Origin of the sequence: Streptomyces sp. JJ38 (assembly GCF_019303475.1) — a bacterium.
Classification (GTDB): domain Bacteria; phylum Actinomycetota; class Actinomycetes; order Streptomycetales; family Streptomycetaceae; genus Streptomyces.
On sequence record NZ_JABLSI010000008.1, the window covers coordinates 1 to 187,997 of the forward strand.

163 protein-coding genes, 1 tRNA gene and 5 pseudogenes are annotated in these 187,997 nt (G+C 72.7%); 88 read left to right on the top strand and 81 right to left on the bottom strand.

Annotated elements, in window-relative coordinates; translation table 11 throughout:
- Positions 1-290, bottom strand: a pseudogene (locus HPT28_RS05730) (hypothetical protein); the annotation flags it as partial.
- Positions 287-1,645, bottom strand: a complete 1,359-nt coding sequence (locus HPT28_RS05735; RefSeq protein WP_219089828.1) for an SWIM zinc finger domain-containing protein — start codon at positions 1,643-1,645, stop codon at positions 287-289. The gene HPT28_RS05735 and the pseudogene HPT28_RS05730, both read right to left, overlap by 4 nt.
- Positions 1,646-1,809: 164 nt before the next feature.
- Between HPT28_RS05735 and HPT28_RS05740 the strand changes: the two genes are divergently transcribed.
- The 5 genes from HPT28_RS05740 to sucD all read left to right on the top strand — a co-directional run bounded on the left by HPT28_RS05740 (position 1,810) and on the right by sucD (position 8,903).
- Complete coding sequence (locus HPT28_RS05740) at positions 1,810-2,958, top strand: AAA family ATPase (RefSeq protein ID WP_219089829.1); 1,149 nt, start codon at positions 1,810-1,812, stop codon at positions 2,956-2,958.
- Positions 2,955-5,351, top strand: coding sequence for a DUF5682 family protein (locus tag HPT28_RS05745; RefSeq protein ID WP_308119097.1), 2,397 nt, complete (start codon positions 2,955-2,957; stop codon positions 5,349-5,351). The genes HPT28_RS05740 and HPT28_RS05745 overlap by 4 nt, the downstream gene beginning before the upstream one ends.
- A gap of 107 nt (positions 5,352-5,458) precedes the next feature.
- Positions 5,459-6,604, top strand: coding sequence for a VWA domain-containing protein (locus HPT28_RS05750; protein WP_257578121.1), 1,146 nt, complete (start codon positions 5,459-5,461; stop codon positions 6,602-6,604).
- A 200-nt stretch (positions 6,605-6,804) separates the two neighbouring features.
- Positions 6,805-7,977, top strand: coding sequence for an ADP-forming succinate--CoA ligase subunit beta (gene sucC / locus HPT28_RS05755; RefSeq protein WP_219089831.1), 1,173 nt, complete (start codon positions 6,805-6,807; stop codon positions 7,975-7,977).
- A gap of 41 nt (positions 7,978-8,018) precedes the next feature.
- Positions 8,019-8,903: a succinate--CoA ligase subunit alpha gene (gene sucD / locus HPT28_RS05760; protein WP_219089832.1), complete on the top strand. Its 885-nt coding sequence runs from the start codon at positions 8,019-8,021 to the stop codon at positions 8,901-8,903.
- 88 nt (positions 8,904-8,991) lie between these two features.
- On the opposite strand, the gene HPT28_RS05765 is transcribed toward sucD, so the two are convergent.
- Positions 8,992-10,071 (bottom strand): RNA polymerase sigma factor, encoded by a 1,080-nt coding sequence (locus HPT28_RS05765; RefSeq protein WP_219089833.1) that lies wholly within the window; start codon positions 10,069-10,071, stop codon positions 8,992-8,994.
- Positions 10,072-10,187: 116 nt separating this feature from the next.
- Between HPT28_RS05765 and HPT28_RS27365 the strand changes: the two genes are divergently transcribed.
- The gene (locus HPT28_RS27365) at positions 10,188-11,780 is read left to right on the top strand and encodes a DUF6350 family protein (protein ID WP_306824582.1); all 1,593 of its coding nucleotides are present in this window, start codon (positions 10,188-10,190) and stop codon (positions 11,778-11,780) included.
- A 28-nt stretch (positions 11,781-11,808) separates the two neighbouring features.
- Here HPT28_RS27365 and HPT28_RS05775 read toward each other — a convergent pair whose 3' ends face one another.
- The gene (locus HPT28_RS05775) at positions 11,809-12,648 is read right to left on the bottom strand and encodes a hypothetical protein (protein WP_219089835.1); all 840 of its coding nucleotides are present in this window, start codon (positions 12,646-12,648) and stop codon (positions 11,809-11,811) included.
- A gap of 285 nt (positions 12,649-12,933) precedes the next feature.
- Between HPT28_RS05775 and purN the strand changes: the two genes are divergently transcribed.
- Both purN and purH read left to right on the top strand, forming a co-directional pair.
- Entirely contained in the window at positions 12,934-13,575 is a 642-nt protein-coding gene (gene purN, locus HPT28_RS05780) for a phosphoribosylglycinamide formyltransferase (RefSeq protein WP_308119098.1), read from the top strand.
- Complete coding sequence (gene purH / locus HPT28_RS05785) at positions 13,572-15,161, top strand: bifunctional phosphoribosylaminoimidazolecarboxamide formyltransferase/IMP cyclohydrolase (protein ID WP_219089837.1); 1,590 nt, start codon at positions 13,572-13,574, stop codon at positions 15,159-15,161. Before purN ends, purH begins: the two co-directional genes overlap by 4 nt.
- A 138-nt stretch (positions 15,162-15,299) precedes the next feature.
- Here purH and HPT28_RS05790 read toward each other — a convergent pair whose 3' ends face one another.
- The 3 genes from HPT28_RS05790 to trpS form a co-directional block, all read right to left on the bottom strand.
- Entirely contained in the window at positions 15,300-16,223 is a 924-nt protein-coding gene (locus HPT28_RS05790; protein ID WP_219089838.1) for a YihY/virulence factor BrkB family protein, read from the bottom strand.
- 137 nt (positions 16,224-16,360) lie between these two features.
- Complete coding sequence (locus HPT28_RS05795; RefSeq protein ID WP_219089839.1) at positions 16,361-16,948, bottom strand: 2'-5' RNA ligase family protein; 588 nt, start codon at positions 16,946-16,948, stop codon at positions 16,361-16,363.
- A gap of 103 nt (positions 16,949-17,051) precedes the next feature.
- A complete protein-coding gene (gene trpS / locus HPT28_RS05800; protein ID WP_219089840.1) occupies positions 17,052-18,065 on the bottom strand; it encodes a tryptophan--tRNA ligase in 1,014 nt (337 codons plus the stop codon).
- A 195-nt stretch (positions 18,066-18,260) separates the two neighbouring features.
- On the opposite strand from trpS, the gene rocD reads away from it, so the two are divergent.
- Both rocD and HPT28_RS05810 read left to right on the top strand, forming a co-directional pair.
- On the top strand, positions 18,261-19,466 hold the full coding sequence (rocD, locus tag HPT28_RS05805) for an ornithine--oxo-acid transaminase (RefSeq protein WP_219089841.1): 1,206 nt from the start codon (positions 18,261-18,263) through the stop codon (positions 19,464-19,466).
- A 377-nt stretch (positions 19,467-19,843) separates the two neighbouring features.
- Positions 19,844-20,470 (top strand): response regulator transcription factor, encoded by a 627-nt coding sequence (locus HPT28_RS05810; protein ID WP_308119099.1) that lies wholly within the window; start codon positions 19,844-19,846, stop codon positions 20,468-20,470.
- Here HPT28_RS05810 and rfbB read toward each other — a convergent pair.
- The 15 genes from rfbB to HPT28_RS05885 form a co-directional block, all read right to left on the bottom strand.
- Positions 20,425-21,456, bottom strand: coding sequence for a dTDP-glucose 4,6-dehydratase (gene rfbB / locus HPT28_RS05815; RefSeq protein ID WP_219089842.1), 1,032 nt, complete (start codon positions 21,454-21,456; stop codon positions 20,425-20,427). The genes HPT28_RS05810 and rfbB overlap by 46 nt on opposite strands.
- Positions 21,453-22,520: a glucose-1-phosphate thymidylyltransferase gene (locus HPT28_RS05820; RefSeq protein WP_219089843.1), complete on the bottom strand. Its 1,068-nt coding sequence runs from the start codon at positions 22,518-22,520 to the stop codon at positions 21,453-21,455. Before HPT28_RS05820 ends, rfbB begins: the two co-directional genes overlap by 4 nt.
- Positions 22,521-22,560: 40 nt before the next feature.
- Entirely contained in the window at positions 22,561-23,901 is a 1,341-nt protein-coding gene (locus HPT28_RS05825) for a YcaO-like family protein (protein WP_219089844.1), read from the bottom strand.
- Positions 23,898-26,504 carry a class III lanthionine synthetase LanKC gene (gene lanKC / locus HPT28_RS05830; protein WP_219089845.1) on the bottom strand — a complete coding sequence of 869 codons (2,607 nt, stop codon included), beginning with the start codon at positions 26,502-26,504 and terminating at the stop codon, positions 23,898-23,900. Before lanKC ends, HPT28_RS05825 begins: the two co-directional genes overlap by 4 nt.
- A gap of 86 nt (positions 26,505-26,590) precedes the next feature.
- Positions 26,591-28,324, bottom strand: coding sequence for a daptide biosynthesis intramembrane metalloprotease (mpaP, locus tag HPT28_RS05835; protein ID WP_257578108.1), 1,734 nt, complete (start codon positions 28,322-28,324; stop codon positions 26,591-26,593).
- Positions 28,321-29,064, bottom strand: coding sequence for an ABC transporter permease (locus HPT28_RS05840; RefSeq protein WP_219089846.1), 744 nt, complete (start codon positions 29,062-29,064; stop codon positions 28,321-28,323). Before HPT28_RS05840 ends, mpaP begins: the two co-directional genes overlap by 4 nt.
- Positions 29,057-29,827 (bottom strand): ABC transporter ATP-binding protein, encoded by a 771-nt coding sequence (locus HPT28_RS05845; protein WP_219089847.1) that lies wholly within the window; start codon positions 29,825-29,827, stop codon positions 29,057-29,059. Before HPT28_RS05845 ends, HPT28_RS05840 begins: the two co-directional genes overlap by 8 nt.
- Positions 29,824-30,021, bottom strand: coding sequence for a hypothetical protein (locus HPT28_RS05850; protein WP_219089848.1), 198 nt, complete (start codon positions 30,019-30,021; stop codon positions 29,824-29,826). The genes HPT28_RS05845 and HPT28_RS05850 overlap by 4 nt, the downstream gene beginning before the upstream one ends.
- Positions 30,022-30,115: 94 nt before the next feature.
- Positions 30,116-30,298, bottom strand: a complete 183-nt coding sequence (locus HPT28_RS05855; protein ID WP_219089849.1) for a daptide-type RiPP — start codon at positions 30,296-30,298, stop codon at positions 30,116-30,118.
- A gap of 128 nt (positions 30,299-30,426) precedes the next feature.
- Positions 30,427-30,633, bottom strand: a complete 207-nt coding sequence (locus tag HPT28_RS05860; RefSeq protein WP_257578109.1) for a daptide-type RiPP — start codon at positions 30,631-30,633, stop codon at positions 30,427-30,429.
- A gap of 36 nt (positions 30,634-30,669) precedes the next feature.
- On the bottom strand, positions 30,670-31,956 hold the full coding sequence (mpaC, locus tag HPT28_RS05865; RefSeq protein ID WP_219089850.1) for a daptide-type RiPP biosynthesis dehydogenase: 1,287 nt from the start codon (positions 31,954-31,956) through the stop codon (positions 30,670-30,672).
- Positions 31,953-33,224, bottom strand: a complete 1,272-nt coding sequence (gene mpaD / locus HPT28_RS05870) for a daptide-type RiPP biosynthesis aminotransferase (RefSeq protein ID WP_219089851.1) — start codon at positions 33,222-33,224, stop codon at positions 31,953-31,955. Before mpaD ends, mpaC begins: the two co-directional genes overlap by 4 nt.
- A complete protein-coding gene (mpaM, locus tag HPT28_RS05875; protein ID WP_219089852.1) occupies positions 33,221-34,087 on the bottom strand; it encodes a daptide-type RiPP biosynthesis methyltransferase in 867 nt (288 codons plus the stop codon). Before mpaM ends, mpaD begins: the two co-directional genes overlap by 4 nt.
- Complete coding sequence (gene mpaB / locus HPT28_RS05880; RefSeq protein ID WP_219089853.1) at positions 34,084-35,178, bottom strand: daptide biosynthesis RiPP recognition protein; 1,095 nt, start codon at positions 35,176-35,178, stop codon at positions 34,084-34,086. Before mpaB ends, mpaM begins: the two co-directional genes overlap by 4 nt.
- A 217-nt stretch (positions 35,179-35,395) precedes the next feature.
- On the bottom strand, positions 35,396-36,394 hold the full coding sequence (locus HPT28_RS05885; protein WP_308119100.1) for an LLM class flavin-dependent oxidoreductase: 999 nt from the start codon (positions 36,392-36,394) through the stop codon (positions 35,396-35,398).
- A gap of 627 nt (positions 36,395-37,021) precedes the next feature.
- Here HPT28_RS05885 and HPT28_RS05890 point away from each other — a divergent pair.
- From HPT28_RS05890 to HPT28_RS05915, 6 genes are read left to right on the top strand one after another with little or no spacing between them, the layout of a single operon-like run.
- Positions 37,022-38,068, top strand: coding sequence for a glycosyltransferase (locus HPT28_RS05890; protein ID WP_219089854.1), 1,047 nt, complete (start codon positions 37,022-37,024; stop codon positions 38,066-38,068).
- The gene (locus HPT28_RS05895) at positions 38,065-39,480 is read left to right on the top strand and encodes an NDP-hexose 2,3-dehydratase family protein (protein WP_219089855.1); all 1,416 of its coding nucleotides are present in this window, start codon (positions 38,065-38,067) and stop codon (positions 39,478-39,480) included. The genes HPT28_RS05890 and HPT28_RS05895 overlap by 4 nt, the downstream gene beginning before the upstream one ends.
- Positions 39,477-40,430: an NAD(P)-dependent oxidoreductase gene (locus HPT28_RS05900; RefSeq protein ID WP_219089856.1), complete on the top strand. Its 954-nt coding sequence runs from the start codon at positions 39,477-39,479 to the stop codon at positions 40,428-40,430. Before HPT28_RS05895 ends, HPT28_RS05900 begins: the two co-directional genes overlap by 4 nt.
- Entirely contained in the window at positions 40,427-41,536 is a 1,110-nt protein-coding gene (locus tag HPT28_RS05905; RefSeq protein WP_219089857.1) for a DegT/DnrJ/EryC1/StrS aminotransferase family protein, read from the top strand. The genes HPT28_RS05900 and HPT28_RS05905 overlap by 4 nt, the downstream gene beginning before the upstream one ends.
- Positions 41,533-42,117, top strand: a complete 585-nt coding sequence (locus HPT28_RS05910; protein WP_219089858.1) for a dTDP-4-dehydrorhamnose 3,5-epimerase family protein — start codon at positions 41,533-41,535, stop codon at positions 42,115-42,117. The genes HPT28_RS05905 and HPT28_RS05910 overlap by 4 nt, the downstream gene beginning before the upstream one ends.
- Before the next feature lie 2 nt (positions 42,118-42,119).
- Positions 42,120-43,355: a class I SAM-dependent methyltransferase gene (locus tag HPT28_RS05915; RefSeq protein WP_219089859.1), complete on the top strand. Its 1,236-nt coding sequence runs from the start codon at positions 42,120-42,122 to the stop codon at positions 43,353-43,355.
- A gap of 230 nt (positions 43,356-43,585) precedes the next feature.
- On the opposite strand, the gene HPT28_RS05920 is transcribed toward HPT28_RS05915, so the two are convergent.
- The 3 genes from HPT28_RS05920 to HPT28_RS05930 form a co-directional block, all read right to left on the bottom strand.
- Positions 43,586-43,662 (bottom strand) — tRNA-Met (locus HPT28_RS05920).
- Between the two features lie 107 nt (positions 43,663-43,769).
- Positions 43,770-44,885, bottom strand: coding sequence for a methyltransferase domain-containing protein (locus HPT28_RS05925; RefSeq protein ID WP_219089860.1), 1,116 nt, complete (start codon positions 44,883-44,885; stop codon positions 43,770-43,772).
- A gap of 104 nt (positions 44,886-44,989) precedes the next feature.
- Entirely contained in the window at positions 44,990-46,360 is a 1,371-nt protein-coding gene (locus HPT28_RS05930; protein WP_219089861.1) for a tetratricopeptide repeat protein, read from the bottom strand.
- Between the two features lie 128 nt (positions 46,361-46,488).
- Here HPT28_RS05930 and HPT28_RS27685 point away from each other — a divergent pair, with 128 nt between their 5' ends.
- The 4 genes and pseudogenes from HPT28_RS27685 to HPT28_RS05950 form a co-directional block, all read left to right on the top strand.
- A complete protein-coding gene (locus HPT28_RS27685; RefSeq protein WP_374226923.1) occupies positions 46,489-46,728 on the top strand; it encodes a hypothetical protein in 240 nt (79 codons plus the stop codon).
- Positions 46,725-46,961, top strand: a complete 237-nt coding sequence (locus tag HPT28_RS05935) for a hypothetical protein (RefSeq protein WP_308119101.1) — start codon at positions 46,725-46,727, stop codon at positions 46,959-46,961. The genes HPT28_RS27685 and HPT28_RS05935 overlap by 4 nt, the downstream gene beginning before the upstream one ends.
- Before the next feature lie 253 nt (positions 46,962-47,214).
- The gene (locus tag HPT28_RS26645; RefSeq protein WP_308119102.1) at positions 47,215-48,897 is read left to right on the top strand and encodes a radical SAM protein; all 1,683 of its coding nucleotides are present in this window, start codon (positions 47,215-47,217) and stop codon (positions 48,895-48,897) included.
- Positions 48,898-48,909: 12 nt separating this feature from the next.
- Positions 48,910-49,035: pseudogene (locus HPT28_RS05950) on the top strand (DUF397 domain-containing protein); the annotation flags it as partial.
- A 256-nt stretch (positions 49,036-49,291) separates the two neighbouring features.
- On the opposite strand, the gene HPT28_RS05955 reads toward HPT28_RS05950, so the two are convergent.
- The 5 genes from HPT28_RS05955 to HPT28_RS05975 all read right to left on the bottom strand — a co-directional run bounded on the left by HPT28_RS05955 (position 49,292) and on the right by HPT28_RS05975 (position 56,700).
- The gene (locus tag HPT28_RS05955) at positions 49,292-50,260 is read right to left on the bottom strand and encodes an ABC transporter substrate-binding protein (protein WP_219089863.1); all 969 of its coding nucleotides are present in this window, start codon (positions 50,258-50,260) and stop codon (positions 49,292-49,294) included.
- A 99-nt stretch (positions 50,261-50,359) separates the two neighbouring features.
- The gene (locus tag HPT28_RS05960) at positions 50,360-52,393 is read right to left on the bottom strand and encodes a proline/glycine betaine ABC transporter permease (protein WP_219089864.1); all 2,034 of its coding nucleotides are present in this window, start codon (positions 52,391-52,393) and stop codon (positions 50,360-50,362) included.
- Positions 52,390-53,490, bottom strand: a complete 1,101-nt coding sequence (locus tag HPT28_RS05965) for a glycine betaine/L-proline ABC transporter ATP-binding protein (RefSeq protein ID WP_219089865.1) — start codon at positions 53,488-53,490, stop codon at positions 52,390-52,392. Before HPT28_RS05965 ends, HPT28_RS05960 begins: the two co-directional genes overlap by 4 nt.
- Positions 53,490-55,088, bottom strand: coding sequence for a GMC family oxidoreductase (locus HPT28_RS05970; RefSeq protein ID WP_219089866.1), 1,599 nt, complete (start codon positions 55,086-55,088; stop codon positions 53,490-53,492). The genes HPT28_RS05965 and HPT28_RS05970 overlap by 1 nt, the downstream gene beginning before the upstream one ends.
- Positions 55,089-55,206: 118 nt before the next feature.
- Positions 55,207-56,700: an aldehyde dehydrogenase family protein gene (locus HPT28_RS05975; RefSeq protein ID WP_219089867.1), complete on the bottom strand. Its 1,494-nt coding sequence runs from the start codon at positions 56,698-56,700 to the stop codon at positions 55,207-55,209.
- Between the two features lie 228 nt (positions 56,701-56,928).
- Between HPT28_RS05975 and HPT28_RS05980 the strand changes: the two genes are divergently transcribed.
- Positions 56,929-57,657 (top strand): hypothetical protein, encoded by a 729-nt coding sequence (locus HPT28_RS05980; protein WP_219089868.1) that lies wholly within the window; start codon positions 56,929-56,931, stop codon positions 57,655-57,657.
- Positions 57,658-57,785: 128 nt separating this feature from the next.
- Here the strand turns inward: HPT28_RS05980 and HPT28_RS05985 are convergent, their stop codons facing one another.
- The 4 genes from HPT28_RS05985 to HPT28_RS06000 all read right to left on the bottom strand — a co-directional run bounded on the left by HPT28_RS05985 (position 57,786) and on the right by HPT28_RS06000 (position 61,591).
- The gene (locus HPT28_RS05985) at positions 57,786-58,775 is read right to left on the bottom strand and encodes a malate dehydrogenase (RefSeq protein WP_219089869.1); all 990 of its coding nucleotides are present in this window, start codon (positions 58,773-58,775) and stop codon (positions 57,786-57,788) included.
- A gap of 256 nt (positions 58,776-59,031) precedes the next feature.
- On the bottom strand, positions 59,032-60,135 hold the full coding sequence (locus HPT28_RS05990) for an XRE family transcriptional regulator (protein ID WP_219089870.1): 1,104 nt from the start codon (positions 60,133-60,135) through the stop codon (positions 59,032-59,034).
- A gap of 178 nt (positions 60,136-60,313) precedes the next feature.
- Positions 60,314-60,733: a DUF3017 domain-containing protein gene (locus HPT28_RS05995; RefSeq protein WP_219089871.1), complete on the bottom strand. Its 420-nt coding sequence runs from the start codon at positions 60,731-60,733 to the stop codon at positions 60,314-60,316.
- 3 nt (positions 60,734-60,736) lie between these two features.
- Positions 60,737-61,591, bottom strand: coding sequence for a bifunctional methylenetetrahydrofolate dehydrogenase/methenyltetrahydrofolate cyclohydrolase (locus HPT28_RS06000; RefSeq protein ID WP_219089872.1), 855 nt, complete (start codon positions 61,589-61,591; stop codon positions 60,737-60,739).
- A 278-nt stretch (positions 61,592-61,869) separates the two neighbouring features.
- Here HPT28_RS06000 and HPT28_RS06005 point away from each other — a divergent pair, with 278 nt between their 5' ends.
- Positions 61,870-62,445, top strand: a complete 576-nt coding sequence (locus tag HPT28_RS06005; protein ID WP_219089873.1) for a hypothetical protein — start codon at positions 61,870-61,872, stop codon at positions 62,443-62,445.
- A gap of 24 nt (positions 62,446-62,469) precedes the next feature.
- On the opposite strand, the gene HPT28_RS06010 is transcribed toward HPT28_RS06005, so the two are convergent.
- The 4 genes from HPT28_RS06010 to HPT28_RS06025 all read right to left on the bottom strand — a co-directional run bounded on the left by HPT28_RS06010 (position 62,470) and on the right by HPT28_RS06025 (position 66,157).
- The gene (locus tag HPT28_RS06010) at positions 62,470-63,777 is read right to left on the bottom strand and encodes a D-alanyl-D-alanine carboxypeptidase (protein WP_308119103.1); all 1,308 of its coding nucleotides are present in this window, start codon (positions 63,775-63,777) and stop codon (positions 62,470-62,472) included.
- A 179-nt stretch (positions 63,778-63,956) separates the two neighbouring features.
- Positions 63,957-65,357 (bottom strand): metallophosphoesterase, encoded by a 1,401-nt coding sequence (locus HPT28_RS06015; protein WP_219089874.1) that lies wholly within the window; start codon positions 65,355-65,357, stop codon positions 63,957-63,959.
- 28 nt (positions 65,358-65,385) lie between these two features.
- Positions 65,386-65,652, bottom strand: coding sequence for an SCO4848 family membrane protein (locus tag HPT28_RS06020; RefSeq protein ID WP_219089875.1), 267 nt, complete (start codon positions 65,650-65,652; stop codon positions 65,386-65,388).
- 91 nt (positions 65,653-65,743) lie between these two features.
- Positions 65,744-66,157 (bottom strand): cytidine deaminase, encoded by a 414-nt coding sequence (locus HPT28_RS06025; protein ID WP_219089876.1) that lies wholly within the window; start codon positions 66,155-66,157, stop codon positions 65,744-65,746.
- 149 nt (positions 66,158-66,306) lie between these two features.
- Here HPT28_RS06025 and HPT28_RS06030 point away from each other — a divergent pair, with 149 nt between their 5' ends.
- Both HPT28_RS06030 and HPT28_RS06035 read left to right on the top strand, forming a co-directional pair.
- Positions 66,307-67,236, top strand: a complete 930-nt coding sequence (locus tag HPT28_RS06030) for a LysR family transcriptional regulator (protein ID WP_219089877.1) — start codon at positions 66,307-66,309, stop codon at positions 67,234-67,236.
- An 88-nt stretch (positions 67,237-67,324) separates the two neighbouring features.
- Positions 67,325-68,683, top strand: coding sequence for an alpha-lytic protease prodomain-containing protein (locus HPT28_RS06035; RefSeq protein ID WP_219089878.1), 1,359 nt, complete (start codon positions 67,325-67,327; stop codon positions 68,681-68,683).
- A 79-nt stretch (positions 68,684-68,762) separates the two neighbouring features.
- Here HPT28_RS06035 and HPT28_RS06040 read toward each other — a convergent pair whose 3' ends face one another.
- Both HPT28_RS06040 and HPT28_RS06045 read right to left on the bottom strand, forming a co-directional pair.
- Positions 68,763-70,355, bottom strand: coding sequence for an alpha/beta hydrolase (locus HPT28_RS06040; RefSeq protein ID WP_219089879.1), 1,593 nt, complete (start codon positions 70,353-70,355; stop codon positions 68,763-68,765).
- 167 nt (positions 70,356-70,522) lie between these two features.
- Positions 70,523-71,647 (bottom strand): peptidase, encoded by a 1,125-nt coding sequence (locus HPT28_RS06045; protein ID WP_374226924.1) that lies wholly within the window; start codon positions 71,645-71,647, stop codon positions 70,523-70,525.
- Between the two features lie 267 nt (positions 71,648-71,914).
- Between HPT28_RS06045 and HPT28_RS06050 the strand changes: the two genes are divergently transcribed.
- Complete coding sequence (locus tag HPT28_RS06050) at positions 71,915-72,685, top strand: cyclopropane-fatty-acyl-phospholipid synthase family protein (RefSeq protein ID WP_219089880.1); 771 nt, start codon at positions 71,915-71,917, stop codon at positions 72,683-72,685.
- On the opposite strand, the gene HPT28_RS06055 is transcribed toward HPT28_RS06050, so the two are convergent.
- From HPT28_RS06055 to HPT28_RS06080, 6 genes are all read right to left on the bottom strand, one after another.
- On the bottom strand, positions 72,622-73,251 hold the full coding sequence (locus HPT28_RS06055; protein WP_219089881.1) for a PH domain-containing protein: 630 nt from the start codon (positions 73,249-73,251) through the stop codon (positions 72,622-72,624). The genes HPT28_RS06050 and HPT28_RS06055 overlap by 64 nt on opposite strands.
- A gap of 160 nt (positions 73,252-73,411) precedes the next feature.
- A complete protein-coding gene (locus HPT28_RS06060) occupies positions 73,412-74,170 on the bottom strand; it encodes a succinate dehydrogenase iron-sulfur subunit (RefSeq protein ID WP_219089882.1) in 759 nt (252 codons plus the stop codon).
- A complete protein-coding gene (sdhA, locus tag HPT28_RS06065) occupies positions 74,170-75,924 on the bottom strand; it encodes a succinate dehydrogenase flavoprotein subunit (RefSeq protein ID WP_219089883.1) in 1,755 nt (584 codons plus the stop codon). Before sdhA ends, HPT28_RS06060 begins: the two co-directional genes overlap by 1 nt.
- A 19-nt stretch (positions 75,925-75,943) precedes the next feature.
- Positions 75,944-76,402 (bottom strand): succinate dehydrogenase hydrophobic membrane anchor subunit, encoded by a 459-nt coding sequence (locus HPT28_RS06070; RefSeq protein ID WP_219089884.1) that lies wholly within the window; start codon positions 76,400-76,402, stop codon positions 75,944-75,946.
- A 6-nt stretch (positions 76,403-76,408) separates the two neighbouring features.
- Positions 76,409-76,789, bottom strand: a complete 381-nt coding sequence (gene sdhC / locus HPT28_RS06075) for a succinate dehydrogenase, cytochrome b556 subunit (RefSeq protein ID WP_219089885.1) — start codon at positions 76,787-76,789, stop codon at positions 76,409-76,411.
- 153 nt (positions 76,790-76,942) lie between these two features.
- Positions 76,943-77,467 carry a 2-oxo-4-hydroxy-4-carboxy-5-ureidoimidazoline decarboxylase gene (locus HPT28_RS06080; RefSeq protein WP_219089886.1) on the bottom strand — a complete coding sequence of 175 codons (525 nt, stop codon included), beginning with the start codon at positions 77,465-77,467 and terminating at the stop codon, positions 76,943-76,945.
- 445 nt (positions 77,468-77,912) lie between these two features.
- Here HPT28_RS06080 and HPT28_RS06085 point away from each other — a divergent pair, with 445 nt between their 5' ends.
- Complete coding sequence (locus HPT28_RS06085; protein ID WP_219089887.1) at positions 77,913-79,538, top strand: glycoside hydrolase family 20 protein; 1,626 nt, start codon at positions 77,913-77,915, stop codon at positions 79,536-79,538.
- Positions 79,539-79,590: 52 nt separating this feature from the next.
- On the opposite strand, the gene HPT28_RS06090 is transcribed toward HPT28_RS06085, so the two are convergent.
- The 4 genes from HPT28_RS06090 to HPT28_RS06105 all read right to left on the bottom strand — a co-directional run bounded on the left by HPT28_RS06090 (position 79,591) and on the right by HPT28_RS06105 (position 82,456).
- A complete protein-coding gene (locus HPT28_RS06090; RefSeq protein ID WP_308119104.1) occupies positions 79,591-80,151 on the bottom strand; it encodes a nitroreductase family protein in 561 nt (186 codons plus the stop codon).
- Positions 80,152-80,286: 135 nt separating this feature from the next.
- Positions 80,287-81,306 carry a CU044_5270 family protein gene (locus HPT28_RS06095; protein ID WP_257578110.1) on the bottom strand — a complete coding sequence of 340 codons (1,020 nt, stop codon included), beginning with the start codon at positions 81,304-81,306 and terminating at the stop codon, positions 80,287-80,289.
- Positions 81,303-81,917 carry an RNA polymerase sigma factor gene (locus tag HPT28_RS06100; RefSeq protein ID WP_374226925.1) on the bottom strand — a complete coding sequence of 205 codons (615 nt, stop codon included), beginning with the start codon at positions 81,915-81,917 and terminating at the stop codon, positions 81,303-81,305. Before HPT28_RS06100 ends, HPT28_RS06095 begins: the two co-directional genes overlap by 4 nt.
- Before the next feature lie 56 nt (positions 81,918-81,973).
- Complete coding sequence (locus HPT28_RS06105) at positions 81,974-82,456, bottom strand: MarR family winged helix-turn-helix transcriptional regulator (RefSeq protein WP_219089890.1); 483 nt, start codon at positions 82,454-82,456, stop codon at positions 81,974-81,976.
- Positions 82,457-82,549: 93 nt separating this feature from the next.
- Here HPT28_RS06105 and HPT28_RS06110 point away from each other — a divergent pair, with 93 nt between their 5' ends.
- Entirely contained in the window at positions 82,550-83,422 is an 873-nt protein-coding gene (locus HPT28_RS06110) for a haloalkane dehalogenase (RefSeq protein WP_219089891.1), read from the top strand.
- 36 nt (positions 83,423-83,458) lie between these two features.
- Here HPT28_RS06110 and HPT28_RS06115 read toward each other — a convergent pair.
- Positions 83,459-83,950 (bottom strand): annotated as a pseudogene (locus tag HPT28_RS06115) (formylglycine-generating enzyme family protein).
- Positions 83,951-84,018: 68 nt separating this feature from the next.
- Entirely contained in the window at positions 84,019-84,576 is a 558-nt protein-coding gene (locus HPT28_RS06120; protein ID WP_219089892.1) for an ABATE domain-containing protein, read from the bottom strand.
- Positions 84,577-84,677: 101 nt separating this feature from the next.
- Here HPT28_RS06120 and HPT28_RS06125 point away from each other — a divergent pair, with 101 nt between their 5' ends.
- The 4 genes from HPT28_RS06125 (at position 84,678) to HPT28_RS06140 (ending at position 87,405) form a co-directional block, all read left to right on the top strand.
- Positions 84,678-84,971 carry a hypothetical protein gene (locus HPT28_RS06125; protein ID WP_219089893.1) on the top strand — a complete coding sequence of 98 codons (294 nt, stop codon included), beginning with the start codon at positions 84,678-84,680 and terminating at the stop codon, positions 84,969-84,971.
- Between the two features lie 25 nt (positions 84,972-84,996).
- On the top strand, positions 84,997-86,082 hold the full coding sequence (locus tag HPT28_RS06130) for a DNA alkylation repair protein (RefSeq protein ID WP_219089894.1): 1,086 nt from the start codon (positions 84,997-84,999) through the stop codon (positions 86,080-86,082).
- Positions 86,083-86,162: 80 nt separating this feature from the next.
- Positions 86,163-86,579 carry a DUF6234 family protein gene (locus HPT28_RS06135; protein ID WP_219089895.1) on the top strand — a complete coding sequence of 139 codons (417 nt, stop codon included), beginning with the start codon at positions 86,163-86,165 and terminating at the stop codon, positions 86,577-86,579.
- Positions 86,580-86,658: 79 nt separating this feature from the next.
- Entirely contained in the window at positions 86,659-87,405 is a 747-nt protein-coding gene (locus tag HPT28_RS06140) for a DUF4333 domain-containing protein (protein WP_219089896.1), read from the top strand.
- A 101-nt stretch (positions 87,406-87,506) separates the two neighbouring features.
- Here the strand turns inward: HPT28_RS06140 and HPT28_RS06145 are convergent, their stop codons facing one another.
- From HPT28_RS06145 to HPT28_RS06155, 3 genes are read right to left on the bottom strand one after another with little or no spacing between them, the layout of a single operon-like run.
- On the bottom strand, positions 87,507-87,908 hold the full coding sequence (locus HPT28_RS06145) for a YchJ family protein (RefSeq protein WP_219089897.1): 402 nt from the start codon (positions 87,906-87,908) through the stop codon (positions 87,507-87,509).
- Between the two features lie 34 nt (positions 87,909-87,942).
- Positions 87,943-88,164, bottom strand: a complete 222-nt coding sequence (locus tag HPT28_RS06150; protein WP_219089898.1) for a DUF397 domain-containing protein — start codon at positions 88,162-88,164, stop codon at positions 87,943-87,945.
- Positions 88,161-88,991: a helix-turn-helix transcriptional regulator gene (locus tag HPT28_RS06155; RefSeq protein ID WP_219089899.1), complete on the bottom strand. Its 831-nt coding sequence runs from the start codon at positions 88,989-88,991 to the stop codon at positions 88,161-88,163. Before HPT28_RS06155 ends, HPT28_RS06150 begins: the two co-directional genes overlap by 4 nt.
- Positions 88,992-89,137: 146 nt before the next feature.
- On the opposite strand from HPT28_RS06155, the gene HPT28_RS06160 reads away from it, so the two are divergent.
- From HPT28_RS06160 to HPT28_RS06170, 3 genes are read left to right on the top strand one after another with little or no spacing between them, the layout of a single operon-like run.
- Positions 89,138-89,356, top strand: a complete 219-nt coding sequence (locus HPT28_RS06160; protein ID WP_219089900.1) for a hypothetical protein — start codon at positions 89,138-89,140, stop codon at positions 89,354-89,356.
- Complete coding sequence (locus HPT28_RS06165; RefSeq protein ID WP_219089901.1) at positions 89,353-89,535, top strand: hypothetical protein; 183 nt, start codon at positions 89,353-89,355, stop codon at positions 89,533-89,535. Before HPT28_RS06160 ends, HPT28_RS06165 begins: the two co-directional genes overlap by 4 nt.
- Complete coding sequence (locus tag HPT28_RS06170) at positions 89,532-89,915, top strand: hypothetical protein (protein ID WP_219089988.1); 384 nt, start codon at positions 89,532-89,534, stop codon at positions 89,913-89,915. Before HPT28_RS06165 ends, HPT28_RS06170 begins: the two co-directional genes overlap by 4 nt.
- 45 nt (positions 89,916-89,960) lie before the next feature.
- On the opposite strand, the gene HPT28_RS06175 is transcribed toward HPT28_RS06170, so the two are convergent.
- Genes HPT28_RS06175 through HPT28_RS06185 form a run of 3 tightly spaced genes read right to left on the bottom strand, consistent with a single transcriptional unit; the run spans position 89,961 to position 93,661 of the window.
- Positions 89,961-92,342 (bottom strand): FtsX-like permease family protein, encoded by a 2,382-nt coding sequence (locus HPT28_RS06175; RefSeq protein WP_219089902.1) that lies wholly within the window; start codon positions 92,340-92,342, stop codon positions 89,961-89,963.
- 6 nt (positions 92,343-92,348) lie between these two features.
- A complete protein-coding gene (locus HPT28_RS06180; protein ID WP_219089903.1) occupies positions 92,349-93,158 on the bottom strand; it encodes an ABC transporter ATP-binding protein in 810 nt (269 codons plus the stop codon).
- Positions 93,155-93,661: a PadR family transcriptional regulator gene (locus tag HPT28_RS06185; RefSeq protein ID WP_219089904.1), complete on the bottom strand. Its 507-nt coding sequence runs from the start codon at positions 93,659-93,661 to the stop codon at positions 93,155-93,157. The genes HPT28_RS06180 and HPT28_RS06185 overlap by 4 nt, the downstream gene beginning before the upstream one ends.
- A gap of 116 nt (positions 93,662-93,777) precedes the next feature.
- Between HPT28_RS06185 and HPT28_RS06190 the strand changes: the two genes are divergently transcribed.
- From HPT28_RS06190 to HPT28_RS06250, 13 genes are all read left to right on the top strand, one after another.
- The gene (locus tag HPT28_RS06190; protein WP_219089905.1) at positions 93,778-95,046 is read left to right on the top strand and encodes an ABC transporter substrate-binding protein; all 1,269 of its coding nucleotides are present in this window, start codon (positions 93,778-93,780) and stop codon (positions 95,044-95,046) included.
- A gap of 283 nt (positions 95,047-95,329) precedes the next feature.
- Complete coding sequence (locus tag HPT28_RS06195) at positions 95,330-97,060, top strand: alpha-amylase family glycosyl hydrolase (protein WP_219089906.1); 1,731 nt, start codon at positions 95,330-95,332, stop codon at positions 97,058-97,060.
- Between the two features lie 32 nt (positions 97,061-97,092).
- Positions 97,093-98,445, top strand: a complete 1,353-nt coding sequence (locus HPT28_RS06200; protein WP_219089907.1) for an ABC transporter substrate-binding protein — start codon at positions 97,093-97,095, stop codon at positions 98,443-98,445.
- 12 nt (positions 98,446-98,457) lie between these two features.
- On the top strand, positions 98,458-99,801 hold the full coding sequence (locus HPT28_RS06205) for an ABC transporter permease subunit (RefSeq protein WP_219089908.1): 1,344 nt from the start codon (positions 98,458-98,460) through the stop codon (positions 99,799-99,801).
- Positions 99,798-100,736, top strand: coding sequence for a carbohydrate ABC transporter permease (locus HPT28_RS06210; RefSeq protein WP_219089909.1), 939 nt, complete (start codon positions 99,798-99,800; stop codon positions 100,734-100,736). The genes HPT28_RS06205 and HPT28_RS06210 overlap by 4 nt, the downstream gene beginning before the upstream one ends.
- Positions 100,737-101,181: 445 nt before the next feature.
- Positions 101,182-102,660, top strand: a complete 1,479-nt coding sequence (locus tag HPT28_RS06215) for a xanthine dehydrogenase small subunit (RefSeq protein WP_219089910.1) — start codon at positions 101,182-101,184, stop codon at positions 102,658-102,660.
- Positions 102,657-105,098 (top strand): xanthine dehydrogenase molybdopterin binding subunit, encoded by a 2,442-nt coding sequence (gene xdhB / locus HPT28_RS06220; RefSeq protein ID WP_219089911.1) that lies wholly within the window; start codon positions 102,657-102,659, stop codon positions 105,096-105,098. The genes HPT28_RS06215 and xdhB overlap by 4 nt, the downstream gene beginning before the upstream one ends.
- 1 nt (position 105,099) lies before the next feature.
- Entirely contained in the window at positions 105,100-105,909 is an 810-nt protein-coding gene (gene xdhC, locus HPT28_RS06225) for a xanthine dehydrogenase accessory protein XdhC (RefSeq protein ID WP_219089912.1), read from the top strand.
- A 426-nt stretch (positions 105,910-106,335) separates the two neighbouring features.
- The gene (locus HPT28_RS06230; RefSeq protein ID WP_219089913.1) at positions 106,336-107,298 is read left to right on the top strand and encodes a hypothetical protein; all 963 of its coding nucleotides are present in this window, start codon (positions 106,336-106,338) and stop codon (positions 107,296-107,298) included.
- 656 nt (positions 107,299-107,954) lie between these two features.
- Positions 107,955-110,294, top strand: a complete 2,340-nt coding sequence (pucD, locus tag HPT28_RS06235) for a xanthine dehydrogenase subunit D (RefSeq protein WP_219089914.1) — start codon at positions 107,955-107,957, stop codon at positions 110,292-110,294.
- 150 nt (positions 110,295-110,444) lie between these two features.
- The gene (locus tag HPT28_RS06240; protein WP_219089915.1) at positions 110,445-110,948 is read left to right on the top strand and encodes a nucleoside deaminase; all 504 of its coding nucleotides are present in this window, start codon (positions 110,445-110,447) and stop codon (positions 110,946-110,948) included.
- Positions 110,949-111,155: 207 nt separating this feature from the next.
- A complete protein-coding gene (locus tag HPT28_RS06245; RefSeq protein WP_219089916.1) occupies positions 111,156-111,674 on the top strand; it encodes a GNAT family N-acetyltransferase in 519 nt (172 codons plus the stop codon).
- Between the two features lie 81 nt (positions 111,675-111,755).
- Entirely contained in the window at positions 111,756-112,271 is a 516-nt protein-coding gene (locus tag HPT28_RS06250) for a DinB family protein (RefSeq protein WP_219089917.1), read from the top strand.
- Between the two features lie 46 nt (positions 112,272-112,317).
- On the opposite strand, the gene HPT28_RS06255 is transcribed toward HPT28_RS06250, so the two are convergent.
- A complete protein-coding gene (locus tag HPT28_RS06255) occupies positions 112,318-112,764 on the bottom strand; it encodes an MmpS family transport accessory protein (protein WP_219089918.1) in 447 nt (148 codons plus the stop codon).
- Between the two features lie 349 nt (positions 112,765-113,113).
- On the opposite strand from HPT28_RS06255, the gene HPT28_RS06260 reads away from it, so the two are divergent.
- On the top strand, positions 113,114-121,714 hold the full coding sequence (locus HPT28_RS06260) for a DNRLRE domain-containing protein (RefSeq protein ID WP_219089919.1): 8,601 nt from the start codon (positions 113,114-113,116) through the stop codon (positions 121,712-121,714).
- Positions 121,715-121,721: 7 nt separating this feature from the next.
- Here HPT28_RS06260 and HPT28_RS27690 read toward each other — a convergent pair.
- Positions 121,722-122,082, bottom strand: a pseudogene (locus HPT28_RS27690) (transposase family protein); the annotation flags it as partial.
- Between the two features lie 90 nt (positions 122,083-122,172).
- Between HPT28_RS27690 and HPT28_RS06265 the strand changes: the two are divergent.
- The 5 genes from HPT28_RS06265 to HPT28_RS06285 all read left to right on the top strand — a co-directional run bounded on the left by HPT28_RS06265 (position 122,173) and on the right by HPT28_RS06285 (position 126,598).
- Positions 122,173-122,382 carry a hypothetical protein gene (locus HPT28_RS06265; RefSeq protein ID WP_219089920.1) on the top strand — a complete coding sequence of 70 codons (210 nt, stop codon included), beginning with the start codon at positions 122,173-122,175 and terminating at the stop codon, positions 122,380-122,382.
- A 416-nt stretch (positions 122,383-122,798) separates the two neighbouring features.
- On the top strand, positions 122,799-124,001 hold the full coding sequence (locus tag HPT28_RS06270; protein WP_219089921.1) for a hypothetical protein: 1,203 nt from the start codon (positions 122,799-122,801) through the stop codon (positions 123,999-124,001).
- Between the two features lie 243 nt (positions 124,002-124,244).
- Positions 124,245-124,556 carry a hypothetical protein gene (locus HPT28_RS06275; protein ID WP_219089922.1) on the top strand — a complete coding sequence of 104 codons (312 nt, stop codon included), beginning with the start codon at positions 124,245-124,247 and terminating at the stop codon, positions 124,554-124,556.
- 271 nt (positions 124,557-124,827) lie between these two features.
- Positions 124,828-126,024: a helix-turn-helix domain-containing protein gene (locus tag HPT28_RS06280; protein ID WP_219089923.1), complete on the top strand. Its 1,197-nt coding sequence runs from the start codon at positions 124,828-124,830 to the stop codon at positions 126,022-126,024.
- Between the two features lie 205 nt (positions 126,025-126,229).
- Complete coding sequence (locus HPT28_RS06285) at positions 126,230-126,598, top strand: hypothetical protein (RefSeq protein WP_219089924.1); 369 nt, start codon at positions 126,230-126,232, stop codon at positions 126,596-126,598.
- A 72-nt stretch (positions 126,599-126,670) separates the two neighbouring features.
- Here the strand turns inward: HPT28_RS06285 and HPT28_RS06290 are convergent, their stop codons facing one another.
- From HPT28_RS06290 to HPT28_RS27590, 4 genes are all read right to left on the bottom strand, one after another.
- On the bottom strand, positions 126,671-127,084 hold the full coding sequence (locus HPT28_RS06290) for a hypothetical protein (protein WP_219089925.1): 414 nt from the start codon (positions 127,082-127,084) through the stop codon (positions 126,671-126,673).
- Between the two features lie 104 nt (positions 127,085-127,188).
- The gene (locus tag HPT28_RS06295) at positions 127,189-128,760 is read right to left on the bottom strand and encodes a peptidoglycan recognition protein (RefSeq protein ID WP_257578113.1); all 1,572 of its coding nucleotides are present in this window, start codon (positions 128,758-128,760) and stop codon (positions 127,189-127,191) included.
- A gap of 164 nt (positions 128,761-128,924) precedes the next feature.
- Positions 128,925-129,914 carry a hypothetical protein gene (locus tag HPT28_RS06300; protein WP_219089927.1) on the bottom strand — a complete coding sequence of 330 codons (990 nt, stop codon included), beginning with the start codon at positions 129,912-129,914 and terminating at the stop codon, positions 128,925-128,927.
- Entirely contained in the window at positions 129,898-130,515 is a 618-nt protein-coding gene (locus HPT28_RS27590) for an RNA polymerase sigma factor (RefSeq protein ID WP_219089928.1), read from the bottom strand. Before HPT28_RS27590 ends, HPT28_RS06300 begins: the two co-directional genes overlap by 17 nt.
- Positions 130,516-131,210: 695 nt before the next feature.
- Between HPT28_RS27590 and HPT28_RS06310 the strand changes: the two genes are divergently transcribed.
- From HPT28_RS06310 to HPT28_RS06380, 15 genes are all read left to right on the top strand, one after another.
- Positions 131,211-131,861, top strand: coding sequence for an RNA polymerase sigma factor (locus HPT28_RS06310; RefSeq protein ID WP_219089929.1), 651 nt, complete (start codon positions 131,211-131,213; stop codon positions 131,859-131,861).
- Positions 131,861-133,396, top strand: a complete 1,536-nt coding sequence (locus HPT28_RS06315; RefSeq protein WP_219089930.1) for a hypothetical protein — start codon at positions 131,861-131,863, stop codon at positions 133,394-133,396. Before HPT28_RS06310 ends, HPT28_RS06315 begins: the two co-directional genes overlap by 1 nt.
- A gap of 232 nt (positions 133,397-133,628) precedes the next feature.
- Complete coding sequence (locus tag HPT28_RS06320; RefSeq protein ID WP_219089931.1) at positions 133,629-134,276, top strand: hypothetical protein; 648 nt, start codon at positions 133,629-133,631, stop codon at positions 134,274-134,276.
- Positions 134,277-134,643: 367 nt separating this feature from the next.
- On the top strand, positions 134,644-135,981 hold the full coding sequence (locus HPT28_RS06325; protein WP_219089932.1) for a DUF6716 putative glycosyltransferase: 1,338 nt from the start codon (positions 134,644-134,646) through the stop codon (positions 135,979-135,981).
- Positions 135,982-136,055: 74 nt separating this feature from the next.
- Entirely contained in the window at positions 136,056-137,267 is a 1,212-nt protein-coding gene (locus HPT28_RS06330) for an acylneuraminate cytidylyltransferase (protein WP_219089933.1), read from the top strand.
- Positions 137,268-137,415: 148 nt separating this feature from the next.
- Positions 137,416-138,351: an N-acetylneuraminate synthase family protein gene (locus HPT28_RS06335; RefSeq protein ID WP_219089934.1), complete on the top strand. Its 936-nt coding sequence runs from the start codon at positions 137,416-137,418 to the stop codon at positions 138,349-138,351.
- A 20-nt stretch (positions 138,352-138,371) separates the two neighbouring features.
- Positions 138,372-139,469, top strand: a complete 1,098-nt coding sequence (locus HPT28_RS06340; protein WP_374226926.1) for a hypothetical protein — start codon at positions 138,372-138,374, stop codon at positions 139,467-139,469.
- Between the two features lie 223 nt (positions 139,470-139,692).
- On the top strand, positions 139,693-139,911 hold the full coding sequence (locus HPT28_RS06345) for a hypothetical protein (RefSeq protein WP_374226927.1): 219 nt from the start codon (positions 139,693-139,695) through the stop codon (positions 139,909-139,911).
- Between the two features lie 290 nt (positions 139,912-140,201).
- Positions 140,202-141,449 (top strand): amidohydrolase, encoded by a 1,248-nt coding sequence (locus HPT28_RS06350; protein WP_219089935.1) that lies wholly within the window; start codon positions 140,202-140,204, stop codon positions 141,447-141,449.
- A 289-nt stretch (positions 141,450-141,738) separates the two neighbouring features.
- Positions 141,739-142,776 carry a BMP family protein gene (locus HPT28_RS06355; RefSeq protein WP_219089936.1) on the top strand — a complete coding sequence of 346 codons (1,038 nt, stop codon included), beginning with the start codon at positions 141,739-141,741 and terminating at the stop codon, positions 142,774-142,776.
- A 364-nt stretch (positions 142,777-143,140) separates the two neighbouring features.
- A complete protein-coding gene (locus HPT28_RS06360) occupies positions 143,141-144,754 on the top strand; it encodes an ABC transporter ATP-binding protein (RefSeq protein ID WP_219089981.1) in 1,614 nt (537 codons plus the stop codon).
- 100 nt (positions 144,755-144,854) lie between these two features.
- Positions 144,855-145,955 (top strand): ABC transporter permease, encoded by a 1,101-nt coding sequence (locus HPT28_RS06365; RefSeq protein ID WP_257578145.1) that lies wholly within the window; start codon positions 144,855-144,857, stop codon positions 145,953-145,955.
- The gene (locus tag HPT28_RS06370; protein ID WP_219089938.1) at positions 145,952-147,223 is read left to right on the top strand and encodes an ABC transporter permease; all 1,272 of its coding nucleotides are present in this window, start codon (positions 145,952-145,954) and stop codon (positions 147,221-147,223) included. The genes HPT28_RS06365 and HPT28_RS06370 overlap by 4 nt, the downstream gene beginning before the upstream one ends.
- Positions 147,220-147,627, top strand: a complete 408-nt coding sequence (locus HPT28_RS06375) for a cytidine deaminase (RefSeq protein ID WP_308119105.1) — start codon at positions 147,220-147,222, stop codon at positions 147,625-147,627. The genes HPT28_RS06370 and HPT28_RS06375 overlap by 4 nt, the downstream gene beginning before the upstream one ends.
- An 87-nt stretch (positions 147,628-147,714) precedes the next feature.
- Positions 147,715-148,983, top strand: coding sequence for a thymidine phosphorylase (locus HPT28_RS06380; RefSeq protein ID WP_219089939.1), 1,269 nt, complete (start codon positions 147,715-147,717; stop codon positions 148,981-148,983).
- A gap of 18 nt (positions 148,984-149,001) precedes the next feature.
- Here the strand turns inward: HPT28_RS06380 and HPT28_RS06385 are convergent, their stop codons facing one another.
- The 3 genes from HPT28_RS06385 to HPT28_RS06395 all read right to left on the bottom strand — a co-directional run bounded on the left by HPT28_RS06385 (position 149,002) and on the right by HPT28_RS06395 (position 151,355).
- Positions 149,002-149,799, bottom strand: a complete 798-nt coding sequence (locus HPT28_RS06385) for a VOC family protein (protein ID WP_219089940.1) — start codon at positions 149,797-149,799, stop codon at positions 149,002-149,004.
- A gap of 183 nt (positions 149,800-149,982) precedes the next feature.
- Positions 149,983-150,981 (bottom strand): DUF6745 domain-containing protein, encoded by a 999-nt coding sequence (locus HPT28_RS06390; protein ID WP_219089941.1) that lies wholly within the window; start codon positions 150,979-150,981, stop codon positions 149,983-149,985.
- A 47-nt stretch (positions 150,982-151,028) separates the two neighbouring features.
- Positions 151,029-151,355 (bottom strand): hypothetical protein, encoded by a 327-nt coding sequence (locus HPT28_RS06395; RefSeq protein WP_219089942.1) that lies wholly within the window; start codon positions 151,353-151,355, stop codon positions 151,029-151,031.
- A 220-nt stretch (positions 151,356-151,575) separates the two neighbouring features.
- On the opposite strand from HPT28_RS06395, the gene HPT28_RS06400 reads away from it, so the two are divergent.
- The 5 genes from HPT28_RS06400 (at position 151,576) to HPT28_RS06420 (ending at position 156,971) form a co-directional block, all read left to right on the top strand.
- The gene (locus HPT28_RS06400) at positions 151,576-152,538 is read left to right on the top strand and encodes an STM4015 family protein (RefSeq protein WP_219089943.1); all 963 of its coding nucleotides are present in this window, start codon (positions 151,576-151,578) and stop codon (positions 152,536-152,538) included.
- Positions 152,539-152,603: 65 nt separating this feature from the next.
- Positions 152,604-153,761 (top strand): STM4014 family protein, encoded by a 1,158-nt coding sequence (locus tag HPT28_RS06405; protein WP_308119106.1) that lies wholly within the window; start codon positions 152,604-152,606, stop codon positions 153,759-153,761.
- Between the two features lie 73 nt (positions 153,762-153,834).
- The gene (locus HPT28_RS06410; RefSeq protein WP_219089984.1) at positions 153,835-154,647 is read left to right on the top strand and encodes an STM4013/SEN3800 family hydrolase; all 813 of its coding nucleotides are present in this window, start codon (positions 153,835-153,837) and stop codon (positions 154,645-154,647) included.
- A gap of 56 nt (positions 154,648-154,703) precedes the next feature.
- A complete protein-coding gene (locus tag HPT28_RS06415) occupies positions 154,704-156,044 on the top strand; it encodes an STM4012 family radical SAM protein (RefSeq protein WP_219089985.1) in 1,341 nt (446 codons plus the stop codon).
- 9 nt (positions 156,045-156,053) lie between these two features.
- Entirely contained in the window at positions 156,054-156,971 is a 918-nt protein-coding gene (locus HPT28_RS06420; RefSeq protein ID WP_219089944.1) for an STM4011 family radical SAM protein, read from the top strand.
- Here HPT28_RS06420 and HPT28_RS06425 read toward each other — a convergent pair.
- The gene (locus tag HPT28_RS06425; RefSeq protein ID WP_219089945.1) at positions 156,925-158,181 is read right to left on the bottom strand and encodes an MFS transporter; all 1,257 of its coding nucleotides are present in this window, start codon (positions 158,179-158,181) and stop codon (positions 156,925-156,927) included. The two genes, HPT28_RS06420 and HPT28_RS06425, sit on opposite strands and share 47 nt — an antisense overlap.
- Positions 158,182-158,273: 92 nt before the next feature.
- Between HPT28_RS06425 and HPT28_RS06430 the strand changes: the two genes are divergently transcribed.
- Complete coding sequence (locus tag HPT28_RS06430) at positions 158,274-159,230, top strand: LysR family transcriptional regulator (RefSeq protein ID WP_219089946.1); 957 nt, start codon at positions 158,274-158,276, stop codon at positions 159,228-159,230.
- Between the two features lie 12 nt (positions 159,231-159,242).
- On the opposite strand, the gene HPT28_RS06435 is transcribed toward HPT28_RS06430, so the two are convergent.
- On the bottom strand, positions 159,243-160,001 hold the full coding sequence (locus HPT28_RS06435; RefSeq protein ID WP_219089947.1) for an alpha/beta hydrolase: 759 nt from the start codon (positions 159,999-160,001) through the stop codon (positions 159,243-159,245).
- A gap of 104 nt (positions 160,002-160,105) precedes the next feature.
- Positions 160,106-161,305 (bottom strand): lactate 2-monooxygenase, encoded by a 1,200-nt coding sequence (locus HPT28_RS06440; protein WP_219089948.1) that lies wholly within the window; start codon positions 161,303-161,305, stop codon positions 160,106-160,108.
- Positions 161,306-161,634: 329 nt separating this feature from the next.
- Between HPT28_RS06440 and HPT28_RS06445 the strand changes: the two genes are divergently transcribed.
- The 4 genes from HPT28_RS06445 (at position 161,635) to cutA (ending at position 164,934) form a co-directional block, all read left to right on the top strand.
- Positions 161,635-162,507, top strand: coding sequence for an SGNH/GDSL hydrolase family protein (locus HPT28_RS06445; RefSeq protein ID WP_219089949.1), 873 nt, complete (start codon positions 161,635-161,637; stop codon positions 162,505-162,507).
- Positions 162,508-162,597: 90 nt separating this feature from the next.
- Positions 162,598-163,767, top strand: coding sequence for an adenosine deaminase (locus HPT28_RS06450; protein WP_219089950.1), 1,170 nt, complete (start codon positions 162,598-162,600; stop codon positions 163,765-163,767).
- 115 nt (positions 163,768-163,882) lie between these two features.
- Complete coding sequence (locus HPT28_RS06455) at positions 163,883-164,368, top strand: hypothetical protein (RefSeq protein ID WP_219089951.1); 486 nt, start codon at positions 163,883-163,885, stop codon at positions 164,366-164,368.
- 239 nt (positions 164,369-164,607) lie between these two features.
- Positions 164,608-164,934 carry a divalent-cation tolerance protein CutA gene (gene cutA, locus HPT28_RS06460; RefSeq protein WP_219089952.1) on the top strand — a complete coding sequence of 109 codons (327 nt, stop codon included), beginning with the start codon at positions 164,608-164,610 and terminating at the stop codon, positions 164,932-164,934.
- Positions 164,935-164,938: 4 nt separating this feature from the next.
- Here cutA and HPT28_RS06465 read toward each other — a convergent pair whose 3' ends face one another.
- Both HPT28_RS06465 and HPT28_RS06470 read right to left on the bottom strand, forming a co-directional pair.
- A complete protein-coding gene (locus HPT28_RS06465; protein WP_219089953.1) occupies positions 164,939-166,276 on the bottom strand; it encodes an XRE family transcriptional regulator in 1,338 nt (445 codons plus the stop codon).
- A 263-nt stretch (positions 166,277-166,539) separates the two neighbouring features.
- On the bottom strand, positions 166,540-166,743 hold the full coding sequence (locus HPT28_RS06470; RefSeq protein WP_219089954.1) for a hypothetical protein: 204 nt from the start codon (positions 166,741-166,743) through the stop codon (positions 166,540-166,542).
- A gap of 17 nt (positions 166,744-166,760) precedes the next feature.
- On the opposite strand from HPT28_RS06470, the gene HPT28_RS06475 reads away from it, so the two are divergent.
- From HPT28_RS06475 to HPT28_RS06480, 3 genes are all read left to right on the top strand, one after another.
- Positions 166,761-167,126, top strand: coding sequence for a hypothetical protein (locus HPT28_RS06475; protein ID WP_219089955.1), 366 nt, complete (start codon positions 166,761-166,763; stop codon positions 167,124-167,126).
- 93 nt (positions 167,127-167,219) lie between these two features.
- Positions 167,220-167,345, top strand: coding sequence for a hypothetical protein (locus HPT28_RS26650; protein WP_257578117.1), 126 nt, complete (start codon positions 167,220-167,222; stop codon positions 167,343-167,345).
- Positions 167,346-167,411: 66 nt separating this feature from the next.
- Entirely contained in the window at positions 167,412-168,995 is a 1,584-nt protein-coding gene (locus HPT28_RS06480) for an asparagine synthase-related protein (RefSeq protein WP_219089956.1), read from the top strand.
- Here HPT28_RS06480 and HPT28_RS06485 read toward each other — a convergent pair.
- The 5 genes from HPT28_RS06485 to HPT28_RS06505 form a co-directional block, all read right to left on the bottom strand.
- A complete protein-coding gene (locus tag HPT28_RS06485) occupies positions 168,978-169,520 on the bottom strand; it encodes a GNAT family N-acetyltransferase (RefSeq protein WP_219089957.1) in 543 nt (180 codons plus the stop codon). The two genes, HPT28_RS06480 and HPT28_RS06485, sit on opposite strands and share 18 nt — an antisense overlap.
- A gap of 289 nt (positions 169,521-169,809) precedes the next feature.
- Complete coding sequence (locus HPT28_RS06490) at positions 169,810-170,472, bottom strand: VanZ family protein (RefSeq protein ID WP_219089958.1); 663 nt, start codon at positions 170,470-170,472, stop codon at positions 169,810-169,812.
- 48 nt (positions 170,473-170,520) lie between these two features.
- A complete protein-coding gene (locus HPT28_RS06495; RefSeq protein ID WP_308119108.1) occupies positions 170,521-171,183 on the bottom strand; it encodes a hypothetical protein in 663 nt (220 codons plus the stop codon).
- Positions 171,180-172,808 carry a HAMP domain-containing sensor histidine kinase gene (locus HPT28_RS06500; RefSeq protein ID WP_308119109.1) on the bottom strand — a complete coding sequence of 543 codons (1,629 nt, stop codon included), beginning with the start codon at positions 172,806-172,808 and terminating at the stop codon, positions 171,180-171,182. The genes HPT28_RS06495 and HPT28_RS06500 overlap by 4 nt, the downstream gene beginning before the upstream one ends.
- Positions 172,805-173,482, bottom strand: a complete 678-nt coding sequence (locus HPT28_RS06505) for a response regulator transcription factor (RefSeq protein ID WP_219089959.1) — start codon at positions 173,480-173,482, stop codon at positions 172,805-172,807. The genes HPT28_RS06500 and HPT28_RS06505 overlap by 4 nt, the downstream gene beginning before the upstream one ends.
- Before the next feature lie 216 nt (positions 173,483-173,698).
- Here HPT28_RS06505 and HPT28_RS06510 point away from each other — a divergent pair, with 216 nt between their 5' ends.
- Positions 173,699-174,514 (top strand): SigE family RNA polymerase sigma factor, encoded by an 816-nt coding sequence (locus HPT28_RS06510; RefSeq protein WP_219089960.1) that lies wholly within the window; start codon positions 173,699-173,701, stop codon positions 174,512-174,514.
- A gap of 163 nt (positions 174,515-174,677) precedes the next feature.
- Here the strand turns inward: HPT28_RS06510 and HPT28_RS06515 are convergent, their stop codons facing one another.
- The 3 genes from HPT28_RS06515 to HPT28_RS06525 form a co-directional block, all read right to left on the bottom strand.
- Positions 174,678-175,190, bottom strand: a complete 513-nt coding sequence (locus HPT28_RS06515; RefSeq protein WP_219089961.1) for a PGPGW domain-containing protein — start codon at positions 175,188-175,190, stop codon at positions 174,678-174,680.
- Between the two features lie 105 nt (positions 175,191-175,295).
- Positions 175,296-175,754, bottom strand: a complete 459-nt coding sequence (locus tag HPT28_RS06520; protein ID WP_219089962.1) for a PGPGW domain-containing protein — start codon at positions 175,752-175,754, stop codon at positions 175,296-175,298.
- Between the two features lie 215 nt (positions 175,755-175,969).
- Positions 175,970-176,575 carry a uridine kinase gene (locus HPT28_RS06525; protein WP_219089963.1) on the bottom strand — a complete coding sequence of 202 codons (606 nt, stop codon included), beginning with the start codon at positions 176,573-176,575 and terminating at the stop codon, positions 175,970-175,972.
- Positions 176,576-176,705: 130 nt separating this feature from the next.
- On the opposite strand from HPT28_RS06525, the gene HPT28_RS06530 reads away from it, so the two are divergent.
- The gene (locus HPT28_RS06530; protein WP_219089964.1) at positions 176,706-177,059 is read left to right on the top strand and encodes a hypothetical protein; all 354 of its coding nucleotides are present in this window, start codon (positions 176,706-176,708) and stop codon (positions 177,057-177,059) included.
- A gap of 71 nt (positions 177,060-177,130) precedes the next feature.
- Here HPT28_RS06530 and HPT28_RS06535 read toward each other — a convergent pair whose 3' ends face one another.
- Complete coding sequence (locus HPT28_RS06535) at positions 177,131-179,146, bottom strand: PQQ-binding-like beta-propeller repeat protein (protein WP_219089965.1); 2,016 nt, start codon at positions 179,144-179,146, stop codon at positions 177,131-177,133.
- 193 nt (positions 179,147-179,339) lie between these two features.
- Between HPT28_RS06535 and HPT28_RS06540 the strand changes: the two genes are divergently transcribed.
- From HPT28_RS06540 to HPT28_RS27595, 5 genes and pseudogenes are all read left to right on the top strand, one after another.
- Positions 179,340-181,361: a PQQ-binding-like beta-propeller repeat protein gene (locus HPT28_RS06540; RefSeq protein WP_219089966.1), complete on the top strand. Its 2,022-nt coding sequence runs from the start codon at positions 179,340-179,342 to the stop codon at positions 181,359-181,361.
- A 27-nt stretch (positions 181,362-181,388) separates the two neighbouring features.
- Entirely contained in the window at positions 181,389-182,606 is a 1,218-nt protein-coding gene (locus tag HPT28_RS06545) for a hypothetical protein (protein WP_219089967.1), read from the top strand.
- The gene (locus HPT28_RS06550) at positions 182,603-183,763 is read left to right on the top strand and encodes a caspase family protein (RefSeq protein WP_219089968.1); all 1,161 of its coding nucleotides are present in this window, start codon (positions 182,603-182,605) and stop codon (positions 183,761-183,763) included. Before HPT28_RS06545 ends, HPT28_RS06550 begins: the two co-directional genes overlap by 4 nt.
- On the top strand, positions 183,760-185,430 hold the full coding sequence (locus HPT28_RS06555; protein WP_219089969.1) for a hypothetical protein: 1,671 nt from the start codon (positions 183,760-183,762) through the stop codon (positions 185,428-185,430). Before HPT28_RS06550 ends, HPT28_RS06555 begins: the two co-directional genes overlap by 4 nt.
- Positions 185,427-187,997 (top strand): annotated as a pseudogene (locus HPT28_RS27595) (hypothetical protein); the annotation flags it as partial. The gene HPT28_RS06555 and the pseudogene HPT28_RS27595, both read left to right, overlap by 4 nt.

The following is a 187,997-nucleotide window of genomic DNA, read 5'->3' on the forward strand; positions in this document are numbered from 1 at the left end:
TCCGCGGGGGCCGGGACGGGGCGCGGCCGGGCCATCGCGGGCAGCAGCCCGGCCCGGCGCCGGACCGTCTCGCGCGCGGCCAGGGCCAGCAGCGCCTTCGGCGAGCCGCCCGGCGGCGTACGCCGCTCCGCGCCCAGCAGCGCCGCCGTCACCAACTCCTGCCAGGCCACCGCGCCGGGTTCCTCGTCCGACGCCGGGGCCTTGCCCGCCCCCGCCCCCGCCACCGGCTCACGGCCGCCCGCCCGTGCCCGCGCTTCCTTCGCTTCCGTCGTCGTCTCCGTGATCGTCACAGCGACACCGCCTCCCCCTCGGACCAGACCGTGTGCGGCGTGAAGCCCCGATGCCCGCACGCCCCGAAGACCGTGACCGGGCCGCCGCCCGATATCGCGGCCAGCTTCCACAGCGCCGACCGGCTCAACGGCGTCAGCGGCAGCGCCGCCCCGCCGACCTCGTCGGCCAGCTGCCAGCGCTCGTCGTCCGCCCCAGGCGTCGGCACGACGTCCGCCAGCACGACCGGCCAGGACTCCAGCCACGGATCGCCGCTCACCCGCTCCCCGTACGCGGCCAGCGCCCGGGCCACCCCCACCCCCGGGGGCACTCCGCCGGGGCTCGACTCGCCCCGCCGCTCACCCAGCGCGGCACGCAGGGGCGCCTCCCCCGGGTGGAACGCCAACTCGGCCTCCACCACCCGGCCCACCGGCAGCGTCAGCTCCGGAGCCCGCCCCGCCGCCCCGAACGACAGCAGCAGCGCCGATCTGCCGGAGCGCTCGCCCCGTAGCCAGAACCGGCGCACGGCGAGCCGCCCGTCCTCGCCGTCCGACCGGCCGAGCACCAGCCAGCGGTCCGCCGTCACCGCGTCGGGCCGGGCGAACAGGGCCGCCGCCTCCGTCGTCAGCCCCAGGTGCGTGCGCACGGTCGCCGCCAGCGGCTCGGGGAGCCCCTCGGTCCTCTCCAGCGCGAGCACGCCCCGGCACAGCAGGTGCAGCATCGCGCACTCGGCCAGCAGCCGGGCCGGCCAGCCCTGACCGGAGGCCGCGATCCCCGCCACGTCCCTGATCCGTGAGGCGAGCCCGGGCGCCTGGGCGTCCACCATGCGCGCCGCCATCTCGTCCCAGGGCGCGTAGCCCGCCTGATCCGCCCCCGCGATGCCGCCGTGCAGCAGGTCGGCGAGCCGCTGCTCAAGCTCCACGGCGCCGGTGGCGATGCGCTGTGCCCGACGCTCGGCCCGGCGCCGCGCCGCCTCCGGATCGGCCGGTTCCCCCCGACGGGCCCCGGCCCCCGCTCCCGCCCCCGCCGCCTGCCTCTCCCGGCGCTTCTCCAGCCAGCTCGCCGCCCACTCCGGCGCCTCGCCCGAGGGGACGGCGTCGGCCCCCTCGGCCCACCGGAGCAGCAGGCCCAGGGCGTGCTTGCAGGGGAACTTGCGGCTGGGGCAACTGCACGTGGACGCCGGGCCCGTGAGGTCCACCGCCGTCCGGTACGGCTTGCTGCCGCTGCCTTTGCACAGCCCCCAGACCGCATCCCCGCCCGTACCCGCGTCCGACCACGGCCCGGCTGCCGCCAGCTTGCTTCCGGCCTTGCGCGACGCCGCGTCAGGAGCCAGCGTCAGCACCTGTTCCGCACTCCAGCGGAGCTGCTGTCCCGTCATGTCAGCGACGGTACGAGCGGGCACTGACAGCGGCCGGGCGACGGGGCGTCAGGATCTGGCCGTCAGCGGCGAGATGAGAGCGAAAGCGCTGGTCGGGAGCGTTGTCAGTGGCGGGGTGCAGGGTGGTTGGCACGACGGAGAGCACACCGCACCGAGGGGGATCCGTGACCGCCACCGACACCGCTTCCCGGCCCGCCACCGACACCGGCTCCCGGCCCGGGTCCCAGGCCGATCCCGCCGTCCTCCGCCCGCACGCCGAGGACGCGTTCGCCGCCGAGTTGGCCGCCCTCGCCGCCGCCGACGACCGGCCCCGGCCCGAGCGCTGGCGCCTCTCACCGTGGGCCGTCGCCACCTATCTCCTGGGCGGCACCCTGGCCGACGGCACGGTGATCTCACCCAAGTACGTCGGGCCCCGCCGCATCGTGGAGGTGGCCGTCACCACCCTGGCCACGGACCGCGCCCTCCTCCTGCTCGGCGTGCCCGGCACCGCCAAGACGTGGGTCTCCGAGCACCTGGCCGCCGCCGTCAGCGGTGACTCGACCCTGCTCGTGCAGGGCACCGCGGGCACGGCCGAGGAGGCGATCCGCTACGGGTGGAACTACGCGCAGCTCCTGGCCCACGGCCCCAGCCGGGACGCCCTGGTGCCCAGCCCGGTGATGCGGGCGATGGCCGAGGGCATGACGGCCCGGGTCGAGGAGCTGACCCGCATCCCGGCCGACGTGCAGGACAGCCTGATCACCGTGCTCTCGGAGAAGACGCTGCCCATCCCGGAGCTGGGGGAGGAGGTGCAGGCGGTGCGCGGCTTCAACCTCATCGCCACGGCCAACGACCGGGACCGCGGCGTGAACGAGCTCTCCAGCGCCCTGCGCCGCCGCTTCAACACCGTCGTCCTGCCGCTGCCCGAGGGCGTGGACGCGGAGGTGGACATCGTGTCGCGCCGGGTCGAGCAGCTGGGCCGCTCGCTGGACCTGCCCGCCGAGCCGGACGGCGTGGACGAGATCCGTCGCGTCGTGACCGTCTTCCGGGAGCTGCGCCAGGGCATCACCGAGGACGGCCGCACGAAGGTCAAGTCGCCCTCGGGCACGCTCTCGACGGCCGAGGCGATCTCCGTCGTCACCGGCGGTCTGGCCCTCTCCGCGCACTTCGGGGACGGCGTGCTGCGCCCGGCCGACGTGGCCGCCGGGATACTCGGCGCCGTCGTGCGCGACCCGGCCGGCGACCGCACGGTCTGGCAGGAGTACCTCGAGACCGTGGTGCGCGAGCGGGAGGGCTGGAAGGACTTCTACCGCGCCTGCCGCGAGGTGAGCGCGTGACGGCCGCCGAGGTCCGCGTCGAGCCGTCCACCCCGCTCCTGCTCGGCATCCGGCATCACGGGCCCGGTTCGGCCCGGGCCGTCCGCGCCGCGCTGGACGCCCGCCGGCCGCGCGTCGTCCTGATCGAGGGCCCGCCCGAGGCGGACGCCGTCGTCCACCTCGCGGCCGACGCGGGCATGCGGCCGCCCGTCGCGCTCCTGGCCCACGCCGTGGACGACCCGGGCCGGGCCGCGTTCTGGCCCATGGCCGCCTTCTCACCGGAGTGGGTCGCCCTGCGCTGGGCGCAGGAGCACGGCGTCCCGGTGCGGTTCATCGACCTCCCCGCGGCCCACTCCCTCGCGCTCGGCGGGGCCGAGCCGGGCGACCTGCCCGCGGAGCAGCCGCCGACGGAGGCAGCGCCGACGGAGGCACCGCCCGGCGGGGGCCCGGGAGCCGAGGAGGCCGGGCACGCCGCCCTGCGGCTCGATCCGCTCGCCGTGCTCGCCGAGACGGCCGGGTACGACGACCCCGAGCGCTGGTGGGAGGACGTCGTGGAACACCGCTCGCCCGGGCCCGGTGCCACCGTTTCCCGGCCGGCCGCCGACCCGGCCGCCGCCTTCGCCGCCGTCGGCGAGGCCATGGCCGCCCTGCGCGCCGCCCACGGCACCGGGGGCGACGAGCGGGACGCCGTCCGGGAGGCCCACATGCGGCTGCGGCTGCGCGAGGCGGTCCGCGCGTTCGGTGCCGGGGCGGTGGCCGTCGTCTGCGGCGCCTGGCACGTGCCCGCGCTCGCCGAACGCCGTCCCGTCACCGGGGACCGCGCGTTGCTCAAGGGGCTGCCCAAGGTCAAGGCCGAGATCACCTGGGTGCCGTGGACCAACCGGCGGCTGTCCCGGGCCACGGGGTACGGCGCGGGCATCACCTCGCCCGGCTGGTACGGGCACCTGTTCACCGCGCCCGACCGGCCGGTGGAGCGCTGGCTCACCCGGGTGGCCGGGCTCCTGCGGGACGAGGACGTGCCGGTGTCCTCCGCCCATGTGATCGAGGCCGTCCGGCTGGCCGAGACGCTGGCCACCGTGCGCGGGCGGCCCCTCGCCGGGCTGACGGAAACGGTGGACGCCGTCCGTGCGGTGATGTGCGAGGGCTCGGAGATCCCCCTCGAACTCATCCGGGAGCGGCTCATCGTCGGCGGTGACCTCGGTGAGGTGCCCGCGAGCGCGCCCGCGGTCCCGCTCCAGCGGGACCTGAGCCGGCTTCAGCGTTCCCTGCGGCTCCGCCCCGAGGCGCGGGAGCGCCTCCTCGAACTCGACCTGCGCGAGCAGAACGGAGCGGCCCGCAGCCGCCTGCTGCACCGGCTCCGGCTGCTGGGGATCGGCTGGGGCGAGCCCGCCGCCGGGCGGGGCGGCAGCACCGGCACCTTCAAGGAGCACTGGCGGTTGTGCTGGGAGCCGGAGCTGTCGGTGAGGGTGGCCGAGGCGGGGGTGTGGGGCACCACGGTGGAGTCCGCCGCGACGGCCCTGGCCGAGAGCCGGGCCGCCGAGGCACCGGGGCTGCCGGAGGTGACCTCCCTCGCTGAGCGGTGCCTCCTCGCCGGGCTCGGCACGGCGCTGCCCACGGTCATGCGGGTCCTGTCGGACCGCGCGGCCCTCGACGCCGACGTCGGCCGGCTCGCCGAGGCGCTGCCGGCGCTGGTCCGCGCGGCCCGCTACGGCGACGTGCGCGGCACCGACGCGGCCGCGCTGCACGAGGTGGCGGAGGGGCTCGCCGAGCGGGTGCGCGTGGGGCTTCCCCCGGCGTGTGCCGGGCTGGACGCGGACGGCGCCGAGGCCCTGCGCACCCAACTCGACGCCGCGCACCGCGCCGTGGCCCTGCTCGACGCCCCCGGCCTGCGGGAGCGTTGGCGGAGCATGCTGCGTACCCTCGCGCGGCGGGACGGGGTGGCGGGCCTGCTGCGCGGGCGCTGCGCCCGGCTCCTGGTGGACGAGGGCGCGCTCGACGCGGCCGAGGCCGCCCGGCACATGGGTTTGGCGCTCTCCCCCGGCACGGGGTCCGTGGAGGCGGCGGCCTGGCTGGAGGGGTTCCTCTCCGGGGGCGGGCTGCTCCTGGTGCACGACGAACGCCTGCTCTCTTTGGTGGACGGCTGGCTGGCCCGGGTGCCCGGGCGGGAGTTCACCGACGTCCTGCCGCTCCTGCGCAGGACGTTCTCCTCCTACGAGCCCGGGGTGCGCCGCACCCTGGGCGAGCTGGCCCGCCGCGGTACGGGGGGCCGCGGCGGCCCGGCGCACTCCGGGGCCGGCGACCCGGGCTTCGGCCCGGGGCTGGAGGCGGGCCGGGCGGACGCCGTGCTGCCCACGCTCGCGCTGCTGCTGGGGGAGCACACGCGGAACGACGAGACGGTGGGGGTGGCGAGTTGAGCACGGCGAAGACGCCGGGAACGGCGGCGCGGACGGAACCGGCGGCGCCGGAGGGTGCGGCACCGGAAGCTGCGGCACCGGAGTCGGGCGCCCCGGCGGACGAGCGGCTGCGCCGGTGGCGCCTGGTCCTCGGCGGCGCGGGGGAGGCCGAGGGCACCGGCCACGAGTTGAGCGGCCAGGACGCCGCGATGGACCGCACGCTCGCCGCCGTCTACGGGGCGGGCGGTGGTGCGACGGGCACCGGTGCCGCGGCGGGCGGTGCCCGTGGGGCGGGGCTGGGCGGCTCGGCGCCGCGGGTCGCCCGCTGGCTCGGCGACATCCGCACGTACTTCCCCAGCTCGGTCGTGCAGGTCATGCAGCGGGACGCGATCGAGCGGCTCGGGCTCGCCGCGATGCTGGTGGAGCCGGAGATGCTGGAGGCCGTCGAGCCCGACGTCCACCTCGTCGGCACCCTGCTCTCGCTGAACCAGGCCCTGCCCGAGACGAGCCGGGAGACGGCCCGGGCCGTCGTCCGGAAGGTCGTCGCCGAGCTGGAGCGCCGTCTGGCCACGCGCACCCGCGCCACGCTGACCGGGGCGCTGGACCGTTCCGCGAGGATCAGCCGCCCCCGCCACCGGGACGTCGACTGGAACGCCACCATCCGCGCCAACCTGCGGAACTACCTGCCCGAGCACCGCACCGTCGTCCCCGAGCGGCTCGTCGGGTACGGGCGGGCCGCCCAGGCCGTGAAGAAGGACGTCATCCTCGCCATCGACCAGTCCGGTTCGATGGCCTCCTCGGTGGTCTACGCGTCCGTGTTCGGCGCCGTGCTGGCCTCGCTGCGGTCCCTGGACACCCGGCTCGTGGTCTTCGACACCTCGGTGGTGGATCTCACGGACGAGCTCGACGACCCGGTGGACGTCCTCTTCGGCACCCAGCTCGGTGGTGGCACGGACATCAACCGGGCGCTGGCCTACTGCCAGACGAAGATCACCCGACCGGGGGAGACGATCCTCGTCCTCATCAGTGACCTGTTCGAGGGAGGCATACGTGACGAGATGCTGCGCCGCGTCGCCGCGATGAAGGCCGCCGGGGTGCAGTGCGTCGCGCTTCTCGCCCTCTCCGACGAGGGGGCGCCCGCGTACGACCGCGCGCACGCGGCGGCGCTGGCGGAGCTGGGCGTGCCCGCGTTCGCCTGCACGCCGGACCACTTCCCCGAGGTCATGGCCGCGGCCATCCGCAAGGACCCGCTCCCGGTGCCGGACCCGGCGTAGCCGCCGGGAGCCTCCACGACACACACCGGGCCGCCCGGGCTGTGACCCGTCTCACCGCGCCGGTGTGACGTGCGATTTAGGAAGCGCAAGTGGACACGGCTACCCTGCGAGACGGACATGCCGCGTACCCCGCCCACGCGGCCACGCGGCACGCCCACGCTGACAACGAACCGCGATAACTGATTAAGGGACGGACGCGCGTGGACCTGTTCGAGTACCAGGCGAGGGACCTCTTCGCCAAGCATGACGTACCGGTGCTGGCCGGTGAAGTCATCGACACGCCTGAGGCGGCGCGCGAGGTGGCCGAGCGACTCGGCGGTCGCGCGGTCGTCAAGGCACAGGTGAAGACCGGTGGCCGCGGCAAGGCCGGTGGCGTCAAGCTGGCCGCCGACCCGGCGGACGCCGTGGAGAAGGCCAACCAGATCCTGGGCATGGACATCAAGGGCCACACGGTCCACAAGGTGATGCTGGCCCAGACCGCGGACATCGCGGAGGAGTACTACGTCTCCTTCCTGCTGGACCGCACCAACCGCACCTTCCTCGCCATGGCCTCCGTCGAGGGCGGCGTGGACATCGAGGAGGTCGCCGCCACCAAGCCCGAGGCCCTGGCCAAGATCCCCGTCGACGCGATCGACGGTGTGAGCGAGGCGAAGGCCCGTGAGATCGCCGAGGCGGCCAAGTTCCCGGCCGAGCTCGTCGACCAGGTCGCGGTCGTGCTCCAGCGGCTGTGGGACGTCTTCATCAAGGAGGACGCCCTCCTTGTCGAGGTGAACCCCCTGGTCAAGACCGCCGACGGCAAGGTCATCGCGCTGGACGGCAAGGTGTCGCTGGACGCCAACGCCGAGTTCCGCCAGCCCGACCACGCCGCCCTGGAGGACAAGGCTGCGGCTAACCCGCTCGAAGCCGCCGCCAAGGCCAAGGGCCTCAACTACGTCAAGCTCGAGGGCCAGGTCGGCATCATCGGCAACGGCGCCGGTCTCGTCATGAGCACCCTCGACGTCGTCGCCTACGCCGGCGAGAAGCACTCCGGCGTCAAGCCGGCCAACTTCCTCGACATCGGTGGCGGTGCCTCCGCCGAGGTCATGGCCAACGGCCTGGAGATCATCCTGGGCGACCCGGACGTCAAGTCCGTCTTCGTCAACGTCTTCGGCGGCATCACCGCCTGCGACGCCGTCGCGAACGGCATCGTGCAGGCCCTGGAGCTGCTCAAGTCCAAGGGCGAGGACGTCACCAAGCCGCTCGTCGTGCGGCTGGACGGCAACAACGCCGAGGTCGGTCGCAAGATCCTGACCGACGCCAACCACCCGCTGGTGGAGCAGGTCGACACCATGGACGGTGCCGCCGACCGCGCCGCCGAGCTGGCCGCGAAGTAATCCGGGCCCCAGGACTCAAAGGACACGAGGACAACCGAACCATGGCTATCTTCCTCACCAAGGAAAGCAAGGTCATCGTCCAGGGGATGACCGGCTCCGAGGGCCAGAAGCACACCAAGCGCATGCTGGCCTCGGGCACCAACATCGTCGGCGGTGTCAACCCGCGCAAGGCGGGCACCAGCGTCGACTTCGACGGGAGCGAGATCCCGGTCTTCGGCACGGTCAAGGAGGCTATGGAGGCCACCGGTGCCGACGTGACCGTCATCTTCGTCCCGGAGAAGTTCACCAAGAGCGCCGTCGTCGAGGCCATCGACGCCGAGATCCCGCTCGCCGTGGTGATCACCGAGGGCATCGCGGTGCACGACACGGCCGCCTTCTGGGCCCACGCGGGCAAGAAGGGCAACAAGACCCGCATCATCGGCCCGAACTGCCCGGGCCTGATCACGCCGGGTCAGTCCAACGCGGGCATCATCCCGGCCGACATCACCAAGCCGGGCCGCATCGGCCTGGTCTCGAAGTCCGGCACGCTGACGTACCAGATGATGTACGAGCTGCGGGACATCGGCTTCTCCACCTGCGTCGGCATCGGCGGTGACCCGATCATCGGCACCACCCACATCGACGCCCTCAAGGCGTTCGAGGCCGACCCGGACACCGACCTCATCGTCATGATCGGTGAGATCGGCGGCGACGCCGAAGAGCGTGCGGCCGACTTCATCAAGGCCAACGTCTCCAAGCCGGTCGTCGGCTACGTCGCGGGCTTCACCGCGCCCGAGGGCAAGACCATGGGCCACGCCGGCGCCATCGTCTCCGGCTCCTCCGGCACCGCCCAGGCGAAGAAGGAGGCCCTCGAGGCCGCCGGTGTGAAGGTCGGCAAGACCCCGTCGGAGACCGCGCGGCTCGCCCGCGAGATCCTCGGCGGCTGACACGCTGGGCGACACGTCGCCTGAACGGGTCCGGGCCCGCCCCCGCACGGGGGTGGGCCCGGACCCGTGCGTATGCCCGCCGGACGGGTCATTCCGCCAGTTGCCGCAGGGCGGTCGGCAGGCTCGTGGGCAGCAGCTTGTCGCTCTCGGCCGTCGCCACACCCACCGAGGTGGCGGTGACGACGAGGGCCGTCAGCACGCAGGCCGCCGCGGTGCGGCCGAAGGTGAGCCGGTCGCTGGACCTGCGGATGTCGCGGGCCGGCGGACTGTGCACGGGCTGGGCGGCCGCCAGCCGGTGCAGCAGCCGGGAGACGAGCGGTCCGCGCGCCTCGGCGTCGACCGCCGCCAGCTCCGGCAGCCGCGCGGACAGCGCCTCCCGCGCGTGCCGCAGCCGGCTCGCCGTGGCCGGGGTGCTCGCCTCCGTCTCGGCCGCAGTCTCGGCGAGGCCGAGCCCGACGCCGTCGTGGAGCAGCAGCACCCGGCGGTACACGGTGGGCAGGGAGAGCAGCGCCTCCAGGATCACCCGGTCCTCCGGCAGCCCCGGGTAGGCCTCCTCCGCGCCCAGCCTCGGCCGCAGCCAGTGCCAGGGGGAGAGGGCCTGCTCGTGGGCGGCGGCCCGCACCCAACCGGCCGGATCCCGGTCGACGGCGACTTCGGGCCACCGTTCCCAGGCGGCGTGGAAGGCACGCCCGACGGCCCACCTGGCGAGCCTGCGCCGCCCGGTGAGGAGGTACGTCTGCCGGGTGAGGGCGCGGACGTGCCGTTCGTAGAGGGCCTCGAACGCCGCCCGCGCGTCGGAGCCGTGCCCGTCATCGCGCCCGGAGTCGCGCGCCGGGTGAGCATCGGCCTCGGGAACGGTGTCGGCAGCCGGGGCCTCGGCGGCCGGCGGGGGCTCGGCCGCGCCTCCGGACGTCCCAAGCTCCCCGGCCTCGGGGGCCTCGGACACCTTCCCCGAGGGCTCCCTCGGCTCGGGCTCCGTCGGCTCGGGCTCCGTCGGCCCGGGCTCCGTCGGCCCGGGCTCGACCGTCGTGCGGCCGGAGGCGGTCGTCGCGCCCCGCTCGTGGCGCTGCGCGGGCGGCCGGGCCCCCCGCTTGCGGGCGCGCGCAGCCGCCCGGCGGCGCTGCCGCGCCAACTGCTGGCCGGCCCGGTCTCGCTGCGGTGCGCTCATGCGCCCTGCCCACCCTCTGTGACGACGTACATACCGTCATAGTGGGCGACACCACGAACTTTCGCCTGCTACCCGGGCGAAACGGGTGTTGTTGGGAGCATGGCCGCGTGAGCCGAATGACGCAACAGGACGTCGGCCGTGCGGCCGGGCCGGGGGCGGGGCGAGTCCTCGAGGGGGCGCTCGCCGCCGCCTTCGGGCTGGTGGCCGTCGCCATGCCGGCGCTGCTTCTGTGGATCCTCTCCCCGTACCCGGACGACGGCCCGTACGGCGCGCTGCGGGTCGCCGCCGCGCTGTGGCTGCTGGCCCACGGCGCGGATCTGGTCCGCACGGACACGCTCAGTGGGGCCGCGGCACCCCTGGGGGTGACGCCCATGCTGCTCACCGCGTTGCCGGTGTTCCTGCTCTACCGCGTGGTCAGGGCCACCGGGGGCGCGGACCGGCGGTCCCTCGGCCTCGTGTGCGCCGGCTACCTCGCCGTCGGTGCCGGGGCCGCGTGGTTCACCCGGGGCGGCTCCCTGTCCGTCGAGCCGCTCAGCGCCGCCCTGTACGTGCCGCTGCTCACCCTGGCCACGCTGGCCGCGGGCAGCTGGGTGGCGCGTGGGCGGCCGACGTTGCACCCGCCGGGCTGGACGGGGCTCGGCGAGCGCCCGCACGGCCCGTGCCCCGGTGCGGCGCTGCGGGCCGCGGCGGTCGGCGTCGCGGCGCTGTGCGGGGGCGGGGCCCTGCTCGCCGCCGGTGCCCTCGTCGCGCGCGGCGGTGCGGTCCAGGACGGGTTCGCCCGGCTGGCCGATGGTTGGTCGGGGCAGGTCGCGGTGCTGCTGTTGTGCCTCGTCCTGGTGCCCAACGCCGCGGTGTGGGGCGCGGCCTACGGGCTCGGCCCCGGCTTCACGCTCGGCGCCGGCAGTGTGGCGGGCCCGGTGCTGACGACGGCCCCGCCCGGCCTGCCGCCGTTTCCTCTGCTCGCGGCCGTCCCCGGGGAGGGACACGGCGGCCCGCTGCTCTGGGTGGCGGCCGGTGCGGTGCCGCTCGCGGCGGGTTGGGGGGCGGGGTGGTGCGTCGGTCGGGCGGGGGTGCCCGTGCCGGGTACCCGGCACGGCGCCGCGACGGGCCCGGGGACGGCCGCCACCGCGGCGCTGGGCGCCCTCGGCTGCGGGCTCGCGGTCGCGGCCCTCGCCGCGTTCTCCGGGGGGCCGCTGGGCCGGGAGGCCCTGGCCGCCGTCGGCCCGACGTGGTGGCAGGCGGGCGGGGCGGCCCTGGCCTGGACGGCGCTCGTGTCGGTCCCGGCCGCGCTGCTGGTGCGGTGGTGGCGACTGCGCGACCCGCATCCGCTGCTGGCGGCCGCGCTGCTGTGGCGGCGGGGCGTCACCTGGTGCGCGTCGCTGCGTCCGGCCCCGCCTCAGGAGGCCCGCGGCGAGAGCGAGTGGCACTCGGGCGGCTCGCGGCACAGCCGCTGGGCCGCGCTGAAGGAGGCGTCCGGCGGGTTGATGCCCGACTTCGAGTCCCGCTGGCGGCCGGAGCCGCCGCCCGTTCCGCCCCAGCCGACCTCGCCGCCCACCGCGGGTCCACCGGCCGCGGGTCCACCGGGCACGCCGCCGTCGTCCACGCCGCCGGCCGCGGCGGCCCCGCTGACCTCGCCGCCGAGGCCGAAGACCCGTCCCAAGCTCCCCCTGCGCCCCACGCCGGGCCCCGGCCGTCACCGCCGCACGTGAGCACGGCCCCCCCGGGGCCTGTGGTGAGTCAGCGGGTGATGTCGAGGAGGTTGTTGTCGCGGAAGGGCTCCGGGAGGAGGTCCTCGCACTGCTCGCGGGCCGCCGTGGTGAGGGCGTCGTCCACGCAGTCGTAGTAGTCCTTGTTGACGAGCTGGAACGTGTAGGTCCCGGCGACGATGAGGAGGGCCAGCCCGGAGAGGACGACGCCGGGGACGGCGGCACGGGTCAGAGCGCGACGGCCGGCCTGCTCGTCGTCGGCGGGGTTGGCCGCCGAGCCGCCCAGGTCGGCGACGGCGGTGCGCTGCCCGTCCTCCGTGCGCTTGACGCCGGGGGCGCCGCGCAGGGCGCTGATGCCCCAGTGCAGGCCGAGGGCGCCGAGCAGCAGGCCGAGGGGCAGGAGGCCGAAGGCCGCGAGGAAGAGGCCCCACATGCCGGAGAGCAGCGCGTACCGGGCGTGCCGCTGGGCGGGGTCGCGCGGGTCCCAGCGCAGGGGCGGACGTCCGCCCGGGCCCTCGGGGCCGGAGCCCTGGGGGCCGTTGCCGCCCTGGCCGCCGAAGCCGCCGCTCTGGCGGCCGGGCTGGCGGCTGCTCCACTGGCTGCCCCACTTGCGGCGGGCGGACTCGTCCTCGCCGTTCCCGTCCTGGCCCTCGGAGCCGGACCCGGAGCCGGACCCGGAGCCCGAGCCGGAGCCGGAGCCGTTGTCGGAGCCCGGGCCAGAGCCGGACGGCGGGTTCTGCGGGTAGCGGGGACGCCAGGGCTGGTCGGGCGCGCCCTCGGGCGGGGGCGCGAAGGGGTTGTCCTCCTGCTCGGGCCCGCTGGGCTGCCCGGCCCGTCCGGAGTCGCGGAAGGCGCGGCGTCGCTCCGTCATGTCGTGTGTGTCTTCCCCTTCGTCCGTCCGCTGCGCCGCCCGTCGGCCAGGCGGAGGTTACGGAACCGTATGCCAGACGCTACCCGCTGCCCGCCACCCGGTCCCGTGGGGGTGGGGGAGCGGTGCCGGTATCGTTGCTGCCGGTCGGCCGCTTCGTAGGGTTCCCCGGATTCCTCCGCCTCCGTCGTTCGTCCGATCGCACCAATGTCTTCGCCGGCCGAGAGTGCGGCCGAGACCGTGGACCGAACAAACAGACCGAGAAGTAGACCGAGAAAGAGCCTCGTCGTGGCTGCTGCTGTGTCCCCTGCCCGGCTTGTGGTGCTCGTATCCGGTTCCGGTACGAACCTGCAGGCACTCCTGGACGCCGTGGAGCGGCTCGGACCCGAGGCGTACGGCGCCGAGATCGTGGCCGTCGGCGCGGACCGCGGCGGCATCGCGGGGCTGGAGCGCGCCGAGCGGGCGGGGTTGCCGACCTTCGTCTGCCGGGTGAAGGACTACGCGACGCGGGCCGAGTGGGACGCGGCGCTGGCCGAGGCGACCGCCGCCTTCGAGCCCGACCTCGTCGTCTCCGCGGGCTTCATGCGCATCGTGGGCAAGGAGTTCCTGGCCCGCTTCGGGGGCCGGTTCGTCAACACGCACCCGGCCCTGCTGCCCAGCTTTCCCGGCGCCCACGGCGTGCGCGACGCGCTCGCGTACGGCGTGAAGGTGACCGGGTGCACGGTCCACTTCGTCGACGACGGCGTCGACACCGGCCCGATCATCGCCCAGGGCGTGGTCGAGGTCCGGGACGAGGACTATGCCGACGACGGTGCCGCTCTGCATGAGCGGATCAAGGAAATCGAGCGACGCCTGCTCGTTGACGTCGTGGGACGCCTCGCCCGCGACGGCTACAGCATTGAGGGACGAAAGGTACGGATTCCGGCATGACTGCCGAAGGTACGAAGCGGCCGATCCGCCGCGCGCTGGTCAGCGTCTACGACAAGACGGGTCTGGAGGAGCTGGCACGCGGGCTGCACGCGGCCGGCGTACAGCTCGTGTCCACCGGTTCGACGGCGGCGCGCATCGCCGACGCCGGGGTGCCGGTCACGAAGGTCGAGGAGCTGACCGGCTTCCCCGAGTGCCTGGACGGGCGGGTCAAGACGCTGCACCCCCGGGTGCACGCGGGCATCCTGGCCGACCGGCGGCTGGAGAGCCACCGCGAGCAGCTCGTCGAACTGGGTGTGGAGCCCTTCGACCTGGTCGTGGTGAACCTCTACCCGTTCCGGGAGACGGTCGCCTCGGGCGCGTCCGACGACGACTGCGTCGAGAAGATCGACATCGGCGGCCCGTCCATGGTGCGCGCCGCGGCGAAGAACCACCCCTCGGTCGCCGTCGTCGTGAACCCGGAGCGGTACGGGGACGTGCTGAAGGCCGCCGCGGACGGCGGCTTCGGGCTGGCCGAGCGCAAGCGGCTGGCCGCCGAGGCCTTCGCCCACACCGCGTCCTACGACGTCGCGGTGGCGAGCTGGTTCGCCGGTGACTACACCGCCGACGACGTGGCCGAGGCCGAGGCCGAGGGCGAGGGCGAGCGGTTCCCCGCGTTCCTGGGCTCGGCGCACGAGCGCGTCCGCGTGCTGCGCTACGGCGAGAACCCGCACCAGGGCGCCGCGCTGTACACCGACGGCTCGGGCGGGCTGGCCGCCGCCGAGCAGCTCCACGGCAAGGAGATGTCGTACAACAACTACGTGGACACCGAGGCCGCCCGCCGGGCCGCCCACGACCACGCCGAGCCCTGCGTGGCCATCATCAAGCACGCCAACCCGTGCGGCATCGCCGTCGGCGCGGACGTCGCCGAGGCGCACCGCAAGGCGCACGCCTGCGACCCGCTGTCGGCCTTCGGCGGCGTCATCGCCGTCAACCGCCCGGTGTCGGTGGCGATGGCCGAGCAGGTCGCGGAGATCTTCACCGAGGTCGTCGTCGCGCCGGAGTACGAGGAGGGCGCGGTGGAGGTGCTGACGCGGAAGAAGAACATCCGTGTGCTGCGCTGCCCGGACGCCCCGGCCGCCCGCACCGAGCTGCGGCCGATCGAGGGCGGCGCGCTCCTGCAGGCCAAGGACCGGCTCCAGGCGGACGGCGACGACCCCGCGGGCTGGACGCTGGCCACCGGTGAGGCGCTGGGCGAGGCGGAGCTGGCCGAGCTGGCCTTCGCCTGGCGGGCCTGCCGCGCGGTGAAGTCGAACGCGATCCTGCTGGCCAAGGACGGCGCCACGGTCGGCGTCGGCATGGGCCAGGTCAACCGGGTGGACTCGGCCCGGCTCGCCGTCCAGCGGGCGGGCGAGGAGCGGGCGGCCGGTTCCTACGCGGCCTCCGACGCCTTCTTCCCGTTCCCCGACGGGCTGGAGGTGCTGACGGCCGCCGGTGTCAGGGCCGTCGTCCAGCCGGGCGGCTCCGTGCGGGACGAGGCGGTCATCGAGGCGGCCCGGGCGGCCGGGGTGACGATGTACCTCACCGGCACCCGCCACTTCTTCCACTGAGGCGCGTCCGGCGGCCGCGGCCGCCGGGCACCGAGGCGAGCCGTCGCGGGCCCGCGGCCGTCAGGCCGTGGGCCCGCGGCCGTCGCCGGGCGTCTGACGGGCCCCGTGTGGCTGACGGGTCCGGCGCGGGCGCGCGCGTCAGGCCGTCCGCTCCTCGGCCGTCGCCGCCCGGCTCTCCTCGTCGTCCCCGCCCGGTTCCGCGGGCGCGTCGTCGCCGTCGCCGTCCGCGGCCGTCCAGGCCGCGCAGAACAACAGCAGCTTGGCCATCAGGTTGATCCACACCAGCAGGGCGATCGGCACGCCGAAGGCGCCGTACATGTTCTTGGCCGCCACGCCCTTCAGATAGCCGCCGAGCAGCAGCTTGAGCAGCTCGAAGCCGACGGCGCCCAGCAGGGCGGCGGTGACCAGCGGGCGGCGGGCCGGGCGCACCCCCGGGACGCGGGTCAGCAGGTAGCAGAGCAGCAGGACGTCGACGCCGATCGCCGCGAGGACGGGGACGGTGCGCAGCAGCCAGCCCACCGGCCCGCCGCGGTCGACGTCGAGTGCGTCCGCCGCCCAGTCGACCGCCCCGACGGCGAACGCGGAGCCCGCCAGCGACAGCACCACGACGCCGCCCAGCCCGGCGAGCATCGCCAGGTCCTTCAGCTTCGCCCGGACGGGGTTGACCTCCTCGTCCGGCAGCAGCCAGACCTCGCGCAGGCACTCGCGCAGCGATCCCACCCAGCCGAGCCCGGTGAACAGCAGCAGGGCGCCGGCGACGAGGCCGACGGTGGCGGCGTTGTCGACGAAGGACTGGATGCCGATCTGGTCCGAGATGCCGGGCACCTGGTCGGCCAGCCACTCCTGGGCGGTGTCGATCTGCTCCTGGCTGAGGAACGCGGCGGCGATCGCGGCCCCGAGGGCGATCATCGGGAACAGGGCCAGAAAGCTGATGAAGGTGATCGCGGCGGCGAGCCGCGTCCAGTGCGTCGTCTCCAGGCGCTCGTAGGTGTGCCACAGGTGGGTGCGCATCAGCCGCTGGACGAGGGGACCGATGACGGGCAGTCGGCTCAGCCAATCCATCAACCCGTTCTACCCCGGGAACGTTTCCGCGCACCTCGCGACAGGCGGGGAGGCGGGGACGGGCCGGAGGCTACGGACGGGCCGGAGACCGCGGGACGGCCGGGGAACCGGCGGCGCACAGGGCGGCGGCCCCTGCGCTAGGGCGCCGGGGCCGCCGGACGTGACATCCCCTGGTGGGGGACGGAGGGCAGGGGCGGTCTGCCGGGGAAGCGGAACTCCCGGACCAGCCGCCACACGCCGTCGTCCACGCCCTGCTCGTAGAGTGCGAAGCCGGTGATCAGCCAGGCGGCCTCGAAGTCGGCCAGCTCCTCCTGCGCGCGGTCCATCGCGGCCTCGTCGATGCCGTGCGCGATGGTCACGTGCGGGTGGTACGGGAAGTTCAGCTCGCGGGCGAGCGGCCCCTCGGGGGCGCGTACCCGCTCCTGGAGGCCCGCGCAGGACGCCGCGCCCTCGGTCAGCCGGACGAAGACGACGGGGGAGAGGGGCCGGAAGGTGTCCGTGCCGGACAGCTTCAGCGGAAAGGGCTGCCCGGCGGCGGCGACGGAGGCGAGGTGGCCCTCGATGACCGGGCGGTCGGCCGCCTCGACCTCCGTGGGTGGCAGCAGGGTGATGTGGGTGGGGATGCTGTGGGCCGCGTGGTCCCCGAAGCCGGCGCGCCGCTGCTGGAGCATGCTGCCGTACGGCTCCGGGACCGCGATCGATACGCCGACCGTGACGGTCCCCACGTCGTCTCCCTCCTGCTGTCGCCGTGGCCCGGCGCCCTGCGACCCGCTGTCCGGTTTCAGGGCTTCCGCGCCGCTTGGGCTTCTCGTCGCTCTTCCGGGCTTCTCAGTGCTTCGCGGGCAGGAAGCCCACTTTGTCATAGGCCGCGGCCAGCGTCTCCGCGGCGACGGACCGGGCCTTCTCGGCTCCCTTGGCCAGGAGCGAGTCCAGCGTCTCGGGGTCGCCCAGATACTCCTGCGTCCGCTCGCGGAACGGCGTCACCCAGTCCGTGACGATCTCGGCGAGCTCGGTCTTCAGGGCGCCGTACCCCTTGCCCTCGAACCGCTGCTCCAGTTCGGCGACGGGGGTGGTGGTGAGTGTCGAGTGGATGCTGAGCAGGTTGCTGACGCCCGGCTTGTTCTCCGGGTCGTAGCGGATCTCGGTGCCGGTGTCCGTCACGGCGCTCTTGATCTTCTTCGCGGTGGTCTTGGGCTCGTCGAGCAGCGAGATGATGCCCTTCGGCGAGGAAGCCGACTTGCTCATCTTGATCGACGGGTCCTGGAGATCGTAGATCTTCGCCGTCTCCTTGAGGATGTACGGGGCGGGGACGGTGAACGTCCGGCCGAAGCGCCCGTTGAACCGCTCGGCCAGGTCGCGCGTCAGCTCGATGTGCTGGCGCTGGTCCTCGCCGACGGGCACCTGGTCGGCCTGGTAGAGCAGGATGTCGGCGACCTGGAGGACCGGGTACGTGAACAGGCCGACCGTCGTGCCCTCGGCGCCCTGCTTGGCGGACTTGTCCTTGAACTGCGTCATCCGGGAGGCCTCGCCGAAGCCGGTGAGGCAGTTCATGACCCAGCCGAGCTGCGCGTGCTCGGGGACGTGGCTCTGGATGAAGAGGGTGCAGCGGTCCGGATCGAGGCCGGCGGCCAGGAGCTGGGCGGCGGCGAGCCGGGTCGAGGCCCGCAGGTCCTTCGGGTCCTGCGGCACGGTGATCGCGTGCAGGTCGACGACCATGTAGAAGGCGTCGTGGGTCTCCTGCAGGGCCACCCACTGACGGACGGCACCCAGGTAGTTGCCGAGGTGGAAGGACCCGGCGGTGGGCTGGATACCGGACAGCGCGCGCGGACGATCGATAGCCATGCGGGCCATTCTCGCAGAGCGCGGGGCCTGATCGCGGAGTTCCCCCGCCCGGAAACGGGCGGGCGACGCGAACCCCGCGCGCGGTGGGCGGACGGAGGTCGGTTCGGCAAAGAGCGGGCGGAGATCCTTCGGGCGGCGATAGAAATGGCTGTGTCCGGCCCACCCGGCCGGACGAACCGACGAACGGAGCGTGCGATGCCCACTTCACCCGAGTTGATCGCCACCGCCGACGCCCACAGCGCGCACAACTACCACCCCCTGCCCGTCGTCGTCTCCTCCGCCGAGGGCGCCTGGATGACCGACGTCGAGGGCCGCCGGTACCTCGACATGCTGGCCGGGTACTCGGCCCTCAACTTCGGTCACGGCAACCCCCGGCTGATCGCCGCCGCCCGGGCCCAGCTGGACCGGCTCACCCTCACCTCGCGCGCCTTCCACCACGACCGCTTCGCCGACTTCTGCGTGCAGCTCGCCGACCTGTGCGGCATGGAGGCGGTGCTGCCCATGAACACCGGGGCCGAGGCCGTCGAGACGGCGGTGAAGACCGCCCGCAAGTGGGGCTACCGGATCAAGGGCGTGCCGGACGGCCAGGCCAGGATCGTCGTCGCGGCCGACAACTTCCACGGCCGCACGACGACGATCGTCAGCTTCTCCACCGACCCCGAGGCGCGCGCCGACTACGGCCCCTACACGCCCGGCTTCGAGGTCGTCCCCTACGGCGACCTGGCCGCCCTGGAGGCCGCGGTGGACGACAACACCGTCGCCGTCCTGCTGGAGCCCATCCAGGGTGAGGCCGGGGTGCTGGTGCCGCCGCCGGGCTACCTGGCCGGGGTGCGCGAGCTGACCCGCGCGCGGAACGTGCTGTTCGTCCTGGACGAGATCCAGTCGGGCCTGGGACGCACCGGGCGGACCTTCGCCGCCGAGCACGAGGGCGTCGTGCCGGACATGTACGTGCTGGGCAAGGCCCTGGGCGGCGGCGTGGTGCCGGTGTCGGCCGTCGTCTCCTCCCGCGAGGTGCTCGGCGTCTTCCGGCCCGGCGAGCACGGCTCGACCTTCGGCGGCAACCCGCTGGCCTGCGCGGTGGCCCTGGAGGTGCTGGCGATGCTGCGCACCGGCGAGTTCCAGGAGCGGGCGGCGGAGCTGGGCGAACACCTCCACCAGGAGCTGGCCGCGCTGACGGCCGACGGCAAGGTCACCGGCGTCCGCGGCCGCGGGCTGTGGGCCGGGGTGGACATCGACCCGGCGCTCGGCACCGGCCGGGAGATCTCCGAGCGGCTGATGGCCGAGGGCGTGCTGGTGAAGGACACGCACGGCTCCACCATCCGGATCGCCCCGCCGCTCACCATCAGCAAGGAGGACCTGGACTGGGGTCTCGGCCGACTCCGCGACATCCTCGCGGGCTGACCCGGCGCTTGGGAGGTCTGAGCTGAGGCGCAGGGCTGGCGGGCGCAGCCCCCGGCCCCTGGCTCGGTCTGGGCGGAGGGTGCCCCTTCCCGCGCGTGGCCGGGTGCGCGTTCGCTCTGGCCGTTCGCGCGGTTCCCCGCGCCCCTGCGGGCGCCCCGCCGTCACCAGTGGCGGCGGGGCGGCTACCAGCCGTCGCCGGGCCCGCCGGTCGGCGGTCGGTTACCCGCCGGTCGGCGGGGAAACCCGGGCGATGGGCGGATTGCGCCCCTCCGCCACATCTGCCAGCGTTCCCAGCGTGGTGTCGACGGCGGCCAGGCCGTCGGCCCCGGGTGCCGTCGCGGCGGCACTCCGCACAGCACGGGGGAAGAGCAGGAACGGTGACAGTTCAACGCACGACAGCGATCACCACGATCGGCCTCGCCATCGACAGCGGACCGGTGCGGCGCAGGCTCCAGCGGTTGTTCACCGGAGTGGGGTGGCGCACGCTGGAGCCCCAGGCTCCCGGGGACGTACCGCGGTGCGACGTCCTCGTGACGGACATGCACCGGCTGGAGGACGTCCGCACGGCCCTTCCCACGCTCGCCCTCGTCTCCGGCACGGGGGCCGTCGGGCTGGGGGCGACCTCCGCCGACCTGCGGGCCATCGTCGACCGCGACGACCTCGACGGCGCGTTCCTCACCGCCGTGCAGGAGATCCTGGCCGGGCACGGCTGGGTCTCGCCCACCCTCATCCCGCCGCTGCTGCGCAGCCTGCACCGCCCCTGGCCACCCGCCGGGCGTGGGGCCGACTCCGCGCCGGTGCGGCTCGCGGGGCTCACGGCGCGGGAGAACGAGGTCGTGGCGCTGGTGGCCCGCGGCATGAGCAACGGCGAGATCGCCGCCGAGCTGCACGTCGCGGAGAGCACCGTGAAGTTCCACATGTCCAACATCCTCCAGAAGACGGGCCTGCGGGACCGCAGTCAGCTCGCGGCGCGGCTGCCCGGGCCGCTCGCCTGGTCCGCCTGACCCTCACCGTCGTCCGGCCCGCGGCCGCGCCACCAATCCGGGTTGTCCCGGTACCAGGCGACGGTCGCGGCCAGGCCGTCGGCGAACTCGCGCCGGGGCCGGTAGCCGAGCTCCTCGCGGGCCCTGGTCCAGTCGACCGAGTAACGCAGGTCGTGGCCCTTGCGGTCGGGGACGTGGCGCACCCGGCTCCAGTCCGCGCCGCACGCCTCCAGCAGCAGCCCGGTGAGCTGCCGGTTGGTCAGCTCGTGGCCGCCGCCGAGGTGGTAGACGCGGCCCGCCCGGCCCCGGCGCCGGACGAGCTCGACGCCGTGGCAGTGGTCGTCGACGTGCAGCCAGTCGCGGCTGTTGCGCCCGTCCCCGTACAGCGGCACGGTCCGGCCGTCGAGCAGGTTGGTGACGAAGCGCGGGATGACCTTCTCCGGGTGCTGGTGCGGCCCGTAGTTGTTGGAGCAGCGGCTGACGCGCACGTCCAGCCCGTGGGTGCGGTGGTAGGACAGGGCCAGCAGATCGGCCGAGGCCTTGGACGCCGCGTAGGGCGAGGACGGCGCGAGCGGCTGGTCCTCGGTCCAGGAGCCGGTGGCGACGGAACCGTAGACCTCGTCGGTGGACACCTGGACGAAGAGCTCCGCCCGGTGCCGGAGGGCCGCGTCCAGCAGGGTGTGGGTGCCCAGGACGTTGGTGCGCACGAAGGCGTCGGCGCCGGCGATGGACCGGTCGACGTGGGACTCCGCGGCGAAGTGCACGACCTGCGGGTGTCCGGCCAGCAGGGCGTCGACCAGCGCGGCGTCGCAGACGTCCCCGCGCACGAAGGTGAACCGGGGGTCGTCCCGGACGGCGTCGAGGTTGCGGAGGTCGCCGGCGTAGGTGAGTTTGTCGAGCACGGTGACGGCGAGCGGCGCGGCGGGGTCGGCCAGCAGGCCGCGCACGTACGCGGAGCCGATGAACCCGGCGCCGCCGGTGACGAGGAGACGCTGGGGGCGGGTCACGAGCGGATCTCCACGGTGCTGTGGTCGCCGATGACGAGGCGGTGGGCGGCGGGCGCGGCCGGTGCGGGGGTGACGACGGCCTCCCGGCCGATCATCGAGCCCTCGACGCGGCGGACGCCGTCGATGCGGGCACCCTCCAGGACGATGGAGTCCGCGATCTCGCTGTCGGCGATGTGGACGCCCCGTGCGATGGAGCTGTAGGGCCCGACCTGGGAGCGGGTGACGACGGCGCCCGCGGCGATGGCGGCCGGGCCGACCACGCGGGACCCGATGACGCGGGCACCCGGTTCCAGCACGACCGGCCCGACGAGCTCGGACCCGGCGTCCACGAAGCCCTCGACGCGGTGGGCGGTTCTGTCCAGCACGGAGCGGTTGACCTCCAGGATGTCCGCCACGTTCCCGGTGTCCTTCCAGTAGCCGGTGATCCGGGTGGAGCGGACGTCGTGCCCGCTGTCCACGAGCCACTGGATGGCGTCGGTGATCTCCAGCTCGCCGCGGGCCGAGGGCCGGATGGCGCGGACGGCGGCGTGCACGGCCGGGGTGAAGAGGTAGATGCCCACGAGCGCCAGGTCCGTCCTGGGGGCGCGTGGCTTCTCCTCCAGGGCGAGTACCCGCCCCCGCCCGTCGGTCTCGACCACGCCGAAGGCGCTCGGGTCGGGGACGCGGGTCAGCAGGATGCGGGCGTCGGGGCGCTCGGCGCGGAAGTCCTCGACGAGCGGGGTGATGCCGCCGAGTACGAAGTTGTCGCCGAGGAACATGACGAAGTCCTCGTCGCCGAGCCAGTCCCGGGCGATGAGCACCGCGTGGGCGAGGCCGAGGGGCGCTTCCTGCGGGAGGTAGGTGACGTCGAGGCCGAAGGCGGAGCCGTCGCCGACGGCCGCCCGGATCTCGGGGGCCGAGTCGCCCACGATGACGCCGACCTCGGTGATGCCCGCCTCCGCGATGGACTCCAGGCCGTAGTAGAGCACCGGCTTGTTGGCCACGGGAACGAGCTGCTTGGCGGAGGTGTGGGTGAGCGGACGCAGCCGGGTGCCCTTGCCTCCGGCCAGAACGAGGGCCTTCACGCGGGTACTCCTCTCGGGCGTGCTGCCGGTGCCGGGGCGGTCATGGCAGCGGGTGGGGTCGCCAGGCGAACCGGGACGCGGCCAGCGCGCCGAGACCGGTGCGTGCCGGGGCCGTCGTCAGGCGCCGGGCGTGCCAGGTGAAGGGGTGGTCCTCCCGGAGCCGCAGCGCCTGGTACCCGGCGGGCACGACCTTGACGGCGCACCAGCCCATCCTCCGCAGCGGCCCGGGCAGGCGGTACGTCAGGTCGACGAGGAGCGGGTCGGCGCCGTCGGCGACCAGCAGCCGCACCAGCTCGTCCGTGGACACCGGCGGCGCGGTGCGCGGCGGCCGCTCGGCGGCGAAGGAGTCGACCCACTCGCGCACCCGGGCGTGCCCCTGGGCGGAGGCGACGTACCGCAGCCGGTCGTCGTCGTCCCGGATGGGCAGGCCGGTGACGTCCTCGGCGCGCTGCTCCTCGGACCAGGAGTTCAGCACCACCGAGCGCACCTGGAGGGCCTCCTGTAGTGCGCCCAGCATGCTCCAGGCCGCCTGGTCGTCGTCGGCGGTCGCGTTGCAGCCGACCGTGGCCAGCGGCACCGGGCGCCGCTCGTCCAGCACGATCCCGACCGTGCACACGACGCCGGGCAGCCCGGTCGGCAGCTCGGCCAGGACGGGCGTCAGCCCGGCCCGCTCCACCTTGCCCCACAGCGCCCGCAGCTCGCGCAGCCGCGCCCCGGCCCGGGGGCCCGCCGTTCCGGGGCGTGCCGTGCCGGGGCGTGCCGTGCCGGGGCCGGCCGGGCCCGGGAACCGCAGGCGGTGGGGGCGCAGCCGGGCCTCCCACGCGGTGAGGAAGGCGTCCCGCTCGACGGTCTCCAGCAGCGCGGCACGCAGGGCGTCCCCGGGGCTGCCTCCGGAGGCGGCCCCGGAGGGGGTGGGGTCGAAGTGCGCGGCCTGGGGCGAGGGGTCGGGGTAGTCCACGAGTGGGGCGGGGACGTGGACGTCCGTGCCGTCGCGCAGTCGCCGGGCCGGGTACCAGGTGAGGGGCAGGGAGCGGGCCTCAGGAGCGCCGAGCGCGAGCCCGGGGTCGGCGAAGTCCGGTGCTCGGGTGCCCAGTTCCGCGGCGGTGGCCGCGGTCACGGCGCCGGGCGGCGGGCCGCCCTCGGGGAACAGGGCGTACCGCTCCACGGCTTCGCCGACGCCCCGCACGAGGGTGTTGCTCCGGGAGTGGCCGTAGGCACCGACGACTCGCGGGGTGAGGGTGTGCCCGGCGCGCTCGGCGGCCGTGGAGCGGAGCCGGACGAGGCAGCGCCAGAGCAGGTCGTCGGGGGGTGCGGGAGGGCGGGCCTCGCTGCGTTCGGCGAGCCCGTTGGCGGGGTCGAGGGTGGCCTGGAAGTCGATCACGCGACGTCTCCGGGGGAGCCGGCGCCGTCCGGGCGGGGCGCGGGGGAGAAGAAGGGCAGCGAGGCGGGCGTGTCGGAGAGCACCGCGCCGAGAGCGAGCAGGACGCCCGCGCCGCCGGTGGCGAGGTCGGTGGAGATCCGCAGGGAGTCATGCCCGAGGACGCCGACGCGCTCGGGTCCGGCGTCGGCGTCGTCCCCGTCCGGGGCGAGCCGGACGACCTGGAGCGCGTGGTCCCGGACGTGCCGCAGGGCGCTCGGAGCGGGGCGGCCGTCCGCCGACGGCCCGGTGAGGTGGTGCAGGGCCAGCAGGGTGCCGGAGCGGCCGTGGAACAGCCCGGCCTGGGGCAGGTACTGGCGGGCGGCGCTCGCGGCGACGGCGTCGCGGGCGCGGGCCAGCCCGGCGTCGGGGCGGTGCCGCAGGAGGTCGTGCAGCACCATGCCGGTGCCCGCGCAGCCCATGCCGAGCAGCGGCATGCGGCCCGGGGCGTCGGCGGGGAACTCCTCGCCCGTCCAGCCCAGGGCCGCGAGGTCGGCGCGGGCGGCCGTCACGGCGTCGTCGAGCAGGGCGGAGTCGCCGGTCTCCTCGAAGAGCCGCAGCAGGAACAGCGCGCCGCCCGAGGGCCCGCGCAGCAGCCCGAAGCGGGAGGCGTCGCCGGGCTCGCCGGGGGCGGTGTCGCGGACGCGGTCGGCCAGCCGCCGGGCACGGGCGAGCAGGAGGTCGTCGCCGGTGCGGCGGGCGAAGTGCAGGAGAGTGAGGCCGATGCCGGACAGCCCGCTCATGAGGGAGACGCCCAGGCCCTCGGCGGCCTCGCCGTCCAGGTGGGGGAGCAGGGCGGCGGCCTCCCGCGGCCGGCCGAGCCGGTCGAGGGCATAGGCGATGCCGGCGAGGCCGTGAAAGAAGTCCGGCCGGGGGTCGGACAGTTGGCGGGTGTCGCGCACGAGCCGGTCGATGTGCTGTCCGGGCACGGGGACGCCGGACTCGGCCAGCGCCCACAGCACGCCCGCGGTGCCGTGCGCGAACGCGGTGGTGCCCTCGGGGGTGAGGAACTGGTCGGGGTCGCCGGGGAAGAGCCGGTCGTCCCGCCCGGTCTCGGCGCACTCCAGGATGCCCTGGCCGAGGGCGGCGGCCAGTTCCGGCCAGGCGGCCCGCATCTCGGCCGCTTCGCCGGAGGGCCACGGGGTGGGCGTCTGGTGCTCCGTCAGCCCGAGGTCGGCGCGTACCCGGTGGGCGAAGTCCTCGGGCACCGGGAAGCGCGCGGTGACGGCGGCGATGAGGTCCTCCGTCTTCCGCGGCCCCCACGGCAGCAGGCTCGTCAGGGCGTTGAAGACGGCGAGGCGCAGGCAGCCGAGGGCGTAGCGGTCGATGGCGAAACCGGTGACGCCGTCGGGGGCGGTGAACCCCGCGGCGCCCATCGTCTGCCGCTCGGCCTCCTCGACGGGGGCGGCGGCCTCGAAGTCGATGAAGCCGACGCCGCCGTCGGGGCGGACGAGGATGTTGGAGGGGTGCAGGTCGCCGAAGACGATGCCGCGGGCGTGGAGGCTGTCCACGCCGCGCTCGACGCCGTCGAGGATGCCGAGGGCCCAGTCTGCGTAGTCGGCGAAGTCCTGTGGGTCCTCGCTGCCGCGGGCCAGCGGGTTGCGCTGGATCATCTCCCGGCCCAGCGGCTCGCCCTCGATGAACTCCCTCACCAGGAACCAGTGTTCGCGACCCTTGCGGAAGTCGTACAGCGCGGGCACGACCTCGGTGTCGGCGAGCTTCTCCAGCGCCAGGCGCTCCCGCTCCTGCCGGTACACGGCGTCCCTGCCGTCGACGAGTCCGGCGTGCGGCCGGGCCTCGCGCAGCAGCACCGGCGTACCGGTGCGGGTGTCCTCGCCCCGGTAGACGCCACCGCCGTTGGAGAAGTGCAGGGCGCCGGTGACGCGGTAGGGGAAGTCGTGCAGGGTGCCGGCGTTGCGGGCGGCGAGGGCCTCGGTGAGGCAGTCGGGGAGGGGTGCCCACGAGGGCGGCCGGAAGCCGGGGCCGCGGTGGTCGGGGACGAGGTTGCCGTCCGGGTCCTCGACGCAGTGCACCGGGGTGCCGGAGGGGCCGCGCACGGTGCGCAGCACGAAGCCGCCGTACCGCACGTACAGGGGGCCCGAGCGCCAGCGCAGGTCGCTGAGGATGTAGGGCCCCTCCCGGCCGTCGAGCAGCTCGCCGAGCTCGTGCAGCACCCGCTCCAGACGGGCCTCGTCGGTCGGGTAGACGGTGATGAACTTGCCGCTCGCGCTCCGGTCGCCGTACTTGCCGTTGCGCTGCTCCAGGACGGCCAGGCCGCGGATGAACTTGAAGGTGAGGCCGTGTTCGAGGCAGTAGGCGGAGGCGATGCCGAGGATCTCCTCGGCGTTCTCCAGGGTCGCCGACACATGGATCTTCCAGCCCTGCGGCGGCAGTTCGACGTCCGGCGGGTTGACACCGATCCACTCGGCGTCCCGCTGCATGCTCCAGCCCGCGGGCAGGTCGGCGTCGGCGAGGGCGAAGTTGCCCTCGTCCGGGCTGATGCGGGCGGGCACGTCGAAGAAGGGGCTGCCGGGCGGGCAGAAGTGCAGGTGGCGGCCGAGGTCCATGTGCGGTTTCCCTGGGTGTGGCGTGCGGGTCTGTGAGGTGCCGGGGCGGGGCGGTGTCGTGGGCCGGGGAGGCGTCGGTGGCGGGGTCAGCGGAGGGCGGGGGCGATGTAGGTGAGGTACATCCACGCGGCCAGCGGGCGTTCGCCGGCCTCGATCGTGGCCATGCCGGTGTGCTCCTTCGGCGGTTCGCCGGTGGTCAGCGGGAAGCTCTCGACCGGCATCGGCAGATCCTCGACGTCGCGCACGGGCATGAACGCCGAGAAGGGCGCCGTGGTCTTCTCCGGGGTGGCGGAGGCGACGGTCGCGGTGCCGACGTCGCCGCGCAGGATGACGCCGAGCCGCTGGAGTCGCACCGTGGAGCCCTCGTGCACGGCGGACAGGTCGCTGGACTCGGAGAGCACCAGCGACACCGTGCCGCCCTCGGTGACGAACCCGCCGACGACGGTGTACGGCACCTTGACGAAGGCCAGGGCCGCCGTCACGGCGGCGAGGGCGAGTCCGCAGGCCGCGGCGATCCGGGCGCGGCTCGCTCCGGCCTTGCGCCCCTCGCGGACGAGTCGCCGCGCGGACAGGAAGGCCCGGTAGAGCAGGAAGGAGAGCGCGCCGACGACGAGGAGCCCGCCCACGGCGCCGAGGGCCTGGAGGACGTCCGCCCACAGCGTGGCGGCCACGCCCACCAGGTAGAGCGGGAACACCATGCAGGCCAGCCCGAAGGGCACGGCCCAGCCAAACTGCGGCAGCCCGCGCGGGTACCGGCCGCCGAAGAGCACCCTGGCCACCGCGCGGCGGGCGTCGGTCATGGCCCGGTCCCGCAGGTGCGAGACGTCCAGATGGCTCATCAGGGCGAGGTAGCCGTCGAGCTTCACGAACGGCACGAAGTTGAAGAAGCTGGTGACGAAGGTGGAGACGGCGAACACGACCATGCCGTCGTAGAGCGTCGAGGGGCCGTTCACCCGGCCGTACACCAGGGCGGCCAGCGCTACCGAGCCGCCGATCACCGTCTGGGTGACGATGCCCGCGAGGGCGATCCTCGTGCGCTGTTCCTTGTGCGGCAGTCGCCAGCTGTCGGAGACGTCGCAGAAGAACGCCGGCGACATGTAGAAGAGCATGAAGCCGATGCGGTTCGGGCGGCCGCCGTAGTAGGTCAGCGTCGCACCGTGCCCGAGCTCGTGCAGCAGGGTCGCGAACGCCGTCGCCACCACGAGACCGAGGATGATCGCCAGCGGCATGGGCTGCCCCAGCGCCCGCTCCAGCGCGGGCCCCTGGAGGCTCAGCGAGAACAGCCCGCCGAGGACGAGGAGGGCCGCGAGGACGCCGAAGACCGGCCGGGCGACGGCGCGGATCAGCGGCTCCAGCGCGTCCATGAGCCGCTGCGGCCGGAGCAGGGTGAACTGCACGGTGAACGGCGGAACGAACTTGACGAGCTCGCGGCGGCGCCGGTGCCGCCCGGGCCGCACGCTGCCGTCGTCGAGCAGGCCCATGGCGTACAGCCGCCCCACGGCGGTGGCCACGGCCTGCTCCGTCCACGGCGGGCCGAGGGCCTCCACGAGCCGGGCGTGGTCGCGGACGCCGTCCATGGCCAGCAGCAGCCTGGCCATGTCGGCGCCGACGCGGATGTACTGGTCACCGGAGCGCACGATCCACGGGGCGCCCTCGTCCAGCGGCTCGTGTACGGAGACCCGGCGAGCGGTGCGCGGGTAGGCGAAGCGTTCGGCGGCCCGCTCGGGCGGCACCTCCCGCTCCTTGCCCGCGTCGCCGCGTCGCAGGGTGCCGCCGAGGCGGGACGCGAGGCCCGTGGGGCGTTGTCCGGTGAGGGTCATGCGATGTCCCGGCTGACCAGACGTCGGCGGGCGAGGAAACCGGCCAGGGCGAGCCAGCCGCCGATCACCGCGAGGGCGAAGGGCACCGGGAGGGCGTCCTCCTTGCCGTCCAGGTAGACGGAGCCCATCGCGACCTGCATGGTGAAGCGGCCCACCTCGGGCAGCAGCAGGAAGAGCGTCTCGTCCACGAACAGGGTCAGGACGAGAGCGATGGCCACGGTGGCGGCCTGGTTGCGGATGAGCCAGCCGAGCATGACGCCCCAGGGCGCGGCCAGGACGACGACGGTGGCGACGCCGAGCAGCGTGCGGGACGCCTCCCCGCTCCACACCACGTCGAAGCCGAACAGGCCCGCGAACGCGTACGCCGAGGCCGGGGCCAGCGCCGCGGCGACCAGGGCGAACAGCGCCCCCATCGCGGTGCCGACGGCCGCCTTGGCCGTGAACAGCCGGGTCCGGCCGCCGCACAGCAGCGCCGAGCGGTTGACGGCCCCCGAGCCGTACTCGCGGCTGACGAACACGGCGCCGAACAGCAGCGAGCCGAGCAACGCGGAGAACCAGGCGCGCACCATCTCGGCCGTCACGGCGGCGGCGTCGGTGACGCCCTCGTCGAGCTGCTGGTCACCGACGGCGGCGGCGCCGCTGCTGCCCAGCAGGCCCATGAAGAGCGCGACGACGGCCATGATCCACCAGGTGCGCCCACTCCAGGCCTTGAGCCATTCGGCCTTCAGCAGATCACGCATGGTCCCGACCTCCGGTGGGTGCGGCGGTCCGCGGGGCGGCGGGGTGCCTGCCCCCGTCGGTGCCCGCCAGTTCGAAGAAGCGGTCCTCCAGCGAGCCCCCGCCCGCCGGGACGAGCTGGGCGATCGGCCCGCTGTAGCGCAGGGTGCGCTGGATGATGACGACGTCGTCGACGGTCTGCTGCACCTCGGACAGGATGTGGCTGGAGAGCAGCACGGTGCGCCCCTCGTCGGCGAAGCGGCGCAGGAAGTGCCGCAGCCAGCGGATGCCGTCGGGGTCGAGCCCGTTCGTGGGCTCGTCGAGCACCAGCAGCTCCGGGTCGGCCAGCAGCGCGGCGGCCAGGGCGTGCCGCTGCTTCATGCCGGTCGAGTAGCCCTTGATCCGGCGGTCGGCGCCGTGCCCGAGGTCCACCAGCTCGATGACCTCGTCCACCCGGGAGGCGGGCAGGCCGAGCATCTTCGCCCACACCTGGAGGTCCCGGCGCCCGGTGGTCCCGGGGATGGGGGAGACGCCGTCCATGCTGACGCCCACCCGGTGGGCCGCGCGCCGCAGTTCCGCGTAGGGGCGCCCGAAGACGGTGGCCGTGCCGGCGGTGGGCCGGGTGAGGCCCAGCAGCATGCGCAGCGAGGTCGTCTTGCCCGCGCCGTTGCGGCCCAAAAGGCCCACGATCCGGCCGGGGTGCACGTCGAACGACACGTCCTCGACCGCGGTGAGTTCGCCGAACCGCTTGGTCAGTCCGCGAAAGCTCGCTACCGGCGTGCTCATGACCGCCCCGAACGCCGGTTGTTCGCGTTGATCGAGTAGGCGCACAGGACGAGGAAGGCGCCGGAGACACCGATCAGGATCCACTGCGCGGTACCGCCCACGGCCGCGCTCACGGGCATCAGCAGGGCCGCGATGCCCAGCAGGATGTAGGTGCTGGTCTTGGTGGACAGGGGTCCGCCCTGGGGCTGTGGCATGGCTTGCTCTCCGTTGGCTTGCAGACCGTGGGGGGATGGTGCGGGAGACCGGTGGGTGCGGGCCGGCCGCGTGGCCGACCCGCACCCGGCCTCGTCAGGTCGTGGCGGTGACGCTGAGCGCGCTCACGGCCAGGCTGAAGGTCAGGCCGTCCTTGAAGCCGCTGTAGAAGCCCGGGGCCTCCATGGCCTCCAGCTCCTGCATCCCCAGCTCCAGCTCGGCAAGACCGTTATCCTTGACGATGGAATCGAAGGTGTTGTCCTGCATTGTTTTTCTCACCACCTTTCCTGGAATTCGTGGCGTTTCATGGGTTTCCTGGCATGGCGGACGGGAGAGGCGGCGGGTCTCACCGCATCCCGCGTACGGCGCCCCGGCGTGCGGCACAGGCACCCGGGGCGCCGTCCGTGTCAGGTGATCGCGGCGCCGGAGACAGCGAGGTAGACGCTGCCGTAGCCGATGGCGCTGGTCACGGCGGTACCCGTGCCGAAGCCGGCCCACGTGGCCCAACCCGGTGCCTCCATGGCCTCCAGCTCCTGCATGCCCAGCTCCAGGCCGGGCATCTCCTCGGCCGCGAGGGTGTTGAACGTGGCCTCCATGTTTCCCTCCTTCATCATGTGCGGATTTCCTTATCGGTCCCCCGTGCGCACCGCTCAGGCGGCGCGCACGGAAGTCTGCGGTGCCGCCCCCGGCCCGGCGGGGGCGGTGTCGGGGGCCGCTCCGGCGGTGGCCGCGCCCTCGGGGGCGACGGCGGCGGACAGCACCCGGCGGACGGAGCCCGCCGGGACGCCGCGCAGCATCGGCAGCCCCGCGCCCCAGGCGCGCTGGGTGCGGCGGACGACGTCGTCGATCCGGGCGGGGTCCGCGGTGAGCCGCCGCCCGATGCCCCAGGCGTCGATCAGGGCCGCGACGCCGTCCGCCGGGTCCGCGGGCCACCGGGGGGAGCCGGCGGCGCGGACGGTCTCCCAGACGCGGGCCAGCCGGCGGGCCGAGCCCCAGGCGGCGCCCGGGTCCTCCGTCACCGCCCGCCACAGCGGGGGCAGCAGCGCGGCGACGGCCGTCATCTTGCGCACGCCCAGCGTCCAGGACAGCTCGTTGGCCAGGAACCAGCCCTTGGCCCCGTAGCGCTCGCGCCCGACGGCGGCCCACGGGCCGTGGGTGAGCCCGCTGACCTTCGCGATCTCGGCGCGCAGGACGTCGTCCCCGACGACGGCGTGCGCCCCGAGCGTCCCCCGGGCCCGCGCGAGCTGCTCCCCGAGGACGGTGAGCCGTGCGACGAGCGCCTCGGTCAGGGCGTCCTCGGTCGGCTGGTCGTGTGCGGCGCCCGCGTAGAGGCTGCTCGCGCGGAACAGTGCCTCCAGGACGCCCTCGGCGAGCAGTTCGCCGGGCAGCGTCGCGGTGGCCGCCGGGTCGACGAGCGCCACGTCGGGTCGCAGCCCGTCGCCCAGCACCAGCCGTCGCCCGTCGCCGTGCTCGACGCAGGCGGCGGCGCTCAGCTCGGCCCCGGTGCCGACGGTCGTCGGCACGGCGACGAGCGGCAGCGCGCGGGCTCCCCCGGAGGGCAGCACGACGAGCCCGGCCCGCTGGGGATGCCCCAGCCGCGCGGTGTTCCGGCCGTCCCCCCGGACGGCGACCGCCAGCTTGGCCTGGTCGATGACGGTACCGCCCCCGACGGCGACGAGCAGCTCGGTGCCGTCGGCGGCGAGCCGCCCGGCGAGCCCCTCCACCCGCGCGACCGTGCCCGGCGCGGTGACCGGTACCAGGGTGGCCTCGGCGCCCGCCGAGCGCAGCAGCGACAGCAGCCGGGTGGTCAGCGGGCCGCGGGCGAGCGCCGGGTCGGCCAGGACCGTCACCCGCCGCTCGGGCCGGGTGGCCAGCCAGTCGCCGAACCCCTCGACGCCCAGCAGTACCAGGGTCGGGCAGTGCCAGCCGAGGCTCATCCGGCCACCCCCGTTCCGGCGACCGCCGCCGTGTGGGCGTCCAGACCCGCGCGCACACGGTCCAGCAGCTCCGTCAGCTCGGCGTCGGTGTAGGTCAGGGCGGGGATCAACTGCACGCCGCCGGGCCCGGGGTGGGTCACGGCCCCGGCGTCCCGGACGGCGGCGACCACGGCCGCCACCTCCGAGCCCGGCAGGGGGCCGCCGTCCCGGCCGGCCAGCTTCAGCGCGCGGAAGCAGCCCCGGCCCTCCGTGCCCAGCACCCTCGGGTGCTCCCGCACGAGTTCGGCCAGCTTCCCGTCGAGCTTCCGTGACAGGGCGCGGGACCGGCCGACGGCGTCCAGCCGGTCCATCTCCTCCAGCGTGGCCAGGATGGCGGCGCAGGTCGAGGGCGTGCCCGCCTGCGTCTCGCCGTGGGCCAGGACTACACCGGGCCGGTCGAACGACCGGGCCAGCTCGGCGGAGACGACCACGGCGGCCGCCGCCATCGTGCCGTTGGTCAGCCCCTTGGAGGTCACCAGCACGTCCGGCTGCGAGGGCCACTCCTGCGAGGCGAAGAACGGGCCGGTGCGGCCGAAGCCGGTGGCCACCTCGTCGGCGACCAGCAGGAACCCGTACCGCTCCCGCAGCCCCAGCAACCGCCCGAGGTAGTGCGGGCTCAGCGGGACGGCCCCGCTGCCGCGCACCGGCTCGACGACGACGGCCGCGACCCGCCCGCCCTGCCGCTCCAGCAGCTCCGCCAGCTCGGCGGGGTCGTCTCCGGACACATGGCGCACCAGCCGCTGGTCGACCCCGTAGAGCTGCTGCCCCAGGTCCTCACCGGTGAGACCGAAGCTGCCGAACGTCAGCCCGTGGTAGCTGCCGCGCAGGCCGACGACGACCTTGCGGCCCGAGTCGCCGCGCAGCGCGTGGTGCAGCCGGGCGAGCTTCATCACCAGGTCGTTGGCCGCCCCGCCGGAGGTGGAGAACAGCACCCGCCGGTAGTGCGGTCCGCAGACGTCGACGAGGGCCTGGGCAGCGCGCCGCGCGTAGGCGTTCTCGTACCGGAAGACGCTGAGGTACGAGGCGTCCCGCAGGGAGGTCGCGACGGCCTCGGCGATCGCCTCGTTGCCGTAGCCGAGGTTGGCGTTCCACAGGCCGCTCGTGCCGCAGAGCAGCTCACGGCCGTCGGCCAGCCGCACGCGCACGCCCTTGGCGGACACCGTGCACAGGCCGTCGTCGCCCTGCCGGGACGGCTCCAGCAGGGAGGGCCACAGCGCCTGACGCGTCATCGGGGTCCCTCCGTCGCTTCGGCCGCTTCGGTCGCTCGCGTCGTTTCGGTCGCCGCGGTGGCTTCGAGCAGCACGTCGTGATGCCGGCTCCCGGCCGCCGAGAGGGTCTGGGCGCCGCGGACCGTGAATCCGGCCGCGGTCAGCTCGGCGGTGAGCGCGGCGACGGGCAGCACCGTGACGCGGGAGACGCAGACCGGGACCGGTCCCGTGCCCGAGACGTCGGCCGGGCGCAGGGTCACGGTGCGCACGCCGCGGCCCGGCTCCCACAGCTCGTGGAGCACGTACTCCCGGCCGCTCGCCCCGGTGAGGGGCTGCCGCACCTCCGTCGGATCCTCCCCGGCGTCCGCCACCTCGACGGTGGACAGCGCGAACGTCCCGCCCGGCGCGAGGTGTTCCCGCACGCAGCGGTAGAGCCCGGCCCGCCCGGCGGCGTCGAGCAGCGACACGGACGTCGTGCCGAGCACCACGGCGGCGAAGCGGTGCCCGAGGGCGAAGTCGCTCATGTCGCCGGGCACCGGGCGGCAGTTGCGGCGCATCCGCTCGGGTGCCTCCGCGAGCCGGGCGACGAGCCGCTCCAGCATGGCCGGGGCCAGCTCCAGCGCGGTCACCTCCCGGCCCGCGGCCAGCAGCGGGAAGGTCAGCCTGCCGGTTCCGGCGGCCAGTTCCAGCACCGGGCCGCGGGTACGGCGGACCAGGCCGAGCAGTTCGCGCACCTCGAAGGAGTCCCGGCGGCTGAGGTCGTCGTAGAGCGGGGCGCCGGTCTCGTCGTAGACCCCGCAGACCCGCGCCCGCTCGCCCAGCGCGGCGAGTTCCTCGCCCGCGGCGCCGGGGACGTCGGCGAGGGTGAGCGGCGGGGCGGTCATCGCGCGGCCTCCGTACGGCCCGTCAGGGGCACCCCGGCGCGCTCGAAGAACGCGGTGACCTTGGCCAGCGCGGCAGCGTCCACCCGCTCGGCGGCGGTCTCCGCGTCACCGCAGGCCAGGACCGTCTCGGCGATGCGGGCGGCGTCCGTCCCGATCTGGAAGAAGCGGCCGGTCGGCGTGGAGTGGACGTAGGCGCCCTGCTCGTTCCACAGCAGCAGCGGCAGCTCGGTGCCGTGCGCGTCGGCGGCCTCGGCCACCGGCTCGGCCGTCTCCGACAGCCGGCCGCCGAAGCCGGAGACGCGCAGGTGGGACACGTCCCGGGCGCGCAGCTCGCGTAGCGCGTCCAGCGCCGCCAGATACCGGCCCAGCCAGGGGCGTTCGGCCAGGGACGCGCAGCGCTCGGCCTCCGGCACGGTGGCCCCCAGCCCGACGGCGCAGGGGTGCGCGCTGTCCTTGTTGACCCTCTCCCAGACGCCGAGGAGGTCGGCGAAGGCGTCCCCGGCCGAGCCGAGGGCCGCCCCGCCGGGCGCGGTCGAGACGGTGCCGTCGGCGTCGGCGTACAGCCGTGTCGCCGGGCCGTCGGCGGCTGGGGACGCGCCCAGTGAGGGCAGGTCGGCGAGCCGGATGACGGGGTCGGTGGCGAAGGCCGGGAACACGCCCTCGGCGCGGGCCCGGTCGGCGTCCGCGAGGTAGGCGGCGAAGTCGGAGCCGTCGAAGACGCGGATCAGGGTGGGCCCGATCACGGACATGAACTGGCTGGCGGAGTACTCCTGCGTCTGGAGGAAGAAGGAGTCGCCGATGGACAGTTCGTCTCCGGGCTGGGCGGCCGAGCCCTCGTAGCCGACGACGACCGGCGAACCGGGCTCCGGGCCCTCGAGCGGGGAGGACGCCACGCCGGGGGCGAGCACGAGGGAGTGGGGTCCGGCCAGGTCGCCGCCGAGGACGGCGGGGAGCAGGCCCGCGTCCTCCAGAACGACGGTCAGGGCGCCGGGACGGGCCGCCGGCTCGGCGTCGGCGGCCTGCCGGTGGCGGGTGCCGGTGCCCCAGGACACGAGGTGCCGCTTCGCCAGGCTCGTGTGGTGGTCCACCATGTCCGCTCTCCCTTGGGTGTGCTGGTCGTGCTCGGTGTGCTGGTGGGCTCGGTGTGCCCTGGTGTGTCCGGGGGTGAGGGGCCCGGCGCCGGGCCGTCCCGCTGACGGGCCCGCGCGCTTCGGTGGGTGCCGTCCCGGGCCGGGGGTCTCACCGGCCCGGGACGGCGGTCGGGGGCCGGGCCCGTCTCGTCCCCCTGGCAAGGTGGTCGGGGGCGTCTCAGACCGGCGCGAGGGCCGTCAGCAGCGTCTTCAGGTCCTCCAGGGCCGCTTTCGGGCCCTCGCGTTGACACAGACCGGTGAGGTTGAGGACGACCTCGTCGACCCCGGCGGCGTGGTACTCGGCGATGCGCGAGCGCAGTTCGTCGAGGTCCCCGTAGAGGAACGCTCCGCCCTCGACGATGCGCTTGGCGTTCAGCCGCGCGTCGTCGGTGTCCGCCTCGATCCCGGCGCGGCGCAGCATGTCGAGGTAGTGGGGCGCCGCGAGGTGCGCGGCGTTGCTCGCGAGGGCCAGCTCGGCGGCGTCCCGCCCGGGCCGGTGCAGCGCGAGGGGCACCATGGCCGTCAGGTGCGGCACCGGCCGGTCCGCCTTCCGGGCCCCCTCCTCCAGCGCGGGCCGCAGCGTGCCGCGGACGTAGGAGGCGGGGGTGAGCCAGGTGACGGCGGCGTCCGCGACCTCCCCGGCCAGCCGGGCCATGCCCGGGCGCAGCACCCCGAGCCCGATGCCCACCTGCGGGGAGGGGGCCGGGGGCAGGGCGCCGTGGCAGGAGAAGTAGCGGCCCCGCACGTCGACGGTCTCGCCCGCGAGCAGCCCGCGCACGATGGTGACGTACTCGCGGGAGGCGGTCAGAGGGCTCGCGTAGGGGGCACCGAGCAGGCTGGTCTGGAAGGACGCGCCGCCGGGTCCGAAGGCGGTGAGCACGGACCGGCCCGTCGTCAGGGCCAGCGAGCGCGCCTGCTGGGCGGCCTCGAAGGGGTGCCGCAGCGGCATGAGCGTGACGCCGACGCCGGTGGGGACGCGGAAGCCGGTACCGGCCGCGGCGGCGAAGCCCTGGAACGGCTCCACCATCATGGCCTGGCCCTGCCACAGCCGTACCGCCGGAGTCCAGTCCACCAGCGCCGCGAACGGCAGCAGTTGCTCCGGCCGGCGCGGCAGGAACGGCACCAGCACCGAGAGGGCGGTCTCGGCGCCCCCGGGCTCTCTCCGGCTCGATCTCACAGTTCTCTCCTCGGTCCGTTCACGCCGCGCGTGCGGCGGTGCCGGACGTGATTCCCCCGTGGCCCAGGCGGTGGTCGACGTCGCCGACGGAAAAACGTCGGGAACGCTTACCCTTTCGGGCCATCGTTCATGTTCTGGCGGGTCTTGAGCAGGGCGTTCTCCAGGCTCGGGAAAACCGGCCCGTCCGCGCCCTGTCCGCCGGACGGAGATGACGATAGCAGCGGCCGGGCGGCCGGTGCTCCCGCCTCAGGACGAGTATCTCCCCCTCCCTGAGTAGAGGATCCGGAGCTTCCGCTTGCGCCCGTGAGGATGCCCGTTGCACCATCGCAGCGCAGCCGCCCACCCGCCGACGGTTCGGTGACGGTCCGGTGATCAACGCTGGTCACAGCGGTGCGGGCGGCGCAGACGGCCGAGGTCGGCACGGTGCTCACGGGCCCGCCGGAGCAAGCCGGAGCAGGGCCGGAGCGGAAGCCCGGCACCGGGTACGGGCCGGCGCGCGGCCGGCCGTGGAGGGGACGGCCGGCCCGGCCCGCCCCCTTTCCGTCCCCGGCATTCCACCGGTGTCCAACCTGGTTCACCTTTCCCGAAGACGGCGGTGTTTCGACCGGCGGGAACGAAAGGAAAAAGATGCCCCGCGTCTCGGTCATCTGCCCGACCTACAATCGCGGCCGGGAACTGCTGCACACCCTGAATTCCGTCCGGGCCCAGACGTTCCCGGACTGGGAACTCATCGTCGTCTCGGACGCCAGTGACGACGACACCGACGACGTCGCCGCCGAAGTGGCGGCGGAGGACCGGCGGGTGCGGCTCCTGCGCACCGAGCGCTTCGGCTTCCCGGCCGGGCCGGTGAACGTCGCCCTGCGCGGCATCGGCGGCGAGTACGTCGCCTACCTCGACCACGACGACCTGTGGGAGCCCGAGCACCTTGCCACCCTCGTCGCCGTGCTGGACGAGGGCGCCGACTGGGTCGCCGCCCGCTCCCGCAAGGCGGACGCCCGCGGCCGGGTCACCGAGACCCTCGACCCCCTCACGCTGTGCTGGCACCCCGAGATCCAGCTCATGAACCCGCTGTTCGAGAACTCCTGCGCTCTGCACCGCAGCGAACTCGCCGAAGTCGTCGGCGGCTGGCGGGAGTCCGGCGTCGGGCTGGAGGACTGGGACCTGTGGCTGCGGCTCACCGACGCCGGGGCCCGCTGCACCACGCTGCTCGACCGCACCGTCACCCTCCTGCACGACCCGGGCACGCGGCAGCACAGCCTGCCCTGCGCCCACGAGCACGAGATCGCCCGGCTGCCCGACCCGCGCGCCGCCCGCGCCGCCTACCGCGCCCTCACCCACCCGCGGCACTTCGAGGCGGGGTACGAGGCGGCCACCGCCGACCTCCTGCGCTGGTACGGCGGCCTGGCCGAACGCGGCGAACTCGTCTTCCCACGCGGCTGGGAGGGCGGCGCCGAGGCGCTGCCGGAGGCCGTGCGGCGGCACGTCCGGGCCGTCGCGCCGGTGTGGAGCAACCTCATCATCGAGCCCAAGGACGACCACGTGGCGCTGAGCATGGTCCTCAGCACGATGACCGCCGAGCACGCGCGCCGCTACACCGACTACTTCCGCTCCACCATGCACAGCCAGATGGAGTTCTACGAGGCCGTGCTGCCGCCCGGGAGCGTCGTCCGGTGAGCGGCGAGCGCGAGGCTGCCGGGGCGCGCTCCACGGCGCGCTCCACGGCGCGCTCCGGGGCGTGCGAGGCGGCGGGGGCGCGCGGGTCGGCCGCCGTGCCCCCTCAGCTGCGGCGGCTGCTGGACGAGGCGACGGCCCGGACGTACACCCGCGCCGAACGCGTCCCACTGGCCGAACTGGACTCCTGGTACACCGACCCGGCCACCGGCACGCTGCGGCACACGAGCGGCGGATTCTTCAGCGTGCGCGGCGTCCGCGTCCACCGGCCCGGCCACCCCGTGCCCGACTGGGACCAGCCCATCATCGACCAGCCGGAGACCGGCGTCCTCGGCCTCCTCGTCGGCGACCTCGGGGGCGTGCGGCACTGCCTCGTGCAGCTCAAGGCCGAACCCGGCAACCACAACGGCATCCAGATCTCCCCGACGGTGCAGGCCACCCGCAGCAACTACCTCGGACTGCACGGCGGCCGCCGCGTCCCCTACCTGGAGCACTTCACCACCCGCGGGCGGCACCGGGTGCTGGCGGACGTGCGCCAGTCCGAACAGGGCGCCTGGTTCCTGCGCAAGCGCAACCGCAACCTCGTCCTCGACGCCGGCGACACCGCCGAGGACATCCCCGTCCTGGACCACTTCACCTGGCTGCCGCTGGCCACCCTCCACGCCCTCCTGGCCGTCGACGACCTCGTCAATATGGACACCCGCTCGGTGCTGGCCTGCCTGCCCCCGCCCCCCGGCCCGCCCGCCGTGCCCGCTCCCGCCCTGCACTCCGAGACCGAGGTGCTGAGCTGGATCACCGACCAGCGCACGGCCGCGGACCTGCGCGTCACCCCGGCCCCGCTGCACGACCTCGCCCGCTGGCACCGCGACGCCGACGGCATCCGGCACGACAGCGGCAACTTCTTCGAGGTCATCGGCGTCCGGGTCACGGCCCACGGCCGGGAGGTCGCGGGCTGGTGCCAGCCGATGCTGGCCCCCGTCGGCACCGGGCTCGTCGCCCTGCTGACCACCCGGGTCGACGGCGTGCCGCACGTGCTGCTGGAGCTGCGCCCCGAACCCGGCTCCGCCGACGTCGCCGAACTCGCCCCCACCGTGCGCTGCCTGCCGCGCAACTACACCGCCCTGCCCGCCGAGGCCCGGCCGCCCTTCCTCGACCACGTCCTCGCCGCCGACCCCACCCGCGTCGTCTTCGACAGCGTGCAGTCCGAGGAGGGCGGACGCTTCCACCACGCCCGCACCCGGCACCTGATCGTGGAGAGCGAGCCGCTGCCCGAGCCGCCCGGCCACCGCTGGCTCAGCCTGCCCCAGCTCACCGAACTCCTGCGGCACAGCCACTACGTGACCATGGAGACCCGCAGCCTCCTGGCGTGCCTGCGCTCCCTGCCCGAGTACGGCACCCCGGGAGGTGCGGCATGACGCCCCCGCTCGTCGCCGTCCTCGGTGCCGGCGGGCTGCTGGGCTCCGCCGTCACCGCACTGCTGGCCCGCCGCCCCGGCCGGGTCCGCGCCGTCGCCCGCCGCCCCGTCGCCGTGCCGCCCGGCGCCCCCGGCCTCGCCGACGTCGAGACCCTCACCGCCGACCTGACGGAACCCGGCGCCCTGCGCGCCGCCCTCACCGGCGCCGACGCCGTCGTCTACCTCCTCACCCACCGCACGGCCGAGGGCAGTTGGCGCGTCGACCCGCACGACGCCCACGCCCGCCACGTCAACCTCGGCCTGCTCGCCGACACGCTCAGCGCGCCCCGCTGCGGCGCACCCCGCCGCACCGTCGTCTTCGCCTCCTCCCTCGGCGCGCGGCCCGACGGCACCGCGTACGAGCGCTACAAGCTCGCCGCCGAGGACGCCCTGCTCCGCGCCTCCGGGGAAGGCATCGTCTCCGGCGTCCCGGTACGTCTGCCCACCGTCTTCGGCCCGCCCGCCGCGCCCTCCGCCGTCGACCACGGCGTCGTCAGCGCCATGGCCCGCCGCGCCCTGGCCGGGAAACCGCTCACCCTGTGGCACGACGGCACCGTCCGCCGCGACTTCCTCTACGCCGAGGACGCGGCCCGGGCCCTCGTCGCCGCCCTCGACCACGCCCCCCGGCTCGCCGGCCGGGCCTGGCCCGTCGGCAGCGGCACCCCCACCGAGGTCGGCGCCGTCTTCGCCACCGTCGCCGACCTCGTCGCCCGCCACACCGGCACCGCGCCCGTCCCCGTCCACACCGCCGCCCCCGCCGACCCGGCGGCGGCCGACCTCCGCGACGTCACCGCGCCCGACCCGCGGTTCCGCACCATCACCGGCTGGCGCCCGCGCGTCCCGCTGCACACCGCGCTGGAGCAGACGGTCGCCGCCCTCGCCGCACCGCACCACGAGAGGACACCGCAGTGACGATCCGCGTCTGGAGCTACCTGGAGGAGTACGGCGAGGAGCGCGAGGATCTCCTCGACGCCGTGCGGACCGTCTTCGCCTCGGGACAGCTCGTCCTCGGCGCCAGCGTGCGCGGCTTCGAGGAGGAGTTCGCCGCCTACCACGGACTCGCCCACTGCGTCGGCGTCGACAACGGCACCAACGCCGTCAAGCTCGCCCTCCAGGCCCTCGGCGTCGGCCCCGGCGACGAGGTGATCACCGTCTCCAACACGGCCGCGCCCACCGTCCTGGCCATCGACGCCGTCGGCGCCACCCCCGTCTTCGTCGACGTCCGCGCCGAGGACCACCTCATGGACGTCGAACAGGCCGCCGCCGCCGTCACCGACCGCACCCGCGCACTCCTCCCCGTCCACCTCTACGGCCAGTGCGTCGACATGGCACCCCTGCGCGAACTCGCCGACCGGCACGGCCTCGCCCTCGTCGAGGACTGCGCCCAGGCCCACGGCGCCCGCCACCACGGCCGCCTCGCCGGCACCCTCGGGGACGCCGCCGCGTTCTCCTTCTACCCGACCAAGGTGCTCGGCGCCTACGGCGACGGCGGCGCCGTCGTCACCAGTGCCCCCGGCACCGATGCCGCGCTCCGCCGCCTGCGGTACTACGGCATGGAGGAGCGCTACTACGTCGTCCGGACCCCCGGCCACAACAGCCGCCTCGACGAGGTGCAGGCCGAGATCCTGCGCCGCAAGCTCACCCGGCTCGACGCCTACACCGCCGCCCGCCGCGCCGTCGCCGACCGCTACGCCGAGGCCCTGGCCGACACACCGCTCGTCCTGCCCCGCACCGCACCGGGCAACGAACACGTCTACTACGTCTACGTCGTCCGCCACCCGCGCCGCGACGCCATCCTCGCCGCCCTCCGCCGCCGGGGCATCGAGCTCAACATCAGCTACCCCTGGCCCGTCCACACCATGACCGGCTTCGCCCACCTCGGCTACCGCGAGGGCTCCCTGCCCGTCACCGAGGCCCTGGCCAAGGAGATCTTCTCCCTGCCCATGTACCCGGCCCTGCCCCGCGCCGTGCAGGACGAGGTCATCGGCGCCCTCCGCGACGTCCTGGCGGACCTGTGAGGAGCCGTCCGCTGGCCGTCGCCGGGGCGCTGGAGTTCACCCCCGAGGTGTTCCCCGACGACCGCGGGCGCTTCACCTCGACGTTCCAGGGCGAGCCCTTCGCCGCCGCCCACGGGGCACCGCTGTTCGCCGTCGCCCAGGCCAGCTACAGCACCTCCCGGCGCGACGTCCTGCGCGGCGTCCACTACAACGCCCGGTTCCCCGGCGTCGCCAAGTACGTCACCTGCCCGGCCGGTTCCGCCCTCGACTTCCTCGTCGACCTGCGCCTCGGCTCGCCCACCTTCGGCCGCCACGACGTCGTACGCCTCGACGCCGAGCACGCCCGCGCCCTCTACGTCCCGCCCGGCGTCGGGCACGCCTTCCTCGCCGAGACCGACGGCACCGTCATGGCCTACCTGCTCTCCGCGCCCTACGACCCGACGGACGAGCTGGCCCTCTCGCCTTTCGACCCGGCCCTCGGACTGCCGCTGCCTTCCGGCCCGCGGCCCGTCCTCTCGCCCCGGGACCGCGCCGCCCGCACCCTCGCCGAGGCCCGCGCCGCCGACGCCCTGCCCACCTACCAGCCGCACCACGGGAGCTGACCATGACGTCCACCACCGCCCCTGCCTGCCGCGTCTGCGGCGCATCCCTGCGGGAGTTCCTCGACCTCGGACGCCAGCCCCTCTCCGACGCCTTCCTCACCCCCGACGCCGACCCGAGCGAGGAGTTCTTCTTCCACCTTGCCGTCGGCCACTGCACCGGCTGCACCATGGTCCAGCTCATGGAGGAGGTCCCGCGCGAGAAGATGTTCCGCGAGGACTACCCGTACCACTCCTCGGGTTCCTCCGTGATGCGCGCCCACTTCACGGCCACCGCCCGCGGCCTGCTCGACCGGGAACTGACGGGCGAGGACCCCTTCCTCGTCGAACTCGGCTGCAACGACGGCGTCATGCTCGACACCGTGCGCCAGGCCGGCGTGCGCCACCTCGGCGTCGACCCCTCGGCCGGGGTCGGCGACGTCGCCCGCGCCAAGGGCGTCCGCGTGCGCACCGCGTTCTTCGAGGAGGCGACGGCACGCGAGATCGCCGCCGAGGACGGCCGCGCCGACGTCGTCTACGCGGCCAACACCCTGTGCCACATCCCCTACCTGGACTCCGTTTTCCGCGGCCTGGACGCCGTCCTCGCCCCCGGCGGCGTCTTCGTCTTCGAGGACCCCTACCTCGGCGACATCGTCGAGCGCACCTCCTACGACCAGATCTACGACGAGCACTTCTACCTCTTCACCGCCCGCTCCGTCGCCGCCCTCGCCGAGCGCTTCGGCTTCGAGCTGGTCGACGTCGAGCGGCTCCCCGTCCACGGCGGCGAGGTCCGCTACACCCTCGCCCGCGCCGGCGCCCGCACCCCCGCCCCCGCCGTGGCCGCGCTCCTGGCCGAGGAGGCCGAACGCGGGCTGGCGGAGCCGGAGACCTTGGACGCCTTCGCCACCCGGGTAGCCCGCAGCCGCGAGGACCTCCTGGCGCTCCTGACCCGTCTGCGCGACGAGGGCCGCACCGTCGTCGCCTACGGCGCCACCGCCAAGAGCGCCACCGTCGCCAACTACTGCGGCATCGGCCCGGACCTGGTCTCCTTCGTCTGCGACACCACCCCGGCCAAGCAGGGCAGGCTCACCCCCGGCGCCCACCTCCCCGTCCGCCCGGCCACCGCCTTCGCCGAGCCCCATCCGGACTACGCACTCCTGTTCGCCTGGAACCACGCCGAGGAGATCATGGCCAAGGAGCCCGCCTTCACCGCCTCCGGCGGCCACTGGATCACCTACGTCCCCGAGGTCCGCGTGCTGTGACCCGGCCTCGCGGCCAGCAGCCTGGCCCTCGGGGAGGGACGGCTGGGACACTGCACGGTGCGGCTCACGGGCATGGGGACATCGTCTTCGCGGGCGGCGAGGAAGCCTCGAACCTCGAAACCGGCACGCACTTCGCCGTCACCGGCGGCGGCACGGCCCCGGATTCCGGGGCGTCCAGCCCGACGAGGGGACGAAAGAACACGGCCCGGCGCTCAAGCGCCGGGCCGTCCTGGTAGCGGGGACAGGATTTGAACCTGCGACCTCTGGGTTATGAGCCCAGCGAGCTACCGAGCTGCTCCACCCCGCGTCGGTGAACACCACCCTACGCCATGTTCGGATGGTCGCTTCACCTGGGCCGAGCGCCACAGGGCAGAACAGCGCGGGCTCTTTCGGCACCGGCCCGCAGCCGGCCGTTCAACCCGTGGGCAGGGGCCAGCTCGGGCCCTCCGGTGCGTCGAGCCAGACCCGCTGCTCGCTGGGGGTGAGGACGAGCCCGTAGCGATCGTGTTCGGGGGCTCCAGCCCGTTCGTAGAGGTCGTGTGCTTCCTCGAGAGCTGTCCAGAGGCCGCGGGGTCCCGCCTGCGTCACTCGGCCGTCCTCATCGATGCCGGCGATCGAGCCGTCGGCTGCCCAGCAGCGAGCACTCGTCGGAACGCCCCGGGCGTCCGTGCTGGGGTACTGCCACGTCAGGCCGGGTTCGACGAGGCTGGCCAGGAAACGGAACCTTACGTCCGCGAGTGCGCTCGCCGGTAGCCTGCCGACGCGCGGTTCGGCGTCGTCGAGCGCGGCGAGGTTGCCGTGCGGCGTACCACAGCCGTCACCGGCACGCAGCGGCATGAACCAGGCAGGGCCGATGAAGCGGCCTTGCGCCTTCCCGGTTCCGGTCTTGCGGACGCGTGCGAGGCCGGTTCCGACGGGGGCGACCAGGAGCCCGTCGCCGGCGAGCTGTTCGAGCCAGGCCGATGGAACGCTACCGACGCGGCACGTGGCGATGATGCGGTCATAGGGGCCACCTTCGGGGTGGCCGAGGGCGCCGTCGCCCGTCACCACCCTGGGCCGGTACCCGGCTGTACTCAGGCGAGCGCTTGCGGCCTCGGTCAGCTCGGGCAGCACATCGACGGTGGTCACGCGGTCATTGCCCAAGCGGTGTGCGAGCAAGGCCGCGTTGTAGCCGGTACCGGTGCCGACTTCCAGCATGGTCGTGGTGTCGGTGACGTCGAGCGCGTGCAGCATGGAGGCCATGAGCGAGGGCTGTGAGCTGGACGACGTCGCGACGCCCCGGGTTCGGTGAGTGACGAGCGCCTTGTCGTCGTAGACCTGGGCGAGCCACTGCTCGCGCTGCTCGGGGACGTCGTGGGCAATCCGGTCGCCACCCGGAGCATAGAAGTAGGGGACGAACACATGACGCGGAACGCGCTCGAAGGCCGCGCGCCATGCGGGGTCGGGCAGTTCGCCCGCCTCAGCGAGCCGCTGGGCGAGCTGGGCGCGTAGCGTGGCGGTCCGCTGTTCGAGACCGGGGGCGGAGGTCATCACGTGGTGCCCTTCTCCAGGAGATCGGCGATGGTGTGATGCGCTCGGCACAAAGAGCAGGTCAGTGCTTTTATGCCGATCCCCTCAGGGTGACCTCAACGGAATCACGAGACGCTAGGTGAGCCAGCTCGGTGGGGATGCACGGACGGTGGCGTGACTTGCCGGGCGCGCTCATAGAGTTCGCGGGCAGTAGGGTTCTTGGCGTGAGGTCGCAGGAGTCGGAACATTTCACGCATTCGCTGGTCGGCTCGACCAGACTGCACTAGGGGGTAATCGTCTAGCGCACTGTGCCAGGTTGTACATGCCGCCTCCAGGTGCCCGATAGCGAGTTGGCGCTCTGCGAGGAGCGTGCGTTCCTTTACTCGCGTGCGCCGGTACACATCGTATCGCAACCTATCGGATTCTTGCATAGCGGCAACTGCGCCGTTCATGTCGCCCATTTCAAAGCGGACCTGACTTGTGTGATAGTTCAATGCTGCCGGATCGTAGGAGCCGAATGCTTTCTCTCTTGATTCAGCTTTGTCCATTGCCATCTCAGCCTCACGTAGGAAGGAAAGCGCCTTGGATCGTTCGCCGATCTGGGCCGCTGAATGTGCTTGCTGTCCCGCTAGGAATGCGCGCATACGTGGCCCTGCTTGCGGTGATGCTGCCGCCGCTGCGTCGGCCAGTCTCATCGCGTGCTTTCCATGGCCAAGGTCAACGGCTTGCACGCTCATTCCACGCAGAGTTGTGCAGTACGTGAGATGGTCTTCTGAGGCGCCAGCTAGCTCTAGTGCCTTCAAGTAATACTGCTGAGCGAGCCCGTGAACCCCCTCATCCACTGCCATGTATCCAGTGAGATAGCACAAGTCGGATGCTGCGGACATCATGGCTTTACGGATTGCGTCCGGGGCATCGGCTCGCAAGTACGGTGCAACCGTATTGATGAGGAATGCGGCAGCCATCGGCCGGGCGTGGCGCCCGCCGAACTGGTCATCGAGTTCGGAAATACGTTCCGTCATGGCGATGACCGTTTCAACGTCAGACATTCCTATGCGTTGAATCGCGCCTGTCTGTACGGCTTCCATCCGGCCTACCACGTCCGGCCAATTCGGAACGGTGACGGCGACAGAGAACAGCCCGGCGCTGAGCACGCTTCGGCGGGACGGGTCCATGTCTTGCCTCCCGAGATCGATGATCCCGTCAACCGTACTTGCGTCCGGTGAGGCGTCCGCAGGGTACGGCGCCGGAAAACCTGCCTCGGCAAGGGTGACTGGCCGCTGGAGTCGGCGCGAGAGGGCTTCCACGATCAACGGGCGGGTCGACTGTTTCGGCATGTGCCCCTTGAGCCACTGGTGAACGGAGGGTTCACGGTACTTGAGCGGAGTGCCGCGTTCCGTTCCGATGCGGTTGACGTCTTGCACGAACTGTCGGAGCGTCAGCCCAGTCGCACGGTACAGGCGCTCAAGATCGGTGTTCGGCTCTGGTGCCCCCACGTGCGTCAACACCCTGTGCTGACAAGCCTCTTAAAGCTCTTAAATCTTCCTGCCCTCTCCACCGTAGCGCCATACGTGACCAGCCGGTTGCCTAGAGCGAGGAAGGGTCATCGGATGCGGAGGTAGACGTGAGCGGCCCTGAGAGCCAGCGAGAGACCCCGGCGGCGCCGGACGTAGGAGACACGGCCCTTGACGCCCGTACGGGTCGCGTGGGTCGCGTTATGGGGCACGTCGGCCCCTATGTGCAGCTCCGCCCGCTGAATGGCGGTTGCGAGTGGGACGCGCGGCCGGAAGACCTCAGCTCCGCCCACCAGTCGGACGCGCTGAGCCCCGACGTAGCGGCGGTCAACGCGAGGAGCCGTCGGTGAGCCGTTCCATCTCCCGGTTTCATGACTGGACGGTCAGCCCGGACATGGAGCCCGACCGAGAGCCGGATCAGTACGCCGCACAGTGCGCCGTGTGCGAGGAACGATCGGCCGACGTGGACACTCCCGAGAAGGCGCGAGAGTGGATCTTTGCCCACGCTGGCAAGAATCCGTCCCACCACACCTACCGGGGAATCTCCGTTCATCCCCTGCGCGCATGGAGGGAGAAGGTGTGATTCCGCGAAGCATTCGCCGCGCTGGATACGCCATCGGCCGATTCGCCGGGCCGCTACTCATCTTCTCCCACGGCGTAGCTTTCGGATTCCTCTTGGCCGCTTTGCTCCTCATGCTCCCCTGAACTCCGCCCCTTGCCGTGACACCCCGGTAGGGGGCGGGCGCCACTCCCGTTCCGGCCGCCCGCTTGGTGAGGACGGTCGGGCCGGAACGGGCCACCCGATCAGGAAAGCTCAGCGAGAAAGGAAACGTGACGTGACAATCACCGAAGTATCGCCAATGGGGCACGCCGGGGAGAACACCATGTTCCTTTGGCTGGACCTGACGCGGAAATGTCAGCTCGAATGCTCCCACTGCTACAACGCATCGGGGCCCGACAGAACACACGGAACCATGACACGCGACGACTGGTTCAACGCCATCGATCAGGCAACAGCAAAGGGAATCGCGGGAATTCAGCTCATTGGTGGAGAACCCATGATGCGCCCCGATGCGCTGGAAATCGCCAGCCACGCACTGAACCTCGGAATCCGCGTGGAGGTGTACAGCAACCTCGTACACGTCACGCCGGAATGGTGGGACCTGTTGAAGCGCGAAGGCGCTTCCCTCGCCACGTCGTACTACTCGGCATCGGCCGAGAATCACAACGCCATGACCCGGCGCCCCAGCCACGGCCGGACACGCGCGAACATCGAAAAGGCCGTAACGCTCGGTATCGCGCTGCGTGTCGGCATCGTCAGCAACGATCAGGAAAACGCCCAAGCGGCCGAGCGGGAAATCCGGGCGCTCGGAGTAACCAGGGTCGGGGTAGATCATGTACGACCCTTTGGCCGTGCGGCAACCGACCAGCCGTCCGGCACGGGCGGACTGTGCGGACACTGCGGAGACGGCCGGGCAGCGATCGGCCCCGATGGGAGCGTGTCACCGTGCGTCTTTCTCCGGCTGGTTGAACGTCGGGAACGTCCACACGACGCCGCTAGCCGACATCCTGACCGGCCGCGCGATGGCCGACGCAACCGCTACCATCCGCAGCACGCGCCGGGAAGGCGCTTGCGACCCCGGGTGCGGACCCAACGAGGAATGCACTCCGGGCTACCCGCCGTCCGACTGTCAGCCAAGGAACTGAGAGAAGCCATGGCACGCGAACTACCCGGCGAAGATTTCTGGGCACTCATCCAGCCCCATACGGGATACCTGTCCGGGGCCGAACCGACAGTTCGCGGATTCGGGTCAGACCTCACAGCAATGGTGGACTGTGAGAATGGCCCTTACTTCGTCAAGGCAATGAGAAACCGAGAGGGGGGGCGACGTGACTCAATCATCAGAGAGAAGCTGATTAACGCCGCAGTGCGCCCTCTTTCTCCGGCTCTCGCTTGGACGGCAGAAGATGAGAGTTGGATCGTTCTGGGGTTCACGGTCGTAGATGGGCGGCGCTCGGATTTCTCGCCGGAAACGGCTGACCTTCCCATCGTCACTCAGCTAATCGAGCGAATCGGGAACGTTTCTCTTCCCGAGATCGCCCGCGAATGGCATGAGCAGCGCTGGGACAGGTTCACCGAATCCCCCGAAGAGGCGCAGTTGTTCCGTGGTGACGCGCTGATTCATGGGGATATCAATCCGAGTAACCTCCTGATCGGCAATGGTGAAAGCTGGGTTGTCGATTGGTCGTGGCCTACGCGAGGCGCTGGTTTCATCGACCCTGCCTGTCTGGTGGTCCAGCTCGTGTCAGCCGGACACAGTGCGGAATCGGCCGAAGAATGGGCGTCGCAGTGCAAGGGTTGGCAAGAAACTGACCCGAAAGCAATCGACGCTTTCGCCGCTGCCACCGTACGTATGTGGCGCACTTTCGTAGAGCGCAAACCTGAAGCCGAGTGGTGCACAGCTATGCGAGACGCTGCCCAAGCGTGGGCCGATCACAGATCGGTTCGGGTGGACTGAGTCGAAGTTGCGCAGCTTCCGGGAGGTGGCCGGGCGGTACGCGACTCGAAACGTCCGGCGGGTCCTGTTCTCTTCCTGCCCGCCGAGCGCTGGGTGTCCTTCGCCGAGGCTGTTCGCAACGGCGAGTTCAACATCTGAGCAAGGGCCGTGACGGCGCCACCTGTGCGGCGACTTTCGGCTGGCAGGGGGCGCTGTCGGGTCCTGATGCGTGGCGACTGCCACTGGTTCGCGCAGGCCGGGTTTCGCTTGACGCCCTGGCTGTTTTCCGGGCCGTCCTGCTCGTTAAGGTCTCGGGGCTGGCGGAGAGTTGCCAATCAGTCGCAGGGAACACGACGAGGGGCCCCACGGCGTAGCCGTGGGGCCCCTCGTCAGCGGACGTCGGAACGTCAGGGGGTCAGCTCTTGGGGAGCCACTTCTTCCAGACGTCCTCGTTGTCGGCGACCCACTCGGCGGCGGCGTCCTCCTCGGACATGCCCTCACCGGCGATCATGCGGGCGACCTCGTTCTGGTCCTCGGTCTTCCACTCGAAGTTCTTGAGGAACTCCGCGGCGTCACCGCCGTTCTCGGCGAAGTCGGCGTTGAAGTACTTCTGCAGCATCTGGGTGGGGTAGCCGCACTCGGTCTTCTCGGCCGGCTCGTTGCAGCCCTCGGTGTACTCCGGCAGCTTCACCTCGACCATCTCGATCTCGGCGTTCATCCACTGCGGGTCCCACCAGTAGGTGAGGAAGGGCTCCTTGGCCTTGTACAGCCGCTCCATGTCCTTGAGCTGGGCGGCCTCGCTGCCCGTCTCCAGGATGTCGTAGTTCAGGCCGTGGTTCTTGATCAGGTGCTTGTCGTAGGAGGTGTACGACGGGGCGGCACCGATGAACTGGCCCTTGTCGCCGGACTCGGAGGTCTTGAAGTCGTCGACGAAGTCGTTCAGGTTCTTGTAGTCCAGCACCTCGGGGTTCTCGTCCGCGAAGTACTTGGGCACGAACCAGCCGATGTGGCCCTCGACGCCCAGGCCGCCGCCGGCGACGACGGTGCCCTTCTCCTCGACGTACTGCCGCTCCTTCTCCGGAACGCCGCCCCAGTCCTCCAGGATGGCGTCGGCCTTGCCGCTGTCCAGGGCGTCGAAGGCGACCGGCTCGTCCATCTGCCGGAGCGTGACGTCGACGCCCAGCTCCTCCTCGAGGACGTGCTTGGCGACGGCGGCGTTGGCCTGTGCGCCGACCCAGGACGGGACGGCGATGGTGACCTCGGTGGCGCCGCCACCGCTGGAGGAGCCGGTGTCGGTGTCGGTCTCGGCGGCGCAGGCGCTCACGGCGAGGCCCATGACGCCGACGGCGGCGATCAGGGAGGTGCGGATCGGTGCTCTGCTCATGGTGTGGCTACTTCCGTATCTCTCGGTTATCTGTTGGGGGTTGTGGCGGCGGCCGGTAGCGCTGCCGCCGGGGCTTGGGGGAGGGGCGCCAACGGGGCGTCAGCGCCCTTCCGCGCGGGCGGGCTGGGTGAGGCGGTCGAGCATCACGCCGAGGCAGACGATGGCCGCACCGGCCGGGAGGCCGAGGGCGAGGTCGGCCTTGGCCAGGCCCTTGATGACCTCGATGCCCAGGCCGCCGCCGCCGACCATGGCGGCGATGACGACCATGGACAGCACCAGCACCACGCCCTGGTTGACGGCGACGAGCAGGGCTCGTCGGGCCAGCGGCAGCTGGACCTGGAAGAGCTGCTGCTTGCTGGTGGCGCCCATCGACCGGGCGGCCTCGACGGCCGCGGGGTCGACCTGCTGGATGCCCTGGGCGGTGATCCGGATGACCGCGGGCAGGACGAAGACGACCGCCGCTGCGATACCGGCGACGCGCCCGCCGCCGAACAGGGCGATGACGGGGATCAGGTACACGAACTGCGGCATCGTCTGCATGGCGTCGAGCAGCGGGCGCAGCCACCGCTCGACGACCGGCACCCGGGCCGCCAGGACGCCTACGGCGAAGCCCAGCACGAGGGTGAGGACCAGCGCCAGCAGCACCTGGGACAGCGTGTCCAGGGACGTCGTCCACAGGCCGAGGACGCCGATGAGGGCCAGGGACGCGGTCGCGGGGATCGCGGCGCGCCAGCGGCCGACGGCCCAGCCGAGGGCGGCGACCAGGACGAGGAGGGCCCACCACGGGGTGGCGTTGAGCCCGGAGCGCAGGGGGTTGAGCACCCACTCGGCCACGCCTTCGGCCCACACGAGGGTGCCGCCGAAGAAGGGCACTCCGGAGCCGAGGGTCTCCTCGATCCAGTCGCTGGCGTCGTTGACGTAGGGGGTGATGCGGTACGTCCACTCGCGCGGCCACGTGTCCTCGCCGAGGTGCGGGCCGACGGCGGCCAGGACGGCGGTGAGGGCGCCCAGGCCCAGCCAGGACGGCCAGCCGCGCAGCCGTGCCGCACGGCCGGAGGAGGCCTCGTCGGCCTCCAGCCGGGCGCCCGCGGCGGCGGTGGTGCGGTCGAGCAGGACGGCGAGGAGCACGATGGCGATGCCCGCCGTCAGCGCCTGGCCGACGTTGACCTTGCCCAGGGCCCGGTAGATGACGTCGCCCAGGCCGCCGGAGCCGACGACGGAGGCCAGCACGACCATGGAGAGGCACATCATGATGGCCTGGTTGAGGCCGAGGAGCATCTCCTTGCGGGCGAGCGGCAGCCGGGCCGTCCACAGCCGCTGCCAGGGGCTGGCGCCGAGGGAGGCGGAGGCCTCCAGGGCGGCGGGGTTGGCGCCGCGCATGCCGAGGGAGGTGAGCCGGGCCATGGGCGGGGCGGCGTAGATGACGGTGGCGACGAGGGCCGAGGGGACGCCGATGCCGAACAGCAGGACGAACGGCAGCAGGTAGGCGAAGGCCGGCATGACCTGCATGAGGTCGAAGACGGGCCGCAGCGCCCGGTCGCAGCGGTCGGAGATTCCGGCGGCGACGCCGAGCAGCAGCCCGAGCAGGGCGGCGAGGGCGACGGCGACCGTCATCAGGGCCAGGGTCTCCATGGTGGGGCCCCACATGCCCAGGACGCCGCACACGACGAACACGCCGAGGGCGGTGGCCGCGGTCTTCAGGGCGCGGGGGCGCAGCCCGGCGCCGCCCGCGTACCAGGCGATGACGGTGCCGAGCACCGTCACGCCCACCCAGCCGAGGTTCTCGAAGAGCTGGGCGAGGGAGTCGACGGCCAGTTCGGCGTTGTTGCTGATGTGCAGCAGGAAGTAGAGGAAGAGCCAGTGGGAGTCGCGGTTCTCGACGAGCCAGTCGTTGAGGTCCTCCAGCGGCGTCCTGACGTCGATGGCGAAGTCGGAGGGCCAGGTGCCCGAGCCGGTCACGAACGCGCTGACGACGACGAGGACAGCCGCGAGGGTGACGAGCAGCGCCATGGGGCGGGCCGCGAGCCACGCGGCCACGCTCACCCGCTCGGGAGCGTCGTCGGCCTTGACGGGGGTGTCGGTGGGCGGCTCCGCGGGCCGCCCGTCTCTCTTCTCCAGTGTCGGGGCGCTCATATGGCGGCCGCCTCGCGGTCGGTCGGCCGGCCGTCCGGCCCGGAGTCCAGTCCGGCGATGACGGACAGCAGCCGGGTGTGGCAGACGACGCCGAGGGTGCGGCCGTCCTCCGTGACGCGGACGTGTCCACCGTCGCGGGCGATGGGCCCGATGGCGTCGATGACGGGGGCCGTGCACGGCATGGCGGGGCCGGTGGTGGCCTCGTCGCCCTCTGCCGGACGCATGGCCCGGCGCAGGGTGATGACCTGCTCGCGGGGCACGTCGCGGACGAAGTCGCGCACGTAGTCGTCGGCGGGGGAGGCGACGATCTCCTCGGGGGTGCCGAGCTGGACGACCTGGCCGTCGCGCATCAGGGCGATGCGGTCGCCCAGGCGCAGGGCCTCGGAGAGGTCGTGGGTGATGAAGACCATGGTGCGGCCCTCCTCGCGGTGCAGGCGGATGACCTCCTCCTGCATGTCGCGGCGGATCAGCGGGTCCAGGGCGCTGAACGGCTCGTCGAAGAGCAGCACCTCGGGGTCGGTGGCCAGGGCGCGGGCGAGGCCGACGCGCTGCTGCTGGCCGCCGGAGAGCTGGCCGGGCCGGCGGTCGCCGAGGCCGGTGAGGCCGACCTTCTCCAGCATCTTCTGGGCCTGCTCGCGCCGTTCGGCCTTGCCCATGCCCTGGATCTCCAGGCCGTAGGCGATGTTGTCGAGCACGGTGCGGTGCGGCAGGAGCCCGAAGTGCTGGAAGACCATGGCGGCGCGGTGCCGGCGCAGTTCGCGCAGCCGAGCCTTGTCCATGGCGAGGACGTCCTCGCCGTCGATGCGCAGCGAGCCGCTGGTGGGCTCGATGAGCCGGGTCAGGCAGCGCACCAGCGTGGACTTGCCGGAGCCGGACAGACCCATGACGACGAAGACCTCGCCGGGGTGGACGTCGAAGGAGACGTCCCGGACGGCGGCGGTGCAACCGGTGCGCTCGGTGAGCTCGGCGGCGCTGAGCCCGCGGAGGCTCTCGTCGCCGGGCACCGCCTCGGCCTTGCGGCCGAAGACCTTCCAGAGATTGCGGACGGCGAACACCGGTTCGGTGGCCGCGTCCTGACCGTTGTCGATGGTGGTCATCAGGCAACACCTTCCGGTGTCGTGGGGGACGTCTGGACGGATTCGTTCTCGGCGTTCTCGGCCTTGAGCAGGTCGGCGGCCTTCTCGCCGACCATGAGGACGCCGAGCATGGGGTTGACGGCGGGGATGGTGGGGAAGACGGAGGCGTCCGCGATCCGCAGCCCGCTCAGACCGCGCACCCGCAGCAGCGGGTCGACGACGGCGAGGGCGTCGTCGGGGGCGCCCATCCGGCAGGTGCCCGCCGGGTGGTACACGGTGTGCGCGACCTGCCGCGCGTACGCGCTGAGTTCCTCGTCGGAGGTGACCTCGGGGCCCGGGGCGACCTCGCGGCTCAGCCACTTCGCGAAGGGCTCGGTCTTCGCGATCTCCCGGGCGATCTTGATGCCGTCGACGAGGGTGCGGCCGTCGTAGTCGTCGACGTCGGTGAAGTACCGGAAGTCCAGCGCGGGCTTGACCTCGGGGTCGGCGCTGGTGAGGTAGAGCCGGCCGCGGCTGCGGGGCTTGGGGATGTTCGGCGTCATCGACACGCCGTGCTCGGGCCGTTCGTAGCCGATGCGCTCGGGGTTGTCGGTGAAGGGGATCTGGTAGAAGTGGAACATCAGATCCGGGCCCTCGGCCTCCGGATCGCGGCGCACGAACAGTCCGGCGTCGGAGTCCATCGCGGAGTTGTCCGGTATCGGCCCGTCGGTCTCCCAGACGATCACCGACTCGGGGTGGTCCAGCAGGTTCTCGCCCACGCCCGGCAGGTCGTGCACGACGGGGATGCCCAGCGCGTCCAGGTCGGCGGCGGGTCCGATGCCCGAGTGCAGCAGCAGGCGCGGCGTGTCCACGGCGCCCGCGCAGACGACGACCTCGCGGCGCGCCCGCAACAGGGTCTCGGTGCCGTCCTTGGCCCGCACGTGCACGCCGGTGGCCCGCCCGCCGTCCAGCTCCAGTCGGTACGCCCAGGTCTCCAGGAGCAGTTCGAGCTTCGGCCGGTCGCCCGCCGCCAGGTGCGGGTGGAGGTAGGCGACGGAGGCGGAGGAGCGCTTGTTGTCCTCCGGGTGGTAGGCGAGGTCGAAGAACCCGGCGCCCTCGTGGAAGGGGGCCTTGTTGAAGCCCTCGACGCGCGGCACGCCCGTCGCGGTGACGGCGGCCTCGACCCAGTCGCGGGCGATGGCGTTCCGGTCCTTCTCGTGCACCGGGACGATGTTGTTGCGCAGCTTCCCGAAGTACGGGTCCATCTCCCCGGCGTTCCAGCCGGTGGCCCCGGCCCGCTCCCACTCGTCCCAGTCGGAGGGCAGCGGCTTGAAGGAGATGAGGGTGTTGTGCGAGGAGCAGCCGCCCAGGACCTTCGCCCGGCTGTGCCGGATGTGACTGTTGCCGCGCGGCTGCACGGTCGTGGGGTAGTCGTAGTCGAGCTCGCCGCCGAGCAGGCCGAGCCAGCGCCGCAGGGTGAGCACCTCCGGCCGGTCGACGTCGGACGGTCCGCCCTCGATGACGGCCACGCTGACGTCCGGGTCCTCGGTGAGCCGGGAAGCGATGACCGAACCGGCCGTTCCGCCGCCGACGATCACGTAGTCGTAGACGGGCCCGGGGGCGGGGTCGTGGCTGCTCATGGGGGTGTCGTGCTCCTTGTGGTGGTACTCAGAAGAGGTGCTGAGACGGGGGGAGGGGGCGGTGCGCACGGTGGTGCGGCCGCCCCCGTGGGCCGGTGACGGCCCGGGGGCGGCGGCGTCAGCCACCGAACCAGCGGACGGGCGCGGGGCGCAGGTTCTCGTACACGTGCTTCGTCTCGCGGTACTCCGCCAGCCCGGCCGGGCCGAGCTCGCGGCCCACACCGGACTTGCCGAAGCCGCCCCACTCCGCCTGCGGCAGGTACGGGTGGTAGTCGTTGATCCACACCGTGCCGTGCCGCAGCCTCGCCGCGACCCGGCGGGCCCGGGCCGTGTCGGCGGAGAAGACGGCGCCGGCGAGGCCGTACTCGGTGTCGTTGGCCAGCGCGACGGCCTCGTCCTCGGTGTGGAACGTCTCCACGGTCAGGATGGGGCCGAAGGTCTCCTCCCGGACGACGCTCATCTCGCCGTGGCAGTGGTCGAGCACGGTGGGCAGGTAGAAGTAGCCGCTCTCGGGCAGGACGTCGCTCGGCTCGGGGCGCGCGCCGCCGCAGCGCAGCGTGGCGCCGTCGGAGAGCGCGGCCGCGACGTAGGCCTCGGTCTTCTCCAGCTGCTGTCGGGAGACGAGCGCCCCGCACTCCACGCCCTTCTCGGTGCCGCGGCCCAGGCGTATCCGCTCGGCGCGGCGGGCCAGCTCGGCGACGAAGCGGTCCCGGACCGACTCCTCGACGATGAGCCGGGCCCCGGCCGAGCAGACCTGGCCGCTGTGGATGAAGGCGGCGTTGAGCGCCTGGTCGACGGCGGTGTCGAAGCCCTCGTCGGTGGCGCAGGCGTCGGCGAAGACGACGTTGGGGTTCTTGCCGCCCAGCTCCAGCGCGACCTTCTTCACGCTCGGCGCCGCGGCCTGGGCGACCTTGACACCGCTGGCCAGGCCGCCGGTGAAGGAGATCAGGTCCACGTCCGGGTGCTCGGCCAGCCGGGCGCCCACGGGAACACCGGCGCCGGTGACGACGTTGCCCACCCCGGCCGGCAGCCCGGCCTCGACGAGCAGCCGCATGAGGTGCCCGGTGGACAGCGGGGTCAGCTCGCTGGGCTTGATGACGAAGGTGTTGCCCGCGGCGAGCGCCGGGGCGATCTTCCAGCTCGCCTGGAGCAGGGGGTAGTTCCAGGGCGTGATCATGGCGCAGACGCCGACGGGCTCGTGCACGACGACGCTGTGCACGTCCGCGCTACCCGCGTCGACCACGCGCCCGCCGGACTCGTTCATGACGAGGTCGGCGAAGTACCGGAAGGCGGCCGTCACGTCGTCGACGTCGACCCGGCCCTCCTCCAGCGTCTTGCCGGTGTCCTGGGACTCGATGCGGGCGATCTCCTCGCGGTCCCGCTGGAGCAGGTCCGCGGTGCGCCGCAGGAGGCCGGCCCGCTCGGAGACCGGTGTCGTGGGCCACGGGCCGCTGTCGAAGGCGCGGCGAGCGGCCCGGACGGCCTCGTCGGCGTCGTCGGCCGTTCCCTCGGCGACCACGGCGAGCACACTGGCGTCGGCCGGGTCGACGATGTCCCGGGTGGCACCGGTCGTGGCGGCGCGCCACACACCGTCCACGTGGATCGTTGCCATTCCCGGCGCGTCTTCTCGATGCATTTCCTTGCTTCCTGCCCGTTTTGTACTAGGCCAGTCGCACTGGCATCGGACACCCCTGCCCCGAACCACCGATCTCATGCCGGTCGATGTGCGACAAGTGGCCTTCCTCACGCGGTGGCCCCCGGCACGCGGGTATTCCGGCGTCATACCCACCGGCTAGGTTGTCGCCTGGCACAACTGAAATTTCGGGGAAGGTTCCTGCACGTGCGCAACCAGCACAAGAAGTCCGCTCTCGCGGCCGCTGCCGTCCTGCTCGCCGTCACCGGCCTGAGCGCCTGCGGCAGCGAGGGCAACGGCCTGGCCGAGAAGTCCGGCAAGGAGGTCGTCGACGAGGCGGGCAAGGCGCTCAAGGACGCCAAGTCCGTCCGGATGAAGATGGACACCTCCGAGGAGGGCGCCTTCTCCATCGACCTGGCCATGGACGGCGACGGCAACTGCGCCGGTGTCATCGACCAGGGCGAGGCGGGCAAGGTCGAGCTCATCAAGCAGGGTGAGAAGGTCTGGATGAAGCCGGACCAGAAGTTCTGGGAGACGCAGTCCGGTCCGGAGGGCGCGTCCACCTGGGAGCTCGTCAAGGGCAAGTACCTCTCCGGCACCACCGAGGACCCGATGATGGCCGGCATGGCCGGCACCTGTGACCTGAAGGCCATACAGGAGGACATCGGCTCCGACGACGAGGACGCCACGTGGTCCGACCCGAAGGAGGGCGAGGTCGAGGGCCAGAGCGTGGTGACCGTCGAGAGCACCAAGGACGGCGAGAAGACCACGCTGCACGTCGCCGCCGAGGGCACCGCCTACCCGGTGCAGTCGATCGGCGAGGAGAGCGGCACCCAGTCCAAGGTCGCCTTCTCCGAGTGGGACAAGCCCGTCGCGGACGAGGTGCCCTCGGAGGAGGAGTCGCTCGACGTGGCCAAGCTGGAGCAGATGGGCTGACCCACGCCCGGGTCTGCCGTCCGAGGCGCCCCTCGGGGCGCGTCAGCAGCGCGACGGCCCCTCGCCGTTCCGGAGTTTCCGGGAGGCGGGGGGCCGTTCCGCGTGGTGCGCCGACGCGCCGTGCGGGCTCAGATCAGGCCGAGGCCGCGGACGGCGTCCCGCTCCTCCGCCAGCTCCTTGACCGAGGCGTCGATGCGGGCGCGCGAGAACTCGTTGACGTCCAGGCCCTGGACGATCTGGTACTCGCCGTTGGCGCAGGTGACGGGGAAGGAGGAGATGAGGCCCTCCGGCACGCCGTAGGAGCCGTCCGACGGGATGCCCATGGACGTCCAGTCGCCCTCGGCGGTGCCGTTGACCCAGGTGTGGACGTGGTCGATGGCGGCGTTCGCGGCCGAGGCGGCCGAGGAGGCGCCCCGGGCCTCGATGATGGCCGCACCGCGCTTGGCGACGGTCGGGATGAACTCGTCGGCCAGCCACTTCTCGTCGTTCACCGTCTCGGCGGCGTTCTTGCCCGCGACCTCCGCGTGGAAGATGTCCGGGTACTGCGTGGCCGAGTGGTTGCCCCAGATCGTGAGCTTGCGGATCTCGGAGACCGGGGCACCGGTCTTCTTGGCGAGCTGGCTCAGCGCGCGGTTGTGGTCGAGGCGGGTCATCGCGGTGAACCGCTCGGCCGGCACGTCCGGGGCGGCGGCCTGGGCGATGAGGGCGTTGGTGTTGGCCGGGTTGCCGACGACGAGGACCTTGACGTCGTCCGCGGCGTGGTCGTTGATGGCCTTGCCCTGCGGCTTGAAGATGCCGCCGTTGGCCTCCAGCAGGTCACCGCGCTCCATGCCCTTGGTACGCGGGCGGGCGCCTACGAGCAGGCCGACGTTCGCGCCGTCGAAGGCGACGTTCGGGTCATCGGTGATGTCGATGCCCTGGAGCAGCGGGAACGCGCAGTCGTCCAGCTCCATGGCCGTGCCCTCGGCCGCGCCGAGCGCGGGGGTGATCTCCAGGAGGCGCAGTTTGACCGGGACGTCCGGACCCAGCAGGTGGCCGGAGGCGATACGGAAGAGCAGCGCGTAGCCGATCTGGCCGGCGGCTCCGGTGACGGTGACATTGACGGCGTTGCGGGTCATGGCGGTCTCCGTTGAACCTGACGATGGCGCCTGGACCTCTGGACCAGGGAAGTCTCTCTACATCAAGAGACCCTGCGTCAGGCTATCGCGCCCGCCCGCGGCGACACACGGTGGGCAGCCGCCCCGGCGGGAGGGGGACGCGGGGCGGCTGCCCAGGGCGCGGTGGGCGCCTGTGGGGGGTGACGGTCTTGTGCCCCGTCCGCGGTGTCCTATGCACGCCGTTTTCCACTCAGCGGAACATCCGGCCCCGACCCGCTCAGCGGAGCGTGCAGCCCTGCACGTCGCCCGCGCGCTCCACGCAGATCTGCACCGACTCCGGGTCCCCGGCCGCGACCATCATGGTGTAGCCCTCGGTGCTGTCACCGAGATCCTCCGCGGCCTCGTCGCCCCCGTCCGTCGTGATGGTGAGGGTGTCCCCGGGCCGGGCCGCGCCGATCCGCGCCCAGGCGGCCTCGCAGACCTCGCTGTAGCGCACCTCGACGTACGCGGTGCCGATCATCGCGTCGGACGTCGTCGCCGCGTACTGCCCGCCGCAGCCCATCAGTTCGGGGTCCTCGCCGGAGCAGTCCGCGCCGGTGCACTTGACGCCCTCGGGCAGGGCGGGCGCCGTCGGGCCGGGCGGCGGCGTGGGCTCGGCGGCGGCCTCGTCCCCACCGCCGGGCAGGCCCAGGAAGAAGAAGCCCCCGGCCACCACACCCAGCGCGCACAGCCCGCCCACGAGCAGCATCGCCGCCCTGCGGCCCCCTGACGGGCGGTTCGCCTCCCGGGGCACCGGACGCGTGGCGGCGGTGGCGGGCTGTCCGGCCCACGGGGCGGGAGGCGGCCCGGACGCCGAGGCGGCGGGCCGGGGCGCGGCGGGACCCGGCTCCCGCGCCGGGAAGCCGTCCGGGGCTTCCGGCCTGGCTCCGCCGAAGGGCACCGGGCCGGGCGGCGGGGGCTCGGGGGGCGCCGGCCGGGCGGTGGCGCTCTTCTGCCGCTTGCGGCCCGCCGCCGCGGCCTTCGAGCCGGCGGCCTTGGCCTCGGCGGCCTCCAGTGCCTCCCGTGCCTGGGCTATGCGGATGGCCTCCATCGTCATGTCGTGCCGCATCTCGGCCCGGCTCCAGGCCCGTTCGGCCAGCTCCCACAGCGTGGCGAGGTGCCTCACGTCGGTGTCCGTGACCTCGGCCAGGGCCGAGATCGCGCCCTGCGGGGGCAACAGCCGACCGCCGAGGTAGCGCTCCCAGGACGTCTTGCTGTACCCGGTCTTGTCCGCCAGCGAGGAGAGGCTCAGCCCGCTGCGGTCCACGAGTCGGCGCATCTGCTCGGCGAAGTCGCGAATCTCCGGGTCCAGTTCCTCCGGTAGCGGCTTCCAGCGCGGCATGCCGATAACCCTCCCTCGTCCCCGGACGTGCTGTTGTCGAACCGCGTGCGTCGCCCCGTTGGCCACTCGGCCGGGGCACGAACATCTGAACAGTGTGCCACCCGCCGGATTCGGACCGGTACGCCCGCACCGGTTCCACGCGCGGGAGGCCCGCGGCGGTTCCCGTCCGGCGATCCGGCTATCGGACGAGGTAGCGGATCAGGTCCTCCAGGAACGGAAGTTCCAGCCAGGGCCGCGGCTGCGCCATGAGGGCCAGGACGGTGATGAGCCCGCCGAGCAGCCCGTACGTCAGCACGTCGGTGAAGCGGGAGCGGACCGCCAGCATGCCCACGTTCGGCATCAGCCAGCGCAGCAGGCTCCCGGCCAGCAGTGAGCCGCCGACGAGGAGGAGCCCCGCGCGCATCTCCGCGAGCACGATCAGCAGCCCGGCCACCGTTCCGGCCAGCACGGCCAGCAGCGGCCACTGCCGGTAGGGCGCGGGCGCGCCCCCCGGGGCCGCCCGGCCGCCGCCCTCGGGGCGGGCGGTGTCACGGGTGAACACCGGGAAGCGCCGGGAGCCGCGGCGCGGGGCCGCGGGGTTCGTGGGGTCCGCTCCCATGGCTCAGCCCGCGAGCCGCTCGGCGGCGTCCACGACGTTGGCCAGCAGCATCGCGCGCGTCATCGGGCCGACGCCGCCCGGGTTCGGGGAGAGCCATCCGGCCGTCTCGGCCACGCCGGGGTGGACGTCACCGGCGATCTTGCCGTTCTCGTCGCGGCTCACGCCGACGTCGAGGACCGCGGCGCCGGGGCGGACGTCCTCGGGCTTGATCAGGTGCGGTACACCGGCGGCGGCCACCACGATGTCCGCGTTGCGCAGGTGCGCGGCCAAATCCCGGGTGCCGGTGTGGCACTGGGTCACGGTGGCGTTCTCGGAGCGGCGCGTCAGCAGCAGCGGCAGCGAGCGGCCCACCGTGATACCCCGGCCGACGACGACGACCTCCGCGCCCTTGATCTCGACGTCGTGGCGGCGCAGCAGCTCGATGATGCCGTTGGGCGTGCACGGCAGGGGGGCCGGAACGCCCAGGACGAGCCGGCCGAGGTTGACGGGGTGCAGCCCGTCGGCGTCCTTGTCCGGGTCCATGAGCTCCAGCACCCGGTTGGTGTCGATGCCCTTCGGCAGCGGGAGCTGCACGATGTAGCCGGTGCACTCCGGGGCCTCGTTCAGCTCGCGGACGACGGCCTCGATCTCCTCCTGCGTGGCCGTCGCCGGCAGCTCGCGCTGGATGGAGGCGATGCCCACCTCGGCGCAGTCGCGGTGCTTGCCCGCCACGTACTTGTGGCTGGCCGGGTCGTCGCCCACCAGCACGGTGCCGAGCCCGGGCCGGACGCCCCTGGCTGCCAGGGCCTCGACCCGGGTGGCGATGTCGGACTTGATGGCGGCCGCGGTGGCCTTGCCGTCGAGAATCTGCGCGCTCATGCCCCCATCCTCCCGGATGGCGGGCCCCGGGCTCCAATCCGGCCCTGCCGGATAAGAGCTTCGTCACGGTCGGGCACCGTGGTGGGCACCGCGCTGGACACCTCATACGAAAGCACAAGATGATTGCGGCGTGCTGTGAGCCGACGAGGGGCGGCTGCGGGGGTCGGCACAGAGCAAGGGGAGGCCCCGTCTCGCCACTCGGAACCGGACTCGCGGCCTGCCCGGTGTCCGTTCGCCGCGCACCGCAGACCGTCCGATCCCGTCAGAGGAAGACCGCCGTGAGCGACCCGAGTCAGCACAATCCCTACGGCCAGCCGCCCCCGTACGGCTACCCGCAGCCGCCGCAGCCCGGCCCGACGGGCCCCGGCTATCCGCAGTACCCCGGCGGTCCCGGCGGCATGATGCCGATGCGCATGTCCATGCCGGGCCTGGTGGTCACCGCCCGCGTGCTGCTCTTCGTCGCCGGCGGCCTGTGGGCCCTCAGCATGGTGTTCGGCCTGATCATGATGCTCGCCGCCGCGGACATCGAGGACGACCCGGACTTCGTCGTGGCCGAATCCGACGTGGTCGTCTTCGGCGTCGTCGTCTTGCTCGTCGGAGTCGCGCTGGCCGCCCTGCACATCGTGTCCGCGTCGATGTTCGGCAAGGGCCGCACCGGTGTCCGGGTGATGGGCATCATCACCGCCTCCCTGAATCTGATCATCGGCGGGTTCAGCCTGATCGGCTCGCTCGCGCAGACGGGGGCGCCGGGCGGGATCCTCATCACCCTGTTGTGGGTGATCACGGCCCTGTTGACCGTGATCTTCCTCTCCCTCCGCCCGGCCGGTGAGTGGTTCAACCGGCCCCAGCACTGAGGAGCCCGGCCGGGCCCCGGCGGCTTACCGCCGGGGGCCCTGCCCGGCGCCCGGAGTCGGCCAGCGGCGGTGGACGAGCCACACCGTGACGGCGAGGACGCTGCCCGTCGCGCCCACCAGGCCGAGAGCGGTGCTCAGCCCCGAGGTGGAGGAGTGTCCGGCCGCCGCCCCGTCTCCGGCCGCCGCCGCGTCCGTCGGCTCGCCGTGCCCCGCCGGCTCCAGGCCGTCCGCCGCGGGCTGCCGCGCGCTGAGCGGCGGCACCAGCTCGCCGACCGGCTCCACCGCGTCCGCCGCGGCGAAGCCCCAGTCGAAGAGCATCGCCGTCTCCTCGTAGACGCGGTTGCGGCCCTCCTTCTGGTGATCGGGGTGCATGACGGTCACCAGCAGCGTCCGGTCGCCCCGCTCGGCGACGCCGGTGAAGGTGTAACCGGCATGGGTGGTGTAGCCGTTCTTCACCCCGGCCAGGCCCTCGTACGGTTCCAGCGAACCGGCGCCGCGCAGCAGCCGGTTGGTGGTCTGGATCTGGTAGTGGGTCCGCTTGGGCCCGTCGGCCTTGCCGCCCTGCTCGCCGTCCTCGCCGTTCCCGCCGTCGTCGTCCTGCTCTTCCTCGTTCTCGCCGTCCTTCTTCTCGTCCTCGTCCTCGAAGGCACCGGGGAACGTGGCCGTCGTGGTCGCCGCGTAGGCCCGGAAGTCCGGCTTCTGCATGCCCGAGCGGGCGATCAGCGTCAGGTCGTAGGCGGAGGACGTCTGACCGTCCGCGTCGTAGCCGTCCGGGCTGACGACATGGGTGTCCTTCGCGCCCAACTCCGCGGCGCGCTCGTTCATCTCGCGCACCGTCTTCTCCAGCCCGCCGTTCATCGCTGCCAGCGTGTGCACGGCGTCGTTGCCCGACGCCAGGAAGACGCCGTTCCACAGGTCGTGGACGGTGTACGCGTGGTCCTCCTTCACCCCGACCGCGCTCGACCCCTCGCCCAGTTCCGCCAGGTCCTCAGGCCGGACGGTGTAGCTCGTCTCGGCCTCGAAGCCCGGCTTGCCTATGAGGGTGTCGGCGAACAGCATCTTGAGCGTCGACGCGGGGGCCAGCGGCCAGTGCGCGTTGTGCGCGGCCAGGACCTCACCGGTCTCGGCGTCGGCCACGATCCAGGCGCGGGCGGTCAACTTCTTCGGCAGCGCCGGCGCCTTCGCGCCGGGCTTCGGGTCGACCTGGGTGCCGGGGAGCCCGAGCCGTTCCCCGCCCACGGTGGACATGCGCTTCGGCGGTCTCGGCTTCTCCTCGTCGGCCACCGCGGAGGTGCCCGTGAGGAGGGCCGGAAGCAGGACGGCGGCAGCCACCGCGGAGCGTGCGGTGGAGCGACGGGTGACGCGCCGAGCGGTATGAAGAATCCAGTCCACGAGGGGAACGTACAGCGTGTGGGGGCTCCCTGTTAGCCCAGGGGCCGCACTTGGGTGACGTGCGCCGGACGCACCCGTTCGGGTGAGGTTCAGGGGTTTCGGATGTGGTTGAGGAGGCGTCAGGCCTGTCGGCTCGCCAGCTCGACGACGGTGATGTCCGGCTCGGCCCCCACCCGTACCGGCGGCCCCCAGGCCCCGGCGCCGCGCGTGACGTAGAGCTGGGTGTCGCCGTAGCGCTCCAGACCGGCCACCGTCGGGTTGGCGAGGTCGGCCAGGAGGTTGCCCGGCCACATCTGCCCGCCGTGGGTGTGCCCGGAGAGCTGGAGGTCCACGCCGTGCTCGACGGCGTCGTGGATCACCACCGGCTGGTGCGCGAGCAGCACCGAGGCCCGGGCGGGGTCGCGGTCGCCCAGCGCCGCCGCGAAGTCGGGGCCGTCGCCGTAACTCTCGCCCGCGACGTCGTTGACGCCGGCCAGGTCGAACCCCGGCAGCTCCACGCGGGCGTTCTCCAGGGGGCGCAGACCCAGCTCGCGGACGTGGTCCACCCACTGCTCGGCGCCGGAGAAGTACTCGTGGTTGCCCGTGACGAAGTAGGCCCCGTCGCGCGAGCGCAGGCGGGCCAGCGGCTCGGCGGCGTCCCCCAGGTGGGCGACGGAGCCGTCCACCAGATCACCCACGACGGCGACGGCGTCCACGTCCGCGCCGTTGATCAGGTCCACGATGCGCCGGGTGTGGGCCCGCCCGAGGATGGGCCCGATGTGGATGTCGCTCACCACGGCGATCCGGTAGCCGTGGGCCGCGCGCGGCAGCCTGGCCAGCGGTACCCGCACGCGCTTGAGCCGCGGCCCGACGGCCAGCACGCTGTGCGCGCCGTAACCGACCGTGCCCGTGGCCACCAGCCCGGCCGTGAGGGCGGCGGCCCGGGCCACGAACAGCCGCCGCGACGGATCGGGCGCGCCGCCCTCCGCCGTCCGCGCCGCCTCGTCCCGGCCCGCCGTGACGGGTGTCGCCTCGCCGGGTGTCGTCGCGTGGGGGTCCGCGTCGCTGGGGTCCGCGTCGTGCCCGGCCGTCTGTGGTTCCAAGACGTCCGGCAGCGGCCGTCCCGCCCCGCCCACCGCGTCCGCGCCGCCGCCCGGCAGGCCGCCCGACACGCCCACCGGCTCGCGCCGGGGCTCGGGGGCGGTGACGGGCCGGGTACGCCGCGCCGCACGCCGGGCGAGCAGCCGCCGGGCCAGCGGGCGCACCGGCTCCAGGACGAGGAGCGTCAGCAGCAGGTAGACGAGGAGCGCGAACCACAGGAAGCCCGGCCAGGCGAGCGCCTGCTGCACCCCGAAGGGCGCCTCGGCCCGCCCCGCCACCTGCGCGCCCACGGCCAGCAGTGGGAGCAGCACGGCCAGCGCCGTCCCCGCCCGCCGGTACCCGCCGCCCGGCCGGGACACGTCGCGCACCAGCCGGCGCCACAGGTAGTAGTGCACGGCCCCCAGCACGCCGACGACCAGCACGAGGAACACGATGATCATGTGATGCTCTTCCCGCCCCTGTTCTCCGCTATTCCCCGGCCGTGTCCCGGCCCGGCCCCCCGCGGCGCAGTGCCCGCAGCCCCCGCCAGCCGAGCACCCCGATGGCCGTGCCGAGCCCGAAGGACACCACGGCCAGGGTGAGGTGCACCCAGAAGTACCCCGTCGGGTCACCCGCGTCGTCGAAGGCCAGCCCGCTGCCGTCCTTCCACAGGTTGCGCACGAACGTGGTCCACACCAGCCACGACCACGCCCCGAACGCCAGCAGGAACCAGGACACCGGGCGGGAGAGCTTCATGGTTCAAGTATGCGGGGAACCGTTCGAAAGCGTCCCGCGGCCCCCGCGGCGGCCGTGATCACGAGCCGGTCCCACGGCAGGGGGACGCGGCCTACTCCGCGTCGAGCCGGTGTTCGGCCCAGACGTAGGTCTCGGGCAGCAGCTCGCTGACGGCGGCCGACCGCAGGCGGTCGCCGTTGCCGACGATGACCCTGAGGGCGGGGAAGTAGTCGAGGAGGACCTGGCGGCAGCGGCCGCACGGCGGGATGACGCCGCGGTCGCGGTCGCCCACGGCGACCATCGTGTCCAGCTCGTAGACGCCCTGGCCGGCCGCCGCGCCGATGACGACCAGCTCCGCGCAGGGGCCGCCCGTGAAGTGGTAGGCGTTCACCGCGGTGACGATCCGCCCGTCCCGGGCGCGGGCCGCGGCCGCCACGGTGTGGTGGTCGCCCCGGCAGCGCGCGCGGGCGACATCGGCCGCTGCCTGGACGAGCTCGTGGTCGACAGGGTGGGACTGCGTCGTCATCCTCTTCGCCTTCGTCGGGTGTCAGACGACGGTGGCCCGGCTGCCGACGGTTCGCAAGCGGATATCGGCGGCGGGCCGCTCGCGTGCGCCGCCACGTGGCGGCGTCGCCGACCCTTGCCGTACCGCGTGGTCTGGACCAAACTCCCGTCATGGAGCTGGAGCTGCGCCATCTGAGGACGATCCACGCCATCGCCGAGGCGGGCAGCCTGACGAAGGCCGCCTCCGCGCTGGGAGTGGCCCAACCGGCCCTGAGCGCACAGCTCAAGCGCGTCGAGCGGATGCTCGGCGGGCGGCTGTTCGAGCGTTCGCGGCAGGGCGTGCGGCCGACGGCGCTGGGCGAGCTGGTCCTGCACCGCACCCGGGTCGTCCTGCCGGCCGTCAACGAACTGCAGGACGAGGCGGTGCGGTTCGCCCGCGGCGGGTGCTCCGGCGCCGGGTACCGGCTCGGTGGCACGCACGGGCCGCTGCTGGGCTGCCTGGTGGACCGGCTGGTCTCGGCTCTCCCCGGGGTGCCGGTCACGACGCAGACGTCGTGGTCGGAGCGGGAGATCGCGGATGACGTCGGTCGGGGGCGGCTGGACTTCGCACTGATCGGCACCTGTGGGGAGAGCCAACCGCCCGCCACCGAGCGGCTCGTGTGGCGGGAGGTGGGCGTCGACGCCGTGTTCGTCATGCTGGTCCACGACCACCCCCTCGCGGCGCGCGAGCAGGTGGCGCTCGCGGACCTCGCCCACGCCGCCTGGGTCGACGTGCCCGGTGACGGCTGCTTCGCCGAGTGCTTCGCCGCCGCGTGCGCCCGCGCGGGTTTCACCCCGGCCTCCGTGTACGAGACGGACACGGCATCGTGCGTGCATCTGGTGCAGGTCGGCCGCGCCGTCGGCCTGTGCCGGGCCACCTTCCCGCCGACGCCCGGCATCGTCACCCGGCCGCTGGAGGGAACGCCGTTGCGCTGGCGGCATCTTCTGGGCTGGCACCCGGACGCACAGGAGGCGGGGACCGCCGACGCGGTCCTCCGCCACGCCCGCGCCGCCCACGCCGAGGCGACGATCCGCGCCGCGGGCTCGGCCGTTCATCCATAACGCGGGGGAGGGGGCGAACTGACCTCTCCTTTTCTTGACGTGCGCACGCCTACGGTTTCGGCACCCCCCAGAAACCGAGGAGAGTGTCATGCTCCACAGAACGCTCAAGGGCGCCTGTGCGGCCGTGTTCACGGCCGGCGTCCTTGTCCTGGCCGGACAGCCGGGCGTCGCCGCGGCCGATCCCGCGCCGCTCGAAGCCCCGGCCGCGCCCGCCCCCGCACCCGGGCTGCTCAAGGCGCTCCAGCGCGATCTCGGGCTCACACCCGCTCAGGCCGAGCAGCGGCTGGCCGCCGAAAGCCGGGCCACGGCGGACGCGTCCGCCCTGCGCGCCGCGCTCGGTCCCGACTTCGCCGGCGCGTGGCTCAACGAGGACGGCGGGGACGACGTCCGGCTCACCGTCGCCACCAGCGACGCCGACGAGGCCGGGAGGATCGAGGCGACGGGCGCACGGGCCAGGGTCGTCCCGCACTCGCTGGCCGAACTCGACGCTGCCAAGACCGCGTTGGACCGGGCCGCCGCCGAAAGGGCCCCGCAGGCCGCCCGCGTCTGGTACGTCGACGTCACCGCGAACTCCGTCGTCGTCCACTCCCCGCGGCCCGAACAGGCCCGCGCGTTCGTCTCCGCCAGCGGTGCGGACGCCGGCCTCGTACGCGTCGTCGCCTCTGACGAACAGCCCCGCCCGCTCTACGACCTGCGCGGCGGTGACGCCTACTACATGGGCTCCAGCGGCCGCTGCTCCGTCGGCTTCCCGGTGACGCGGGGCACGCAGCACGGCTTCGCCACCGCGGGCCACTGCGGCCGGGCCGGGACGAGCACGTCCGGCTACAACCGGGTGGCGCAGGGCTCCTTCCAGGGCTCCTCGTTCCCCGGCAACGACTACGCCTGGGTCGCCGTCAACTCCAGCTGGACGGCCACGCCGTACGTCAAGGGCTCCGGCGGCCAGAACATCCAGGTCACCGGCTCCACCCAGGCCCCCGTCGGCGCCTCCATCTGCCGTTCCGGCTCGACGACCGGCTGGCACTGCGGCACGATCCAGCAGCACAACACCAGCGTCACGTACCCCGAGGGCACGATCTCCGGCGTCACCCGCACGAGCGTGTGCGCCGAGCCCGGCGACTCCGGCGGCTCGTACATCTCCGGCACCCAGGCCCAGGGCGTCACCTCCGGCGGCTCCGGCAACTGCCGCACCGGCGGGACGACCTACCACCAGCCGATCAACGAGATCCTCCAGGCCTACGGCCTGACCCTGAAGACGACCACCGACCCCGGAGACCCGGGCGACCCCGGTGACCCGGGTGACCCGGGCGGGACCTGGGCACCCGGCACAAACTACGCGGCCGGTGACCAGGTGACGTACGGCTCGGCCACCTACCGCTGCCTCCAGGGGCACCGCTCCCAGACCGGCTGGGAGCCCCCGAACGTCCCCGCGTTGTGGCAGCGCCTGTAGACCCCGTCTGACGGGGGGCTGCCGACGGCCGGGCCGCATATGGGGATGCGGCCCGGCCGTCCCGTACCCGTCCGTCCGGTCAGGGCTCGCAGGTCAGGCCGTTCCGCGGGACCTCGCCGCGGGCCAGGTACGCGTTGACCGTGTCCTGGACGCAGGAGCTGGCGAAGTAGGCACCGTGTCCCTCGCCGTCGAAGGTGACCAGGACGCCGACGTCCTCGCCCAGCTCCTTCGCCATGCGCTCGGCGCCCTCCACCGGTGTGGCCGGGTCGCCCGTGGTTCCGACGACGACGATGGGCGCGGCGCCCTCCGCACTGACCTCCGGGTCCTCGCGCTCACCCGGAACGGGCCAGCCCGCGCACCAGCCCGCCGTGTCCCAGGCCAGGAAGGGCCCGAAGACGGGGGAGATCTTCTCGAACTCCGGCAGGACGGCCTTGGCGTCGGCCATGGTCGGCCTGCTGCTGTCGTCGGCGCAGGAGACGGCACGCTGGGCGTGTGAGCTGGCCTCGAAACGGCCCTCGGCGTCCCGCCCGTGGTAGTTGTCGGACAAGGCCAGCAGCCGGTCTCCGCGGCCGTTCTCCGCCTCTTCGAGCGCTTCCTCCAGCGCCGGCCAGCTGGACTGGCTGTACAGCGGGGTGACCAGGCCGTACAGGGCCTGCCCCTCGGTGAGCTCACGTCCGCCGGAGGTGGGCAGCGGGTCCTTGTCGATCCGCTCGAGCAGCGCGGTGATGCGCTTCGTGCCCTTCGTGGGGTCCTCGCCGGTGCTGCGGAGGTAGTTCTCCAGCGCCCGCTGGAAGCCGAGGGCCTGGTTCTTCGCGTGGGCGACGGACCCGGCCGTCGGGTCCACGGCGGCGTCCAGCACCATCCGGCCGACGTTCTCGGGGAACAGGTGGGCGTAGGTGCCACCCAGCGAGGTGCCGTAGGAGAAGCCGAGGTAGTTCAGCTTCTCGTCGCCGAGGAGGTGCCGCATGAGATCCATGTCGCGCGCGGCGTCACTCGTGCCCACGTGCGGCAGTACCTTGCCGGCCTTCCGGTCACAGTCGGCGCTGAGGGCCTTGGCGTCGTCGAGGAACTCCTTCTCCTCGGCGGCGGTGTCCGGGGTGAGGTCCAGGTTCAGCGCCTTCTCGATCTCCGCGTCGCTCTGGCACCGCACCTTCGAGCTGCGCCCGACGCCGCGCGGGTCGAAGCTCACCAGGTCGTAGAAGCTGTTGAGGGTGGAGAACGTGCGCTCCGAGTTCGGCAGCGTGGCCACTCCGGAGCCGCCGGGGCCGCCGAAGTTGAACAGCAGGGAACCGATGCGCCGGTCATCCTCGGTGGCCCTGGTGCGGATGAGCGCGATGTCGAGGGTCTCGCCGTCGGGCTTGTCGTAGTCCAGCGGCGCCTTCATGTCGGCGCACTCCCACCGGTCGGCGAGCTCCGGGCGGCCCGGAGCGGGGGAACCGCACCCCTCCCAGGACAGCTTCTGCCCGGTCAGCGCCTCGGGGAGGGGCGGCGGGTTCCCGGCGGGCTTCGAGGGCTGCTTCGACGGGGTGGCGGACGCGGACGGCGCGGCGTCGGAGCGTGCCGAGTCGTCGCCTTCGCCGCTGCACCCGGCCAGCGCGGTCAGCGCCAGCGCCGTCGCGGCGGCGACCGCGGCGGCCCTTCGGCGCGCCCCTTCGGTCCTGGTCTGGAACATTTGTGCCCCCCCGTTCGGCGTCACGGTCAGTGGCGGGCCATCCTAGGGCTTCCGTTCGGCCGACGCCTGGCCGCGAGGTCGCCGACGGCCGCCGGTTCCGTGCGTGGAACCTCCCTGAGCNGAGCCCCGGGAGTGCGGCTCGGACCCGCGCGGGGCCCGGGGGCGGGTCAGAGCGCCTGCGCCTCGTCGTAGAGGTTGCGGGCGTCGTCACCGAAGTACGGGCCGAACATGGTGTCCGGCCAGAACACGTAGCCGAAGCTGTTCACCGACGTCTGCAGGCCGGTGCCGGTCGCCTCGTCGAAGTCGGTCAGCCAGGGGCCGCCGCTGGAGCCGCCGGTCATGTCGCAGGACAGCCCGTGGTCGCGGGAGAGGAAGAAGTCCCGGAAGCTGGTGCCGCTGCAGTAGGTGAACGTCTCGCCGTCGTAGGGGTCGGCGGCCGGGAAGCCGAAGGCGTACATCTCCCGGTTGTAGCCGCTGTTGAACGACAGTCCCTGACCGCCGACGACGTCGGTGAGCCGCTGCCCGTCCAGTTCGCTGACGACGGCGGCGCCGACGTCGTAGTTGATGTCCTCGCTCGCCGTCCACTGCGGGGTGGCGAGGGTGGCCTCGGCCGCCCACCGGCCGTAGGGGGCCTGGCCGTCGTGGTATCCGGGCACGAACACCCAGTTGGTGTGCCAGGCGCCGTCCATCTTCACGCAGTGCCCCGCCGTCATGACGGTGCTGCCGTTGGCGCTGTTGACGGCGTTGCCGGAACAGGAGGCGTCGCGGCCCTGGTAGGTGAAGAACACCCGGCCGCCGGTGGTGGCGATCTCCCCGCCGCCCGTCCAGGGGGCGCCGCCCTCGGGGAAGGCCAGGGTGCCGATGTCCGAGGGGGAGGTGGCCGGGGCCACCGGTGTGACGGTGCTGGCGTGTCCCTCCGGGGCGCGGGCCTCGGCGGCCGTGCCGCGCTGGTCGGCGCGGCCGGACGCCAGCTGGTCCAGCGGTACGGCGTCGCGCATGCGGTCCGCCGTCCAGTAGCCGCGGACCCGCTGCCGGGCGGCGGTGGTGCCGGCCGCGACGTGGACGGCCGGGTGGACGTCCACGTCGGGAGCGTCGACGTCGGGTGCGCCGACGGTGTGGGAGTCCACGTCGGGCGCGTCCGCGGCGTGGGCGTCGACGTCGGGTGCGCTGGCGCTGGGAGCGTCCACGTCGGGCGCGTCGCCGGCGGCGGCCGGCGTGGCCAGCGCCCCGCCGGCGATCAGGGCTCCGACGGCGACGAGGGTGCCCAGGAGGGATCGAGGGGTTCGTCTCACGCTGACTACTCCTTCTGCGACAGCCGCGCGGTGTGCGCACGGTCGGTGGGGACCGGTTGGCGGGATCGGCTTTCCGGGCAGACGAGTTGAGCGGTCTGGACGTAGCAGCCTGCCACCGGGGGCGATGTTTGTCAGGCCCGTGTCAACGACTGGCTGAAACGTTTCCCTGCGCCTCGTGAACCCCGGGTGTCACACGTCGCGAGCGGACGGTGCGGCCCCTCGCGTAAATCACTGGTCTCCTCCGGGCCGTCCGGCCAGACTGCGCGGGTGACGTTCAACGCCAGCCTCCACGCCCATGCCGATCACCCCATCGCGGCTCCGCTGAGCGAGGTGAACACCGACCGGCTGCTGCGCCGGGCCGTGCGGGGACGGGCGCGGCCCCGGCTGCTCGACCTCGGCTGCGGTCAGGGCGTGTGGCTGCACCGCGCCCTCACCGCGTTCCCGCGGGCCCGCGCCGCGGGGGTCGACATCGACGGGCGGGCCCTCGCGCTCGCCCGCGCCGAGGCCGAGGCCCTCGGCGTCACCGACCGGCTGACGCTGCACGAGACGCCCGCCGCCGAGTTCCGCACCGGCGAGGGGGGCGACGAGCCGTACGACGTCGTCCTGTGCGTCGGTGCCACGCACGCCTTCGGCGGGCTTCTGCCCACGTTGGAGGCCGCGCGCCGCCATCTCGCCCCCGGCGGGGTCGCCGTCGTCGGAGAGGGGTTCTGGGAGCGTGAGCCGGACGCCGCCACGCTCGACGGACTCGGTGCCACGCGGGATGAGTTCGGCGACCTCCCCGGGACCGTCGCACGCGTCACCGAGGCGGGCTGGGCACCCGTCCACGGACACACGAGCACGTTGGAGGAGTGGGACGAGTACGAGTGGTCCTGGACGGGCTCCCTCACCCGCTGGGCGCTCGACCACCCCGAGGACCCGCACAGCGCCGAGGCCCTGCGCCGGGCCGCCGCGCACCGGGACGGCTGGCTGAACGGCTACCGCGGCACGCTCGGCTTCGTCACCCTCGTCCTGCGCCCGGTGCCCTCTCCGGCGGGCTGACCGCCTCCGGCCGCCTCCCAGTGCTCCACGACACGGGCGTGCGCCGCGCCCAGGGCCGCCATCGACGACGGGCGCCAGGCGTACCCCAGCGGCGTCGCCAGGGGCACGGCGCGGCCGTCGGCGCGGACCGCCACCACGCGGTGCACGGCGCCGTCCCAGCGGTGCGTCAGCTCCACCGTGACGTCGGTGACCTCCGGCCAGGGCGCGAACCGGCGGCGCACCGCGAGCCCGCCGCGCGTGCGCACCCCGCGGGCGTCCACGACGGTGACGGCACCGGCCCGGTGCAGCAGCATCGGCAGCACGGCGCTCATGCCCCACGCCGTGGCCCCCAGCGGGCGGTCCGCGGCGTGGTCGGCGTCGGCCGAGACGAACCCGCACCACCCCAGCGCGGCCATGACGACCACGACCCCGGCCCAGGCGTACAGCCGCCCCCGCCGCGGATGGCGGTACGTGACCGGCCTTGGCGGCCGCTCCCGTCCCCCGGTGCGGACCAGCAGCACGCCCGCCAGCACGATCAACACGACGCCCGCCAGACCGGTCGTCTTCCGTCCCGTCGGCTGTGTCATACCGACTGACCCCCTCACGCTCCCCGCGTCAAGGAGATCACATACCGGTCGGGTTCCGCTGGAAATAACCCGGGGGTCGTGTTCCACCCCACAGTGGAACACGACCCCCGGGTAAGGGACTTCACGCCGGGAGGGGCTCACCCGCCCCCGGCGGCGGCGGTCAGTAGCGACGCGTGATCAGCGCGCGCTTGACCTCCTGGATCGCCTTGGTGACCTCGATACCGCGCGGGCAGGCGTCCGTGCAGTTGAACGTGGTGCGGCAACGCCACACGCCGTCCCGGTCGTTGAGGATCTCCAGCCGCTGCTCCCCGGCGTCGTCACGCGAGTCGAAGATGAAGCGGTGCGCGTTGACGATGGCCGCCGGGCCGAAGTACTGACCGTCGTTCCAGAACACCGGGCAGGAGGAGGTGCAGGCGGCGCACAGGATGCACTTGGTGGTGTCGTCGAACCGCTCGCGGTCCTCCGCGCTCTGCAGCCGCTCGCGCGTCGGCTCGTTGCCCTCCGCCACGAGGAAGGGCATCACGTCCCGGTAGGCCTGGAAGAACGGCTCCATGTCGACCACCAGGTCCTTGAGCAGGGTGAGGCCCTTGATGGCCTCGATGGTGATCGGCTTGTCCGGGTTGATGTCCTTGATCAGCGTCTTGCACGCGAGCCGGTTGCGGCCGTTGATCCGCATGGCGTCCGAACCGCAGATGCCGTGCGCGCAGGAGCGGCGGAACGTCAGCGTCCCGTCCACCTCCCACTTGATCTTGTGAAGGGCGTCGAGGACACGCTCCTTCGGGTCGATCTCGATCGTGAAGTCCTCCCAGGTGGCCTCGGCCGAGACCTCCGGGTTGAACCGGCGGATGCGGAACGTCGCGGTGATGTACGGGGTGGCGTCCTTGACCTCGTCCGCCTTGTCCAGAGTGGGGGTGCTCATCAGTACTTACGCTCCATCGGCTGGTAGCGGGTCGTCACGACCGGCTTGTAGTCCAGCCGGATCGACTCGGTGCCGTCGTCGCCGACCTCGCGGTACGCCATGGTGTGGCGCATGAAGTTGACGTCGTCACGGTTCGGGTAGTCCTCGCGGTAGTGACCGCCGCGGGACTCCTTGCGGGCCAGCGCGGAGACCGCCGTCACCTCGGCCAGCTCCAGCAGGTTGCCCAGCTCGATGGCCTCCAGCAGGTCGGTGTTGAACCGCTTGCCCTTGTCCTGCACGCTGACGTTCTTGTACCGCTCGCGCAGCGCCGCGATGTCGTCCACGGCCTCCTTGAGCGTCTGCTCGGTGCGGAAGACCATGACGTTCTTGTCCATGGTCTCCTGGAGCGCCTTGCGGATGTCGGTGACCCGCTCGCTGCCCGTGGCGTCGCGCAGCCGCTCGACCTCGGTCACGACGAACTGCTCCGGGTCCTCCGGCAGCTCGACGAAGTCCGCCGTCGCGGCGTACTCGGCGGCGGCGATGCCCGCGCGGCGGCCGAACACGTTGATGTCCAGCAGCGAGTTGGTGCCCAGCCGGTTCGCGCCGTGCACCGAGACGCAGGCCACCTCGCCGGCCGCGTACAGGCCCGGCACGACGGTGGTGTTGTCCGCCAGCACCTCGCCCTGCACGTTGGTCGGGATGCCGCCCATGGCGTAGTGCGCGGTCGGCTGGATCGGGATCGGGTCCGTGTAGGGCTCGATGCCCAGGTACGTCCGCGCGAACTCCGTGATGTCGGGCAGCTTGGCGTCGAGCTGCTCCGGCGGCAGGTGCGTCAGGTCGAGGAAGACGTGGTCCCCCTCGGGGCCGCAGCCGCGCCCCTCGCGGATCTCGGTGTAGATCGAGCGGGAGACGACGTCACGGGAGGCGAGGTCCTTCATGACGGGCGCGTACTTCTCCATGAAGCGCTCGCCGTCCTTGTTGCGCAGGATGCCGCCCTCGCCGCGCGCACCCTCGGTGAGGAGGATGCCCATGCGCCAGATGCCGGTCGGGTGGAACTGGAAGAACTCCATGTCCTCCAGCGGCAGCCCGCGCCGGAACGCGGCGGCCTGCCCGTCACCGGTGAGGGTGTGGGCGTTGGAGGACACCTTGAAGAACTTGCCGTTGCCGCCCGAGGCGAAGATGACGGACTTCGCCTGGAAGACGTGCACCTCGCCGGTGGCCAGGTCGTAGGCCACGACACCGGCGGTGCGCTTGACGCCGTCCACCTCGCGCAGGAGGAGGTCCAGCACGTAGAACTCGTTGTAGAACTCCACGCCCTCCTTCACGCAGTTCTGGTACAGCGTCTGAAGGATCATGTGGCCGGTGCGGTCCGCCGCGTAGCAGGACCGGCGCACCGGCGCCTCGCCGTGGTTGCGGCTGTGACCGCCGAAGCGGCGCTGGTCGATGGTGCCGTCCGGGGTCCGGTTGAACGGCAGACCCATCTTCTCCAGGTCGAGGACGGCGTCGATGGCCTCCTTCGCCAGGATCTCGGCGGCGTCCTGGTCGACCAGGTAGTCACCGCCCTTGACCGTGTCGAAGGTGTGCCACTCCCAGTTGTCCTCCTCCACGTTCGCGAGGGCCGCGGCCATGCCGCCCTGGGCGGCGCCGGTGTGCGAACGCGTCGGATACAGCTTGGTGAGGACCGCGGTGCGGCAGCGCTTCGTCGACTCGATCGCCGCCCGCATGCCCGCGCCGCCGGCGCCGACGATGACGGTGTCGTACTTGTGGATCTTCATCAGCGGGTTACCTCAGCCCTCAGCGGATGTTCGGGTCGAAGGTGAAGATCACCAGCGTGCCCAGGAGGACGGTGAATGCGGTGGCGGCGTAGAGCAGCCACTTGAGCCAGAACCGGGTGCCCGGCCGCTCGGCGTAGTCGTTGATGATCGTGCGCAGGCCGTTGGCGCCGTGCAGCGTGGCCAGCCAGAGCATGATCAGGTCCCACGCCTGCCAGAACGGCGAGGCCCAGCGGCCCGCGACGAACGCGAAGCCGATGCGGCTCACGCCGCCGTCCAGCACGAGCTGGATCAGCAGGTGGCCGATGACCAGGAAGGTCAGCAGCACGCCGGAGGCGCGCATGAACAGCCAGCCGTACAGCTCGAAGTTGCCGCGCGTCGCCTTGGGCGAGCGGGCGCTACGGGCGCGGGGCGCCTCGATCACGGGCGCCGGGTTCTCCACCGACGGGCCGTTGCTGTTGGAGTCGAGAATCACGGACATCGCGCATCAGCTCCCGAAGACTTCGTGGATCGCGTGCGAGAGGACGGGCCAGAAGGCACCGGCCATGAGCACGGTCCAGATGCCGACGACGGTCCACAGCATCTGCTTCTGGTAGCGCGCGCCCTTCGACCAGAAGTCCACGGCGATGACCCGCAGGCCGTTCAGCGCGTGGAAGAGGACGGCCGCCACGAGGCCGTACTCCATCAGCGCCACGACGGGGTTCTTGTAGAGCGCGATGGTGTCGTCATAGGCCTCGGGCGAGACCCTGACCAGAGACGTGTCCAGGACATGCACGAACAGGAAGAAGAAGATGAGGACGCCGGTGACTCGGTGAGCCACCCAGGACCACATGCCTTCCCGGCCGCGGTACAGCGTTCCAGCCGGCACGGAAATACCCTCCGGGAGCGGGGAAAGGGCCTGCCGGCTTCAGTGTCGGTCGGGCCCGGCCGGGTACGGTCCACCGGCCGCGGCCATCGTAGCGACGCCTTGTCGGTTCGCTTGCGTGGGGGGCAAAGATGTGATCAATCAGGCACGGACGGACTACGGGCTGTGAGGTGTCCGGGGTGCCGCCGGGTCCGAGACGACGCGCCGCAGCCGGGCCAGTGCCAGTGCGCGCAGCTCGTCCGCGGCCACGCCCCGCTCCTCCTCGGGGGAGTTCCCCAGCCGGGCCCGGATTCCGTCCAGCAGCGCGTTCAGCCGCTCGTCCGGCGGGAGATCGTCCAGGCAGATCACGAACGCGTGCCCGAACTTGCTCTCGTACGCCGCCTGGGCCGCCCGCAGCGCCGTGTGCGCCACCAGCGCGCCCGGTCCGTCGCTCACCGGCTGCTGCGCGGCCGACTCCGCCGCCCACGCCTCCAGGACGTCCGTCTGTCGCAGGTCGTAGCTCGCCTCCTCGGCCGCCGCGAGCAGAGCGTCGTCATTCGGGTACGGACGGTGCTCGGTCATGCGTTCCGCCCAGCGCCGGCTGCCGTAGCAGCCGAGGAGGATGGACACGGCGGTCTCGACGGGGGCGACGTTCAGCCGGTCGAGCGGCGTGCGCGGGCCACGCTGGGCGGGCAGGCGCATGGACTCCTCGGGAGTGGGTGAAGGGGGTGTCGGGGTTTCGGGTGTTATCGGAGATCTTCGGCGGTGAAAGCGGATGGAACCGAGAGAAACCGTAAGGGAGGAGCGCGGGGCAGCGGAAACCCGAGCGTGACACTCGAATGGGGTATCGGGTGGCGTCCCGGGCGGCCCCGCGGCGGACGCCACGCGGGCCACCGTAACGGGCGAGGTCCCACACACTCTGACGGATGTGTGAATTTCACCCGAACGGGACCAGGTGTGGCCCCCGTCGGGCGTTGACGGTTGCCCGGTGGTCGTCATCCGTCGGGTGGCGTCCGGGCGGGTGTCGTCCGGGGGCGGTGTGGCGGGGGAGGCCGCGCCGGTTCCGGGCGCCCGGCAGTCCGCGTTGCGCGTCCGCCGTCACGTGCTCGACGCGACCGCCGTGCCGTCTCCCCCTACAGTGCGAGGTATGTCTGCCAACCGAGGGGCGCAGCCGACCGGACCCCAACCGGACGACCGGCGCCAGGCCCGACAGCGGTACGCGATCGTGGGCGCCGTCGCCCTCACCATCGCGGCAGGCAGCGTGTTCACCGCCACCCAGGTCAAGGACGAGCCGCCCGCCCCCGGCGGGCCCGCCGCCACCGACTCCCCCTCGGCCCGGCCCTCGCCCGCCCCCGAGCCCAGCTCCATACCCTCCGTCCGCGAGTGGAACCCCGGCAGCGGCCCCGGCTGGGAGCCCGGCGAGGACACCCGCGTCGTCGCCGATCCCGACAGCCCCCTCGCCGACGAGGCCCGCCTCCTCGCCCGCGAGCTCGGCGTCGAGGCCGCCGAGGGCCCGGCCCGCTCCGGAGACGTCGAGCTGACCCTCCGGGAGAACGCCCTCGGCGGGCGCGAGGGCTACACCCTCACCACGGCCGACGGCCGGGTGCGGATCACCAGCCGCGCCGACACCGGCGTCTTCTACGGCACGCGCACCCTCGTCCAAGCGCTCCGCGCCCAGGGCCGCATATCCGAGGGCGAGATACGCGACTCGCCCGACCGCCCCCAGCGCGGGCTGCTCATCGACACCGCCCGCAAGCACTTCAGCGCCGACTGGCTCGCCGACCGCATACGCGAGATGGCCGACCTCAAGCTCAACCAGCTCCACCTGCACTTCGCCGACGACCAGGGGTTCCGCATCGAGAGCGAGAGCCACCCCGAGATCGTCTCCGAGCAGCACCTCACCAAGGACCAGGTGCGCGAGCTCATCGAGCTGGGCGAGTCCCTCCACGTCACCGTCATCCCCGAGATCGACTCACCCGGCCACCTCGGTGCCGTCCTCGACGCCCATCCGGAGCTCCAGCTCCGCGACGCCGACGGCGACCCCGTCCGCGGGGCCGTCGACATCACCGATCCGGCCGCGGCCCAGCTCCTCGACGAGCTCCTCGACGAGTACGCCGAGCTGTTCCCCGCCCGCCGGTTCCACCTCGGCGGCGACGAGTACGTCCCCCTCATGCGCTCCGACCCCGCCGCCTCCTTCCCCGGGCTCCAGCAGGCCGCCGAGGACGAGTACGGCTCCGAGGCCGGCATCCAGGACCTCGCCACCGCCTGGCTCAACGACCGCGCCGCGACCGTCCGCGAACAGGGCAAGCTGCCCCAGGTGTGGAACGACGGCATGCACGCCGACGGCGTCGTCACCCCGAGCCGTCCCCGCGAGGTGACCTACTGGACGGGCCGCGAGATCGGCGCGCGCGAGCCCGTCTCCTACCTCGAAGAGGGCTGGAACCTCGTCAACCTCAACAGCAAGTACCTGTACTACGTGCTCGGCGAGCCGAACGAGTTCGTCTATCCGACGGGTGAGGCCATATACGAGGAGTGGACGCCCGACGTCCTGCGCGGCTCCACCCCCGTCCCCGAGGAGTACGCGAACGCCGACCGCGTCCCCGGCGGGCGCTTCGCCGTCTGGTGCGACCTGGCCGGCGCCCAGACCCCCGCCCAGGTCGCCGACGGCATCCGCCTCCCGCTGACCGCCACGGCCCAGAAGCTCTGGGACCCCGCGCAACCCTCCCTCACCTGGGACCAGTTCACCGCCCTGGCCGACCGCATCGAGGGCTGAACCCAGCGCGCTGACCTGCTGCCTCGCCGCCCCGGCGGGCCCTGTCAGGCGGTCACTCCGCCAATGACCAGGGGGCGGAGCGCAGGTGCGCGAGGCTGCGCCGGTGACGGCCCTTCGGCGGACCGCCCGCCGCCTTGCCCACCGCGGCCATGGAGACGACCGCCCAGCCCGGGGCCGGGTCGAGCTCCTTGGTCAGCCCCTCCAGGTCGAAGGCCCGGAACTGGTGGACGGCCAGCCCCATGGCCTGGGCCTGGACCGTCATGTGGGCGACGGCCTGGCCGAGGTCGTAGTCCGCGAACTCGGAGTAGAGCAGCGACGTGTCATCGACGTGCCGGCGGGTCAGCGCGACGACGAGCAGGCCCGCGTCCGTCGCCCAGCGGGCCGAGCTCGGCGCGAGGTGGGGGAGCAGCCGGTCGTGCTCGGGCTCACCGGGCCTGCCGGTGAGGAAGCCCCACGGCTGGGAGTTCCCCGCAGACGGTGCCCATCGCGCGGCCTCCAGCAGGAGCCCGAGGGCGTGGTCGTCGACCACCGCCGCCGGGTCGAACCGGTCGGGGCTGAAGCGCCCGGCGAGCAGGGGGTGTAGGCCGCCGGGCGGCTCGGGGAACTGGTGCACGTTCCGCTCCAACCGGCGGCCCCGAGAGCGTATTCCGGCGGGAGCGTTCGCGCGCTCCGGCCGGAATGTGATCTTCCGGGATGGCGGCGTAGAGGGGGACCAACGCGTTGGTCCCCCTCGGTTCACGCCCGTCGGCTACGGCCGCTCGCCAGCGCTGTCGACGACGGCGCGCTCCAGCACCGCGCTCTCGCCGATCAGGTCCCCCGTCTCCAGCCCGTTGTGCTCGTCCTTCTCCGTGCGCACGGTCCGCTCACCCAGGTACGCGTGAGTCGTGCTGTCGAAGACGATCTCCGTCCGCTCCCCGCGGCTCTCCCTGGTCACGGCGACGCCCTCGCGTCCCGCCGCGTCCACCACGTCGTCCCGCACCTCCACACCGGGGATGGTTCCAGCGGCGCGGAACAGTGCGGCGGCGACGTCAGGCGGCAGCAACGTCTCCCGGACCATGTCGCCCACCAGCACGAACGCGTTGTGGTCGGCACCGAACTCGTTGTCGGAGGCGTGTTCGTAGAGCCAGTCGCGCATCTCCTGCGGATCGGTGGGCAGCCGCTGGAGGTTCCGGTAGTTGGTGTTCGTCGGGATGCCCGGCGTGTCCGGCTCCAGCGCTTCCCTGCCGCCGAAGCGGCCCTCGTCGATGAGCAGGCCCTCGCGGCTGCCGTCCACGGCCGTCCACACTTCCCGCTTGCGCGGCGGGTCGATGCGGGTCCTCCCGTCCTGGAAGTACGTGCGATAGGCCCCCTTGCTGTGTACGTACACGTACTGGTCGTCGCGGATCTCCGCCGGAGCCTTCCGGCTCTCGGCCGCCAGTGCCACGTCCTCCAGCAGCGCCACCGCCCGCTGGTCGATCGCCTGGCTCTCCTGGACCCCGCCGAGCGCCGGGGTCAGGGTGAGCACGGCCGCGGTCGCCGCCGCGACCGCGGCGAGGCCGAGCGCGGGCCGCAGCAGCCGACGGCGCGGGGGCCGTCCGTCTCCCGTGGTGCGTCGCCGCGTCCACCCCGGGGCGCTGCCGCCCGCGTGCTCCCGTCCCTCCGACTCCTCGTGTCCCTGGCGCCTCAGTTCCGTCATCAGATGCTCCCGGAGTAGTGCGTGTCGGCCCGGCGGGAGGTCCCGCTCGGGCAGCTCGGATGCGTCCGCACGTCCGGCAGGGTGGTCGTTCATCGTTGGCCCTCCTGGATGGTTCTGGCCGTGCGTATCCGGCTACCTCTGACCTGTCCGGGGCTTCCGGGGGGTTCCACGGCTTTCGCGAGTTTTCTCCTGGCCCGGGAGAGCCGGGAGCGGACCGTGCCGACCGGGACGCCCAACGCCTCCGCGGCGGCGGCGTATTCGAGCCCGGACCACACGCACAGCGCCAGCACCTCCCGCTCCCGGCGGTTCAGGGCGCCCAGCGCGGCACGCACGAGTTCGAGCTGCCTGCGGTCGTCGATCCGGGCGGCGACCTCGTCGGCGAAGTCCCGCTGCTCCTCGGGCGGCGGCAGCCGGGCCACAGCCTCGCCGTACCGCCGCGCGGACCGGCGGGTGTTCCGGGTGACGTTGGTGGCCACCCCGAGCAGCCAGGGACGCACCGATCCGCCCTCCGGGTCCACCCGCCCCCGCAGCCGCCACGCCTCCAGGAACGTCAACGACACGACGTCCTCGGCGGCCGACCAGTCACCCGTCAGCCGGAAGGCGTGGTTGTAGACCGAGCGCGCGTAGGCGTCGAACAGTTCCCCGAAGGCCTCCGCCTCGCCGGCCCGCAACCGGCGTCTCAACTCCCGTTGGTTCGTCTCCACGCCCTTTCCCTGTCCGCGCACCCCGTTCGGGTTCCCGCCGCCCGGGCGCGGTGCGGTCACATGGGGCGGCCGTGGTGGTCGACCAGCCTGGTGAGGAGCCGGGTCAGCTGCTCGCGCTCCGGGGCGGTCAGGGGTGCGAACACCGCGTCCTCCGCCGCGGTCAGCAGTTCGTCCAGGCGACGCAGCCGGGCGCGGCCCTGCCGGGTGATCGTGATGACGTTCCGCCGACGGTCGGCGGGGTCGGGGGATCGTTCCAGCAGCCGCCGCTCGGCCAGCTCGTTGACGACGGCGACCATGTCGCTCCGGTAGATCCCGGTGCGGCTGCTCAGTTCCGCCTGGCTGACGGCTCCGAACTCGCCCAGGGTGGCGAGCACCGCGTAGTGCCACTTCCGGGCGTCCGCGCGCGCCAACGCCTCGTTCACGAGGCGGTCCGACTGGATCGCGGCGAGCGACATCAGCCGGGTGGGCAGCTTCCGCAGCCGTGCGGCGGTGGGCTGCCCGTCTTCCGCGTGAGCCGTGTCGGGTGTGTGGTCTGCCATGCCGCCACTCTACCCGTTGCGTTAGTGACACTAACGGAATAGGGTGGCGATCCACCGGAACGTTAGTGTCACTAGCGAACTATGGAGGCAGCTGTGCCCGTGACCCGTGTGCTCGAATCGACGATGTTCCACGAGGAGACCGGCGGCGGCGCCCCCGTCGTGTTCCTGCACGGCAACCCGAGCTCCTCGCACCTGTGGCGCAAGGTGCTGCCCGCCGTGGACGTGCGCGCCCGGCTGCTCGCCCCCGACCTCATCGGCATGGGCCGCTCCGGCAAGCCCGCGGTGCCCTACCGGTTCGCCGACCACGCCCGCTACCTGGACGCCTGGTTCGACCGGCTGGAGCTGGACGACGTGGTGCTCGTCGGCCACGACTGGGGAGGCGCCCTCGCCTTCGACCTGGCGGCCCGCCACCCCGGCCGCGTCCGCGGCATCGCCTTCCTGGAGACCATCGTGCGCCCGATGACCTGGGGCGAGCTGGGTGACGGCCCGCGCTCCCGGGCCGAGGCCATGCGCGGGCCCCGGGGCGAGACCCTCGTGCTGGACCAGAACGCCTTCCTGGAGAGCGCCTTCACCGGCGGCGTGCTGACTCCGGTCGGCGAGGCGGACCTGCGGGCCTACCGAGCTCCCTACCCCACCCGGGACAGCCGCCGCCCGATACTGGAGTGGGCGCGCTCCCTCCCGCTCGACGGCGAGCCCGCCGACGTCGCCGCCCGCGTCGAGCGGTACGGCGCGTGGCTGGCGGCGAGCGCGGACGTCCCCAAGCTGCTGCTCACCTTCGACTCCTCGCCCACCCTGCTGATCGGCAGGGAGCTGGCCGACTGGTGCGCGGCCAACATCGCCGCCCTGGAGACCCGCCACTGCGGTCCCGCCGGTCACCACGCCCCCGAGGACCAGCCCCAGGCCATCGCCGAGGCCCTCACCGCCTGGCTCCACCGCCACGCGCTGACCGACGACCGGCCGGCCTGACGCCGGGTGCCGTACCCGGGGCCGTGGTCGGGCGGTCTACGACGCGGAGCGCACGACGCGGAACCCCACGTCGTCGATCCGGAAGGTCGGGTGGCTGCGCCGCCGCACCGACGCGCGGCAGCTCCAGTGCTCGTCGGCCCACCCGCCGCCACGCAGCACGCGGTGCGTGCCGTACACCTCGGCGTCGTAGACGTCCCAGCAGCCGGTAGCCGTCGGCTGAGGTGTCCCACTCGGCCGTCTCGGCCTCGGGGCGGACGTCGTATGCGGGCGTCAGCCCCTCCTGGCGTGACAAGGCGTTGCAGAACCGGACGGCGTCCCACCACGAGACGCACTCGACCGGCAGCGAAGCACCGTGGTGGCTGCTCGGCCGCAGACCGGTGACGTGCGCGTACCACGACTGTGTGACCAAGACCGCCGACATCAGGAACGGTGCGACCTCGACGGGCCAACTGCGCCGCGTCCGCCGGTCCGACAACGTCACCGCCCCGACGGCACGGTCACCATTTCGACTGCTGCCCCCGCGTCCATCACAGGCAACCCTAGTTGACCTGGTGTCACCGCCTGGCCTTGGACTTCCTCAACTCGGGCTCCTCGCCTCAACCGGTGCGGGGCCCCGGGTCTCGTGGCTGGCGCCGGGTGGACCTTGCCCGATTGCCGCAGCCCAGGGTGCACCATGCCTGGTCGCGACGCCTGGCCAGGAAGAACATGCCGCAACTGGGGGCGTGGCAGCGTCGCACCCGCTGACGGTCCGGACCTGCCACCAGGACGAGCGTCTCGCGGGCCACGACGGCGTCGGCGCCTCCGCCCTGTTCCTGCCGTCCCAGCAGGCCGTCGTCGGTCATCCGGAAGACGACGGGGGCTGCCGAGGCGAGTTCGTTCAGCCTGGCCCGCAGGCTGTCGGTGAGCGGGCGCTGTCCGGCCGTCGTGCCCAGCGCGTCGCGGACCAGCCCGCGCAACCGCCGCAGTTCCTCCAGCGGGAGGGCGGCCAGCCCGCGGTCAGCGGCGCGGGCCCGCCAGCGACTGGTGAGTTCTCGGTCGGTGAAGAAGTCGACGTCACTGCGGCCTGGGCCCGCGCCGACGACGACGGTGTTGGCCAGGTCGAGGACCGGGTCCTCACCGATCCACGGCATCTCTTGCAGGTCCCGGATGGTCACGCCTCCAATCTACTGGATTCGGGCCAGCGAACCCGTGATACGTTCTTTTCACGGATTCGGCGTTCCAAATCCGTGAGTGACAGTCGACGAAAGGTGCCGCCATGAGCGCGACCATCGAGTACGTCAGGTTCGAGACCGACGACCCCACCGCTCTCACCGCCCACCGGGAGGAGCTCATCGCCCTGCTCAAGGAGCGGTACGGCGACGGTTTCCAGGGCGCCCACCTCGCCCGGTTCGACGACGGCACCGTCCTGGACTTCATCGTCTGGTCGTCCGCCGCCGTCGCCGAGCGCGCGGCCAAGGAGATGCCGTCCGACCCCGGGGCCCAGGGCTTCTTCAGCCGGATCGGCACTGTGCACGAGATGCGGCACGCTCAGGTACTGCACACCGCATAGCGCCGAGATCAAGGAGGATGACGCCGTGCCCTCGGCAGACGAACTACTCGGCGCGGAAACCGTCGCCGACCTCGCCCGGTGCCTCGCGCGAGCCGGTGACGGGATCGCCGCGCAGGAGACCCGGGGCTGCGGCGCCGTCCTGGAGGGGCTGAGCTTCACCGAGCGTGTCACGCTGATCCGGAACGCCGTCCTGGCCGATCTTCCGTCGGACTACCCGGCCTTCGCGGACGTGTTGCGCGTCGCACTGCGGGACGGCGATTTCACCGGGTGGATGATCTTCCCCGTCACCGAGGCCGTCGCCGTACGGGGCCGGGACGCCTTCGAACCCGCCCTCGCCCTCCTGGCGGAACTCACCCCGCGGCTGACCGCGGAGACCGCCGTCCGCCCCTTCCTCCGCGCCGACCTGGAACGCGCGCTCCGGGTCATGACGCCGTGGACCGGGCATCCGGACCCCCACGTCCGCCGACTGGCCAGTGAGGGCACACGCCCACGACTGCCGTGGGCACCGCGGATTCCCGCGCTGATCACCGACCCGGCCCCGGCACTGCCGCTGCTCGACGCCCTGTACCGGGACGACTCCGAGTACGTCCGCCGCTCCGTGGCCAACCACCTCAACGACATCAGCCGCGACCATCCCGACACGGCCGTCGCCGTCGCGGCGCGTTGGCTGGACGCCCCCGCGCCGACGACGACCCGGCTGGTGCGGCACGGCCTGCGCACCCTGGTCAAGTCCGGCCACGCCGACGCCCTCACGCTCCTCGGCCACTCCCCGGACCTCCCCGTCGCCGTCGACGGTCCGCACATCCGGACGCCAGAGATCCGGGTCGGCGATCATCTGGTCTTCGACTACGCGGTGACCAACACCCACGATCAGACCGCGCACGTGGTCATCGACTACGTCGTCCACCACGTGAAAGCCAACGGCGGCCGCACTCCCAAGGTCTTCAAACTCACCACGCGGTCCCTGGACCCCGGCGAGACGTGGTCCGCGACGCGCAGACACTCCTTCAAGCCGATCAGCACGCGGCGCTACCACCCGGGCATCCATGCCGTGCAGATCCAGGTCAACGGCCGACTCCACGGGGAAACCCCGTTCACGCTGGAGTGTTGAAGGCGCCCGCCGCACGTCCCAGGGGGGAAGTGAGTACCCGTACTCATGCGGGGCCCTGTGGGGGCGGGCAGGGTATGGGTATGGACCTGCCCGTCGCCCCGCCGGCCTTCGACGCCACCACCGGTCCACGACGGCGCCGCCGCGCGGAGCTGGCGGCCGATGTCGGAGCTGGGTGCGGGCTCGTGTTCCTGGAACTGGTCGCCCTGGTGGCGATCTTCGGCCTCTGGTTCCTGTCCGGGTTCAACCTCGACCCGGCCGAGAACGTCACGGCCGACCCGCTGTGGGGCTACCTGGCCGCCGCCGGTGGCGTCGGGGTACTCGCCGTCGTCGCGGCCGTGGTCGCGGTGCGGTCCGGGGCCGTTGTGACGGCGTCCACCCAGGTCGCCATGGCCACCTTGATCTGCGTCATCGGAGGCGGGGGAGCCGCTGTCCAGGCGTATGAGGACGAGCAGTGCCGGCACCGCCCCGAAGCCGCGAGCTGCCAGGGCGATGGCTGAGTCGACGATCGCGTCACATCGTGCACAGGTCGGTAACAGGAGTGATCGTCATGGCGCGGGGCGCCTATAGAGTCTGACCATGCGATATCCGAAAATGATCATAGGAGTCGTCGCCGCCGGGCTGCTGGTCACCGGCTGTGGTGGGTCCGACGACGGGGGCGGAGAGCGCGACGGGGGCAAGACGGATTCCGCGTCGAAGGCCGACCGCACGCCGGGGGACGACGAGAAGTCGGAGCCGGAGGCTGACACGGGCGCGGGGCAGGAAGAGCTGCCGGTCAAGGTCACCGGGCCGGACCCGGACGTCGTCAAGGCCGAGGACGAGGACCCCGAACCGCCCGGGAAGCCGGAGCGCGGCGCGGACTTCACGCAGCAGGTCGAGTACAAGCTGCGCGAGTCGGTCCTCCGCAGGGCCGACGTCGACGGCGAGACGAGCGCCACCTGCCCGGACGGCGTGACCCAGAAGGCCGGTGCCACCAGCGAGTGCACCGCGACCTACGAGGGCGCGGAGATCCCGTACGAGGTCACCATCAGCGACAAGTACGAGGAAGGCGACTTCCTCACCATGTACAACGCCAAGCCCCAGAAGGGCCTGCTCGTCGCCAAGGCCGTGCACCACGAGCTGTGGACGACCTGGGGCGAGGGCCGCAAGGCCGAGAAGCTCGCCTGCGAGGAGCTGCCGGTGGCCAAGGCCGTCGACCTGGACGCCGACACCGGTTACGTCTGCCAGGCGTGGACCGAGTACGGCGGCCCGGACCGCGAGGGCGGCTACGAGACGCTCAAGGTCGTGATGGGCAACTACGGACCCAAGTTCGAGGTCGTCGACTGACCCACCCGACAGCGCAACGCCTACCGGGCGCCGTTCAGCCCGCCGCACATGCCCTGCGGTGCCGCTGACGGCGCCCTGCCGTTTCGACGCGGCGCCCGCCGTCAGTCGGTCTCGCCGTCCACGTAGACCCACGCGCCCCGGTGCCGGACGAAGCGGCTGCGCTCGTGCAGGGAGCCGACGCCGCCGGACTCGGCGTAGTGCGCGCGGAACTCGACGAAGCCCTCCGCGCCGAAGGGCCCGCCGTCGGAGCTGCCGATCACGTCGAGCCGCAGCCAGGTCCGTGCCGGGTCCAGGCGCAGCTCGGCGGGCCGGGTGTCGGGGTGCCACGTGCGCAGCAGGTAGTCGGCGTCCCGCACGGCGAAGGCGCTGTAGCGCGAGCGCATCAGCTCCTCGGGGGTGCCCGCCGTCGCCGTGCCGCTGTGCAGCCGGCCACAGCACTGCGCGTACCCGAGCGGGCGCCCGCACGGGCACAGCTCCTTGTCCTGACCCTCGCGTTTCGACATGTCCCCAGTGTGGACGGTCGCCCCGCCGCCGACGTCAGCCGGGCAGGCGGTCGTCCTTGACGGCGGTGACGAAGGCCGCCCAGCCGGTGCGGGGGAAGGCAAGGGCGGGCCCGTCGGGGACCTTGGAGTCGCGGACGGGCACGGTGCCGGTCGCGGAGAGGGCCGGAGCCCACTCGACGCAGCCTCCGCCATCGCCGTTGCTGTAGCTGGACTTGACCCAGACTGCCCGGGCCGGGGCCGGGGAGAGCTCGCTCATGGTGACAGTGCCTCCGAAGCTGCCGTGAGGATCGCCGCCGTTTCCTTCGGCGAGAGGGCGTGCGCCCGCAGCCGATCGTACGCCCGGCGGCGTACCGCGACCCTTTCCTCGTCCTCGAAGAGGGTGCCGCTCGCGATGCTCTCCTCGTAGGCCACGCAGGAGCGGTCACCGAGGGTCATGAGCGTCAACGCGCCGCCGACCAGCGCGTGTTCCCCGTGGGTGAAGGGCAGCAGCTGCATCACGGTGTTCGGGGTGTCGGCGAGCGCCGCCAGCCGCAGGAGCTGTTCGCGCATCACCGCGTGGCCGCCGACCGGGCGCCGGATGACGGCCTCGTCCAGGATCACCGACACCTCGGAGAGGGTCTCCGAGTGCAGGAGCGTCTGGCGGCTCATCCGGGCCGCGACCTTCTCCTCGATCTCCTGGGCGGGCGCGGTGTCGTTGTGGACGCGGAAGACGGCGTCGGCGTAGGGCTCGGTCTGGAACAGGCCGGGCACGAGATGGCCCGCGTACTCGTCGATCACCCGGGCCTGCGCCTCCAGTTCCATCCGGCGGCGGTACCGGTCCGGGTGGATCTCGGTGCGGGCGAGGCCGTAGAGGCGTTCGAAGAGCCCGTCGGAGCCGAACGCCGCGTCGAGCCGGGCGGGAAGCGTCGGGGGCACCATCGCCTCGGCGGTCTCGATGCGGGCGAGGTGGCTCTTGCTGTAGTTGACGATGTCCGCCAGCCGCTCCAGGCTCATCCCCGCCAGCTCGCGATGTCTGCGGATCTCGGCACCGAACAGGTGGCGGGCGGAACGGTGCGGAGTCAGCGGACGAGCTGGCCGGCCCATAGGGACAACTCCTTTTTCCCATCAAGGTTTAGGGGAGGTGAAGCCTCTTCAGATCGTACGCGGAAATGCCGATTCTGGAATCACCGGAAGTGGCGAACAACCCCTATCCGTCTGGTGTTCGAGAATTGGTTCGACGGGAGTACGACGTGATCGCTGAAGGATTCGCAGCGGAGGCGGAAAGCGCCGCGGAGGAGTTGCGCGACGCGCTGCACGCGGTGGGGGTGACCCTGCCGAGCCTGTGCGTGGACGAGCGTGTCTGGGACTCGCCGTCCTACGGAACCGTCCGCCTCGTCGAACTCGGTAGCGTCCCGCCGCCCGTGGCCCGGCACCTGGCCGACGTCGTCCGCAGGGGGGCGGCGTCGTGACGGGCTGCGCCGAGTGCGCCCGGCTCATGCGGGAGTGCGCCGCCCTGCTGCGCCGGCAGGCCGAACACCACTGCGGCCAGTGTGCGCAGCCCATCGGCACGGCGGATCTGCGGCGCCGGGCGGTGGAGTTGAACCGCGTCGTCCGGGAGCACCTCGCGGGGCTGGAGGGCCGCCGATGAGCGCGCGGAACGGCGAGGGCTACCTCTGTGACGTCGTCGCCCACCCCTTCGACGTCGTCCGGGCGCCGGTCCTGCTGGCGGAACACCGGGCGCCCACCTCCCGGCTGGCCCTGGTGTGGCTGCGCGGCCAGGCCGAACGGCTCGCCGGAGCCCTCGACCCGATCCCGGGGAAAGGGCCGCTGCCGCAATCGGCGCTGCGCGTCGTGGAAACGCCGTCCGCGACCCCCAACCCCGGACGGATTTTCCGGGTCTGGCTTTCCGACGAGATGACCCAGGAAACGCAGCGCAGAAATCTCACCTGCGGGCACCGGGTGCACGTCGTCGCCGGAGACGAGCAGACGGTCTACGCCCTCACGGCCCGCCCGATTCCGAGCCCCTGACGGACGAGGTGAGGAGCCTTTCCGGAATCCGGCGCCGCGCGGCGGCTACAGGGTCTCGCTGAGGGAGTCGGCGAGGCGGCGGTGGGCGGCGCGCGCGGCCGGGAGCGCGGAGACCGCGACGGCGCCGAGGACCGCTGCCGCCGCGACCCCGGCCAGCACGGGGACGGGTGGCGCCTCGGCGATGCCGGCGCCGATGCCGGACGCGTCGCCCTGCGCGTCCACCAGCCGGCGCCCGGCCAGTACGCCGAGGGTGATGCCCAAGGCGGCGGCGGCCAGCGCCGTGAACCCGGTGGCGAGGACGATGACGGCACTGATCTGCCGGGGGGTGAGCCCGATGGCCTTGAGCGCCAGCAGGTCGCGGCCACGGTCGCGGACGGTCGCGCCGATAGTGGTGAGCAGCTCCGTGAGGCCGATGAGGGCCAGCACGACGATGACGCCGACGAAGACGACCCGTGCGGGGGCGAGCCCGTCGGTGAAGGAGGGCGTCCTGCTGATCTCCAGGGCGGGCCCGGCCGCCCGCGCCAGCTCCTCGCGGACGGTGCCGGGGTCGGCGTCGTCGTCCAGCGCGAGCTGGTAGAAGGCGGGGCGCAGGCCGGGGTCGCGTTCGTGGAGCGTGTCGAGGGACGTGGAGATGACGCGGCCGTCCTTGTCGGGCTCGATGCTGCGGCCCACGATGTGCAGGATCTGGGGCCGGCCCTCGACCGTCATGCGCACCCAGTCGCCGACCTCGACGTCCAGCAGGTCGAGCAGGCCCTGCCCGGCCACGGCCTCGTCCGGGCCGGTCGGCGGGCGGCCGTCGGCGACGGTGAACGGGTAGGGCTCCGCCGTCGTGCCGAGGCCGCGCAGGGCGATGGTGCCGGTCTGGCCGGGGACGAGGGCGGCGACCTCGGCACCGGGGAGCGCGGCGGCCACCCCGGGCGGGGCGGCGAGGAGGCGGCGGGCCTCGGCGTCGGTGACCGCGCCGGGGTCCGTGACGCGGGCCGTGAGGACGGCCGGCATGCCGACCTCGGCCGGCTCCGTGCGGAAGCGGTCGACCGTGGTCCAGGCGGTGAGCGCGACGGTGATCATGAGGAGCGGCACGGACAGGCGGCCGATCGAGGTGAGGGTGCGCAGGCGGCGCGGCCCCCCGGTGAACGCGCCACGCCAGCCCAGGACGAGGGCGGGCGGCAGCCGCAGGCCCAGGGCGTGGCGGGCGGGCGGGGAGAGCCGTCGCCCGGCGGGCAGCGCGGCGCGGGCGGCGGGGACGGGCGGGACACGTCCGGCGCGCCAGGCGGCGAGCGAGGTGGCGGCGACGATGAACAGCACCGCGGCGGCGGGGATGGCGAGGAGCAGGGACGTGTGGCCGGCCAGGTCGTCCCAGACGCCGGCGGCCTCGCCGATGCGCCCGGGGATGCGGTCGCCGAGCACGGAGACGGCGGCCGTCCCGGCGGCGGTGCCCACGACGGCGTAGGTGAGGTGCTGGAGGAGGAAGGCGCTGACGACCTGCGCCGGGGTGAAGCCGACGGCCTTGACGACGGCGATGTCACGGAGCTGGCCGCGGACGCGCGCGTTGATGGCGCCATAGGCGGCGAGCCCGGCGGCGAGCAGCGCGCCGAGCCCGAACACGGCGAGGAGCAGGCCGAGGAGCCGGTCGCCGCCCTCCGCCTCGGCGCGCGCCTGCTGCCACTTGGTGACCCGGGCGACCTGGTCGGCGCCGAGGGCGGTGACGGCGCGCTGCACGATGAAGTCGGTGTCGGCGGGATCGGTGAGCCGCAGCCCGACGGTGTGCCCCACGCCGTCGGGGGCCGTGCCGGAGAGCGTGCGGGGGAGGACCCACGCGGTGCCGGGACGCTCGCCGGGCCGGTACCCGGGCTCGGCGGTCTCCACGACGCCGACGACGGTGAGCGGGCGCCGCCCCCGGTCCTCGCCGGGGACGGTGACGGTTGTGCCGGGGGAGGCGCCGAGCGCTGTGGCGAGCGACTCCTCGAGGACGACGCCGGGGTGCGGGGTGCCCTGGGACGGGCCGCCGCCGGGCTCGCCGTCCGGCGTCCCGGTGTCGTCGGCGGTGAGCCAGCGGCCGGTGACGAGCAGGGGGCGGGCGGTGCCGGGCAGCTCGGGGCCCGTGGCGCGCAGGTCCACGGCGGCCTCGGCGCCGGGGGACGAGGCGGTGGTGCGGGTCGTGCGGTAGGGGCCGGCGACGTCGGAGACCTCGGGCAGACGGGAGAGGCCGGAGACGGCGGCGGCGTCGCTGTCCGCGCGGGTGTGGAGCCACACGTGGGCGCCCTCGGACTGGGTGAAGACCCGCTGCCAGGGGTTCGCCGCGTAGCTGAAGAGGGCTCCGGCGAGCAGGAGGGAGGCCGTGATGCCCGCGGTGGCCAGCAGGATGAACAGGGCCTCGCCGCGGTGTGCCCGCAGATCGGCGTGCGCCCAGCGCAGTACGGCCCGCACGGTGGCTCAGTCCTTCAGTTCCAGCGTGCCCGACACGCCGCCCGCGCGGGGGCGGCGCGGGGTGTCGCCGAGGTGGGCGTCGTCGGCTATGCGGCCGTCGAAGAAGCTGATGACGCGGTCGGCGGCGCTGGCCACCCGGGCGTCGTGGGTGACCAGGACGATCGTCTGGCCGCGCTGGTGGAAGCGGGAGAGCAGGCGCAGCACCTCGCGGGTGCCCCTGCTGTCGAGGCTGCCGGCGGGTTCGTCGGCGAGGAGGAGGGCGGGCCGGTTGACCAGGGCCCGGGCGAGGGCGACGCGCTGCTGCTCGCCGCCGGAGAGCTCGCCGGGCATGGCGTGCTCCTTACCGCCGAGCCCGAGCTCCTCCAGCAGTTCCTCGCGGGCGGCACGGGCGGCCCTGGGACCGGTGCCGGCGAGGAGGGCGGGCAGCTCGACGTTGTCGGCGACGGTGAGGTTCGAGACGAGGTTGAAGAACTGGAAGACGACGCCGGTGCTGCGGCGGCGCAGCACCGCCCAGCGGGCCTCGTTGTAGCCGTCGACGCACCGGCCGTCGATCCACAGGCTGCCCGCGTCGGGACGCTGGAGGCCGCCGAGGAGGTGCAGGAGGGTGGACTTGCCGGCGCCGGACGGCCCGGTGACGGCGACGAACTCCCCGCGCCCCACGCTCAGGTCGACGCCGCGCACCGCCCGCACGGGGGTGCCCTCGCCATGGTGGGTCTTGACGAGCCCCTCGGCGCGCACGATGGGCTCACCGCCGTGCTCACCGCCGTGCGTGCCGTGGGCGGGCGGGGCGTCCGGCGCCCGGCGTGACCTTCTCATTCCAGCTCCTCCTGGCAGAGCTCCAGCCAGTCGAGGTCGGCCTGCAGGTGCAGCATGGCGCCCTCGATGAGCAGGTGGGCGACCCGGTTGTCGCGTTCTTCGGTCGCCGCGAGTTTGGACAGGTCGCGCATGGTGTTCAGGTACTGGCGCCGTTGGTTGTTGATCAGCGTGACCGGGTCCGCCATGCCGGTGCGCGGGGCGAGCGCGAGCTTCATGAAGAACTCGTCCCGCACGCGTGGCTCGGCGGTCGTCTCCTCGTACCAGGACTCCACGGCCTCGCGCCCGGCGTCGGTGAGCCGGTAGGTCCGCTTGTTCGGCCGGTTGCTCTGCTCGACCTCCTCGCCGAGGATGAGCCCGGCCTTCTCGAGCCTGCCGAGGGTGACGTAGATCTGGCCGATGTTGGGCTGAGGGTACGCGGCGCCCAGCAGGGACTCAAGGGCCTGCTTGAGCTCGTAGCCGTGGGCCGGTCCGCGGGCGAGGAGAGCCAGGAGCGGGAGACGCAACGGCGGTCTCCTCCTCCCCGGCCCGGTGGTGCTCGTGCACCTCTAGTATCGCGTATGCCTAACAGGTATACAGGGGCGGGAAGGCCGTGCGAGAGAGCCGGTGGCCGGGAGGACCGATGCGGTGGAAGCGTGCCGCGGGCAGGGGGCTGCTGGCCGGTGCCGTGCTGCTGGCGGCCTACGCCGGATGTGGAGCCCCGTCCCTGAGCGGGGACGACGAGCGCGGTCCGATGACCCTCGCGACGGCCGGTGATCTCACCGAGTACCTCGGGCCCCTTCTCGACGGCTGGAACCGCACGCACCCCGGGGAAGAGGTCACCCTCGTCGAGCTGCCGGACTCGGCGGACGAGACGCGGGCCCAGATGATCACCGAGCTGCGCTCGGGCAGCGAGCGGTTCGACGTGCTCAACATCGACGTCGCCTGGACGTCGGAGTTCGCCGCGGCGGGCTGGATCACCCCGCTGAACCGCGACGACTTCCCGCTGAAGTCCTTCCTCGCGCCGGTCGTGGACACCGCGACGTTCGGCGGCGAGCTGTACGCCGTCCCGTACGTGACGAACGCGGGGCTGCTCTACTACCGCAAGGACGTCCTGGACCGGGAGGGCGAGGAGCCGCCGCGCACCTGGGCCGAGCTGGAGCGGCAGGCGAGGACGATCGCACCCGAGTACGGGCTGGAGGGCTACGCGGGCCAGTTCCTGCCGTACGAGGGGCTGACGGCGAACGCGGTGGAGGTCGTCCGGTCCGCGGGCGGCTCGTTCCTGGACGACGAGGGCACGCGGGTGACCGTCGACTCGGCCGCCGCCGCGAAGGGGCTGACGTTCCTGGTCGACGGGGTGCGGGACGGCTGGATACCGCGGGAGGCCCTCACGTACAAGGAGGAGGAGTCCCGGCTGGCGTTCCAGCACGGGGAGCTGCTCTTCCTGCGCAACTGGCCCTACGTGCACGGGCTCGCCGGTGCGCCCGGCTCGGAGGTGGCCGGGAAGTTCGGCACCGTGCCGCTGCCGGGGCTGGACGGGCCGGGCACGAGCGTGCTGGGCGGTTCCAACCTCGCCGTCTCCAGTCACTCCCGCCATCCGGACTCGGCGGCGGATCTGATCGCCTACCTCACGAGCGAGCCGGTGCAGCGCCGCGTGCTGACGGACGGCTCGCTGCCCCCGGTGCGCGCCGGCCTGTACGCCGACCCGGAGCTGGTGCGCGAGCACCCCTATCTGCCGGCGCTGCGGGAGAGCGTGCTGGCCGCCGAACCCCGGCCCAAGAGCGCCCGGTACGACCAGGTCAGCCTGGCCGTGCAGGCCGTCGTGCACGACGCGCTGGCCCTGCGGCAGACGCCGGAGGACGCCGTCGCCCGGCTCGGGCGGGAGCTGGCCCGGATCGCCGACGCGGGCTGAGCATGGGAGACCGGCGCCGGGCCCGGTGGTCTGCTCCGGCCGGCCGATTCCAGGCGCCCACCGCACAGCTCTAGTTACTTGTTAAGTAAGCCCGCATCACAGGCGGGTCACGATCCCTCCTCGCGAGCTGGGCTTTCGCACGATACCTGCGGGTAATGCGTTGACACCTCTGCGTCGCCGCTACTTAACATGCATGCATAACGGAGGCGCACACACGGCAAGCATCGGCCAGCCGTCTGTCGCCACGGACCGCACAGCGCACACAAGTCGAGGTCAGCGGGGCATGCTCACAGCAACGGCCGGAGACGGCTCTCTCCTCCACCTGGAACGGCGACGCCACTGGTGGCGCGACGCCGTGATCTACCAGGTCTACGTCCGGAGCTTTCTGGACAGCACCGGCGACGGCATCGGGGACCTCGCCGGCGTCCGTTCGGGGCTGCCCTACCTCAAGAAGCTCGGGGTGGACGGCATCTGGCTCAGCCCCTTCTATCCCTCACCGCAGCACGACCACGGCTACGACGTCGCCGACTACCGCGACGTCGACCCCGTCTACGGCGACCTCGGCGAGTTCGACCGGCTGGTCACCGACGCCCACCGCCTCGGCGTCCGGGTCCTCCTGGACATCGTCCCCAACCACTGCTCCGTCGAGCACCCGCACTTCCGCGACGCCCTGGCCGCCGGGCCCGGCAGCGCCGCCCGCGCCCGGTTCCACTTCGCCGACGGCCGCGGACCGGACGGCGGCGAACCGCCCAACAACTGGCGCGCCATGTTCGGCGGCCCGGCCTGGACCCGCGTCACCGAGCCCGACGGCACGCCCGGCCAGTGGTACCTGCACCTCTTCACGCCCGAACAGCCCGACTGGAACTGGCGGAACCCCGAAGTCGCCGAGGACTTCGACGGGACCCTGCGGTTCTGGCTGGACCGGGGCGTCGACGGCTTCCGCATCGACGTCGCCGCGGGCCTCTACAAGCACCCCGAACTGCCCGACTCGCCCGACCCGGCCGCCGACGAGCGCGCCCGCGACTCGGTCAACCCGCTGGCCTGGAACCAGGAGGAGGTCCACCAGGTCTGGCGCGCGTGGCGGGCGGTGTGCGACGAGTACGCCGCCCGCGACGGCCGGGAGCGGCTTCTGGTCGGCGAGGTCTCCGTACCGACCGCCCGGGAGCACGCCCGCTACGTCCGGCCCGACGAACTGCACCAGGCGTTCTTCTTCGACCTGCTGAGCGCGCCCTGGGACGCCGAGGCGTTCCACCGCACGATCGACGAGGCCATGCGGGACATCGCCGGCACCGGGTCGACCGTCACCTGGGTGCTCAACAACCACGACCAGGTGCGCACCGTGACCCGGTACGCGGGCGGCGGCGCCGAGGGCGGCACCCTCGGCGCGGCCCGCGCCCGCGCCGCCGCCCTGCTCATGCTGGCGCTCCCGGGAGCCGCCTACGTCTACCAGGGCGAGGAACTGGGCCTGCCCGAGGTCGTGGACCTGCCGGACGACGTCCTCACCGATCCCATCTTCCGCCGCACCGGCAGCCGCGCGCGGGTGAGGGACGGCTGCCGGGTGCCGCTGCCGTGGAGCGGACACGCCTCGCCCTTCGGCTTCACGGCCGCCGTTCCCGGCGCCGCCGCCCGCCCGTGGCTGCCGCAGCCCGCCTACTTCGCCGAGCACGCCACCGACCGCGCCGTCGCCGACACCCGCTCGTCGTGGCACCTCTACCGCGACGGCCTCCACCTGCGGCGCAGCCTGCCGCAGTTGGGTGAGGGCTCCCTGCGCTGGCTGGAGACGCCGCCGGGCGTGCTGGCCTTCGTCCGCGGCGACGGGCTCGTCTGCGCCGTCAACTTCCTTACCGAGCCGGTGCCCTCGCCCGTTCCCCACGCTCCGTTGCTGGCCAGCGGCCCGTGTCACGACGGCGTCCTGCCGGGCTCGACCGCCGCCTGGTACATGGGCGACCCGATCCCCGAAGCCCCGGCCGGTTCGCCGGCCGAGGCGGCGGCCGACCTTCCCGAACCCCGCTGAACCCCGCTGAACCCCCAGAAGGGACACCAGAGATGAGACACACCACGCACCGCCCCGCCCGCCGGGCCCGTCGCACCGCGGTAGCCTCCGCGGCCGCGCTGACGCTCGCCCTCACCGCCGCCGGGTGCGGTGACGGCGACGACGTCACGGGCCCGGCCTCGGACGGCGGACTCAGCGGCAAGACGATCACCGTCGCGGGCGTGTGGACCGGCACGGAGGAGGAGAACTTCCAGCGGGTGCTGGACGCCTTCACCGACGAGACCGGGGTCAAGACCGAGTACCTGGCCACCGGCGACAACGTCTCCACGGTCATCGGCAGCAAGATCAAGGGCGGTGACGCCCCCGAGGTCGTCATGGTGCCGCAGGTCGGCGTCCTGCAGCAGTTCGCCGAAGAGGGCTGGCTGACGCCGCTGTCCTCGGACGTCGAGCAGGCGGCCACGCGGAACTTCGCCAACGTCTGGAAGGAGTACGGCACGGTCGACGGCGACTACTACGGCGTGTACTTCAAGGCCGCCCACAAGTCGCTCGTCTGGTACAGCCCGGACGCCTTCGACCAGGCCGGGGTCGAGCCGCCGACGACCTACGCGCAGCTGATGGAGACCGCCGGGACGGTGTCCGACTCCGGGCTGCCCGCCTTCGCCGTGGCCGGGCAGGACGGCTGGACCCTCACCGACTGGTTCGAGAACGTCTACCTCTCCCAGGCGGGCCCGCAGAAGTACGACCAGCTGGCGGAGCACACGCTGCCGTGGACGGACCAGAGCGTCGTCGACGCGCTCACCACGCTCGGCGAGCTCTTCTCCGACGACGACCTCCTCGCCGACGGCGCCCAGGGTGCCCTGCGCACCGACTTCCCCACCTCCGTGCAGAAGGTCTTCGGCCCCGAGCCGAAGGCGGGCATGGTCTACGAGGGCGACTTCGTCGGCGGGCTGGTCACCGGCGACCACGGCAAGACGCTCGGTGAGGACGCCGACTTCTTCCCGTTCCCGGCGGTGGACGGCGGCGAGGCGCCCGTGGTCAGCGGCGGCGACGCGGCCGTCGTGCTCAAGGACGGCGGCGAGCAGGAGGCCGCCATGGCCCTGCTGGAGTTCCTGGCGAGCCCGGACGCGGCCGCCGTGTGGGCCGAGGCGGGCGGCTACATCTCCCCGAACAGGGAGCTGGACCTCTCCTCCTACAAGGACGACCTCACCCGGCAGACCGCCCAGTCGCTGATCGAGGCCGGGGACTCGGTGCGGTTCGACATGTCAGACCAGGCGCCCGCGGCGTTCGGCGGCACGGTCGGCAAGGGCGAGTGGAAGATCCTCCAGGACTTCCTGCGCGACCCCTCCGACCCGAAGGCCACGGCCGCCGAGCTGGAGAAGGCAGCGGCCGCCGCCTTCGCGGACTGAGGCCGCCCGACCGTGTCCGCTCCCGTCCAGCGCACCACCGCCCCCGGCGCCGCCTCCCCGCGGCGCCGGGCCCAGCGGCGCCGTCGCACCGTCGCGTGGCTGTTCGTCCTGCCCGCGCTGCTGCTGCTCGGCGCCCTCGTCGTCTACCCGGTGATCTACTCCGTCGGCCGCAGTCTGTTCGACGCCTCGGGCTCGGAGTTCGTCGGCGTGGACAACTACACCGAGATGTTCGCCGACCCCACGACCCTGAAAGCCATCCGCAACAGCACCATCTGGGTCGTCGTCGCCCCGGCGCTCCTGACCGGCCTCGGCCTCGTCCTGGCCGTGCTCACCGAGAAGATCCGCTGGGCCACCGCGTTCAAGCTGCTGCTGTTCCTGCCGATGGCCGTGTCCTTCCTGGCCGCAGGGATCATCTTCCGGCTCGCCTACGAGCAGGACCCGGAGCGCGGCGTGCTCAACGCCGCCGTCGTCGGCGTCCACGACACGTTCTCCGACCCCTCGCCGTACCCCACGGCCCGCGCCCGCGACGGGCACGGGGTCGAGAAGGGCGACGACGGCTCGTACGTCACCAGCGCGGCGGCCGGCCCCGGCGACACCGTGACGCTCGGCCTCGTCGGCGTCGCCCCCCAGGACCTGCCCGAGGACGCCGAGCCGGCCGCCTCCGCCACTCCGGTGGACGACGAGCTGCGCGGCGTCGTCCACCTGGACTTCGTCCGCGGCGGCGGCGGCGAGGCGGGCCGGCTCGACGAGGGCGAGAGCGGGCTGCCCGGGATGGCGGTCGAGGCCGTCGACGGCGGCGGCTCCGTCGCCGCGCGGACCACGACCGCGGCCGACGGCACCTTCGCCCTCAGCGGCCTGGAACCCGGCTCCTACACGCTACGGCTGCCGCGGGAGAACTTCGCCGAACCCTACGGCGGCGTCTCCTGGCTCGGCCCGACGCTCGTCACCCCCGCCATCATCGGCGCCTACCTGTGGATCTGGACCGGCTTCGCCATGGTCCTCATCGGCGCCGGGCTCGCCACCCTCCCCCGGGAGACCCTGGAGGCGGCCCGCATCGACGGCGCGAACGAGTGGCAGATCTTCCGCCGCATCACGGTGCCCCTGCTCGCCCCTGTGCTGACCGTGGTGTTCGTGACGCTCGTGATCAACGTGATGAAGGTCTTCGACCTCGTCTACATCATCGCGCCCGGACCCGTGCAGGAGGAGGCGAACGTGCTGGCCACACAGATGTGGCTGGTGTCCTTCGGCGGCGGCAACAACCAGGGGCTCGGCAGCGCGCTCGCGGTCCTGCTGCTGGCCCTCGTCGTGCCCGCCATGGTCTTCAACGTCCGACGCTTCCGCAGGAGCCAGTCATGAGCACGCACGACACGCTGGAGCGGAGCCCCGGGGGCCCGCCCGCCCGCGGCCTGTCCCCGGCACCGACGGGCGCACGCTCCCCACGCGGGGGCCCGGTGGCCCGGCTCACCTCCTGGCTCAGGAGCGGGCTCGTGCAGGCGCTGCTCGCCCTCGTCGCCCTGATCTGGATCACCCCGCTGGCCGGACTGCTGTTCGCCTCGCTGCGCGAGGAGTCCGACAACGCCTCCAGCGGCTGGTGGACGGCGCTGACCGAGCCCGCCCAGCTCTCCTTCGACAACTACAGCGCCCTGCTGGAGGACTCGGGCATCGTCCAGTCCTTCTGGAACACGGTGCTGATCTCGGTGCCGGCCACGCTGCTCGTCGTCACCCTCGCCGCACTCGCCGGATACGCCTTCGCCTGGCTGGAGTTCCCCGGCCGCGACGCCATCTTCCTGCTGGTGGTCGCCCTGCTGGTGGTGCCGGTGCAGATCGGCCTGCTGCCCGTGGCCGAACTCTTCGGCGAGCTCGGCCTCTTCGGCACGATTCCCGGCGTCGTCCTCTTCCACGTCGCCTACGGGCTGCCGTTCGCCGTCTTCCTGCTGCGCAACTACTTCGCGGAGATCCCGAAGGAGATGCTGGAGGCCGCCCGGATGGACGGCGGCGGCGAGTGGCGGATCTTCGTCCAGCTGGTCCTGCCGCTCGGCCGCCCCGCGCTGGCCAGCCTGGCCATCTTCCAGTTCCTGTGGGTGTGGAACGACATGCTCGTGGCCCTGCTGTTCGCCAACGCCTCGGCCCAGCCGCTGACGGTGGCCCTCCAGTCGGAGATGCGGCAGTTCGGCAGCAACATCGGGGTGCTGGCGCCCGGCGCCTTCCTGTCCCTGATCGTGCCGGTGGCCGTCTTCTTCGCCTTCCAGCGCCACTTCGTCCAGGGGGTCATGGCCGGCTCGGTGAAGTGACTCTCCGCGCCGCGACGCGAGCCGCCGCCCGACCCCTCGGGCGGCGGCTCGCGTCGCGCGCCCCGGTATCCGTTCGGCCCGCGAGACGCCGAGGTCCACCCCTTGACCTCGGTGACCCCGGCCACTATTTTGCGGTAGGCGTCGACCCATCACCACGGAAAGGAGGCGACCAGCGGATGAACACCAGCTCTGATCTCGGTCGCCTCGCCCAGTGCACCGTCTGGGTTCCGGGTCGCATCGCCCACGGCTGCTAGCACGCCGTTCCGCTGTGCCCGTTCGTGGCACTTCTCGGGTTTTCCCCGCACTTTCTCTCCCGGCACGCCGCTCCTGCGTGCCGTCGTGAATCCGCCCCGCTCCCGTGGCGCGCGCGTCCGAACATAGAAAGCTGCCTGAAATTGGCGAACACAATGAATCGATCGATCACGCACCGAAACGAAGGCCTGTCATGGTAGCGGCGCGCGTCACGGTCAACGGACAAGAAGCCCCGATTTCACCGGCCGCACCCCACACCACGGTGCTGGACTTCCTGCGTGAGCGCGGCCTCACCGGAACCAAGGAGGGCTGCGCCGAGGGTGAGTGCGGCGCCTGTTCGGTCCTGGTGGCCCGCCCCGGGGTGAACAAGCCCACCGACTGGGTGGCGGTCAACGCCTGCCTGGTGCCGGTCGCGGCGCTCGACGGCCAGGAGGTCGTGACCTCCGAGGGGCTCGCCACCGCCGGTGAGCCCGGGACGGCGCCCGCCCTGCACCCGGTGCAGGAGGAGATGGCGGCCCGCGGCGGCTCCCAGTGCGGCTACTGCACGCCCGGATTCGTCTGCAGCATGGCCGCCGAGTACTACCGGCCCGACCGCTGCGCGCACGCGGGAGGCGAGGACGGCGCCTCCCACGACGGCGCCGACGCCGAGCACGGTCCGAACGGTTTCGACCTGCACGCGCTGAGCGGCAACCTGTGCCGCTGCACCGGCTACCGCCCGATCCGGGACGCGGCGTTCGCCGTCGGCACGCCCACCGACGAGGACCCGCTGGCGCGGCGTCGCGAGCAGGCTCCGCCCGCTCCCGTCGCGACCGAGTACGCCCAGGACGACAGCGCGTTCGTCCGCAGGAGCACCCTGGCCGAGACGCTCCACCTGCTGCGCGAGCGGCCCGACGCGGTGGTGGTCGCCGGTTCCACCGACTGGGGCGTGGAGGTGAACATCCGCTCCCGGCGCGCGGACTGCGTGGTCGCCGTCGACCAGCTGCCCGAACTGCGCGAACTCCGCGTCGAGTCCGACGTCATCGAGATCGGCGCGGCGCTGACGCTCACCGAGATCGAGCGTCGCCTCGACGGCGCCGTCCCGCTGCTGGCCGAGGTGTTCCCGCAGTTCGCGTCCCGCCTCATCCGCAACGGCGCGACCCTCGGCGGAAACCTGGGGACGGGCTCGCCCATCGGCGACAGCCCGCCGGCCCTGCTCGCCCTGGAGGCGTCGCTGGTGCTCGCCGACGCCGACGGTGAGCGCGAGGTCCCGCTCGCGGAGTACTTCACCGGCTACCGGCAGAGCGTGCGCCGTCCCGGCGAGCTCATCCGGGCGGTGCGCCTCCCGCTGCCGCTGTCGCCCGTCGTGGCCTTCCACAAGATCGCCAAGCGCCGCTTCGACGACATCTCCAGCGTGGCCGTCGCCTTCTCCCTCGACGTCCAGGACGGGGTCGTCCGCAAGGCCCGCATCGGCCTGGGCGGCGTCGCCGCCACCCCGATCCGCGCCCTCGCCACCGAGGCGGCCCTGGAGGGCCGGCCGTGGACGGCGGAGACCGCCGAGGCCGCGGCCTCGGCACTGCGGGCCGAGGGCACGCCGATGAACGACCACCGCGCCAGCGCCGAGTACCGCTCCGCGATGCTCGGCCAGAGCCTGCTGAAGCTGTACGCGCAAACCACCGAGGCGGTGCCGTCATGAGCCATCTGTCCGAGCGCCCCGAGAAGCCCGTCGTCGGCGTCTCGATGCCGCACGAGAGCGCCGGCCTGCACGTCACCGGGACCGCGCTCTACACCGACGACCTGGTCGCCCGCACCAAGGACGTGCTGCACGCCTATCCGGTCCAGTCCACGAAGGCCCATGGCAGGATCACGGCGCTGCGCACCGAGGCCGCGCTCGCCGTGCCCGGTGTGGTCCGGGTGCTGACCGGTGCCGACGTGCCCGGCGTCAACGACGCCGGGATGAAGCACGACGAGCCGCTGTTCCCCGACGAGGTCATGTTCCACGGCCACGCCGTCGCCTGGGTGCTCGGCGAGACGCTGGAGGCGGCCCGGCTGGGTGCGGCGGCGGTCGAGGTCGAGCTCGACGAGCAGCCCTCGCTGATCACGCTGCAGGACGCGATCGCGGCCGACAGCTTCCACGGCGCCCGGCCCGTGATGCTGGCCGGGGACGTGGACGCCGGCTTCGCCGACTCCGCGCACGTGTTCACCGGCACGTTCCAGTTCTCCGACCAGGAGCACTTCTACCTGGAGACGCACGCGGCGCTGGCGTACGTGGACGAGGCCGAGCAGGTCTTCGTCCAGAGCAGCACCCAGCACCCCTCGGAGACGCAGGAGATCGTCGCCCACGTCCTCGGGCTGCACAGCCACGAGGTGACCGTGCAGTGCCTGCGGATGGGCGGCGGCTTCGGCGGCAAGGAGATGCAGCCGCACGGGTTCGCGGCCGTCGCCGCGCTGGGCGCCAAGCTGACCGGCCGACCGGTCCGGCTGCGGCTCAACCGGACCCAGGACCTGACCATGTCCGGCAAGCGGCACGGCTTCCACGCCCAGTGGAAGATCGGCTTCGACGCCGAGGGCCGCATCCAGGCCCTGGACGCCACCCTGACCGCGGACGGCGGCTGGAGCCTGGACCTGTCCGAGCCGGTGGTCGCCCGGGCGCTGTGCCACATCGACAACACCTACTGGATTCCCAACGCGCGGGTCGCCGGCCGTATCGCCAAGACCAACAAGCCCTCCAACACCGCCTTCCGCGGCTTCGGCGGGCCGCAGGGCATGCTGGTGATCGAGGACATCCTCGGCCGCTGCGCGGCGCCCCTCGGCCTGGACCCGATGGAGCTGCGGGAGCGCAACTTCTACCAGCGGGGTCAGACGACGCCCTACGGGCAGCCGGTCGTCCAGCCGGAGCGGATCTCCGCCGTCTGGGAGCAGGTCCGGGACCAGGCCGGCCTCGCCGACCGGCAGCGCGAGATCGCGGCGTTCAACGCCGCGCACCCGAACACCAAGCGGGCCATCGCGGTCACCGGCCTCAAGTTCGGCATCTCGTTCAACCTCACCGCCTTCAACCAGGGCGGCGCGCTGGTGCTGATCTACAAGGACGGCTCGGTCCTGATCAACCACGGCGGCACCGAGATGGGCCAGGGCCTGCACACCAAGATGCTGCAGGTGGCCGCGACCACCCTGGGCATCCCGCTGCACAAGGTCCGGCTGGCCCCGACGCGGACCGACAAGGTGCCCAACACCTCTGCCACCGCGGCGAGTTCCGGCGCGGACCTGAACGGCGGGGCGGTGAAGCACGCCTGCGAGCAGCTGCGCGAGCGGCTCCTGCAGGTCGCGGCCACCCAGCTGGGGGCGAACGCCTCCGACGTGCGGATCGTCGAGGGCGTCGCGCGCAGTCTCGGCGGCGACAGGGAACTGGCCTGGGACGACCTCGTGCGCACCGCCTACTTCCAGCGGGTGCAGCTCTCGGCGTCCGGCTACTACCGGACCGAGGGGCTGCACTGGGATGCCAAGACGTTCCGCGGCTCGCCGTTCAAGTACTTCGCCCACGGCGCCGCCGCGGCCGAGGTGGAGGTGGACGGTTTCACCGGCGCCTACCGCATCCGGCGCGTGGACATCGTGCACGACGTCGGCGACAGCCTGTCCCCGCTGATCGACATCGGCCAGGTCGAGGGCGGTTTCGTGCAGGGCGCGGGCTGGCTGACCCTCGAGGACATGCGCTGGGACTCCAGTGACGGGCCGAACCGGGGCCGTCTGCTGACCCAGGCCGCGAGCACCTACAAGCTGCCGAGCTTCTCGGAGATGCCCGAGGAGTTCAACGTCACGCTGCTGGAGAACGCCTCGGAGGAAGGCGCGGTCTACGGGTCCAAGGCGGTGGGCGAGCCCCCGCTGATGCTGGCCTTCTCGGTGCGCGAGGCGCTGCGGCAGGCCGCCGCCGCGTTCGGGCCGAGCGGGGTCGGCGTCGAGCTGGCCTCGCCCGCCACGCCCGAGGCGGTGTTCTGGGCGATCCAGTCGGCTCGCGAGGCCGGTGCCGCCGGAAGCGCTCGGGCTGGTGACGGCGCCGCCGTCGGCGGCACCGGGAACGGACAGGCCGTCGCCGACGGCGCGGTCCCGGCCGGTGTCGAAGCGCTGAGCGGTGCCTGACATGCCGTGGGTCGCCGCGGTCGCGCGGTTGCGAGCACGCCGGGAGCACGGCGTGCTGGTGACCGTCGCGACCGTGCGCGGCCACGCCCCGCGCGGCCCCGGTGCCAAGCTCGTCGTGGGGCGGAACGAGACGTGGGGCTCGATCGGCGGCGGCAACGTCGAGGCCGTGGCGATCGACCGGGCCCGGGAGATGATGGCCGCGTCCAAACCGGAGCCGGAACTGATCGAGTTCGCCCTGAACGACAAGGTGACCAACCAGCACGGTGTGCAGTGCTGCGGCGGCACCGTCTCGGTGCTGCTCGAACCGCTGCCCGTGGTGCGAGCGGTGGCGATCTTCGGCGTCGGGCACGTCGGCCTGGAGCTGGCGCGGATCCTGGCACGCCAGGACCTCGACCTCCATCTGATCGACACCCGGTCCGACATCCTCGCCGAGGAGCGGATGGAGGTGCTGTCGGACGCGGTGGCGCAGGTGCACGTGCACCACACGCCGCTGCTGCCCGAGGAGGTGCTGGAGCACCTGCCGAACGGCACCCACATCCTGATCATGACCCATGACCATGCCGAGGACGCCGCGCTGTGCGACGCCGCCCTGCGCACCGAGCACCTCGGCTCGATCGGGCTGATCGGCTCAGCCGCCAAGTGGGTGCGGTTCCGCAAGCGCCTCGCCACCGAGGGCGGACACGACGACGCCACGATCGACCGCATCAAGACCCCGATCGGGCTGGCCGACATCACCGGCAAGGAACCCGCGACCATCGCGGTGAGCGTGGCCGCGGACCTGCTGCGCACCTTCGAGACCGAGGACGACTGACCCTCCGGGCCGATCCACAGGGGTGCCCCGCTGTGTGCGTTTCGCACACAGCGGGGCAGCCCCTTTTTTATCGGCGCCCGGGACATTTCTCGGCGTGGCGGTGGGCCGCGTCCTCGCCACACGCCGTGGTTCTCCGCCCATTCGGGTTCGGACGGAGTGTCAACTTTACTGAAGTGCACAGCAGTTGACGCAATGGCTCTTGTAGAAGCCTACGAAGAAGCAGTCTCAGCCCGCCGGGTTTTCATGCCTTTCACCCCTGGCTGGTTCTGCTCGTTTGGCTGTGTACTCCTCTTACAAGTTGCAACAAAACAGGGGGAGTTGCGCCTGTGTCCGCACCGCTGGGACGTTCGTGGAGCGTTCGTGTGATGCCGGATCGACGGCCGGGACCGCGATCCTCCTGACATCGCACCGAACGAAGGAAAGATTTTGTCTGAGACGTTGTCCGGTCGGCTTGTCGAGATTTCCTGGCCCGATCTGGGAATCACGGTCACCGCGGAAATCGATGACCGGAACACCGCGTTGGCCGACGTGCTGTGGGAGTCGCTGCCCTACCAGAGCCTTCAGGGGCACGCGCTGGTGGCGGGGGAGCACCTGTATCACGTGGCCCCGATGCACGAGCTGCTGTACACGCACCCGACTCACCGGATCGCGGACCGGCGGGACGCGCCGGACGGAACGGTGTTCCTGTCCGGGCTGCAGCACCTGGGGATCAAGTACGGAGAGCTGACCGAACCCATGCCGGCTGCCCCGGTGGGGCAGGTACGCGCGGAGGACATGCCTGCCCTGCTGGAGGCCGGCCAGGCCATCTGGGACGCGGTCTACGCGTCGAAGAAGCAGATCCGCGTGGAGGTCCGCAGGGCGGGCACGGCGGGCGGCCACCGCGTCCCGTGCCTGACCGCCGCGGACCCGGAGGCGAACCGGCTGATCCACGACGTGCACGTCGAGACCGAGCGCATCTGGCTGTCGGAGCCGGTCGAGCTCGGCGACCTGCACCGGGGCGTGATCGTATCGGGCGCCGGGACCCACGAGACGGTCCTGCCCACCCTGCTGTTCGTCAACGGTGAGACCCGCCCGCTGGGGTACGCGGCCTACGGCGGCCTGGTCCGTGGCGCGGTCGGGGACATGCCCCTGGACTCGCTCCGCCAGATGGCCCGCCTGCTGATCGGCGTCCCGGCCGAGTTCCTCGGCTACTGCGGACTGGAGAAGCTGTGGGCCTTCACCCAGCGCTTCCTCGGCTGCCTCGACCACCTCGACCGCGACGACTTCCAGGCCGTGGCCAGCCAGCTCGCCCTCTACATCAACTGCCTCGGGGGCTGGAACCTGCACCTGTACCCCTGGGACACCGGCGACCACCTGCGCCAGCTCCGTCCCGCCGAAGCGGCCCGGTAGCACGGCGGCCGGGCCCTCTCGCTCTCCGTGTCCATGTCGGCGCGGACCGTGTGGGCCCGGTTTCCCCTTGCCCGCCGGCGTCAGCGCCCGGCGCCGCCGCCGGGCGCCTCGGCGGAAAGCGCCGGGGCGGCGGCGTCCGGCCCTTCGTACGAAGCTACGGGAGGGCTCGGCCGGCCAGCCGACTTCTTCATGGTTTCGGTGACTGACCCTCGACAGGGCCCGGCGGGTGTACTTGCGCTATTCCACATGAACAGCACGTGAACGAGTCACGCGAGGAGCTGTGGTCCTCCGGCTCGCACCGAAGACACCGCTACGAACGATGAGAGCCGCACATGGACTTCCTCCGCCCCGTCGGCCGGGAGACGGCGCTCGCCGCCCGGGCCGGGAAGTCGTACCGCGGCGAGGCCCGCGGACTCAAGGGGACGGCGTGACCACGCGCCTCAGCCCGGGAACCCCCGGGACGCCCCGCACACCGGCCGCCCGGCCGGAGGAGTCGGTCTGACCGTGGCCCGCACCACCACGGGCACGCCCCACCGACGGCACCCGGACGCGGGACGGGGGCGGACGCCCCGCGAGCGGGCGAACCCGTCCCGACCGCCCCGAACGCACTCGGCCCCGGCTCCGGCCCCCGAGCACCCGACAGTGGAGGTTGTTTGATGACCAACCAGACTTCTCCCGCCCGTGCCCCGCAGGACCTCGACGACTCGATCACCGGTGGGATCGGCGACAGCCCGCTGCGCCCGGACGGCACGCTGAAGGTGAGCGGTGAGTACGCCTACTCCTCGGACCTGTGGGCCGAGGACATGCTCTGGGGCGGGACGCTGCGCAGCCCGCACCCCTACGCGCGGATCAACGGGATCGACGTCACCGAGGCCGTCAAGCACCCCGGCGTGTACGCGGTGCTGACCCACGCGGACGTCCCCGGCGAGAACGTCTACGGCCTGAAGATCGCCGACACGCCGGCGCTCGCCGAGGACGTCGTGCGCTACAAGGGCGAGCCGGTCGCCCTCGTGGCCGCCGACCACCCGGAGACGGCCCGCCGGGCGCTGGCGAAGATCGTGGTCGACTACGAGGTGCTCGAACCGGTCACCGACCCGGAGCGGGCCGCGCACGACGACACGCTGCCCCGGCTGCACCCCGAGCACGACGGGGGCAACGTGGTGCGGTACCAGCCGATCATCCAGGGTGACCCGGAGGCCGAGGCCGACGTCGTCGTCTCCGACGTGTACACCCTGGGCATGCAGGACCAGGCGTTCCTCGGGCCGGAATCCGGCCTGGCCATCCCGGCCGAGGACGGCGGCGTCGACCTGTTCCTCGCCACGCAGTGGCTGCACGTGGACCAGAAGCAGACGGCACGGGCGCTCGGGCTCCCGGTCGAGAAGGTGCGCTTCACCATGTCCGGCGTCGGCGGCGCCTTCGGCGGCCGCGAGGACCTGTCCATGCAGATCCACGCCTGCATGCTGGCGCTGCACACCGGCAAGCCGGTGAAGATGGTCTACAACCGCGAGGAGTCCTTCTACGGCCACGTGCACCGGCACCCGGCGAAGATGTACTACGAGCACGGGGCGACCAGGGACGGCAAGCTCGTCTACGTCAGGGCCAGGATGTACTTCGACGGCGGCGCGTACGCCTCCAAGACCCCGGTCGTGGTCAGCAACGCCACGTCGCTCGGCGTCGGGCCCTACGAGGTGCCCAACGTCAGGATCGAGGGCTGGGGCCTGTACACCAACAACCCGCCCTGCGGCGCGATGCGCGGCCTCGGCGCCGTGCAGCCCGCCTACGCCTACGAGTCCCAGATGGACAAGCTGGCCCGGGCGCTCGACATGGACCCGGTGGAGCTGCGCCAGCTCAACGCCGTCTCCCAGGGCTCGACCATGCCCACCGGTCAGGTGCTGGACTCGCCCGCGCCGATCGCCGAACTGCTACAGCGCCTCAAGGACATGCCGCTGCCCCCGGAGAACGCCTGGCGGACCGCCGACGGCCGGGCCGACGTCCGCGGCCTGCCGGGCGGACTGTCCAACACCTCGCACGGCGAGGGCGTCGTCCGGGGCGTCGGCTACGCGGTGATCGCCAAGAACGTCTCCTACGCGGAGGGCGTGGACGACTACTCCACGGCGCGGGTGCGGCTCCAGACCATCGGCGGCCAGGCGGTCGCGATGGTGCACACGGCGGCGGCCGAGGTCGGACAGGGCCTGATCACCATGAAGCAGCAGATCGTCCGCACCGAGCTCGGCGTGGAGCGGGTGACCGTCCACCCGACCGACACCAACGTCGGCGACGCGGGCTCCAGCTCGGCCTCCCGGCAGACCTACATCACCGGCGGCGCCGTCAAGACCGCGTGCGAGGCCGTCCGCGAGGTGCTCTTCGAGCGCGTCGCCCAGCGCTTCGGCGAGGACCCCGCCGACCTGACGCTCGCCGGTGGCAAGGTCGTCTCCGCCACCACCGGCGTCCTCGCCGACCTCGCCGACGTCCTCGGCGACGACGTCATCGAGGAGACCCGGGAGTACCACCACCTCAGGACGTACCCCATGGACCCGGTGACCGGACAGAGCCCGCGCGTGCACGTCCAGCACGCCTACGCCGCCCACCGCGCGGTGGTGGAGGTGGACACCGAGCTGGGCCTGGTCAAGGTCGTGCAGCTGGACTGCGCCCAGGACGTCGGCAAGGCCATCAACCCGGACGCCGTGGTCGGGCAGATCCACGGCGGCGCCACCCAGGGGCTCGGCCTCGCCGTCATGGAGGAGATCAAGGTCCGGGACGGCCAGATCCGCAACGCCTCGTTCACCGACTACCTCATCCCGACCATCCTCGACACGCCGCCGATGACGGTGGACGTGATCGAGCGCGCCGACCCGAACTCCCCGTACGGCGTGCGCGGCGTCGGCGAGCCGCCCACCATCTCCGCCACCCCGGCGGTCGTGAACGCGATCCGCAACGCGACGGGGCTGAACCTGACCCACACCCCCGTCTCACCGGAACACATCGTCGGCGTCTGACAGCGCCGATCTCCGCGGGGCCGCCCATCGGGCTGCCCTCACGGCGGCCCCGCGGAGCCCAACCGACTGCCCCGGACGGCCCGTCCGTGCGTACTCCGCACGGACGGACCACCACCGGGGAGTCCCCACCGTCTACGACTAGGAGTGACCGTGACCGCGAACACCCAGGAGACGAGCAGCCAGGAGCTCGAGCGCACCTGGATGGACGAGGCCATCGGCCTTGCCACCAACAGCGTGCTGAACGGCGGCGGCCCCTTCGGCGCCCTCATCGCCAAGGGCGACGAGGTCGTCGCCATCGGCCACAACAAGGTCACTTCGAACCTCGACCCGACCGCGCACGGCGAGGTGAGCGCGATCCGCGCCGCCTGCGAGAAGCTGGGCACGTTCTCGCTCGAGGGCTGCGTCCTGGTCACGTCCTGCGAGCCGTGCCCGATGTGCCTGTCCTCCGCGCTGTGGGCGAGAGTCGACCGGATCGTCTTCGCCGCCGACCGCGACGACGCCGCCGTCGCCGGCTTCGACGACCGCAAGTTCTACGACCTGTTCGACAAGAAGCCGGCGGAGCTGTGGCCGATGGCGATCGAGCGGGTCGACATGCCCAACCGCAACGCGCCCTTCGACGCGTGGCTGGCCAAGTCGGACCGCGTCGACTACTGACGGTCCAGCTCGCCGCGGGGCCCCGTCGCGTTGCCGAGGTGGCTGATGTCCGGTGCGCCAGCACCCGACATCAGCCACCTCGATCCCCGGGCACAGCCCCCGGAGGCGACGCGGGCCGGCGGGCCTCCCCGTCCCCCGCCGCCGTCTGCCCCACCACCCCACAACACACCTCCAGCCACACCGACTTGCCCGGTAGCCTTGCCGAGCATGACCCTGCTGCACGGTTCTGCCGTCATCCTCCGCACTGCCACCGCCGAGGACGTCCCGGCCCTCGCGGCCATTCGCGCCACCCCCGAGGTGCTCGCGCACTGGCGCGGCTCCGAGGACCTGGAGGCGGAGGTCAAGGAGGAACTCGAGGATGAGGAGATCGCGTCCCTGGCCGTCGAGTACGAGGGGCGCGTGGTCGGCCTCGTCCAGTGGTATGCCGAGACGGAGCCCGACTACCGGCACGCGGGCATCGACGTCTTCCTCGAACCGGGCGTCCACGGCAGGGGCCTCGGCACCGACGCCGTCCGGACCGTGGCCGCCCACCTCATCGACGACCACGGCTTCCACCGCCTCATCATCGATCCCGCCGCCCACAACGCCGCCGCCATCCGCTGCTACGAGAAGGTCGGCTTCCGGCCCGTCGGCATCATGCGGCAGTACGAACGCGGCCTGGACGGCACCTGGCACGACGGACTCCTCATGGACCTCCTCGCCGATGAGCTCGTCCGCCCGAAGTGACCGGGAGTCGTTTCCCGCCGGACTGTGCAGGGAAACGCAATTCCCGTGCCCGCACGCCAACTTGTGGCTAGCCTGCGGCCCATGACGCCTACCCCACGCCTCCGCCCGGCCTACGAGGCCGACGAGCGCACCCAGCTCATCGGCTGGCTCGACATGCAGCGCGCCGTCATCCGCTGGAAGTGCGACGGCCTGTCCGGCGCCGACGCCCACCGAGCCGTCCTCCCGGCCTCCCCGCTCGTGACGGCGGCGAGTATCGTCTCCCACCTCCGGTGGGTCGAACACTTCTGGTTCGAGGTCGTGTTCCTCGGCCGCCCCGCGACCGGCCCGCGGTTCGAGGACGGCGTCGAGGACGGCGACCTGCGGGTCGACGGCGTGCCGCTCGACCGGCTGCTCACGGAGTACGAGCAGCAGTGCGCGACCTCCGACGAGATCATCGCCGCCCACAGCCTGGACGAGACCGGCCGCCACCCCGACTTCGAGGTCTCCGCCGCCTCCCTGCGCTGGATGCTGTTCCACATGATCGAGGAGACGGCCCGGCACGCCGGCCACCTGGACGCCATCCGCGAGTTCCTCGACGGCAGCACGGGCTACTACTGACCCGCGCTCGCACTCGGCGCCACGCCGCGGCCGAGGTTCCCGGAGCTCACCCTCCGGGAACCTCGGCCGAGCAGGACGCCCGCCCGAACTCCCCGAAGGCAGTGGACCGTTGCCGATGCTGTCCGGCGACGGCCACCGTGCAGCCCGCCTCCCCGCCGCGCTCGCCCAGCACCACGGTCACCGTCGCCGGACCCCCAGCTGGTGTGACGTGGACGTCGGCCGACCAGGGCAGCTCTGCGCCGCGCACGGTCTCGGCCGTGCCGTCCTCGCCCGAGCTGTAGCTGATGTCCACCGTGCCCTCGCCCGTGACCTCGTAGGTGACGGCGACGGCGTCCGGCGGCAGCCCCTCGCCGTCGTCCGAGGAGGCGACCAGCCAGGCGCCGACGGCGGCAGCGGTGAGCACGCCACCGATTCCGGCGTAGAGCCATTTCTTTCCGCTGGAGCCGGAATCCGCCACCGGCTTGGCTGATTCTTCCTTCTGCTGCCGTGGCATGGCGAAAACACTCCCGTCGAATCGCGAAAGGGTGGCCTTCCGGGTACACGTCGAGTGCTGTCTACACCACTACATCTTTTCCGGGCACCCCGACGGACAAAACGCCCAACCACGTTGGGTGTTTGTCTGTTTCATGCGCATGTAGGCGATATACGCCACCCGTTGACCTCCACGGAACGCCGTGGATAGAAAGCGCGGCGTAACAACGGACGTGTCAGGCTGCCCGGAAACCTCCGGCGCGGCGCTGTTCGGCATGCCTTTTCCGCGGTCCTGGACGTGGCCGCGAAAAAGGGGGAGGGGAACGATAATGAAGGCGTCGCGCTCCGCCAGATTCATATCCTGCCTGGCGATGTCGGCGGTGTTGAGCACTCTACTGCCACAGTTCGCCTACGCCGCACCGGCGTCCGCCGCCAAGGACGACGATCGCGGCATCCTGGCCGCGCTCGGAGGCTGGTTCGGCGGGGACGACGACGAAGGCGAGGACGAGCCGCCGACCGACGACGCCGACGCCCTGCCCAGCCGCGACCGGCTGGCGAAGAGCGCGAAGCTCGCTCAGCCCGAGCGCGTCAGGGAGCTGAAGAGCAGGCGCACGCCGACGGCACGCTACTGGGAGCTGTCCGACGGGCGGATCCAGGCCGAGGTGTCCGCCACGCCCACGGCCTACAAGTCCGGCAAGAGCTGGAAGGCCATCGACACCGCGGTCCGGCCGAGCGACCGCGAGGGGTACAGCCACGCCAACACGTCCAACGTCGCCCGTGCGTACTTCGGCGACGGAAGCGGGGCGCTCCTCCACGTCGAGGCCGACCGCCGGCACACCGCCACCCTCTCCCTGGCGGACGCGGCGAAGGGCCCGAAGCCGAAGGTCAAGGGCGACGAGGTCGTCTACGCGGACGCCGTGAACGGGGCGGACATCCGCTACCGGGTCGGCGTCGGCGAGGTGAAGGAGGAGATCGTCCTCCCCGAGCGCCCGGTGGGCGAGGTGCGTTTCGAGTTCCGGCTCGACACGGCCGGGCTGACCCCGAAGGCCCACGCCGACGGGTCGATCGCGCTCTACCAGGACGCCTCCCGGCACCCGGTGATGACGATCCCGCCCGCCTTCATGACCGACGCGAGGGACGAGCCCGGCTCGCCGTACGGCAAGGCGCACAGCACGGACGTCGAGCAGCGGCTGCGCAAGGACGGGGACGCCTGGCGGCTGACGGTCGTCCCGGACGCGGAGTGGCTCGCGGCGAAGGAGCGCCGGTACCCCGTCGTCATCGACCCCACCGTCGTCGTCTCCCCGACGCCGTCGCAGTCGCAGGACGTGATGATCCTGTCCGACTACCCGACGACGAACTTCAACGGCGCGGGCGGGCAGGACTACGGCAACTGGCGGCTCTCCGTCGGCACGACGGAGACGGGCGTCGCGCGCTCGCTGCTGAAGTTCCCGCTGGGCGAGATCCCCGCGGGGACGCGGATCGACTCCGCCCAGCTGGGCGTGTACTACGACCAGTCCCACACCACCAACGGCTTCGAGGTGCCGATCGAGGCCCACCGCGCCACCGGGGCCTGGGACCACAAGACGGCCACCTGGGACAACGCCAAGGACCTCACCGGCGAACTCTCCGGCACCAGCGTGACCGTGGACGACGGCGACGCGGGCACGACGGCGGCGAACGGCCCCTGGCCGACGTCGTCCAACACCGCCTTCACCCAGTACGCCGTGGGCCAGGACTACCGGTACAACAAGGACAGCGGCGCGGGCGACACCTACACCTGGCAGCCGCACCTGCCGGAGGACGGCGACTACCGGGTCGAGGCGCACTACGTGCCCGCCCTCGACCGCGCTACCGACGCCCCCTACACGGTGACCTACGACGGCGGCAGCGAGACGTACACCGTCGACCAGTCCGCGGGCACCGAGGGCGAGTGGACGACGCTGGGCACGCACCCCTTCGCGGCGGGCACCGCGGGCAAGGTCGTCCTGGGCGACGGCCCCGCCTCGACCGGCACGGCCGTCATCGCCGACGCCGTCCGCCTCACGAAGCCGGCGCGCGTCACCAAGCCGGTCGGCGCGTACAACACGTGGCACCGCTTCTCCGTCACGGACACCGTGCAGAGCTGGCTCGACGGCGAACACGCGAACCACGGCTTCGTCCTCAAGGCGGCTGACGAGTCGCAGCTCGGCCGGGGCGGACCGCGCTACGAGGCAGCCGAGTTCGGCTACGGAGGCGAGACGGCGACGTACCCGACGCTGACGATCACCTACGGCCGTCCCGGCGTGCTCCTCGACCCGCCGACCACGATCCACGGCACCGGGCCCGAGCTGTCCTGGAGCGCCTACGAGGACCCGAGCGCCGCGCCGGACGACGACATCGTCGAGTACCAGGTGCACCGCAGCGTGTTCCAGGGCTTCACGCCCTCGGCCGCCACGCTGGTCGCGCCGGTGGACAAGACCGCCACGACGTTCACCGACACGACGGCCACGCCGACCCCGGCCGACTCCGCCGCCGAGACGGGGCAGTCGTACTACTACCAGATCGCGGTCAAGACGCGGGACGGGAGCGTGATCGGCTCCCCGGTCCACCTGGTGGGCCTGCCCAAGGCGGGCAGCACGACCACGTTCATCCGCGCCGGGCAGCGGGACACCACGCTGTCCGACGCCCAGCCCGGCACCAACCTCGACGGCCTGCCCTCCTACGGCATCGGCCAGCATTGGCTGAGCGTCGGCAACAACTCCGGCACCTACGGGACGACGCGCTCGGTGCTGACGTTCGACGAGCTGGGCCTGCCGTCCACGGCCCGCGTGCTCGACGCGCAGGTCCGCATGTGGGGCACCCAGACGACCACGGGCAGCTCCGGCGCCGTCTACGAACTGCACGCCCTTGACCGGGACTTCGGCGAGACGACGGCCACCTGGAACGAGGCGGACACCGGCGCCGCGTGGACCACGCCCGGCGGTGACTTCGACACCGCCATCGCCGACACCGTCCCCAACCGCACCGACGACCCGGCACGCCACTGGTGGGGAGCCACGTCCCTCGTCCAGCGCTGGGTCGACGACCCGGCGACCAACAAGGGGCTGCTGTTCAAGCTGGCGGACGAGTCCAGCACCGGCCCGCAGGAGCGGACGATCTTCCTCTCCTCGGAGGCGGAGGAGCGCAACCTCCGCCCGCATCTCAAGGTCACCTACGTCGACGCCACGACGGCGTCCACCTACCACGCCCCGCAGACACCGTCCCGGATGATCCCCGGCGACACCCACACCGTCGACGTCACCCTGACCAACACCACCACCTCGGTGTGGACGGCTGCCGACAAGGTCCTCTCCTACACCTGGACCCTCCCCGACGGCACCGACGTGACGACGAGCGGCAACCAGCTCCAGACCGCCCTGCCCGAGGACCTGGTGCCCGGCGAGTCCGTGACCCTCACCGCACAGGTCAAGACGCCGATCAACTCGGACTCCGGCAACAAGCGCACCGACTACGTGCTGACCTGGGACGTCTACGACCAGACCGCCGGCACCTGGTTCTCCGACACCGGCGGCATCGCCGGGCTCGGCCAGGACGTAGCCGTCGAGGACCCGACGTCCAACCAGCTCGGCCTGGAGAAGTTCTACTCCTACGCGGGCAAGAACACCGGCGCCGGCTCGACCGTGATGAACAACCTGTACGCGGGCAACAGCGTGTGGTCGTACAACGCGTTCAGCAACCCCGGCCGCGGCCTGACCACCTTCGCCCGCTTCACCTACAACTCGCTCGACACCTCCGACACCGTCCTCGGCCACGGCTGGTCGGCCCAGCTCGCCGCGCCCCTGCGCTCGGGCGCCGCACTGGACTTCCACCCGAACCCCAACCCGACCACGGTGACCCTCCCGGACGGCGACGGCACGTCCCACGTCTTCGAGAAGCAGGAGGACGGCACCTGGAAGGCCCCGGCGGGCGTGCACTACCTGCTGGAGCAGAAGCCCGGCGTGGACTGCAAGCCGTCGGCCGACGGCGACCCGCGCGCCTGGTCCATGACGCGCCCCGACCGCACCCGGTTCTTCTACGACTGCGAGGGCTACGTCAGCGCGATCGTCGACAAGAACGGCAACACGCAGACGTACACCTACGAAGAGCGCAGGTCCAACAACAAGCCGAAGAAGTTCCTGCGCTACATCACCGACCCGGCCGGACGGCAGTCGCTGACCGTCGACTACTACGGCAAGGGCGAGTCGTACCCGTACATCGACGACGCGGGGCAGAAGCAGACGGGCAGCAAGCTCACCAACCCGAAGATCATCGACCACATCGCGTCGATCACCGATGTCTCCGGGCGCGAGCTCACCTTCGTCTACAGCGAGAAGGGGCTGCTGGGTGAGCTGACGGACGGCGCGGGCAGCGAGCAGCCCAAGGTCTTCCGCTTCACCTACGACGCCACGCAGGGCAACAAGAACGTCAAGCTCGTCGACGTCACCGACCCCCGGGGCAACGCCACGGCCTTCGACTACCACGCGCCGAGCGAGGGCGACGACCCCAAGTTCCACTGGGCGCTCCAGGCCATCACCGACCGCCTCGGCCACGACACCGGCTTCACCTACACCGATCCCGACGGCACCGTCGGCTCGGTCATCCAGACCAAGGTCACCGACGCCGAGGGCAACGCCAGCGACTACACCCAGGACGGCTACGGACGGCCCACCCAGATCACCAACGCCAAGGCGCAGACGACCAAGCTGAGCTGGGACGCCGACAACAACGTCACCCGCCTGGAGGAGAACAACGGCGCCGTCACCACCTACGCCTACGACCCCAAGACCGGCTACCCGCTGGAGCAGAAGGACGCCGAGGCCAACCAGAACGGCACCGAGCCCCAGACCTTCGCCTACCAGACCGCGCTCGACGGGCACGTCGCCGACCTGTGGCGCAAGACCTCACCCGAGGGCCGCACCTGGCAGTTCGGCTACGACACCTACGGCAACCTGACGACCGTCACGGACCCCAAGGGCGTCGCCACGACCGAGGCCGACGACTACACCACCACCTACGCCTACGACGTCCACGGCCAGTTGACGACGGCCACCGACGCGCGCGGGAACGCGACGTCGTACAGCGCCTTCGGCCCCACCGGCTACCCGGCCACCATCACCGACGCCCTGTCCCACGACACGGCGTACGAGTACGACGGCCGCGGCCAGGTCGTGAAGGTGACCGACGCGCTCGGCGTCAGCACCACACAGACCTACGACACCTTCGGTCGACCCCTGGCCACCACCGTGCCGAAGGACCAGGAGTCCGGCGACCTCATCACCACCCCGGCCCCGGTCTACGACGCCAACGACAACGTCACCAAGGCCACGGCCCCCAACGGCGCCTTCTCGACCGCCGTCTACGACGCGGCCGACCAGATCACTTCGGCCACGGCGCCCAAGGACACCGATACGTCCGACGTCCGGACGTCGACGTACACGTACGACAAGGTCGGCAACCTGCTCACCACCGTCGAGCCCAAGGGCAACCTGACGACGGAGGCGGGCGACTACACGACCACCAACGCCTACGACACGATCTACCAGCTCACCTCGGTGACCAACGCCGAAGGCCACCGCGTCAGCTACAGCTATGACGACGTCGGCAACCCGGTCAAGGTCGTCGACCCGAAGAAGAACGCGACCGCCGACCCCGACGACTACACGACGAAGACGGCCTACGACCTCAACCACCGCGTCGTCTCCGTCACCGACGCCGCCGGGAACACCACCTCGCGCACGTACGACAAGGACTCCCTCGTCACCTCCACCACGGACGCCGAGGGCAACACGACGCTCGTCGCCTACGACGAGCGCGGGATGCAGGCCGAGGTCAAGGTCCCGCACACCGAGGACGGCTCCGGCAACGTCGTCCACCGCACCACCCGGTTCCGCTACGACGCGGTGGGCAACCGCACCAAGGTCATCTCGCCCCGCGCGGTGGCCGCGGGCACGGAAACGGCCTTCGTCTCGGAGACGGTCTACGACGCGCTGAACCGTCCCAAGGATCAGATCCAGCCCTACGACCCGGCCGATGCCCGGTACAACACACCGGTCAGGACGATCACGTCGTACGACGCCGCGGGCCGGGTCACGAAGACGTCGATGCCCCCGTCCGAGGGGCAGAGCGTTCGCAACGACACCACCTACACCTACTTCGACCACGGCCTGGTGAAGTCCTCCACTGACCCGTGGGACATCGTCACCACCTACGACTACAACGAGTTGGGCAAGCAGACCGCCCGCACCATCACCTCCGCCGGCGGCTCGTCCTCCCGCACCATGGGCTGGGGCTACTACCCCGACGGCAAGCTCAAGTCCCGTACGGACGACGGCGTCCCCGTCGGCAACCACGTCGTCCTCACCGACAACTCCGACACCCAGCACACGTCCGCCACCGGCACCTGGACCTCCGGCGACGCCGACGGCCAACAGGGCTACGACCACGCCGTCCACGCCGCGGGCACCGGCACGGACACCTTCACCTGGACGCTCAACATCCCGGCCGACGGCACCTACACGGCCTACGTCCGGTACCCCTCCGTCAGCGGTGCCGCCAGCGCCGCGCCCTTCACGGTGACCCACGCCAGCGGCACGACCGAGGCGACCGTCGACCAGTCAACCGGCGCGGGCACCTGGGTACCCCTCGGCACCTACACGTTCAACCAGGGCAACGAGGCCAAGCTCGAACTGGGCGAGTCCGACACGGGTGACGTCGTCGCCGACGCGGTCAAGCTCGTCCGCGACACCAGCGGCGAGACCGACACCGAGCAGAAGGACTTCACCTACACCTACGACGTCAACGGCAACCTGACCGAGCTCACCGACGGCTCCTCCAACGCCGACGTCGACACCTACCGCATCACCTACACCGGCCTGAACCAGGTGGCGAAGGTCGAAGAACTCGCGGGCGGCGTCTCGCAGGCGTCCACCGCCTACACCTACGACGCCAACGGCCTCCCGGAGACCCAGACCCACCCGGACCAGCACTCGGCCTACACCTACGACCTCCGCGACCTGGTCAAGACGGTCAAGGTCGGCGATTCGCCCACCGACTCCGACCCGAAGACGACCAGCTTCACCTACACGCCCCGCGGCCAGAAGCTCCGCGAGACCAAGGCCAACGGCAACACCGTCGACTTCACCTACTACCTCGACAGCCGCGTCAAGACGCAGACCGAGAACAAGTCCAACGGCACCCTCGTCTCGTCCCACGCCCTGACCTACGGGCCCAACGGCAACAAGACGCAGGACGTCGCGAAGAAGATGAACGCCGACGACACCTCGGCGTACCTCTCCTCCACCACGGACTACACCTACGACCCGGCCGACCGCATCGCCGAGGTCACCAAGACCGGCAACGGTGCGGGCACCGAGACCTACGTCCACGACGCCAACGCCAACGTCATCAGCCAGACCGTGGGCGGCACGACCACCACCTACACCTACGACCGCAACCGCCTGCTCTCGGCCGAGAGCGGCGGCACCCCGGCCAACTACACCTACGACCCCTTCGGCCGCCTCGAATCCGTCACCAGCGCCGGCCAGGTCATCGAGCGCAACACCTACGACGGCTTCGACCACGTCGTCGAGCACACCAAGCTCCAGGAATCCGGCTCCACCGCCACGACGACGTACACCTACGACCCCCTCGACCGCACCGCCTCGAAGACCACCGACGGCAAGACCACCGACTTCAACTACCTCGGCACCAGCTCCGAAGTCCTCAGCGAGGAAGTCTCCGGCGAGATCACCAAGTCCTACCAGTACAGCCCCTGGGGGCAACGCCTCTCCCAGCTCAAGCACGACGCCGCCACCGGCACCGAGGAACTCGCCGCCTACGGCTACAACCCGCGCGGCGACGTCGAGTCCGTCACCACCGAGTCCGGCGACACCAAGGCCACCTACGGCTACACCGCCTACGGCAGCCCCGACGACTCCGAGTTCACCGGCATCGACAAGCCCGACCCCGCCAACCCCACCGCAGACGCGTACAACTCCTACCGCTTCAACGCCAAGCGCTGGGACGCCGCATCCGGCACCTACGACATGGGCTTCCGCGACTACGACCCGGGCCTGAACCGCTTCACCTCCCGAGACATGTACAACGGCGCCCTAGCCGACATGAACCTCGCCACCGACCCCTACAACGGCAACCGCTACGCCTACACCGCGGGCAACCCGGTTAACTACTTCGAACTAGACGGACACCGTTTGGCCTGTGGTGGCGAAGGGTCGGGTCTCGGATGCCCAACACACGGTGTGATCGACTCCAGCGGGAGAACCGGTAGTGGCGGCGCGTTGTGGACTACGCGCGAGAGGGACGGTGCGAGCATAAGGAATGGCGGAGGATGGAGGGTCATTCATCACCTGACGGACAGTGAAGGTAGGGAAATCAGCACTGTCCGAGGCTGGGAGCCTGTGGCGCCAATTAAAACTAAGTACAAGAAGGAAAAAAATGAAGAAAAAGACGAGCGTAGTGCCGTAGACAAGACCTTGGACTTCTTCTTCGGGGGTGGAACGAAGGGGGTCTGCGTCAGTGGAAGTGCAGGCTTTGTAGGGATGGCATCTTTGGAGGCCTGCGTTCTAACAACCAAGACATCCGATGGAGATCGTGACTTCGGTATCAGCATTTCCGATGCCGTGTCTGGTGTCGGTGCAGGGGCAAGCGCTGATGCAAGCGTTTTGATCAGCAACGCTGACCAGATGGACCAGTTGGCAGGACTTGGGGCAGACGTGGAAATATCTGGACACGTTTATGTTGGTGGCTTCTGGAACGTGGAAGCGGCTGTAGACCAAAATGGTTCTGCAAACCCAATGAACTGGAGTCCGCTCCGTAACACAAAGGGTGAGCCTGTTGAGACGTCAACCTTTGGTCCTGGCGTGGGGATCGAAGGCGGCGTGGAGCTTGGTGTAAACAGGACTTGGACTTGCAGCATTCTTACCGGATGTAACTGAACGCTTCTCATCCTGAGCGCCAGGCGATCTCGATGGCGTGGACGGCGGCGATGGTATGGCTGATGCGGCTCGGGCTGCAGCGGGCCTTTGGAAGACGCCACTGCTTGAGGCGGGCGAAGGCCCTCTCGCCCAGTGGGAGAAGGCGGGCGTGCTCGCGGTTGAACTCTGCGTACGCGTGCGGAAGATCGCGCCCGTAGTAGGGAGTGCGCACAGTGGTGTTGGCGCCCCGGCAGGGCGCGGTCGGCCAGCACCAGGATCTGCCGGGACAGACACGCCTGGAGCACCCCGTGAGCGCGAGCGGCGGTCAGATCGTGGGTCTGCAGCCCTGGCGGTGCCCGCGAGAACCACAGCGGGGTTGCCCGATGCCGTGGGGGTTCGCAGCGCTGGACGAACGCGAGTCACTGATAAGGTCTACATGAGCTGAATTAACCACGTGGACGCACTGTACAGGGGGTTGGATGTTTATTGCATTCGGTCTACTCATGATTACCATAGGCTTGGTGGTCGCATTCAATTTTCGAGGCGCCACGAAGCGTCTAGCTGAAATCATCCATTCTGTAACATTTGACGGCGAGCCGAGAGTTGAAGGGCTCAGGCTCATCGGCGCCCTGTGGGTTTTTGCTGGTTTCGGTGGAATCGCTTTCATTGTCATGTTGCATCGCGGGTGAGGGTTGGCCTTTCCTGATCCTCTGTAAATATATGGTCCGCTTCGTGTAAATTCTGGCGGCATGCGACACCCCTGTGCTGGGTTGATTATCTCCCTGATTAGTCGTGTTGCGGGTCAGAGGAACTTCCCGTGTTTCGGGTCAAGCCTCGGACAGTCCAGCTCATGAAAGCGCGAGGTTAAGAGCCGCCCGGTGGTAGAGTGGCCCTGGACGTAATCCCGACTCCAGCCTTACTGGGGCATCGTCAGCGGTACACACATCCCCTGCTGGCTCACTACAGGCGACAACCCCGATCGATGGCCCTGGACCTCTCAGTCGGCAAACCCTGGGAGTAGCCGGTCTCGATGTAGGACCTCGCGGAGCCGGAGCGAGGCCTTGTTCCTCCTGGGCAGGCCGCTTTCGCGACATAGGGAGGGGACATGGCCGTCCTTGTCGATGCCGTGGTGGTGGTTTCCGTTGTGCTGGCCCTGGCGGTGGCTCCGCGTGTTGTGGCGCGTCGGTCGTGTGTCGGGCGGTCGGTGAGGTGGGCTGTTTCGCCTCTCGTCGGGCTGGTAGTGGTCACCGGGGCCGTCTTCCTCAACCAAGTGTTGTTCACCGTTTACGTGTTGCGGGTGCACGGCGGGGACGCTTCCTTCGTCTCGGGGTATCTGCCCGCCGGTTGGTTCGACCTGGCCACCGGAAGCCCCGTGTTGCGTTCGCTTGCCAAGGGGTTCCCGGCGCCGTCGCTGCTGGAGCCGACGGTTCTGCGGGTGCAGGCGTTGCTGGAACTGCCTTTCGTCCTGCTGGCTTTCGGGACCGCGCTGCGCTGGCTGGACGCGGGCCTGTATGGCAGGGTCATGCGCTCCGCGCTGTTGCCGCTGGCCGCGCTGTCCTACACGGCGGTCTTCTGCGTAGTCGAGTGGGACCTGTACAACCCGTACACCGTCGACGATGTGGTGATCCGGTGTGTTTCCGCGGTGCTGACACCGTTGCTGATGCGCCGCATGGCTGCCCGTGACGCCGCTGAAGCCCGCCCGTTGACTGCTTCCGGGCTATTGGCGTTCCTCGGTTCGCTGGGCGCGCTGGGGGTGCTGATCCTGATCGTGTACGACACGGCCCTGCTCTACAACCTGGGCCGCATGGACGACCGGGCCTCGCTCGCCCTGGCCGCCGCCGGGACTCTGGCCCTCTGCCGCCTGGCCGCCGCCCGGCTTCCCGCCCGCTCCTCGCCCGGGCCCGCCGTCATGTTCGCCGGCCACGCACTACGCCGTTGGCTCGTGCTCTTCTTCGCCCCCGCCCTCGCGGTGCGCTACGGGGTCACTTTCGGCACGCCGATGCTGGCTGCCGCAGCGGGGCTTGCGGTCGCCGTGGCGGCAGGCCTCTACGCCCTGCGGGACACCCTGATGGGGCTCAGGGAGGACAGTGAGATCCGGAGCCCGCTTGTCTTGCTGGGCAGGCTCGGCTGGGCCGCGGGAGCGGCCCTGGCGGTGGCCTACGCGGTCGTCAATCTGGGCCGTGGTGGCTCGTACTACGAGACCGTGCTGTTGCAGGCCGCGGCGGCTTCCATGGTCACGGCGATCGCGGGATGCGCCCTCACGGACGCGGCGGGCAGACGCCGCGCTTCACGCTGCTGCACAGAGTGAGGCGCGACGTCCCGTCAACTACGTCGGCATTGGCGTGCGTCAGCCGTTGCGCCCGGGACGGTCGGCTACTCGGCCCGGCTTCAACCTGGCCTCCTGCGGGTAACGGTCGGCTGTGGGCAGCGAAACCTTGGTGAGTGAGTTGGAACGTGCTCACGCCGTCGATGAACTAGCGCGGGACCGCGGCCGCGACTCACGGCTGTAGTACCAGTGGACAGTCGGCGCGGAAGCTTAGATGGTCGCTTGGTGAGCGAGGACGAGATCGTTGAGCGAGTCAAAGCTTTCGCGCAGGCCCATTGTCTGCCGCCACCTGCTCCTGCGAAGGCGTGTGAGGAGCTTGAGGCAGCGGTGGGGTATCCCATGCCTGCCCTGCTGCGACGTCTGTACGTGGAGGTCGCCAATGGTGGGTTCGGCCCCGATGGCGAGATCTTGTCTCTCACTGACGCCGACGAGTGGTACAGCGACGAGGAGTCGTTGCTCCAAGTCCAGCGCGACTGGTCGTCCATGTCCGAAGCGGAGGAGCTGCGCCCCCCCCGCGCCATGTGCTGCCGTTGGTGACGCTCGGTTGTGCGATCTGGTGGATGGTCGACTTCAGCACGCCTGGAGGAGCCATGTGGGGTTGGGAGCCAAACGCCCGCTGTGAGCGGCATCGCTTCTTTCCGGAACGCTTCGATCTCGCGGAATGGCTCACGGACTGGCTGAACGGGATCCGCACCTTCCCCCATCCGCCGCCAGTCGCGAGCTGTACAGACTGCCGAGGGTGGTGAGTCTGATGCGCGGTGGCGTGGTGGGGGTACCGTCTGAGTGTTGCCGCAGAACGGAGTTCGCCGTGTCGCAGAGCATCGAGGAGCACACCGGCGCTCGGATCGCCCGTATCCGGAAGCAGCGCGGTCTGACTCAGCAGGGGCTGGCCATGCGGGCGCATGTGTCGAAGTCGCTGTTGTCGAAGGTCGAGTGCGGGCAGAAGCCCGCGTCTCCTGCCCTTGTCGCTGTCTGTGCTCGTGCGCTGAGTGTGTCGACCTCCGATCTGCTGGGGCAGCCGTATGCCGAGGAACTGCGCCGGGACCGCATGGACGCCCTGATCCAGCCGATCCGTGAAGGGCTGGAGAACTGGGACATCGCGCTGGACTGGGAGACGGCTCCGCGCCCGGCGGCGTTGATCCGGGCGGATGTCCAACGGGCCCTGGAGCAGCGACGTCAGGCGCAGTACACGGACATGGTGCGCGACCTGCCCGTGCTGATCGACGAGTCGGTGCAGGCCGTGCACACCAGCACCGGGGATGAGCAGCGGCTGGCCTATGAGTGTCTGGCGGAGACGTTCCGGTGTGCGTTCACCGTGGCGTGGAAGTTCGGTTTCCTCGATCTGGCGACCGTCGCGTTGGACCGGCTGGCGTGGTCCGCTCCGCGCGCTGACGATCCGGGGCTGGCCGCGATGCATGCCTTTCTGCGTGCGCAGACCACGTTGTCGTCGGCTCGGTACGACGTGGGGCTGCGGGTTCTCAACCGGGCGTTGCGGGACCTGGACGGCCAGGAGTCACGCCGCCCGGCGGGCATTGAGGCGATGAGGGGCATGCTGCACCTGCGTGCTGCGACCATCGCGGGCCGGATGAGGGACCGGGACCACGCGGACGCGCGCCTCGCCGAGGCTCGTGCTCTCGCCCGGACGACGGGCGAGTTGCCCGACTTCGGCGTTACTTGGGGGCCGACCAATGTCGGTGTGCACGCCGTGGCCATCGCCTCGGAGATGGATGACTTCGGGCGTGCGATCGAGCTCGCCGAGGACGTACGCATCCCGCGCGGCTGGACCCGGTCCCGAGCCGGGCACCACTGGATGGACCTCGGTCGGGCCCACGCCTGGGCAGGCCACCCGGACCAGGCGTTGGACTGCCTGCACCGGGCCCGGCGCATCGCCCCGCAGCAGACCCGCTACCACCCGACCGTGCGGGAGACCGTGCTGGCACTCAAGCGGCAGGAGCGAACACGCAGCGGCCCGCTGGCGCAGTATGCGGAGTGGGTCGGGATATAGCAGATTTCGGGTACGAGCAGTTGCACTCTTCGGTGCAATTGCCGTGTTGTGTTGGTCGGCAGGCTGATGCCTCGTCAGGAGTCCCGAGGGCCGGGCGACGGTTCCGGGGCGTGGTCAATGCTGACAGGAGAGTCAACGTGCCGCACTGTATCGCCCGTGCCTTCGAGCCGCTGCTGCGGCTGCTCCACGGAGTGGAGGTCAGCGCATGACGAGCGGAACCGGGCGGCTGCGGCTGCTGCCGTGGGCGGGACCTGAGGGGAAGCCGTGCTATCTCGCGGGTGGCGAGGGCGGATACCTGTCCCGGTTGGCCGACAACGTGGAGTCGGCACAGTTGGGCCTGGCCAGTGAACTCCTTCAGGAGGCATGGGATGTCCTGGACGGGCGGCAGTGGACGCCGGGTGAACTGCACCTGCTGGCTGTCCGGTTGGCCGAGGCGCTCGGCGATGTGCACCGCGTCGCGGTAAGCCGGGGCTCACGCCTGCCCGAGCCCGTTTGTGATGATTTCGACACCGACGGTGATGCGGAAAGCGAGGAAGACGGGCAGGGTGACTCGTGTTCCGTCGTTCGGGTCTGAACTCGGTTTGCGAGCGCCCGTTCCGGCCGGTGCTGGTCATACCCGGCCGGAACGGGCCGCCCACTGTGGGGGCTACGGGTCCAGGCGGGTGCGGCCGTGGAGGGTTAGGTAGAGGGTGTGGAGGGACTCCGGGGGGCCGGAGTCGAAGCGGTTGAAGACCTTGCCGATGGGGTTCCACAGGCGGGTGTCGGGCATGCGGATGCCGACGGGTTGGGCGAAGAGGGTGCGGTGTTCGGGGGTGAGGTCCACCCACTGGGCGTTGAACTGGCGGACGAGGGTCTCGCCGGCGTAGGCGCCGAGGGAGAAGAGGGTGTCGGCGACCTGCTCGCGGTGCGCGGTGCCGGTGCGTATCCCGTCGACGACTCTGTCGACCAGCTTGAGGCTCGCGATGGAGTAGTTCAGCGGCAGCTTGGTGCGGACCGTGATGTCGGTGACGAACGACGCCACGTGGGCGGGGATGTCGGCGGCGCAGGGGCGGGACGTCATGGTTTCGGGGTGCATGGTCGGTGCCCTTCTGTCGCTCCAGGTGTGGGGAGTGGCGGTGGCCGGGGCCTCCGGCGCGTGGGAGGCCCCGGCCACGGGTGTTGCGGTTACTGCGTAGTGAAGGTGCCGGCTATGCGGCGGATCTCCGGGAGCGCGTTGTAGAGGTGCTCGCCCGGGCACTCGGTGGCGTAGCCGTCCCGGTGGCCGGAGATGGTGTGCAGGGTGGCTACCTCGCCCGTCTCGTAGATGCCGGTGTTGCCGGCGGCGGTGAGGGTGACCTGGGCGGTCGGGTCGACGTCGAAGTGGTCCAGCTTCCAGGCGGAGACGTGGGCCACGGCCTGGTGGACGGCGGCGTTGGTCGTCGTCGCGTTGTAGTCGCCCAGGACCGCGATACCGGTGGAGTAGCCGTTGAAGCCGTAGACGTGGGCGGCCCGGACGGGCTTGTCCATGCCGCCGCCGCGGCCCTCGTAGACCGTTCCGCACTTGTCGACGAGGAAGTTGTAGCCGACGTCGTTCCAGCCGAGGGAGTCGACGTGGTAGGCGAAGATCGAGCGGACGACGGCGTCGGACTCGGTGCAGGTGTAGTCGTTGCCGGTGGCGGTGTGGTGGACGAAGACGGCGTCGAGGCGGTCGAGGTACTCGGGCGCCTCCTCGACCTTCTCCTCCTCGGCGCCCCAGTCGGCGCGGGAGACCACGGTCGGGGTCGCCACGCCGGGCTCCGGCTCCTCCGTCGGCTCTGGTTCGGTCGACGGGTCGGTGGTCGGGGTTGTGGTGTCCGGTGCGGTGGGCTCGTCCGTCGGGTCTGCGGGGGCCGTGGGTTCCTCGGTGGGCTCGCTGGTCTCCGTCGGCTCGGGGGAGGACGGTTCCTCGGTCGGCTCCGGTTCCGGTTCCGGGTCCGGCTCGGGGGAGGTGGGCTCCTCCGTGGGCTCCGGGTCCTCGGTGGGTGTCGTGGGCTCCGGGTCGGGGGTCGGAGTGGTTTCGGTGGGTTCCGGGGCCGGTTCGGTCGTGGGCTCCTCGGTGGGGGTGGTCGGCTCCGGTTCGGGGGCCGGGGTGGTTTCGGTGGGTTCCGGGGCCGGTTCGGTGGTGGGGGCTTCCGTCGGTTCCTCGGTCGGCTCGGGGGAGGGGGACGTCGTGTCCTCGTCCTTGCTGTTGCCCTTGCCGTTGTTGGACTTGTCCTTGTCCTTGCCGTTGGCCTTGTCCTTGCCGGGGCCCGTGCCCGGGTCGATCAGGTCGATGCGGAGGTCCTCGGGGAGGGGCTCGCTCTCGCCGCCGTCGGTGGGGGTGACGCGGGCCTCGACGCCGTCGGACGGGCCGACCCACAGGGGTTCGGTCGCGCCCCGGCCGCCGGTCTCGCCGGGCGTGTTCTCCACTCGGAGGGGCATCCAGTCGGACCAGGCGCCGGACTCCGCGTCCTTGACGCGGACTTCGACGGTGCCGGTGAGCGGTTCCGTGGAGTCGGCCCAGGTCATGCCCAGCAGGCTGAACGGCTCGGTGTCGCCCTGGGGGACGACGGCCGTGCCGTCGTCCCGGGTCTCGGCCTTCATCGTGTGCAGGGCGGTCGGAGTGATCGTGTCACTGTCGCCGTCCGGCGCGGCGGCCGTCGCGGCGACGGCGATTCCGGTGCCCCCCAGCACCACCGCCCCCAGCGCCAGCCAGGTCCGCCGCTTGAAGTTCGCCAAGGTGCGTCTGCGCGTGTTCCGCGGACTCACAATCCCGCCCCCTCGTATGTCTTGGTAAGTGCGTGCGGCCCGCATAGAAGGCCGCTCGCCCTACGAAGCGTCGAGGGGCTGGAAAACTTCACTCAGTTCTGGTGTGTTCTGGGTCACAAGGTGTTTGACGCCTGCTAGGGGCGCCCTTGGCCGCGATCCCGCCCCGCGTCGTCCGGCTCCGACGGCGTACCCGGCCCGCCTGTCCGGGTGTCGGCCGCGCGCTCGGCGTCCCCGGGAGGGGCGGAAGCCGACGGCGTGCCCGTGGCGTCCTGGCCGCCCGAGTGCGGGGCGCGGGCCGGGGGCGGGAGCGGGGAGCCGGGTGGGCCGGGGGCGGCGGGCGGTTGGCCGTCGCAGTAGCCGTGGACCGCGTCGGGCCCGCCGGCGGCGTGGACGAGGGGCTGGAACCCGGACGTCGTGAGGGCTTGCGCGCGGCGGTGTTCCGGGAGCTGGAGGTAGGCGTGGCACAGCCCGGCCAGGCGGGCTTGGCCGGCGCGACTGGGCACGGCCTCGGGGGGCCCGTTGCGGCCCGGTGCCGTGCTGTCGCCCTCGGCCGGGGCGGAGCCAGGCGGGGTGGCGGTGGTGTCGGGCTCCCCCGGAGCAGTGGGCCTGCCGGTGGCGGCGGGCGGCTTGGTGACGGGGGCACCGCTTTCCGGGGCGGCGGGGGCGGAAGGCGGCGAGGGGGTGAACGGGAGGCCCCCGCTGACGGCGGCGGCGGTCACGCCGCCGGTGAGGAGGGCCACTCCCGCCAGCGCGAGGACGGTGCCGCGCTTCCAGGGGCCGCGCCCCCGGCCCCGTCGTGCCCCGCGCAGACCGGGCTTTCGGACAGAAGCGCCGTACGCGCCGGAGGAGCCAGGGCCGGAAGTGGGGGAGACGTCGGAGGCGGGGGAGACGCCCGCCGCGCGAGCCGCGTTGCGGGCGTCGCGGGCGTCGCGGGCGTCGCGGGCGGCGCGGAACGCGGCCAGGGCCGCTTCCTCGCCGCGGAGTTCGTTCCCGGTGGGCGGCGCGGCGGCGGCGTCGAGGATCTGGGGTGTGGAGGGGGCGCGATCGAGCGGGGCCCGGGCGGCCCGCCGTGCGTCGTCGGACGGCCCCGTGGGGCGTCGTCGTGCGTCATCGCGGCTGGTCACGCTGGGCACCTCCCTCGTCGTTTCCGTCTCCGTAGGCGCGGGCCAGGGTGCGCAGGCCCCGGGACAGCGCCATGGCGACGGCGCCGGGGCGCTTGCCGAGGACGCACGCGGCGTCCTTCGTGCCGAGGCCCAGGATCACGCGCAGTATGACGGCTTCCGCTTGCGGCCGGGGAAGCGACCCGATGATGGCGAGGGCGTCCTGGGTGGAGAGCCGGGTTCCGACGATCTCGGCGACGTCCGTCGTGGTTCCGCTTTCGGCGGTTCGGGGTTCGGGTAAGAGGTGGTTCTGCGTGGTGAGTTCCGTGGCACGCCGGCCGCGGCGGCGGGCGAGGTCGCGGGCGCGGTTGCGGGCGACGGTGAGGGCGAAGCGGCGGAAGGCGGCGCCCCCGCCGTCGAAGTGGAGCAGGTCGCGGGTGAGTTGGAGCCAGGTTTCAGCGACGACGTCCTCGGCGTCCTGGCTGCCGACGATGACGGTGACGTATCTGAGGAGGTCCGGGTTCACCTGTCGGTAGACCGCTCGGAACGCCTCCTCGTCTCCCTGTTGGGCCTGTTCCACGAGGGCGGTCAGCGTGCCCGAACATCTGTTCGTCGCGTCTGCCACGCACTGATCCTCGCACGTCACGCTCCGCGCCCGCGCGCGTTTGGCGGCAGGTCGGAGGCGGGGACGCGTGAGGTCGTAGAAGGTTGTACGAGTGGGCGTGAAGATGCTGTGACCGTATGGGGAACCGCGGGGCTCTCGGGTGTGAGGTTGCCGGGGTGCGGGGAGGCGGGCCACGTGGCGTCGGGTCTGGCGGGTATGGGTCCGCGGGGGTTCGGGGGAGAGGTCCTCGGGGGTCAGGTGCGCGAAGGGCCGACGGGGGGTGACTCCGCGGGGGTTGGGGCGGCGCGGTCGTCCCGTGCCCCGGGGAGGTTCTCCGGGTCCGGACGCGAGGACGGCCGAGGTCGCCACCCCCCACAGGAGAGACCCCGGCCGCCGTCGTTCACGGACTGCGCAGGCAAGCCCGTACCTCTCTCTGCGTCGGCGCGCCGGGATGTGTTACAGCGCGCCGCCGCCGTTTCGCACCCGTTATCGAGCGGTTATCAAGGGGGGCGCACGCGCGTGCAAGTACACCTGCAAGTACAGATGCAAGTTCACTTACTCACCCGTCCGGCATGGACGGGGGTGCTCTGGAGGGCTAGCCTTCTGGACGCATCGACGTTGGTCGAAGCTTGAACATCTGTTGTGGGAGGCGCGCCCGGCCAGGGGTGTGGCCGGACCGTCTGTCGCGAATCGACGCAAAGTAGGGGCAGGGCAGCGTGCAGGGGGATGACGCGGAACTGACTGCCGCGCTATGCGCGGCCCAGGAAGGTGACGAGTCCGCCTTTCGGACCGTGTACCGCGCTGTGCAGCCGAGGCTGCTCGGCTACGTCAGGACTCTCGTGCCGGAGGCGGACGCCGAGGACGTCGCCTCCGAGGCGTGGTTCCAGATAGCGCGGGACCTGGACCGGTTCAGCGGTGACGCGGACCGCTTCCGGGGCTGGACGGCGCGCATCGCGCGCAACCGCGCCCTGGACCACATCCGGGCCCGGGGCCGGCGGCCGGTGCAGGGAGCGGACGAGAGCGAGCTGACCGGCATTCCGGACGGCGTCGACACCGCGGACGAGGCGATGGAGTCGCTGGGCACGGGGCGCGCGATGGCCCTCATCTCCCGGCTGCCCCGCGATCAGGCCGAGGCGGTGGTTCTGCGCGTCGTCGTGGGGCTGGACGCCAAGGGGGCCGCCGCCGTGCTGGGCAAACGGGCGGGGGCCGTGCGCACCGCCGCCCACCGTGGCCTGCGTAGGCTGGCGGAGCTGCTCGACGGGGCTGATGAGGCAGAAGACGGTCTGGAAGTAACCATTCCTGATCAAGCGCTGAACCAATCCCGCAGTGTGACGGAAAGGGCGGCCCCGACGCTGAGGGAAACGTGATGGCCGACGACCGGTACGCATGGTTGGACGAGGAGGCTGCGGAGCGGCTGCTGCGCGGGAGACCGGGTGACAGACCCGAAATGCCCCGGGATGGCGAGGGCGCGGTGCCGGACGGCGTTTCCGGGGCCGGGAACGCTCAGCGGCTTGCCGAGTTGCTCGGCGAGTTGATCCCGAGCTGCCCTGAATCTGCTGAAATGCCCGGTGAGGCCGCCGCCCTGACCGCGTTCCGCGAGACCCGCGAGGGGCGGGCCCAGACCGCCCCGGTGGCGGGCGGCGGGGCACTGGGTACCTCGGTGCCCGATATCGGTCGACGCGCGTTGCGGCGCACCGGTCGTCCCCTGCGTGCCGGGTTCGCCGTCGCCCTGGCCGGATGTGCCCTCGGCGGCGTCGCCGTCGCCGCGACGACGGGTGCCCTGACGGCCCCGTTCGACCCTCCCACCCGGGAGCCCGGCCGGAGCACCACCGCCCCGCCCCTCGTCTCCGAGGACGACGGCTCCGCGCCCGGCGAACGCGACTCCCAGGACAGCCGAGGCCCGGCCGGTGGAGCGCCGCGGACCGGCTCTCACGACGACCCCGCCTCCGGCCGGCCGGGCGCGGGCGGCGAGGACGCCGTCGACGGGCGCGGCGGTGACGCCGACTTGTCCTGGTCCCTCGACTGGCTCCTGCCCACGCTGCCCCGCACGGAGCGGGACCGCGCGATGGTGGCCCATCTGTGCCGTGCGTACGAGCGTGAGCTGATCCAGACGGCCGAACGGCGGCAGCTGGCCGAGGCCGCGGGCGGCTCCGAGCACATATCCCGCTTCTGCGGCTCCCGTGGCGACGGTGACGACGGCGACGGGCGTGCCGATGGCGGCGGCGACGGCGGCAACGGGGGTGAGAACGACTCCGGCTCTCCGGGCTCTGGCGAGGATTCCGGTCGCGACCTGCCCACCGGGCCCACCTTCCCCGCGGGCGGTGACGGCGACGGCGGTCTGGAGGGCGGCGACGAGGTGCCCGGAGGCGGTCTGGAGGGCGGCGACGAGGTGCCCGGAGGCGGTCTGGAAGGCGGCGACGAGGTGATCGATCCACCGGGCAACCCGCAGGGCCCGAACCCCGGACCGCCCAACGCTCCCGGCAACGGTGACCCCGCCCCCGGCAACGGTGACCCCGCCCCTGGCAACGGCGATCCCGCTCCCCATAACCCCACCCCCGGCGGCCCCGGAACCGGTGGAGGACCGGGCAACGGTGACGGCGGCCCGGGCGACACTCCCGGCAGCCCCGGCTCCAAGCCGGGCCATCCCAACCGGGGTAACCCCGGTAGCCCCGGCTCCAAGCCGGGCAGCCCCAACCCCGGTAACCCCGCCCCCGGCTCCAGCGGCGGCAAGCCCGGCTCCGACCACGGAGGCGAGCCCGGTTCCGGCGGCGGTGACCACCCCGGTGCCGCGAGCGGTCCTGAGGCCGATGGCGTGCCCGTCATCCCTGCTCAGCCGGGTCCGGCGACCCCTGCGACGTCCGCCACCGAGGACCGTTCCGGCACCGCGCGGACCCCGGCGTAACGTTTTTCGACACCCTGACGCAGTAGAGAGTGAGCCGACTGGTCATCGGCGAGCGCGACACCCGAGGTTCCCCCCGTACCGACGGGTCCGCGCATTGGCGCGGGCGGGATATGTTCCCCCGATCCCGCCCGCGCCCCATCTTCTTCTCCCCACGCTCCGCACTTCTCCCGCTGCTCCGGCTTTCTCGCCCGAGCCCATCCGGGGAAGTCCGTCGGTTGAGAGACTCGACGGCATGAGATTCGCCTACCGCTCCACCGCCGGTCGTGCCGGGGCCGTCGTCCCCGGCCCCCCTCCCGCCTCTCCCCGCGTTCGCCGTTCTCCCCGCGCTCACCGGGTACTGGCCACCGCTTCGGCCGTCGGCGCCCTGCTGGCCCTCGCCGCCTGCTCCGGCGGTGGCGAGTCGGCGGAGGACCGCAAGTCGCCCTCCGCCGACCGCCCGTCGTCCGTGGAGCCGCCACCCCTGCGCTTCCACCCCGTCGAGGCCGTGACCAACGGGCCCTGTCCGCCCGAGGAGCCCGGCGTGTGGATCGAGAACACGAGTGCGCCGGACGCCGAGTGTCTCCGTCTGCGGGACGCCGCCGCGCTGCGGTTGAGCGCGCCCGTGGAGGCGGCCGCCGAGCTGTCCCAGACCGCGCAGGGCTGGACGGTCAACATCGCGCTGTCCGAGGAGGACGGCCGTCGGTTCGGCGAACTCTCGGCGAACGCGGCCGTCCAGACACCGCCGAAGAACCGGATCGCGATCGTCCTCGGCGAGGGAGACGGCGGCAGGGTGCTGTCGGCGCCGCAGGTCTCCCAGCGGATCTCCGGCGGCAACATCGTCGTGAGCGGCAACTTCAGTGAGAAGGACGCTCAGAAGCTGGCCGCGGAGCTGAACGGCTGAGCATCACCGCGCCGACCGCCGTGCCGGGCCGACGCGTCAGCGGCCGGGGCGGGCACCGGCACACACGGAGCCCCGGCGTCCGGCGTCGGCGGTCGCTCACGCCTTCCTCCCACCCCGGCCGCCCGGTCACCACTCTTCCCCCGCCCCTACATCACCGCCCTCGAACGTCCGGTGAACGCCCGGCGGCGCGCACCCGGCCCGGCTCCCGCGCCACGTGACGTGTGGTCGCCGCTGACGTGAACCCGTGGTGTACGAGTCGTTAACTACGTCCTGAAATGGGCGGGTTGGCCAACCGGCGAAGTCCTGTTAACCCTCCGTTGCCTCAGCGTTGGGCAGTCCTGCGGAATCGGTTCCTAGCGTCGGGGACGTGCCAGTACCAACCCCTTCCGAGTCCGCCGGACGCGCCGTGCGCGTCGCGGTACTCGCCGACTCCGACACCCGGTGGAAGTGGGGCGCGCTCACCGCGCAGCGCCTCGTCGAAGCCTCCGGGGACGCCGTCGTCGACGGCATGCTCCTGCGCGGACGGGCCACGCCCACCGCCCGCCAGCTCCAGGACACGGGCGTGAGAGGCGCGGACGTCCGCGAGGTGACGACGGCCGAGTTCCTCGCCCAGGCCGGGGCGGAGGACGCCTACGACGTCGTCGTGCTGGCCTGCGTCGGCGGAGCCGTCCAGGCCATGCTGCACGGGCTGGCCAACCAGTGGCAGGGGAGACGGCGGCGCCCGGTCGTCGTCACGGGGTACGTGGGCGTCGTCTACGAGAAGCTGACCGACGGCCTGCTCCTGCGCAACGGGGCCGACATCGTGCTCGCGAACTGTGCCAGCGACGCGGACCGCTTCCGCGCCGTGTACGCGGGCGTGGGCACGCGCACCGGGAGCGTCGTGGAGTGCGCGCTCCCCTTCCTCGGAGGCGCGCCGTACGCGCCGTCCGACGAGCGCCCCTACACCGTCACGTTCGCCGTCCAGCCGTCCGTGCCCGACACCCGCAAGGACCGGCTCCACCTGCTCCAGCGCGCCGTCGGTCACGCCCGGCTGTACCCGGAGCGTGAGGTGCTGATCAAGCTGCGCAGCCGCCCCGGCGAGCACACGACGCACGTCGAGGAGCTGCCCTACCAGCGGCTTGCGGACCGGCTGCCCGGGGGGCTGCCGGACAACTGCCGACTGGTCTACGGGCACATGGGCGAGGTGCTGGACCGCACGGACGTCCTGGTCACCGTGAGCTCGACGGCGGCACTGGAGTCCCTGCACCGCGGCATCCCGACCGGCATCCTCACCGACCTGGGCATCCGCGAGGCCCTCGGCAACCACCACTTCGTCGGCTCCGGGTGCCTGACCTCCTGGGACCGGCTGGACGCGGGCGAGCTGCCCACGCCCGACCCGGAGTGGACGGCACGTCAGGGAGTCGCGGCCGACGGCGGCTACGAGGCGGCCTTCGATGTCGCCCGCAAGCGGATCGCCGAACTGCTCGCCGAGGAGCTGCCGCCGCTCAACCCCTACTACACGAGCGTCACGGCCGGGGGCTATCTGCCGGGCCTCCTCGGCCGCTACGGCCTGACGCCCGACGGCACCCCGAACGCCTCGGCTGGCGGCTCGGCCGCGGGACTGGGCGGCGCGGCCCGGCGCGTCGTGCGGCGTGCCGCGCGGGGCGCCTACCGCCAGGGCGTGCAGCGCGTGGCGCCCGTGATCCGCCGCATGGGGCAACTGTGACCCCCGCCGCCGGGCCCGCCGGGCCCGCCGAACCGCACCGGCCCCCGGGGCCCGACGTGAGCCAAGGAGCCACCGTGCCACCCACCGTCCTCGCCGTGATCCCCGCCCGGGGCGGCTCCAAGGGCGTGCCCGCCAAGAACCTCGCGCCGGTCGGCGGCGTCCCGCTCGTCGCCCGGGCCGTGCGCGCGTGCCTGGCGGCCGAGCACGTCAGCGACGTCGCCGTGTCCACCGACGATCCCGCCATCGCCGCCGCCGCCCGCGAGGCCGGGGCGGGCGTCATCGAGCGGCCCGCCGAGATCGCGGGGGACACCGCCACCAGCGAGGCCGCCGTCCTGCACGCCATGGACACCTTCGAGGCCCAACAGGGGCGCCCGGTCGACGTCGTCCTCCTGGTGCAGTGCACCAGCCCGTTCATCGACCGGGACGACGTCGCCGGGGTCGCCGCGGCCGTGCTCGCCGACGGCGCCGACTCGGCCCTGACCGTCGCCCCCTTCCACGGCTTCGTGTGGCGGGAGCAGGCCGAGGGGTCGCCCGGGCGCGGCCCCGGCGCCGACGGCGTCAACCACGACAAGGCGTTCCGCCCGCGCCGCCAGGACCGGCCGCAGGACTACCTGGAGACCGGCGCCGCCTACGCCATGCGCGCCGACGGCTTCCGCGCCGCGGGCCACCGCTTCTTCGGCCGCACCGACCTCGTGCGCACCGACCCCGCCCGGGTGCTGGAGGTCGACGACCCGCACGAACTCGCCCGCGCCCGCGCGCTGGCCCCGCTCCTCGACACCCGGCGGGCGGGCACGCTGCCCGCCCGCGAGGACGTCGACGCGGTCGTACTGGACTTCGACGGCACCCAGACCGACGACCGGGTGTACGTCGATTCCGACGGACGGGAGACGGTCGCCGTGCACCGCGGCGACGGGCTCGGCATCGCCGCGCTGCGCCGCGCGGGGCTGCCGGTGCTGATCCTGTCCACGGAGGTGAACACGGTCGTCGCCGCCCGCGCCCGGAAGCTGAACCTCCCCGTGCTCCACGGCATCGACCGCAAGGACGTCGCGCTCAAGCAGTGGTGCGAGGAGGAGGACATCGCGCCCGAGCGCGTGCTCTACGTGGGCAACGACGTGAACGACCTGCCCTGCTTCGGCCTCGTCGGCTGGCCGGTCGCCGTCGCGAGCGCGCACGACGTCGTGCGCGGCGCCGCACGCGCCGTCACCTCCACCCCCGGGGGCTCGGGGGCGATCCGCGAGATCGCCGCCTGGCTCCTCGGCCCCTCTCTCAGGGGCTCCGATCTGTGAGCCCGACACCTGGGCCCGAACCGCAGGCGCCGCGGCTTCCGCTGAAGAACAGCCAGAGCCACCAGAACCACCAGAACCACCAGAACAGCGAGCACTTCCAGAACCGCCCCAGCCAGACCGTGCAACGCCCGGAAGAAGGAAACCTCCCATGAACAACCCCCGTCTCCGCACCCTCGGCGCCAAGACCGCCGGCCCGGGGCAGCCCGTCTACGTCACCGGTGAGATCGGCATCAACCACAACGGCGAGCTGGAGAACGCCTTCGCGCTGATCGACGCCGCGGCCGACGCCGGCTGCGACGCCGTCAAGTTCCAAAAGCGCACCCCGGAGATCTGCACCCCGCGCGACCAGTGGGACATCGAGCGCGACACCCCCTGGGGCCGGATGACCTACATCGACTACCGGCACCGCGTCGAGTTCGGCGAGGACGAGTACCGCAAGATCGACGAGTACTGCAAGGAGAAGGGCCTCGCCTGGTTCGCCTCCCCGTGGGACACCGAGGCCGTCGCCTTCCTGGAGAAGTTCGACCTCCCCGCCCACAAGGTGGCCTCGGCCTCCCTGACCGACGACGAGCTGCTGCGCTCCCTGCGCGCCACCGGCCGCACGGTCATCCTCTCCACCGGCATGTCGACGCCGAAGCAGATCCGCCACGCGGTCGAGGTCCTGGGCAGCGAGAACATCCTGCTCTGCCACGCCACCTCCACCTACCCGGCCAAGGCCGAGGAGCTCAACCTGCGGATGATCCACACCCTGCAGAACGAGTTCCCGAACGTGCCGATCGGCTACTCCGGCCACGAGACCGGTCTCCAGACGACGCTCGCCGCCGTCGCCCTCGGCGCCGTCTTCGTCGAGCGGCACATCACCCTGGACCGCGCCATGTGGGGCTCGGACCAGGCGGCCTCCGTCGAGCCCGGCGGCCTCCAGCGACTGGTGCGCGACATCCGCACCATCGAGTCCTCCCTCGGCGACGGCGTCAAGAAGGTCTACGACAGCGAGCTGGCTCCCATGAAGAAGCTGCGCCGCGTCAAGGGCGTCATCGCCGAGGCCGAGGAGACCCAGGGCGCCGGCGAGCCCGCGCGGGTCTGACGAGCCCGCGCGAGTTCGAGGTGACCACCACCGCCACCCCCGCCCCCGAGCCCGAGCGCACCGGCCCGCGCCGGGCCGGGGGCGGGGGGACCCTGGCCTTCGTCGAAAGCCCGGTCCAGCTGCTCAACGTGTTGGAGTGGGCGCACGCCCGCGCACCGCGCGCGTCCGTGACCGTCGTCGTCCTGCCCCCGCACGACCCCATGACGCGCGGTCAGCTCCGTCGCATGGCCCAGCTGGCCCGAGACGAGGGGCACGCCGTCGACTGGGCGGAGGCCAGGGGCGGGGCCGGGGCGCCCCTGCGGACCGTCACCGCGCTCGCCCGCCCGCTGCGGGAGGCGGGGCGCATCGTCATCGGGGACCCGTTCTCGCGGTACGTGCAGCTGCTCCTCGCCCTGTCCGGCACCGCGGCCGACCTCACCGTCGTCGACGACGGCACCGCCACGATGGAGTTCACCGCCCAGCTCGCCGCCGGGGCGAAACGCTTCACCCGATGGCACCGCAAGGGCGCCGGGGGCGCGCGGGCGCTGCTGTTCACGCCCGCCTCGCGGCGCGCCCGGCGGCGGCTGACGCCCGGACCGCGGCGGCGTGTCGAGCTGTTCAGCTCGATGCCGGTCGAGCCGCCCGAGCACGTCACCGTCGTCGAGAACACCTTCGCCTGGACCCGGGAGCGCTTCGGCCCGCCCGCCCTGATCAACGGCAGTGACCTCGTGGGCACCTCGCTCGCGGAAACGGGCGTCGTCGACGTCGACCGGTATGTGGAGGCCGTGCGCTCGCTCGCCCGCGCGCACGGTGCCGTGCGGTACTTCGCGCACCGCAGGGAGCGCACCGAGAAGCTGCACCGCGTCGCGGTCGAGTGCGACCTGGAGATCGTCCGCCCGGACCTGCCGCTGGAGCTCGTGGCCCGCCGCGGGCCCGTCGCCCGCACGATCCTCAGCTTCCCGTCCACGGTCGTGCACACGCTGCCGCTCGCCCTGGCCGGCACGGGGGTCGAGGTCGCCGTCTGCGACGTGGACCCGGCCTGGCTCAGTGCAGGCGCCTCGCCGCGCGCCCAGGGCTTCCTCTCCGGCGTCACCGCCACGGCCCGCGGCGTCCAGCGCCTGCCCGCCTCCGGGGCCTGACCGGTGGGCGGCGGGGCGCGCTGACGGCTGCCCCCGCCGGGCCGCCGCGCTGACGGTCCGTCGGCTCCCGTGGCCCTCCACCGGCCCGCCCGGGTGCGGCGTGGCGAAGAACACACGCGGTAGGCGGACGCGGACCCGCTGGTGAGCGGTTGACGTGTACGTGAGTACGCTCGCCGGGCGTCCCGTCCAACCCGGGCGGGCCCGTGCCCTAACGGAGACTGACATGACGATGACCCGACCGGCGCAGCCGGCGACCGGCCCCGCGCCGATCTACGACAGCCTCATAGCCGAACACGGCGATGTTCCCGCGGAGACCCGCGCGGTGGCCGAGAAGGCCCAGCGCGAGGTCGCCAGAGCGCTCGACTGGAGCGATCTCGGCAAGCACCCGCTGTCGTCCAGCAATCCGCCGCACGGCCACCCGCCGGAACGCGGCGGGCGCTGAACGTACGGCGCCCAGAGGCCTGGTGGGCCGGCCCCCACACGGCCCTTCGCCCTCTCCCGGACACGGCCCCGCGGCCGCGCCGAACCACCGGCGTCAGTCAGTCGCGCGCGGAACCGGCGAAACATGCCAGAACGGCCCAGGGGGGAGGCAAGCGGTGGCAATCAACCAATTGGTATACCCATCTCACTCGGGGCGTATGCGCGTTGAGTGCCATGGATTTTTCCCCTGTGTGGCTTAACTTTCCGTGATCACTGGCCAGTTAGGGCCTCCGGGGGCATACGCTCAGTCGGGTGAACCAACTGCTGTCAGCCAAGTCCACCCAGCGGACGGCCGGTGAGACACCCCTGGAAGGGGCCCTGCCCGGCGACCTGTGCCGCGAGCTCATCACGTTCCGGCGGGACCTGCACATGCACCCCGAGCTGGGGCACCAGGAGTACCGGACCACCGCGGCGATCAAGGCACGCCTCGAACAGGCCGGCCTACGCCCCCGCGTACTGGGTATCGGCACCGGGCTGATCTGCGACATCCACCCCGGCCTGGCCGAGTCCTGGGACGGCGGCCGTCCCCTGCTCGCGCTGCGCGCCGACATCGACGCCCTGCCCATTCCGGACACGAAAACCGTGTCCTACCGCTCGACCGTCCCCGACCGGGCACACGCCTGCGGCCACGACGTCCACACCACCGTCGTCCTCGGCGCGGGCCTCGTCCTCGCCGACCTCGCCCGGCGCGGGCGGCTGCCCCACTCCGTCCGGCTCGTCTTCCAGCCCGCCGAGGAAGTGCTCCCCGGGGGTGCGACGGACGCCATCGACGGCGGTGCGCTCGACGGCGTCGGGCGCATCCTCGCCGTCCACTGCGACCCCCGCGTGGACGCCGGCCGGATCGGCCTCCGCCCCGGCCCCATCACCTCCGCCTGCGACCGGCTGGAGGTCACCCTGGAGGGCCCCGGCGGCCACACCGCCCGCCCCCACCTGACGACCGACCTGGTCACGGCCGCCGCCCGCGTCGTCACCGACGTCACCGCGCTCCTGGCGCGCCGCGTGGACACCCGGGCGGGGCTCGCCGTCACCTGGGGGCGCATCGTCTCGGGGCACGCTCCCAACGTCATCCCGCAGCGCGCGGAGCTCTCGGGCACCGTCCGCTGCCTCGACCTCCCCGGCTGGCGTGCCGCGCCCGACGTCGTGCACGCGGCCGTCGACGAGGTCGCGAGCCTGCACCAGGCCAAGCCGGAGATCACCTACATCAGGGGTGTCCCGCCCGTCGTCAACGAGACGACCACGACGGAGCTGCTGCGCAACGCGATGGCGGCCCGGCGCGGGGCGCACACGGTGGAGTCGACCGAGCAGTCCCTCGGCGGTGAGGACTTCTCCTGGTACCTGGAGCAGGTGCCCGGCGCCATGGCCCGCCTCGGCGTGCGCCCGCCCGGGGACCCGACGCCGCGGGACATCCACCAGGGGGACTTCGACGCCGACGAGCGGGCGATCAAGGTCGGCGTGGAGCTCTTCACGGCCGCCGCCCTCCTGGACGCCGCCCACGGCTGAGCCGCCGGCCCGGACACGTCCGGTGCCGGGGCGGCCACGGGCCGGTATCGGGCCGCGACCGCATCGGTTCCGGGCTGCTCCGCGGGGCTGGATCAGCGCTCTCACCAGGGCGGATATGCCCATGGCCGAGGCGGGTCCGGATGGGCGGACGGCTGGCCGGAAGTCGCGGTTAACACCGAAACGATAACGGACGGAAGCCAGGGCTTTACCTGACATCTACGCGCGTTACTCTGAGGCCGAGAGCCAGCGCCGGAAGGGGCGCTTCCTGAGAGTCGAAGGAGACCTCCTCTTGCGTCGGGTCACCAAGATTGCCGCCGCGGTCACCGCCACCGCGGCTCTCGCACTCACCACCGCTGCCTGCGGTGGCACCTCCACCGAGTCCTCCGGGGACAAGGGTGCCGCCATCGCCTACGACGTCGGTGGCCGGGGCGACCAGTCCTTCAACGACGCCGCCTACGCGGGTCTGCAGCGCGCCCAGGACGAGTTCGGCTGGGAGGGTGAGGACCTCGAGCCGTCGGACGGCGAGTCGGACGCCGACAAGGCCTCCCGGCTCAAGGAGCTGGCGCGCCAGGGTTACAACCCGGTCATCGGCGTCGGCTTCGCCTACGCGGGCCCCATCGCCGAGGCCGCCGAGGCGTACCCGGACACCACGTTCGGCCTCATCGACGACGAGCAGGCCAAGGGCGACAACATCGTCAACATGGTCTTCAGTGAGGAGCAGGGCTCCTACCTGGCCGGTGTCGCCGCCGCCCACGCGACCGAGACCGACGTCGTCGGCTTCGTCGGCGGTGTCGAGGTGCCGCTGATCAAGAAGTTCGAGGCCGGGTTCGTCCAGGGCGTCAAGGACACCAACCCCGACATCACGGTCAAGAGCCAGTACCTCACCCAGCCGCCGAACATGAACGGCTTCTCCAAGCCGGACCTCGGCAAGGAGGCCGCGCGCGGCCAGCTCGACGCGAAGGCCGACGTCATCTACCACGCGGCCGGTCTCGCCGGTCAGGGCGTGATCGAGGCCGTCGCCGCCCGCGGCGAGTGGGTCATCGGCGTGGACTCGGACCAGTACGCCCAGAAGACCCTGGCCCCGTACAAGGACTCGATCCTGACCTCGATGACCAAGGACGTCCCGGACGCGGTCTACGAGCTCATCAAGTCCGTGGAGGACGGCGACCCGCAGTCCGGCGTCGTCCGCTACAACCTGGAGACCGACGGCGTCGCCCTGTCGGAGTCCAACCCCGCGTACAAGGAGATGACCGACCTGACCGCGGCCGTGGCCAAGGCCAAGGAGGACATCATCGCCGGCCGGATCACGGTGAACACCACCCCGTGACGCGGGTTCGCTGACCGCCGCCGTACGCGTACGGACCCGGCCCGGAACCGGTGGGTGCTCCCCTCGCGCTCACCGGGCCGGGCCGCCCGGCACTCCCGGGGGCGGCACGTCTCCCGGGGGCGGCGCGGGAAGCGCGCCCGCACGGTCTTCCCGCGCCGTCCGGGGAGGCGTCCGGTCTCCCGGGCTCACCGTGCGCCCTCCCGCTGAGTGAGGAGTGCCCCGTCAACCGGGGACTCTACGCGCGTAGTCAGGGGCTCGGCGCGGTACCGTCACCCACGCCACCCCCGCACCCCCCGCCCCATCGCCACTCCGTTCGAGCCCACCCCCGTTCGAGCCCGCTCCTTAGCCCCGAGGAGAGTGCACCATCTTCGCCTCCAGCAGTCCGCCCGCCGTAGAGCTGGCCGGCATCACCAAACGCTTCCCCGGCGTCGTCGCCAACCACGACATCCACCTGTCCGTCGACAAGGGCACGGTGCACGCGATCGTGGGGGAGAACGGCGCGGGCAAGTCCACGCTGATGAAGATCCTCTACGGCATGCAGAAGCCGGACGAGGGCACCATCACCGTCGACGGCGAGCAGGTCACCCTGCACAGCCCCGCCGACGCCATCGCCCGCGGCATCGGCATGGTGCACCAGCACTTCATGCTCGCCGACAACCTCACGGTGCTCGAGAACGTCGTGCTCGGCAGTGAGTCCCTCCACGGGATCGGCGGGAAGGCCCGCGCGAAGATCCTGGAGATCTCCGAGGCCTACGGGCTCGGCGTCCGCCCCGACGTCCTCGTCGAGGACCTCGGCGTCGCGGACCGCCAGCGGGTGGAGATCCTCAAGGTCCTCTACCGGGGCGCCCGCACGCTCATCCTGGACGAGCCGACGGCCGTGCTCGTCCCGCAGGAGGTGGACGCGCTCTTCGACAACCTGCGCGAGCTCAAGGCCGAGGGCCTGACCGTCATCTTCATCTCGCACAAACTCGGCGAGGTGCTCTCCGTCGCGGACGACATCACCGTCATCCGGCGCGGCACGACGGTCGCCTCCGTCCACCCGCGGGACGTCACGAGCAAGCAGCTCGCCGAGCTCATGGTCGGCAGTGAACTGCCCGTCCCGGAGACGCGCGAGTCCACCGTCACCGACCGGCCGGTGCTCACCGTCGAGGGGCTGACCGTCCGCATCCACGACGCCGAGCACGGGCACCGCACCGTCCTGGACGAGATCGACTTCACCATCCACGCGGGTGAGGTCCTCGGCCTCGCGGGCGTCGAGGGCAACGGCCAGACGGAGCTGGTCGACGCCCTCATCGGCCTGCGGCACGCCGACGCCGGAACGATCCGGCTCGGCGAGGAGGACATCACCGGCTGGGCCACCCGCAAGCGCCGCGAGGGCGGCGTCGGCTACATCCCCGAGGACCGCCACCGGCACGGCCTGCTGCTGGAGGCCCCGCTGTGGGAGAACCGCATCCTCGGCCACGTCACCGAGAAGCCCAACAGCAACGGCTACTGGCTGAAGCCGAAGGAGGCCCGGGCCGACACCGAGCGGATCGTCGAGGAGTACGACGTCCGCACGCCGGGCATCGAGGTCACCGCGGCCTCCTTGTCCGGCGGCAACCAGCAGAAGCTGATCGTCGGCCGGGAGATGAGCCACACGCCGCGCTTCCTCATCGCCGCGCACCCCACGCGCGGCGTGGACGTCGGCGCCCAGGCCCAGATCTGGGACCAGATCCGCGAGGCCCGCCACGAGGGGCTGGCCGTGCTGCTGATCTCCGCCGACCTGGACGAGCTGATCGGCCTGTCCGACACCCTGCGGGTCATCTACCGCGGCCGGCTCGTCGCCGACGCGGACCCCGCCACGATCACCCCGGAGGAGCTGGGCACCGCCATGACCGGTGCCGCGTCCGGCCACCTGGAGCACGAGGAAGGGCCCCAGGACGCCCGGCCCGGCGACGACACCGACGGCGCCCAGAACGAGGAGAACGAGCATGAGTGACGGTGGTGGCGACGTGACCGACGGCGGGAAGCCCGGATCGCCCGAGCCGGGAGCATCCGCCCGGACGCCTGGCGGGAGGTTCGACACCGACCGTCTGATCATGGCCTTCGGCGGCCCTGTCCTCGCCCTCGGCGTGGCGGTCCTGCTGACCTCGGTGGTGCTGCTGCTCTCCGGCCGCAACCCGGTCGAGCCGTACGTCCTGATGGTGGAGTACGCGGGCAACGCCGACATCCAGGTCAACATCCTCAACCGGAGCACGACGTACTACATCGCCGCGCTCGCGGTCGCCGTCGGCTTCCGGATGAACCTCTTCAACATCGGTGTGGACGGCCAGTACCGGCTCGCGGCCGTGATCGCCGCCATCGTCGGTGCCGCGATCGAGCTGCCCGCGCCGCTGCACGTGCTGGCGATCGTCCTCGTGGCGATGCTCACCGGCGCCTTCTGGGCCGGTATCGCGGGCATCCTCAAGACGACGCGCGGGGTCAGCGAGGTCGTCTCGACGATCATGCTCAACGCCATCGCGACGAGCATCATCGCCTACCTGATCCTGCCCGCCCAGTTCGGCGAGCAGCGTGGCAACAACCTGACGACGGGCCTGATCCCCGAGTCCGGCTGGTTCCCCGGCTTCGACACCGGGCCCGGGGGCGTCATCTACGGCTTCATCGTCGTCGCCGTCCTCCTCGGCGTCCTCTACTGGCTCGTCCTGAACCGCACCCGGTTCGGATTCGACCTGCGCGCCACCGGAGCCAGCCAGAGCGCGGCGGCCGCCAGCGGCGTCGACGCCAAGCGGATGGTCTTCACCTCCATGGTGATCTCCGGCACCGTCGCGGGCATGGCGGGCATGCCGGTGCTGCTCGGCGACTCCCACACCTACAGCCTCGTCTTCCCCGTCGGCGTCGGCTTCACCGGCATCACCATCGCGCTGCTCGGCCGCAACCACCCGGTCGGCATCGCCCTCGGCGCCCTGCTGATCGCCTTCCTCGACATCGCGTCCCAGACGCTCGACTTCAACGGCTACGAGCGCGAGATCGCCACGATCATGCAGGGCCTGATCGTGATCGCCGTCGTCGTCAGCTACGAGGCGGTGCGTCGCTGGGGCCTGCGCCGCCAGCAACAGCGGGTCGGCGAGGAACTCGCCGCCCAGGCCGCGGGCGCCGCCGGCGGTAACAGCCAGAACCTGAGCAAGGGGGCCTCGGCATGAGCACCGTCGTCACGACCAAGCCGACGCCGCCGCCGTCGCCGCACCAGCGCGCGGACCGACGCCGGCTGACCCTCGCCCAGTGGATGCTGGTCATCGCGGCCGGCCTCGCGCTGTTCTCCGCCGTCCGGCTGATCACCGACGCCAACGGCATCACCTCCACCGGCCAGGTCTCCGCCGCCCTGCGCCTGGCCGTCCCGATCGGCCTCGCCGGGCTCGGCGGCCTGTGGGCCGAGCGCGCGGGCGTGATCAACATCGGCCTCGAGGGCATGATGATCCTCGGCACCTGGTTCGGTGCCTGGGCGGGTGTGCAGTGGGGCCCGTGGACGGGCGTCGTCTTCGGCATCGTCGGCGGCGCGCTCGGCGGGCTGATCCACGCCATCGCCACCGTCTCCTTCGGCGTCAACCACATCGTCTCCGGTGTGGCGATCAACATCCTCGCCGTCGGCGTCACCCGCTATCTGTCGAAGTTCACCTTCGACACGATGGAGGGCGGCACCGAGAAGCAGTCCCCGCCGATCGACTCGATCACCAGCATCACCGTGCCGGGGCTCTCGGACTGGATGCGCGACCTCAACAACGAACACTGGTTCTTCGTCTCCGACCTCGCCGGGATCGTCGGCGGTCTCGTCACCAACCTCTCCCTGCTGACGGTCGTCGCGCTGCTGATGGTGCCGTTCAGCTGGTGGGTGCTGTGGCACACCAGCTTCGGGCTGCGGCTGCGATCCTGCGGTGAGAACCCGACGGCCGCCGAGTCCCTCGGCGTCAACGTCTACAAGTACAAGTACCTCGCGGTGATGATCTCCGGCGGCTTCGCCGGGCTCGGCGGCGTCTTCCTCGCCGAGGTCGCGGCCAACATCTACCAGGAGGGCCAGACCGGCGGGCGCGGCTACATCGGCCTCGCCGCGATGATCTTCGGCAACTGGATGCCCGGCGGCATGGCCATGGGCGCCGGCCTCTTCGGCTACGCCGACAGCCTCAACCTGCGCGGCGGCGGCACCAACGTCCACGCGCTCCTGCTGTTCCTGGCCATCCTGCTGGCCCTCGCCGTCGTCTGGGAGATCTACCGCAGGAAGTGGGTCACCGCGCTCGTCGCCGGGGTCACCGGGCTCGGGCTCTTCGCCTACTACCTGTCCGTGGACGAGGTGCCCAGCCAGTTCGTCTCCGCCGCCCCCTACGTGGCGACGCTGCTCGTGCTGGCCCTGTCCGCGCAACGGCTGCGCATGCCGAAGGCCAACGGCCGCCCCTACCGCAAGGGCGAGGGCAAGTGACCCCGGCCGAGCCGCCCGCTCCCGGCTGGGAGGCGCTGCGGAAGCTGGCCCGGGACGCCATGTCCCGGGCCTACGCCCCCTACTCCGGCTTCCCCGTCGGCGCCGCGGCGCTCGTCGAGGACGGTCGGACGGTCAGCGGGTGCAACGTGGAGAACGCCGCCTACGGCGTCGCCCTGTGTGCCGAGTGCGGACTCGTCTCCGAGCTCGTCGCCACCGGCGGCGGCCGGCTCACCCACTTCACCTGCTGCGACCGCAACGGCGACCTGCTCATGCCCTGCGGACGCTGCCGCCAGCTCCTGTGGGAGCACGGGGGCCCGACGCTCGCCGTCGACACCCCGGGCGGTGTCCGCCCCCTGGCCGAGCTGCTGCCCGACGCCTTCGGCCCGCACGACCTGCAACGCTGACGCGCCCCGGGCCAGGCCCCCGCCCCGTGCGGACCGGGGCCGGCCCCCCGTCAGCCAGAGCCTCGACGCCCCGCGAAGGAACCCCGCATGGACGCCATCTCCGTCATCCGCACCAAGCGTGACCGCGGCACCCTCAGCACCGAGCAGATCGACTGGATCATCGACGCCTACACCCAGGGCCACGTCGCAGATGAGCAGATGTCCGCCCTGGCCATGGCGATCCTGCTCAACGGCATGGACCGGGCCGAGATCGCCCGCTGGACGGCCGCGATGATCGCCAGCGGCGAGCGGATGGACTTCTCCTCGCTGCCCCGCCCCACCGCCGACAAGCACTCCACCGGCGGCGTCGGCGACAAGATCACCCTGCCGCTCGCCCCGCTCGTCGCGGCCTGCGGCGCGGCCGTGCCCCAGCTCTCCGGACGCGGGCTCGGTCACACCGGCGGCACGCTCGACAAGCTGGAGTCCATCCCCGGCTGGCGGGCGCTGCTCTCCAACGCCGAGATGCTCGACGTCCTGCGCGATGTCGGCGCCGTCATCTGCGCCGCCGGCGACGGGCTCGCCCCGGCGGACAAGAAGCTCTACGCCCTGCGGGACGTCACCGGCACGGTGGAGGCCGTTCCGCTGATCGCCAGCTCGATCATGTCCAAGAAGATCGCCGAGGGCACCGGCTCCCTCGTCCTGGACGTCAAGGTCGGCTCGGGGGCGTTCATGAAGAACCTCGACGACGCCACCGAGCTGGCCCGCACCATGGTCGGCCTCGGCACTGACCACGGCGTGAAGACCGTCGCGCTCCTCACCGACATGTCCACCCCGCTCGGGCTGACCGCCGGTAACGCCCTGGAGGTCCGCGAGTCGGTCGAGGTGCTGGCGGGCGGCGGCCCGCGGGACGTCGTCGACCTGACGCTGGCCCTGGCCCGCGAGATGCTCGACGCCGCCGGGCTGCCCGACGCGGACCCGGCCCGGGCGCTGGCCGACGGCTCCGCCATGGACTGCTGGCGTCGCATGATCACCGCGCAGGGCGGCGACCCCGACGCCGCGCTCCCCACCGCACGCGAGCGGCACGTCGTCCCGGCCCCCGCCTCCGGGGTGCTGTCGCGGCTGGACGCCTACGCCGTCGGCGTCGCGGCCTGGCGGCTGGGTGCCGGCCGGGCCCGCAAGGAGGACCCGGTGCAGGCCGGAGCCGGCGTCGAGCTGCACGCGAAGCCCGGCGACACCGTGCGCGAGGGCCAGCCGCTGCTGACCCTGCACACCGACACGCCCGCCGCCTTCGACTACGCTCTGGCCGTCCTGGACGGCGCCGTCGAGATCGGCGGCGCCTTCACCCCGGCCCCGATCGTGCTGGGCCGCGTGGACTGACGGCGGCGTGCCCGTCGCCTACGCCGCCTCCGGCGGGACGGGAGCGATGAGGGCGAAGGGCGCGCCCTGCGGGTCCTGCACGACGGCCATCCGGCCCGCCATCATGTCGAAGGGCGGCTTCAGCACGAAGCCGCCCGCCCGCACCAGGGCGTCCACGGTGCTGTCCACGTCGTCCACGGCGAAGTACGTCAGCCAGTGCGAGGGCACGTCCGGGCCGAGCTGGTCGAGGCCCTGCATGCCCCCGACGGTGGTGCCGTCCACGTTCAGGGAGAAGTAGCCCTCGGCGCCCTTCATGGTGCTGGCGGCGATGCCCAGCACGGAGCCGTAGAAGTCGGCGGCGGTGTCCGTGTCCGCGGTGTTGAGCTCGCTCCACACGACCGCGCCCGGCTCGCCCGAGACCCCGAAGCCGGGGAAGTCCCGGGCCTGCCACAGGCCGAACACCGCGCTCGTCGGATCCTGGACGACGGCCATCCGGCCCAGGTCCATGACGTCCATGGGCGGCATGACCAGCGTGCCGCCGCCCTCGGTGGCCGCGGCACCGGCGGCGTCCACGTCCCGGGTGGCCAGGTATGTCGTCCACACCGGCGGCGGGGGCGGGTCCGGGCGGCTGCCGTCCGGGTTCATCGCCGTCATGATCCCCGCCACCGGCCGGTCCCGCAGCATGCACACGGAGTAGCCACCGGTCTCGGGCGGGCCGATCTCGCCCTGCCAGCCGAACAGGTCGCGGTAGAAGTCCAGGGCGGCCTGCTGGTCCGGCACCATCAGGTCGATCCAGCAGGGTGTGCCCTGGGCGTAGGGCGTGGTGACGTCGGGCATGGGGTTTCCTCCAGCCGGGATCGCGGACCCAACGCGGTGAGCGTATCCGTTTTGACCGAATCATTCGGTTAGGTGCCGATTTGGTCAGGTCGGCATGGCCCAGCCGTGCGGCGGTCGGACGGTGGGGGAGAGCGGCCCCGGGGAGGGGAGGAGGAGAGCGGCGTGGGGAGGAGCGGCGCGGCGTCAGGTCTGCCGCAGTGGCTGGTAGGCGTCGGCCTCCAGCCCGAACGTCCAGGCCACGCCCTCCCGTGCCGTACGGGTCTGGGGCGGAACCCGCAGCCAGTACGTGCGGTGCGCACCGTCCGGCTCCGGCGTGGAGTTGACGACCTCCACCATCACCACGTCCTCGTCCCCGCTCAGGGGTATGCGCCAGAGCACGCCCGTGTCGTCCCGGTGGACCGGCCGCGCGTCCGACTCCGACAGGTACCGCTCGTAGCCGTAGTGCTCCAGCATGACGCGGCGCAGTTCGGCGTTCTCCTCCGCGCGGACGCGCTCGGGGGTGAGGGTGGCCAGCTCCGCCTGCCAGCCCGCCGGTACCGGCATGCCGCGCCAGGCGTGCAGCGCGAAGCCGTCCGCGTAGGCGAGCGCCGGCCCATCGGCACGGTCCAGCCGGCCCGCCTCGTCCCGGTGCAGCTCCACCGGGCGCTCGGTGAGCACGACCGCGTGCTCGTAGGGCCACCACCAGCCGCAGTGCCGTGCGACCTCGGCGAGCCCGGCCACCGCCTCCTCCCCGGGGAACGCCGCGATCCACGCGCCGTCGTGCTGGCCCCGCACGGCGTCCAGCAGGAGGAGACGCAGCGGGCCCTCGTCCTGCCCCTCCTCCGTCAGGGAGGAGACGACGCCCTCCGTGATCCGCTCGGCGAGCGCCGTCGTCTGCTCCCACAGCCGGCCGCCGGTCGCCGCCCAGTGCGCGGCCCAGCCCCGTGCCCCCAGCTCGTCATACACGCGCCGCCGCGCCAGCGCCCAGGGCCGGGAGCGGACCGCGTCCCTGACCGGGGCCCCGGCGTCCTCCAGGCTCCGCACGGCCGTCACGCCCTCGCGCGGCGACCGCGCCCACACGAACCGCTCCGGTTCCGCGAGCCCCGCCGATCGGTACGCCCGCCGCACCCCGGCCTCGGCCGCCGCCCGGTCCGGCGCTCCCGTCGCCGCGGCGACGGCCCGCCACTCGTCCACGTGCCGCATGCTGCTCCCGTCCTCCTCCTGTCCCCTGCTCACCCGGCGCCCGCCCGTCAGTCGGCGACGACGCGTACGGCGCCCGGCGCGTACTCCCGCTGCCGCATGACCCGATACCAGCCCCGGGGGAGCGGTATGGGGGCGTGCTCCTCGTGCACCACCCGCCCGCCCTCCGGCAGATGGAGCAGCCTCGGCCCGGAGGCGCCGCTCTCCCCCAGCAGCCTCCCCGGCCCCTGCACGGCGTGTGCGTGGCCGGTGACCTCCCCGAGGGCCAGGACCAACCGGCCCCTGGCATCACGTGGTTCGCCCGCCGCGTCGAGCAGGCGCGCGGGCACGGCCGACTCCGTCACGGGCACGATCAGCACATCTCCCTGCCGGTACACGCGGCTCTCCCCTCCGCGCCGCGCCCGGTGCGCGGCGACGCAACAGACGGTAGGCGGGGGGTCTGACAACGGGTCACCGGGCGCCGGGCAGTGCGGCGCCGGGCAGTGCGGCTGCGGGGCCCGGCTCCCCGGCGGACGTCCGAGCCGACGGCCGTGCTGTCAGCCGGGCTTGATACACCTGGCCTCATCACCGACCTCCGCATCACAGGAGTCCTGCGCCATGACCTTCAACGAGCACCTCACGCGCTTCTACGGGCTGCCCGTGTACGACATCGACGAAGACCGACAGGAGGGCGTCCCGTTGCCCGAGGCCGGGGCCGCGGCCTGGCGGGTGGCGACCAGCTCGTGGGACGGGGACGACGAGGAATGCTGGGCCGTCGCGTTCGCCAGGTTCCTGAAGGCGGTCGACCCGGCGGGGGTGCGGGCGCTGATCGTCGGCTGCTGGGGGCCGTCGTACGACACGGACGCCGGAGGGCCCCTCGACGCGATCGTGGCGGCGGCCGACCGGCTGACGTCGCTGGAGGCGGTGTTCGTCGGGGACGTGGTCGTGGAGGAGAGCGAGGTCTCCTGGATCAACCTCTGTGACATGTCGCCCCTGCTCACCGCCTACCCAGGGCTGCGCGAGCTGGGCGTACGGGGCGGCGACACCCTGGAGTTCACCGCGATACGCCACGAGGCGCTCGCCTCGCTCACCATCGAGACCGGCGGACTGCCGCGCGGGCCGCTGCGCGCCGTGCTCGACAGCGAGCTGCCCGCGCTGGAGCGGCTGGACCTGTGGCTCGGTGTCTCCGCCTACGGCGGAGACGTGGAGCTGGCGGACCTTCAGCCGCTGCTCTCCGGCGGAGCGTTCCCCGAGCTCCGCCACCTCGGGCTGCGCAACAGCGAGATCCAGGACGAGATCGCCGCCGCCCTGGCCGGGGCGCCCGTCGTCGCCCAGCTGCGCACGCTGGACCTCTCTCTGGGAACCCTCGGGGACGCCGGCGCCGCCGCCCTGCTGGCCGGCCAGCCGCTCACCCATCTCGAACGGCTCGACCTGCACCACCACTTCCTGTCCGAGGCCATGGAGGAGCGGGTGCGAGAGGCGCTGGAGCCGCACGGGGTCGAGGTCGATCTCTCCGGGCGGGAGACTCCCTGGGGCGAGCCCTGGGCGGGCGACGGCATGTACACGATGGTGTCGGAGTGAGCCGCCCGGTGGGGGCCCCGGCGCGACGCCCGCGCGGGGCCGGGGGGAGCCGGGGGGAGCCGGCCGTGACCCCCGTTCCGGCCCCCTCCCTCCCGCGTGCGGTGGCACCCGTGCGCTTCGCCGTCGTCGGCGTGCCGGAGAACCGGCGCGTCACGCTGTTCGCGGAGGCCGTCGGGGCCGCCGGGCTGCCCGCGCCCCGGATCGTGCCCTGGACCCGCGTACTGCGCGAGGGACCGCGGTTCCAGCCGGGCGAGACGGTGCGCGTCGACTCCCCGGGGGAGGACGCCGAGACCGACTGGCTGCTGCGCGGCGTCCCCGAGCCGACCCGGGTGGAGGGGACAGCGCGCTGGTATGCCCGGTTCTCCGAGGCCGCCCGGGCGATCGGCCGGGCGGCCTCGGCGGCGGGCGCCACGCTGCTGGACGACCCCGAGGACCTGGCCGTGCTGTTCGACAAGCGGCTCACCCACGCCCGGCTGTCGATGGCCGGAGTGGCCGTCCCCCCGTCCCCGACGTCCGGAGCCGGCGGCCCCGTCGTCGGCGGCTGGACGGACCTGCGCGAACTGCTGCGCGATCACCGCATGCCCCGTGCCTTCGTGAAGCCGGCGCACGGCTCCTCGGCGTCCGGGATCCTGGCCCTGGAGACGGCGGGGCCCGGCCGGGTGCGTGCGACGACCTCCGTCGCACGGGCCCCGGACGGGCGCATGTACAACTCGCTGCGGGTACGCCGCTACAGCACCGAACGCGAGGTCGCGGCCCTGGTTGACGCCCTCGCGCCGGAGCAGCTGCACGTCGAGCGGTGGCTGCCGAAGGCGAGCTCTTCCGGCCGTGCCGCCGACCTGCGGGTGGTGGTCGTGGCGGGCCGGGCCACCCACGCCGTTGTCCGCACGAGTGCCTTCCCCATGACCAACCTGCACCTCGGCGGGGCCCGGGGTGACCTGACCGCCGTCCGCGCGGCCGTCGAGGCGGCGGGCTACGGGTGGGACGCCGCGCTCGCCGTGTGCGAGCGTGCCGCGGCCTGCTTCCCCGGCACGTTGTGCGTCGGCGTCGATCTGCTGCCCGCGCCCGGCTGGCGGCGGTTCGCGGTCGGTGAGGTCAACGCCTTCGGAGACCTCCTGCCGGGCCTTCCCGGGCTGCCGGGGCGTGGAGCCGAAGGGCGCGACACCTACGCGGCCCAGGTGGCCGCCACACGGTCTGCGGTGAGGAGCGTTCATGTCAGCCAGTGAGCCCAGCCCGGCCACGGCCGGTCCCGGCCGGCACCCGAGCCCGGGACCGAGCCCGCGCCCGGCCACGTCCGGCATGAACGCCATCGTCGGCACGCACGACCTGCTGTTCGTCACACTCGACACCCTGCGCCACGACGTCGCGCGGGACCTGGCCGCCGCCGGTCGCACGCCGAACCTCGTGCGCCACCTCCCCGACGGCCGCTGGGAGGAGCGGCACGCGCCGGGCAGCTTCACCTACGCCTCCCATCAGGCGATGTTCGCCGGCTTCCTGCCCACGCCCGCCGCACCGGGGCCGCACCCGCGGCTGTTCGCGGCCCGGTTCGCGGGCAGCGAGACGACGGCCGAGGGCACTTTCGTCTTCGAGACGCCCGACCTGCCGTCGGCGCTGTCCGCCGCCGGGTACCGCACCGTGTGCATCGGGGGCGTGGGCTTCTTCAACCGACGGGGCCCGCTGGGCTCCGTCCTGCCGGGGCTCTTCGACGAGAGCCACTGGGAACCGGAGTTCGGCGTCGCCTCCCCCACCTCGTTCGAGTCCCAGGTGCGGCGGGCCGAGCAGGTCGTCGCCGCGCTTCCACGCGACCGCAGGCTCTTCCTGTTCGTCAACGTCGCCGCCCTGCATCAGCCGAACTGGTTCCACCGTCCGGGCGCCACCGAGCGGGACGGGGACTCGCTCGCCACGCACGCCGCCGCCCTGGAGTACGTCGACCGGCACATCGGCCGCCTCTTCCAGGTCATGAGCAGCCGCCGCCCGTGCTTCACCATCGTCTGTTCCGACCACGGCACGGCCTACGGGGAGGACGGCTACACCGGCCACCGTCTCGGCCACGAGACGGTGTGGACCGTGCCGTACGCCCATTTCGTCCTGGAGCCGGGAGTCACCCTGTGAACGTCACCACCGTCAGCAGCGGGGCCGCCCGTGCAACCGTCTCCGGCGCCCGGTCGGTGAGCGCGCACCGGCCCCGGGAGAGCCCCTACCAGAACTACGTCTACGCCTATCCGCACAAGACGGCGTACCGTCCCCTGGCGGAGCGCCCGGCCCTGCGAGAGCTGTGGGCGGACGAGCCCAAGGGCGCCCTCTCGCTCTACGCGCACATCCCCTTCTGCGAGGTGCGCTGCGGCTTCTGCAACCTGTTCACCCGTGTCGGTGCCCCGGACGAGGCGTCGGCCCGCTATCTGGACGCGCTGGAGCGGCAGGCGACCGCCGTGCGGGAAGCGCTCGGGAGCGAGGAGCCGGTGCGGTTCGCGGCGGCGGCGTTCGGCGGCGGGACGCCCACCTATCTGACGGCCGCGGAGCTGGACCGGCTGTGCGACGTCGTGGAGTACCGCATGGGCGCCGACCTGCGTTCCATACCGTTCGCCGTGGAGACGTCACCCGCCACCGCCACGGTCGAGCGGCTCGCCGTCCTCGCCGAGCGCGGGGTCACCCGGCTCAGCATCGGTGTGCAGAGCTTCGTGGACGCCGAGGCGCGCACGGCTGTCCGGCCGCAGCGCCGGGCGGACGTGGAGGCGGCCCTCGCCCGGATCCGCGAGGCGGCCGTCCCCGCATTGAACATCGACCTCATCTACGGCATCGACGGTCAGACGGCACGGAGCTGGCGTCGCTCGCTGGACGCGGCGCTGGCCTGGCGCCCGGAGGAGCTGTACCTCTATCCGCTGTACGTCCGCCCCCTCACCGGGCTCGGGCGGCGCGCCGCGGAGCGGGAGCGGCGGGTGTGGGACGCCCAGCGGCTGCGGCTCTACCGGGTGGGCCGGGACCACCTGCGGGAGCACGGCTACCGCCAGGTGTCGATGCGCATGTTCCGCCGTGCCGACGCACCGGAGCAGGGCGCGGAGGACCACGCCTGCCAGAGCGACGGCATGGTCGGGCTGGGCTGCGGCGCCCGCTCGTACACCTCGTCCCTCCACTACTCGTTCGACTACGCCGTGGCCACGCGGGAAGTCCGGGCGATCATCGACGCCTACACGGACACCCGGGACTTCTCCCGCGCCGAGGTGGGCCGGTACCTGGACGCCGGGGAGAGCAGGCGGCGTCACCTGCTCCAGTCGCTGCTGCAGGCCGAGGGGATGGACGTCGCCGCCTACCGGGCCCGGTTCGGCACCGAGCCCGTGGCCGACTTCGCCGAGGAGCTGGCCGGCTTCGCCGGCCGCGGCTGGCTCGATCCGGCCGCGGCCCCCGACCGGCTGCGGCTGTCGGCGGAGGGCCTGGCCTACTCCGACGCCGTGGGGCCGGCGCTGTTCTCACCGGCCGTCCGGGCCGCGATGGCCGACTACGAGCTGAAGTGAGGGCGCGGAGTGGACCTGACGATCCTCTACCGGGGGCCGCTCGCCTCGTGCGACTACGACTGCCCGTACTGCCCGTTCGCCAAGCGGCGGGACTCCGCACACCGGCTCCGCGCGGACCGCGCCGCGCTGGAGCGGTTCGTCGCCTGGGTGGCGGAGCAGACCGGCGACCGGGTTTCGGTCCTGTTCACCCCGTGGGGCGAAGGGCTCGTGCGCTCCTGGTACCGGCGGGCGCTGGTGGAGCTGTCGCACCTGCCGCAGGTGCGGCGGGTCGCGATCCAGACCAACCTGAGCTGCCGCACGGGCTGGCTGGCCGAGGCCCGGCGGGAGGTCGCGGCCCTGTGGTGCACGTATCACCCCGGGCAGGTACCGTACGAGCGCTTCCGCGCGCGCTGCGCCGAGCTGACGGCGGCGGGCGTGCGGTACAGCGTGGGCGTCGTCGGTCTCGACGCGCACCTGGCCGAGGCACGGCGGCTGCGGGCCGAGTTGCCCCCGGAGGTGTATGTGTGGGTGAACGCGGCGGAGGGCCACACGTACACCGACGAGGAGGCCGCCCGCTGGACGGAGATCGACCCCCTCTTCGGCTACAGCCGCCGCCCGCACCGCTCGGCGGGGCTGCCGTGCAGGACGGGCGCCTCGGTGGTCTCGGTCGACGGCGAGGGCACGGTGCGGCGGTGCCACTTCGTGCCGACGGAGCTCGGCAACCTGTACGACGGCAGCTTCCGGGCCGCACTGCGCCCCCGGGCGTGCCCGTTGGCCTCGTGCGACTGCCACATCGGCTACGTACACCTGGAGTCGCTGCCGCTGTACGACGTCTTCGCCGGGGGCGTCCTGGAACGCGTTCCCGCGGGCTGGCCCGAGCCGCCGCCCGCGGGGGCGGCCGTCAGGCCGCGGCGAGCCGGAGGGCGCGGCGCGTCGCGTACAGCGTGACGCCGGTGGCCGCGGCCAGGGCCACCAGGCAGAGGGTGACGGTGGCCGCCCAGCCGCCGCCGTGGAACGCGAGCGCGCCGAGCGTGCCGCCCAGGGAGCTGCCCATGTAGTACGCCATCTGGTAGAGCGCGGAGGCCTGCGCGCGAGCCGTCGTGGCCGTCCGGCTCACGGCCGAGGAGGCGGTGGCGTGCCCGGCGAAGAAGCCGGCCGTGACGAGGACGAGGCCCAGCAGGACGGCGGTCAGCTCGGCGGAGAGCGTCAGCAGCAGCCCGGCCGCGGTGGTGCCGATGGCCAGGTACAGGGTGCCGCGCCGGCCCAGCCGGGCGACCAGCTTGCCGGCCGCCGCCGAGGACACCGTGCCCACGAGGTAGATGGCGAAGATCGAGCCGACCAGCCCCTGCGAGAGCCCGAACGGCTCGGCCACCAGCCGGTAGCCGACGACGGTGTAGACGGCCCCGAAGACGGCCATGAGCAGCAGCCCGATCGTGTACAGCCGCACCAGCAGCGGGTTGGCCAGGTGGCCGCGCACCGTGCGGGCCAGGGCCCGGGGCTCCAGCGGGGCGGGGGTGAAGTTGCGCGCCCTGGGCAGCAGCAGCCGGAAGGCGACCGCGCACACGGCGGCCAGCACGCCGACGGCCAGCAGCGCGCCGCGCCAGCCGTGGCCCTCGGCGACCCAGCCGGTGACGATGCGGCCGGACATGCCGCCGACGCTGTTACCCGCGACGAACAGCCCGATCGCGCCGACCAGCGCCTTCGGCGGCAGCTCCTCGGAGAGGTAGGCCATCGCCGAGGCCGGGACGCCCGCGATGGCCGCGCCCTGCACGGCCCGCAGGGCGATCAGCCAGCCCAGGTCGGGGGCGAAGGGCAGCAGCAGGGCGAGGCCCACCGCGACCGTCACGGACACCGTCATCAGCCGCTGCCGTCCGAAGCGCTCGGAGAGCGTGCTCAGCGGCAGCACGCACACCGCCAGGGCGATCGTGGCGGCGGAGACCGTCCAGCTGGCCGCGTCCGGCGTCACCGCGAAGTCCGCGGAGAGGGCGGGCAGCAGCGCCTGGGTGGAGTACAGGAGGGCGAAGGTGGCCAGGCCCAGGGCGAAGAGCGCGAGGTTGGCGCGGGCCCGGTGGCGGCCGGAGCGGGCGGCGGCGGTGGCGGGGGACGACGGCTGAGAGGCACCCGAGGTGACGGGTGCCCCGGTATCGACGGAAGGCATGCCCCGAACCTACGCACGTCATATTCATGCGTCCAATGCACAACGATGGGATAATCGATCCACTGACGCATAAGCAGAGCTGAGGACGGCCAGTGTCACCATCAGGCAACGAAAAAGACATTCAGGCAACACTGGCCGACATCGACGCCGAGTCCTGGGCGGCCCTGCTCGCCCCGCGGCTGACCCAGTTCACGGCCGTCGCCCGGCACGAACACGTCACCCGGGCGGCGCGGGAGCTGGCGGTGCCGCAGTCGACCCTCAGCCGCGCCGTCGCCCGGCTGGAGGAGGACCTCGGCGTCGCCCTGCTGGCCCGGCGGGGCCGGACGGTCTCGCTCACTCCGGCCGGGCGCACGTTCTGGGCCTCGGTCGAGAAGGCGCTCGCCGCCGTCGAACAGGCCGCCGAAGCGGTGCGCGCCGACGCCGACCCGACCACCGGCAAGGTGGCCTTCGGCTTCCTCCACACCCTCGGCTCGGAGACGGTGCCCGGGCTGATCCGCTCCTTCCGGACCGATCACCCGAGGGTGCGGTTCGCGCTCGTGCAGAACTACGGCGAGGCCATGCTGGAGCGGCTGCGCGAGGGCACCCTCGACCTGTGCCTCACCTCGCCCGTCCCCGACGACCCCGACCTCGTCACCCGGCGCCTGGACGAGCAGCGACTGCGGCTCGTCGTCCCGGACGACCACCGGCTCGCCCGCCGCAAGCGCATCCGGCTCGCCGAGGCGGCCGAGGAGCCGTTCATCACCCTGGAGCCCGGGTACGGCATGCGGCGCATCTTCGAGACGCTGTGCGCCGAGGCCGGGTTCACACCCCGCGTCGCCTTCGAGGGCGAGGAGGCGGAGACGCTGCGGGGCCTGGTCGCCGCGGGGCTCGGGGTGGCGCTGCTGCCGCCCGCCGCCGTGCCCCGGCCCGGGCTGGTGGAGTTGGCGGTGACCGCGCCGCGGGCGGTCCGGGAGATCGGCGTCGCCTGGCTCGGCGGCCAGCCCGACACCCCGCCGGTGGCCGCGTTCAAACGGTTCCTCCTCACCCGGCGCGGCCGCCTGCTGGCCTGAGCCGCCCGTGGCTCAGGAGCCGCCGGAGCCACCGAAACCGGAGGCCAGCGGCATGCGCAGGCCCAGGGGCGGCGGGGCGGCGAGGGCGTCCTGGACGGGGCGGGCGAAGTCCTGTGCGCACAGGGTGCCCAGCACGAAGTCCGTGGCCAGGGCGAAGACCTCGGCCCGGTACTCGCGCAGGGCGTGCCCGTCGGTGTGCGCTTCGAAGCGGCAGACGCGGATGCCCGCCTTCCGGGCCCGCTCGGCCAGCCGGTAGGAGCGCTCGGGGTCCGAGCGCCGGTCGTTGGTGCCGTGGACGATGAGGACCTGGCGGTCCGTCAACTGCGCGACCGGCTCCTCGTCCGCGTCGGGCTCCTCCGGCAGCCACGGGGCCAGCGCGACGACGGAGACGACGGCCGGGTGACCGGCCGCCCGGAGCGCGGCCCGCCCGCCGAGCCCGGCCCCGGCCAGGCAGACGGGGACGTCGCCGTAGCGGTGGACGAGTTCGTCCAGCGCCCAGGAGGCGTCGGCCACCGGGTGGGCGGAGGTGCCGTTCCACCCCTGGTAGCGGTAGTGCACGACGTGTGCGGTCAGCTCCTCGCCGAGGTGCCTGGCCGCCCGCGCCGCCTGCCGGGCCAGCCCCAGCGAGCCCGCGGCGGCGAGCGGTGAGGGCCGCCGCGTCGAGTGCGGGACGCCGCCGGGCAGCAGCAGGAGGACGCCCTCGACTCGTCCCGTCGTTCCGAGCGGTCGGCCGAGCCGGGCGTCCCGCTCGGGCGGTGCTTGGCCATCCATGGGGGCAACGATGGCAGAAGTCCCGGCGACGGAAGGCCGGGCCGGCAGTCACCTTTGCGTATCGAAGTGCCGGACGGCCTCGCCCGGCCAGGGCCGGCGCCGCGTCAGGCGGTGTGCCACAGCGCCTCGGGCGTCAGCTCGCGGTGGCTGCGGTAACCGGCGTTGCCGAGTGTCAGGTCCAACTCGGCGAGCAGACAGCGCAGGACGTGCTCGACGCCCGCCCGCCCGGCCAGCGCGAGACCGTACAGGTAGGGGCGGCCGAGGAGGACGGCGTCGGCGCCGAGGGCGAGGGCCTTGAAGACGTCGGCGCCGGTGCGGACACCGGAGTCGAACAGGACCGTCGTCCGGTCGCCGACGGCCTCCGCGATGGCGGGCAGCGCGTCGAGGGAGGCGATGGCCCCGTCGATCTGCCGGCCGCCGTGGTTGGAGACGACGATGCCGTCCATCCCGTGCTCGACGGCGAGTTCGGCGTCCGGGACGCACTGGATGCCCTTGAGGACCACCGGGCCGTCCCAGTGCTCGCGGATGAAGGGCAGCTCGTCCCAGCTCAGACCGGTGTTGGGGAAGACGTCGGCGAAGAGGAGCCCGGCCGTGCCCGGATCGGCGTCCGGGGCACCGGACTCCTTCTCCAGACGCCGCCGGAAGACGGGGTCGGAGGTGTAGTTGGCGATGCCCTCGCCCTGGAGGAACGGCAGGTAGCCCCGGTCGAGATCGGCCGGGCGCCAGCCGAGCATCGTTGTGTCCAGGGTGATGACGAGGTGGGTGTAGCCGGCGGCGCGGGCGCGGCGCAGCAGGCTCACGCACAGCTCCGGATCGCGGGGCCAGTAGAGCTGGTACCAGCGCGGCCCCGGCCCGCTCGCCTCGGCCGCCTCCTCGATCGAGTGACTGGCCTGGGTGGAGTGGACGTAGGGCAGCCCGAGCGCGGCGGCGGCGCGCGCCGTGGCCAGCTCGCCCTCGGGATGGGCGAGCCTCTGCACGCCGACGGGCCCGAGCAGCACGGGCGCGGGCAGCTCGGAGCCGAGGACCGTCGCCGACAGGTCCCGCCGGGCGTGGTCACGCAGCATCCGGGGGACGATGCGCCAGCGCTCGAAGGCCGCCACGTTGGCCCGGGCGGTCGAGCCGCTCCCGGCACTCGGGACGATGTAGCCGAGCGCCGCGCCGTCGAGCTTCTCGGCCGCGCGGACCTCCAGGTTCGCCAGGTCCGTCGTGAGCGCGGGCCGCTCCCCCCGGAAGGCGCCGGCTGCGTAGATCAGCGCCTGGTGGTCCGAGAAGTGGGCGGGTGGCGGCGTGTTCGCGTCGGTCATGCGGTCCTCGCGCTCTCTGGGGGCTGCGGTCGGCCCGCGGCCCTGACGGTGGTGGTGCTCGTGCGGGCCCGGCCTGAGCAGAGTCTGCTGGCCGGGCGCCGTCGCGTCCACGGTGCGTGGCCGTCTTGGGAGCGGTCACAACGTCCGGACGCGGAAGTCTGTGTGCGCGCCAAGGGCCGGGGCGGGGACGGCGGCTCGATGATGGACGAACTGACCGGTCAGTAACCACCGCTCCGCCGCGGGGCGGTGGCCGCGGTTCGTCGGGCCCGAACCGTCGCGCACCCGTCTCGGGGCGCTCCCCACAGTGAACCGTCCCGAAAGGTGACCCCATGCCGCACGTACGCCGTCCGCGCAGAGCCGGGCTGCTGGCCGCGGCGGCGCTCGGACTCGCCGCCCTCACGGTGCCGAACGCCGCGTCCGCCACGCCGCCCCCCGTCGACTACGTCAACCTCGGCGACAGCTTCAGTGCCGGCTCCGGCATCCTGCCGCTCGCGGAGGGCAGCAACCCGCTGTGCACCCAGGCGGCCGCGAACTACGCCCACACCCTGGCCGAGGAGCACGGCTACGCCCTCACCGACGTGAGCTGCGGCGGGGCGCAGACCAGCCACTTCACCAGCTCGCAGTTCCCGGGCGTGGCACCGCAGGCCGACGCGCTGTCCGAGGAGACCGACCTGGTCACCATGACCATCGGCGGCAACGACAACAACACCTTCATCAGCGCCGTGCTGGCCTGCGGTTCGGCCGGCCTCCTCACCTTCGGCCACGGCAGCCCGTGCCAGAACATCTACGGGGACTCGTTCGAGGAGGCGGTGCGCACGAGCACCTACGCGAACGTCGTGGGGGCCCTGAAGACGGTCAAGGAGAAGGCGCCCAACGCGCGGGTGGCGATCTCCGGGTACCCGTGGCTGCTGCCGCCGACCGGGGGCTGCTTCCCGTTCATGCCCATCGCCAGGGGCGACGTGCCCTACCTGCGGGACCTGCAGACGACGCTGAACGACGCCGTCGAGCGGGCGGCGGAGGCCACCGGGGCCGTCTACGTCGACCAGTCCGCCGCCTCCGAGGGGCACGACGCGTGCCAGCCCCTCGGCACCCGCTGGATCGAGCCCGCCTTCGGCTCGCTCAACTACGTGCCGGTCCACCCCAACGCCCTGGGCGAGCGGGGGATGGCCGAGCAGTTCGCCGCGACGCTCAACCTGCGCTGACCTGCCGGACACCGGGGTGGCGCCCCGTCGCCACCCCGGTGCGACCTGCGCTTCTCGCATCATCTACGCGCGTAGGCGTAGAGTGCGAAGATGACAAGCGAGACCTTCACCACCCAGCCCACCGAGGAGCAGATCCGCCGCGCGCCCAAGGTGCTCCTGCACGACCACCTGGACGGCGGGCTGCGCCCGGCCACCGTCATCGACCTGGCCCGGGACGCCGGCTACGACCGGCTCCCGGAGAGCGAGCCCGAGGCGCTGGGGCGCTGGTTCCGCGAGGCCGCCGACTCCGGCTCCCTCGAGCGCTACCTGGAGACGTTCGCCCACACCGTCGCCGTCATGCAGACCCGTGACGCCCTCGTGCGCGTGGCCGCCGAGTGCGCGCAGGACCTGGCGGCCGACGGCGTCGTCTACGCCGAGGTCCGCTACGCCCCCGAGCAGCACCTGGAGGGCGGGCTGAGCCTGGAGGAGGTCGTCCGGGCCGTCAACGAGGGCTTCCGCGAGGGTGAGCGGCGCGCCCGGGAGGCCGGCCACCGCGTCCGCGTCGCCGCGCTGCTGACCGCCATGCGCCACGCGGCCCGGGCGCTGGAGATCGCCGAGCTGGCCAACCGCTTCCGGGACGACGGCGTCGCGGGCTTCGACATCGCCGGTGCCGAGGCCGGCTACCCGCCCACCCGCCACCTGGACGCCTTCGAGTACCTGAAGCGGGAGAACAACCACTTCACCATCCACGCGGGGGAGTCGTTCGGGCTGCCCTCCATCTGGCAGGCCCTCCAGTGGTGCGGCGCGGACCGGCTGGGCCACGGCGTCCGCATCACCGACGACATGACGATCGCCGACGACGGCACCGTCGAGCTGGGCCGGCTGGCCGCCTACGTGCGGGACAAGCGCGTCCCGCTGGAGATGTGCCCCACGTCCAACCTCCAGACCGGCGCCGCGTCCTCCTACGCCGAGCACCCCATCGGGCTCCTGCGCAAGCTGCACTACCGCGTCACCGTCAACACCGACAACCGGCTGATGAGCGGCACCAGCATGACGCGCGAATTCGCCCACCTGGTCGAGGCGTTCGGCTACACGCTCGATGACATGCAGTGGTTCACCGTCAATGCGATGAAGTCCGCGTTCATTCCTTTCGATGAACGTCTGGCGATGATCAACGACGTGATCAAGCCGGGGTACGCCGAACTGAAGTCCGCCTGGCTGTTCCGCGAGACCGCCGCCGAGCGCTCCCTGACCAGCGATCCTTCGCGCTACCAGGGCTGACCTCGCCCCTGCGGGGCGGGCCCGGGAACCCTCCGGGAACCGCCCCGCGAGCACCGCCCCGCCCGCCCCGCGGTGTTTGCCGCCCGCTCCGGGTGGTCACTAGGTTCTGCTGACCATGAGCAAGGGAACCCCCAGGAAGACTCTCGGCGTGGCCGCGCTCGGCGCCGTCATCGCCGCCTCCGCAGCGGGCACCGCCTCCGCCGCCGGGCCCACCGACGCCCTGCTGGACGCCGCGGCGGATCCGCAGAACCTCAGCGTGGAGGACCGCGTCATGGGCCTTCCCGGCGACCTCCAGCAGGCCGCCGGAGCGGTCACGGCAACCACCGACCGTGCGGTGCCGCAGGGGCAGGACCCGGTCGGCGGCCTGCTCGGCGGGCTGCCGGTCCTCGGCGACCTCGCGGGCTCCGGTCTGCCCACCGACCAACTCACCGGCGGTCTGCCCACCGACCAGCTCACCGGGGGCCAGGCCGCTCCCCGCGCGCTGCAGGGCGGCGGGCTCCCCACCGACCAGCTCTCGGGCGCCCTGTCCACCGACAACCTGATCGGCGGCCAGCTCCCCACCGGGGACCTCGGCGGCCTCACGGGGCAGCTCCCCCTCTGAGCCCACGGGCCCCGGCCCCGCGGGGCGGCCCCCACGGCCCCGCGGGGCGGAGCGGGATAGGACATTAGGCCCCCAGAGTTCCCCAAGTGTGACACCCCGTGTCCATCGGGCCGGGCGTGGTGGCGAGTCTCCGCATGGGTGACGGCGCCGGCGGCTCGCACGGCGAGTCGGACCACGGGACGGTATGACGGCTCGATGCCTTATGTGCCCGGACCTCATCCGGGGCTAGGCTCGCCCGCATGGCTGAGTACCTACAGGTGGCCACGGCCACGGAGAGCCGCGATGACGCTGTGAAGCTGGCGCAGTCGGTTGTGGCTGCCCGGTTGGCGGCCGGTGCGCAGATCGTCGGTCCGGTGGCGTCGGTGTTCTGGCATCAAGGCGAGTTCGGCACTGGCGAAGAGTGGCAGCTCTTGCTGAAGACCCGCGCTGACCGGTACGCCGCGCTGGAAGCGCTTCTCTTGGAGCACCATCCGTGGAAGAACCCGGAGATCTCGGCGGTGCCACTCACCGGGGCAGAGGGCTACCTGCGTTGGATCGACAAGACCACCCGGCAGGGCGAGGGCTGATCGATCACGCCCGGACACGTTCGAAAACCTCGGCCACCACAGGCACGTCCCGGTGAGCGCTGAGCGCCCGCAGCGTCGTCTCGAGGCGCTGGCGAGGACGTACGGAGGCGACTCCGGCGGACAAGTCCAGCGCCCGGCTGGCGACCATCGCGGCCTGCTCTACTTCCCGAGCCGCTAGGTAGGACTCGGCCAGCCATGACAGGTACAGGCTCTTGTCCCGGGCGTGGGTGTCGTCGTATCGGGCCAGCACGTCTTCCAGCACGGGAACCGCGCGGAGCGGGCGGCGCAGTTCGGTCCAGCACCGGCCTGTCATGATGCGAAGTTCGTCCCGGTCCACCCAGGCGGCCCAATCGGGCTGCGGTGCCCCGTCGTTGTCATCAAGGGCAGCTTGAGCAGTGCTCAGTGCCCGTTCTGTCTCGCTGTCGTCCCCGGCGACTGCGTAGGCCCACGCAAGGCGTTCGTGGAGCAGCGCCCGGACACCGGATGGAGCGGCTGGGCCTGCGGTACGGCAGGACTGTTCGGCGGTCTCGACTCCGGCGGCCCGGTCACCGTTGATCCTCTGGTAGGCGAGGAAGGCTAGGGCGTTTCCGGCGAGGGCCGCGTCTCCGGCTTCTCTGGCGGACTCATGGCTGGCTTCATACAGGCTGCGAGCGTCAGCGTGCTTGCCCGCGTCGAACGCGGCCCATCCGGCCTGCTGTGCCTGCTCGGCCAGCACGGAAAGCAGGGCGCGGCCGGTCTGCTCGGTGTAGCTGGATTCGCGGATCATGGCCTTGGTGGACTGGTACTCGCCGGTATAGACGCGGTAGGTGTCGCCTCCGCCGAGAACGTCATCGAGGCGACGCAGGCGGGCGGTGCGCTGGTGTAGCCGGTCCGGGATGTCGCGGCCGATCCGGCGGCCGATTGTGGGTGGGGTGAGTTCGGGCAGGCCGACTGCCAGTCCGGCTGTGGCCGACGCTTTGAAGAACTCCCTTCGCCGCACTGTGCTGTCTCCGTCTCGGGTCGTGCCGGTAGTGCCTGCGGGCGCGGCGGGGTGTCGGGGTGGCTGCTCCGCCGTCTCCCAGCCGCGGGGTGCGAGGCCGAGCATGTGCCCGGGGATACGTAAGGCGTCGGCGATGGTGGCGATCTTGTCGAACGTCGTCACACTGCCGTCCCCGCGAGCCAGGGCGCCTACGCGCTCCGGCTTGATGCCGCACTCGGCCGCGATCTTCGAGTAACTGATCCTGGCCTCTGCGCGTGCGAGGAGAAACACGGTGCCGAAGTCGTGGGCTGTGATGGCTGCTCGCATGTCCTCACGGTTCAGGAGGGCACGCGGCAGCGCTGTCGGTGGTTCGTATGCGGTCATGAGGTGCCCCGTTGCGCCTGCCGGTGACAGTGTGCCGCATTGGCCTGACGCTCAGCCTACCCATCATAGGGATACCCATCGACGGAAAGTCAGATCTCTTGCACAGCAGGACAGTTGGCGAACAGACCCCTGCGACCGCTGGAACGGCCCGGGGTTTGGCCAACGCTGATGGGAGCGCTGACATGCCGCATTCTGTCCCCCGCACTCTTGAGCTGCTGCTGAGCCTGTTCCTGCCTGCGATGGGGCGCCACAGAGCAGCCGGCTCACCGGACGGCGACCCCTGCGAGGGCACGCCCACGGCGCGCCCACCGCACGCACCCGCCGAACCGCTTCGTGGCGAGGACGCCGCCCTCGTGCGCCCGTATCTGGTGGCCCATGAACTGCGGGAAGTCCGTCTGCGCCGCCAGCGGCGACGCGCCCTCTGGCTGGCCGTCCATGGCGTTGATATCGGTCCCCGCCTCATTCATGGAGTAGTGGTCGCATAATGTGCCCGACGCAGGCGATCCGCCTGCTCCCCTGGGAAGGCACGGATGGGAAGCGGTGCTACCTGGCCGGTGACGGCGGCTTCCTGTCCCGGGTCGCTGATCAGGTGGAGGCCGTACAGCTCGGCATGGGAGCCGATCTCCTGGCACACGCCGATGCGCTGCTCTCCGACAAGGAGGCATCTGCCGGTGAACTCCGCTTCCTGGGCGCCCGGTTGATCGAAGCGCTGACCGGTGCGCTGCGAGTCGCGGAGAGCCGTGGCGTCCGTCTGGAAGCGGCCGAGGACGAGACCCCGGCAGAGAGTGTCAGCGACGGGGCAGAGCACCGCTGGGGACCTCCTGAGCCGTCCCGCAGACGCCACCCATAGCTGCCCCTGTCCCGCGCATCGGACGACCAATCCAGCAGCGCGGACAGGTGGCTGTCCCTGACGGCCCGCAACAGCAGAAGGGAGGGACAGCGCGTGAACCTGGAAGACGTGTTCTCGGGAACGCCGGTCTTCACCGTGCCGACGCTCCGTGAACGGCTGGAGACCAAGAAGTTCTCCGGCAACAGCGACACGAACACCGAGCGGGACGAACACGAGTAGCCCGCACTCCCACGGCCCACCGTCCTTGCTGACGGTGGGCCGTTCCATTCCGAGAGGAGAACTCCCTTGCTCAAGTTCAGTATTGCGCGGGCCAGCTTGGAGCGCGGCCCGGTCGAGTGGACATGGACCGGCCACGAGTGGCGGCACGGCTCATCCCGCATCGAGCCGTACGAGCACCCGGCCACCTGCCACGAAATGATCACCGACGGAACGGCGGTGGCGGTGGTCTCGACAGAACGCGGACGCGGAGCCGATCCGTCTCCCGGCGGGCCGCCGGTCCGCATGGCCCCGGACGCCTACCGAGCACGTCTGCGGGTCGCCTGCCACGGGGCGTTGGACTGGACAGCCATCGAGCTGACGCCCCGGACGGCGACAGTCCGAGCGGGCGCGTGGGCCGTGGCGCCGCTCTATCTCGCCAGCAGCAAGGGCACATTCGACGGCTCATGGGACCTGGCCGACCTCCGCGAACACTGCCGGGTCGGCGCCCTGGTGGACCGCGAGATTGCCCGTCTGCTGCGGCTCCAGCATCGGTACACCCACGACACCCTGTGGCAGGGTGTGCACCGGCTCACGGAGCGCTCCACCGCGTCGTGGACCGCCGCTGGCCTCACGCTGGCCTACCCGCCGGGGGCTCCACACACCGAGCCTCGCGCCCTGCGGCCGGGCACGGACGTGCTCGACGCCTACGAACAGCTTCTCGCACAGGCGATCACGCGACGGCACTTCGTCCCGGACCACGCCGCCGTGGAGTTGTCCGGTGGGATGGACTCGGCGAACGTCGCAGCCAGCCTCGCCGCACCCGACCGCCCGGAGATCACAGCCGCCGCCATGCTCCTCGGCGGTGAGGCCCGCGAGCAGCAGATCCGCCGCCGCAAGGAGATGATCAGCGCCTTCGGAGTCGCACGGGACGTGTGCACGGACGTGATGGCGCATCTGCCGCTCAACCCCGCTGGCCGACGCGCGAACGGCCAGGCGGTCAGCCCGTATGACGACCCCTGGACCGAGGCGGAAGAAGTCATGATGCGCGTCCTGACACGGGCGGGCGTCCGGTGGTCATTCGGCGGCACGGGCGGAGACGAGCTCACCTCTCTACGTGACGACGAACGCCCGCCCGCTGGGGAGGTCCCGGCCCCGGGACCCTGGACCGGGAAGCGGACGCTGGCCGTCGTGGACCACGTCAACGACGGCATCGCACCGTCCCCGGTGCTGTACGACAGCACGCTCCTGGCGTTCGCGTGCCGCACCCCGCAATTCATGCGCAACGGGCTGTGGCCCGTATCGCCACTCACAGACCCGGAGTTGATCAGATTCGCAGAATGGCTACCGCGCCCCTGGCGGGAACACAAAGCATTGAACAGACTTCGCCTGGCCCGCCTCGGCCTGTCCCCGGAAGCCGTTCATGCACCGATCCCGGAAAACTTCGTCCATGCGATGAACGCCGCGATGCGCCGCTACGTCGTCCCGTTCCTGGAATCCATGGTAGGGGAAGGCGCCGCGTTGATTGACGCTGGATTCGTTGACGGAAACGGACTCGCGAAGACGGTGGACTCGGAGGTCCTGAAAGGTCCGCACGGGGAGATGGATCGGACGCTGTTTCACATCGCGTCCACCGAGATTGGCTTGCGTGGGATGTCAGGCGGGGGTGAGTAGAAGCTGCGCGAGGTGCGGAAGCGGCTCAGCCCTGCGCCCCAGCATGTACGCGTCTTCCCCGTAGCGCTCCGCCTGGTGGACGATCCGCCAGCCCTGAACGTCGCAGTAGTACCGCAGCAACCCAGGGTCAGGGCCGACCGCACGTCGGACCCATTCCCGGCCGGTCGCGGCGGCCCGGTCCACCGCCCACCAGGCGAGCAGGGAGCCCACGCGCTGACCGGCGAACTCCGGGTGTGTCACGGTCGTGTTGAGGAAGTACGCGGGCTGCGCCTGCTCTTCCTCGGTCCAGCCCCACGACGGCGTCTGTTCTCCGAGCGTCGTCCGGCCGATCACGCGCCCCGCCTCCGTCGTCACGACCCACACGGGCGTGTCCGGCGCGGCTGCCTGGCAGCCGGACTCCTCGGCGAACCGTTCCCAGCCCTGAGCGCCCCTGACGCCCTGCTCAGCCATCCAGTGTGCGCGCGCTCGCGTCAGCTCCTCGACCGCTTCTCGGTCGGCCGTTGTCGCTCGGCGGATCACGAACATCGCAGACTCCCTTCCAACGGATGGGCAGGCACCAGCGTAGTCCGGCCGACCCCTCGCCCGCCGCGTGCCGAGAGTGGTTGTCCCGTCGGCGGGGTAGCTGCCGTGGGCCTCTCCGGCGCTCCCCGGCGCCGTCCACGCCAGCGGCTCAGACCACATGACAGACGCCCAACAGCCGGACACCGCCGACAGGCAGACAGCCAAGAGTCAAACCAGGGATCACACCACGTAGCCACGGCGTCTCGCCGTTCACCGGCGGCTCGGCGACGCTCCGGTCCCGGCCGGAGACCCCCTACGCGCCGGTCCCGACCCCCGCCGGACTGCGGGGACCGCCGCGGCCGGGGGCCGGGCCCACATCCTCGCCCCGGGACGGCACCCCACGGCCGGACGGCTCCTGCCGGTGGCGCAACGCGGCCCGGCCGCCCCCCGCCGGCCCCTCACCCTCGTCACCGTCCCCCTCGGCGGCCGGCGGTCGGACCGCCCGCCGTATCCGGCGCCGTACCACCGGGTACAGGAACGCGTGCACGAGTCCGGCGCCCGTGGTGTTGAGGATCAGGGCGTCGACGTCGGCGCTCTGGCCCGGCACGGTCGTCCTGACCACCTCGATGCCCAGGGAGAGCACCGCCGTCACCGATACGGTCCGGACGAAGGTCAGCACCCGCGGCGCCGGCAGCCCGGCGGCCAACGGCAGCAGGAAACCGAGCGGGGCGAGCAGCAGCAGGCCCGCGCCCAGCGAGAGCACGGCCTCGGCCGCCCCGCCGAGCCAGACGGAGCGGATCGTGTCGAACGGCGTCAGGTTCGCCGGTTCGACCCAGGGCACCGTGCGCGGGCGCAGCGTGGCCAGGCCGACGGCGAGCAGATATCCGCCGAGGACGACGCGCCCCGTGGTCCGGAGGCGGGCGGCGGCTCGGCCTTCGGCTCGGCCGGTGCGGCGGTGGGGTTCCTCGTGGGGCACGAGCAGAACGACGCCGGGGTGCGCCCTCGCGGTTCCGGGCGGCGGCCGTCAGAGTGGCACGCCCGCCGATTCCGCCGTCTCGGTCCGGGTGCGCAGGGCGGTGCTGCACTCGTAGCGCCGCACCTCGCTGCCCTCCGACGCCCCGACCCCGGTGCCGAAGGCCGGTCCGCCGAGCAGGATGCCCCGGCCGCTGTCGGCGAGCTGGGTGTCGGCGAACGTGCAGACCAGCTGGGCGAGGGCGAAGCTCGGCAACGCGGACGGCGGTCGGCTGAGCCGCAGCGCCGCCCGCTCGTCGCCCGCCGCCGGCCCCTCGACCAGCAGGTCGTCGGGGACCGCGGTGGTGAAACCGGCCGCCACCTCCACGTCGCGCGGGTTGCGGCGCAGCTCCCGCAGCAGGGTGCGGGCCAGCTCGACCCGGTCCCTGACCCCGTCCCCCGAGGGCAGCTCCAGCCGCCGCCGCACGTCCACCACCCGGCCGCTGCACACCAGCGCGACCCGCACCTCGCTGGCACCCTCGCTCGGCACGCCGCTCGCTCCGCCGCGGACCCCGCAGGCGACCCGGCTCGGCGCGGACCCGGCGTCCACCGGCACCGGGGTGGCGCGGATGCCGCACCCCGCCAGCGCCACACCCGCCAGCAGCGCCGCCACGCCCCGGCGAACCCCGGCCATGCGGCGGCCCCCGGCCATGCCGCTGCCTCTCGCCCCGTTCACCTGCGATCCTCCCCGTCTCCCTCGTCGCCCCGGCCCGACCCGCCGTCCTCCCGGTGGCCCGTGCGGGGGCCGCCCGCGCCCTGGGCCGGGGCGTCGGCCTCGTCCTCGTCGTCCTCGTCGTCCTCGCGCGGTGTGAGCCCGCTGGCGTCCCGGGGCAGCCGCAGCGTGAAGACGGCACCGCTTCCCGGAGCGTTCCGCGCGGTGATCTCCCCGCCGTGGATGTGGGCGTTCTCCAGGGCGATGGACAGCCCGAGGCCGCTGCCCTCCGAACGCGGCCGCGAGGCGCTCGCCTTGTAGAACCGGTCGAAGACGTGGGGGAGCACCTCCTCGGGGATGCCGGGGCCGCGGTCGGCCACCTCGATCGTCACCAGCTCGGCGCCGTCGTCCCCCGTCTCGGTGCACACCGACACCCGCACCGGGGAGCCGCCGTGCTTGAGCGCGTTCCCGATGAGGTTGGCCAGGATGACGTCGAGTCGGCGCGGGTCCAGCCGGGCCCGCACGCCCAGCGGGGCGTCGAGTTCGACGGCGTCCAGCCAGGCGCGGGCGTCCATGCAGGCCATCACCTGCTCGGCGACGTCCACGTCGTCCAGCACCAGGCGTGCGGTGCCCGCGTCGAAGCGGGTGACCTCCATCAGGTTCTCGACCAGCTCGTTCAGTCTGCGGGTCTCGCTGACGACGAGGGCGACCGCCGGCTCGATCATCGGGTCGAGGTTGTCCTGCTCGTCCTCCAGGACCTCCGTCACGGCGGAGATGGCCGTCAGCGGGGTGCGCAGCTCGTGTGACATGTCGGCCACGAAGCGGCGGCTCGACTGCTCCCGGGCGCTCAGATCCTCGACGCGCCGTTCCAGGGAGGCGGCGGCGGAGTTGAACGTCCGGGAGAGGTCGGCCAGCTCGTCGGTGCCGGAGACGGTCAGCCGGGTGTCCAGCCGGCCCTCGCCGAGCCGCCGGGCCGCGTCCCCGAGCCGCTGTACGGGCCGCAGCACCGTGGAGGCGGCGGCCTGCGCCAGCAGTATCGAGCCCAGCACCGCGAAGGCGCTGGCGATCGCCAGGGACCAGGCCAGGGAGTTGAGATCGTCCTGCTCGGGCTCCAGCGACTTGAACAAATAGCCGGTCGGCCCGTCGCCGATGACGGTCGCCCCGGCCACCAGGTACGGGGTGTCGCCCTGGGTGACGCGCTGCCAGTAGAGGTGGTAGGGCGCCGTGTTGCCCGCGGTGAGCGGCCGCACCTCGCTCACCGCGTCCTGCAGCTTGCCCGGGACGTCGTCGAGGGTGAAGCCGTCGTCCGAGGTGACCACGCAGCGCAGGCCGTCGCGCTGCTGGTCGATCAGCAGTACCTGGTAGTTCTGCGTGGTGTCGGCCATCGCGTTGGCCGCGTCACGCAGCTGGTCGCAGCGCGGGTCGGGCGGGAGCGTGCCGGCGTGGTCGCCCAGCATCTTGCTGAAGTCGCCCAGTGCGGCGTTCTGGGCGCGGGTGAGGACGGCGTCCCGATTGAGCCAGTAGGCGATGCCGCTGACCGCGACGGCCGCGGTCAGCGCCGTCACCGCGAACACCACGACGAGCCGCAGCCGCAGGCTCGGCAGTATCCCGCCCAGCCGGTGCCGCACCCGGCCGGGGAGACGCCTCACTGGGGTGCGTCCAGCCGGTACCCGACACCCCGCACGGTACGGATGAGGGTCGGGGAGGAGGGCACGTCCTCCACCTTCGCCCGCAGCCGCTGGACACAGGCGTCCACCAGCCGGGAGTCGCCGAGGTAGTCGTGCTCCCACACCAGGCGCAGCAGCTGCTGCCGCGAGAGCGCCTGCCCGGGGCGGCGGCTCAGCTCCAGCAGCAGCCGCAGCTCGGTCGGGGTGAGCTGGAGGTCGTCACCGTTCTTCGTCACCGTCATGGCGGCGCGGTCGATGGTGACCGTGCCGAACGTGGCCGAGTCGTTGGCCTCCCGTTCGCCGCGGCGCATCACGGCCCGGATACGGGCGTCCAGCACCCGGCCCTGCACCGGCTTGACGACGTAGTCGTCGGCACCCGACTCCAGGCCCACGACGACGTCGATGTCGTCGCTGCGGGCGGTCAGCAGGATGATGGGGAGCTGGTCGGTGCGGCGGATGCGCCGGCAGACCTCGAACCCGTCGATCCCGGGCAGCATCACGTCGAGCACGATCAGGTCCGGTCGTTGCTCGCGCAGCAGTTTGAGCCCGTCCTCGCCGGAGGCGGCGGTCACCACACGGTGGCCCTGGCGGGTCAGACCCATCTCCAGGGCGGTACGGACTGCGTCGTCATCCTCGATCAGCAACAGGAAAGGCACGCGCGTCATTCTGGCCCATCCGGCCGTACAAGTTCGACCGCCCGGTCCACCGGACCGCGTCCGAGGGCCCTCGCGAGGCCCCCGGCACTCGCTCCAACAGGGTGCCGGGGCTTGTGACACCGCTGTGACAGTCGGGGGACTCCGCCATGAAACTGGCCCGGCAGTGTGTTCTTCACACGGCAAGCGATCCGCTGGCTTGAACGAGGGAGGCGCGAGATGACAGCACTGCGTGAGCTGAGCGGCCACACCGGAACGACGGCGCCGTCCGCCGGGAACGGCAGCTCAGTCCGTCACACGCGTCGTCACGCCTCCGCGGTTCCCGCCCAGCGGAACTCGGGACGCAACACCGCCGAGAACTCCGGTGCCGTGAGCGGGCGGGGGTGCGCTCGCGGCACCGGACGGCAGCGTCCGGCCCACCTCACCGCCGTCCCCGCACCGGAGGCCACGCCGACCGGTACGACGGCGGCCGGGGTCGGCCGGCCCGCGCTGCCCGAGAACTCGATCTCCGAGGCCGAGTTCACCGCCTACGTGCGGGAGCGTCGATCCGCGCTGTTCGCGACGGCCTACCACCTCACCGGCGACCGGTACGAGGCGGAGGACCTGCTGCAGAGCGCGCTGTTCTCCACCTACCGGGCCTGGGAGCGGATCAGCGACAAGGCCGCAGTCGGCGGCTACCTGCGCCGCACCATGACCAACCTGCACATCAGCGCGTGGCGCCGCCGCAAGCTCAACGAGTACCCGACGGAGGAGCTGCCCGAGACGCCGTCCACCGGCGACGTCGACGCGATGCGCGGCACCGAGCTGCGCGCCGTCCTGTGGCAGGCCCTGGCCCGGCTGCCCGAGACGCAGCGCACCATGCTCGTGCTGCGCTACTACGAGGGCCGCACGGACCCGGAGATCGCCGACATCCTCGACATAAGCGTCGGCACGGTGAAGAGCAGCATCTGGCGCTCGCTGCGCCGACTGCGTGACGACGAGGCGCTGGCCCAGGGACGGGACCAGCGCGAGTGCTTCGACGAACTGGTCGCCTGAGACCGGGATCGTCGAGGGCGCGCAAGGGGGAGCGCGCAGGGGGGAACGGGGGGAACGGGGGAAACGGGGGAGAGAACGGGGGAAAGAGGGGGAGAACACGGGTGCGGCCGACCGGGGGGTCCGGCCGTGCCCGTTCTCCGCGTTCAGGGCGGGTTCTCCGCGGTCAGGGCCCACTTCGGCGCGTCCGCCCCGGGCCGGACGGGTCGGAAGCGGGACGCCGTCCGGGGCCGGACCCGGCAGGCCGCTCGGCCTCCGCACCCCGCGCGTGGGCGTCCGCCGCCCGCGCCCGCTCCGCCCGCACCCGCCGGTAGCTCCACGCCAGCAGCACCCACAGGACGACGCCCGAGACGATCAGGCTCGTCCCCGCGCTCCAGCCGCCCAGCGGCAGCCCCGGAACCAGCGCCCACACCAGCCCGGCGCCGATCAGCGCCAGCCCCACCAGAGTGGACCAGGCCAGCCGCCAGTTCGATGACACGCTCTGCTCGGCCGCATCCATCGCCCGCTCCCGCACCGGCTCCACATGCCGCTCCAGGGCGGGGACGGCCCGGGCCAGCAGCACCATTCCGGCGAACACCGTGAGCAGCCCGGGCCCCGGTAGCGCGAGCATCACGATCCCGGCCAGCAGCAACACACCGCCGAGCGTCACCAGCACCACACGTTTGACGTGTCCCACCATCGCCGCCGTCCCGTCGTCGCGTCGGCCCGTCGGGGCCCACGCTAGGCGCGCGGGACGTGGGCGGCCACGGCAACGGCCGCCGGACGGCGGTCCGGGCGGCACGTGTCAGGCGGAGCGCTCGGCCGCCAGTTCCGTCGCGGGGACGGGCTCACCGTTCGCCGCCGGGGCGCTCGCGCCGGAGTGCTGCGCGCGGTAGCTCCACACCAGCAGGGCGAAGAGGATGACGCTGGAGACGATGAGACCGGCCCCCGCCGCCCAGCCGGAGAAGGGGAGCTGCGGGATCAGGGCGAGGCCGACGACGATGCCGGAGGCCAGCAGCCCCAGGCCCGCCAGCACGGAACCGGCGATCCGCAGCGGGGAGGCCACGCTGTCGGCGGCCGCCTTCATCGCGCGGGCGCGCACCGGCTCGACGTACCGCTCGACGGCGGGCACCGCGCGCGACAGCAGCACCAGGCCCGCCAGCACCAGCAGCAGCCCCGGGCCCGGCAGCACCAGCAGCGCCACCCCCGTCACCAGCAGCAAGCCGCCGACCGTGCCCAACGCCACCCGCTTGACGTGTCCCACGTTTCCCGTCCCGTCCCCGTTCGATCCGTATGTCCGGCCGCTCGCGTGCCGGCCTCTCGGGCGTGCCGCGCCCCGCGGTGAGGGCGGGGACCGTCGGAAACGATGGCACACGGTCGTCGTCCGCGGCCACGCGCCCCCTGGTGGATCGCGTCACGGCGGCGGCAGCTAAGACGCGGAGACCGGTCCGATGGTTCACCCGCGCGGGTGCGGAGGTGTCACACCCTGCTCGGGGTCCGCTCGGCCGCGGCGATGCGCGAGAGTGCCTCCGGGCCCCGGCACGGGTGCGCGCCGAGCGCCACGTGCCCCGCGACGATCCCGGGTTCGGCGCGCATCAGCCGCCAGCCCCGGGCCAGGAGGACGGGCAGCGGCTTGCGGCTCTCCCGCACGTCCCGCAGCAGCCGCCGCCGGAACGTCGTCGACGGGCGTCCGCGCAGGCACAGCGCGTCCGCCAGCAGGCCGAGCTCGGCACAGCGCCGGGTGAGCTGCGCGGCGAAGATGCCCTCCGCGACGAACAGCCGGGCCGCGCCCAGCTCGACCTCGGCCTCGCCCGCGCGGGCGCTGGCGGAGATGTCGTAGACGGGGGCCCTCGTCCGTCCCCGCTCGCACAGCTCCCGGACGGCGGCCAGCGCGGCCTCGGCGTCCCAGGAGCCCGGCGCGTCCCAGTCGGTTCCGCCACCGGGCAGGAGGGGCAACGACGGGTCCCCGGCCTCCTTGTAGAAGTCGTCCAGCCGCAGCACGGGCAGGCCGGCGCGGGCGGCGAGCGAGGACTTCCCGGAGCCGGAGGGGCCGGTCAGCAGGATCACGCGAGCGGAGTCGGTCACGAGACGCCATTGTCCCGCATTACCCCGTACGGGTGAGCCCCCGGGGGCGAAAACGTGAACACCGGACACGGGCTCCACTACGCTCCGAGTCCGCCCCCTCACCCGACCGAACCACGATGGACTGGTGCCGATGCCCGCTCACGCCCGCCCCCGCACCCGCCACGGCCTGCGTGCCGCGCTCACCGTCACGGCCGTGGCGGCGGCCGCCCTCGGCGCGGCGTCCGGCTCCGCCCAGGCGGACGTCGTCGGCGAGGACCCGGTCGGCACGGCCGCCGACACCGCCGGTCACATCCTGGAGCCCGTCACCGCCCTGCGCCCCTACGCCCTCGCCGGCACCGGGGTCGACCCGCTCGACAACGCCGTCGGCGCCCAGATCGCCGACTTCCAGCCCGTCAGCACCGCGCCCGTGGCCGCCCCCGTCACCCAGGGCGGCGCCAGCCTCGACAGCCTCACCGCCCCCGTCACCGGCGCCCTCGGCGGCTGAGGCGCGCACCCCGCGCGTTCCGGACGGCATCCGGTGCTGACGAGGGCCCGTTCGTCAGGGGGCGCCCACTCTCACGAGCCGGGGTCCTCCCCGCCGACGCGATAGGCGTGGAGGTCGTTCGTTCGGTTCTGGTCATCGAAGCTCAGGAGGAAGACGATGCCGTCGCCCGCGACGGGGGAGACGCCCTTGTAGTCGTCGACCTCGTGCAGGATGCCGTACTGTTCGACGGCGTAGATCCAGCGCGGGCGTCCGGTGGCGGCGCTCAGGGCGTACAGGTCCCCGTCCCGGGTCGCCACGTACACCATGTCGTCCGCCACCGACGGCAGCGCCGCCGCTTCGCCGAGTTCGGTGGACCACAGCGCCACTCCGGTCGCCGGGTCCACCGAGACCAACGTGCCGGTCGAGTCGGCGGCGTACAGCCGGCCTTCCGCGATCACCGGCCCGGTGTCCACGTCGCCCAGCGGCCCGGACCACAGCTTCTCGCCGGTGGCCGCGTCCAGCCCCACCAGATCCGGTCCCTCGGACACCACGGCCACTCCCTCGCCCGCGGCGAGGGAGCCGATGCCCAGTCTGGCGTCGTACCGCCAGACCTCCTCCCCCGAGCCGGCGTCCAGGGCGAGCAGGTAATCCCTCGCCCCGTCACTTCCCAGGGCGTAGGCCATACCGTCCGCCGCCCGGTAGGCCGGCGCCGCGGGATCTTCCATGGACCGCTCCCACAGCGGCTCGCCGGTCTGCGCGTCCAGCCCGTGCAGGGCGGCGTCCTCGGCGTCGTGGGTCTGGATGTCGTCCGGGTCGTAGCCGTCGTACTCACTGACCACGATCACGCCGTCGGTGACCACCGGTTGACCGCTCACCACGTGGTCGAAGGTGTGATGCCAGAGCAGTCGTCCGGTCTCCACGTCGAGCGCCACCAGACCGCTGTCCCCGTAGTCCAGCTTCAGACCGCTGATGCCCACGTAGACCACGCCGTCCCGCACCACGGCTCCGGTGTACCCGTTGATGTCGTCGTAGGCGTAGTCGCCGAACGTGCTGGGTACGTTGGGATATCGCCACCGCTCCTCGCCCGTCTCCGTGTCAAGGGCCAGGAACCATCCCTCGTCCACGCTGACGAAGACCGAGCCCGCCTCTGTGGTGGGCCACGGAGCCGCGCCCGTGCCGGAGAACCCGACTTCCGGCACACGCTTCCACAGCAGTGGCCCCGGCGGCGTGTCGCGGTTCAACGCCTCGGGGTCCGCCGGCGGCTCGTCTGCCGGTCGCTTGCCGGCCGGCCCGCCCGACGGCGCGGGCCCGGCCCGCCCGTCCGGACCCGACAGCCCGCGGTAGACCAGGAATCCGACGACGGCGACCACCAGGACCATCCCGGCCGTCGCCCAGGACAGCGCGCGCCGACGGCCGGAGACGCGGGGCACGGGCGGCCGCGGTGGCACGGGGGGCGCGGAGGGTGCGGGGGGCGCGGAGGGTGCGGGCGGCGCGGAGGGTGCGGAGGGCGTGGGCGCCGCGGCCGTGACCGCCCGGGTGACGACGTTTGGCGGCCAGGAGGAGCCCGACGCCTTCGGACCGAGCGCCTCCGTCAGCGCGGTGCGGAGCCGGCCCAGCCCCGGACGGGTGGCGGGCTCCCGGGCCAGACACTCCTCGACCACCGCCCGCACCGCGGGGTCCAGTTCGGAGAGCGACGGCTCCTGGTGCAGGGTGCGGTACTGGAGAACCTGCGCCGGGCCGTCTCCGAAGGGGCCGGTGCCGGTGGCGGCGAAGGCGAGCGTGGCGCCGACGGAGAACACGAGGACGGCCTCGTCCCGCGTCCCCTCCGTCAGGTACTCCGGAGCGACCCACCCCTCCTCCCGCCCGGTAGCGTCCCGCCGTTCGCCGAGCAGGGGCCCGTCCAGGGTGAGCAGCACGCGGGAGGGAGTGGGGAGCGGGCGGCCGGAGGCGGAAGCCCCCGACTGCCCCAGGGCGTCGCAGAGCGCGAGCCCGAGGGCGAGCACCGACTCCTCCGGCCAGGGGCCCTGCTCCCGGATCGCGTGCTCCAGGGTCACCGCCGGTGTCGATGACGCCGCCAAGTCCGTTGTGGAGCCGAGGTCATCGTCCATCCGCCACCGCGCCTCCCACTCCGTGACAGAGTCTTCCCCGCCTGTGCGGGCTTCAATGATGCCCGGGGAGCGCCGGGTTCGCCGGATAACCCAGAGATTCTCCGGATCCTTCCGACCTCCTGCGCGGGTGGGTTGATCTGATGTGTAATGACCTCGCCGGGTTCGAGTGGTTCCGCGGGGCACGGGGGTGGCCATGGCCGACGGGGAAGCAGAGCACCGGACGGTGGGTTCCTACCGCCTGGTGGCTCCGATCGGTGCGGGAGGCCTCGGCACGGTGCATCTGGGCCGGGCCCAGGACGGCCGATACGCCGCGGTGGAGGTGTGCCCGCCCCGGGCCGACGGCCCCGTTCCCGAACCGGCCCTGCGCGGCCATCTGGAGCGGCTGCGGCACGTCGCCGGCGCCTTCACCCACCATCTCCTCGCATCGGACACCGAGGCCCCCGAGCCGTGGCTCGCCTGCACCTGGCTGCCCGGTCGCACCCTGCGGGACGTCCTCGGCCGGCACGGGCCGTGGCCCGTCGCGTCGGCCCTGGTGCTGGGTGTGGCGCTCGCCGAGGGGCTGGCCGCGATCCACCGGGCGGGGCTCGTGCACGGCGACCTCCACCCGGGGAACGTCCTGCTGACCGCCTCGGGGCCTCGCACTCCGGCGTTCGGGATGCCCGGCCCGGCCGAGGCCGCGGGCACGACGGCACCTCCCGGCTACCTGCCGCCCGAAATCCTGACCGGTGCGTCCCCGCCGGGCACCGCGGGGGACGTCTTCGCCCTGGGCGCCACCGTCCTCCACGCCGTGACGGGCCGAGCGCCGTTCGGTGACGGCCCCGCGCACGAGGTCCACCATCGGGCCGTCCTGGGCGAGCCGGACGTCGTCGGCCTCTCCCCGGAGCTGCCCGTGGTGACCGCCTGCCTGGCCACCCGGCCCGCGGACCGGCCGGGTGTTCCGGAACTGGTCGCGGAGTTCCGGCGGTGCGCCCGGGGCACGGAGCCGTACGGGGCGGACTGGATGCCCGCCGCCGTCGCCCGGGACGTCGCGTCGGCCGCGCCTCCGGGAGCCGGGAGCGGGGCGGTGACCACGGGAACCGGCCGCCGCCCCAGTCGCCGCGCGCTGCTCACCGGCGCGGGCGTGCTCATGGTCGGCGGCGGGCTGGGGGCCGTGCTGGTGGGGCGCGGCGGGGGGACGCGGGACGTGGAGGACGAGCGCGCCGGGCGGGGCTCCGAACGCCCCTCGGGGAAGGCGGCGGACCGGCTCACCGAACGGAGCGGGACCGCCCGGTGGGTGGTACACCACGCCTCGGAGCCGGGCCGACGTCCGTCGTCCGACGGCCGCACGGTCGCCGTGCACCACGAGGACGGCAAGGTGTACGTGATGGACGCCGCCGACGGCACCCTGCGATGGAGCCGGCCCACGGTGATCGGCCCCATCCCCGTCAGAGTCTCCGGGGACTTCGTCTACGCGTCGGGCGGCGGGGACAACCTGGAGGCCCGCGACGCGTCAACGGGGGCGATCCGCTGGACCTTCGCGCAGGAAGGCGGTCAGGCGCAGCTCGACGACACCCTCTACCTGATCGCCAACCGCTACGACTTCCGCGGTGACGAGCACGGCATCGTCTTCGCCCTCGACGCGCAAACCGGCGACACCAGGTGGGGCTGGGAACCGGGCAGTTCCCTGCTGTCGCCGCCGAGTCTCGACGACGGCGTCGTCTACGCGCTGGGGACGTTCGGCACGCTGTACGGGTGGGACGCGGCCTCGGGGAAGCTGGTCAGCCAGGCATCGATCCCGGACGACGTCTATCCGTCCGACCAGAGCCCACTGGTCGTCGACGGGGCGGCGTTCATCGTCGACAGCACCGGCGTCCTGCACGCGGTGGAGGCCCGCTACGGCACCCGCCGGTGGACCTACCGCACCGAAGCCCACTCCTTGGCACGGCCGGTGGCGTCCGGGGGAACCGTGTACGTCGGCGCGGCCGGAAGCCTGCACGCCGTGTCGGCCGACACCGGCCGGCAGCTCTGGGTGTACCCGCACAGCGGGCAAGCCCCGGCGGTGGCGGACGGCACCCTCTACGTGGCGCACGACGGCGAACTGCACGCCCTCGACGCGACGGACGGCCAGGAGCTGTGGACGTATCAGGGGGACGCGGACGTGAGCTCCCCGGCCACGGACACGGAACACGTCTACGTCACCGACGCCGACGGCCGGCTCCACTGCGTGTACCGCTGAGAACCCTCACCCGATGGAGACCGCCTGATGCCCGTCGTCTACGTCCATGGCATCGCCAACCGCGAGTCCGGCGGCGTCACGCCCGCCGGGCGGATGCGCGACCGGTTGTTCGAGGAGCACCTGCTGCCCGGCCTCGGCCACGGACCCCACGAGTCGGGCGCCATCGAACCCGCCGTGTGGGGGCATCTGGCCGGCCGCCTGCGGTGGAACGGCCGATCGCTGCCCGTCGAGGACATGACGCCGCTGGGTTCGGGAGGTCTGGAGGACGACATCCTGGACCTGCTGGCGCAGCAGCAAGGCGGCTCACTGGAACCCCGGCGGCTCCTGCTCGACATCGCCCGCACCTCACCGGAGGACGCCGTCGATCTCCTGTTCAGTCTCGTCGTGGGAGAGGACGGGGAACTGACGGTGGAGCAGAAAGGCCGGCTGGCCACCGGCCTGGTCCGCTACTGCGCGAGCCTCCCGGAGGGGGGCGGCCCTCCGGAGTGGCAGAGGAAGGGCCTCGACAACGACGACGCCTTCCTCGCCCGCCTCCGGGAGGCGTCCGCCCCCTGGACACCACCGCTCGACACGTCTCCGCGGGAGAGGGCAGCCCCCGGCGGGGGCCCGGGGAAGATCCGCGGATCCGGCGTCTGGGACCGGATCGGATACCGGCTGCGCGGGCTGCGCCGGCGCATGGTGTCGTCCACGCAGCGCCCCGCCTCCCGGGTCCTGCACCGCACCGCCCGCCGCGTCGTGCCCCGCTACGTGGGAGATGTGACGGCGTATCTGGCCCAGCGGGGAACACCCGGGAATCCGGGGCCGATCGTCCGCGCCGTCGGGGACGCCGTCGAGCGTGCCGCGGCCGGGCGGCGGGACGGCCGGCGGCTCGCCGTCGTCGCACACAGCATGGGCGGCAACATCGTCTACGACCTCCTCACACACTTCCGGCCCAGCCTGGAGGTCGACGTCCTGGTGACCGTGGGCTCACAGGTCGGTCTGTTCGAGGAGCTGAAGCTGTTCGGGGCCAGTGACCACGGCCTCACCGGGGACCGTGGAAGCCGCGTGCCCAAGCCCCCGGGCGTGCGCAGGTGGATCAACGTCGTGGACTTCAACGACCCGCTGGCGTTCCGGGCGGAGCCGGTCTTCGAGGGGGCCGAGGACTACCGCTATCCCACCGGTGCGCTCTGGGCGCACACGGCCTATCTGGTCCAACCGCACTTCCACGCCCGCCTCGCCGCCCGCCTGGACGGTGACCCGAGGTGACCACGGTCTTCACCCGCACGGTGCAAGGGCCTGCCCTGCACGTCCTGGTCATCGGCGTCGGGCGCTATCCGCACTGCGGTCCGGAGGCGTCCTTTCCGCCCGCGCGCGGCATCGGCGACCTGCCGGGCGCCGCACGGACGGCCGAGTCGATGGCCCGCTGGCTGGTCGCCGAACAGACCGCCGACCCCGCGCTTCCGTTGGCGTCACTGGAACTGGCGATCTCCGGCGACCGCGCGGGATCCGCGCTGCGGTGGGACACCGGCTCGCGTTCCGTGACCGTGGAGGGCGCCACCCGGGACCACGTCACGGCGTGCTTCGCCGCTTGGCTGGAGCGCTGCACCGGTGAGGACGACGTCGCCCTGCTGTACTTCTGCGGTCACGGCCTGGCCTCCGAGCCCACCGAGCAGATCCTGCTGCTGGAGGGTTTCGGCACGCCCCACGACCCGTTCGGTCACGCGGTGGACCTGTACCGCACCTACGCGGCGATGCGCAGCTGTCCGGCGGCGACTCAGCTGTTCCTGATCGACGCCTGCAGACTGAGCCCCTCGGGGGCGGACCCGCACAGCCGCTTCGACGCCCTCGTCCCGGTGCCGCCCGGATGGCCGCTGTGGCGCACCAGTGAGCTGGTGCTGCACTCCGCCTCCTTCGGCCAGCCCGCCTACGCACCCGCGGACGGCGACACCCATTTCTCCCGTGCCGTCCGGGAGGCGTTCGCCGGAGCCGCCGCCCGGCAGGGGGACGACGGCGTCTGGCGCGTCACCACCGCGCACCTCGGGGCCGCCGTGGCCGACCTGATGGCACATCGGGAGGCCACGCCACCGCAGCGGCCCGAGATCGTCCTCGCCGGCTCACCCGGCGGCACCGTGCTCCGCGTCCTGCCCGGTACGCCCGAGGTGCCCTTCCAGGTGCGCTGCGCCCCGGACGAGGCGCAGCCGGAGGCGGACCTCTCCCTGGTGCGGCCCGGCGCCGCGCTGGCGACCCGGCATCGCCCGCCGGGCAGCCCTGAACGCTGGCGCGGCACCGTTCCGGTCAGCAGCTACGACGTGCGGCTGCACTTTCCCGGCGGTGGCTGGCAGGACGAACTGCGGGAGGACTGGACGGTCTACCCTCCCTGCCGAACCGCCTCCGTCCCGGTGCGACGCACGGAGCAGGTATGAGCAGCCCTTCCCCGGACACGCTTCAGGCCGAACTCCGTTATGACGCGGGTTCCGTCGCCGCGCCTCCCGGGGCCGTGCTGGCGGCCGTGGAGGTGGTGGACGAGGGGCTGCGCGCGCTCGGCTGGTTCGCGCTGCGCGCCGAACCGGTGCCGGTGCCGCTGCGGCGCGGCGTCCGGTACCTCCTGCGGGGATGGGCGCCCGGCGGCGCCGAGATCCACACCGTCGTGCGGGTGCCGCTGCGCGGACGCTCTGTCACGGCCGTGCTGCGGCCGGAGCCCGAGGCGGTCCCGCGGACGGCGCGGCGACCCGCCCCACCCCGTCCCCCCGAGGTCCGCGCAGCGCCGGGGCGGGAGGGCGTGACCGGCCTGCGGGTGGCCCAGGACGGGGCGTGGTCGGTCAGGGCCGACGTTCCCCACGGCATGCCGCTCGACCTCGTCGCCACGCCGTGGGCCGGGCCGCCGCGCTGGCTCCCCCGCATCCCCGTCGGCAGCGAGGCCACCCTGCTGGGCTACTTGCGACGCGGCCGGATCCCGGCCGCACGCGCGGTGGCGCTCGCGCTCCTGCGGGACCGGCCCGAACCCTCCGGGACCGACCGCGACCTCCTGCTGGACCTCGCGCTGGGGTACGGCCTGCTGCATGACGCGGACGCCCGCGCCGACGCGTGGATCCGGGCGCTGTGCGACCGCTGGCCCGCGAGCCCCGACGCCGCCCTGCTCGCCCTGGGCCTGCGGCTGCGCAACCGGCGGCCTCCCGGTCGGACCCAGCTGCGCGAGTTCACCCGCCTGCTCGAAACCGGCCTTCCCGTCGTCTCCGAAGGAGCCAGACTGGCCCTCGACTTCCTCGGCTGGGCGCGGGAGCAGCCGGGTTCCGAACCGGCCCTGACCCAGGCCGTGCTGAGGCTGGGCCGGGAACTCGCCGCGGCCTGTCCCGGCCTGCTGCACTCGGTGCTGCTGGCCGACGGCGAGCCGTACACCGCACCGAGGGAGGCCACCGGACGGCTGGCGGAGGAACTGCCCTCGGCGCCCGTCCGGCGGGTGGTGTTCCCCTCGCCCGGTGTCGCGGTCCTGGCGCCGCCGGCGCCCGCCGGCCCTCCGGGCCCGGCTCCGGTGACCGGGTCCGGGACGCCGGTGCCCGACAGCGGAGGTACCGCCGCTCCGCGCTTCCGGCTTCGGTTCTCCGTCGACCTGCTGGGCCCGGCCTTCGCGGACGCGGGAGGCCCGCCGCCCGTCGAGGAGCACGGCGACCCCGCCGGGAACCTCCGGTGCCGGGCGAAGCACACCCCGGAAGGGCTGGAGCTGGAGGTGAGCTGGGTCGGCGCCGACCCGCCGCCGCACCGCCTGGTGCACCTGTGGGTCGGCGCCGGCGGCCGGCGGCAGCCGCTGCTGCTGCCGCTCGTCCCCACGGTGGACGGCGGTTACACGGCGGCTCTCAGACTTCCGGTCACCGGCAACTCGGCCGAGGTCTCCCTGGACGAGCATCCGCTCGCGGAGGACGCGCTGAGCCGGGAGGACCTGCTGCGGCAGGTCCCCGCATCGGTGCGCGCCGCGTTGGGCCGGGCGCGCGGCTGGTGGGAGGAGACGGCCGATTCCCGCCCGCCGGGGGATCCGCTCCGGCGGGCCATCCGAGGGGAATCGGGCGGCTCCGCGTCGCGGGGGGACCAGGCGTGAGGATCCGCCGCCGCACGCCCCGGCTGCCGCGCCCGCTGTGGAGGGGGCGTGCCACATCGCCCCGGCTGCCGCGCCCGCGCCGGGGAGGACGTGCCACACCGCCCCGGCAGCCTGCCCTGCCGGACACCCCGGTCGCCCGGCTGGAGGCGCTCACCGGGGCGCGGCAGGAGTGGCTGCTGCGCTGTCGGCACGCCCTGGCCGCAGGGCCGGCGGCACTGGACGGGCTGCTCACCGGCTCGCCCGAGATCGGCGAGGCGCTGACGGAGGACGCCCGCACGGGCTGGAGCGGTGTCGCCGCGACCCCCGCGCTGTCGGCGGCCGAGGCGATGCTCCGCACCGCGCAGGCCCTCGCCGCGGACGACCCCCCTCCGCCCGCCGCAGCGCGGCACTGGAGAGCCGCCTCGGTGCTCCTTCCCGCACGCCCGGCTGACGAGCGCGGTGAGCCGGAGGTGTCCGACCGTCCCGCCGCCGACTTCGTGCGGCTCCTGGGCGAGGTGCTGGGCGGTGATCCGCCGCGCCGGGTCGCCAGTGCCACGGTGCCGGTGCTGCTGTACCGGCCCAGGCAGAGGATCGGGCTGAGGGCCGACCTCACGCTGACCTGCGTGGCCGGCGGCCCCCCTGGGCTGCACCCCGACCCGGAGGCCATGGCCTTCGGCCTCGGGGACGCCGGGTTCGTCGCGGGGCTGGAGGCGGCCTGGGCACAGAGCCCCCTGGCCGCCCGGAAGCGTTGCGTGCTGTGGTCCGTGACGGACGGGTCCGGAGCGCCGGTCAACGACATCGCACAGGGGTCCCTGGGCGCCGCGTTCGGACTCGCCCTCGACGAGCTGCGCAGGCGGCTGCGCCCGGTCATGGGGCGGTTCAGCTTCAGACTGCTGCGGCGCGTGCACGTGCTGAGCGGCCGACTGCGGCCGGACGGCGGCCTTGAAGCCGTCGGCGGTCTGCGGGCCAAGCTCCAGGTGGCGAAGGACGCCGGATACCGGGTCATCCTGCCCCGGGACAACCGGGCCGAGGCGGAACGGCATGCCCGGGAGCTGGGCGTACGTCTCTGCTACGCGGCCGATCTGCCCCGGGCCCTCCGCCTCGCCCGCCGCGTGCACCTGTGGCGGGTGGCCGGAGCGCTGGCCCTCGTCCTGCTGCTGGTCGGCGGGGTGCTGGGGGGCAAGTGGCTGCTGACGCAGGCCGACCGGCAGAGAGCCGCCGAGCGGGCGGAACTCGTGGGCGGCTCCCGGTCACTGGCGGCGCTCAGCCGGTCCACGGCCGACACCGATCCGCAGCTCGCCGATCTGTACGCCGCCGCCGCGTGGGACATGGCGCAGACGCCGGAGGCGGAGGCGGCGGCGGACGCGGCCCTCCACCGGCCGCTGCGGGCGGTGCTGCGGGCCGGGGACTGGGCGGCCTTCACCTCCGCGGACGCGTTGCTGGTCGACGCCACCGACTCCGTGCGGCTCTGGGACCCGTCGAGCGGGAAACCGACCGGCCCCGCCTGGCAGCCCCGTGCCGGGAGCTGGGGCACGGAGAGGCCGACCGCGCGGGCCGTGAGCCTGGACGGCTCCCGCTTCGCGGTGGGGGAGACGGGCGGTGTGGTTCGCGTACGCCCGCTGACCGAGGGCGGACTGGAACCGCTCGTGGACGTCACCCTGATCGAGGCCCACCCGCGTATGACGGTCGTGGCCGTGGCGCTGTCCCCGGACGGATCCCTGCTCGCCACGGCGGGGAGCCCCATCGCCCCGAGGGACGAGGAGCTCTTCGAGCACGACCGGACCGTTCGGCTCTGGGACGCCCGTACGGGTGATCCGCGCGGTGCCGTCCTCACCGGCCACCAGGGTGCCCTGCGGGCGCTGGCCTTCAGCCCCGACGGGGACATGCTGATCACCGGAAGCCGGGCGGGGCGGCCGGGCCACGAGAGCGCACCGACCCTCCAGGTGTGGGACGCGGCGACCGGCGAACCGGCGGGGGTGGAACCACCGCAGGAGCCGGGGGTCACCGCGCTCGACGTCTCCCCTGACGGCACGATGCTCGCCGCGGGAGGGGAGGACGGACGTACCCGGCTGTGGAACATGGTCACGGGCGACCAGCTGGCGGAGCCGCTCGACGGACGCTCGGACGCGGTGACGGCGGTGCGCTTCGCCACCGGGCCGGAAGGCCGGCTCGCGGACGTGCTCGCCACGAGCGGCACCGACGGCACCGTGCGACTGTGGGTGGCCGCCGTGGGCGTCGAACTGGCCGTCTACGACACCGGGGGCCGGTCGGTCGGCAGCCTGTCCTTCAGCCCTGACGGGACGGCCCTGTCCGCCGCGGACGACTCCGGCACCGTGCGGGTCTGGGATGTGGGCCCGGCTCACGGCCCTGGTACGGCGCTGCTCGACCGGTCCGCGCAGTCCGTGTCGGTGGCCTACGCGCCGGATGGGGAGGCCTTCGTCACGGCCGGGTGGGACGGCCTTCTACTGCGCCGGGAGGCCGCCCGGCCGGACGCCGTCCGTGTGCTGGCCCGGACGGCGGGGCCGCTGCGCGGAGTGGCGTTCGCGCCTGATGGTGGGGTGGTGGCGACGGCGGGTGGGGATGGCCGG

Coding starts and splice junctions, on each gene's coding strand:
- HPT28_RS05735 (WP_219089828.1), bottom strand. CDS start 1,645: ATGACGGGACAGCAGCTCCGCTGGAGTGCGGAACAGGTGCTGACGCTG.
- sucD (WP_219089832.1), top strand. CDS start 8,019: ATGGCTATCTTCCTCACCAAGGAAAGCAAGGTCATCGTCCAGGGGATG.
- HPT28_RS05765 (WP_219089833.1), bottom strand. CDS start 10,071: ATGAGCGCACCGCAGCGAGACCGGGCCGGCCAGCAGTTGGCGCGGCAG.
- HPT28_RS27365 (WP_306824582.1), top strand. CDS start 10,188: ATGACGCAACAGGACGTCGGCCGTGCGGCCGGGCCGGGGGCGGGGCGA.
- HPT28_RS05775 (WP_219089835.1), bottom strand. CDS start 12,648: ATGACGGAGCGACGCCGCGCCTTCCGCGACTCCGGACGGGCCGGGCAG.
- purH (WP_219089837.1), top strand. CDS start 13,572: ATGACTGCCGAAGGTACGAAGCGGCCGATCCGCCGCGCGCTGGTCAGC.
- HPT28_RS05790 (WP_219089838.1), bottom strand. CDS start 16,223: ATGGATTGGCTGAGCCGACTGCCCGTCATCGGTCCCCTCGTCCAGCGG.
- trpS (WP_219089840.1), bottom strand. CDS start 18,065: ATGGCTATCGATCGTCCGCGCGCGCTGTCCGGTATCCAGCCCACCGCC.
- rocD (WP_219089841.1), top strand. CDS start 18,261: ATGCCCACTTCACCCGAGTTGATCGCCACCGCCGACGCCCACAGCGCG.
- lanKC (WP_219089845.1), bottom strand. CDS start 26,504: ATGGACCTCGGCCGCCACCTGCACTTCTGCCCGCCCGGCAGCCCCTTC.
- mpaP (WP_257578108.1), bottom strand. CDS start 28,324: ATGACCCTCACCGGACAACGCCCCACGGGCCTCGCGTCCCGCCTCGGC.
- HPT28_RS05840 (WP_219089846.1), bottom strand. CDS start 29,064: ATGCGTGATCTGCTGAAGGCCGAATGGCTCAAGGCCTGGAGTGGGCGC.
- HPT28_RS05845 (WP_219089847.1), bottom strand. CDS start 29,827: ATGAGCACGCCGGTAGCGAGCTTTCGCGGACTGACCAAGCGGTTCGGC.
- HPT28_RS05850 (WP_219089848.1), bottom strand. CDS start 30,021: ATGCCACAGCCCCAGGGCGGACCCCTGTCCACCAAGACCAGCACCTAC.
- HPT28_RS05860 (WP_257578109.1), bottom strand. CDS start 30,633: ATGATGAAGGAGGGAAACATGGAGGCCACGTTCAACACCCTCGCGGCC.
- mpaC (WP_219089850.1), bottom strand. CDS start 31,956: ATGAGCCTCGGCTGGCACTGCCCGACCCTGGTACTGCTGGGCGTCGAG.
- mpaD (WP_219089851.1), bottom strand. CDS start 33,224: ATGACGCGTCAGGCGCTGTGGCCCTCCCTGCTGGAGCCGTCCCGGCAG.
- mpaM (WP_219089852.1), bottom strand. CDS start 34,087: ATGACCGCCCCGCCGCTCACCCTCGCCGACGTCCCCGGCGCCGCGGGC.
- mpaB (WP_219089853.1), bottom strand. CDS start 35,178: ATGGTGGACCACCACACGAGCCTGGCGAAGCGGCACCTCGTGTCCTGG.
- HPT28_RS05890 (WP_219089854.1), top strand. CDS start 37,022: ATGCCCCGCGTCTCGGTCATCTGCCCGACCTACAATCGCGGCCGGGAA.
- HPT28_RS05900 (WP_219089856.1), top strand. CDS start 39,477: ATGACGCCCCCGCTCGTCGCCGTCCTCGGTGCCGGCGGGCTGCTGGGC.
- HPT28_RS05915 (WP_219089859.1), top strand. CDS start 42,120: ATGACGTCCACCACCGCCCCTGCCTGCCGCGTCTGCGGCGCATCCCTG.
- HPT28_RS05925 (WP_219089860.1), bottom strand. CDS start 44,885: ATGACCTCCGCCCCCGGTCTCGAACAGCGGACCGCCACGCTACGCGCC.
- HPT28_RS05955 (WP_219089863.1), bottom strand. CDS start 50,260: ATGAGCAGAGCACCGATCCGCACCTCCCTGATCGCCGCCGTCGGCGTC.
- HPT28_RS05960 (WP_219089864.1), bottom strand. CDS start 52,393: ATGAGCGCCCCGACACTGGAGAAGAGAGACGGGCGGCCCGCGGAGCCG.
- HPT28_RS05965 (WP_219089865.1), bottom strand. CDS start 53,490: ATGACCACCATCGACAACGGTCAGGACGCGGCCACCGAACCGGTGTTC.
- HPT28_RS05970 (WP_219089866.1), bottom strand. CDS start 55,088: ATGAGCAGCCACGACCCCGCCCCCGGGCCCGTCTACGACTACGTGATC.
- HPT28_RS05975 (WP_219089867.1), bottom strand. CDS start 56,700: ATGGCAACGATCCACGTGGACGGTGTGTGGCGCGCCGCCACGACCGGT.
- HPT28_RS05985 (WP_219089869.1), bottom strand. CDS start 58,775: ATGACCCGCAACGCCGTCAATGTCACCGTCACCGGAGCCGCCGGCCAG.
- HPT28_RS05990 (WP_219089870.1), bottom strand. CDS start 60,135: ATGCCGCGCTGGAAGCCGCTACCGGAGGAACTGGACCCGGAGATTCGC.
- HPT28_RS05995 (WP_219089871.1), bottom strand. CDS start 60,733: ATGGGAGCGGACCCCACGAACCCCGCGGCCCCGCGCCGCGGCTCCCGG.
- HPT28_RS06000 (WP_219089872.1), bottom strand. CDS start 61,591: ATGAGCGCGCAGATTCTCGACGGCAAGGCCACCGCGGCCGCCATCAAG.
- HPT28_RS06015 (WP_219089874.1), bottom strand. CDS start 65,357: ATGATCATCGTGTTCCTCGTGCTGGTCGTCGGCGTGCTGGGGGCCGTG.
- HPT28_RS06020 (WP_219089875.1), bottom strand. CDS start 65,652: ATGAAGCTCTCCCGCCCGGTGTCCTGGTTCCTGCTGGCGTTCGGGGCG.
- HPT28_RS06025 (WP_219089876.1), bottom strand. CDS start 66,157: ATGACGACGCAGTCCCACCCTGTCGACCACGAGCTCGTCCAGGCAGCG.
- HPT28_RS06030 (WP_219089877.1), top strand. CDS start 66,307: ATGGAGCTGGAGCTGCGCCATCTGAGGACGATCCACGCCATCGCCGAG.
- HPT28_RS06035 (WP_219089878.1), top strand. CDS start 67,325: ATGCTCCACAGAACGCTCAAGGGCGCCTGTGCGGCCGTGTTCACGGCC.
- HPT28_RS06040 (WP_219089879.1), bottom strand. CDS start 70,355: ATGTTCCAGACCAGGACCGAAGGGGCGCGCCGAAGGGCCGCCGCGGTC.
- HPT28_RS06055 (WP_219089881.1), bottom strand. CDS start 73,251: ATGACACAGCCGACGGGACGGAAGACGACCGGTCTGGCGGGCGTCGTG.
- HPT28_RS06060 (WP_219089882.1), bottom strand. CDS start 74,170: ATGAGCACCCCCACTCTGGACAAGGCGGACGAGGTCAAGGACGCCACC.
- sdhA (WP_219089883.1), bottom strand. CDS start 75,924: ATGAAGATCCACAAGTACGACACCGTCATCGTCGGCGCCGGCGGCGCG.
- HPT28_RS06070 (WP_219089884.1), bottom strand. CDS start 76,402: ATGTCCGTGATTCTCGACTCCAACAGCAACGGCCCGTCGGTGGAGAAC.
- HPT28_RS06080 (WP_219089886.1), bottom strand. CDS start 77,467: ATGCGCCTGCCCGCCCAGCGTGGCCCGCGCACGCCGCTCGACCGGCTG.
- HPT28_RS06085 (WP_219089887.1), top strand. CDS start 77,913: ATGTCTGCCAACCGAGGGGCGCAGCCGACCGGACCCCAACCGGACGAC.
- HPT28_RS06095 (WP_257578110.1), bottom strand. CDS start 81,306: ATGAACGACCACCCTGCCGGACGTGCGGACGCATCCGAGCTGCCCGAG.
- HPT28_RS06105 (WP_219089890.1), bottom strand. CDS start 82,456: ATGGCAGACCACACACCCGACACGGCTCACGCGGAAGACGGGCAGCCC.
- HPT28_RS06125 (WP_219089893.1), top strand. CDS start 84,678: ATGAGCGCGACCATCGAGTACGTCAGGTTCGAGACCGACGACCCCACC.
- HPT28_RS06135 (WP_219089895.1), top strand. CDS start 86,163: ATGGACCTGCCCGTCGCCCCGCCGGCCTTCGACGCCACCACCGGTCCA.
- HPT28_RS06140 (WP_219089896.1), top strand. CDS start 86,659: ATGCGATATCCGAAAATGATCATAGGAGTCGTCGCCGCCGGGCTGCTG.
- HPT28_RS06145 (WP_219089897.1), bottom strand. CDS start 87,908: ATGTCGAAACGCGAGGGTCAGGACAAGGAGCTGTGCCCGTGCGGGCGC.
- HPT28_RS06150 (WP_219089898.1), bottom strand. CDS start 88,164: ATGAGCGAGCTCTCCCCGGCCCCGGCCCGGGCAGTCTGGGTCAAGTCC.
- HPT28_RS06155 (WP_219089899.1), bottom strand. CDS start 88,991: ATGGGCCGGCCAGCTCGTCCGCTGACTCCGCACCGTTCCGCCCGCCAC.
- HPT28_RS06170 (WP_219089988.1), top strand. CDS start 89,532: ATGAGCGCGCGGAACGGCGAGGGCTACCTCTGTGACGTCGTCGCCCAC.
- HPT28_RS06180 (WP_219089903.1), bottom strand. CDS start 93,158: ATGAGAAGGTCACGCCGGGCGCCGGACGCCCCGCCCGCCCACGGCACG.
- HPT28_RS06190 (WP_219089905.1), top strand. CDS start 93,778: ATGCGGTGGAAGCGTGCCGCGGGCAGGGGGCTGCTGGCCGGTGCCGTG.
- HPT28_RS06195 (WP_219089906.1), top strand. CDS start 95,330: ATGCTCACAGCAACGGCCGGAGACGGCTCTCTCCTCCACCTGGAACGG.
- HPT28_RS06200 (WP_219089907.1), top strand. CDS start 97,093: ATGAGACACACCACGCACCGCCCCGCCCGCCGGGCCCGTCGCACCGCG.
- HPT28_RS06210 (WP_219089909.1), top strand. CDS start 99,798: ATGAGCACGCACGACACGCTGGAGCGGAGCCCCGGGGGCCCGCCCGCC.
- HPT28_RS06215 (WP_219089910.1), top strand. CDS start 101,182: ATGGTAGCGGCGCGCGTCACGGTCAACGGACAAGAAGCCCCGATTTCA.
- xdhB (WP_219089911.1), top strand. CDS start 102,657: ATGAGCCATCTGTCCGAGCGCCCCGAGAAGCCCGTCGTCGGCGTCTCG.
- xdhC (WP_219089912.1), top strand. CDS start 105,100: ATGCCGTGGGTCGCCGCGGTCGCGCGGTTGCGAGCACGCCGGGAGCAC.
- pucD (WP_219089914.1), top strand. CDS start 107,955: ATGACCAACCAGACTTCTCCCGCCCGTGCCCCGCAGGACCTCGACGAC.
- HPT28_RS06245 (WP_219089916.1), top strand. CDS start 111,156: ATGACCCTGCTGCACGGTTCTGCCGTCATCCTCCGCACTGCCACCGCC.
- HPT28_RS06250 (WP_219089917.1), top strand. CDS start 111,756: ATGACGCCTACCCCACGCCTCCGCCCGGCCTACGAGGCCGACGAGCGC.
- HPT28_RS06255 (WP_219089918.1), bottom strand. CDS start 112,764: ATGCCACGGCAGCAGAAGGAAGAATCAGCCAAGCCGGTGGCGGATTCC.
- HPT28_RS06260 (WP_219089919.1), top strand. CDS start 113,114: ATGTCGGCGGTGTTGAGCACTCTACTGCCACAGTTCGCCTACGCCGCA.
- HPT28_RS06265 (WP_219089920.1), top strand. CDS start 122,173: ATGTTTATTGCATTCGGTCTACTCATGATTACCATAGGCTTGGTGGTC.
- HPT28_RS06270 (WP_219089921.1), top strand. CDS start 122,799: ATGGCCGTCCTTGTCGATGCCGTGGTGGTGGTTTCCGTTGTGCTGGCC.
- HPT28_RS06285 (WP_219089924.1), top strand. CDS start 126,230: ATGACGAGCGGAACCGGGCGGCTGCGGCTGCTGCCGTGGGCGGGACCT.
- HPT28_RS06290 (WP_219089925.1), bottom strand. CDS start 127,084: ATGACGTCCCGCCCCTGCGCCGCCGACATCCCCGCCCACGTGGCGTCG.
- HPT28_RS06315 (WP_219089930.1), top strand. CDS start 131,861: ATGGCCGACGACCGGTACGCATGGTTGGACGAGGAGGCTGCGGAGCGG.
- HPT28_RS06320 (WP_219089931.1), top strand. CDS start 133,629: ATGAGATTCGCCTACCGCTCCACCGCCGGTCGTGCCGGGGCCGTCGTC.
- HPT28_RS06335 (WP_219089934.1), top strand. CDS start 137,416: ATGAACAACCCCCGTCTCCGCACCCTCGGCGCCAAGACCGCCGGCCCG.
- HPT28_RS06345 (WP_374226927.1), top strand. CDS start 139,693: ATGACGATGACCCGACCGGCGCAGCCGGCGACCGGCCCCGCGCCGATC.
- HPT28_RS06365 (WP_257578145.1), top strand. CDS start 144,855: ATGGCCTTCGGCGGCCCTGTCCTCGCCCTCGGCGTGGCGGTCCTGCTG.
- HPT28_RS06370 (WP_219089938.1), top strand. CDS start 145,952: ATGAGCACCGTCGTCACGACCAAGCCGACGCCGCCGCCGTCGCCGCAC.
- HPT28_RS06380 (WP_219089939.1), top strand. CDS start 147,715: ATGGACGCCATCTCCGTCATCCGCACCAAGCGTGACCGCGGCACCCTC.
- HPT28_RS06385 (WP_219089940.1), bottom strand. CDS start 149,799: ATGCCCGACGTCACCACGCCCTACGCCCAGGGCACACCCTGCTGGATC.
- HPT28_RS06390 (WP_219089941.1), bottom strand. CDS start 150,981: ATGCGGCACGTGGACGAGTGGCGGGCCGTCGCCGCGGCGACGGGAGCG.
- HPT28_RS06400 (WP_219089943.1), top strand. CDS start 151,576: ATGACCTTCAACGAGCACCTCACGCGCTTCTACGGGCTGCCCGTGTAC.
- HPT28_RS06410 (WP_219089984.1), top strand. CDS start 153,835: ATGAACGCCATCGTCGGCACGCACGACCTGCTGTTCGTCACACTCGAC.
- HPT28_RS06425 (WP_219089945.1), bottom strand. CDS start 158,181: ATGCCTTCCGTCGATACCGGGGCACCCGTCACCTCGGGTGCCTCTCAG.
- HPT28_RS06435 (WP_219089947.1), bottom strand. CDS start 160,001: ATGGATGGCCAAGCACCGCCCGAGCGGGACGCCCGGCTCGGCCGACCG.
- HPT28_RS06440 (WP_219089948.1), bottom strand. CDS start 161,305: ATGACCGACGCGAACACGCCGCCACCCGCCCACTTCTCGGACCACCAG.
- HPT28_RS06445 (WP_219089949.1), top strand. CDS start 161,635: ATGCCGCACGTACGCCGTCCGCGCAGAGCCGGGCTGCTGGCCGCGGCG.
- HPT28_RS06450 (WP_219089950.1), top strand. CDS start 162,598: ATGACAAGCGAGACCTTCACCACCCAGCCCACCGAGGAGCAGATCCGC.
- HPT28_RS06455 (WP_219089951.1), top strand. CDS start 163,883: ATGAGCAAGGGAACCCCCAGGAAGACTCTCGGCGTGGCCGCGCTCGGC.
- cutA (WP_219089952.1), top strand. CDS start 164,608: ATGGCTGAGTACCTACAGGTGGCCACGGCCACGGAGAGCCGCGATGAC.
- HPT28_RS06465 (WP_219089953.1), bottom strand. CDS start 166,276: ATGACCGCATACGAACCACCGACAGCGCTGCCGCGTGCCCTCCTGAAC.
- HPT28_RS06470 (WP_219089954.1), bottom strand. CDS start 166,743: ATGAATGAGGCGGGGACCGATATCAACGCCATGGACGGCCAGCCAGAG.
- HPT28_RS06475 (WP_219089955.1), top strand. CDS start 166,761: ATGTGCCCGACGCAGGCGATCCGCCTGCTCCCCTGGGAAGGCACGGAT.
- HPT28_RS06485 (WP_219089957.1), bottom strand. CDS start 169,520: ATGTTCGTGATCCGCCGAGCGACAACGGCCGACCGAGAAGCGGTCGAG.
- HPT28_RS06510 (WP_219089960.1), top strand. CDS start 173,699: ATGACAGCACTGCGTGAGCTGAGCGGCCACACCGGAACGACGGCGCCG.
- HPT28_RS06515 (WP_219089961.1), bottom strand. CDS start 175,190: ATGGTGGGACACGTCAAACGTGTGGTGCTGGTGACGCTCGGCGGTGTG.
- HPT28_RS06530 (WP_219089964.1), top strand. CDS start 176,706: ATGCCCGCTCACGCCCGCCCCCGCACCCGCCACGGCCTGCGTGCCGCG.
- HPT28_RS06535 (WP_219089965.1), bottom strand. CDS start 179,146: ATGGACGATGACCTCGGCTCCACAACGGACTTGGCGGCGTCATCGACA.
- HPT28_RS06540 (WP_219089966.1), top strand. CDS start 179,340: ATGGCCGACGGGGAAGCAGAGCACCGGACGGTGGGTTCCTACCGCCTG.
- HPT28_RS06545 (WP_219089967.1), top strand. CDS start 181,389: ATGCCCGTCGTCTACGTCCATGGCATCGCCAACCGCGAGTCCGGCGGC.
- HPT28_RS06555 (WP_219089969.1), top strand. CDS start 183,760: ATGAGCAGCCCTTCCCCGGACACGCTTCAGGCCGAACTCCGTTATGAC.